Source organism: Bacteroidia bacterium (assembly GCA_016218155.1).
Lineage (GTDB): Bacteria > Bacteroidota > Bacteroidia > Bacteroidales > GWA2-32-17 > GWA2-32-17.
The window spans coordinates 57672-241612 of sequence record JACREQ010000069.1; the positions used below are offsets into that span (position 1 = coordinate 57672).

Annotated in this window: 153 protein-coding genes and 1 riboswitch (1 of these 154 only partly in view); of the genes, 70 read left to right on the plus strand and 83 right to left on the minus strand. The window is 30.7% G+C overall.

What is annotated here, in order from left to right; translation table 11 throughout:
- From HY951_12300 to nth, 3 genes are all read right to left on the minus strand, one after another.
- A protein-coding gene (locus HY951_12300; protein MBI5540835.1) for a DUF4154 domain-containing protein crosses the window boundary here: on the minus strand, positions 1–98 show its 5' portion. It extends 1837 nt beyond the left edge of the window; only the first 98 of its 1935 coding nucleotides appear in the window; its start codon is at positions 96–98; its stop codon lies off the left edge, out of view.
- A 52-nt stretch (positions 99–150) separates the two neighbouring features.
- A complete protein-coding gene (locus HY951_12305; GenBank protein MBI5540836.1) occupies positions 151–858 on the minus strand; it encodes a hypothetical protein in 708 nt (235 codons plus the stop codon).
- Between the two features lie 113 nt (positions 859–971).
- A complete protein-coding gene (gene nth / locus HY951_12310) occupies positions 972–1625 on the minus strand; it encodes an endonuclease III (protein MBI5540837.1) in 654 nt (217 codons plus the stop codon).
- Positions 1626–1697: 72 nt separating this feature from the next.
- On the opposite strand from nth, the gene aroE reads away from it, so the two are divergent.
- The 5 genes from aroE (at position 1698) to HY951_12335 (ending at position 8212) form a co-directional block, all read left to right on the plus strand.
- Positions 1698–2429 (plus strand): shikimate dehydrogenase, encoded by a 732-nt coding sequence (gene aroE / locus HY951_12315; GenBank protein ID MBI5540838.1) that lies wholly within the window; start codon positions 1698–1700, stop codon positions 2427–2429.
- A 105-nt stretch (positions 2430–2534) separates the two neighbouring features.
- A complete protein-coding gene (locus HY951_12320; GenBank protein ID MBI5540839.1) occupies positions 2535–3857 on the plus strand; it encodes a pyridoxal phosphate-dependent aminotransferase in 1323 nt (440 codons plus the stop codon).
- 157 nt (positions 3858–4014) lie between these two features.
- Positions 4015–5814: a YgiQ family radical SAM protein gene (locus HY951_12325; protein MBI5540840.1), complete on the plus strand. Its 1800-nt coding sequence runs from the start codon at positions 4015–4017 to the stop codon at positions 5812–5814.
- Positions 5815–5935: 121 nt separating this feature from the next.
- Complete coding sequence (locus HY951_12330) at positions 5936–7321, plus strand: hypothetical protein (GenBank protein MBI5540841.1); 1386 nt, start codon at positions 5936–5938, stop codon at positions 7319–7321.
- An 87-nt stretch (positions 7322–7408) separates the two neighbouring features.
- On the plus strand, positions 7409–8212 hold the full coding sequence (locus tag HY951_12335) for an alpha/beta fold hydrolase (GenBank protein ID MBI5540842.1): 804 nt from the start codon (positions 7409–7411) through the stop codon (positions 8210–8212).
- A 202-nt stretch (positions 8213–8414) separates the two neighbouring features.
- Here the strand turns inward: HY951_12335 and HY951_12340 are convergent, their stop codons facing one another.
- The 3 genes from HY951_12340 to HY951_12350 form a co-directional block, all read right to left on the minus strand.
- Positions 8415–9701, minus strand: a complete 1287-nt coding sequence (locus HY951_12340; protein MBI5540843.1) for an MFS transporter — start codon at positions 9699–9701, stop codon at positions 8415–8417.
- A 312-nt stretch (positions 9702–10013) separates the two neighbouring features.
- The gene (locus tag HY951_12345) at positions 10014–10448 is read right to left on the minus strand and encodes an Hsp20/alpha crystallin family protein (GenBank protein ID MBI5540844.1); all 435 of its coding nucleotides are present in this window, start codon (positions 10446–10448) and stop codon (positions 10014–10016) included.
- A 196-nt stretch (positions 10449–10644) separates the two neighbouring features.
- Positions 10645–12393, minus strand: coding sequence for a M14 family metallopeptidase (locus HY951_12350; protein ID MBI5540845.1), 1749 nt, complete (start codon positions 12391–12393; stop codon positions 10645–10647).
- Between the two features lie 110 nt (positions 12394–12503).
- On the opposite strand from HY951_12350, the gene HY951_12355 reads away from it, so the two are divergent.
- Complete coding sequence (locus HY951_12355) at positions 12504–12956, plus strand: hypothetical protein (protein MBI5540846.1); 453 nt, start codon at positions 12504–12506, stop codon at positions 12954–12956.
- Positions 12957–13069: 113 nt separating this feature from the next.
- Here the strand turns inward: HY951_12355 and HY951_12360 are convergent, their stop codons facing one another.
- From HY951_12360 to HY951_12375, 4 genes are all read right to left on the minus strand, one after another.
- Positions 13070–13552: a GNAT family N-acetyltransferase gene (locus HY951_12360; protein MBI5540847.1), complete on the minus strand. Its 483-nt coding sequence runs from the start codon at positions 13550–13552 to the stop codon at positions 13070–13072.
- A 70-nt stretch (positions 13553–13622) separates the two neighbouring features.
- Positions 13623–14609: an ATP-grasp domain-containing protein gene (locus tag HY951_12365; protein ID MBI5540848.1), complete on the minus strand. Its 987-nt coding sequence runs from the start codon at positions 14607–14609 to the stop codon at positions 13623–13625.
- Positions 14606–15583, minus strand: a complete 978-nt coding sequence (locus HY951_12370; protein ID MBI5540849.1) for an ATP-grasp domain-containing protein — start codon at positions 15581–15583, stop codon at positions 14606–14608. Before HY951_12370 ends, HY951_12365 begins: the two co-directional genes overlap by 4 nt.
- 12 nt (positions 15584–15595) lie before the next feature.
- Positions 15596–16855 (minus strand): KamA family radical SAM protein, encoded by a 1260-nt coding sequence (locus HY951_12375; GenBank protein ID MBI5540850.1) that lies wholly within the window; start codon positions 16853–16855, stop codon positions 15596–15598.
- A gap of 336 nt (positions 16856–17191) precedes the next feature.
- Between HY951_12375 and HY951_12380 the strand changes: the two genes are divergently transcribed.
- Entirely contained in the window at positions 17192–18616 is a 1425-nt protein-coding gene (locus tag HY951_12380; protein ID MBI5540851.1) for a tetratricopeptide repeat protein, read from the plus strand.
- Positions 18616–19395: a phosphosulfolactate synthase gene (locus HY951_12385; protein ID MBI5540852.1), complete on the plus strand. Its 780-nt coding sequence runs from the start codon at positions 18616–18618 to the stop codon at positions 19393–19395. Before HY951_12380 ends, HY951_12385 begins: the two co-directional genes overlap by 1 nt.
- 79 nt (positions 19396–19474) lie before the next feature.
- Here the strand turns inward: HY951_12385 and HY951_12390 are convergent, their stop codons facing one another.
- Both HY951_12390 and HY951_12395 read right to left on the minus strand, forming a co-directional pair.
- Positions 19475–21217, minus strand: coding sequence for an NAD-dependent malic enzyme (locus HY951_12390; GenBank protein ID MBI5540853.1), 1743 nt, complete (start codon positions 21215–21217; stop codon positions 19475–19477).
- A 190-nt stretch (positions 21218–21407) separates the two neighbouring features.
- Positions 21408–23003, minus strand: coding sequence for a YfcC family protein (locus tag HY951_12395; protein ID MBI5540854.1), 1596 nt, complete (start codon positions 23001–23003; stop codon positions 21408–21410).
- A gap of 97 nt (positions 23004–23100) precedes the next feature.
- On the opposite strand from HY951_12395, the gene HY951_12400 reads away from it, so the two are divergent.
- A complete protein-coding gene (locus tag HY951_12400) occupies positions 23101–24354 on the plus strand; it encodes an imidazolonepropionase (GenBank protein MBI5540855.1) in 1254 nt (417 codons plus the stop codon).
- Here the strand turns inward: HY951_12400 and HY951_12405 are convergent, their stop codons facing one another.
- Positions 24355–24864 (minus strand): nitroreductase family protein, encoded by a 510-nt coding sequence (locus HY951_12405; protein ID MBI5540856.1) that lies wholly within the window; start codon positions 24862–24864, stop codon positions 24355–24357.
- Between the two features lie 165 nt (positions 24865–25029).
- Between HY951_12405 and HY951_12410 the strand changes: the two genes are divergently transcribed.
- Genes HY951_12410 through HY951_12420 form a run of 3 tightly spaced genes read left to right on the plus strand, consistent with a single transcriptional unit; the run spans position 25030 to position 29933 of the window.
- Positions 25030–26958 carry a T9SS type A sorting domain-containing protein gene (locus HY951_12410; GenBank protein MBI5540857.1) on the plus strand — a complete coding sequence of 643 codons (1929 nt, stop codon included), beginning with the start codon at positions 25030–25032 and terminating at the stop codon, positions 26956–26958.
- Entirely contained in the window at positions 26959–27969 is a 1011-nt protein-coding gene (locus tag HY951_12415) for a DUF4421 family protein (GenBank protein MBI5540858.1), read from the plus strand.
- Positions 27966–29933, plus strand: a complete 1968-nt coding sequence (locus HY951_12420) for a T9SS type A sorting domain-containing protein (GenBank protein ID MBI5540859.1) — start codon at positions 27966–27968, stop codon at positions 29931–29933. Before HY951_12415 ends, HY951_12420 begins: the two co-directional genes overlap by 4 nt.
- 7 nt (positions 29934–29940) lie before the next feature.
- Here the strand turns inward: HY951_12420 and HY951_12425 are convergent, their stop codons facing one another.
- The gene (locus HY951_12425) at positions 29941–31980 is read right to left on the minus strand and encodes a T9SS type A sorting domain-containing protein (protein MBI5540860.1); all 2040 of its coding nucleotides are present in this window, start codon (positions 31978–31980) and stop codon (positions 29941–29943) included.
- Positions 31981–32189: 209 nt separating this feature from the next.
- A complete protein-coding gene (locus HY951_12430) occupies positions 32190–33602 on the minus strand; it encodes an alpha/beta fold hydrolase (GenBank protein ID MBI5540861.1) in 1413 nt (470 codons plus the stop codon).
- 138 nt (positions 33603–33740) lie between these two features.
- Between HY951_12430 and HY951_12435 the strand changes: the two genes are divergently transcribed.
- The 3 genes from HY951_12435 to HY951_12445 are packed head-to-tail and all read left to right on the plus strand — an operon-like array spanning position 33741 to position 36880.
- Positions 33741–34187: a hypothetical protein gene (locus HY951_12435; protein MBI5540862.1), complete on the plus strand. Its 447-nt coding sequence runs from the start codon at positions 33741–33743 to the stop codon at positions 34185–34187.
- A 58-nt stretch (positions 34188–34245) separates the two neighbouring features.
- On the plus strand, positions 34246–36489 hold the full coding sequence (locus HY951_12440) for a TonB-dependent receptor (GenBank protein MBI5540863.1): 2244 nt from the start codon (positions 34246–34248) through the stop codon (positions 36487–36489).
- Positions 36490–36508: 19 nt separating this feature from the next.
- Positions 36509–36880 (plus strand): heavy-metal-associated domain-containing protein, encoded by a 372-nt coding sequence (locus HY951_12445; GenBank protein ID MBI5540864.1) that lies wholly within the window; start codon positions 36509–36511, stop codon positions 36878–36880.
- Positions 36881–36936: 56 nt separating this feature from the next.
- Here the strand turns inward: HY951_12445 and HY951_12450 are convergent, their stop codons facing one another.
- From HY951_12450 to HY951_12465, 4 genes are all read right to left on the minus strand, one after another.
- A complete protein-coding gene (locus HY951_12450) occupies positions 36937–39345 on the minus strand; it encodes a T9SS type A sorting domain-containing protein (protein ID MBI5540865.1) in 2409 nt (802 codons plus the stop codon).
- Between the two features lie 74 nt (positions 39346–39419).
- Positions 39420–41114, minus strand: a complete 1695-nt coding sequence (gene ftcD, locus HY951_12455) for a glutamate formimidoyltransferase (protein ID MBI5540866.1) — start codon at positions 41112–41114, stop codon at positions 39420–39422.
- A gap of 21 nt (positions 41115–41135) precedes the next feature.
- Positions 41136–41711, minus strand: coding sequence for a hypothetical protein (locus HY951_12460; GenBank protein ID MBI5540867.1), 576 nt, complete (start codon positions 41709–41711; stop codon positions 41136–41138).
- A 40-nt stretch (positions 41712–41751) separates the two neighbouring features.
- Positions 41752–44715 (minus strand): T9SS type A sorting domain-containing protein, encoded by a 2964-nt coding sequence (locus HY951_12465; GenBank protein ID MBI5540868.1) that lies wholly within the window; start codon positions 44713–44715, stop codon positions 41752–41754.
- An 85-nt stretch (positions 44716–44800) separates the two neighbouring features.
- On the opposite strand from HY951_12465, the gene HY951_12470 reads away from it, so the two are divergent.
- From HY951_12470 to HY951_12485, 4 genes are all read left to right on the plus strand, one after another.
- A complete protein-coding gene (locus HY951_12470) occupies positions 44801–45067 on the plus strand; it encodes a cupin domain-containing protein (GenBank protein MBI5540869.1) in 267 nt (88 codons plus the stop codon).
- Positions 45068–45157: 90 nt separating this feature from the next.
- The gene (locus tag HY951_12475; protein ID MBI5540870.1) at positions 45158–47248 is read left to right on the plus strand and encodes a CotH kinase family protein; all 2091 of its coding nucleotides are present in this window, start codon (positions 45158–45160) and stop codon (positions 47246–47248) included.
- Between the two features lie 107 nt (positions 47249–47355).
- On the plus strand, positions 47356–48564 hold the full coding sequence (locus tag HY951_12480; protein MBI5540871.1) for a T9SS type A sorting domain-containing protein: 1209 nt from the start codon (positions 47356–47358) through the stop codon (positions 48562–48564).
- A gap of 99 nt (positions 48565–48663) precedes the next feature.
- On the plus strand, positions 48664–56082 hold the full coding sequence (locus tag HY951_12485) for a choice-of-anchor L domain-containing protein (GenBank protein MBI5540872.1): 7419 nt from the start codon (positions 48664–48666) through the stop codon (positions 56080–56082).
- A gap of 57 nt (positions 56083–56139) precedes the next feature.
- Here HY951_12485 and HY951_12490 read toward each other — a convergent pair whose 3' ends face one another.
- Entirely contained in the window at positions 56140–56739 is a 600-nt protein-coding gene (locus HY951_12490; protein MBI5540873.1) for a DUF2179 domain-containing protein, read from the minus strand.
- A gap of 243 nt (positions 56740–56982) precedes the next feature.
- On the opposite strand from HY951_12490, the gene HY951_12495 reads away from it, so the two are divergent.
- Positions 56983–58563 (plus strand): peptide chain release factor 3, encoded by a 1581-nt coding sequence (locus HY951_12495; protein MBI5540874.1) that lies wholly within the window; start codon positions 56983–56985, stop codon positions 58561–58563.
- 227 nt (positions 58564–58790) lie between these two features.
- Here the strand turns inward: HY951_12495 and HY951_12500 are convergent, their stop codons facing one another.
- The 3 genes from HY951_12500 to HY951_12510 form a co-directional block, all read right to left on the minus strand.
- A complete protein-coding gene (locus HY951_12500) occupies positions 58791–59282 on the minus strand; it encodes a GtrA family protein (protein ID MBI5540875.1) in 492 nt (163 codons plus the stop codon).
- A gap of 233 nt (positions 59283–59515) precedes the next feature.
- Positions 59516–60643: a hypothetical protein gene (locus HY951_12505; protein ID MBI5540876.1), complete on the minus strand. Its 1128-nt coding sequence runs from the start codon at positions 60641–60643 to the stop codon at positions 59516–59518.
- A 33-nt stretch (positions 60644–60676) separates the two neighbouring features.
- Entirely contained in the window at positions 60677–61474 is a 798-nt protein-coding gene (locus HY951_12510) for a hypothetical protein (GenBank protein ID MBI5540877.1), read from the minus strand.
- 224 nt (positions 61475–61698) lie between these two features.
- On the opposite strand from HY951_12510, the gene HY951_12515 reads away from it, so the two are divergent.
- Positions 61699–62712: a helix-turn-helix domain-containing protein gene (locus HY951_12515; GenBank protein ID MBI5540878.1), complete on the plus strand. Its 1014-nt coding sequence runs from the start codon at positions 61699–61701 to the stop codon at positions 62710–62712.
- A gap of 58 nt (positions 62713–62770) precedes the next feature.
- Here HY951_12515 and HY951_12520 read toward each other — a convergent pair whose 3' ends face one another.
- The 13 genes from HY951_12520 to HY951_12580 form a co-directional block, all read right to left on the minus strand.
- Complete coding sequence (locus HY951_12520; protein MBI5540879.1) at positions 62771–63646, minus strand: hypothetical protein; 876 nt, start codon at positions 63644–63646, stop codon at positions 62771–62773.
- Positions 63647–63853: 207 nt separating this feature from the next.
- Entirely contained in the window at positions 63854–64492 is a 639-nt protein-coding gene (locus HY951_12525) for a hypothetical protein (protein MBI5540880.1), read from the minus strand.
- Between the two features lie 229 nt (positions 64493–64721).
- Complete coding sequence (locus HY951_12530) at positions 64722–65951, minus strand: DUF1566 domain-containing protein (protein ID MBI5540881.1); 1230 nt, start codon at positions 65949–65951, stop codon at positions 64722–64724.
- Between the two features lie 21 nt (positions 65952–65972).
- A complete protein-coding gene (locus tag HY951_12535) occupies positions 65973–66605 on the minus strand; it encodes an outer membrane beta-barrel protein (GenBank protein ID MBI5540882.1) in 633 nt (210 codons plus the stop codon).
- Between the two features lie 7 nt (positions 66606–66612).
- Positions 66613–67101 carry a T9SS type A sorting domain-containing protein gene (locus tag HY951_12540; GenBank protein ID MBI5540883.1) on the minus strand — a complete coding sequence of 163 codons (489 nt, stop codon included), beginning with the start codon at positions 67099–67101 and terminating at the stop codon, positions 66613–66615.
- 347 nt (positions 67102–67448) lie between these two features.
- Complete coding sequence (locus HY951_12545; protein ID MBI5540884.1) at positions 67449–67730, minus strand: hypothetical protein; 282 nt, start codon at positions 67728–67730, stop codon at positions 67449–67451.
- 11 nt (positions 67731–67741) lie between these two features.
- Positions 67742–68338: a DUF4256 domain-containing protein gene (locus HY951_12550; GenBank protein MBI5540885.1), complete on the minus strand. Its 597-nt coding sequence runs from the start codon at positions 68336–68338 to the stop codon at positions 67742–67744.
- 174 nt (positions 68339–68512) lie between these two features.
- Positions 68513–69574, minus strand: a complete 1062-nt coding sequence (locus HY951_12555; protein ID MBI5540886.1) for a T9SS type A sorting domain-containing protein — start codon at positions 69572–69574, stop codon at positions 68513–68515.
- A 188-nt stretch (positions 69575–69762) separates the two neighbouring features.
- Entirely contained in the window at positions 69763–70899 is a 1137-nt protein-coding gene (locus HY951_12560) for a carboxypeptidase-like regulatory domain-containing protein (protein MBI5540887.1), read from the minus strand.
- Between the two features lie 140 nt (positions 70900–71039).
- The gene (locus HY951_12565; GenBank protein MBI5540888.1) at positions 71040–71423 is read right to left on the minus strand and encodes a hypothetical protein; all 384 of its coding nucleotides are present in this window, start codon (positions 71421–71423) and stop codon (positions 71040–71042) included.
- A gap of 101 nt (positions 71424–71524) precedes the next feature.
- Positions 71525–73780: a T9SS type A sorting domain-containing protein gene (locus HY951_12570; protein ID MBI5540889.1), complete on the minus strand. Its 2256-nt coding sequence runs from the start codon at positions 73778–73780 to the stop codon at positions 71525–71527.
- Positions 73781–73881: 101 nt separating this feature from the next.
- Positions 73882–74475 carry a hypothetical protein gene (locus tag HY951_12575; protein MBI5540890.1) on the minus strand — a complete coding sequence of 198 codons (594 nt, stop codon included), beginning with the start codon at positions 74473–74475 and terminating at the stop codon, positions 73882–73884.
- Positions 74476–74611: 136 nt separating this feature from the next.
- Positions 74612–76630, minus strand: coding sequence for an OmpA family protein (locus tag HY951_12580; GenBank protein ID MBI5540891.1), 2019 nt, complete (start codon positions 76628–76630; stop codon positions 74612–74614).
- Positions 76631–76763: 133 nt separating this feature from the next.
- Positions 76764–76894, plus strand: a riboswitch (molybdenum cofactor riboswitch).
- 51 nt (positions 76895–76945) lie between these two features.
- Between HY951_12580 and HY951_12585 the strand changes: the two genes are divergently transcribed.
- From HY951_12585 to HY951_12595, 3 genes are read left to right on the plus strand one after another with little or no spacing between them, the layout of a single operon-like run.
- Entirely contained in the window at positions 76946–78112 is a 1167-nt protein-coding gene (locus HY951_12585; protein ID MBI5540892.1) for a transporter, read from the plus strand.
- Positions 78109–78675, plus strand: coding sequence for a molybdenum cofactor guanylyltransferase (locus tag HY951_12590; protein ID MBI5540893.1), 567 nt, complete (start codon positions 78109–78111; stop codon positions 78673–78675). The genes HY951_12585 and HY951_12590 overlap by 4 nt, the downstream gene beginning before the upstream one ends.
- Positions 78672–79223 (plus strand): hypothetical protein, encoded by a 552-nt coding sequence (locus HY951_12595; protein ID MBI5540894.1) that lies wholly within the window; start codon positions 78672–78674, stop codon positions 79221–79223. Before HY951_12590 ends, HY951_12595 begins: the two co-directional genes overlap by 4 nt.
- On the opposite strand, the gene tatC is transcribed toward HY951_12595, so the two are convergent.
- Entirely contained in the window at positions 79215–80051 is an 837-nt protein-coding gene (tatC, locus tag HY951_12600) for a twin-arginine translocase subunit TatC (GenBank protein MBI5540895.1), read from the minus strand. The genes HY951_12595 and tatC overlap by 9 nt on opposite strands.
- A 61-nt stretch (positions 80052–80112) precedes the next feature.
- Positions 80113–80328 (minus strand): twin-arginine translocase TatA/TatE family subunit, encoded by a 216-nt coding sequence (gene tatA / locus HY951_12605; GenBank protein ID MBI5540896.1) that lies wholly within the window; start codon positions 80326–80328, stop codon positions 80113–80115.
- 159 nt (positions 80329–80487) lie between these two features.
- Between tatA and HY951_12610 the strand changes: the two genes are divergently transcribed.
- From HY951_12610 to HY951_12630, 5 genes are all read left to right on the plus strand, one after another.
- The gene (locus tag HY951_12610; protein MBI5540897.1) at positions 80488–81663 is read left to right on the plus strand and encodes a molybdopterin molybdotransferase MoeA; all 1176 of its coding nucleotides are present in this window, start codon (positions 80488–80490) and stop codon (positions 81661–81663) included.
- Positions 81647–82447 (plus strand): radical SAM protein, encoded by an 801-nt coding sequence (locus HY951_12615; GenBank protein MBI5540898.1) that lies wholly within the window; start codon positions 81647–81649, stop codon positions 82445–82447. The genes HY951_12610 and HY951_12615 overlap by 17 nt, the downstream gene beginning before the upstream one ends.
- A gap of 23 nt (positions 82448–82470) precedes the next feature.
- Positions 82471–83157, plus strand: a complete 687-nt coding sequence (locus HY951_12620) for a TIGR02117 family protein (protein MBI5540899.1) — start codon at positions 82471–82473, stop codon at positions 83155–83157.
- A gap of 91 nt (positions 83158–83248) precedes the next feature.
- Complete coding sequence (locus HY951_12625; protein MBI5540900.1) at positions 83249–83743, plus strand: hypothetical protein; 495 nt, start codon at positions 83249–83251, stop codon at positions 83741–83743.
- 38 nt (positions 83744–83781) lie between these two features.
- On the plus strand, positions 83782–84648 hold the full coding sequence (locus HY951_12630) for a T9SS type A sorting domain-containing protein (protein MBI5540901.1): 867 nt from the start codon (positions 83782–83784) through the stop codon (positions 84646–84648).
- A gap of 74 nt (positions 84649–84722) precedes the next feature.
- Here HY951_12630 and HY951_12635 read toward each other — a convergent pair whose 3' ends face one another.
- The 9 genes from HY951_12635 to HY951_12675 all read right to left on the minus strand — a co-directional run bounded on the left by HY951_12635 (position 84723) and on the right by HY951_12675 (position 93331).
- Positions 84723–85139: a YjbQ family protein gene (locus tag HY951_12635; protein ID MBI5540902.1), complete on the minus strand. Its 417-nt coding sequence runs from the start codon at positions 85137–85139 to the stop codon at positions 84723–84725.
- Positions 85140–85279: 140 nt separating this feature from the next.
- The gene (gene truA / locus HY951_12640; protein ID MBI5540903.1) at positions 85280–86074 is read right to left on the minus strand and encodes a tRNA pseudouridine(38-40) synthase TruA; all 795 of its coding nucleotides are present in this window, start codon (positions 86072–86074) and stop codon (positions 85280–85282) included.
- Between the two features lies 1 nt (position 86075).
- Entirely contained in the window at positions 86076–86915 is an 840-nt protein-coding gene (locus HY951_12645) for a hypothetical protein (GenBank protein MBI5540904.1), read from the minus strand.
- A gap of 73 nt (positions 86916–86988) precedes the next feature.
- A complete protein-coding gene (locus HY951_12650; protein MBI5540905.1) occupies positions 86989–88728 on the minus strand; it encodes a phospho-sugar mutase in 1740 nt (579 codons plus the stop codon).
- A gap of 5 nt (positions 88729–88733) precedes the next feature.
- A complete protein-coding gene (rfbD, locus tag HY951_12655; protein MBI5540906.1) occupies positions 88734–89603 on the minus strand; it encodes a dTDP-4-dehydrorhamnose reductase in 870 nt (289 codons plus the stop codon).
- A gap of 2 nt (positions 89604–89605) precedes the next feature.
- Positions 89606–90160: a dTDP-4-dehydrorhamnose 3,5-epimerase gene (gene rfbC / locus HY951_12660; GenBank protein MBI5540907.1), complete on the minus strand. Its 555-nt coding sequence runs from the start codon at positions 90158–90160 to the stop codon at positions 89606–89608.
- Between the two features lie 3 nt (positions 90161–90163).
- Positions 90164–91045 carry a glucose-1-phosphate thymidylyltransferase RfbA gene (gene rfbA / locus HY951_12665; protein MBI5540908.1) on the minus strand — a complete coding sequence of 294 codons (882 nt, stop codon included), beginning with the start codon at positions 91043–91045 and terminating at the stop codon, positions 90164–90166.
- Between the two features lie 3 nt (positions 91046–91048).
- Positions 91049–91990, minus strand: coding sequence for an SDR family oxidoreductase (locus HY951_12670; protein MBI5540909.1), 942 nt, complete (start codon positions 91988–91990; stop codon positions 91049–91051).
- 9 nt (positions 91991–91999) lie between these two features.
- Positions 92000–93331: a UDP-glucose/GDP-mannose dehydrogenase family protein gene (locus HY951_12675; protein MBI5540910.1), complete on the minus strand. Its 1332-nt coding sequence runs from the start codon at positions 93329–93331 to the stop codon at positions 92000–92002.
- 280 nt (positions 93332–93611) lie between these two features.
- Between HY951_12675 and HY951_12680 the strand changes: the two genes are divergently transcribed.
- Complete coding sequence (locus HY951_12680) at positions 93612–94472, plus strand: sigma-70 family RNA polymerase sigma factor (protein ID MBI5540911.1); 861 nt, start codon at positions 93612–93614, stop codon at positions 94470–94472.
- 67 nt (positions 94473–94539) lie between these two features.
- Here the strand turns inward: HY951_12680 and HY951_12685 are convergent, their stop codons facing one another.
- Complete coding sequence (locus tag HY951_12685; protein ID MBI5540912.1) at positions 94540–98292, minus strand: PKD domain-containing protein; 3753 nt, start codon at positions 98290–98292, stop codon at positions 94540–94542.
- A 258-nt stretch (positions 98293–98550) separates the two neighbouring features.
- Here HY951_12685 and HY951_12690 point away from each other — a divergent pair, with 258 nt between their 5' ends.
- The 3 genes from HY951_12690 (at position 98551) to HY951_12700 (ending at position 101970) form a co-directional block, all read left to right on the plus strand.
- Positions 98551–99510 carry a rhodanese-like domain-containing protein gene (locus HY951_12690; GenBank protein ID MBI5540913.1) on the plus strand — a complete coding sequence of 320 codons (960 nt, stop codon included), beginning with the start codon at positions 98551–98553 and terminating at the stop codon, positions 99508–99510.
- A 398-nt stretch (positions 99511–99908) separates the two neighbouring features.
- The gene (locus HY951_12695) at positions 99909–101285 is read left to right on the plus strand and encodes a tryptophanase (GenBank protein ID MBI5540914.1); all 1377 of its coding nucleotides are present in this window, start codon (positions 99909–99911) and stop codon (positions 101283–101285) included.
- A 106-nt stretch (positions 101286–101391) separates the two neighbouring features.
- Positions 101392–101970, plus strand: coding sequence for a hypothetical protein (locus tag HY951_12700; protein ID MBI5540915.1), 579 nt, complete (start codon positions 101392–101394; stop codon positions 101968–101970).
- A 56-nt stretch (positions 101971–102026) separates the two neighbouring features.
- On the opposite strand, the gene HY951_12705 is transcribed toward HY951_12700, so the two are convergent.
- Positions 102027–104552 carry an ATP-dependent Clp protease ATP-binding subunit gene (locus HY951_12705; protein ID MBI5540916.1) on the minus strand — a complete coding sequence of 842 codons (2526 nt, stop codon included), beginning with the start codon at positions 104550–104552 and terminating at the stop codon, positions 102027–102029.
- A 223-nt stretch (positions 104553–104775) separates the two neighbouring features.
- Here HY951_12705 and gyrA point away from each other — a divergent pair, with 223 nt between their 5' ends.
- The 5 genes from gyrA (at position 104776) to HY951_12730 (ending at position 112708) form a co-directional block, all read left to right on the plus strand.
- Complete coding sequence (gene gyrA, locus HY951_12710; GenBank protein ID MBI5540917.1) at positions 104776–107391, plus strand: DNA gyrase subunit A; 2616 nt, start codon at positions 104776–104778, stop codon at positions 107389–107391.
- 35 nt (positions 107392–107426) lie between these two features.
- Positions 107427–108986, plus strand: coding sequence for a tetratricopeptide repeat protein (locus tag HY951_12715; protein ID MBI5540918.1), 1560 nt, complete (start codon positions 107427–107429; stop codon positions 108984–108986).
- A gap of 77 nt (positions 108987–109063) precedes the next feature.
- The gene (locus HY951_12720; GenBank protein MBI5540919.1) at positions 109064–110188 is read left to right on the plus strand and encodes a tetratricopeptide repeat protein; all 1125 of its coding nucleotides are present in this window, start codon (positions 109064–109066) and stop codon (positions 110186–110188) included.
- 40 nt (positions 110189–110228) lie between these two features.
- Entirely contained in the window at positions 110229–111491 is a 1263-nt protein-coding gene (locus HY951_12725; GenBank protein MBI5540920.1) for a hypothetical protein, read from the plus strand.
- Between the two features lie 56 nt (positions 111492–111547).
- Positions 111548–112708, plus strand: a complete 1161-nt coding sequence (locus tag HY951_12730; GenBank protein ID MBI5540921.1) for a tetratricopeptide repeat protein — start codon at positions 111548–111550, stop codon at positions 112706–112708.
- Positions 112709–112862: 154 nt separating this feature from the next.
- Here the strand turns inward: HY951_12730 and HY951_12735 are convergent, their stop codons facing one another.
- From HY951_12735 to HY951_12755, 5 genes are all read right to left on the minus strand, one after another.
- Positions 112863–114233: a T9SS type A sorting domain-containing protein gene (locus HY951_12735; GenBank protein MBI5540922.1), complete on the minus strand. Its 1371-nt coding sequence runs from the start codon at positions 114231–114233 to the stop codon at positions 112863–112865.
- A 101-nt stretch (positions 114234–114334) separates the two neighbouring features.
- On the minus strand, positions 114335–117112 hold the full coding sequence (locus HY951_12740) for a hypothetical protein (protein ID MBI5540923.1): 2778 nt from the start codon (positions 117110–117112) through the stop codon (positions 114335–114337).
- Between the two features lie 168 nt (positions 117113–117280).
- A complete protein-coding gene (locus HY951_12745; GenBank protein MBI5540924.1) occupies positions 117281–117475 on the minus strand; it encodes a cold shock domain-containing protein in 195 nt (64 codons plus the stop codon).
- Positions 117476–117503: 28 nt separating this feature from the next.
- A complete protein-coding gene (locus HY951_12750) occupies positions 117504–117956 on the minus strand; it encodes a cold shock domain-containing protein (GenBank protein ID MBI5540925.1) in 453 nt (150 codons plus the stop codon).
- A gap of 203 nt (positions 117957–118159) precedes the next feature.
- Positions 118160–118336, minus strand: coding sequence for a MarR family transcriptional regulator (locus HY951_12755; protein MBI5540926.1), 177 nt, complete (start codon positions 118334–118336; stop codon positions 118160–118162).
- 92 nt (positions 118337–118428) lie between these two features.
- On the opposite strand from HY951_12755, the gene HY951_12760 reads away from it, so the two are divergent.
- Positions 118429–119073 carry a LemA family protein gene (locus tag HY951_12760; protein MBI5540927.1) on the plus strand — a complete coding sequence of 215 codons (645 nt, stop codon included), beginning with the start codon at positions 118429–118431 and terminating at the stop codon, positions 119071–119073.
- A 75-nt stretch (positions 119074–119148) separates the two neighbouring features.
- Here HY951_12760 and HY951_12765 read toward each other — a convergent pair whose 3' ends face one another.
- Positions 119149–120288 (minus strand): DUF2027 domain-containing protein, encoded by a 1140-nt coding sequence (locus HY951_12765; protein ID MBI5540928.1) that lies wholly within the window; start codon positions 120286–120288, stop codon positions 119149–119151.
- Positions 120289–120336: 48 nt separating this feature from the next.
- Between HY951_12765 and HY951_12770 the strand changes: the two genes are divergently transcribed.
- Entirely contained in the window at positions 120337–121545 is a 1209-nt protein-coding gene (locus HY951_12770) for an S-adenosylmethionine:tRNA ribosyltransferase-isomerase (GenBank protein ID MBI5540929.1), read from the plus strand.
- A gap of 61 nt (positions 121546–121606) precedes the next feature.
- Here the strand turns inward: HY951_12770 and HY951_12775 are convergent, their stop codons facing one another.
- From HY951_12775 to HY951_12805, 7 genes are all read right to left on the minus strand, one after another.
- A complete protein-coding gene (locus HY951_12775; GenBank protein ID MBI5540930.1) occupies positions 121607–122182 on the minus strand; it encodes a DUF5606 domain-containing protein in 576 nt (191 codons plus the stop codon).
- Positions 122183–122263: 81 nt separating this feature from the next.
- Positions 122264–122977: a TerB family tellurite resistance protein gene (locus HY951_12780; protein MBI5540931.1), complete on the minus strand. Its 714-nt coding sequence runs from the start codon at positions 122975–122977 to the stop codon at positions 122264–122266.
- Between the two features lie 5 nt (positions 122978–122982).
- Complete coding sequence (gene coaE, locus HY951_12785; GenBank protein MBI5540932.1) at positions 122983–123573, minus strand: dephospho-CoA kinase; 591 nt, start codon at positions 123571–123573, stop codon at positions 122983–122985.
- Entirely contained in the window at positions 123573–124574 is a 1002-nt protein-coding gene (locus tag HY951_12790) for a YbbR-like domain-containing protein (GenBank protein ID MBI5540933.1), read from the minus strand. Before HY951_12790 ends, coaE begins: the two co-directional genes overlap by 1 nt.
- Positions 124575–124581: 7 nt before the next feature.
- The gene (gene yajC, locus HY951_12795; protein ID MBI5540934.1) at positions 124582–124902 is read right to left on the minus strand and encodes a preprotein translocase subunit YajC; all 321 of its coding nucleotides are present in this window, start codon (positions 124900–124902) and stop codon (positions 124582–124584) included.
- 28 nt (positions 124903–124930) lie between these two features.
- Positions 124931–125392 carry a DUF1573 domain-containing protein gene (locus HY951_12800; GenBank protein ID MBI5540935.1) on the minus strand — a complete coding sequence of 154 codons (462 nt, stop codon included), beginning with the start codon at positions 125390–125392 and terminating at the stop codon, positions 124931–124933.
- Between the two features lie 66 nt (positions 125393–125458).
- Positions 125459–126388, minus strand: coding sequence for a transcription antitermination protein NusB (locus HY951_12805; GenBank protein MBI5540936.1), 930 nt, complete (start codon positions 126386–126388; stop codon positions 125459–125461).
- Positions 126389–126624: 236 nt separating this feature from the next.
- Between HY951_12805 and HY951_12810 the strand changes: the two genes are divergently transcribed.
- Entirely contained in the window at positions 126625–127011 is a 387-nt protein-coding gene (locus HY951_12810; GenBank protein MBI5540937.1) for a PUR family DNA/RNA-binding protein, read from the plus strand.
- Positions 127012–127016: 5 nt separating this feature from the next.
- On the opposite strand, the gene HY951_12815 is transcribed toward HY951_12810, so the two are convergent.
- Together HY951_12815 and HY951_12820 are read right to left on the minus strand one after the other, a co-directional pair.
- Positions 127017–127310 (minus strand): thiamine-binding protein, encoded by a 294-nt coding sequence (locus tag HY951_12815; protein ID MBI5540938.1) that lies wholly within the window; start codon positions 127308–127310, stop codon positions 127017–127019.
- Entirely contained in the window at positions 127310–128041 is a 732-nt protein-coding gene (locus tag HY951_12820; protein ID MBI5540939.1) for a hypothetical protein, read from the minus strand. Before HY951_12820 ends, HY951_12815 begins: the two co-directional genes overlap by 1 nt.
- 134 nt (positions 128042–128175) lie before the next feature.
- Here HY951_12820 and feoB point away from each other — a divergent pair, with 134 nt between their 5' ends.
- Both feoB and HY951_12830 read left to right on the plus strand, forming a co-directional pair.
- Positions 128176–130656 (plus strand): ferrous iron transport protein B, encoded by a 2481-nt coding sequence (feoB, locus tag HY951_12825; GenBank protein ID MBI5540940.1) that lies wholly within the window; start codon positions 128176–128178, stop codon positions 130654–130656.
- Positions 130657–130872: 216 nt separating this feature from the next.
- On the plus strand, positions 130873–131340 hold the full coding sequence (locus HY951_12830; GenBank protein ID MBI5540941.1) for a hypothetical protein: 468 nt from the start codon (positions 130873–130875) through the stop codon (positions 131338–131340).
- Positions 131341–131349: 9 nt separating this feature from the next.
- On the opposite strand, the gene HY951_12835 is transcribed toward HY951_12830, so the two are convergent.
- Positions 131350–131553, minus strand: coding sequence for a hypothetical protein (locus tag HY951_12835; protein ID MBI5540942.1), 204 nt, complete (start codon positions 131551–131553; stop codon positions 131350–131352).
- On the opposite strand from HY951_12835, the gene HY951_12840 reads away from it, so the two are divergent.
- The 11 genes from HY951_12840 to HY951_12890 all read left to right on the plus strand — a co-directional run bounded on the left by HY951_12840 (position 131548) and on the right by HY951_12890 (position 144889).
- The gene (locus HY951_12840) at positions 131548–132258 is read left to right on the plus strand and encodes a hypothetical protein (protein MBI5540943.1); all 711 of its coding nucleotides are present in this window, start codon (positions 131548–131550) and stop codon (positions 132256–132258) included. The two genes, HY951_12835 and HY951_12840, sit on opposite strands and share 6 nt — an antisense overlap.
- A gap of 12 nt (positions 132259–132270) precedes the next feature.
- On the plus strand, positions 132271–132888 hold the full coding sequence (locus HY951_12845; GenBank protein ID MBI5540944.1) for a hypothetical protein: 618 nt from the start codon (positions 132271–132273) through the stop codon (positions 132886–132888).
- A gap of 3 nt (positions 132889–132891) precedes the next feature.
- Entirely contained in the window at positions 132892–134055 is a 1164-nt protein-coding gene (locus HY951_12850) for an RNA methyltransferase (protein MBI5540945.1), read from the plus strand.
- Positions 134045–135205 carry a PAS domain-containing protein gene (locus HY951_12855; protein MBI5540946.1) on the plus strand — a complete coding sequence of 387 codons (1161 nt, stop codon included), beginning with the start codon at positions 134045–134047 and terminating at the stop codon, positions 135203–135205. The genes HY951_12850 and HY951_12855 overlap by 11 nt, the downstream gene beginning before the upstream one ends.
- Before the next feature lie 67 nt (positions 135206–135272).
- The gene (locus HY951_12860) at positions 135273–136514 is read left to right on the plus strand and encodes a hypothetical protein (protein ID MBI5540947.1); all 1242 of its coding nucleotides are present in this window, start codon (positions 135273–135275) and stop codon (positions 136512–136514) included.
- Between the two features lie 188 nt (positions 136515–136702).
- Positions 136703–138760 (plus strand): M13 family metallopeptidase, encoded by a 2058-nt coding sequence (locus tag HY951_12865; protein ID MBI5540948.1) that lies wholly within the window; start codon positions 136703–136705, stop codon positions 138758–138760.
- A 188-nt stretch (positions 138761–138948) separates the two neighbouring features.
- Complete coding sequence (locus tag HY951_12870) at positions 138949–140145, plus strand: isocitrate/isopropylmalate dehydrogenase family protein (GenBank protein ID MBI5540949.1); 1197 nt, start codon at positions 138949–138951, stop codon at positions 140143–140145.
- Positions 140146–140288: 143 nt separating this feature from the next.
- Positions 140289–140858 carry a phosphohydrolase gene (locus tag HY951_12875; GenBank protein ID MBI5540950.1) on the plus strand — a complete coding sequence of 190 codons (570 nt, stop codon included), beginning with the start codon at positions 140289–140291 and terminating at the stop codon, positions 140856–140858.
- A gap of 17 nt (positions 140859–140875) precedes the next feature.
- Positions 140876–142681 carry a 3-isopropylmalate dehydratase large subunit gene (locus HY951_12880; protein ID MBI5540951.1) on the plus strand — a complete coding sequence of 602 codons (1806 nt, stop codon included), beginning with the start codon at positions 140876–140878 and terminating at the stop codon, positions 142679–142681.
- Between the two features lie 16 nt (positions 142682–142697).
- Positions 142698–144473, plus strand: coding sequence for a 3-isopropylmalate dehydratase large subunit (locus tag HY951_12885; GenBank protein MBI5540952.1), 1776 nt, complete (start codon positions 142698–142700; stop codon positions 144471–144473).
- Positions 144474–144649: 176 nt separating this feature from the next.
- Positions 144650–144889, plus strand: coding sequence for a DUF3820 family protein (locus HY951_12890; protein MBI5540953.1), 240 nt, complete (start codon positions 144650–144652; stop codon positions 144887–144889).
- 3 nt (positions 144890–144892) lie between these two features.
- Here the strand turns inward: HY951_12890 and HY951_12895 are convergent, their stop codons facing one another.
- The 3 genes from HY951_12895 to HY951_12905 all read right to left on the minus strand — a co-directional run bounded on the left by HY951_12895 (position 144893) and on the right by HY951_12905 (position 148511).
- Positions 144893–146716 carry a carbon starvation protein A gene (locus HY951_12895; GenBank protein ID MBI5540954.1) on the minus strand — a complete coding sequence of 608 codons (1824 nt, stop codon included), beginning with the start codon at positions 146714–146716 and terminating at the stop codon, positions 144893–144895.
- A gap of 391 nt (positions 146717–147107) precedes the next feature.
- The gene (gene tpx / locus HY951_12900; GenBank protein ID MBI5540955.1) at positions 147108–147617 is read right to left on the minus strand and encodes a thiol peroxidase; all 510 of its coding nucleotides are present in this window, start codon (positions 147615–147617) and stop codon (positions 147108–147110) included.
- 132 nt (positions 147618–147749) lie between these two features.
- Positions 147750–148511 carry an MBL fold metallo-hydrolase gene (locus HY951_12905; GenBank protein ID MBI5540956.1) on the minus strand — a complete coding sequence of 254 codons (762 nt, stop codon included), beginning with the start codon at positions 148509–148511 and terminating at the stop codon, positions 147750–147752.
- Between the two features lie 75 nt (positions 148512–148586).
- Between HY951_12905 and HY951_12910 the strand changes: the two genes are divergently transcribed.
- The 3 genes from HY951_12910 (at position 148587) to HY951_12920 (ending at position 151964) form a co-directional block, all read left to right on the plus strand.
- Entirely contained in the window at positions 148587–149291 is a 705-nt protein-coding gene (locus tag HY951_12910) for an SAM-dependent methyltransferase (GenBank protein MBI5540957.1), read from the plus strand.
- 47 nt (positions 149292–149338) lie between these two features.
- Positions 149339–151450, plus strand: coding sequence for a hypothetical protein (locus HY951_12915; GenBank protein ID MBI5540958.1), 2112 nt, complete (start codon positions 149339–149341; stop codon positions 151448–151450).
- Between the two features lie 73 nt (positions 151451–151523).
- Complete coding sequence (locus tag HY951_12920; protein MBI5540959.1) at positions 151524–151964, plus strand: T9SS type A sorting domain-containing protein; 441 nt, start codon at positions 151524–151526, stop codon at positions 151962–151964.
- A 1-nt stretch (position 151965) separates the two neighbouring features.
- Here HY951_12920 and HY951_12925 read toward each other — a convergent pair whose 3' ends face one another.
- From HY951_12925 to HY951_12945, 5 genes are read right to left on the minus strand one after another with little or no spacing between them, the layout of a single operon-like run.
- Positions 151966–153120 (minus strand): SpoIID/LytB domain-containing protein, encoded by a 1155-nt coding sequence (locus HY951_12925; GenBank protein MBI5540960.1) that lies wholly within the window; start codon positions 153118–153120, stop codon positions 151966–151968.
- On the minus strand, positions 153120–154241 hold the full coding sequence (gene lpxB, locus HY951_12930) for a lipid-A-disaccharide synthase (protein MBI5540961.1): 1122 nt from the start codon (positions 154239–154241) through the stop codon (positions 153120–153122). Before lpxB ends, HY951_12925 begins: the two co-directional genes overlap by 1 nt.
- Before the next feature lie 9 nt (positions 154242–154250).
- Entirely contained in the window at positions 154251–154550 is a 300-nt protein-coding gene (locus tag HY951_12935; protein MBI5540962.1) for a hypothetical protein, read from the minus strand.
- Positions 154534–155319: a 5'/3'-nucleotidase SurE gene (gene surE / locus HY951_12940; GenBank protein ID MBI5540963.1), complete on the minus strand. Its 786-nt coding sequence runs from the start codon at positions 155317–155319 to the stop codon at positions 154534–154536. The genes HY951_12935 and surE overlap by 17 nt, the downstream gene beginning before the upstream one ends.
- A 50-nt stretch (positions 155320–155369) precedes the next feature.
- Positions 155370–157730 carry a TonB-dependent receptor gene (locus HY951_12945; protein MBI5540964.1) on the minus strand — a complete coding sequence of 787 codons (2361 nt, stop codon included), beginning with the start codon at positions 157728–157730 and terminating at the stop codon, positions 155370–155372.
- A 394-nt stretch (positions 157731–158124) separates the two neighbouring features.
- Here HY951_12945 and rpsA point away from each other — a divergent pair, with 394 nt between their 5' ends.
- The 8 genes from rpsA (at position 158125) to guaA (ending at position 167564) form a co-directional block, all read left to right on the plus strand.
- Positions 158125–159930 carry a 30S ribosomal protein S1 gene (rpsA, locus tag HY951_12950; protein MBI5540965.1) on the plus strand — a complete coding sequence of 602 codons (1806 nt, stop codon included), beginning with the start codon at positions 158125–158127 and terminating at the stop codon, positions 159928–159930.
- Between the two features lie 42 nt (positions 159931–159972).
- A complete protein-coding gene (locus HY951_12955; GenBank protein ID MBI5540966.1) occupies positions 159973–160314 on the plus strand; it encodes an STAS domain-containing protein in 342 nt (113 codons plus the stop codon).
- Between the two features lie 18 nt (positions 160315–160332).
- Positions 160333–161238: a ribonuclease Z gene (locus HY951_12960; GenBank protein ID MBI5540967.1), complete on the plus strand. Its 906-nt coding sequence runs from the start codon at positions 160333–160335 to the stop codon at positions 161236–161238.
- Positions 161239–161287: 49 nt separating this feature from the next.
- Complete coding sequence (locus tag HY951_12965) at positions 161288–162529, plus strand: peptidase C1 (GenBank protein MBI5540968.1); 1242 nt, start codon at positions 161288–161290, stop codon at positions 162527–162529.
- A gap of 59 nt (positions 162530–162588) precedes the next feature.
- Positions 162589–164751: a C10 family peptidase gene (locus tag HY951_12970; protein MBI5540969.1), complete on the plus strand. Its 2163-nt coding sequence runs from the start codon at positions 162589–162591 to the stop codon at positions 164749–164751.
- A gap of 60 nt (positions 164752–164811) precedes the next feature.
- Entirely contained in the window at positions 164812–165510 is a 699-nt protein-coding gene (locus tag HY951_12975; protein MBI5540970.1) for a hypothetical protein, read from the plus strand.
- Positions 165511–165517: 7 nt separating this feature from the next.
- On the plus strand, positions 165518–165913 hold the full coding sequence (locus tag HY951_12980; protein MBI5540971.1) for a gliding motility-associated C-terminal domain-containing protein: 396 nt from the start codon (positions 165518–165520) through the stop codon (positions 165911–165913).
- A 121-nt stretch (positions 165914–166034) separates the two neighbouring features.
- On the plus strand, positions 166035–167564 hold the full coding sequence (gene guaA, locus HY951_12985; protein MBI5540972.1) for a glutamine-hydrolyzing GMP synthase: 1530 nt from the start codon (positions 166035–166037) through the stop codon (positions 167562–167564).
- Between the two features lie 102 nt (positions 167565–167666).
- On the opposite strand, the gene HY951_12990 is transcribed toward guaA, so the two are convergent.
- Positions 167667–168428, minus strand: a complete 762-nt coding sequence (locus HY951_12990) for a nucleotidyltransferase family protein (protein ID MBI5540973.1) — start codon at positions 168426–168428, stop codon at positions 167667–167669.
- The gene (locus HY951_12995; GenBank protein MBI5540974.1) at positions 168428–169840 is read right to left on the minus strand and encodes a phosphotransferase; all 1413 of its coding nucleotides are present in this window, start codon (positions 169838–169840) and stop codon (positions 168428–168430) included. Before HY951_12995 ends, HY951_12990 begins: the two co-directional genes overlap by 1 nt.
- A gap of 200 nt (positions 169841–170040) precedes the next feature.
- On the opposite strand from HY951_12995, the gene hydE reads away from it, so the two are divergent.
- Positions 170041–171126, plus strand: a complete 1086-nt coding sequence (gene hydE, locus HY951_13000; GenBank protein ID MBI5540975.1) for a [FeFe] hydrogenase H-cluster radical SAM maturase HydE — start codon at positions 170041–170043, stop codon at positions 171124–171126.
- 91 nt (positions 171127–171217) lie between these two features.
- Entirely contained in the window at positions 171218–172321 is a 1104-nt protein-coding gene (locus HY951_13005) for a hypothetical protein (protein ID MBI5540976.1), read from the plus strand.
- Here HY951_13005 and HY951_13010 read toward each other — a convergent pair.
- The 4 genes from HY951_13010 to HY951_13025 form a co-directional block, all read right to left on the minus strand.
- Positions 172318–172899: an indolepyruvate oxidoreductase subunit beta gene (locus HY951_13010; GenBank protein ID MBI5540977.1), complete on the minus strand. Its 582-nt coding sequence runs from the start codon at positions 172897–172899 to the stop codon at positions 172318–172320. The genes HY951_13005 and HY951_13010 overlap by 4 nt on opposite strands.
- Before the next feature lie 2 nt (positions 172900–172901).
- Entirely contained in the window at positions 172902–174503 is a 1602-nt protein-coding gene (locus HY951_13015; GenBank protein MBI5540978.1) for an indolepyruvate ferredoxin oxidoreductase, read from the minus strand.
- A 274-nt stretch (positions 174504–174777) separates the two neighbouring features.
- Positions 174778–175137, minus strand: coding sequence for a response regulator (locus HY951_13020; GenBank protein MBI5540979.1), 360 nt, complete (start codon positions 175135–175137; stop codon positions 174778–174780).
- 601 nt (positions 175138–175738) lie between these two features.
- Positions 175739–176149, minus strand: a complete 411-nt coding sequence (locus HY951_13025; GenBank protein MBI5540980.1) for a YjbQ family protein — start codon at positions 176147–176149, stop codon at positions 175739–175741.
- A gap of 98 nt (positions 176150–176247) precedes the next feature.
- Between HY951_13025 and HY951_13030 the strand changes: the two genes are divergently transcribed.
- Positions 176248–176898, plus strand: coding sequence for a carboxypeptidase-like regulatory domain-containing protein (locus tag HY951_13030; protein ID MBI5540981.1), 651 nt, complete (start codon positions 176248–176250; stop codon positions 176896–176898).
- Positions 176899–176921: 23 nt separating this feature from the next.
- On the opposite strand, the gene HY951_13035 is transcribed toward HY951_13030, so the two are convergent.
- Both HY951_13035 and dacB read right to left on the minus strand, forming a co-directional pair.
- A complete protein-coding gene (locus HY951_13035) occupies positions 176922–177995 on the minus strand; it encodes a hypothetical protein (GenBank protein MBI5540982.1) in 1074 nt (357 codons plus the stop codon).
- A gap of 50 nt (positions 177996–178045) precedes the next feature.
- Positions 178046–179521: a D-alanyl-D-alanine carboxypeptidase/D-alanyl-D-alanine-endopeptidase gene (gene dacB / locus HY951_13040; protein ID MBI5540983.1), complete on the minus strand. Its 1476-nt coding sequence runs from the start codon at positions 179519–179521 to the stop codon at positions 178046–178048.
- A 57-nt stretch (positions 179522–179578) separates the two neighbouring features.
- On the opposite strand from dacB, the gene HY951_13045 reads away from it, so the two are divergent.
- Positions 179579–180220, plus strand: coding sequence for a rhomboid family intramembrane serine protease (locus HY951_13045; GenBank protein ID MBI5540984.1), 642 nt, complete (start codon positions 179579–179581; stop codon positions 180218–180220).
- A 73-nt stretch (positions 180221–180293) separates the two neighbouring features.
- Positions 180294–181196: a PCMD domain-containing protein gene (locus tag HY951_13050; protein MBI5540985.1), complete on the plus strand. Its 903-nt coding sequence runs from the start codon at positions 180294–180296 to the stop codon at positions 181194–181196.
- 68 nt (positions 181197–181264) lie between these two features.
- On the opposite strand, the gene HY951_13055 is transcribed toward HY951_13050, so the two are convergent.
- Positions 181265–182452, minus strand: a complete 1188-nt coding sequence (locus HY951_13055; protein ID MBI5540986.1) for a T9SS type A sorting domain-containing protein — start codon at positions 182450–182452, stop codon at positions 181265–181267.
- An 83-nt stretch (positions 182453–182535) separates the two neighbouring features.
- A partial coding sequence (locus HY951_13060) for a L,D-transpeptidase family protein (GenBank protein MBI5540987.1) occupies positions 182536–183941 on the minus strand: 1406 nt, incomplete at its 5' end.

Genomic DNA, 183941 nt, shown 5'->3' on the forward strand with positions numbered 1-183941 from the left:
GCAAAAATTGCTTCAGCTCTCTTTTTATCATCAGAATTTTTTTGAGATACCGCATAAAACGATATAAACACTAAGGGTATGATTAGTAATAGTTTCACTGTTGTTGTTTTTTGTATCACGAAATTAATAAAATATTTTTTACGAGGTTTATTATTTTTTGTTTTCTAAATCATCATTTTGATTTTTAATTGCTTTACCATTCTCATCCCATTCAATATATTTTATAATTTTTCCATTTTCATAATAACCTTCAAATTTTCTTTTCCCGTTTTTATACCATCCTTCAAATTTCCCATTTTCAATACCTGATACATATCTTCTTTCATTCATTTTTTGTCCGTTATCAAAATACCATATCTCTACACTGTCTTTTACTCCGTTGTCATAATATCGTTCAGTAATTTTACTTCCGTTATCGTTATAATACTTCCAATATCCATTTTCCTTACCATTATTAATGTTTCCCTCTCTTTCCAAAACTCCGGTTTCTGTCCAATAAATCCATTTACCGCTACCGGTTCCTTCCATAAAAGATCCTTCAGCTTTTTTAAATCCACTTTTATAGTACCATTTCCATTTACCGGTTTCCAAACCATTTAAATATTGGCCCTCACTTGCAAAATTACCTGACTTGTCATAGAACAAGGCTTTGCCATTTTCAACACCATCAATTATAGTTTTTTTGTATTCTATAACTCCTTCAGAATTTTTCCCAACCATGATTCCTGTAAAAGGTTCTTTAGTTTTCTTTAGACAGATTAAGTAGTCATCTTTTTCAAATAAATCTTTTGTATCTACTTCCTGAGAAAATACAGAGCTGACATAAATAAATGAAAATATGATAAATAAATACTTCAATTTTGATAAAAATGTTTGCTCTAAGTTATATTTTTTAGTATAATTTTATTAATTGTTCTGAAAAATATTTAACCCTTTTGCTAACAATCTATATTATGTTAATTACAATTATATTACTCGTTGTTATTTTGTACATTTGTTGAAAACCAGCTACAAATATTAGTAATTCCACATTCTTCGCACAAGGGTTTTCTTGCTTTACAAACATATCTGCCGTGTAAAATAAGCCAGTGATGCGCATCAGGAATAATCTCCGGTGGAAAATATTTTATCAATTGTTGTTCTGTCTGAAGTGGATTTTTAGCATTTGTACTTAATCCAATTCTTGCCGCAACACGAAATACATGTGTGTCAACAGCAAAAGCAGGCTTATTAAATATTACAGCAGCTACTACATTTGCGGTTTTACGACCAACACCTGGAAGTTTTTGAAGTTCATTAATATCATCAGGCATTATTCCTTTAAACTCATGATAAAGCATTTTTGACATTCCATGTAAATTGTGAGCTTTGTTATTAGGGTATGAACAGCTTTTTATTAATTCAAAAATTTCTTCTTCCTTAGCATCTGCCATTGATTTAGGATTTGGGAATCGTTTAAAAAGGGCAGGAGTAATAATGTTTACTCTTTTATCTGTGCACTGTGCCGATAAAATTACAGCTACTAATAAATGAAATGGATTTTTATAATGTAATTCTGTTTCCGGCTTAGGCATTGACTTTGAAAAATATTCAATAACTCTTTCAAAAAGTTCTTTCTTGCTCATAATAATAAATTGAGCTGTGAAGATACATTTTTTTACATAAAGAAGATTTTGTAATTATCTTTGAAAAAAAAAATGTACGGACTAATTGGAAAAAAGCTTTCTCATTCATATTCTGCTATTGTTTTTCAAAAACAATTTGGTAATTCACATGAGTTTAAGTTAATTGAGTTAGAAAAGATTCAGGATTTTAATAATTATCTTAAGCATAATAATGATTTGAAAGGTTTTAGTATTACTATACCATATAAAAAATCAATTATACCATATTTATCATATCTGGATAATGTAACAAAGGAAATTCAGGCTGTTAATACAGTTAAAATTGTCAGGCAAAATGACAAGCTAGAATTATTTGGATATAATACAGACGTGTATGGTTTTACAGAAGCTTATAAACAATATTTTAATTCCAATATAAAAAATGCTTTAATTCTTGGCACAGGAGGAGCATCTGATGCAGTCAATTATGCTTTAAAGCAATTAGGAATTAAAACATTAAAAGTCTCAAGAGATAAAACAAACCGCGATACTATTACATATAGTCAACTAACAGATGAAATTATAATTGAAAATAAAATTATAGTAAATGCTACTCCACTAGGGATGTTTCCAAATACTGAGACCTTTCCTGATATAAATTATACCGCAATTACAAAATATCACATTGCAATTGATTTAACTTATAACCCTGAAGAAACTGCATTTATGAAAAAAGCACAAGCAGAAAATGCAAGAACTTTTAATGGTTTTAAAATGTTAGAACTTCAGGCAAAAAAAGCTTGGGAAATATGGGGTTTAGTATAATATGAAATTATTTACTAAAATGATTATATAACATTTTAGGTCTTATTATTATTTACTAATATTGTAACCTTAAAATTTTAAATAAATTCTAACATGAGCGAGACCATGACGAAGAAGACACCTATAGATTATGAAGTTGTTAGCAACGTAATACAGGCAAGTGGAATTACTGATATTGGACGCGCTACTATCCGCGAATTAGTAAAAATGGTGAACGATATTGAACGTCTAACGGGCGAAAAATATGTTCGTATGGAAATGGGAGTCCCCGGATTACCAGCTCCTCAGATTGGAGTTGAAGCTGAAATTAAAGCATTAAATAGTGGTGTTGCTTCAATTTACCCAATGATTGATGGTATTCCTGAATTAAAAAACGAATGTGCAAGATTTCTTAAACTTTTTGCAAATATTGAAGCTTCTCCTGAATGTTGTATTCCTACTGTTGGATCAATGCAGGGTGGGTTTGCTTCATTTATGTTACTTAGTAAATGTAGAAAAGAAAGAAATACTACACTATTTATAGACCCAGGTTTTCCTGTTCAGAAACAGCAACATCGTGCATTAGGTATTCCTTATGAATCATTCGATGTATATAACTTCAGGGGAGAAAAACTTCGCGAAAAAATTGAGAGCTATTTAACAAAAGGTAATATATCATCTATTATTTATTCAACTCCTAATAATCCTTCTTGGATATGCTTTACAGAAGAAGAATTAAAAATCATAGGTGATTTAGCTACTAAATATAAAGTAGTGGTAATTGAAGATCTGGCTTATTTTGCTATGGATTTCCGTACTGATTTATCTAAGCCTGGTGTGGCTCCTTATCAACCTTCTGTTTCTAAATATACAGATTTTTACATTTTGTTAGTGTCGGGTTCTAAAGCATTTAGTTATGCCGGACAAAGAATTGGAATGTTAGTAATTTCCAGTAAATTATTCGGAAGTGTATATCCCGATTTATATCCATATTTCCAAAGTGAGAAATTTGGTTATGCAATGTTATACAGAGCTATTTATTCATTATCATCAGGTACAGCACATTCTGTTCAATACGGTTTTGCAGCAATGTTAAAGGCAGCTAATGATGGAAAATTAAATTTTGTTGAAAATGTAAAAGAATATGGTAAAAGAGCTAATATAATGAAAAAGCTTTTTACTGATAATGGCTTTAAAATTGTTTACGATATGGACGATGATAAGCCAATAGCTGATGGATTTTATTTCACAATTTCATATCCGGGTTTTGAAGGTGATGCCTTATTAAGAGAAATGTTATATTATGGAATCAGTGCAATTTCTTTAGTAATAACTGGAAGCGAGAGAATAGAAGGTCTCAGAGCATGTGTTTCTCAGGTTGGATTAGATAAAATACCTTTACTTGAAAAACGATTAAAACAGTTTAATTTAGATCATCCATTAAATTAACAATAAAAAGGGTTAGTGTTATCACTAGCCTTTTTTTATATAATATTCTTAGTGTCCACTCTTAGAATATTGGATTTATTCCTTTATTGTAAATATCTTCAACAAATAATAAATTATAATTAACTTTGCGATAATTATTTCGCAATAGTACTTCTATATGAATCGATGGTTACCAATTACAAAAAAAGAAACCGAACAGCTTGGCTGGACCGAGGTGGACGTTATTCTTATTTCAGGTGATGCATATGTAGATCATCCTTCATTTGGTGCTGCAGTTATCGGAAGAGTTCTTGAAAGAGCCGGACTAAAAGTTGCTATTATTCCACAACCACAATGGAAAGATGATTTACGTGATTTTAAGAAGTTTGGCAGACCTCGTTTGTTCTTTGCTATAACATCAGGCAATATGGATAGTATGGTAAATCATTATACTGCACATATTAGAAAACGCTCTGATGACGCATATACTCCGGGCGGTAGCGCCGGTTTTAGACCTGACTATGCTGTAACTGTATATTCGAATATTGTAAAAACTCTTTATCCTGATGTGCCTGTAATTATTGGTGGCATTGAAGCTTCACTTAGAAGACTGGCACATTATGACTATTGGTCAAATTCATTAAAACCATCAGTTTTAATTGATAGTAAAGCTGATATTCTTGTTTATGGAATGGCTGAAAAACCTATGATAGAGATTGCCCGAAAACTTAAAGAAGGAGCAAAATTCAGCGATTTGAAAAATATTCCTCAAATTGCATATATTGAAGACAACATTATAGAAAATGCAAATAATATTGTAATTGCTTCATATGAAAAATGTCTTTCAAACAAAGATTCCTTTGGTGAAGCATTTAAGAGTATTGAAATTGAAAGTAATAAATTTCAGGCACAGGTAATTGTTCAGCCACATCAACACCGATTTGTAGTTGTTAATCCACCTTATCAACCGGTTACTACAAAAGAATTGGATAATTATTATGACTTGCCTTTTACCCGTCTTCCACATCCTAAATACGCTAAAAGAGGTGCTATTTCTGCATATGAGATGATTAAATATTCTGTAACAATACACCGTGGGTGTTTTGGTGGTTGTTCGTTCTGTTCACTGGCTATTCATCAGGGAAAATTTATTTCTAACCGTTCTGAAAAGTCAATTATAAATGAAGTTGAGAACATTGTTAAGGAGCCGGAATTTAAGGGGCAATTAAGTGATTTAGGCGGACCTTCTGCAAATATGTACAAACTTGCAGGAGAAGATTTTGAAATTTGTAAAAAGTGCCTCCGCCCATCTTGTATTTTTCCTTCTGTATGTAATAATTTAAGTATAGATCCATCTGCAATGTTGCAGTTATATAGAAAAGTTAGAGCTATATCAGGAATTAAAAAAGCAGCAATTGGCAGTGGAATAAGATATGATATTAATCTTGATAAAAAATCTAGATTCAGAAAACTTAATCTCGAATATCTTACAGAGGTAATTAAATATCATGTTTCCGGAAGATTAAAAGTTGCTCCCGAACATTCTGTACCACATGTTTTAAAACTAATGCGTAAACCATCATTTGAGTATTATGCTGAAATGAAAGATTTTTTCGAAAGAACTAATCGTGAGAATAAAATAAATCAACAAATTATTCCTTATTATATTTCAAGTCATCCGGGATGCTCATTAGAAGATATGGCTGAACTTGCATTGGCAAATAAGCAAACATCAACACAGCCCGAACAGATTCAGGATTTCACTCCAACACCAATGACATTGGCTTCGGTAATGTATTATACAGGAAAAGATCCTTATACCGGGGAAAAAGTATTTGTCTCAAAGTTAATGGATGAAAAAAGATTACAAAAAAGTTTTTTCTTTTATTATAAGCCAGAATTTAAGCATATTATAGCTTCAGCTTTATATAAAACCGGAAGGAAAGATTTAATAGCTAAACTTGGGTTGAAAAAATAAAAATTCTTTGTTCAAACAAGTTTTTTAAACCAGATAAATCTTCTTTAAAAATCTACTTAATTTTTCTTAACTATATTGTGTTTATATGAAATTTACATTAGGTTTGTAAAAAAACTTATAAATGAGATTATTTTTATTATTTATTTTTCTTTCAGTAATTGTAATTAGCTGTAATACATCATCAACAACTACTAATATTGAAACTATTCCCGAAGATACTATTATACCTCAGGGAATAAAGCGAGGAGTTATTAATGTTATCTCGGCTGTTACAGATGCATCTTGTAAGTATGCTTTATTTGTTCCTGAAGATTCATTAAAATCTTATCCGTTAATTGTAATTTTTGACCCACATGCTTCCGGAAACCATGCAGCATCACAATATAAAGATCTGGCAAATAAATATAAAATAGTTTTAGCTGCATCTAACAACATTCAGAATAATATGCCTTCTGATCGATATACATACTATTCAAATTGTATAATAGATGATGTAATGCATAACACAGCTATTGATTCCAATTATGTTTATTTAATGGGATTTAGTGGTGGTGCCCGTGTAGCTTCATTTCTTGCTCAACATGAAAATGTTTTTAAAGGTGTTATTGGTTGTGGTGCTGGTTTATCTGATTTAATTAATATAAAAACTTCTAATTTTTTATATGTTAGCTTCGCTGGTTATACAGATTTTAATTTTTTAGAAATATATAAATCAGAGAGTGTTATTCGCCAGAATTTACTAAAAACACATTTTAAATATTTTGAAGGTAAACATGAATGGCCTCCTGATTCTATCATGGAATATGCATTTGTTGCTATTTCATTAGATATGAAAACAAAAACAACAGATAACATTAAATCATTTCTGACACGTGAAATTTCTTATACTAAGAAAATTCCCATCCGTGATGCATGGAAAAAAACAATGACATTTAAGGCAATAAGAGATTTGTTGTCAACCAACCAGCAATTTCAAACTGAAAAATCTTTTGCATTTAATTATCTAGGAGGTTATGAATCCAAAGCAGCTGAAAGGTCTTTAAGCTTATCATTAACATCTGAAACAAAATCACAATCAGAAATTCAAAAATCTTTTGTCGAAAAAGATATGGAATGGTGGGATAAAAAAATGAAAATTTTAAATGCTGCATTAATTAAAAAAGATAAAACTCCGTCTGATTATCGTGATATACGTTTACTAAAATATATTAGTATGGTTGGTTATATGTTAACTTCTCAGGAATTAAAATCAGGAGAAACATTAATGGCTGAAAAATATCTTAAAATATACAGACTTGCAGATCCTGCAAATCCTGATGTAATATTCTTTACCGGAGTATATTTTGCAATTAACAAACAATACAAAACAGCTATTGATACCCTTAATCGTGCTCTACAAATGGGTTTTTCAGATAAAAACAGATGGAAGTCTGAATCTTCATTTATTTATTTAAGAGATTCGTTACGGTTTATTGATCTGGAAAATAAGATTAATTCAATGCCATAAATTTTTTTATTGAAAATATTTGAAAAAATCTTTTAAAAATTGTAAACTATTTTTTTAAGTATCGTAAAATATAATAAAGAAAAAAACATGCTTAGATTATTAATAATATTAGCTGTTTTAACTTTAATAGTTAGTTGTTCTTTCGAAAAAATGTTTTATTATCCTAACAAATCTCTAAATCGTCAAAAAGAAGCTGACAGTTTAGGATTTGAACATGTAAATTTTGCCTCAAAAAACAGAAATATTATTGACGGTTATTATGTAGCACCAATAGATTCTGCAATTGGAGCTATTTTACTTTTACATGGTAATGCTGGTAATATTTCTGATCAGATTTCAAGTTTGTTAATTTTACAGAAAGCAGGTTTCGAGGTATTAGTTATAGACTATCAGGGCTTTGGAAACTCACAAGGAGAAGTAAGCCATCAAAATCTAGTTGATGATGCTGAATGTGCTTTAATTTATTTAAAAGAAAAAACAAAAGGCAGAAATATTCCTATTGTCGTTTTAGGAAGATCAATAGGAGGGCATCTGGCTGTAAAAATTGCTCATGATCATCAAAAAGAAATAAAAGCTTTGGTTATTGAAGGAGCATTTACTAATCATCATGCAATTGCAGTTGAGATTTCACCTTTTTGGCTTCAACCATTTGCGCAAATACTTGTAAAATCAAAATATAAAGCTTCTACTCTAATTAAAGATATTTCTATACCAAAATTAATAATTCATAGTACAGAAGACGAAGTAATCCCATACTGGATGGGGACTGAACTTTATAACAATGCGCAATCACCAAAGGAATTCTGGGAAATAAAAGGTCGACATATTTATGGTATGTGGCTTTATACAGATGAGTACATGAGTAAACTAAAAAAACTTATTGTAAAATAACATTCTCTTTTGTCATTCTGAATGTAGTGTAACGAAATGAAGAATCTATTCTAGCAGTTAGATTCTTCGCGATGCTCAGAATGACAATATGGATTTGTTATTCTGAATTAAACGTAATGTAACGAAAAAATAGTACTCTAAAAAAATGTATCTTTTGTCGCATTTGACATTCAACATGACAAACATAAATTTACAAATATTGTTATAAACTGTATTTTCTCTGACTCTTTAATGAAATACCTACAGCAATAGCTAATAATACAACACCTGTTAAAAAAGTTGCTGTAAATCCTACTAGCCAGTATATCCAAACTCCTAGCAATGGAGCCAAAAACGAACGAAGTCCGGTAAAAGTTAAATGTATGGATTGATATTCGGAAGCCTCTTCAGTTTTACAGAAATAAACAGAGCCTATACTCCATAACAACGACATTGTTGCGGCAAATACACCATTAAATAACATTGCAATAAATAGAGTATAATATAATCTGATACCTTCAATTTCCGAGAAATATGGGAAAAAAGATGTGGCAGCAATAAATAATAAATAGAATAATAGGGATGCAAAAGTAATTGCCGAGAATTTTCGGGGATCAATTTTTCCCATTAATCTTCCAAAAATGGGAAGCAATAAAATTGCTAACAGATTATATGAGTTTTTATAAAATGCAACACTTGAATAATTTAGGTCGAGCCCTTTTTCAAAGTAAATTGTTATAACGGATACTGTCCCCATAAATGCAAATCCATAAAACATAAAAGCAGCTTCAAAATCGCGAAATGGCTTGTTTAATTTCATTTTTGATTTCATGTTTTTAATGCTTCGCTTTACCGATTGCCAAAGCGGGAGAGAAGGTATAACATTTAAATCTTCTGTTGATTTAATTCCTGACAGTAACCATACAGAACATATCCCTAGAACTGAAATTACAGGAAAAACATAACGGTATACATTTTCATTCTGATCAAGTAAAACGCCGTACAAGAATGTTACAACCATCATTACAATTTTGTTTGCGATTGTAGCATAACTATATAATTGACTAAATTTTTCGTGACGATAGCTTGATTTGAGTAGCTGATTTATTATTGGAAAAATAATAGGATTTGCTAAATAATAAGTCAGAAAAATAAGTAAAAAAACTAAGTGATATATTTTGTTTGATTCAAGATTACCGACATTATCAGGAAAAAGAAAAAGCAGAAAAAGTGGAAGTCTTGTAATTAATCCAACTGTAATAATAAATCGCTTCTGATTTTTAATTCGTTTCGACCACTCATTTAATAAAACTGAAAACGTTAAAACAAAAACTGAAAATTGAAAAAGCAGACCAACTGAAACATCGCTTCCATTTAGACTTTTTACAAATACAAATTCATTTAAAGCTAAGACACCAACTATAATCCCTTCAATTATTGAGTAAACAAAGTGCAACCTGAATGTTTTTTTTTCAAGTTGTCCTAGATTTTTATTAAATAATTTAAGCATTCAATATTTTTTGTAATTACAAAGGTAATTATTGATACATAAAAAAATGCTTAATTTTCTTTTTGTCATTCCGACTGAAAAGAGGAATCTAGTTTGTATAATAATATTGTCAAAATAGATACTTCACTATGTTCAGCATGACAATATTATGAGTGCATTTGTATTATTTTTTGTCATTTCGAACGGAAGTGAGAAATCTAGTCTATATAATAATATTTTCAAAATAGATGCTTCGCATACTCAGCATGACAATATTGTAAAAAAAAAGTGCCGCTATTTTTTTAGCGGCACTTTTTTAAACTAATTTTTAAATTAGTTAACACTTATCTGGCGAGGCTCTTTTTCTTTCGCTTCTTCCTTCTTGTTAATTGTTACGGTAAGAATTCCGTTTTTGTGAGTAGCCTCAATTTTCTCTGCATCTGCAGAATCTGGAAGTATGAAAGAACGTTTAAAATATGTGTAATTAAATTCTTTACGCATAAATTTCTCTTCTTTCTCTTCGTTTTCATTTTTCTTTTCGCCAGAAATTGTAAGCAAATCATTGTGAAGATCTATTTTGAAATCTTCTTTGTCCAATCCTGGATTTGCAATTTCAATTCTGTAGTTTTCTTTCGATTCAACAATATTTATTGCAGGTATACTTCTGTTATACACAGGAGCATTGTTGCTAATAAAGTTGTCGAAAAAGTCGTTGTTGAAAAAGTTGTCAACTAGACTTGGGCTGAATGTTCTTAATCTTGGTAACATAATTTTGTCCTCCATTTTTTTAGTTAATAATTGATTTATGCTCGAGGATTTTCAAATTATATTCCGTTATCAAAAATTTGAAAAAATGTCAGAAACAAAATGCAAAATAATGCCATTGTGGCATGTTTAAAAAATATTAAATGTCATTACGGCAGTGTGGGATTATATATTATTCTATATTAATGTATTGCAATTTCTAAAATATTTTCCCAATCGGATATATATTTTGTTGCTTATCTGCATATTTAGATCTCACATAAAACCAATTCAACATTTCGTATGAATTCTTTTTAAAGTCGGGATTTACTTTAAGTTCATTTTCAAAATCAGCTTTTAATTTAGCGTCATTTGCCAGCATTTCACGAGCAAGAGGTTCCAAAACATATGATTCACCATATTCTTTTTGTTCAAATATTGTATTGAAATATCCAAATTTTAAAAGTGAAGCATCTGACTTCGGTTCTAAAATATGTGCAACTAATCTTGATTTTGATTGGTTTAGTGGAACCAAAATTGAACCAGTTGGTAATTGAATTTTTATTTTTATCGAATCGGCTTTAAAAGAATTTACTCTTTGCCTTCCTTCATATGGAGTATCAGAAAATTTAACGTCAGAAAAATAATATGTAGAGACTTCTATTGTAGTATCTGTTTTAGTAATATTGTAATTAATGTTATGAGTTTTTAATATATCTTCAACAAATGTATATTGTTTAGGAACCACATAATATTTAGGCAGGTTTGCAAATATTGTTGGTATAATGTTATTAAAGTAAGGTAATTTATAATTTTTTATAGTTTTACCAAATTTAAACCATGTACCACCTGTTAAATCACTTTTTTCCTGAGTATATTCCATTCCTTTAAACTCAATAATTGTACTATCGCTTGTATAATTGAACTCTAGCGGAAAAGGTTTGTTTCTGAATTTTTCAGATGCAGAATATGAATTAGCTTCTTTTCTGAATTTTTTTAGTTCATTTCCAGAATTATTTAATATCTGTAAACTGTATTCAAACATTTTATATGTTGAAAGAACTCTTGTTTTATAATCCTTGAGCATGTGCGATTCAATCAAAAATCCAGGGCAATTAACCATTGCAGTATAACCATTTGATAACATAGGAGGAGTAACCCAGCTTTCCAATCCACTTTCTATATTATGCCATTCTCTAAAACTAACATAATGAAATATAGGATAATTTACTTTCTCCATTAGGTTGGTAATTGAAGGAAGAAAAATATTTTTTTGCCAATTGGTTAAATTAGAATCCATATTTCCATTAATCTCAATACCATATGTTATCGGGTAAATATAATCAGCACCGTCAGTAACATGACTGTCAATAAAAAAATCTGGATCTAATTTATTGAATAATTCAATCCATGCTTTCGTTTCAGATGCTTCAGCTTTTATATAATCACGATTTAAATTCAGATTATTGGCATTTGTTCGCCAGCCCATTTCCTTTGGTCCATTTTGATTTATTCTGTTGTATGCACTCCACCTCTCATGCCCATCAACGTTTAATATTGGAATAAAAACTACTGAAACATTATCAAGATATTTTGAAATATTTTTGTCTGAAATAAAATCTCTGAAAAGTAGAAAGCCTGCATCCTTACCATCTGGTTCACCTGCATGAATACAAGCCTGTATTAGCAAAATAACTCTTCCTGTTTTTTTTAATAAAGAGATATCTGAAATATGATCTTTATCGGCAATTAATACGGGTAATTCTCTGCCTTCAGGACTAACACCAAATGAGCTGTAATGTATAATTGGTGATAATTTGGCTAATGCCTTGCAAAATGCTATTGTTGAATCGTAGCGTGGTGTCTCTAAATAATTTGATTTTTCGAAATAAGTAATCAGCTTATTATTTTGCGAAAACAATAATGATATCGAAAAAAGCAATATTAAAATTGTAATTAAAATTCTCATACATTAATTATTAGAAAAATGAGTTTACTTATTTTCATCAAAAATAGTTATAAAAGCTTAAAACAAGTATTGGTTTTGTTAAAACGAATGTAATTTTGTAAAAAAAAGAGATGATAATAGAAGAAGGAAATGAATTCAATTTTTTGGTAGAGAAAATAATCGATCTATCAGATGAATCATATTTCATTTTATTGTCAGAATTTGATAAACAATATTTGCTTCCAACTAAATATTATGATGAATATAATATTAAAGTAGGAAACGAAATCAGATGTAGAATAGATAGGATAAATTGTAGCGGAAGAGTATTTTTAGAACCTAAAAGTCCCATTTACTCAATAGGCGACAAAGATATTTTTACATTGTTAGATGTAAAGCAAAAAGAAACTCGCAAAACAAAAGATAAGTATTTGGTAATTAAAGCTAAAAGCTCAAAAACAAATCGCGCGATTGTTGTTAATTATTCAAGATGTTTAGACTATTCGCTTAATGAAAACTACCTGTGTGAGGTTATTAAAATTAAAAAAGCAGAGATGCAGTTAAAACTTATTTCGAAAGTCTAAAATCCGAAATTCTGACTTAAGTTTCCTATAAAGAGATTGCGGCTCAATTTGCTGCGGCAAACACAATTTCGAAAGAAAATTATTGTCAGGTCGAAAGACCTGACAGCATAAAACTATAATCTAAAAACGTACATGAATTTATCGTCACCAGGCTGATAAAAATCTTTAATTATTGCCTCAGCTTTGTAGCCAACTTTATCATAATACATTCTTGTGGGAAGATATTTTTCTGTACCTGATGTTTCGGCAATTACTAATTTTCCGCCTCTGGCTTTAATTGCTTCATGTGTTTTTTCTAATAATTGTTTGCCAACACCTTTTCCCCTGAAATCATTATGTGTTGCAATCCAGTATAAATCAAAACTACCAATCGTGCAAGCAATAGGACCGTAACATGAATATGCTACAGTTTTTCCATCAACTTCAAGAAATAAGAAATAATACTCAGTTTGCTCCTGACCGTGTGTTAATGCTTCTTTGGCTAAATCAACAGCTACAGGAATTTCAAAATCATAAAAAAAACCGGTAGATTCAACAATATTCTGAATATCGGTCAAATCTGATTCTCTTAGCTCAGTGCGAAATGTTATGTTCATCTTATTTAGTTTTTTGCCATCCTGAGGGTTTCGAGTATTCTTCGACAAGCTCTCAACATGACAGTGTTTTTTAGTTTAAATGCCTTACTGTATCTTCAATCATTCTTGTAATTGCATATGAAAAACTATATCCCTTTTTTTCGCATGCACTGTAAAATCCACTGCCAGGTGTTATACAAGGATTTGCATTTACTTCAAGAACAAATGGGTTTCCTTCTTTATCAATTCTGAAATCAACTCTAACAAAGCCTGTCAATTGAAAAGTATTCCAGCAATCAATACAAATTTTCTTTAAAAGATTTACTAATTCTTTTTCTGCTTCTTCATCAATAAAACTACGAGATGTATTATCGTATTCGAAACTATTTTCTTCCCATTTAGCACGGAATCCCATTATTTTTGGTTTACCTTCAGGATAATTATGGAAATTCATTTCTGGAACAGGAAGTACTTCCGGGCCTTTATCTCCGCCAAGAACAGAAATATTAAATTCTCGACCCTCAATATATTCTTCAATAAAAAAATGAAATGGGCTTAATGTTTTTATTTTTTCAAATTTATGAACATCTGCACCTTTAAAAACCAAATCATCATCAAATCCTAACGAACCATCTTCAAGCTTTGGTTTTACAAGATAGGTTTTGTTTTTATCTAATTTATCTGTTTCATATAGCTCAAACCAATCAGCTGTTGGTATATTGTTACTTCGCATCCAATGCTTTGCTAGAGGTTTATTTGTAGTAATAAATAAGCCTTCAGTATTTACACCTGTATAAGGAATTTTTAGATTATTATATAGAGCAGGAGCGAAGTATAACAATTCGCCATGATTATTTATACTTTCAACAAGATTAAAAATCAAATCCGGTTTTTCTTCGAGTAAAGATTTTTTTAACTGAGACAAATCAAGATTTACAGTTATTTTACAGGTATTGTATCCTAATTCGTGCAGACTGTTTTCAGCCAGTTCAACCTGATCTAGAATATCGAGTTCATCGGGTCCTGCATTTTGTTGAACCTCGTTATAAACTATCGCAACTTTTTCAAATTTTCTCATTTTTTTATTCTTTGAATAGCTGAATCCATTATCATTTCAATTAATTTTTGGTAGCTGATTCCGGCAAAACGACATAAAATCGGCAAATCGGAGTGTACAGGATTTAAACCAGCCAAAGGATTAACTTCAATAAAATTTAAAACTCCTGTATCATCCATTCTTAAGTCAACACGGCCACCATCGCGACAGCCAAGAACCTGCCAGCAATTCTCTGTTAATTCGTAACAAAGTTTAGTAATTTCTTCTTCAGGAACAGAATAATCAATTACTTCGTGATAATTTTCTTTATTTTCTAAGCTATATATTTTTGTTTTTTCTGTTTTCTTGAAAACTACTTCCATTATACCAACCGCTCTGGTTTCTTTTCCTGTACCAACAACACCAACAGTAAATTCTCTTCCAGGCAAAAATCTTTCAACCAATACAGGCTGATTAAATTTTTTAAGAAGCATTTTGCATACTTCTTTTAATTCTTCTTTTGAAGTTATTTTTGATAATCCTGAAATGCCTTTTCCTGTTCCTTCGGCTACAGGTTTAGCAAAAAGAGGAAATTTTAATTTAATATCATCTACATCGTTTATTGTTTCAACAATTGCAAAATCGGGTGTAGCTAAACCGGCATCTCTTATAACACGCTTAGTTAGACCTTTATGTAATGAAAGTGAAAGAACAAGACCATCAGAAAAAACATAAGGAATATTGTATGCATCAAGAAGGCAAGGAACCTGTGCTTCACGTGCCAGTCCATACATTCCTTCAGAAATATTAAAAACAATATCCCATTTTTTTCCTTCAACAAGAAGTTTTGCGAGATTACGAATATGACCTATTCTTTCAGTTTCAAATCCTGCTTTAATCAAAGCATTTTCGATACCTTCAATTGTTTCTTCTTTGTCAAATTCGGCAGTTTCTTCTTCGGTAAAACCTTCTTTAAGATATTCGTCACGAAGGTCGTAAGTTATCCCGACAAGCATATATTAAATTTATTATTCTGAAATGTAATCAGGATAAAGATATGTTTTTCCTTCGTAATTCTTAAGTTTTAAACCTTTTTTATTATGCGAAGTAACATAATCTGGTAGTAAAGGAATTTTTCCACCACCACCCGGAGCATCTACAACATATGTTGGAATTGCATATCCGGAGGTAAATCCGCGCAATCCTTTAATTATTTCCAAACCACTTTTTACTGTTGTTCTGAAATGTCCTGACCCAAGAATAGGATCGCACTGATATAAATAATAAGGTCTGACACGGAATTTTAATAAACCGTGCATTAGTTTTTTCATTGTTGTAACATTATCATTTATATCTTTAAGTAAAACTGTCTGGCTTCCTAATGGAATTCCGGCATTAGCAAGAAGCTTTGTTGCCTGCTCTACTTCAGGAGTTAATTCAGATGGATGAGTAAAATGAATACTCACAAATAACGGGTGATATTTTTTTAGCATGTCAACAAATTCCTGAGTAATTCTTTGAGGAAGCACAGCAGGGACTTTTGTTCCGATGCGGATAATTTCAATATGCTGTATTGAACGTAATCTTTGTAAGATATATTCTAGTCTGTCCTGCGGTAATGTAAAGGGATCTCCACCAGAAAGCAAAACATCACGTACCTCAGGATGATTTTCCAGATATTCAAAAGCTGGCTCAAAATCATTTAAACTAAAATGTGATTTTTCTTTTTTAGCAACCATATGCGATCGTGTACAATACCTGCAATATGTGCTGCAAAAGCCTGTTACGAGAAAAAGTGCTCTGTCGGGATAACGATGAACAAGATTTGGAACGGGACTATTGTTATTTTCATGAAGCGGATCTGATGATTCGCCTGGAAAAATTTTATATTCATTTGCAGAAGGAACTACACTCTTATAGAGTGGATCGTTTGCATCCGAAAAATCTATGAGGCTTGCGTAATATGGAGTTATTCTTAATGGAAGAGAATCTTTATTAATAGATTCGTGTGTTTCGGGGAGTTTTATTTTAAAGAATTTTTCTAACTGACTAAAATATCTGAAACTATTTCTAATTTGCCAGTGCCAGTCATTCCATTCATCATCGGTTACACCAGGTAAGTACTCTTTTCTGAAAAAAGATGTAGTTTTAGTTTCAGTTGTATGTAAAAGAGAATCAATTACTTTATGACGATTAATGTGGTATTTTGCAACCAGACTCGGAGGTTCTTCTTCCTTGTTCACCTCTGTCTCATTTATTAGTGATTCGCTTAATGAATTGCTTTCCATAGTTTTAATAAATCTTCAATTGAATTATTTTTCGTAAATATTCGATACAATTTTACATCAAAAATGATAAGTAAGTGACTTTCAAAAAGAATTAATTTTAATATTTTTCAACTAACATTATATCACAACAAATATTCATAACACATAATAGTTCAGATACTATTACAATTTGAAAGTCGAGTTTATTAACATTTACGATTTTAGTTTATTCAAAAATAAGAATTCAAAAAACGTCAATTGGTTTTCAGAAAAAAAAACATTGAAAATTTAAAAATAAAATTTGATTTTATTTATCTTCATTTTTTTCGTATTTTTGATGTTGAATGAGGAAATACTATGTTTGAAGACAACGATCGTTATTTTGAGGAAAAAAATCGTGAGGAGATTGTTCATCGCTACGAAGATTTGTTGCGAAAGAAGAAACCTTTCTTTTTTGATATAGATGACTTTGAGTCTATTATTGATTTTTATGTTGAACAAAATAAATTTTCAAGTGCATTTGAAGCTACAAATATTGCATCTGGACTTTTTCCATCTTCTCCTGAAATAAAGCTAAAAAAAGCACAATTATTATTAGATAAAGGTAAACCGGTTGAAGCTCTTTCAGAATTAAAAACTGCGTTAATTCATGATCCTGAAAATTTTGAAATATTTTTATTGTTAGGTATTACTTATTTAAATCTTAACAATACCAAAGAAGCTATAAGGAAATTTGAAGAATGTATTAATATTATTCCTGAAGACTTAAAAAAAGATGAAATATTATTTTCAATAGGATTTCATTTAGGGCATACAAACAGATTTGCTTTAGCAATAAAATATCTGAATAAATCCATTGAAATTAATGCTGATAATATTGAATTATTAGCTGAAATGGCATTTTGTTATGATGGTATTTCAAATTATAATAAAAGTATAGAATACTATTTAAAATGTATTGATATAAATCCATTTTTAGAATTTAATTGGTATAATTTAGGTCTTATTTATATAAAGGCTAACAATATAGAAAAAGCAGTAGAAGCTTTTGATTATGCTCTTGCAATTGATCCAGAATATTTAAGTGCATATCTGGCTAAGGCAAACTTATTTTTGTCACTTGAAAAATATTCTGAAGCAGTTGAAATATATAAAGAGTATTTAAATTATGATACTGACTATGCAGATGTTTACTATTATATAGGAGAGTGTTTCGAAAAAATGGATAAACTAGATGCTGCAATTAAATACTATGATATAACTATAGAAAAAAACAAAAATCATGCTGACGCATGGCTTGGTTTAGGTGTTATAAAAATGTATCTGGAAGATTATGCAGGAAGTTTAGTTTGCTTAAATAATTCTGTATTGATTGACGCAGAAAATCCCGAAGCTCAATACTCATTAGCTGAGTTATATTTAAAAACAGGTATGTATAATGAAGCATTACCTCATGTTGAAATAGCAATTAAAGTTGCACCAGAGGAGGTAGATTATATTTTATTACAATCAGAATTATATCAGGCCCTTGGAGAATATCAGAAATCTATTGATGTGCTTGAGGATGGCTATTTTTCAATAGAAGAGAAAGCACCAATTTTATATCGTTTAGCAGGACTTTACATTTCAAAAGATAAAAATCAGAAAGCTGCAGATTACCTGAAACAGGCCATAGAAGCAGATTCTGCATTAATTTATGATTTTTTAAAAATATTTCCTGATGCAAAAGATTTTGCAGGTTTCAAAGGCTTATTAAATTTGCCGAATAAAAAATTAAAATAATGAACTACAAATTACCATATATACCAGAACGTGATGAAAAACCAAGAAAGAAAGGTTTAACAATGGTTATGGACAAAGGTTTAAGCATACAGGAAGCTGAAAACCTTTGCGATTCTTCTGGTCATTTAATTGATTATTTAAAACTTGGTTTTGGAACTTCACTTGTTTCAAAAAATGTTAAAGAAAAAATAAAATTATTTCAGCAAAATAACATCAGACCATATTTTGGGGGAACCCTTTTTGAAGCTTTTGTAGTAAGAAACATGTATGATGATTTCAGAAAATATGTATCAAGTCATAATGTAGATATGGTCGAGGTTTCTGATGGTTCTATGCATATGGAGCACGATGTTAAATGTGAATTCATAAGAAAACTTTCACAAGAATTTACTGTAATCTCTGAAGTGGGAACAAAAGATGCAGGAATCATTATAGCTCCGAATAAATGGATAAAAATGATGAAAAATGAGCTTGCTGCAGGATCTGTAAATGTAATTGCTGAAGCACGCGAAAGTGGTAATGTTGGCATTTTTAAATCTAACGGAAATGCCCATGTTGTTTTGATTAACAAAATACTTGAGAATGTTCCTGAAAATTCAATATTATGGGAAGCACCAAATAAAGCACAGCAGGTTTGGTTTGTAAAATTATTAGGTGCAGGGGTAAATCTCGGAAATATTGCGCCTAATGAGGTTGTTTCTCTCGAAACTATTCGTCTTGGTTTACGTGGCGATACTTTTCTACACTATTTGCCTGACGAATTAAAAGAAGATGAATAAAAGTAATTTACTTCTTTAAGAATAACAAAAGCGGGTATCTGAATTATTTTCAAATACCCGCTTTGGTTTTATTCTGAAATTACATTAGCGATGTAGATTCAGTATATGCTTTTCCTGGTCTGAAATTATAATATTTTGGGTACCATTGTGCCTTTCTAAGAATCTGATCATATTGCTCATCATCTATTAATCTGCCAAGACCAGCATCTCTTGCCTCAATTGCAACTCTTTTTGCAATATGAAATGACACTTCTCTTATGTTTTCAAATCCTGGTAAAAGTAGACCTTGTTTCATTTGCTCTTCTGTAACAAGATTACTTAATTCTTTACTCGCTGCTAAAAACATTTTATAGGTAACTTTTGGAGTTTTTGAAATTAATGCTCCAAGCCCTAATCCAGGAAAAATATACATATTGTTACATTGCGATGTATATATTTTACCATTTGGTCCATCCACAGGCTCAAAAGGACTTCCGCAAGCCATTAACCCTTTTCCGTTAGTTGCTTTAACCATATCAATTGGCGTACATTCACATTTTGATGTTGGATTTGAAAGCGCAAGTATTACAGGTCTTTCATCATTTTTAGCCATCTCAGAAAGTATTTCATGATTGAAGATACCTGTTTGTGCTGTAACACCTATTAAAACAGTTGCTTTAGAATTCTTAACTACATCTTTTAAATTAATTTTATTAGCATCTTCTAACTTCCAATTGCTAAGCTTTGATTTTTTCTGTGCAAACATTCTCATCTGAGGTTCAAGATCCGGCATATCATCAGTAATCAAGCCTTTTACGTCAATTGCGTATATTAATTCAGCTGCCTGTTCTTCTGTAAGACCTTCTTCTTTCAACATCTGCATTATGTTAAAAGCAATACCAGATCCTGCCTGACCCAAACCGACAATAATATATTTCTGCTGTTTAAATGTGGATTTTTTAATTCTCATAGCTGTCATCATTGCTGATAAAGCAATTGAACCTGTTCCCTGAATATCATCATTAAATGAAAGAATACGATCCTGATATCTTTCAAGTAAAGTAAATGCTTTATGTTTTGCGAAATCTTCCCATTGAAGTAATGCCTGTGGAAAATTACGTTTAACACCCAACACAAATTTTTCAATAAATTCATAATACTTTTCACCATCAAGTCTTTTTCTGTTCCAACCAAGGTATAATGGATCATTTAATAATCCTTCATTATTAGTACCTACATCAAGAGTAATTGGCAAACAACATGCAGGATGCAATCCACCGGCAGCAATATAAAGGTTAACTTTACCTACTGGAATACCCATGCCATCAGAACCTAAGTCGCCAAGACCAAGAATTCTTTCTCCATCAGTAACTACTATTAAAGATATTTGCGGAGAACTTATACTTTGAAAGATTTTATCAATATTTCTGATATTATCAGGATTTAAATAAATCCCTCTGTATTTTCGTGTTATATGACTAAGTTGTAAACATGCCTGACCTACAGTTGGTGTATAAACTATAGGTAACATTTCTTCAAGATGTTCTAAAAGTAATCTGTAAAAAAGAATTTCATTTCTGTTTAATAGAGCCTGTAAGAACACATATTTATCTATATCTGTTGGTTTTTTTAAATAATTTTCATAATTTCTCTTTAACTGAATATCAAGAGTTGATGTTTTGTATCTGAGCGAACCAATGATGTCAAGGCTATATCTTTCCTCATCAGAAAAAGCTGATGCCTTATTTAAAAATGGATCATTTACTAATTGTTGACCTCTTAAATAGACTTCCAGATATTCCTCGTGGGTTAATGGATCTACTTTAAAACTAAATGTTTTCATATAATAATAATTTAATTTTGAATATTATTTAATAATTTATTTCTTCAAAATTAACATTGAGAAAAACAAAAACATATGATTTAAAGCACAAGAGAATAGCTAAAATGTCAGTGTTTTAGGTAAAACATTCTGCTTAAAACTGAAGCTTATTAAAAATAACTAAATGTAATTTAGTAAATTATTAAATTTATTAAAATCCATTAAGCTTCATTAGTACAGTAGGTAATAAAAGTACAAATCCCAAAAAGAAAAGAATTATCATAAGAGGAAGCATCCATTTAAACCACTTACCATAAGGAATTTTTGCCATACTTAACACACCAAGCAATACTCCGCTAGTTGGAGTAATCATATTTGTAAACCCACCACCAAACTGGAATGCAGTTACAGCAGATTGTCTTGAAATACCTATTAAGTCGGAAAATTGTGACATTATTGGCATTGTAAGTGCTGCTTTTGCTGTTCCTGATGGGATAAATATATTTAGCATAGTTTCAATTAAATAAATCATACTTACAGAACCAACTTTTCCAAGATCTCTTAATGATTCAGCTGCTCCATAAAGAATAGTATCAATTATTTTTCCGTCATTTAAAATTACAATAATACCACCCGCAAGACCAACAACCAAAGCTGCTGACATTATATCTCTAGCACCTTCAAGGAAACTTTTAACAATTTCACCTGCACCAAAACCAAAAGCAATTCCTGATATAAGTCCCATAACAAGGAATAAAGTAGCAATTTCCATAACATACCATCCGTAACCCATTACACCAATTATGAGAAATAACATTGTAAACATCAGAATATTAAGTATGAAAAAATGCACTGACTTCCTCATGCTAAAAAAACTTGTAATAACATAAAGACCAGTAGTTATAGGTAAAATTGGCAAAACTGTAAACTTATCTCCAATAGATAACTTAGTTAACGGATATAAATAAGAAATATAAATTAATAGTGCAGATGACAGAATGAAAGCGATCCAACCACTAACAGGTGTTTTAAATTTTATTTCTTCGGATGATTCAAGATGTTTTGCTCGCCAATATTCATCTTCGTTGTACATTATAGAAAGTTTGGGATTCTTTTTAATTTTATTAGCATACCATAAAACAAAAGCAATTCCAATAGTTGAAATTACTATCCAACAAAAAAATCTATATTCAATACCTGAAAATAGTGGAATTTGTGAAATTCCCTGAGCAATACCAATTGTAAAAGGGTTTAGCAAGGCACCTGCAAATCCAAGGTGTGCTCCCAAATAACACATACAAACACCAACAATTGAATCATAACCCATTGAAATGGCAAGAGGAACAAATATGATAACAAAAGCAATAGTTTCTTCGCTCATGCCAAAAACTGCCCCAAATACACTAAATATAAGCATTATAATAACAATAAAAATATTATTAATACCTATCTTTTTAATGATTTTCCAGTTTTCAAGGTTTTTGGACGCTTTAAGAAATGACATTATTCCAATATCAATTGCTTTAGTACTGTTCATAATCCAAAATGCGCCACCAATTATAAGAATGAAAATAATAATATGAGCCTGTTTTTCGAAACCTGTAAAGAATGCAGAAAATATTTGCCAAGTCTGTGGCTGGTTTTCAGTATAGTGAAATGAATTATTTACAACAACTTCTCTGTCAATACCACTAACCTTAACGGTTTGACGTGTAAACTCACCACCGGGAATAATCCATGTAAGTATTGCTGCAAATATTATTATGCAAAAAACTATTACGTATGTATGCGGGATTTTCTTTAACATATTATTTAATTTGATAATTCACAAAAATAAGTTTTTGTATTTAATATTAATAGTTATTTTTGAACTGCTGTAAAAAAACATTATTTAACTGAGAATTATGAATTTTCTTGTAATTAACATTAAGGAATTAATTCAGGCGGAACCAAAATCACGACTAAAAGTTTGTGGAAAACAAATGTCAAAACTGCCGGTTATTAAAGATGCTTTTTTATATGTTGAGAGTGGTCGCATTATGGATTTTGGTCCAATGGAAGACATGAATATTAAGCGTGAGCGATACTTCTCAATGTCCAATAAAATTATTGATGCAACCGGTAAATATGTACTTCCTACCTGGTGCGATTCACATAGTCATATTGTTTATGCAGGCAGCAGAGAGAAAGAGTTTGTAGATAAAATTAAGGGACTTAGTTACGAAGAAATTGCAAAAAGAGGAGGAGGGATATTAAATTCTGCTAAGCTTATTCAGAAAACATCAGAAGATGATTTGTACGAACAATCAATGGTTCGTTTAAATGAAGTTATAAAACTTGGAACTGGTGCAATTGAAATTAAAAGCGGTTATGGCTTAAATACCGAAAGTGAATTAAAAATGCTTCGGGTAATTAGAAAGATGAAAGAAAATACCTGTGCAAAGATTAAAGCTACATTTTTAGGAGCACATGCTATTCCATTAGAATATAAAGAAAACAGCGAAGAATATATTGATTTACTTATTAACGAAATGATACCTGTTGTTGCAGGTGAGGATTTAGCCGATTTTATTGATGTATTCTGCGATAAAGGTTTTTTTACACCGGAGCAAACTGAAAGAATATTAATGGCAGGATTAAAACATGGATTACGTCCTAAAATTCATGCAAATGAATTAGCACTTTCAGGCGGAATTCAGGTTGGTGTTAAATATGGTGCATTATCTGTTGATCATATTGAGTACACAGGCGATGAAGAGATTGCATGCTTAATGGAATCTGATACTATGCCTACAATATTGCCCGGAGCTGCATTCTTTTTAAACATGCCTTTAGCTCCTGCACGTAAAATGATAGATGCCGGTTTGCCTGTTGCACTTGCTTCCGACTATAATCCGGGTTCATCTCCATCCGGAAATATGAATTTAATAATGTCCATGGGATGCATTAATTACAAAATGTTACCGGAAGAAGTTATACATGCTGTTACAGTTAATTCAGCATATGCTATGGGAGTTTCAGAACAATTAGGAACTATTTCATTAGGTAAGTCAGCAAGTTTTATTATAACTAAACCAATACCATCAATTGAATTTCTTCCATACTCGTTTGGGAGTAATGTTATAGATTCAGTTTATTTGAATGGGAAGTTGCAGTAACTACCAATTATTATAGTGTATTTTCTCTTTGTTAAATCTTTCTGGTATAGGTTTTTCTTCATTGTGATGGCCTATTGCTACAAGTGAGATGGGTGTAATGTTTTCTGGTAAATTAAATATTTTTCTCATGTCGGTAATTCTTTCTTGTCTTGGATATAACCCCAACCATACTGTTCCTAATCCAATTGAATGTGCTGCTAACAATATATTCTGAGTTGCTGCACAACAATCAACAACCTGATATCCTAATTCTGTTTGTATATCGTAATCTCCACAAACCATTATTGCAACCTGAGCTTGTGTTAACATTTTTGCATATGGATGCACAACAGATAATTTATCAAGCATTTCTCTTTCTGTAATTACCAAAAATTGCCATGGCTGATAATTATTTGCCGAAGGAGCATAAGATGCTGCCTTTAAAAGTTGTTCAATATCTTCTTTGCTTACAGGTTCACTGTTATATTTACGAATACTTCTTCGGCTTATTATACAATCGTATGCTTCCATTTATATTTTTTAATTATTGAATCCTTAATAGCAAAAGTAATAAATATCTTGTTTTAAGGCATTAATAAGTTTATTTAAAATATTTTCTTTTTTTTGCACCTTTCTTCAATTTTTGTAGTCTTGACTTTGAAAAAACTGTATCTTCATACTTTAAATTTAATAAAAATGAAAAATATTTTAACTATTACATTATCAATTCTAATCGTAAATTATTTATTCGGACAAAAAATTTCTGATTACCATAAACCCAATTTCGAAGATAAACACTTTGAAAACAAAATAATAGAAGCTAATAATCCTTTACTTGACAATTATGATGTAAAGTTTTATAAGATTGATATAAATGCTACAAATACTACAAAAGCGATTTCGGGAAATGGAACTGTAAATGCTGTAGTTGTTGGAAATCCAATGTCAACATTGGTTTTAGAATTAATTAATTCATTAACTGTTGACTCAGTATTTGTTAATAATGTAAAACTAATTTTCAGTCATGCTAATGATGAAATTACAGTAAATTTACCATCAGCATTGCCAGTTGGTTCTTCTTTTTCTTCAGTAGTTTATTATCATGGCACATCATCCGGAAATGGAATTAGAAATGGAAATTCACCAAGTTGGGGAAGTCAGATAACATGGACTTTGAGCGAGTCATATCATGCAAAAGACTGGTTTCCATGCAAACAAATTCTTTCAGATAAAGCAGATTCTGTTTATGTTTTTGTAACTTGTCCAAATACTTTAAAAGCTGGTTCAAATGGCTTATTGAAAGACGTAGTAGTAGTTCCAGGTAATAAATTAAGATATGAGTGGAAATCATATTATCCAATAAATTATTACTTACCAAGTATTGCTGTATCAAATTATCAGGAATATAATATTTATGCCCATCCTGCAGGAATTTCAGATTCTATATTAATTCAGAATTATTTGTATCCAAATAGTGGTTATCTTCCATATTTTCAAGATATCATTGATTTAACTCCTTCGTTTATTGAATTACTTTCTGACAAATATGGAATGTATCCTTTTAAAAATGAAAAATACGGGCATTGTACTGCTCCAATTGGGGGAGGAATGGAGCATCAGACCATGACTACACTCTCAAGTTTTAGTTTTGAATTAGTTATTCATGAGTTAGGGCATATGTGGTTTGGTGATAATGTAACTTGTTCTACATGGCAGGATATATGGGTAAATGAAGGGTTTGCAACTTACACACATTACATAGGTTTACAAAATTTAGAAACACAGGCAGCTGCCGATCAAATGATTATTACAACACAGGATGATGTTATGGCTTCTCCTGATGGAAGTCTTTACATTCCTATAGCTGATGTTTTTGATGAAGCTAGGATTTTTGATTATAGATTAACTTATGAAAAAGGAGCAGCTATAATTCATCAGATTCGGTTTATTTTAAATAATGACACTTTGTTTTTTAACATTCTGAAAAATTTTCAGCAAACATATGGTGGAAACGTTGCTTCTGCAACTGATTTTAAAAATATACTTGAAACTATATCAGGAATTGATTTTACAGATTATTTTAACCAATGGTACTATGGTGAAGGTTTTCCTACATACGATGTTGTATGGAGTCAACAATCAGGAAATGTAAGCCTCACTCTTGGTCAGACCACATCAATGCCTTTGATAACTCCGTTTTTTAAATTGCCTGTAGAAATTAAATTCTCATGGACAGGCGGAGATACAACTATAAGATTCAATAATACAGTTAATCAGCAACAATTTAATGTAAATATTCCGCACTCTATAACAAATTTACAGATAGATCCAAACAACTGGCTAACTGATGGAACTGCAAGTATTGCGTTAAATGTTTCTGATAATATAATTTTGAATAAAACTTTAAAAATATATCCTAACCCTGCCAAAGATTATATTGATATAACTACTGCAGGTGTGAGTTCAGAAATTCCTGTTGAAATAAGAGATGTAACAGGAAAAGTTGTTAGTAATTTTGTAATAAATTCAGATTATTCAAAAATAAATATTTCAAAATTAAATCAGGGTATGTATTTTATTTCTGGAAATAACATTACACCTGTAAAATTTATTAAAATGCAGTAAATGACGAGACTTTTTCTGATATTCTTTTTATCTATTATCATTTGTAATAACAATACAAATGCTCAGGACACTATTCCCAGGAACATAAAGAATGCTATTGACGAAAGATATATTGAGAAATATAACAATATACCAGCAGCATATTTAAGCATTTATGGAAAATATAATAATATCAGTTTGGTTGATCTTGATTCAGGCAGAACTCTTACCTACAAACCTAATATTTCATTAAGCTTTGGACCTGGTTTTGGATATAAATGGTTTGGAATAGATTTGTCGCTAATTTCCTTTGGCAAACTTGATGAGAATACTTATGGCAAAACAAAAAAAACTGACATTCAAAGTCATCTTTATTTAAAAAGATTTATTGCAGATTTTGTTTATCAGGATTATAAGGGTTTTTACCTTGACTCTGTTTTAAATAAAGATACCACCCGGAAAATATATAATCAAACAACAATCCGACCGGATATACAACAGCAAAGTCTTGGTGGTACATTTATGTATTTCACAAACTATAAAAGATTTTCATTTAAATCAACATTTTCTCAAACTGAATTTCAAAAGAAAAGTGCTGGTACCTGGGCATTCGGTGTAAATTTTCACATATTGTCAATTTCCGGTGATTCAAGTCTGGTAAGCCATTCGTTAAAAGCATTCTTTGATTCTACATCATATATTAAAAAAGTTTCATCTTATAATTTCGGTGTAGTAGGAGGGTATTTTCATACATTTACTTCAAAAAAATGGTTTGTAACAGTGTCACTACTAGGTGGTCTTGACAGTAAGAAAGAATTGTTTACTCTTGAAGATAATATTGAAAGAAAAGATACGATAAACCTCTCGGGAAGATTACAAGCCAGACTTGGTACAGGGTTTAACTTTAACAGAGTATATTTTGGTGTAAATATTATTGCTGATGGTTACTATTTTACCAATTCTAAACAGGAATATGGTACAGTAAGAATATATTTTGGATACAGGTTTACTCCTAAATTAAGTAAAACATGAAAATTAATTACTTTTTGATATCATTTATTTTGTTATCAAATTTATTATTTGCTCAGTATAGTGAACCTGATGCATATAAAACAATGATTAAGCCTGATTTTCGTACTGTATTAAAATCAGCTTCTTATTTACTAAATCAGTATGATCAAAAATTTATTCATATTGATATTTCTGCAAATGAATCTAATGTAGATATTTCAGGTAATGTAAAATACACATTGTTATCAAAAGTAAATTCTTTAGACACAATTTATTTTGAGCTCACTCAAAAGTTTACTGTTGATAGTATTCAGGTAAATTCACAACAAGCTACATTTTATTTTTCTAACGACACTTTACTTGCCTTTCCGTCAATTCCAATTTCACAAAATAGTTTATTAACGGTACAAATTTGGTATCACAGAATACCGGGTGCATCTGTAAACTGGAATTCAGGTTTAAAAAACACACATGATGGGGTATATAATCAGGATATTACCTGGACACTTTCAGAATCATTTCATTTAAATGACTGGGTACCTTGCAAGCAAGATTTAACAGACAGATTAGATTCTGCATGGATTTTTGTAACAGTTGACAGTTCATTAAAAGCCGGGTCGAACGGAATACTTTCACAAATAACGCATTTAACAAATGGTAAACTAAGATATGAGTGGAAAGAACATCATCCTATTGTGTATTATTTGTTATCAATTGCTGTAGGAAAATATAATGAATATAATATTTATGCTCATCCCGCTAATTCACCCGACAGTATTTTAATTCAGAATTATATTTATAATAGTCCGCAGTTTTTGATTGATAACTCATGGCAATTTTCTAAAATGGTTCCCATATTTGAACTTTATTGTGATAAATTCGGACCATATCCCTGGGCTGATGAAAAATTCGGACATGCTTTGTGCCCTGTTGGTGGAGGAATGGAACATCAAACAATGACAACCTTAGGACATTTAAGCCCGGATTTAGTTGCACACGAGCTGACTCATCAATGGTTTGGCGACAAAATAACATGTGCCAGCTGGCAGGATATTTGGGTTAATGAAGGATTTGCTTCATACGGAGAATATATTTTTCATCAGAATTTAGAATCTCAGGCTAACGCTGATGGTTTTATGTATTATTGCCATACACTTGCTAAGCAAAAGCCATTTCAGAGTGTATATATACCATTTTCTGAAGCCTGGGACGAAAATAGAATATTCAGCCCTTATTTAAGTTATAAAAAGGGTGCTGCAATTATTCACATGCTAAGATATTTGAGCAATACAGATTCTTTGTTCTTTGTTGCTTTAAAACAAATGCAGGCTCAATATGCCGACAGCGTATTAACCGGAGCCGATGTTAAAAATATTTTTGCAGCTGTTAACGGAAAAAGTTTCGACGATTTTTTTAATCAATATTATTATGGTGAAGGTTATCCTATCTATAAAATTGTATGGCAACAAGATTCTATTATTAATGGTTATGGCGATTTAAAAGTAAAACTAGAACAACACGGAAGTTTTGCAAGTAATAATTTATTTACAATCCCTGTTGAATTAAAAATTTATACAAATTCTGATTCTGTAACAACAGTTATAAACCCTACTCAAAATGTGCAAACTTTTAATATAAACGTCAATAATAAAAGGGTTAATAGCATTATTTTCGACCCCAATAACTGGGTATTGGATAGTTTGTTAAGTATAACACAAGAAGTACCTACTACAGTAATGGATGATTTTTTTATTTCAATTTATCCAAACCCTGTATCAGAAAATATTTATTTTAAATACTCAGGAACTGATGGGTTTAAAGGAAATTTAAGGCTACTTGACCTATCAGGGAGAGAGGTACTTTACCATCAAATAAATTCTAAATTAGAAGTTATTCCTTTAAAAAATATTAAACCAGGAATGTATTTATCAGAAATTACCGGTAATCATATAACATTTGTCAGAAAAATGGTGATTATAAAGTAAAGTGTAATTATTCTTTTACAATTTTCTTATATTCAATATTTTTTCCGTTATTAATTTTTAATAAATAAACGCCTGCTTTAAGGTCTGTTGTTCTTACAATAGTTTTTTCAGTAAAAATTCCTTTGATAACAGTTTGTCCCATTAAATTTAAAATCTCATAGTTTAATTTATCATTATTCTCTTTAATTTCAATTGTTAATTCATTTGTTACAGGATTTGGATAAGCAGAAACTTTATTTTCTGAAATATTTGAATAATTTATTTCAGTTGGACAATGAAAAACTGCTTCAAGTATTTCGTCTTTACCATGACTAAGCCCTATACGAGTAGGTGTTACAATTGAATCAATTTTCACTCCATTACGTTGCTGTTGGTAACCATCTTCGTAATACCACCCAAGTGAAGTAAAATATGTTATTATACCACCAGGTAATGTAACGATGCTTATATTGCCGTCAGCACCAGCTGTTTGAGTTCCGATTACTTTTGAATTTGGGAAATAGCTTAAATACTGGCATGTGTATTCAGCCTGACTTTGTGTTTCCTGATTAACCAATAAGTATATATCACCATTATAAGGATTCAAGTTAGACCAATTGCCAATATTTGAACCATCATCAAAAACATTATACCAACCAGGCATATAATACTTATTAGGTAAATTAGTTAGTGATGGTTCAAAAAATTTTGCACTTAAAGTAGGAGAAGGAAATAATAATGGAGCCAAATCCCATAAAGTTCCATTAGGATAATTTCGAATATCAAAAATTATAGCTGGTGCATTTTGAAAAGTTGTATACATACCATTTACTTCAGATGATTGTAGTTTACCCATATCAACATACCCATATCCACAATTCGTAAAAAAATAGGAGGTTGAATTTCCATTATTATATATCCAATTATACCAATAACTAATAAACATTGACCTTGCTATGGTTACAGAATACAGATTATTTGTGCTATCCAAAAATGTACATAATACACCTGAACTTTCTGTTCCACGTAACATTTGAGAATATGCATCCCTATAAAATGCAGCTGGGGTTGAAGATGGGACAAAATCAGATAATGAATCTTCAATATTTTTAATTCCAATTCCTTTAATAGAAGTAAGAATATCTCCAATATGAACGCCTGGTATATTTTGTAGCTTTGTTACAACACAATTTGTATCAATTCTTGTAAAATAAATAGGTGGCATGTATGATCCACCCCAGAATGTATTTTCTAATATATTACTTGAAGTAAATCCATGAGAATCATTGATTTTTGTAACTAATTTTAAAAAAGTTTTATGGAAGTCTGCTGTTAATGAAACTTGTCGTATTTTGGGAATAAACTCATAAAGAGTACTATCCCAAGATTGATCCATAATGTTTTTAAATGGATGAAAATAGTTTATTACATTCCAATAATAAAACATAATTGCTAGTCGGTTAGCTTTATTTTGGGAACTTCCCAACAATATCATACTATCATTACTAAAGTCAATCAAACCAAAATTATTTGAGTTAGAATAATCATTATATTTAATAAAACATGTGGAAGTATCCGGATGAATATATAATGTAAAAGTATCTAAGAAATTTCTAACAGATTGTGAAAGTACTGTATCAGTAATCCAAGAATTATTAAAATTAAGATTAGTGTCAGGCAGAATACTAGAATTTGGTAAATTAGTATTATTACCAACCTTATTAAACATAACCATTAAGCTATTATTAAAATCTAAATTGCTCGTAGAGTTTAAAACCTGATTTATCGTAGTATTTAAAAGTGTGTCCCACTTTAGTGTGCATTTATTTTGATGGAAATACTTAAAATACCCCCATATTTTGCACAAACGATAAAGACGACCATTGATATCATCGGGAATTTGTTGTAATTCACTTTTAGTTACTTTATTTATTTGAACTACTTTTCCTGTTAGTATTGAACTTTGAAAATTTCGAGATTTATTAACGTTTGTATTAATTAGCAATCGTTGTGCAGAAGCAATATTAAATGCAAATAATACGATTAAAATAAGTTTAAATAATTTCATAATTATATTCTGAATTTATACAAGATAATTGTATGTGAAATTATATTTTGAAAATAGAAAAAACAACCTTAAATTTATTAACAAAACATATAAGTCTCCTAACAAAATTCAATATTGAACAAAATGTAATTTTATAAATAATATCATTATTGTCAGTTGTGTTTTTTTACACCACAAGTTTATGTAATTAAAAACTGTTTTCTTTAAAATTATGGCGTTACAACATTTTTCTGTAGCCAGTCATTTATAATTTCAAGTACATCAGGTGCAAATGTTTCTTCAATTTCGTTATATTCTGAAGGGGCTCCGGTAGTTGCAGTCTGAAATAAATGATTTTTATTTTCAATTAGTTTAATGGTAAAATTTTTATTATTGGATTTTGTTAAGGAGGATTTTATTCCCTCAAGATTTTCAATGGCGCTTACCTGTGTATCTTTTGTTCCGTTAATTGCCAAAACAGGACATTTAACTTTTGAAAGATAATCATCAGGATTAAACGCGATAAAATAGCGAAACCATGGCGATAATAATGTGAAAGTCTGTGCCTGTACACTAGATTCGGTAATACCTTTTTGCTTTAATAATAAAGAATCTTTTCCATTAAAAAGAGGTTTATATAATTCTTTAATTTTTTCTTTAGCAATTATATTATCTGCATTTTCATTTATAACCTGATAAATTTTTTCTGAAAGTTCAACATTTTCATTTATTTCAGCAGTGGTTTGAGTTGTATCTGTAGCAGAAACCATTTTTATCTGTAGCTTCATTAGTTCTGTAATTTTAATTCCTGGTCCGGCTAAAAGAACAATAAAACTTATTTTTTTATTTTTTGCAGCAACAATGGGAGCTATCATTCCACCTTCGCTATGTCCCATTAAACCAATTTTATTTTTATCAATTTCAGCAACATTCTGCAATGTGTTAAATGCAGCTTCTGCATCTGTAGCAAAATCAAGAGTTGTTGCAGTAGAAAAAACACCACCCGACTTACCAATACCTCTGTCGTCGTACCTAAAAACTGCGATACCATTCTTTGTAAGATAATCGGCAATTACAAGAAATGGTTTATGTCCAAGAATTTCTTCATTACGGTTTTGTGGTCCGCTACCGGATATTAAAATTACAGCAGGAAATGGTCCTTTACCTTTTGGCTGAGTAAGAGTACCCGATAATTTTATATCTGCTTTTTTATTCTCAAATGTAATTTCTCTTTCTTCATAAGTGAATGGTGCCTTAGGTTCTTGAGGTCTGCGAATTACCGGAATACTATCAACTTTATAAAAACTTAAATCGGTAACATAACTTCCTTGTTTCCAAATTCCGGTTAAATTATTGTCTTTTCTCTTTCCTTTATATGAAGCACTTAGCTTTTTTAGTTTAAGAAAAACAGAATCATCAGAAAACTTAATTTCGTCAACTTTAATGTTATTTGCTCCCTGATCGGGACTTTCCATGTGGGCTTTAATACTATCAGTTTCAATATTATTTATAACAATAATTAACCTGAGATTTATTCCATTGTTGTTTAACTTACCCAACCATATTTCATTATTATTTTGTGAATAAATAAACGTAGAAATAATTGTAATCAGCAGTATTATAATAAGTTTTTGTAGTTTCATAATTAAAATTTTATAACATAAATTTAGTTTTATTTTTAAGATTTTAGCTTAAAAAAATAATTGTTAATTTATTTAAAATAAGCATTAAACTTTTAAAGTAATTGCAAGTCTAACCGACAATTTTAGTAATTTTGTAAAATGAAGTTTTATAATAAAATATCTGTAATCATTATTTCGATAATTTTAATTTTATCGAGTACAGGTATCTTATTAATTCATCACCATTGCGATCATTGTAAAACCGATGACTGGCATTTATTTTCATCAATAAATTGTAAAGGTGATATTTTTGAACCTGAATGTTGTTCTGAAAATGAGAATAAACATTGTTCAGACTCTGAATGTACTGATATCACAGAAGAAACACCATGTTGTTCAAACGATGGTTTGTTTTTTAAAATTGGTCTTTTCAATTCATGTAATGAAATTTCCGACATACACTTTCAAACAGAAATTGATATTATTTCAAATAATGAGATATTCATTGAAAAGTTAAAATCTTCTTCAGATTTTATTTTTTCAGACAATTCCCCGCCAAAACTATTTAAACAAATTTATCTTATTAATAATTCCTTCCTAATCTGATTGCCGTCTCATTAACAATCAGCTTTCTACATTTTATTTAATTTTTTATTTTAAAATTATGAGACGGAAATTTCTTATTTTTTCTTTTTTAATTTTGTTGTTTAATTTTTCTTCTTACTCCCAAAAATATTTAAAAGGAGTTGTTTACGAAAAAGAAAAAAATGGCGAACAAACAAAATTTACACCATTACCTTCAGCTAGTGTTGTTTGGAAGGGTACAACAAATGGCACAGTAACAGATGTAAATGGTAAATTCAAATTAGTTAAGCCTAACATTAAGCCGCTTTACTTAATAGTTAGTTATGTAGGCTACAAAACAGATACATTAAGAGTTAGCGAAAGCGAATCAGAAATTAATATTGTACTTCAGGAATCAAATGTTTTATCTGAAGTAGAAATAAGTGCACGTAAAGAAGCCGAATATATTGATAAATTAAGTGCAATTAAAACTGAAGTTATTTCAACTGCAGGCTTACAAAGATTGGCTTGTTGTAATTTATCCGAAAGCTTTGAGGGAAGTGGAACTGTAGATGTTTCTTTTTCTGATGCAGTAACTGGTGCAAAACAAATTCAGATGCTTGGATTAGCTGGAATATATAGTCAGATGATGGCTGAAAATGTTCCAATGATAAGAGGTTTAGCTGCACCATTTGGTTTGTCTTATGTTCCGGGAACTTGGATGGAATCTATTCAGGTTTCAAAAGGTACATCATCAGTAATAAACGGATACGAATCAATTACAGGACAAATAAATGTTGAATTTAAAAAACCTACAAAAAGCGAGAAACTTCATGTAAATATGTATGGTAATAATGAAGGAAAGGGAGAAATAAATATTTACAGTGCCCAGAAGATTAGCCCCAAACTTTCTACTATGACAATGCTACATGGCGAGATGCAGGCTTTAAAAGGTGATATGAATAAAGATTCATTTATTGATTTACCATTAAGCAAACAATTTAATATTTATCATAGATGGGACTACGAAGTTGAAGGTAAATTCTGTAATCAGTATGGATTAAAAGTTATGTATGATGATAGGTTAGGAGGGCAGATGAATTTTAACCCATTAACTGATAAAGGAAGTACAAGCTCTTATGGAGTTGGTGTTACAACACAAAGATATGAGTTGATTGCAAAGCATGGTTTCTTTTTACCAAAGCCGGGTACAAGTATTGGTATTCAAACAGTAGGTTCTTACCACAAACAGGATTCATATTTTGGCTTAAATGAATATGAGGGCAGTCAAAAAAGTTTTTATGGAAATATTATTTATCAAACAATAATTGGAACTTCCGATCATAAACTTAGTCTGGGTGGTAGTTATATGTATGACGGTTATGATGAACATGTTCAGGTATCAACATTAGACACAAATTTTAAAGTTAACGAAAGTGTTCCGGGCGCATTTGTTCAATACACTTATGATCATAATAAAATCTGGTCATTAATTGCAGGTTTCAGAGCAGATTATCATTCCACATATGGTACCTTTTTAACACCCAGAATTCACTTTAAGTACAATTTATCTGAAAATTCTGCAATTAGAATTTCAGGAGGAAAAGGATATAGAAGCCCACATTCTATTGCCGAAAACGTAGGTTTACTGGCGTCTTCCAGACAATGGGTTTTTACTGAAGAACTAAAAGCAGAGGAAGCATGGAATTATGGAATTAGCTATACACAGGATATTCGTCTGGCTGATGAAAAGAAAATTTCGCTAAGCCTAGATGCATTCAGAACGGATTTTATTAATCAGGTTATTGTTGATATAGATAGCGATTTAAGAAAAGTAATATTATCAAATTTAGATGGACAAAGTTTTAGCAATAGTTTTCAGGCTAACATTACATTTAAAGTTATTAAGCAGTTAGAATTTTCATTAATAGGCAGGTATAATGACGTTAAGCAAACCTATGAAAAAATGTTAATGCAAAAACCAATGGTAAGTCCGTATAAAGGTTTAATAACTGCTTCGTATTCAACAAAACACGAAAAATGGTCATTTGATATAACAAATCAGTTTATTGGAAAAACCAAATTGCCTGCAACAAATACTAACCCTGTAGAACATCAAATGTCCAGTACTGCTCCAGCTTACTATATTTTACATGCTCAGATTACAAAAAGATTTAAGCATATTGATATTTATGTAGGGGGTGAGAATTTAACAAATTTCACACAAATGCATTCTATTATTTCGGCCTCCGATCCTTTTGGTCAGTATTTTGATTCTTCAATGATTTGGGGTCCGATTATTGGAAGAATGTTTTATGCAGGTTTACGTTTAAAAATTCATTAATCAATTAAATAAATTTATCATGAAAAAATCAGCTTTTATTTTTGCGTTTTTAACGCTTTTCGTATTTACAAATTGTGCAGTGGCACAAAAAACTGCCGAAATTAAAATTAAATCTTCTGCTCAATGTGGAATGTGTAAAGACAGAATAGAGAAAGCTATGTCTTATGAAGCAGGTATAGTAAGCTCAAGTCTTGACCTTACAACAAAGGATGTTACTGTAATTTATAAACCAAATAAAACTAATCCTGACAAAATAAGAATAGCTTTATCTAAAATTGGCTATAAGGCTGATGATTTTAAAGCTGATCCAATTGCATATGAAAGTTTACCAGCCTGCTGTAAATTACCTGAGGAGGGAAAAAAAACTGACCATAAAGGTTGCCAGCATTAACAAATAAAAAAACCGCTCTTTTGAAGCGGTTTTTTTATTTAAGTATTTTTGATTAACTACTTAATCAAATTAATTTTCTTGTTAATAACCTGATTTTCGGTAATTACTTTAATCAAATAAGTACCATTTGTTAGGTTAGAAATATCAATAGTATTTGTATTAGCTTTTTCAGCTACTTTATTACCAACTATGTCATAAACTTCAATAGTAGCATTATTAACTCTACTAACTTTAATTGCTCCAAAAGTTGGGTTAGGATATACACTTACAGATTTTGCAAATTCTGATTCATTAATTGAAGTAATATTATCAATTGTAATATCATCTAAATAGAAAGCAGCTCCGTCTGTACCAACATATTCAAATGCAAATTGGAAATAACTTGCAGCAGCATAAGCAGCTAATGAAATAGTTGTATCATAATATGTCCAATCTGTGAAAGTAGCAGGCTCAGTCCATAATGTAGTCCAAGTTGTACCATCAGTTGTACCTTTTAAAAACATATTATAATTATCATTTGGTGTTACACCCCAATAATAACTCATATTCCAGAAGAAAGTAATTTGAGGAGCAGAAAGAGATGAAAAATTAAAAACTGGAGATTTTATCCATTGATCTTGTGGAGCAGGAACTGGATCGTAATCAATTTCTACGTCATTTGTACCACCATTAGGTGAAGCAGTTCCTAAAGCCCATGTTTCAACACCTGGAAGTCCAGTAATTGTGTAACAAGCTATACCTGATTCAAAACCATCAACCCATGGGAATGTATTAACTACATCACAAGCTGTGTTAAATGCAAATGGACCAACCCATGTACTTGTAGTACCACCGCAGTCAGCCTGAACATAATATTCATATGATGTACCAACTGTTAAGCCACTTAATGTATAAGGATGTGCTGTAACAGCAACAATAGTTCCTGTTCCAATAGCAAAACCTGGTAAACCATACTGTACATTCCATGCAGTTTCTGTTCCACCATTTGTCCAGTTTAAAGAAGCTGAAGTTGTTGTTGTTGTTCCAACGCTTAATGCAGTTGGGAACATACAAGCAGGAGGTGTACAACTACTAGTAAATGTAAAGAATGAACCAGCTGTAGGAGATGCTGTAGCTACAAAGGTAATTAATGTAACTCCAAATGGATCTTTTAATGTAAAACCACATTCTTCAGGATATAAACCATCTGTCCAGATTAATTCAATAGAAGCAGCATCACAGATATTTACAGTTTGATTTCCTGCTGTACCAGCAGCAAGTGTAAATTGTCCCATTGATACTCCGTTTTGAATTACTTCAACAGATGCACCATTCCAACCATCACCATAACTATCAGCAAATTCCAAAACATATCCGCATTGATTAGCAATTGGACAAGCTAATGTTGAGAATGTAAATGGACCAGCCCATAAACTTTGTGAACCACCACAATCAGATTGTACATAAAAATCATAAGTAGTATTAGCAGTTAATCCAGCTAAAGCATAAGGATTAGTTGTTGTTCCGTTTACTGCTGTACCTGCACCTTGAGTAAATCCTGTAACACCGTACTCAATATTCCAGGTTGTTGCTGTACCAATTTCTGTCCAACCTAAAGAAGCTGAAATATCAGTAATATTAGTTACAGCAAGAGTAGTTGGGAATGGACAAGTAGCAGCTACTTCAGTACCATAAACTTCAAATGGTAAGCCAACGCCATTAGTACCATCCAATAAATTACCCCATGCACCAGCACCAATTTTTTGTTTTGCATTTCCGGTAATTGCCTGACCAGTAATAGTTATAGGGTTAGCCCATGGACCTGAAGTTAAACTACCAGCTGATGCCCACTGAATCCAGTAAGCTCCACCATTTAAAACAATAGCAGGAACATTTACAACATTTCTCATAATAGGACGTGTAGCGCCAGTTAAAGTATTTGCTCTGTAGCATCCTGAGAATACAGTGCGTGATAATACATTAGTTGTTGTATCACCCCAAACAATAGTACTTGTTGGCAAACTTGGATCACCATCCCAGATTGCAACATGAACTGCTGTAAAAGTTGAAGTTAATGTACTATTAGTTTGATAAGAATAAAAAACTAATGAGTCTATTGTCCAGCTTGTTGCATTAATTAAAACATCTTCAGCAACGTGAGCAAAAGTTGCAATATTATGACCAAAACCGTAATTTGTAAGCGGAGCAGCTAACATACTTACATCACCACCAGCAGGACCTGTACCAATATCAGTTCTGAATGGTCCGTTACTGTATAATAAAGCTTTTGAATCACTTGTTGAAAAATCAGGTGATGTTACAGAATTATGTGAAGTTCTGATTACTGATGAAATAGAACTTGCTTTTCCGTCATGTGATAAGTTTTGCTTTTTTGCAACAGGAGTTTTAGTCCCTTGCCCAAAAGCAATAGAACCTGAAAAGGTTATTGCAACTGCAAATAAAAATAAATGTTTAAATTTTCTCATAATTGATTTGATTTGATTAATAATGCAAAATTAAAGCTAAAAAAGATATTTACCATGATTAAAATTCTAAAACACTATGATTTTGCGATTTTTTTATTCACAATATTTAGTATTTCTGATTCAAGATTAATAGCATTGTTTTCTATTTCAGTGCCTTCAGAGATTAACTTATTAACAAAAGCTTTATCATCCAACCCAGCACAGTTAATTTTAACATTAAGAAATGCACCAATAACTCCACTTCTTGCAGCTATTGCACCAACTCCGGCATCACTTACTGAATTTGGATTTCCGATTTCAGCCATTTGTTTAATCATTTCCATAGATTCATAACAGGCTTTCATTACTTTAAATGGAATTTCAATTGCATATTTAGTAGCTTCTTGAATTGCATTTTTTCGGTTCTGTTTTTCAGTGTCAGTACTTTTTGGTAATCCGAATGCATCCATAATTTTATTGAATGCTAATGTATCTTCATCTATTAAATGTAACAATATGTCATGGTAATATTTACCCTTTTCTGCCAATTTACTAAATTCTTCCCAACGATCATCCCATCCAGGTTTATGAGCTGAAAGATTAGCAACCATAGTTCCTAAGGCCGCACCCATAGCACCCATTGCAGCAGAAATAGATCCGCCACCGGGAGCAGGAGATTCAGATGCAGTTTCTATAACAAAATCCTTAACAGTAAAATCAACCAATTTTTTTGATGATTTATCTGCAATCAGATATTCAATAATTTTTTTCTTTGGATCGAAAGGAGCAAGCTCATCTAAACCAAGCGATTTAACTGCTATTTTAATAATCTCTGCATCAGAAATTCCACATGAACGTTGTTGTTTAGCAAGAAAATATTTTCCTGCATCAATAAATGATTGGAGAGGAGCAACACCTATAAGTTCAGATCCTGTAACACGAAGTCCTCTTTCCTGTGCTTTTTTGCATGCTTCATCAAAAGCAATGTGCATAGGTGTAACAGAAATGTCTGTAAGGTTAATAGAAATCTGTGCTATACCATATTCTTCAATATACCAACCAATTGCTTTTGCTGACTTTAATGTTCCGGGTGCCCATATTTCTTTACCATTTTCATCAATTTTTACTTTACCAGTAACTTGATTACCTTCACGAACAGGTCTTCCTTTTTCGCGAATATCAAAAGCAACTGCGTTAGCTCTGCGCGTTGATGTTGTATTTAAATTTACATTATATGCTATTAAAAAATTTCTTGCAGAAACTGCTGTTGCTCCTGTTTTAGGCACAAAAGTAGCTGGACCAAAATCCGGTTTCCATTCAGGCTTTGCCAATTTCTGTGACAATCCTTCATATTCTCCAGAACGTACATTTGCAAGATTTTTTCTTTCAGGTTTTTGAGCAGCAAATTCGTAACAATATACAGGGTATTGTAGTTCTTCTCCAATTCTTTTCGCTAATTTTCTTGCATATTCAGTAGTTTCATCCATTGAAACATTTGCAACAGGAATTAACGGACAAACATCCATTGCTCCAAACCTTGGATGTGCACCGGAGTGTTTTGCCATATCAATTACTTCTGTTGCTTTTTTTGCAGCCTGAAAAGCGGCTTCACAAACTGCTTCGGGTGTGCCAACAAATGTAACAACTGTACGATTTGTTGCTTTCCCGGGATCTACATCAATAAGCTTAACACCATCCACAGATTCAATAACATCTGTAATTTGTTTAATAATCTCCATATTCCGACCTTCACTGAAATTCGGAACACATTCAATGATTCTGTTATCCATAAAAATATTAAAATGATTTAATTAAAAAGAAAAACCTATTCCAAAATTAGCATTTAAAAAACTACCTGGACCAGTAAAATACCATAAAACATCATCGAGAGTGGTATATTCAAACCCATCTATATATATTGTTTGAGCTGCAGTAAATTTTGAATATTGAAAACCCAGAAATAAATCTATAGGCATTTCACCTCCACCTACAAGAAATTGGTAACCAATACCTAAACCTGCACCATAAGTAGGAAAGCTCCTCTGAGATGAAATAGTTAAAGTATCAGTAACGCTTTCATAAGTATAATCCATTTTTGAATTAAAATAACCAATAACAGCTTTGCCTTGTATATAAAAACCTTTGGGTGCGCTGCCAGTCGGATATAATCTTACAATAGGATCTAATCTAAAACCTTTGAAATGCATATAATATGCATTAATATAGGCCCCTGCACTAATGTTTTCATTTAAATTTCTTTCGTATTTAATTCGTAATTTATCAACAAAACCCATAGGTGCAAATGTTACAACATTCTTCTGTGCAAAAGTTGTAATACAAAATACGGATAATGCTAAGAATAAAATAGTTCGTTTAAAATTTTTCATTCAGTTTATGTTTAATAGGTCAACAAAGATAAATATTATTTTAGTGTAAAACAGTGAATTTATAATGTTCTACAATTGATTCGTTATTAAATTGTAAAAAATAAATCCCATTAGATAAGGTACTTACATCTATTGAAAAAGAATTTTTATCAATACTATTTATTGGAACTATGATTTCTTCACCATTAATATTAATAATATGAATATTATTTTTAAAATCAAGATATGTTTTAGTGTTAATTGTTAATTTTAAGCTTGCAGGATTTGGAAAAATTGAAACCAGGTTTGAATTATTCTCGTTTATTGAATTTGGCTCTAAAATAAGTATACCATCCGAAGAGGATACTGAAGAGGTAAGACCTGCACCATTAACTGCTTTTGTATTTAAATAATAAATGGTATTGTAATTCAGAGCTAGTGAATTTACTGTAACAGAAGTGTTCAATAAATTACTGATCCATAATCCAGAAATACTTGAATCCAGAGGTGATATTCCAATTGAATATTTATACAAACCAATACCTGAATTTGAATCTGTACTTACCAACCAGTTTCCGGTTAATTGTGTATTTGTAAAAGAAGTATCAATATCTGAACTAATGCCGTCATTAACCAGACTAATGTCAGTAGGGGGTGTCCAGTCAACATTTAAGTTAGTTTTTGCAATTAAGGATAGATTGTGATTACCATCAACTATTATTGATTTTATTTGAGCTGAAGGTGTAGAAGGATTTGAATTCTGAAAACGTATATCTTTAGTAATATCACCAATAGTAATATTAGCAGTAGCCAACCTAGAGCGATAAACATTAAAATCACTTATAGTTAATTTACTGTTGCCTGAACGAAAACTGATATAATTTCCATTTGTTGAATAAGGTGCAGGATCAGTCCAGCTTCCAATAAAAATATCATCGCGCCATACTGAGATTATTCCTAATACTCTATCATAAGTAATTTTAAAATCATAGTATTGACCAGGATTTGTAATCACATTTGTTACAATACTTGATGCACTTGTAAAACTATTTCCAACAACTTTGTAAAACTCCATTGTTTGTCCTTCAACTCTGAACCAAACAAAATATGAATTACCTCTATTTGTTTGACTTGCAGAATCGCAGAAGAGATGAAATCCAAATCTGCGATTACCACCTGTTCCTTCAACTTTTGCTTTAAAATGATATAAATATCTGTTAGATAAATTCTGATTTAATGCAGCATAAAAATTAGTATTAGTTTCTGATTCATTTGTTTGAATCAATTCTCCAGAAGAAATATTCCAGGTTCCCAAGCCACTTGTCCAAACAGGTTGCTGAATATTAAATGAATCTGTAAAAAATCCATTATTTGTATTAGCTCCCCAATTTGCACCATCAAAATCTGAAACATTATAAAATGACTTTTCAACTCCAGTTCCGTTATCTGTATCTGTAAAATTTGCAATAAGGTTTTGAGTAATCCATGGAGTAGGTGAGGTAATTAAAGTAACAGGTGAAATGTTGTCGGTAATACATTGCCATATTGCACTATATCCTGAACTTGTTGTTAAGTTATCTGAATGAAATTTTAAAGTAATTGATGGATTATTTGAGGTAATAGTTGCAGGAATAGTTGTTCCTGTATAACCCCCAATTAATGGAGAATTTATGGTTGGGCCATTATACAAGTATAAAGAATCATATCCGGCTTCTAAATTGAATGATTGAAAATTTAGCATTACTGATGCTGCATTTGAAGGAGAAATTGTAAAAGAATAGTTTTCCTTATCATAATAATTACGTAAAGGACCACCCATATCATAAATAGTATCAGTGCAGTTATCAACCCGGCAAGTAGTAAATTTATTTTTAATTTTATCCCATAATTCAGGGTAACCATCATCGTAACCCAAAGCCCATATTCCAATACCTCCAATTCCTCGCTGATTTACCATATCATATCGTTTTCCTAAACTATACGAATCATCTATCCAGCATTGATACCATTGACTACCAGTTTGGTAAGTATAATAAGGAGTGAAAGAAGTCTGGTCCCAAAGTTTTGTTGTGTAATTTCCGCTTGTATTATTTCTAACAGTATTGTAAAATGGAGAAGTTCCAGAGGCTGTAGTAGCTGATCCTATTAAATTACTAGCAGTTGCCCACTGTTTTCCATAATAAGGTAATCCAAGTATTAATTTTGATTTTGTAACACCTTGACTAAGATAATAAGTTATAGACTTTGTTAAAGTATAATTGTAGGATGTAATAAAATTGTATAAAGGATCATTTGGACCTGCAGTAGAACTTCCACCATAATAATAATCATAACCCATTATTATGAACAAATCAACGTAATTATTTAATACAGGTATGTCAAAAACGCCACTCCAATCAACCGAAAAAAGTGCAATACTAACCTGAGAACCTGGAATAGCCGTATGCATCTGATTACAAAGATCTATCATAAATGCAGTAAGTTGATTTTTTTGAGAAGAAGGCACGCCTTCGAAATCGATATTAACCCCATTCGCACCTCTGCTTTGTACTAAATTTATTAGGTTAGTAATTAAAGTCTGCTGACTTGAACTACTTGCAAAAAAAGTAGCATGACTACTAAATAGTGTTACGCATAAATTTACTCTAACTCCGTTTGCCAAAGCTTGAGTTACAACATTTGCAGATGCCCAACTGTGCGTTGTACTCGCATTTCCAGTTGCAGGATCAACTTCATAAGAAAAATATGAAAGATCAGAAATTAATGTCCAATCGTAATTTGCTTCAAGGCCATTACTCCAATATGGGTGCCAGCCAAATACGATTTTATTTAAATTACAAGCTTTTGAACGCAGTCGTCCATTTGATTTAAATACTCCACGAACTAATGACCAATCATAATCATCGCCAAATTGCTTGTAATATTCACTTTCTTCCTGATGAATAGATTTAAAATCAGAATTTTGAGAGAATGCAGGGATGACAAATACAAATAATAAGATAGTTAAATAGAAGTTTGTTTTCATTATAATGTTGTTAGGAACATCAAAATTACCTTATTTTTGTATAGTCTGCAAAAAGATTTATTAGTATTATAAAACATTAATTATCATGCAAGTTAAAATTGAAAAACTTACAGAATCTCAAATCGAAGAAAAAAAGATTCGTAAATGGTCAATCTGGGAAAAAGAAATATCTGATTTTGAATGGTACTACGATAGCATGGAACAATGCCTTTTTCTTGAAGGAGAAGTAACAGTAAAAACTTATGAAGGAGATTATCATATTAAAAAAGGTGATTTTGTAACATTTAACAAAGGATTAGCTTGTACATGGCAGGTAAAAAAAGCAGTAAAGAAACATTATAAGTTTTATTGAAAATCAGGCGCATTACAATATTCATTTTTAATTTCAATAAAATCTTATAATTTTAAAATTTATTAAACATTACTTTTTTTCTTAAATATAATGGTCAGAAAACTTCTATTTATATTTTTCATTCTTAGTTCATATATTTTAAAATCACAAACCTTTTCAATAAATCCTAATTCAATAATTAACGACAATTCAACTACAGATTTCCCAATTCTGGTTTCGGGTTTATCGCCTGCAAATATTGACACATTTAATTTTGGTTTAGAAACTGTTTGTATTAACCTTACTCACACCTGGGATGCAGATCTTAATATATACATTATTTCTCCCGACGGTACAACAGTAATGCTTGTAAGCGGACAGGGTGGATCAGATGATAATTATACAAATACATGTTTTAATGTTTATTCTACTCAAACAATACCTGCAGGTTCTGCTCCGTTTACCGGAACTTTTAAACCAATGGGGCAAATGGGAAGAGTTAACAACGGACAGAATGGAAATGGCACATGGATTTTAAGAGTAGTTGATACATATGCTCAAGATGACGGAACTGTTCTTTCATTCAGTTTAACATTTGGAAATAATCCTGCAAACTACTTTTCAATTCACGAATCAGATTTGCCAATTTTTGTAATAAACTCAAATGGTCAGCAAATTCCAAATGATCCTAAAATCATGGCCGATTTAGGTGTTGTATGGAACGGAGATGGAATCCGAAATCATTTAACCGATACATTTAATAATTATAATGGAAAAATAGGAATTGAGCTAAGAGGAGCCAGTTCATTAAGTTTTCCTAAAAAACAATATTCTGTTGAATTATGGGACATAAACAGCAATAGTATTGACAGTAGTTTATGTGGATTACCTGCTGAAAACGATTGGGTTTTAAGTGCACAATATCCAGATAAATCTCTAATGCGTGGAATGTTATCATTTCATTTAATCAGAGAAATGGGATGGTATGCACCAAGATGCAAACCTGTTGAACTTATTATTAACGGAGAATACCTTGGTGTTTATGTTTTGATGGAGAAAGTTAAACGCGACAATAACCGCATTAATATTTCTAAGCTTCAAACTACTGATATTTCCGGCGATCAGCTTACAGGTGGTTACATTTTACAATTAGATAAAAATTCGGGAAACGCAGATCCGGGCTGGAACTCGCCATATTTACCATGGCCTTCTGGCGATTCAATTTTTATTAATTATATTTATCCTGATGGTGCCACCATTGTTCCACAACAATCTGCATATATAAAGGCTTATGTTGATAGTTTTGAAACTTCCTTGATTGGTCCAAACTTTATGGATCAAAACATTGGATTTAGAAAATATGCCAATATAAATTCATGTGTTGATGCTTTTATTATTCAGGAATTATCAAAAAGCATTGATGCATACCGGAAAAGCTTTTACTTGTATAAAGATAAGGATAGCAAGGGTGGTAAGCTGGTAATGGCTCCAATATGGGACTATGACTTAACATATGGCAATGCTGGATTTTGCGAAGGTGAAAACTTCGCAGGATGGCAGTATAATTTCAATTATGTTTGTGGTGGCGATTACTGGTTAAATCCTTTCTGGTACGAAAGAATGGTACAGGATTCATTATTTAACAATCAGGTACGTTGCAGATGGGAAGAACTAAGAGAAACAATTCTTAGTCAGAATTATCTTAATAATTGGATTGATTCAACTGCAAATTACATGAATGAAAGTCAGGGATGGAATTTTACCATATGGCCAATTTTAGGCTCTTACGTATGGCCTAATTACTATATTGGTCAAAATTTACAAGAAGAAATAGACACTTTAAAATGGTGGTTGTTTGAAAGAATAAACTGGCTTGATAACAATTTGCCGGGAAATTCAAACAATTGCAATCCAACTGGAATCAACAATAGTTATATTACCGTTAATAATACTAAAATATATCCAAACCCATTTATCAACGAAATTAATTTCTCGCTTTACCTTTTAAAACCTGATAAAATAACCATAACAATTTTCAATACATTAGGACAAAAGGTAATGTTACCAATAGAAATTCAGGGAACAACAAAAACTAATAATATTAATATTAAACTACCACAAATACTTCCTTCGGGATTATATGTTATGCAGATAAATACAGCAAACAAAACCTGGACTCAAAATATTTCTAAAATAGAGTAATTACATCTTGGATCTCGAAATTAACATTTGGGAAACTCATACCTTTTGTTAGGAAACTGGATATTGTAATATTTTTTTTCTCAATTTAGCTTTGAGAAAAAACAATTATGAAAGCACAATTATTTTTTACAATTTATTTTTCTGTTTATTATTTATGCTGTCAAGCTCAAAATACTTGGACACAGAAAGCAAATTTTCCGGACAATTCTTTAGTTGGCACCTTTTCTTTTTCTATAGGTAATAAGGGTTATGTAGGTGGCGGATCAGATTGTTCTGGAAATTTTTCAAATAAATTTTGGGAATATGATCCATTTTTAAATTTATGGACACAAAAGGCAAATTTTGCTGGCGGTAAAAGAGATTATGCAACTTCTGTCTCAATTCTGGGAAAGGGATATGTGGGTTTAGGAAGGGACTCAACTTACACATTGATAAATGATTGGTGGGAATATGACCCAATCTTAAATTCATGGACGCAAAAAGGTAATTTTGGCGGTGGTTCTACTTTTTATCCAGCCGTGTTTACTATCGAAAATAAAGCATATATTTGTTCAGGTACAGAAAATAATACATATACCATTTGTACTAATTCACTTTGGCAATACAATCCAATTAATGATACTTGGACTCAGAAAGCAAGTTTTCCTGCACAATCAAGACTTGGTGCATTTGCATTTGCAATAAACAAAAAAGGATACTTTGGAGGTGGCTTTTATCACAATAATCTATTGCCAGACTTTTGGGAGTATAATCCAATTCCAGACAGTTGGCAACAGAAAGCTACAATTCCAGATTCTGTTTGGATAGATGCTTGTGCTTTTTCAATTTGCGGATTTGGTTTCCTTGGCGTTGGAGAAAATCTAGAAACATCTAGTAATTTTTGGCAATATAATCCTGTAAATGATCAATGGTCTCAAATAGCTACATTTCCTGGAACAGAAAGAGATGAATGTGCTTTTTTTGTGATTAACGAGAAAGGCTATATTGGTTTAGGAGGAGATAACTGCTTCCCATCTTATAATGATTTTTATGAATACACACCTAATTGCTTAACAGATTTATCTGAATTTTCAGATTCTAAATTGGAAATAGACTTCTACCATAATCCTACAAGTAACTTACTTAATGTTAATTTTAACAACTCTAAAAAATCAACAATTGAAATTATCAATAGTAATGGAACAACTATTTTTTCAGACCAATTCATTAATCAAGAAACAAAGCAGATAGATATTTCTAAATATGCTAAAGGTTTTTATTTTGTAATTATTAAGTCTGAGGATTTAATAAAAGTCGAAAAGTTGATAATAGAGTAGCTTATTTTCAATGTTTCTAAATGTTTTCAAACATATACAGAATAAAAATATATTCTATATATGTTTTTTTAGTATTTTTATTTACAAATATTTAATAATATGAAAAGAATAATTTTTGCAGTATTTCTGTTAATAACTGCTTCAGTTTCTTATTCTCAGTTAACAGTTACAACAGGTCTTTCTGCCCAACAATTAGCGAATATTCTTGCTGGGTATAATATTCAGGTAACAAATGCCTCTATTAGCGGAAATTCTTTACAAAAAGGAGCTTTTCAATATACCGGAACTAATCTGGGAGTTAATTCAGGGGTAATTTTATCAAGTGGTAATGTTATGCAGGCTATTGGTCCAAATAATTCTTCTAGTGGTGCTTCTACAGGATTTAACGGTGCTGGAAATCCTTTATTAACAAATCTTGCAGGTTACCAAACATATGATGCTGTTGTATTTCAATTCGATTTTCAGGTACAATCTGACCAGATTGAGTTTAAATACATCTTTTTATCTGAAGAGTATAATGAATATGTTGGTATGGGTTATAATGATGTATTTGCTTTTTTTATTAGCGGACCAGGAATTACAGGTGAAGAAAATTTAGCCGTTGTACCGGGAACAACTTCACCGGTTTCAATAAATTCAATAAATACAGCTAACTACTGGCAGTTTTATCATAATAACGAACCGCCAAATACAAACATTCAATATGATGGTTTTACAACTTTAATGACTGCAAAGAAAACAGGACTAATACCTTGTCAAACCTATAGACTAAAATTAATGATTGCTGATGGAAGTGATGAAGTTTTAGATACCGGAGTATTACTGCAGGAAAATTCACTTGTTCAGGCTAATGTTTCAGCTACTGCAAATACATTCAGTGATAATAATACTGCACTTGAAGGTTGTGTTCAGGCAAATTTCACATTTCAGCTTGATAGTGCAATGACGCAAAATACTAGTATTCCGATTGGAATAGGAGGCTCTGCATTAAACGGAGTTGACTATTCACATGTAGATACGTTAATTGTTATTCCTGCAGGACAAACTTCTGCAACAATAATTATTGATGCCATTGCAGACGGTATTACAGAAGGTAACGAAACTATTGAAATTTATTACAGTACAGGACCATGTATGCAAAAAGACACAGTGACTTTATTTATAAACGATTATAACCTGATTGAATTTACAACTTCTTCTGTAAACAGTTTATGTAACGGATCATCAAATGGCTCTGTAAATATTAATGTTACTGGAGGAATACCACCTTACTACGTAACATTAACAGATAGTACAACCGGTATTTCAAGCCAGTATACAACAGTGCCAATAACAGGGTTAAATGCAGCTACTTATTATGTTAATGTTATGGATGGTTATGGTTGCGTAGCCGAAGATATTGTAAACGGTGCAATGTTTGAAGGTGGAGCGGTTTTTTTACCAGATGGGAATGGCTTTTCTTATTCTACATCGCTTAACTTATCAGGTTTTGCTCCCGGACAAACATTAACAGATATCAATCAACTTCAATCAATTTGCATTAATATGGAACACTCTTTTATGGGAGATTTGCAAATTGTTTTACAGGCTCCTAACGGGACACAAGTAGAATTAAAACATCAGCCAGGAGGTTCTAAGACTAATTTAGGTGAACCAGTAGCTACCGGATCTAATGACACACACAGTTGGGATACGACGCCAGGTGTAGGATATGATTATTGCTTTAACCAAAATCCAACTTATGGAACAATGGTTTCTGAAGCTAATAATTATCAATACACATATATTACAACTCAGGGAATTTCTCAAACGGATAGTTACCTTCCCGCAGGATCTTATCAATCGCAACAGCCTTTAACAAATTTAATTGGTGTTCCCTTAAATGGAGCATGGACATTGATTGTTACAGACGAAATTCCTAATAACAACGGTTATGTATTTAACTGGAGTATTAGCTTAACAGCTGAACCACCTGATTCTGTTGTTACAGTTTCACAACCATCTCAGCCAACAGTTACAAGTACAAACACCCTTCCTGGTTGCGGAATGAATAATGGTGCTATTAACATTACAGTAACAGGATCATCAACACCTTATACATACCAATGGAGTAACGGACCTACTACACAAGACATTTCAGGAGTACCTTCCGGAACTTATATTGTAACAATAACTGGTGCAGACAATTGTTCATATATCAGAACTTATAACTTATCTAATAACGGTACTCTTGCATTAAATGGAACAACTTTACCATCAACATGCACTGGAAGCAATAATGGTAGTATAAATCTGACAGTATCTGGAGGTACTTTACCATTTAACTACATTTGGAATAACAGTGCTATTACCGAAGACATTACAGGATTAGCTCCAGCTAATTATACTGTTACTGTTACAGACTTTAATGGATGCAACGGAATAAAAGAATTTACAATTAACCAGTTGGCTCCAATAGATATTTCAACAAATATAACAAATGAAAATTGTGGAGATCATGAAGGAATAATTAACCTTTCATTAACAGGTGGTTCAGGAATATATACTTACAATTGGTCAAATAATGCAACAACCGAAGATATAACAGACCTTGTACAAGGTAATTATGCTGTTACTGTTACAGATTCGAACAACTGTACTTCATCAGGCAATTTTACAGTAACAAACTATGTTGGCAATTGCATTCCAAATTGTGATATTAATATAACTAATGCCATAGTTAACAATGAAACATGCGGTAACTCAGCTGGATCAATAAACTTAACAGTGTTCACAAGTTTTTCACCTTTCACAGTTCAGTGGTCAAATACTTCAACCAATGAAGATATTTATATGTTACACGGTGGAAATTACACAGTAACTATTACCGATGCAGAATCTTGTCAGATAATAAATACTTATAATATTTTAAATCAAACAGGAACACTTAATGTTTCGGGAGTCTCTGTAACAAATGAAACATGCGGAAATAATAACGGAGCAATAAATATTACAGTAACCGGAGGAGCACTACCAAATACTTATTTATGGTCTAATGGAAGCACCTCACAAAACTTAGTGGGAGTTCATGCAGGGCATTACTACGTAACAGTTACAGATGCTAATGGTTGTGCAGTATTTGCAGATGCAATAATTAACAATACAACCGGAACTTTAGTTCAAACATTTGGGAACGTTGTTAATGAAGTTTGTGGAAATCATAATGGCTCAATCGATATTCAAATATCTGGCGGAAGCGGTTCTCTAACCTATTCATGGTCAAACGGAATGTTTTCACAAGACCTTATAAATATTGGCGCAGGAACATATTCCTGCACTATTACAGATGCAAATAATTGCAAATTATTCACACCTGCTTATACAGTCCAAAATGAATCGGGAACAATGGTATTAGGCTATACAGATATCGACGATGAGATTTGTAATAACAATTCAGGTTTAGTTAATATTACAGTAACAGGTGGAAACATCCCATATACTTATCATTGGTCTAATAATGCAACAACTCAGGATTTAACAAATATTGATGCTGGATCATATTCATGTACTATAACCGATAATCTTGGTTGTGCTTTACATACTCCGGTTTATACTGTTATAAATTCTCCCGGAACATTACAATTATCAAATGTTTCAACTATTGATGAATTGTGTAGCAATAACGGTGGTAGTATTAATCTTACTCTGGCTGGTGGCACAAGTCCCTTAACATACATTTGGAATAATAGCGTTGCATCAGAGGATCTTATTAATATTTCAGCAGGAAATTACTCTTGTACAATTAGTGATGCTAACAATTGTCAGATTACAGTAAATTCTTCAATTAACAACTTGCAAGGAACATTAAATATTTCCAATTCAATTATTACAAATGAAAGCTGTGGAAATATCAATGGTCAAATTAACATTGTTACTGGTGGAGGAACAACTCCTTATACATACTTATGGAGTTCGGGACAAACAACTGAAGATTTATCAAACATAAGTAGTGGAAACTACATTGTAACAATTAACGATGCACAGGGTTGCAGTATTTCTCATGCTTATACAGTAAACAATATTGCAGGAACGCTGGCATTAGGAAATACTGTAATTACAAATGAAATTTGCTCAGGCATTAATGGTTCTGTTAATATTTCAGTTACAGGAACTCAAACTCCTTTCAGTTACCTCTGGAGCAACAGCTCAATTACACAAGATATCTCAGGAATAATTGCAGGTACTTATACATGTACAATTACAGACAACTTAGGTTGCAAAATAATTGCCGGACCTTATATTGTAAACAACACAGCCCCAGGAATGACCGTAACAACAAACTCAATTAGTTATGAAAATTGCGGAAACGGAACAGGAGCAATAGATATAAGTGTTTCAGGAGGGATATCTCCTTACACATACATATGGAGCAATTCATCATCAACACAGGATATTTCCGGAGTACATTCAGGAACATACACAGTAACAATTACAGACATAAATAACTGTAAAACAATTAAGACTTTTACAATCAATAACAATTCAGGCACACTTAATATTTCGGGAGCAATAATAAATAACGAAACATGTTCAAACGGATTAGGAACAATTAATATTACTGTTGCCGGGGGAGGTTCTCCATATACTTACCTTTGGAGTAACGGAGCTACAACTCAGAACTTATCGGGATTACATGATGGTATTTATAAAGTTACAATTACCGATGCTTTAACTTGCTCTATTGTGTCAACTAATTATACTGTAAGTAATAGTCCAGGAACGTTTACAATTTCAAATACTATTATAACAAATGAAATTTGTAATAACAATAATGGAAGTATTAATATAAGTATATCCGGAGCAACAATGCCTGTTTCATATATCTGGAGTAATAGTGCAATAACACAAGATATTTCAGGATTAAATTCTGGAAACTACTCCTGTACAGCAACTGATAATAATGGGTGTGAATTAGTAATTTACGAGACAGTTGGAAATGATGCCGGAACTTTAACTTTAAACAATTCTATAGTTTCTTATGCTTCTTGTAATGCAGGAAATGGTTTTATTGATATTACAATTGCAGGTGGTACTTTACCATATACTTTTTTATGGAGTAATGGAGCATTAACTGAAGATATATCGAATTTAAACAGTGGTACATATACCTGTTTAATTACAGACGCAGCAGGTTGTACAATTTCTCACTCAGAAACTTTAAATACTATTGGTAATGCATTGTTAATTACAAATCCAACTATTGTTCATGAACAATGTTCACATAACGATGGGTCTATTAATATTTCAGTTTCAGGTGGGGTGGCCCCATATACGTATATCTGGAATAACAGTCAAACTACGCAGGATATTTATAATTTATCTGCAGCTACTTATTCTGTTACTATAACAGATGTTAATAATTGTACAGTTTCAGGAATTTATAATATTTTAAACAGTAACAGTCTTTCATTTTCTAATGTTTATGTTTATAACGATATCTGCGGAAATAACCAGGGATATATTGAAGTCAGTATATATGGAGGAACATTCCCATATACTTATCTATGGAGTAATAATTCTACATTAGAGGACTTGTATTATATTTCCGGCGGAACATACACTATAACAGTAACAGATGGAGTTGGATGTACACTTACTCACACATCAATTGTTAATAATAATACAAACGGATTAGCAGTTACTAATGCTGTTGTTTCAAATGATTCATGTGGATTAAATAATGGCTCAATAAATCTGACAATTAATGGAGGCACAGGTCCTTACACATACTCATGGAGTAATAATGAAATATCAGAAGATATTTCTGGTCTTTCTGGTGGAAATTATTCATGTACAATTATGGATAATACCGGCTGTAAGGTATTCTATTCTGCAAATATTTTAAATGTAACAAATGGACTTTTAATACAAAACGCTACAATAACAAATGACACATGTAATAGTTATTTAGGTGCTGTAAACATTACTCTTACAGGGGGAAATATGCCATATCAGTATTTATGGAACAATGGTTCAGTTAATGAAGATTTAAATAATGTAACATCAGGCAATTATATTTTAACAATTACCGATAATAGTGGATGTGCAATTGAATCAAGCTTTCTTGTAAATAATATTTCCAATTCTTCTTTAGGTTTTCAAAACATTTCAATATTTAATGACTATTGCGGAAACAGTCAAGGAAGCATCACATTTGACCCAGCAGGTACAGGCACTTACACATTTGAACTTAATGGTCATCAGGGAGGACAACCTATTCACGAATTTAATAATCTTATTGCTGGAAATTATTTACTCGCAATCTGGGAAGGTTCGTGTTATTATGACACAATTGTAACAGTTGGAAATAGCGGAAATTTCTCATCATCAGTAGGCTTCTATGGAAGTGAATATTGTGGTAATGGTGGCGGTTATATCGACATTAATGTTTTTCCACCGGATAATTATTCTTTTATTTGGAGTAACAATGTGTACACAGAAGATAATTTTAATTTAAGTGCAGGAACATATTATTGTACAATTACCGACCAGACAGGCTGTCATAATTACCTTTCTGCAACTATTAATAATGCTGCAACATTTAATGTTACTACATCTGTTATTAATGAGGTGTGCGGAAATACGAACGGAAGCATAAATTTAACATTAACCGGAAATTATTTAGGTTCTACATTTATCTGGAGTAATGGTAGTAATACTCAAAATATTTCCAATATTTCATCAGGTATTTATAATTGTACAATTACAAATTTAAATAACTGCACAGTTACAATTAGTGCAACAGTGAATAATGCAACCGGAAGTTTTGGGGTTAACTCACAGGTTAATGACGATTTTTGCGGAGAAGGGCAGGGGATGATTGCTTTAAGTACTATTGGTGATCCTGGTCCTTATTCTTATATATGGAATACAAGTGAAACTAACGATACGTTATATAATATTCATTCAGGCACTTATTTAGTAACAGTTACTAATATTCCTACAGGATGTAATTATTATAATAGCTTTAATGTTGGAAATTCCGCATTGTTTTCTTTATCAGATGTCATTAATCCATCAAATTGTTTTACTTGTAATACCGGTTCTATAGATATTACAACAATAGGCTCCAGCCCAACTTACACATATCTTTGGGGTAATGGAGCAACAAGTGAAGATTTAAATAATTTATTACCCGGAACTTATTATTTAACAGCTACTGACAATTGGGGATGTATTGTTATAGATTCCTTTGAAGTTGGTTTTTATAACATTATATACGAAGATTTTAATATCGATTACTTCAATGTATATCCTAATCCATCAAATGGAGTGTTTTATATTGATTATGATTTTGATAAAATGAATGGAAATACAATTGAAATATATGACCTTACCGGCAAACTTGCTTTATCTCAAAAACTGATAGAATCAAAAGGGCATATTAAAATTGATCTTCAACAATATCCTAAAGGATTATATTTAATAAGAAAGATTAATGGAAATAAGGTATTTAATTATAAAATATCTGTTAATTAAAAATTAAACAACAAAATGAAAGGAGGGTTAAATACCCTCTTTTCTTTTTTATAAATTTTATTTCCCTTTTCTCCACCTCATAATAGAAGTAATTCCCTGCTTTTTCAAAAGGCTTTGATGAACGGGAAAAACACCTTCACTCACATATTTTAAATCTTCAACAGAATAGAATGCCTTTGGATTGTGAATTTGAATTAACTCAACAACTTTAGGTAAATCGGCTCTATGAATAGAAGTGAAAATAACATCAACTTTACCAATAGCACCTTCGGCAGGAATTGTTGTTATACCAATTTCAGCTTCACGTAATGCATTTTTTAAATCAAAAGCATCTTTGGGAGTAATAATTCTTACAACAACATAGCCCATTGCAAGCTTTTCTTCAATCCACATTCCAACATAATTACCTGTTGCAAAACCGGCAGCATATCCAATATAACATGGTAAATTGCTTGCATTCTGCATTATTTTCCCAATAACAATTATCCAAATAAATACTTCAAAAAAACCAAGAATGGGAGCGATGTTCTTTTTTCCACGAGAAACAAAAATAATTCTTAGTGTACCAATTGACACATCGCAAATTCTTGCTGCAAAAATCATTAATGGAAGCACTATATAATTGAAAACGTCTGTATTGTAAAATTCTGTGTTCATAAAATTCATTTTTTGCAAAATTACGTTTTTTATAAATACTTGTCATTCTGAACGAAGTGAAGAATCTATATTTTTGACAAATATATAGTTAGCTTTGCTAAGTTTGACTTTTAAGATGTCTAGTATTTGGATTATACTTAAATAACTAAGCTTTTATAAAGTTTGATTTATTAAAACTTAAAGTATCATTCATTTTTTAAAGTCTTCAGAAATAGATTACTTTTGCAAATTATTTAAAAATTGATGGATCAGATAAGCGAAATTAAAAGACGACGTACATTTGCAATTGTTAGTCACCCCGATGCAGGAAAAACAACATTAACAGAAAAATTACTTTTGTTTGGTGGTGCTATTCACGAGGCAGGTGCTGTAAAGTCGAATAAAATTAAGAAAACTACAGTTTCCGATTTTATGGAAATTGAAAAGCAGCGCGGTATTTCTGTTGCTACTTCAGTAATGGGATTTGAATACAAAGGCTATAAAGTAAATATTCTTGATACTCCGGGTCATCAGGATTTTGCCGAAGATACGTACCGTACTTTATCCGCTGTAGATAGCGTTATTATTGTTGTAGATGCTGCAAAAGGTGTTGAAACTCAAACTGAAAAACTTTCAAATGTTTGCAGAATGAGAAATACACCCACAATATTTTTCTTAAACAAATTAGATCGCGAAGGATTAGACCCATATAGCTTACTTGATGAAATAGAGAAAAAACTAAATATAAGCCTTTGTCCGATGACATGGCCCATTGGAATGGGCAGAACATTCAAAGGTGTTTATAATCTCTATAACGAAAGCTTGAACCTTTTCAGCGGGCAGGAAAAACAACTTATTGAAGATTCAATAAAAATTGATTCGATTGAAAGTAAGGAATTAGAAAAACATATTGGTGAAGAAGCTGCTAATAAGTTACGCGAAGATATTGAAGTTGTTAGGGGAGTGTATCCAAAATTAAACAGAGAAGAATATTTGGAAGGGCTTGTTGCACCTGTGTTTTTTGGTTCAGCATTAAATAATTTTGGTGTAAACGAACTTTTAAATTCATTTTTAGAACAGGCTCCACCACCTTTACCATCAAATACTAATGAAAGAATTGTTCGACCCGAAGAAGAAAAATTCTCAGGTTTTGTATTTAAAATTCATGCTAATTTACATCCATTGCACCGTGCACGTATAGCTTTTGTTAAAGTGTGTTCAGGTGTATTTGAACGCAATAAACCATATATGCATGTGCGACAGGGGAAATGGTTAAAATTTTCAAACCCTACTTCGTTCATGGCTGCTAAACAGTCTGTTATTGAAGATGCTTACCCTGGCGATATTATTGGACTGCACGATACCGGTAACTTTAAAATTGGCGATTCATTAACTGAGGGCGAAATATTAAATTTTAAAGGAATTCCAAGTTTTTCGCCAGAATTATTCCGTTATGTTGAAAACAGTGATCCTTTTAAATCCAAACAACTTGCAAAAGGTTTGGAGCAATTAACCGATGAAGGTGTTGCACAATTGTTTACCCATAAAACTTCAAACCGCAAAATTATTGGTACAGTTGGTGCTCTTCAGTTTGATGTTATACAATTCAGATTATTAAACGAATATTCTGCTTCATGCAGATACGACTCTATACAACTTCATAAAGCATGTTGGTTTGTTAGTGATAACAAAGCACAAATAGAAGATTTTAAAAAACGCAAATACAACTTTTTAGCTGAAGATAAATATGGGAGAGATGTTTTCCTGGCCGATTCTGCCTTTAGCTTAAAAATGGCTCAGGATAATTTCCCGGATATTCAGTTTTATTTTAAATCAGAGTTTTAATTTATTTTTTGTCATTCCGAGCATAGCGAGGAATCTGGTTCGAGATTAAATTACATTCGTTGAATAAGTTCTTTTCTCTCGCTAGCATCTTGCGAGTGAGTAGCATATTATGGCATATTGCCAATTTCACACTCGCAGTAAAAACGTTAGTTATGATTTGTGCCTTTGTTAGAATTATTTCCAACAAACTAAATAGATTTTAAAATATAAGAAAACTTATCTAAAGTCTATACAACCTTAAAAGTATATTTCTTTTGCGAAAAATAGCTTACAAAAACAGTAACTATAGAAACTATCATGTTAGAAATGGTAGGATAAAAGTTAAAGCCATCAACCAATAATTTTAATCCTGCATAATTTATCAAAAGATTAATTAAAAACACAACAAAATAACGGAATAGCTGAACATGTCCGCGTAAATCGGAATCGTTGAAAGTAACATATTTTTGTAACAAAAAACCTGAAAAAAGTACTATAGGAAATTTGATACAAAAAGTTGCAATATGTGAGCTTAATGTTATGAAGCCTAAATTAAGCATCTGATGCTGTAAAACAAATGTGTAAATCAGAAAATACAGAATCCAGTCAAATACAAGGTTTCCTGCACCGGTAATTCCATATCTGAAAAATTGTAAAGTTGTATATTTTCGAAAAGGGGGATAAAAGAAATCAATAATAGTGCGAATCCAGCCACCAATTATTTCAAAAACATTTCTCACTTACAATTAATTTTAACAAATTAAATATGATATTTCATGACCTCAAATATACAAAATAATTAATATTCACAATGCTTGAGGCTTAATAAAAGTCATTATTTTAATATTATGGTTTACAATACCATTGTTGGTATTATTTTAAATAAAAAACAATAACACAATCTTTCGCGCTTGTGTTATTGTTTTTATTAATTAAGAAAAGATATTATTATAATAACATGTAATATTTGTTATTACATCTTTCTCTTTTTTTGAATATTAAATCCAAACATAAAACCTATTGTTGAACCATCTCTTCTTGGAGCAATATAGATATTTACAGGAATATTTAAATATCCTGAATGAAATGTTTTTCCTATTGCAAATACTAATCCTGTAGATAAGCTTATATCTCCACGACTATCAAGCTGATTTTTTATTTCATATTTCACATAGTTATTCCCATCATCAAAATATCCGGGCTCGTCATGAAAAGCATTCGTCGAATCGGCTTTCCATTCATTGCTTATGTTCCATTCATTATTTCTGTCGTAATAACCACGTGCTTTTTTAATTATTCTAAAAGTAGGACCAAAACCAAATTCCCATGCTCCTTTACCAAACCTGAACCCAAGCATTGGTGTATAGCTTGGAATAAATCTTCCACTTTCTAAACCTCCAATCATAACAATATTCTCAACAAGTGCCTGAAAATTTCCGGCACTTATATATTTAAATTCATGTTGCCATCCAAAGTTAAATGTTGCAGGAAACATATCAAATCCACCTGGTTTATTAGTTGAGAGTATTTTTGCCGATTCGCCCATAGTATAGGAACAGCCCATCCTTGGACCATTTAAGCGTAAAGTATTTTTTGGACTTTCGATAGGAACATTATAATCAATAAGCTGTTCAACCATTTCCTGATCAGGTTTAATTCCTAATAATTTTTTTACCGATATTTCAATCATTTTCTGCATCTCCGGTAAATTCAAATACTCTGTAGTTTCGTTCTTTTCAATACTTGATGAATTTACATCAATAAGTCTTAAAGTTATAACAATCTTTTCTCCAAATCTTTCTGCACTGCCAGAAATCATTTTATCAACTTTTAAAAGTTTTCCTGTTTCTACAAGACATGATTTTGCATAGCAGTTGTTCAGATCAATATTATTGTTTTTAATAATATCGGCTACTTCATACTTGTCGAGCACCGAATAAACATTTGTTTTTTCTACTTCAAGTTTTACTAAGTATCCCATAGTTTGAGCATCCTGAACAACTCCTTTGCTGTCTATGTTTAATACAGCTACACTTTGTTTTGTCTGTGCGAACATTCCTACTGCGAAGAACATTGCTGCAATTGTCATTATTGTTTTCATTTTGTTTAAAAATTAAATTTATTATTATTAACCTTACATCATTCTTTGTCTAATATTTATTACTATTATGTCTGAAGCTATTCCTACAAGAAATCCCAATAATACCATTCCTGCTTTTTTACTATGAGCTGCTCTTTTATAACCTTTCTTATACCAACTATTTGTTTTGTATAAATTTTTGTTAGGATTTTTTTCAAGCCCAAAGCAACTTTGCTTAGCAGGAGTTGAAGCAATAATTATTTCAGGAATCCAGCCTACTGGAAAAAACACTCCCGATACCACTCCACCGGCAAATGCATAATTCCCTGTATAATACTTTTTGCTGTCAGAAATACCAAGTTTAAAATAGAATTCCATTGAATCTGCCTGTAATTTTTGAGTAATTATTGATTTATTGTAATCATTGTTATTTATAACATAGCTGCTATCAGATTTTAATAACTGCCTCTGTACAATGGTATCTTTTTTTATAGCTGAATTTTTAATAACATTCATTTGTGGTGCAATAGATTTAATATAAGGTTTATTTTCTCTCCCAAAAATTAGTGCATTAGAATTAACTAATTCAATCCAGTCAATATTTTCTATCATCATATCATGAAGGCTGCTTTCTTTTTCAAATACAATGTATAAAGGGTGAATTTCTGTAATAAGACAGTTTTTTATTATACCATCTTTTTTTAGAATTAAATTAACTCTTCCAATTGATGAAAGAATCACTTTATTGCCATTTAAATTAGGAATGGAATCCGATGATTGAGAAAAAAGCTTTTCTGTATTGCTAAGCATTATTAGAATTGCTATAATCTGAATTAAAATTGACTTTTTCATAATCGTTTTTTTTATCGTTTTGATGATGTAAAATTGCAACCGAAAGCAGGCGAATAAAAACGGATTTATAATGAGAGGATTATTAACTCAATTGATATTCAATAATTCAATTGATAAAAAATAAAACCAAATTGCATTTTTGCGATTTTTACTAAAGAATTTCAGCAAAAAATTATATATTGCAAAAGAATAATATTGAATTAATTAATTTCAACTAAAATTAAATGGCTGATAATTCGATTAAAAACCCAATTCAGTTAAAATTCTTTGAAAAACTTAAGCAATCGGTTTCTCAAAACATTTCTGTTGCCAATGAAATTGCAGATGTGCTTGAGATTAGTCAGGATGGGGCATACAGAAGAATGCGCGGAGAAAGTATTTTAAGTATGGACGAGATGATAAAACTATGCAAATACTTTAAAATATCTCCCGATGTTTCAACAATAGAGGACGAAACATCTGCTACATTTCATTTTCAAAGAATGATTCACGATGAGAACGGTTATGAAGAATATCTTAAAAATATACTTAGCGATCTTCAAAAGATAGATAATTCAAACCCAAAACATATTATTTATGCAGCAGGAGATTTACCTATATTTATTCAGTTTATTTCTCCGGAATATTCTGCATTTAAAGCATTCTTCTGGCAAAAAGCAATGTTAAATATTCCATCAATGGATGGGAAAAAATACAGCAATAATAACATTAAACCAGAAATATCAGAATTATGCAAAAAAATATCTGATACTTACATTCGTATTCCCTCTACAGAGATATGGCATTTCGACACAATACACAGTAACATAAAACTTATTGAATTTGCCTGGGAATCGGGAATGTTCTTAACAATTGAGGATGCATTAATTGTATGCGAACAACTTTCTGACATGCTTTTGCTTATTGAAAAACAAGCAGAAAAAAGTTCTAAATTCAGTAACGAAGAGCGTTGGTCTTTAAATGAAGGAAACTTTACATTATATCAGAGTGATTTTGTGCTAACAAATAATCATATATTTGTTTCTGCCGGAAACACAAAAACTCTTTATCTTACACACAATACTTTTAACTCTATTTTAACAACAAACACAGTATTTTGCAACGAAACCGAAGAATGGCTTAAAAACCTTATCAGAAAATCGACTCAGATAAGCGGGGTAGGAGAAAAGCAACGCCATAAGTTTTTTAAAAATGCTCAGGAAAAAATTGAGAACCTTGTTATGAAGATAAAAGAGTAACGGTTGTATTTTCATACAGATTTTCCGATTGATTTAATATTGTGTTAGTTGTAGGCAATTAATATTTTTCTGGTAGTTGTAATTTTTTAATTTTTGCATCTATACTTAGTTTAGATAATCCCAATTCCGCACGTCTTATGTCCACCTCTTTTATGTTTTCAATTGGCACATAATCGGAAATTGTTCTAAAGGTTCCATATGTTTGAAAACCATTCATTGCATAATTGTACCTGTCCAAAACAATCGCATAATCACTAAAAGAAATATTTCCTTTTAAAGCTTCAGAATATAAAAGGGGTTTAAAAAATGATTCCCAATAATGTTTTGTTGATGTGTTAGTTGTAGAATGCATTATTAAAATAATAATATCTTGATTATAACCAAGCGTTTTAAATCCTGGATATCCTTGTTCATTAATAAGTTCCATTACATTTATTGTATTAATAGAATCTATTTCTGCCATATATTTATACTTACAGGCATCTTCATTTCTGTTACGAATAAATTGATCAACTTCAATCCATGCATTAATTTTCGCAAAAGTAGGAAAATCTATTTCTGATTTTACTGATTTAAGATTCTCCCATAATTTGGATTTTTTTGCAAATTCAAAAATTGAATCATTTGTTTTATCTTCTAAAATTTCATCCAATTTAAAATCATATTTGATCATGTCAGATATTATCCGTAATGTCATTACAGTATCCTTTTTAGAGGCGAAAGCTTTTGCTGCATCTAGATTATCAAAAGGAAAAAGTTTCCCGAAAGTTGAAAATATTTGATTATAAATAATAATAGCTGAGTCTGTATTATTCTCAGATAAAAAGTATTCTACTTTACTAGACAAAACAGAATATTGCTTATAATCTTGAGCAAATGTATTTACTGAAACTGAACAAATCAGAAACAAAATCAGGTTTTTAATATTTTTCATAATAATTTTATTTGTTAAAGTCATTTTGTATTGCTTACAGCTAAAGGTTTGCGGTTGAATTTGGCAGGCTTTTATTTGCAGTTGTGCTTGCCCCTTCGGGGTCAAACCGCTAAGAATATTATTTATTGTTATATTTGTCAAGTTGCACTTCACTGCTCGTTGTTTTCGTAGGTGGTGTTACTGATTGTTTATTTATTTTTAAGAGAGCTATTTTCCTTTTTGTTTGTCATCAACACAATAGTATCTAAGAATTTTCCCATTCATGTCAATGAATACATAAATTTCCATATTTGATATGTCTTTAATGCAAAAATCAACTAATACAATTGCAAATTCATTATTGTTAATGAAATAAGGAGAGGTAGCATAGATCATACCTGCATTTTCTTTTGCATAGCGATAACCATTAAATGAAAATATTTGTTTTTGCTTATTATTCAATTTAATCCTAGTATTTCTGCAATGATCATAAATGAAGCTACATTTTGCATTTTTTCTTAAGTATCTTGATAATTTTCCAGCATTTTTATAACTTGTAGAATCATAAGGATATATTTTGTGGAATTCATCAGTCAGATTTGAAATTTCTTTATTACACTGAATTTGAGTTTGCCTTATTAAAGTCGAATCTGATTTTGAAAAAATAAATTGTAATTCCCAATCCCAGAAAATATTTGCAGATTGAGAGCAACTAATTATTAGGATTTTTGAATCTGATGAGGGTCGCTTTAAAAAAGACTCTTCAGAGTCAACAACAAACTTTAATGCGATTTTCTCAAAATTAAGTTTTTGGCAAAAAGTATGTAGTGACAAGAATAAGATGGGAACTAATAATAATTGTTTCATATTCTTTATCTTATATTTGTTAATAAATCCTTAAAGTCATACTTGTAATTGTTTTTTATAAATAAGCGGTAACGGTTTGCTGTTGAATTTGGCAGGCTTTTACTTGCAGTTGTGCTTGCCCCTTCGGTGTCAAACCGCTAAATATTATACATATTGTTATATTTGTCAAGTTGCACCACCCACCCAGTTTTTGCCAAACGTGTGTTACCAGCTGGCCTACTTTTCATAATTAAAATTTTCGTACTGCTCGAACACGATAATTGATATCTTTATCACCTACATAACCTGATCCCATATCTATATTAATGCTACAACAATTATTAAATCTTTCTGTTGAACTCATATACCATGCATCGTTTGGTATTGGCAACCCTGTTGAATAATTATCACCATCATTCTCTAGTATAAATGTAATATGAAAAGCATTAACTAATAATTGTCTTAATTCAAAAACTGATGGTAGATACCAATCAGAAAAACCTCCAAATATATACTGTGTACATAATAATGCACCACTATTTGTATGACCTGCTTGTGATATTATTGCTTGTGTATTTGATTGACCATCCCAAGTACTTTCAGCTGTTGATCCAATTGAAACATTAATAATGTTGCTCCATGGCATACCTGCACTTAAATCTGCAAGGCTTGCAATTAAACCATGTTGACGAGAATGGTCAACCCAAAATACAATACCACCTCCAAATAATTCGCCAACATAATGACCGCTTAATGAATTAGCAACCTGTGCCGTGTCATTTGTTTGGGGATTGATTAAATTGTACGCATAATTAGCGGTGTCGGAATAAATAGAAGTTGTAGCTGTTTGAGAATTAAATGCGAATGATGAAGAATCAGAAAAATTAGAAGTTGCAGCAGTTTGGGCAAAATTTGCAGTCAAAGCAGTAGTAGCAGTATTAGCTGTTGCTGCCGATTGTGCATTATACGCAAATGTTGCAGTGTCTGCATAGTTAGCATGATTTGAAGAATATGAGAACACTGCAGTGTCAGACTGTAATGAATGAAATGCATAAGGAACAGCCAACATTTGTTGAATACCGACTAATTTATATTCACTATTACCTTTTATATCAATTTCTACTTTTAAAAAGTGTTTATAACTACCCCAATCAATATTTAAGAGACTTGTGTCAGGACTTAAACCAGTTAAAACACCGTGTCCAATAACAACGGTAAATAATCCATTCTGATCTGTGTTTGCTGTATGTGTTTCTTGATAAACGAGTATTCCTGACACTTCTTCCTGTAAAATTGTAAACCGGATATTTATGATTTTGTCTGATAAAATATTTCCATTTACATCCATTCCGGCAATTTCTTTTCCATTTTCGTCAATAGCAACAGCCTGATATGTTATGCCATCAACAACCTGTGCTTTAACAGTATTTATTGAAAATATTGTTACTGTAAAAACAATATACATATATAACTTTTTCATAGTCGATAAATTTATAAATATTTATTTTTTATTTATCGAAAAAACAAGTCCAAAATGCAATGATAATGCTCTGTTATACAATTTTTGACTTTGATTTGGTTCTGAATTTTGCTCCAATTGATTCATGCCGGTTGAATTTCTAAGTTCAAACAATACGGATGCCGATTCGGTAAAAGAATACAATAAACCTGCATACACATTCAAACCATAATCAGTATTTTTTATAGCATCCATTTTAAGCATATTATAGTAGCTCAAACCAATTGATTGTTCTGCTTTGAACAAATATGAAAAATAAAATGAAGCTCCGATAAATGGCTTAAGCTTACCTTTGTTTACTATGTAACCACCACCAAGATTAAGGTCGGTATAATGTAAAGACCAATCAAGTTTTTGATTATTCAGAATTGAATTTGCACCAAGGTTTTTATAACCAAGTTCAATTCTGGCAAAAATATTTGATGAAAATATTTTACTATAATTCAAACCATATGAATAATTAATGGCTGATGTTATATTATCATCTTTATTCCCTTCAGAATCTAAAAACTTGAACTTAGAATATGTCTGAGCGAAATGAAGTGAAAAATTGTCTTGAGCATAACCTATGGTTACAATAAGACAAATTAAAAATGAAGTCAATAAATTTTTCATAGTGATATTAGATTTTAACAATTTTCTTTGTTATTTGTAAGTTGTTATTAGAATAAATATTTATAAAATATATTCCTGTACCCCAATTGTCACATTTTATTTTGCTTTCATTGTTTCCTGCAATATTCAGAGTTGAAATTGTGTTACCTAAAATGTCTGTTACCAATATTGAATATGAAATGTCATCACCTACAATTTTTATCTGAAAATAATCATTAATTGGGTTAGGGTATAAGGACAATTCAATTTTCTTATTCGAGTAGATTTTTGCATTAATATTATTCACAGGTTGTTGAAATCCTTGTCGTATAGTATTATTTTCGGATGAAAAACATGTTGTGTTTGAAGGTTGTCCAATTGTTTGTCGAAGAAGTATACCATCAAACATATTGTTAGAACCCAAACTGCTTAAAGACTGTCTGATTATATTTTGAGCATTTAATGTATTGATTAAAATTATTCCAATCAATAACAAAGTCAAGTTTTTAAAAGTCATATTATTTTTTCTGATTTCATCAAATTAGTCCTATATAGACTTGTTGGCAAGACACTTATAGTTTATATATCATCATACATATTCAGATAGTTATAAACAAATAAGTATAACAAATCATAATTTTATTATAATCAAATATACAAAAAAATAATATTTTCACTCGTTCTCATCTTGCTTAAAAAAAAGCAAATCATAGCAAAAGATTCTGTTACAAGCGCGTATGATTGTAACATGGTGGATTATAGTGAAATGTAAAAAATGAGAGGCTTGTTATGAAGATAAAAGAGTAATATTTCTTTCTATTTTGTTATCGTTATAAATGATGAAGAAATTGGATTTTACAAAGGTTATTTATTTTTAATTAGTTTACCATCTTCAAAATTTTCATGATACTCTATATTTAAATTCTTATCATAACGTAACCATGAACCATTTTTTTTACTGTTTTTAAAATTACCTACACACCAAAGTTGTCCGGTTTCTCTATAAAATATCCATTCTCCTTCCATTAGCCCGGCTACGTATTGTCCTTTTGCCTTAATCTTACCGTTTTTAAAAAAGTAAGTTAACTTATCATCAATTAATTCATGAATCTTTTGCCCGTTTGAATAAAACTTTTTATCTAACATATTTTATTTTGTTATAATATTCTTTGCAAACCGCGAAATCCCCTGACTGCATAATATGAATCAGCACCATTATGATAGACAAAAACATGATTGTAACGACAATCACAAAAAAGTGCACCACCAAGTTTTCTGATTTCATCAGGTGTCTTTACCCAACTAGAAGTTTTTGTATCAAACTTGCCAAACTTCTGCAAATCCCTGTATTGTTGTTCAGTTAAGATTTCAATACCCATTTTTGCAGCCATATCAATAGCATTATTTGCTGGTTTATGCTCTTTCCTTGATTCAAGTGCTTCCCGGTCGTAACAAATGCTTCTGCGATCCTTAGGGCTTTCTGGTGAACAATCATAAAAGATATATTCGCCGGTATTGTTATCATAAGCTATAACATCCGGTTCACCACCAGTTCTTTCCATTTCATTCAGACTCCAGATTTTTTCAATACTATTTTGACTTCCGGATATGCAGGCTTCTAGTTTTGCTTTTAGTTTATTCCATTCAATACTCTTATGTCGGTTCATGTTTTTTTCAAAACGAACTTTTAAAACTTTTAATAGTTCTTCATATTGTTCTGGTAACAATATTTTTTTATTTTCAATTTTCATGATTATGATTTCTAATTAATTTCATTAACTAATCGAGAGAGAACAATATATTTTTAAAATTTTATTATAAAATTAAAAAATAGCACAACCAGTGTCTGGATGTCTCTGATAAATATCTGGATAAATTAATTTTCATTTGAGAAAGTTATATACCATTGTATTATTATGTGTAAAGTGTTATAATTTGATCAATTTTGTTTCTAAAATACTATCACCATCTTTAAAACGTATCATATATACTCCAACAGATAAATTACTTAAATCAATAATAGATTGTGATTCGTTAATACTTAGATTTTTTATCAACTTGCCACCAGAATCAAAAATTTCAACAAATAAATCGGTCAATGTTTCAATTTTAATAAAATCATGAAAAGGATTTGGGAAAACCTTAACCAAAAATGTGCCTGCTAAATATATTGTTTTATTTACTAACATGGTATCCATGCATCCCATGTTTGAAACTGCTATTAGTTTAATATTATAATTGCCTTCATTAGTAAAAAAATGAATAGGATTTTTAGTATTAGTAGAATCACCATCATCAAAAATCCATATAACATTACTACTTAAAGTTGACAGATCGTAAAATTGTATACTATCATTTACTTTAGAAATAGAAGGAGATAAGCTAAAATTAGCTTCCGGTTTAGGATAGGCAGTTATTAAGTCAATATAAATTACAGATGTAGAACAACCAAATTTAGAAGTTTTAGTAAGCCAAACAGAAAATATACCATCATTGCAAAATGTATAGTCAGGATTTTTTAACGTTGAAGTGTCATTCGAAACTATTGAATCGCCAAAATTCCAAAAATATTTATCATTTTGATCCGGATTGATTTCTATAAAATCTATTTTAAGTGGTACACATCCTGTTAAATGGTCTGCAATAACACAAGTTGGAGGAAATGGCATTATGTGGATATAAATTGATTTTGAGATTTGATTACCTGAATAATCTTTTGCAGTTATTGTAATAACATTAGAGTAATCGGGATGAACTAAATAAGGATTATTAATTATTTCACCTGAATCATTATAAAGCAAATATGGACCACCATCACCACCTGAAATTAAAGCATTAATAAATGTCGAATCACCAGGGCATAATGAATCTCTTTCAAGACTTAATGTTAAAACAATAGGAGATTTCTCTTTTGATTCGTAACAAATAGCATAAGAGATTTTTACAATAAATAAAAATAGAAAAAATAAAATCGAAAAAATAATTTTCATAAGTTAATAATCCATCTATTAGAATTTTAAGTAATCCTTATTTTCAACTACTTATTTATTGTTATTTATTTTATACTATCAAATATACAAAATAATTTAGAAACAAAATATTATGCTAATATTGGTTATTATAACAAACTTGTCGATTTCAAGCATGAATGCTTGCACAAAAAAGAATAAGTATAGAATTATTTTAAAAAGTTAGTAACATCGGTAACATTACCTTTTTCGTCCCATTCTGTTTTTTCTAGATAAACGCCTTTGCGAAATGTTGCTTCTTTCTTTTTAGCACCACTTTCATAGTACCAAATATTTTTTCCATCCATTTCGTCGTCATTATAATTTGCAATAATTCTAGGTTGTCCGTTTGAATACCAGAATCGCCATTTACCTTCCTTTTTACCGTTTGAATATGTACCTTCAATTTTCTTTTGTCCGTTGCTATACCAGTATTCCCAGAACCCATTTTTAATTCCTTTTTCATAAGCACCACGCAATCCTTTTTGCCCGGTTTCATAATATCCGTAACATTGGCCGGTATATGGGTCTTTAGCTTTCTTAAGATACATTACCTGCATTCTTTCTTCCAGTTGTGCATTATCAACACCCTGCGCAAAAGTTTTATCTAAAAGATTCTGAAAATAATTAATCAAAGGTTTTCTGAAAGTACTATTTTCTACCAGATTATTGTCTTTTCTATCCAAAACTTCTATGGTAACAGCAACATCATTTACCTGATCGGGACAATAGGGGCAGGGGAACCACGAAACGGTTATTGTAACCTTATCAGATATTCCGTTTACCTTTACTTTTTTCCAGCGAATAAAATTTGATTTTATTTTTGCATCGCCACCAAAATTTTCTTTCAAAATACTAATATAGTTTGCTGCATTCTGAAGTTCGCGAGTTGAAAAAGTAAGCAAATATTGGCTTTTATCATTTTTTTTACTTTTCCAGCGAAGTGCTTCTATATTGTCATAACACATTGCAACAACTTCATTTAACAGAAAAAGCGAATCCTGTATTTCTACTCTTAGAAATTGTTTTAAATTAATTTTAGAAATTGGAAGTTTAATCTGCTTATAACCAATTGATGAAAAAATAATTGTGTCATTAATATACTTTGAATCGAAATTAAGTTCGAATTTGCCATCTTCTGCTGTAATTGTACCTATTGTTGTAGCTCTTATATGAACAGCTGCAAAACTAACAGGAGCATCATTAGAATAGGCATATACACCACCTTTTAAAACTAAAGTATTAGTGGTTTGAGCAACTAAAACAAAAGGACAAATTAAAAATACTATAATGAATAATCGAAACATTCTAAATTTTTTGTCAAACCTACGGTAATTTTAAAAAAATAGCAAGTTCGCATAATTGCGTGCTTGTTAGCAATTTGAAATAAATTACTGAATTTGCGATGAAGTATAGAGTGTTAAAAAACAGAAAATCCCGATGAGTTTTATTCAAATGATAACAGATTATTTGAAGGGATTTCCATTTTTAAAGATGTACTTTCGTTTTCATTTTCATCGGATTGTTCTTCAGTTATTTCAGAGAAATCAACTGGTTTTTCTTTTCTTTTAGGCTTTGGTCTTGGCTGAACAACCGGAGTTGTAACAGGATTTACAAATAATTCGTTTGTTGCTAATTCAAGTCTGTTTGCTTTAATAAACATTCCCCATTCTAAAGCTTTAGAAATGCTTTTAATATTTAATTCAACTTCCCAATCATCAGAATTAGAGTTACGTGGAATTGCAGTAAATTCAGTTTTCTGAAGAAGACAATTATCAATAATTATCTGAATGTTTTTTGTTTTAGCTAAAATTCTGGTCTTTTCATTCATATTATTCTAACATTAAAATTTTTGTAGGTGTTTAGAATACAAAAATAATAAAAAAGGCGCAGAGTTCATCTGCGCCTTTTTAAGATTTTTATAAAATTAATTTATTTCACCATTAATTTTTTAGTAAACACAAACTCACCAGCAGTTAGTTTAACAAAGTAGCATCCGGTAGAATTCAAATCATTCTTACTAATTGAATATTCATGGTGGCCTGCTGCCAAATCATTATTTTCAATAGCCTTAATTTCCTTACCTACCAAATCTATAATTTGAATTTTAGTATTCATGTTTTCTGGTAAATCAAATGAAATAGTTGAATTTTCGTCAACTGGATTAGGATAAACTTCCATATTTACAAGATCCATAGAATATGAATCCATTCCGGTATATGTACCATTGTCAATATTAATATCTTCAAGATAAATGTTATTACCGCCATTGCCAAAGAATTCAAATTTAAATCTAAAATTTGTCTGATGCTGATTTAAATATATATGAATATTTATTGAATCTGATGCCCAGTCGGCAGGTGCAGGGTCAAAACTATTCTGATTCGGTACTGTAGTGGTTTGTAGTGCAGCTCCTAATTTTGCCCATTTTTGAGCCCAAGTTTTACCACAATTTGTAGAAACTAAAATTCTCATTTTATCATATGCAGTATCGGCATCAGTAAGAACAGTACCAGGATTTATTTTACCGCAATAAGCATATTTAAATTTTAATTTAAGAGGTACAGTATTATATAAAGAAGTTAAATCATAACCATCACTAATCAAATCGTCAAAACTGCCATTCTGGTTTCCGATAAAATTTCTGATTCTTGCAGATTTAGTACCAGAAACAGAAGCAGTATCAGTAATTTCCCATCCAATCCCAGCTGCATTATCAACTATCCAGGTAGGGTTAATTCCAGCTTCAAAATCTTCATTTAAAGGAACCTGAACATTTGTAGATGGATCAAATACTCTGATATAAGAAGTTTTTGTTATACTGTCATTTCCAGAAGCATTTGCTACGATAAGTTTTACAGGATATATTCCTGCTGCTGTATATGTTACAGAAGGATTCTGAAGTGTAGAAGTTGAAGGTGTTGCGCCGGTTAAATCCCAGTTCCATGAAGTTGGAGCTGAATTAAATGAAATATCTGAAAAGTTTACAGCATCGCCAACACAAATTCTTTTTGGGGTTGCAGAAAAGTCAGCTATTGGTGCACAAATCGGATGGTAACTTGTGTCTAAAACTCCTGTTGCAATTAAATTCTCTTTTGTCCACAAATTATGTCTGATACCTGCAAGAGTCGCATCAACTCTGGCTTTTTGTCCGTTTGTAAATGAATTGGTACAATATCCGAATTGATAATCCATATAATTCTCAATCATATCAGGCTCATCAGGACTATCTTGTGTGCAAGAATTAATACTTCCGGGAGTAAAACATGATACAGAAGTATTTTGTGTTGCAACAGCTACAGGAGGAGTATCGTCAACTTCATCGCCGGCTGATGCAAATAGAGTAGGACAACCACTTGATGCGGGCAATAATCCAAACATTAAATTTTGAAATGGATGATATAAATTAAAATAATGACCTGTTTCATGAGTAAATGTTCTGTTAAGTAAATTTATACCCATTCCACCCATATCTGTTGCTGTTCCAATTGAGCCAACACAGTCCTGACGAATTAATACACCATCAATATCAGAATCACCACCTGTTAATGCCTGTGATAAAGTATTGTCAGGAGGAAAAGGAGACATACCGCCAATAAAAGCTCCGTCGGGTAATGACATACCTTCAGGATAAATAAAATTTACAGCAAAAATATTCATGTACTTTGTTGGATCCCAAACGTATTGTTTCATAGTTGCAAAATATGCCCAATTAGTTTGAGGATCAAAGATATGTTCAATACCATTAGTGCAATTTCCAAGTACATCTATCTTTGCTAATCTGAATTCAATTGCAAAATCTGATGCTCTTGGTTTAAAAAGTGGAAAAATATTTACTGTATCTGCATTTAATTTTGCATAATCAATATTCATTTTATTAATTCCATCTATAACCTGTGCATCACTTATATTTTCAGGTCCGTTTGCATGAATAACATGAACCACTACAGGAATTATTCTTCTACCATTAATCAGAGTATCTACTTTAATGTTATTAAGATTTTCAATAATTTGCTTAAAGTTTTTTTCATAAAGCAAATAATCATTTAAAATCTGAGGGTTCTCCTTAATCTTTTGTTTAATAATTAAGTCATCTGCAATAATAGGTTTAATAGTCTGACTATAACCTAAATGAGAGATTGAAAAACTAGAAATGATAATTAAAATAAGTAAACTAAATCGATTCATATTTAGCAGTTTTAAATGGTTATTAATACCGCTAATATAAAAAAAAAGCTTAAAAAATACGATGATGAAAAATTGAAAAAACTATGTTTTAAAAATAGAATTTACCAACCTGTAAATGAATTTCCACAGTTGTGTGAAAAAGGAGAGGAATAAGAATTAAACGGTGAATTGCCTTTATTATATTGCATTTCGAAATACAAGCTGGTTTTCTCATTAATATTATAACCAATACCTATTTTGCCACCCTTAGCATCATTATAATAAGCAGGGTTTATATTGTTAGGAACATCAGGCTTTGCAAGTGAAGTATAAGCACCACCTGTTAGAAAAACTTTATTACTGATTTTATAAGATCCTTGTGTATAAAAAAAAGTTCCGTTTACATTATTCATTCTTGAACCACCCTCGGTATTAAAACTACTTGGCATACTAAAACTACTGAAAATTACACCGGCCTGAACAGATAGTTTTGAAGTTAAATTAACATTATAATTCGGAGCCAAAAAGGAACCATAATAACCTTGCCCGTTAAAACTACCACCAAATGCACCTGCATTAACGCCCCAACGACCAGAAACTCCTTTTTTAACCGGAGATAAATTAGATGGATTAAAATATTCAGTTGTAGAATCAGTCTGACCTATAGCCAGATTAAAACAGAAAAAAACTGAAACGAAAAACAATAAAGTTTTCATGTCTTTTTATTTTACTCAAAGATACATAATAATTTTTCACGTTATTAATAGATTAACATAAAAAACTTTAAAATATAAAACATATAATAATTTGATATAACATTACTTATAAAACAAATGTTAATAAAGTAATTATTTATTCTTCGTCAATATCAGGAATATAGTTGGTAGAAATAACTTTAAACTCGGTTCTACGATTCATTTGATTAGCCTGATCTTTTAATTCAGGAGTTGCTAGCTTATTTATATATTCTTCGGTTAAAATATCACCTTCCTTAAAAACTCCATCTTTTGAATCTTTTGCATTTCTTCCATTAATAACTTTTGGCATTGTTTTTCCATAACCTTTTGCCACAAGACGATCTTTTGCAATTCCTTTTTCAACCATATAATCAACTACAGATTGAGCACGTTTTTGAGATAATGTAACATTACTCAAAGAATCGCCTACCATATCGGTATGAGAGCCTAATTCAATTGTAATATTTGGATTTGCTTTTAAAATATCAGAAAGTCCGTTTAATTCTCTTTTAACTTCAGGACGTAAATCCCATTTACCAAAATCATATAATACATTTTCTACTTCAACAGGGTTTGAAATTGAAGCCAATCTAATTACATCAGAGAAAGTCTTGCTATCTGCTAATTCAGCAGTTGTTATTCTTCCCTTTCCATTAAGATAGCCTTCCTTTTTAGCTAAATAAATGTAATCTGTATGCTGATTAAGTTTATATCTGAATGTACCATCATCTAATGTTGTAATGTCAAGATCAGTTCCATCATTTCCTACAATTCTTATTCTTGCACCCTTAATAGGTTTATCGGTATTTTCATCTCTGATTACACCTTGTAAAACAAACTCCATTGGCGGTAAAATAAATGAATATATATCATCTTTTCCTTTTCCTCCTTTTCGTGAAGAACTAAATAATCCTTCCTCAGAGTTTCCTTTAAATATTATATCAAAATCATCCTGAGAAGAATTAATCGGATATCTCATATTTTCAACTATCCATTCATTATCTTCATTTTTTGTTGCTTTAAATATATCTAGTCCACCCATACCAGGATGACCGTTGGAACAAAAATACAATATGCCGTTTTCACGGATAAATGGAAACATTTCATCGCCAAGGGTATTAATTTCCATTCCAAGATTTACAAGATTTGCAAAAGATTTTGATTTTGACTTTCTTGTCATCATATAAATATCGTTACCACCAAATCCTCCTGACATTTTAGCAACAAAATACATTGTTAAACCATCTTTTGAAATTGAAGGATATCCAACAGAAATACTATCATTTGCAATTTGAACTATTTCATATTTTAGCCAGTCTTCACCAGGATCACGTACGCCTTTATAAATCTGACAACCAAGTTTAATACCTCTTGCAATTTTGCATCGAGTAAAATACAAACTATTATAGTTATCTGACAGACACGGTGCTCCATCATCATTTACTGAGTTTATAGTATCATTTAACGGTTCAGGCTTACTCCATTCACCTTTTTTATCTAAAGAAGTTTCAAAAATGTCAGAAAATATCTGACCTGTAACAGGATTTATTTTTTCACCATGAATACCCGGGCGGGTAGAGGTAAAGTAAATATTTAAATAATCATTTGAAGCATATGCCGGTGCAAAATCACTTTCTTTCGAGTTTAATTCTTTTCTGTTTTCAATTACATATCTGGTAGGACTATCAATCCACTTTGCTGAAAGGGAACAGGAAATTTTTGACACCTTTGCTCTTTCATCATTAGGAACTCTTTTTAAATATTCTTCATATTGTACAGCGGCTTCAGCATATTTTTCATTCCTTTGAAGCATATCCGCATAATAATAATAAATAAGAGGATTTTGATAATTTTTAGTAATAACCTTTAAGTATTGAGCCTCTGCCTTTTGAGTTTGATTCATATTTCTGTAACATTCTGCAATTCTAAATGAAATATAATTCTTCTCATCTTTGTTTTGAGATTCTTTATACAAATCTTTATACATATTTAAGGCTTTGAAAAACTCATTGGTTGCATAAGTGTAATCTGCCTTTTTAGTAAATTTACTATAAAAATCATCTTGTGAAAAAGCAGTATTACTTAACAAGGCTAAATAAATTATTATTACTGCTTTATAAATATATTTTGACATGAATTGAAAAATTAATATCGATGAAACGTTAAGGTCTCAAAATTATTATAAAATTGGGAATTATAACTATATTTTTTTATTCTGTTTACTAATAATTAATAACTTTACGAGTCGAAAATTTCGACAAAATTATATTTATTGTAGTCTCCGAGTTAAGTTTTCTAAGGATGAAAGTCTATGAAAATTAACCATTGGGTCAATGGAAACAAACAGCCCACCCGAGGTTTAAAACCCAAATTGGAAAGGAGAAAGTCATTAAAAAATATTTAATGATTGTGCCTTCTTTCCATTTGATAGAAGGCATTTTTATTGAGTATGGCAAATGTTTTATTTTTTTTTAAGTCTCGCATCAGGTTCGACCGAAATGAGTTTTCGGGAGCTTTTGGTGATATTGGCACCGATTTACCTTTAATAATTGGTATGATACTGGCTTCTGGATTAGATAGTGCCAGTGTTTTAATAACATACGGGATTATGCAATTGCTAACTGCAATGCTTTACGGAATTCCAATGCCGGTTCAACCATTAAAAGCAGTTGCAATGATTGTAATTACACAAAAAATTGCTCCCGAAGTTATTTATGGTGGCGGTTTAGCAATTGGTGTATTAATGTTAGTTCTATCACTAACAGGTCTTGTTGATTTAATTGCAAAATATATTCCTAAGGTTGTGGTGCGTGGAATTCAGTTTGGGCTTGGAATTCAACTTTCTATGGTTGCATTAAAAGAATATGTTGTAGCAGATTCTTTTTCGGGATATTGGCTTGCAGGAATTGCATTTATTATTACAATAATTTTATTAGGAAACAGAAAATATCCTCCGGCCATTTTTATTATTATTGCAGGCGTTGCTTATGCCTTAATTTTTAAATTCACAAACTTTAATTTTGTAAATGCAATTAGCTTTTCAATACCAAAATTGTATACACCGAGCTGGACAGACATCTTAACCGGGTTTTTAATACTGGCACTTCCACAGATTCCTCTTTCTATTGGAAATTCAATTATTGCAACAAAACAAATGGCAACTGATTATTTTCCAGAGAAAAAAATAACAGTAAAAAAAATCAGTCTTACTTATTCAATAATAAATATTATTAATCCATTTTTAGGCGGTGTTCCTACATGTCATGGTTCGGGTGGCATGGCCGGACATTACGCATTTGGTGCAAGAACCGGAGGATCTGTATTTATTTATGGCATATTGTTTTTAATCTTAGGTTTTTTCTTTAGCGGTAGTTTTGAGCAAATTGTTAAGATATTCCCTTTACCAGTATTAGGCGTAATTCTTTTATTTGAGGGATTAACATTAATGATTTTTATAAAAGATATTATTGATTCTAAAAAGAGTTTCTTTATAGCATTACTGGTTGCCTTAATTGCATGTGGCTTACCATATGGTTATTTAATTGGAATGATAGTAGGAACAATTATGTATTATATCTCTGACAAAAAAATCAAAAACTATTTTAAAATTAAATGAATTTAACAGGAATTATATTAGCTGGCGGAGAGAGCAGTAGAATAGGTAAGGACAAAAGTAAAATCATTTATAACAATTTACCATTAATTGAATATCCTATTAATTTGTTCAGGAAATACTGTGATGAAATTATTATTAGTGCCGACTCGAACAAGTTAAATGAATATAATTATTTAAAAGTACCTGATGAAATCGGGAAATATGGGCCTCTTGCAGGAATTTATTCATGTTTAAAGAAAAGTTCAAATCATGTAAATATTGTTATATCCTGTGATATGCCTTTAATTACAGATAAATTAATCAGTTATATTATTGATAATTCAAATGGATTTGATTTGATAATGCCATTTTATAATTCTCATTATGAGCCATTATGTGCAATATACACAAAATCATTAATCCCAGTTATTGAAGATTTATTTTCAAAAAATGATTACTCGCCTTTAAGTCTGATACCTGTTTGTAATTTCAAACAATTAGAAATATCCGAGAGTCTTCCATTTTTTAATAAAAATGTTTTTAGTAATGTAAATACTATTTACGATTTAAATAATTTAAAATGAATCATTATTTACCAAATTTACTTATTGTTTGTGGCTCGGGAAGAAATACCGGAAAAACTGCACTGGTAAGCAAAATAATAAAAGTAAATAAGGAAAAAAATAAAATTGCAGCAATTAAAGTTTCGCCACATTTTCATGCCGACAAACAACCAAAAAATAAAATCTGGAATGATATTGATTGCAATATTTATCTGGAAGATGAGATAACAACTAAAGACAGTTCGGCATTCTTTCAGGCTGGAGCCAGCCCTGTTTATTATTTGGAGACAAAAGATTATAAACTTAAAGAAGCATTTGAAATTATTTTAAAACATATCGGAGATGACCGTTTAATAATTTGCGAATCGGGAGTTTTAGGAAGAATATTTAAACCTGGACTTTTAATTTTTATAGAATCTTCAATTAACAAAGTTCAGGATATAAATAAAATAACCAACAGAAATACTGCAGACCTTATAATTACTGTAGAAAACGGAAAACTGGAAGATGAACTTTTAAAAATAGAAAATAAAATTACAATTATTGGAAATGAATGGAAATTAGTCTAAAATCTCTTTTCTGTTTTTTTCTACTTTTTTACTAACAAAGATGCTGATTTCAAATAGCACCCAGATTGGAAATCCTACAAGTAACATACTAAACATATCTCCCGAAGGAGTAATAAAAGCTGCTAAAATAGCAATCACAACTATTGCATGACGTCTGTATTTTCTAAGAAACGCAGATGACAACAAACCAATTTTTGTAAGAAAATATATTAATACAGGTAGTTCAAAAACAATTCCCATTGATAAGGTAAGAATTGATAAAATTGAAATATACGATCCTATTGAAATTAAATTCTTAATATTTGAGCTTAATTCATAGGTTGCCAGAAAATTTATTGTTAAAGGTGCTACTAGAAAATAACCAAAGAATACTCCGAATAAAAATAAAGCTGAAATGTATAAAATTATTCCCCTTGATGATTTTAATTCCCTTTCTTTAAGAGCAGGTTTAATAAACTGCCATAATTGCCAAACAATAAAAGGAAATGCTACAATTATTCCTGAAATTATAGAAATTAACAAATGGTAGCGAAACTGCCCACCAATTTCTGTGTTAATAAGATCTAAGGTAAAAGGCTGAAAACATAAACCATCAAAATTAAAGAAGGTACCTATTTTGCAAAATGCTTTATAAGTAATAAACTTAGTATCACTTGGTAAAAGAATAATAGTATTAAAAATAAAATCTTTATATATGAATGCAACAATTGCAAAAGCAAAAATTGCTATAACTGAGCGAAATAGATATTTCCTTAATTCATCAAGATGTCCCCAGAAGGTTGAATCGTTTTCTTTCTTTTTATAAAATCCAAATAGAAACCTAAACATAAACTTGTTTTTAGTATCTTAATCTCACTATCAAGTATATATTGAAATGAGAATAAAACTTCTATTTGTTATTTTCAGCTGATTTTGTAGTACTACTTTTATCAGTTTTAGTAGTTTTAGTATCATTAATATCTAGTTCATCATAAACACCATCTTTAGCTTTTTTAAACTCGTTCATTCCTCTGCCTAAACCACGCATTAGCTGAGGAATTTTTGTTCCGCCGAAAAGAAGTAATACTATAATTAAAATTATTATTATTTCCTGTCCGCCAAACATGCCTAATAAAACCTGATTTGCTATCATAACTTAAATAATTAGAATTTAATTACATGAACATAATTATATGATATTATATAATTAACAACAAAGATATTAAAAATGCTATTAACAAATAGGTTAAAATTAATTAATTTTGAAAATATTTTATTTCTGAAAATGATACTATTTGAAGATGCATTAAGAACTGTATTAGAAAAAGCTAAATGTGCTGATAAGGAGAAAGTTAAGTTATTGGATTCAACTAACCGATTTCTTGCTCAAAATATAATTGCCGATATAGATATGCCACCTTTTGATAAATCGGCAGTTGATGGTTATGCTTGTAAAATTGACGACATTCATAATAATCTTGAAGTTTTGGAAACAATTGCTGCCGGAGATGTTCCAAAAAATAACATTAAGCAGAATCAATGTTCAAAAATAATGACAGGCGCAATGTTACCCGAAGGTGCAGATTGTGTATTAATGGTTGAACACACTCAGAAAATAGACGAGACTCACATAAAATTAACTACAGAAAAAACAGGGATTAATATTGCATACAAGGCTGAAGATATTAAAAAAGATACAGTTTTATTAAAAGAGGGTTTACTTATACAACCGCAACATATTGCACTAATAGCTTCTGTTGGATATTCTGAATTATTAGTTTACAAACAACCAAGAGTTGCTGTATTAACTACTGGAAGCGAACTTGTTGAACCTGACACTAAACCTGCATTAGGTCAAATAAGAAACAGCAATGCATGGCAGATATATTCTCAGGTTCAGAAAATAAATGCTATTCCTGTTTATTTTGGAATAATTGAAGATACTGAAGAAAAAACTGATTTGGCAATAAAAAAAGCCATTTCTGAAAATGATGTTGTAATATTAACCGGCGGAGTATCAATGGGCGACTTTGATTTTGTGCCTAAAATACTTAAACAAAATAATGTAGATTTAATTTTCGAAAAAATAAAAATCAGACCTGGAAAACCTACTGTATTTGGTGTGCATAAAGATGCATTTGTTTTTGGTTTACCAGGTAATCCTGTATCATCATTTGTACTTTTTGAAATATTAGTTAAGCCATTTTTACAAAAAATGATGGGTTCAAATGAAGTACAAAAAAATATTTATTTGACATTAGGTACTGACTTTAAAAGAGCAAAAGCCGATGTTATGTTATGGGTGCCATCAAAAATTAACGAAAAAGGAGAAGTCGTTCCAGTTGAATACCACCGCTCAGCCCATGTTTCATCTCTATGCAATGCCGATGTGCTTTTCCCGGTAAGTATTGGTGTATTTGAATTAAAGAAAGGGGATATAGTAAATGTTAGACAGATATAACAGAGACATACATTATTTAAGGATTTCTGTTACCGATCGTTGCAATCTGCGATGCAAATATTGTATGCCTGAAGACGGTGTAAAGCTTATTGACCATAAGGATATATTATCATTTGAGGAAATTTATGAGTTTACTAAAATTGCTGTAAAAAATGGCATAAATAAAGTAAGAATTACAGGTGGTGAGCCTCTTGTAAGAAAAAATATTTTAGAACTTATAAAATTATTATCACAAATTAAGGAGCTTAATGATTTATCTCTAACAACAAACGCAATATTATTAAAAGATTTTGCAAAACCATTATCTGAAGCAGGTTTAAAAAGGGTAAATATTAGTCTCGACACTTTAAATCCTGAAAAATTCAAAGAAATTACAAGAGGTGGTGATATTAATAAAGTAATTGAAGGTATTGAAGCTGCAATTAATGCAGGTCTAAGACCTATTAAAATAAATTGTGTTGTTAATAAATCCCAGAATGAACCAGATGCATTACAAGTAAAAAAGTTTTGCGAAAAACACGGTTTAATGGTTCGGTTTATTCATCAAATGAATTTAGAAACAGGTGAATTTTCTGTTGTAGAAGGTGGAACGGGAGGCGATTGTAATAATTGTAACAAATTGCGATTATCAAGTGATGGTTATTTAAGACCATGTTTGTTTAATGACATTGCATATAATGTTAGAGAATTGGGCGCCGAAAAAGCCATAGAAATGGCTATAGGAAATAAACCCAAATGTGGCACCTACAGTTTATCTAATAAATTCAATGCAATTGGAGGATAAAACAGAAATTAACAACTTGCACAATGTTAAAAAAGATTATTAAAATAATTTCTATTTTCATTCTTTCTTTAATATTATTGCCGGCACTTTACATGTTAATCGCTTATATATTTTCGCATATTCAGATTGAAGCTAAAAAAGAGTCAGGTAAAACTATTTCAGTATATATTTTAACAAATGGAGTTCATACTGACATAGTAATGCCAATAAAAAATGACCAATACGACTGGAGTAAAGAAATAAAATTTGAATACACAAAAAAGAAAGACTCTTTAATGCAGTTTATTGCAATAGGGTGGGGCGATAAAGGGTTTTATCTTGAAACTCCAACATGGGCAGATTTAAAATTTACAACTGCATTTAATGCAGCATTTGGTTTAAGCAACTCGGCAATACATGCAACATTTTATAAGAAAATTGAAGAATCAGAAAGTTGTATAAAAATAAATATAAGCAAAAAACAATATTTTAATTTAATAAAATATATTTTAAGAAGCCTTAAGAAAGATAAAAACGGGCATTTTATAAATATTAAGACTAATGCCAATTATGGTGATAATGATGCATTTTACGAGGCTTATGGAAGCTATTCGCTTTTGCACACCTGTAATACATGGACAAATATCAGTCTAGTTTCTTGTGGTCAGAAAGCCTGTATGTGGACGCCATTTGACAAAGGAATATTTTATCAATATAATAAAGATAAATAGTTTGTTATAAATGTGTGTATAAAATTTTGTTTATAATTTGTTATTTAATAAATTTGAAAATCATTATAAATCTTGACACTTATATTTATTCATGCCTGATTCGTTAACAAAGAAACATATTAGTTTTCGCGACTTTATAGGATATGATGAGAATATTTTAATTTATCTTCATAATACCTTTTTGGAAGAAACTGCTATTTCAATAATTAACGAAGGATTTAAATTTATTAAATCATTAGATTATACAACAGATAATATTTCAAATATTAATGAAATTGAAGTAAATTATTTTTTAGTAAAAAGAAAATTCTACGGCAAACATACTATTGTTATTCAGATAGGAGTTGAAATCTTAAAATTTTATTCTGATTTAATTGATGCTGATGATAAAGTATTAAAAGAAATGATTTTTTCACAAATTAGTGATGAATTAAATGAAGATGACCAGAATTATAATATTTTACATAAGCAATTTATAAAAGGTTATTATAATCACGAAACAAAAGAGGGTGTTTATAGTCCCTTTTTTAATCCACATGAAAAATCAGATACTTTTCACGAAAATTTAAAGAAAAATAAACAGTAATAGATTGGTTTATATTTTTGTTATAGGCTATAAATAAAATGAAAAAACTTTCACTCTTTACTGTATTAATTTGTTTGACGGGTTTGGTCAATGCACAATTCATTATTTCTGGACAACATAGTATAAATGATTACCATTACCAATTTGTACCTGATAGTATAGTAATTAACATCCCCCAAAACCCACCGAATTATAATCCGCAATTTTATTTGATTGATATAAATAATGATGGAATCATGGACTTCCAATTTGCACTTCGTCCTCCTACTACAGCTTTAGGTATGAATTCGGATTATTGTACTTTAAGCGGTCTTAATAACAATAATGTTGCTTTAGGTTATTTCGATACTTGTTATACAAATACTGGCGTATATGTAAATAGGTTTGGAATAGCTCATGAATTTAATTACAATTACTCTATAAATTCAAATGCAAATTGGGATAGTTTAGTTTACTTGAATTATTATACTGTGTATACAGGAAGTTACGGTTGTGGATGCCCAAATTGCTCATTCACCGCTTACATTGGTGTACGTGTACAAGTAGCTTCTTCTTATAAATATGGCTGGATTAAGATTGCTGGCCTTACATTTAATCCATGGGGCAATACAACTTTAACAATGGGGGAATTTGCTTGTGAAAATATTGGTAATGGTGTAAATATGCATACAAATAACAGAGAACTGAAATCAGTTTATCCAAACCCTGCAAATGATAAATTGACTATTGAGTCCCTGCAAAAATCAATCATATTAATTTCAGACATGCAAGGACAAGTAATTTTAGAACAAAATTTAAAGCAAGGAATAACTGATATTAATATAAGTGGACTTTCAAAAGGAATTTACATTTTAAAACAAGTTGGAAATAATAAAACCGAGGTGACAAGAATTATTAAAGAGTAAAATTTACAGCCTATAACACCACCTACGAATACAACGTGCAGCAATGTGCAACTTGACAACTTTAACATTAAATACTATTCTCCAATAATTTTCACCAATAATCTTTTTCTACGCTTTCCGTCAAATTCTCCGTAAAAAATTTGTTCCCAAGGACCAAAGTCTAGTTTACCATTTGTTATAGCTACAACAACTTCGCGACCCATAATTGTACGTTTTAAATGAGCATCTGCATTGTCCTCAAAACCATTGTGTTTGTATTGCGAATATGGCTTTTCGGGTGCAAGTTTTTCGAGCCACACTTCAAAATCATGATGTAAGCCAGATTCATCATCGTTTATAAAAACACTTGCAGTTATATGCATAGCATTTACCAGGCATAGTCCTTCTTTAATACCACTATCAATCAAACACTGATTTACAAAAGGAGTTATATTAATTAACTCACGTCGGCTTTTAATATCGAACCAAAGTTCTTTACGGTAGGATTTCATATTTTTTTTGACACTAATTTAGTAATAATTTCAGTAAATACTTTTTATTGTCATCCAGAGCAAAGCGAAGGATCTGGTTCGTATCTATATTCTTCACCACTCCGCCCAAACTAGGACATTCAGAATGAAGAAGTGAAAAGCTATACTAAAACCCAATTATTTATAAAAGCAGCAAATTCTGCCCTTTGTTTTATATCTAAAAATGGATAAGTAACTTTTGAAAGATACAACCCTTGCGGAAAAGCAAGTTTATGTTCAGTCTCAATTTCTCTGGAAATTAAATAATTTTCAAACTCAGCTATACTCAAATTTCCCTTACCAATATCAAGTAACATTCTAACAATAATTCTTACCATTCCTCTTAAAAACCGGTTAGATGAAATCTGAAATCTAATTTTATCTTCATTTTCAGAAACAAATAAATTTGCAGAAGTAATGTTACAAAGGGTTGTAGTTCCTTTATCAGGAGTTAAGCAAAGTGCTCTGAAGTCTGTATATTTTTTAAGCAAATTTGCAGCAACTTGCATTTTTGATAAATCCAGACTTCTTTCAATATAAAGTGAAGAAAGCTCATTAAGGAATGGATCTTTATATGTATGAATAAAATAATCGTAAGTTCTGCTTATTGCATCAAATTGTGCATGCGAGTTTTCTTTAACTTCAATTATGTCAAAAACGGCAATATCTCTAGGTAACATTATATTTAAACGAGCCAATAAATCAAAATCCCATTTCTCCGAAACATCAATATGAAAGAAATATTGACTTGCATGTACTTCTGCATCTGTTCTTCCACAACCAATACAAGTTATTTGACTTTTAAGAACCAGACTTAAATTCTCTTCAAATACTTGTTGTATGCTATTAGCATTTATTTGTCTTTGCCAGCCACGATAATGAGTGCCGTTATAACCGATATGAAAAAAATATCTCAACTTAAATACTTACTTTATTTTTCAACTCTTCCGGTAATGCAAAAAGTGATTTAATTCCTTTTGATGTTGAATTCTTAAGTTCGTTGAAGAGATATTTGCCTATTAACTTTGGCACAAATAAAGGGCTCTCGACATTACCTGTTGTTTTTTCAACTTCCTTAATCAAATCAGCCAGAGCACTACGAATTTCTTCAGGAACAGATGGGTCCTGACTTGCTTTTTTGAGTTTAACCAGACCTTTCTGATAATCTCCTGAATCTATGTCACCAATTGCATCCACAAGAATATAAGGCCAATTTACACCTGTAAGCTGACCAATTCCGGCAAAGTGAAAACGTGCCATATCAAAGTTTCTGTCATAAATGGAAACAACACCTGCAAGTAAATGGATAACTAGCATTTGAGTGTAAGCCTGATTCTGGTCTCCATCTTTTCCAAACTGCTTCATTCCAATAGTTGATTCTTCTTTTGCAATTTGTTTCCAACCCTTCTCATACATTCCAATAGATAATAAAATATGAGCAAGAGCTACAGCATTCTCGTCCTTACTGTTTTCTATAACAATGTTTGATTCGGCAAAAGAAAAATTACTTTTTTGAGCAATTGACCACGAATAACCCAGCAATAACCGCATGTAATCTGAGCTTATTTTTTCAGAATCACTGGCAGTAGTATTATAAACAATTATTGCAGGACCAATAACAGATCCACTTAGAGTTTTATAGGTTTTGTAACTAAACCCATCTATTTCATCTTCATATAATTCTCTTTCTGTTGGCGAACCACACGAAACAAAAAGTAGAATCAAAGCAGTTATCCCAAAAGCAAACAGTTGTTTCATAGCCGATTTTATAAAATTAAATCTATTACAAAATAACAATATAAACTAATAAGGAATAAATGCTTAATATTCCTTACTGTAATTTTAAAGATTCAATAATCTTTTCGATTTTTGTATCGAGTTTTTTATTTACTTCATCAAATTTAGCAGGTGAGGAGAGAGGTTCTTTTACCCCAAAATAAAATTTAATTTTAGGTTCAGTTCCCGAAGGACGAATAGAAACAACGGAACCATCTGCTGTAATAAATTGCAAAACATCTGATTTTGGTTGATCTATTGATTTTTTTGAATTATTTGTAAAATCATGATCAATCTGTAAAAGATAATCTTTCATACAGCTAACCTTAGAACCAGCTATTTCCATTGGTGGGTTCTGACGAAAAGTTTTCATCATCTTTTTAATTTCCTCTTGACCTTCGCTACCTTTTTTTGTTATTGACAATAAAGATTCTTTATAAAATCCATATTTACAATAAATATCAATAAGTAAACTGTACAATGTTTTTCCATTATCCTTAGCCCAAGCAGCACATTCGGCAATCATAGCACAAGCAGATACAGCATCTTTATCTCTTACATAATCTCCAACTAAAAAACCGTAGCTTTCTTCACCACCACAGATATATTTCTTTTTACCTTCGTTTTCACGAATAACCTCTGCAATATATTTAAATCCAGTAAGTACATCAAAATATTCTACATTAAAATCATTTGCAATTGAAGCAAGTAATTCTGTTGTAACGATTGTTTTAACAATATACTCATTACCTCTTAATAAATGATTTTCTTTATATTTTGAAAGCATGTAGAATGTCAATAATGATGCTGTTTGGTTTCCATTAAGCAAAATATGCTCACCATTAAAGTTTTTAACTGCAACGCCAACTCTGTCGGCATCCGGATCAGTAGCAAGGATAAGGTCAGCATTAATTTTTGCAGCCATTTCCAAAGCTAAATTCAGTGCAGCTTTTTCCTCAGGATTCGGACTTTTTACTGTTGGGAAATCACCATCAGGTTTAGATTGTTCTTTTAATATATTAACATTGGTAAAACCTATTTTACTTAATGCTAATGGAACCAGATTTACACCCGAACCATGAATAGGAGTGTAAACAATATTAAGATTATGATTATTCTTTATAGATTCTGGAGAAAGCGATGTTTTAACAATTTCATCTATATAAAGTTCATCAAATTCTTTACCTAACATTGTAATAGAACCATCAACAACTTTATTTTTTACATCGCTAAACGATTTAATAGCAATAACTTCAGTTATAACATTTTTATCGTGAGGAGGTACAAGTTGTCCGCCATCTGTCCAGTAAGCCTTGTAACCATTATATTCTTTAGGATTATGTGAGGCTGTTATAACAACACCACCAATACATTGTAATTTTCTTACAGCGTATGATAATTCTGGAGTTGGTCTTAACGATTCAAATAAAAATACTTTAAAACCGTTAGCAGAAAATACATTAGCAGTGGCTTCTGCAAAGATTTTACTATTATTTCTGCTATCATAAGCAATTGCTACTTTAAGATCCTTTTGTTTTGGGAAAGCTTTATTAATATGATTACTAAAGCCCTGTGTTGCCATCTGTACAGTATAAATATTCATTCTGTTTGTGCCAACACCCATAATTCCACGTAGGCCACCTGTTCCAAATTCCAAATCATCTGCAAAAGCTTCAGTTAATTCTTTAGGATTGTTTAAAAGCTCTTTTACACTTTTACACGTTTCGGCATCAAAGCCAGTTTCTAACCATTTCTCAGCTTTCTGGGTAGCTCTTTCAAGTCTATTATCAGTCATATACTCTATTTTTTCAATTTATTCAAACAATCTTCAAGGCTATCTCTCCAATAAGGAATCTCTATATTAAAAGTATTTTGAATTTTGTTTTTATTTAAAACACTATATGCAGGACGTTTTGCAGGTGTCGGATAATCCTTGGTTTCGATAGGATTCACTTTACATTTATATCCTGAAAATTTCATTATTTCGACAGCAAAATCATACCAGCTGCAAACACCATTATTTGCATAATTATAAATACCAGATTTAAAAGTATCAGATTTTTCTTCAGCATTAACAATTATTTGCAAAATTGCTTTTGCAAGATCTCTAGCATATGTAGGACTTCCAACCTGATCATAAACAACATTCAATTCTTCTCTGTCATTTCCAAGCTTAAGCATTGTTTTAACAAAATTATTTCCATAAGAAGAATATAGCCAGGATGTTCTTATTATAATACTATTATTATATCTCAAAGCTTCAGTTTCGCCTTTTAACTTTGTTAATCCGTATGCTGATTTTGGATTTGTCGGGGCAGTTTCACTGTAAGGAATATTTGCAGTACCATCAAAAACATAATCAGTTGAAATTTGAATTAGTTTTGAATTAAAATGTGTTGCAAATTTTATAAGATTTGAAACTGCAGTAATATTAATTTTTTCGGCAAGTTTTATTTCACTCTCAGCCTTATCAACTGCAGTATAAGCAGCACAGTTAATAATATACTTTACACTATTATTATTAAAGAATTTTTTGAGCAATGTTAAATCTGTAATATCTAGCTCAGTAACATCAGTAAAAATAAAGCTTAAAGAATTAAATTCATTACTTAATTCTCTGATTTCGCTACCTAATTGTCCGTTAGCGCCGGTTACAAGTATTTTTGACATAATTAAAAACTAAAGTTTTTTTCTGCGTCATTAAATAAAGGTTGAACGATATCTTTATCTGAAATAACTCTTTTATTTTCTTCTATTTTCCAATCAATTCCTAAAAATTGATCATTAAAATTAATTCCTCTTTCTGCTTCTTTGTTATATAAGCTGTCACATTTATAAATAAAAATTGCAGTTTCTGATAATACTGAAAATCCATGTGCAAAACCGCGTGGAATAAGTAGCTGTAATTTGTTTTCACAACTTAATTCCTGTCCAAACCATTTTCCGAAAGTTGGACTACCTTTCCTTAAATCAACCGCCACATCCAATACACAACCTTGTAAAACTCTTACAAGTTTTGCCTGAGCATATGGTTCTAATTGATAATGCAACCCTCGAATAACACCAAATGTAGATTTGGATTCATTATCCTGAATAAAATTGTAATTCAAACCATTATCAGCAAAGGTTTTTTCGTTAAATGATTCAAAGAAATAACCACGTTGATCTGAGAAAACTTTAGGTTCAATTACTACCAATCCGGGAATAAATGTCTTAATAATTTTCATTTATTATGAAATAATTTGTTTCTCATTTGCTATTTGAAATAAATATTCACCATATTGGTTTTTCTTATATATCTCAGCAATTGCGAGTAATTGCTCTTTGTTAATAAATCCTTCTCGAAATGCAATTTCTTCGATACACGCAACCTTTAATCCCTGACGTTCTTCAATTGTAGCAATGAAATTTGAGGCCTGTAACAAACTTTCGTGAGTTCCGGTATCTAACCATGCCATTCCACGACTTAAAAGTTTTACTCCTAAGCGGTTTTCTTCCAAATATAGTCTGTTTAAATCTGTAATTTCTAATTCGCCACGTTTAGATGGTTTTAGGTTTTTAGCTTTTTCAACTACATCATTTGAGTAATAGTAAAGACCGGTAACAGCATAATTAGATTTTGCTTCTTTAGGTTTTTCTTCAAGACTAATTACTTTTCCATTATCATCAAATTCAGCAACACCATATCTTTCAGGATCTTTTACGTAATACCCGAAAACTATTGCTCCATCTTTTAGTTGAGCAGCTTCTTTTAAAACTTTTCTGAATCCATATCCATAAAAGATATTATCTCCTAACACCATGCATACACTATCTTTTCCAATAAATTTTTCTCCAATAATAAATGCCTGAGCTAAGCCATCTGGTGAAGGTTGTTCTTCATAAACAATTTGCAAACCAAGATGAGAACCATCACCAAATAAATCTTTATAAAGGTGAATATCTTTTGGGGTAGAAATTATAAGAATCTCGCGAATACCCGACATCATAAGCACAGATAAAGGATAATATATCATTGGCTTATCATATATAGGAATAATCTGCTTAGAGATTGTTTGAGTAATAGGGTATAATCTAGTGCCCGAGCCACCTGCTAAAATGATGCCTTTCATTATTTAAAGTTTTAAAGAGTTTTTGAAATAATTTATAGTTTGTTTTAACCCTTCATCTAAAGGAATTTTTGGTTCCCAACCGTTTAGTTCTTTTTTTGCTAAAGTAATATCTGGTTGACGTTGAGTAGGGTCATCCTCAGGAAGAGGCATATATATAATTTTTGATTTGGAATTTGTTAAATCAATAACTTTTTGTGCAAGTTCAAGTATTGTGAATTCACCAGGATTACCAATATTTACTGGTCCTGTAAACTCTTTAGGTGTTGCCATCATTCTGATCATACCTTCTACAAGATCTGATACATATTGGAAACTACGTGTTTGAGAGCCTTCACCAAAAACAGTAATATCTTTATTATTTAATGCCTGAACAATAAAATTTGAAACTACACGACCATCATTTGGATGCATGCGTGGACCATAAGTATTAAAAATTCTGATAATTTTTATGCTTACATTATTTTGTTTGTTATAATTCACAAAAAGTGATTCGGCACAACGCTTTCCTTCATCGTAACAAGAGCGAATTCCAATAGGATTAACATTACCCCAGTATGATTCGGGTTGTGGGTGAATATCAGGATCACCATAAACTTCAGAAGTAGAAGCCTGCAAAATTTTAGCCTGAGTTCTTTTAGCAAGACCAAGCATATTAATTGCACCCATTACAGAAGTTTTAATAGTTTTTATTGAATTAAACTGGTAGTGAATAGGAGAGGCGGGACATGCAAGATTGTAAATTTCATCAACTTCAAGAAAAATAGGCATTGTAACATCGTGCCTAATTAACTCAAAAAATGGATTTCCTAACAAATGAGCAATGTTTTCTTTTGAACCGGTAAAATAGTTATCGAGACAAATTACTTCGTTTCCTTCATTTAATAATCTTTCGCATAGGTGAGAGCCAACAAATCCTGCTCCACCGGTTACCAATATTTTTTTCATTCAATAAATTTATTTAGCAATAATAGGTTCTCTTCCGATTGAATAATATGTCCAATTCCATTCCTTCATTTCTTTTGGTTCATAAATATTTCTACCATCAAAAATTACTTTATTCTTCAACACTTTTTCCATCACTTTAAAATTTGGAGAACGGAATTCTGACCATTCTGTAACAAGCATTAAAGCATCGGCATCAATTAATGCATCGTAAGGATCTTTTGCATATTTAATTGTATCACCAATTTTTCTATGAGTTTCTTCCATTGAAACAGGATCGTAAGCAACCACTTTTGCACCTGCTGCTAACAAATGTTCAATAATGACTAACGCTGGAGCTTCGCGCATATCATCAGTATTCGGTTTAAATGAAAGTCCCCATATTGCAATGGTTTTATTTTTTAAATCACCTTTAAAATGCGACAATGCTTTTTTAAACAAAACTTCTTTCTGGCGATCATTAACATCTTCAACAGCCTTTAAAATAACCAATGAGTGTTTATTTTCATCAGAAGTTTTAATTAAGGCTTTAACATCTTTTGGAAAACACGAACCACCATAACCTGCACCAGGATAAATAAATTTATTTCCAATTCTGCTATCACTTCCAATTCCTTTTCTTACCATGTTTACATCTGCTCCAACAATTTCGCAAAGGTTTGCGATATCATTCATAAAGCTAATTTTTGTTGCAAGCATTGAGTTTGCAGCATATTTTGTCATTTCAGCAGAAGGAATATCCATAAAGTAAATAGGATGGTTATTCAAAAGAAATGGCTTATATAGACGTGTCATTATTTTTTCTGCCTCTTCACTTTCAATTCCAATAACAATTCTGTCTGGCTTTAAAAAATCGTCAACAGCATCACCTTCTTTTAAAAACTCTGGATTTGAAGCTACATCGAAAGGAATTTTAACACCTCTTTTATCAAGTTCTTCCTGAATCGCAGCCTTTACTTTTACAGCTGTTCCAATAGGAACAGTACTTTTGGTAACAACAACCAGATAATTCTCCATATGCTGTCCTATTTCACGGGCAACCGATATAACATATTGCAAATCTGCACTTCCATCTTCATCAGGAGGAGTTCCAACTGCAGAAAATACTACTTCAACATCTTTTAATGAATCTTTTAAACTAGTACTAAAACTTAATCTTCCTTTTTCAACATTTCTGGCAACCATTTCTTCAAGACCTGGTTCCCAAATAGGAATAATGCCGTTATTAAGTTTATTAATCTTCTCAACGTCAATGTCAACGCATGTAACATCAATACCAGTTTCGGCAAAACATGTTCCTGTTACCAAACCAACATAACCGGTTCCAACTACTGAAATCTTCATTTTTATTAGTATTTGTTATTTTTTATTAATTTTTGACTAAAAAAACATTAAAGTACATGAATCATAAAAGATTTTCTTCCAACTTTCGTTTATATTTGCAAAAGTAAATTTTTTATTTGAAAAATGTAAATCATGTAATATTTTGTTAATCAGTATAATTATCTTTGTTTTTATTTTTTTTTCAACATTGCAAAGATAACGTTTAGTGTTTAATTTTAATATGAGTATTGACATTGGTTATAACTTAAGGTAAATTTGCATAAAATATCGGACTGAATATATGAGACAATTAAAAATCACAAAATCAATTACTAATCGTGAGAGTGCATCGCTAGATAAATACTTGCAAGAGATTGGTAAAGAGCAGTTAATAACTGTTGAAGAAGAAGTAGATTTAGCGCAAAGAATTAGAAAAGGGGATAGATCAGCTTTAGAAAAGTTAACCAGAGCAAATTTAAGATTTGTTGTTTCAGTTGCCAAACAATATCAGAATCAAGGGTTAAGCCTTCCAGATTTAATTAACGAAGGAAATTTAGGATTAATAAAAGCTGCTGAAAAATTTGATGAAACACGCGGTTTCAAATTTATTTCATACGCTGTTTGGTGGATTCGTCAATCAATTTTACAAGCTTTGGCTGAACAATCAAGAATTGTTCGTTTACCATTAAATCAGGTTGGTTCATTAAATAAAATTAATAAAGCTCTTTCAAAATTTGAACAGGATTTTGAGCGTACTCCAACTCCAGACGAATTAGCAACAGTACTTGAAGTACCAAAAGAAAAAGTTATTGATACTTTAAGAGTTTCTGGTCGTCATATTTCAATGGATGCACCATTTGTTGAAGGTGAAGACAATAGTCTTATTGATGTTATCGAAAATAAAGATTCCCCAGTTGCAGATAGTAAATTAATGGGAGAATCATTAAGTCGTGAAATTGAAAGAGCATTAGCTACTTTAACTGAACGTGAAAGAGATATTATCAGATTTTTCTTTGGAATTTCCTGTCAGGAAATGACTCTTGAAGAAATAGGTGAGAAATTTGCTCTTACCCGCGAAAGAGTTCGCCAGATTAAAGAAAAAGCTATACGTCGTTTACGTCATTCAAGTAGAAGTAAACTTTTAAAACAATATTTAGGTTAATTCTAAAATTCACATAAAAAAAGTGCAATCAAATCTGGTTGCACTTTTTTTTATTGGATAAATAGATTTATCGACAAATAGTAATAGGAGTTGTTTTTGTGTTATTGCTACTAATAATTGTTAGCAAATACATTCCATCTGAAAGGCAACTTAAATCTAATGTATTAAAACTGGTATTTGTTTTAGTAGTAAATAATAGTCTTCCAGAAATATCATTTACATTAATAATTGTATCATTAAGGCTTAAATTTTTAATTGAAATAATTCCCTGAGATGGATTAGGAAAAATTAAAATGTTTTCTAATTCATTTTCTGTAATTGAATTAACAGATACAGTTATTGATTGAATTAATGTATCATTTCCGCAATTGTTATGAGCAATTAAAGTAACCTGATATGTTCCGTTGGCAGCATAATTATAATTAGGCTCAAACTGAGTAGAAATTCCACCATCACCAAAATACCATATATATGAAGTAGCACCCACAGAAAGATTAGTAAATGTAACATTTAAATCAGTAGAGCTAAATGTAAAATTGCTAAATGGGAGAGGATTAATACTTACAGTCACATTATCAGTATTGGTACATGTATTAGAATTAGTAACGGTAACAGTGTACGTTGTTGTAGTTGTTGGGCTAACCGAAACTGTAGCTGTACTACCAGCTCCATTATCCCATAAATATGACGTACCGCCAGTTGCCGTTAAACTAGCAGTCTGTCCTTCGCAAATTGTTTGATTTATACCAGCATCAGCAACAGGTAAGCTATTTACTGTTATTGATACCGATGAGTTTGCATTTGTTGAGCCATCATTAACAGTTACATAATAAGTAGTATTTACATTTGGTGTTACAGTTGGATTTGCAATAGTTGAATTAAAACCTACAGGAATTGAAGACCATTGATATGTATATGATCCTGATCCTCCTGAAGCTCCTGCCTGTAGTTGTGTGCTTGCTCCAATACAAATTGAAGGTTGATTTGCTGTAGAAGAACAACTAAGAGTACCACCAGTTACAGTTATAATAACATTGTCTGTTCCTGTGCAAGTTGAATTCTGGTCTGTCACAGTTAATGTGAACTGTGTTGTAGTATTTAATGCAATAGTCGTAGGATTTGCAACATTAGCATTTACCAGTTGAGAAGAAGGTTCCCAATGATAAGAATATAAACCGCTGCCACCACTTGCCGAACCTGTTAATGTTGCTGTTGCGCCAGTTGTAATTGACTGATCTGTTCCTGCATTGGTTGTTGGATTCTGGTTAACTGTTACTATAACATTATCTATTGAAGTGCAAAGCTGAGCATTTGTAACAGTTACTGTGTATGTTGTTGTAGTTGTAGGAGCTACAGTAATTCCAGCACTATTACCACCTTGAGACCAAGAATAAGTACCACCACCTGTAGCATTTATAGTTGCTGAACCTCCGTTGCAAATTGCCTGATCGGTTCCAGCATTTGCAGTTGGTACAGGTAATATAGTTGCTGTAACAGAAGTTCTTCCACTAGTACATGATGTGATTGGCTGAACTTCCCAATCATAATAGAAATAATAAGCTGTCAATCCTGCACTGCTATTTGTTATAGAAACCAATCCTGCAATTTCATAAGGATAACTTACACCTGTATTATTTCTGAATAAATTAATTGCTGATGTTGAAGATAATCCAAGTTGATAATTAGTTCCAACAGGGATGTCGAAATTTAATGTAATTCTATTTGTTCCCACAGGAATATTTACTGTTGCAGAATTAATTACAGTTCCTGAACTATTTCTTAACTCAACAGTTCTGTTTCCTGCAATTGTAGTTCTTACCTGAACTGACACCAATCTGACTGGAACATTAACATCAAAAATCTGATACCTTCCGGCAGTATTATGGGTTAATGCAGAGGTTATAGCAGGACTTGGAACATATTGAGATGTACCAAATGAAGTAGAACTGCTTTCAACATAATATGTAGTAGTAGAACTAAGGATAGGAGTGTGGTAACTTGTTCCAGTAAAAACCAAACTTCCTCCGGATGCAGCATCATACCAGTTTAAAGTACCACTTCCAGCAGCATCTAATATTAAAGAATTTGGACCACAAATCTGAGCTGAAGTTGTTGTTGGTGCAGTTGGTAATGAAATAGTAATATAGTTTGTTTTAATTTCAGAATCATTTCCTGCACAACTTGAAACAGCAAGTGTTACTGTATAAGTTCCACTTGTTGAATAAGAGTGGGTTGGATTTTGTAATGTAGAAGTTTGTCCATCCCCGAAATTCCAAAGAAAAGTAGATCCTGCAGCTGCTCCAGAAATATCTGTAAATTGAACAGAAGCATTACAACCAGTAGTATGATCAGCAGTAAAGTTTGCCACTGGAGCAATCGGAACTAATTGTATGTTTCTGATAACTGTTGCTTTGTTTGCAACAGTAACTCCGGTTATTGTCTGAGAAACATAACCTGGAGCGGAATATGTAATAGAATAGGTTCCGGCAAGTATAGGTCTGTGATAATTTCCTACTGGTAATGAACTATATACATGCGAACTATCAACATCATGAGTATTAACAAAAACTTTTGCTTTAATAGGCAAACCTGAACATGCATCGGTAATAATACCTCTAACACCGTACAAAGAATGTTCTAAATAATTTAAAAATGAACGGTAATTGTAATTCCAATAATTAGGAAGTGTACTTGCTGCTACAAGTTTTGTAGATGATAATTCTAATGTTACTTCTCTAGTATGTTTAAAATAATTCATATAATCTTGCCTGCCACCAGTAATTACATACCAATCGCCACCTTCAGTATATCCACTTGTAACTACATCAGAAAAATAACTGGCAGTTCCATATAGTTTAGCAGTATCGGCATATTCTTTTGAAACATATCTCCACCAGTTATCATCTGCATGCGTACGTTGTGAGGATGTCCAGGTATCCCATGGAAAATTTACAACTTCTGCACCACCATGAGTATTTGCAGCCATAACAAAATCATGAGCATCTGCAAATGCCATCCATGCGATGTTTTCTGGTTGCCAAGCATTACCATCAGGATGTTGTCCAGCCCTCGGGTCAGGATAGTTACGATTTAAGTCTATATTGTTAGCATTATTTCTTCTTGCTCCAGTAATATTATTATCTCCGGCATAATATGTTCCATCAGGATTTGAAAATGGGCATATCCAAAGTTCAATATTATTTACAATATTAGTAGCTCTGGCATTAGTTCCATAATTTGATAATAAATAGTTAGCTAATCTTAAAAATATTATAGAACCAGTAACTTCATCACCATGCATTGCTCCTGTATAAAATACTTCAGGTTCATCTTCATTAGCATTTGGATTATCAGTAATTTTAAGTGCTAATAATCTTCTTCCACTTGCTAGTGTAGCAATTGTATCAAGATGGCAGAGATTTGGATATGTAGTGGCAAATGTATTCATCATTGTTTCATACTCTGTATATGTTGGATAAGTATCAAACTGCCAAATCCCCTTTGACTGATCCCACATTTCAACAATTGCATCACCGGGGTGTGGTAAAACCTGATATGAAATATTTTTAGCTAAAAATCTGTTAAACTCAATTTTGTTAGCATAAGCCCACACTTCACCATTTTTAACGTTATCAATAGAAATGATATTTGTCAGAGTTATTAGTTCTGAAGGATTTTTTATTTGAAAATGAAAATAAACTTCACCTTTTTTATCTAAATATTTTTTGGCCTGATTAAATTCAGAATCACTTTGGGCAAAGCCTGTATTTATGGCAAATACAAAAGCAAACAGTACTAAAAAAGAGTAAAAATTTTTCATATTATAGTATTATTTTAATATTCAGTTTTTATGAAAACAAGTTAAGAATTTTTTAAATTGAATATCCACCTAAATCGATAAAATTCTAATAAAAGACTATTAATTTAAAACTAAGGTTGCAATTTTTTTATTCAAAAAACGTAAAACTTTGTTTCATTTGACATTCAATCATTAATTTGTCATAAAATCAAAAACAATACTTTAATTTTAGAAGTAAATTTTATTAATTTTGAATTCTTAAACTCTAAAATCAAAAAAATGAAAAAGATTACATTTTATCTATCACTAATATTTTCATTAATTAACTTAAACCTATTACAGGCAAACCCGGATACATTAATTGCAAATATTACAACTGCTCAGGGGCATGATACTATTTTAGCATATGCTGGTAATCCTAATTTTGTTATATTAGATGTTAGAACTCCGGGTGAATACGTTACTCATATTGAGGGTGCTGTAAATATTGATTATAATAATGCAAATTTTTCTACAATACTTGACAGTCTTAATAAAGGTAAAGTTTATTTAATTCATTGTGCAAGCGGAAGTAGAAGTGCACTGGCAAAAGCAGTTATGCAAACTAAACATTTTAGAACTGTTTATAATATGTTGGGTGGAATAAGCGGATGGAATACTGCCGGATATCCTACTACAACTTTTGTGGCTCCAGAATTTAGTCTTTTAACTGATAGCGTATATATTTTTAATGATACACCAGTGGGGCATCTTGACTCGGTATTAATAACAGTTACAAATTCTAAAAACTCTGTTTTACAGTTTTCGTCATCTACTAATATCTCTGGAAGTGAATATAGTTCTCAATTACAAAACACACATCCTTTATTAGGAGCACGTGATTTTAGCTTTTATATTTATTATTTACCGGCAAATACAGATAATGATAGTATTGCTTATACAATCGAAAGCAGTGCAGGAAATAAAAATGTATATATTTATGGTAAATATAATCAAACCGGAATAAACACTAATAACCTGAATAACTTTAAAGTATTTGCAAATAAATCAAATAATTCTCTAGTAATTTTTTCTGATAAATCTTTATATAACGAAGAAGTTCAGATTTTCGATTTATTTGGAAGACTGTTATATTCAAATAAAATATCAGGAAACCATGTTATTGTTAAATTTAATAATGAACAAAGTGGTTTATTATTAATAAAAATAAGTTCAAAAACAGAAAAGATTTTCTGGTAATAAATTACAGAACAAAAAACATTTAACTCCTCTGGAGTTAAAAATCCCTTTTTATTTCTTTTTATAAACATTAAAATTCTACGGATTTTTTGAAATAAAATACTTTTTCTAGTGCAAGTGTCCTCGCTTGAACTTATTAAATCTTCTTTTTGCGCAAACTTCCTTGCTTTATACTATTTCCCTAAAACTGTTTATATTTTTTTGTATTATAAAACTAGCTTATACAATTTATTATATCTTTGCCTTTATAATTTTTATTAGAAATGAATTATTCAATTCTTTCAATATTAGCAAGCCGTATTTACCTTAACATTAAGGACAGAGATAACTAATATCTTAGGCTTTTTATACAATTTCTATTTTTATCAATTTTATTAATCTTTTTAAATTTATTTCATATGGAATTACCATTTGCAGAACCTTATAAAATTAAGATGGTTGAAACCATCAAAAAAACTACACGTAGCGACAGAGAAAAATGGGTACGTGAGGCAAAATATAATTTGTTTAACCTTAGCAGTGATAAAATTTTTATCGATCTTTTAACTGATTCAGGAACCGGTGCAATGAGTGATCAGCAATGGGGGAAAATAATGACAGGGGACGAAAGTTATGCTGGGTCAAGTTCTTATTTCGCGTTAAAAGATGCAGTTAAAAATCTTTTTGGATTCGAATATTTTTTACCGACACATCAGGGAAGAGCTGCAGAAAATGTGCTTTTCAGTGTTATGGTAAAAGAAGGAAATATTGTTCCGGGCAACTGTCATTTCGATACAACAAAAGGTCATATTGAATTCAGAAAGGCACATGCTGTTGATTGCACTATCGATGAAGCTTTCGACACAACTGTTTATCACCCTTTTAAAGGTAATGTTGACATTAATAAGCTTGAAAAAGTTTTAAAATCAAGTCCTAAAGAAAACATTCCAATGATTATTGTGACCATAACAAACAACACAGCGGGTGGTCAGCCAGTATCAATGGAAAATTTAAAAAACGTAAAAGAACTTGCAAATAAATTTGGAATACCAGTAATTTATGATTCTGCACGTTTTGCCGAAAACGCATACTTTATTAAAGTTCGTGAGAAAGGATACGAGAACAAAACCATTCGCGAAATTGTAAGTGAAATGTTTTCTTATGCCGACGGTATGACTATGAGCAGCAAAAAAGATGGTATAGTAAATATTGGCGGATTTATAGGTTTAAGAAGTCAGGATTTATTCCGTGCCGCATCCACTTTCAATATTATGTTTGAAGGTTTTATTACCTATGGTGGGATGGCTGGTCGTGATATGAATGCACTTGCACAAGGCTTATACGAAGCAACAGAATTCGATTATTTAGAATCGAGAGTAGGACAGGTAGCTTATCTTGGAAAAAGACTTGTAGAGTTTGGTGTTCCTGTTCAGGAGCCATTTGGTGGGCATGCAATTTTTGTTGATGCAAAAAGATTTTTCCCACATATTCCTCAATCAGAATATATCGCTCAAATATTAGGCATTGAACTATATATTGAAGGAGGGGTTAGAGGAGTAGAAATAGGCACGTTGTTAGCAGATCGCGATCCGGAAACTCGCCTGGACAGGCTTCCTGCTTTAGAGTTACTTCGCTTAGCAATTCCAAGAAGGGTTTATACAAATAATCATATGGATTATATTGCTGTAGCTTTAAAAAATGTTTACGACAGAAGAAATGAAATTAAACGCGGATATAAAATTTTATGGGAAGCTCCAATTATGCGTCATTTCACTGTTGAATTGGAGAAACTTTAAATTATAAAAATCATAATCTTTAGTTTATTTAACCTTTATTTGTTTGAGGTTTCATATTAATCTACAAACAAAGAAAATTAATGTTATATATTTCGAATTTTACAAAATGAAAAAAATAAAAGTAATTTTATTATATTCCATAGCAATAATTTTAGTATTTCAATCATGTAAAAAAGGTGAAGATGACCCAACTATTTCTTTAAGATCGAGAAAAGCAAGATTAGTTGGTGAATGGAGTTTAACCTCCGGCAAAATCACATCTCATGAGGAATACACAACAACAGTTACTACATATGATGGAAAAACATCTATTTCTTCTGTTTATGGAACAAATCCATATACAGAAAAAATGTTATTTAGTAAAAATGGAACATTTTATATTATATTTACAAATTATGCTGTATCTAGAAAACTGTCAGGCTATTGGAAATTTGGTAGTGAAATTAAAGAAATGGATTTAAAAAATAAAGAATATGTTTTACTTATTGTTAATTCATTATCTGACACCTACCCGACAGGCGTAGAAGTTGAAACTTTTTCTGGGTCAATGTGTCCAGTTTATACATTTAAATTAAAAGAATTAAAAAATAAAAAACTTACTGTTGAATTCGACGGCATTGATAATTGGTCAACAGGTTATACATCAGAAAGTGGATGGAAATCCTTTTCTAACAAAGAGAAATAATATAAACCGTTTTCAAATTTAAAAAAAATGGCTGTTAAAATTAACAGCCATTTTTTTTATTCTTCTTTTGCCTTTTCAACAGAATTATTTTTATTCTGTATTTTAAAAGTTATTAATTCAGTCTTTTTGTTAAACCCTGCAATTATAACATCATTTGGCTGTGGAGAATTTTTAATTATAATCTCAGCCATTGGGTCTTCAAGATATTTTTGTAAAGCACGTTTTAAAGGGCGGGCACCAAACTGGGCATCAAAGCCACGGTCAGCAATAAAATCTTTTGCCTGTGCAGAAATCTTTAATTCATAACCCATGATTTTAACTCTATTGTATAAGCCTATAAGCTCAATATCAATAATCTCATGAATATTTTCACGTGATAAAGAGTTAAACATAACAACATCGTCAATTCTATTTAAAAATTCTGGTGCAAAAGCTCTTTTTAAAGCATTTTCTATAACACCCTTTGCATGATCGTTAAATGAATCCTTTTTAGCTGCTGTTTCAAAACCAACACCACGGCCATAATCAGAAAGCTGACGTGTACCAATATTTGATGTCATTATAATTATAGTATTACGGAAGTCAACACGACGACCCAAACTATCTGTCAATCTGCCTTCATCCAAAACCTGTAACAATATATGGAATACATCAGGGTGAGCTTTTTCTATTTCATCTAAAAGCACAACAGAGTAGGGGCGACGACGCACTTTTTCCGTTAACTGACCACCTTCTTCGTAACCAACATATCCCGGAGGAGCTCCAACTAAACGCGATACCGAGAATTTCTCCATATACTCACTCATGTCAATACGAATGAGGTTATCAGCATTGTCAAATAAATATTCTGCAAGAACTTTTGCAAGCTGTGTTTTTCCAACACCAGTCGGACCTAAGAAAACAAAAGTTCCAATTGGTTTGTTAGGATCTTTTAAACCTGCACGGTTTCTTTGTATTGCTTTTACAATTTTTTGTATTGCATCATCCTGACCAATTACTTTTCCTTTTATTTCGCCAAGCATTTTTAAAAGACGTAACCCTTCAGCCTGAGCAATTCTCTGAACAGGGACGCCGGTTTGCATAGCAACAACTTCGGCAACGTTATCTTCAGTAACAGTCTGACGATGTTTACTCATATCTTTTTCCCAACGAACTTTTTCTATTTCAACAGCATCTAAAAGCTTTTTCTCCTGATCGCGAAGATTTGCAGCCAACTCGAAATTCTGATTTTTTACAGAACTTACTTTTTCCTTTTTAACAACTTCAATTTTCTTTTCTAAATCAATAATTGTTTGAGGAACATGAATATTTGAAATATGAACACGTGAGCCTGCTTCATCTAAAGCATCAATTGCTTTATCAGGTAAGTGCCTGTCGGTAATATAGCGGTTTGTTAACTTAACACAAGCTTTTATTGCATCGTCGGTATAGCTTACATTATGGTGATCTTCGTATCTTTCTTTAATGTTATTTAAAATTTCATATGTTTCTTCAACAGAAGTAGGCTCTACCATAACTTTCTGGAAACGACGCTCTAATGCACCGTCTTTCTCAATATACTGACGGTATTCATCAAGAGTAGTAGCACCGATACATTGAATTTCTCCACGAGCCAAGGCAGGTTTTAACATATTAGCAGCATCTAAAGAGCCGCTTGCACCACCTGCGCCAACTATGGTATGAATTTCATCGATAAACAAAATAACATTATGATTTTTAGCTAACTCATTTAAAATAGCTTTAATTCTTTCTTCAAATTGTCCTCGATATTTTGTTCCGGCAACAATAGAAGCTAAATCTAAAGTAACAACACGTTTTCCAAAAAGAACACGCGATACCTTTCTTTGAATAATACGAAGTGCTAAACCCTCTACAATTGCAGACTTACCAACACCCGGTTCACCAATTAAAATAGGATTATTTTTCTTACGTCTGCTAAGAATCTGAGCTAAACGTTCAATTTCTAATTCTCTGCCGGTTATTGGATCTAAGCGACTTTCTTCAGCAGCTTTTGTTAAATCAACACCAAAATTATCAAGAACAGGAGTTTCTGAGGTTGATTTTCCAGCACTTGGATTTCCTTTGCCGGCTCCATAACCTGGACGTTCTTCATCGTCACCATATGAATCATCAGACTGATTTTTTGGTGCTTCGCCTTGTAATATTCCTTTTACTACAGGATAATCAATATTATATTCTTCTAATAATGTTGGAACAAATGAATTATCGTCCTTTAAAATTGCAAGAAGTAAATGCCCTGTGTCAATTACAGAATTTTTTAATGATTTTGCTTCTAAATAAACCAATTTTAAAACTCTTTCAACATGTTTTGTTAAAGGAAGATTATCTGCTTCAGTCATTTTTAAAGCATCACTTGCTTTAATTCTCTTTTCAATTGCATTTCTGATATCAGTTAAATTTACACCCATTGAAACCAAAATATCAATTGCAACACCTTCTCCGTCACGAAGCAAACCAAGGAATACATGCTCAGTCCCAACAACATCATTTCCAAGCCTTACAGCTTCCTCTCTACTGTATGATAAAACATCTTTTATTCTTTGTGAAAACTTTGAATCCATAGTCACTTATTTTTTTGAAATAATTCAACAATTTACATTCAACCAAATGTACTTTACACTTTGTAAAGTTAAGCATTTTCGATATATCAATTATAAACACGGTAATGTTAATAATTAGGGCTATAAAATTTTTTATTCCAGTTAAGAAAAACTACCTTAGTGCTTTCATTTTAAAATGAATAATACATTGTTATTTAATTGATTAAAAAATAGTTCTAAAGAAATGATTGAAGGCGAAAAAATTTTAAGAGTAAACATTGAGGAAGAAATGAAGAGTTCATATATCGACTATGCAATGTCGGTTATTGTTTCAAGAGCTCTTCCGGATGTTAGAGACGGTTTAAAACCAGTACACAGAAGAGTTTTATTTGGAATGAATGAATTGGGAAACGGTTCAGGAAAACCTTATAAAAAATCTGCAAGAATTGTTGGTGAGGTTCTTGGAAAATATCACCCACATGGCGACACTTCAGTTTATGATGCAATGGTGCGTATGGCTCAGGAATGGTCATTACGTTACCCATTAGTTGACGGACAAGGAAACTATGGTTCGGTTGACGGTGATAGTCCTGCTGCAATGCGTTACACAGAAGCAAGACTTAAAAAAATCGCTGAAGAACTTTTAGCCGACCTTGATAAGAACACTGTCGATTTTAAATTAAATTTTGACGATACACTTGAGGAACCAACAGTTCTTCCTGCAAAATTTCCAAATTTATTAGTTAATGGAGCTTCGGGTATTGCTGTTGGTATGGCCACTAACATGGCTCCTCATAATTTAACCGAAGTTATAAATGCAACTATTGCATATATTGAAAATGAAGAAATTACTATCCCTGAATTAATACATTTCATAAAAGCTCCTGATTTTCCTACAGGTGGATTAATTTATGGTTACCAAGGTGTAAAAGAAGCTTTTGAGACCGGTCGTGGAAGGGTTGTCATGCGTGCAAAAGCTAATATCGAAACTGAAGGCAATCGTGATCTTATTGTTATTAACGAAATTCCATATCAGGTTAATAAAGCTGAATTAATTAAAAAAATTGCTGAATTAGTTAACGAAAAGAAGATTGAAGGCATATCAAACGTTAATGACGAGTCGGACAGAACCGGAATGCGTATTGTTATTGACCTTAAGAAAGATGCAAATGCGAATGTAGTGTTAAATACACTTTTCAAACTCACTTCTCTTCAGACTTCTTTCAGTGTTAATAATATTTGCTTGGTTAACGGAAGACCAAAGCAATTAAACCTAAAAGAACTTATTCATTATTTTGTAGAACACAGACATGAAGTAGTAATTCGCAGAACTCAATTTGAATTAGAACAGGCTGAGAAAAAAGCTCACATTTTAGAAGGCTTACTAATTGCTCTTGATCATATTGATGAAGTAATAAAACTTATTAGAGCATCAAAAACTGTTGAAGAAGCACGAGATGGCTTAATGACTAACTTCGGATTAACCGAAATTCAGGCAAGAGCTATACTTGATATGCGTTTGCAAAAACTTACAGGTTTAGAACGCGAAAACTTAAAGAAAGAATATGAAGAATTAATGAAACTTATTGATTATTTAAAATCAATTTTAGCTGATGTTGATCTTCGTAAAAATATTATTAAAGAAGAACTTATAGAAATCAGAGATAAATTTGGTGACGAAAGAAAAACCGAAATTATTTATGCTTCTGAAGATTTTAACCCAGAAGATTTCTACGCTGACGAAGATGTTGTAATTACAATTTCTCATTTAGGCTACATAAAACGCACTGTTTTAACCGAATACAGAGTTCAGAACAGAGGAGGTATAGGTTCAAAAGGAAGCGAAACCCGCGATGAAGACTATATCGAACATGTATATATCGCTTCAATGCACAATACATTGCTTTTATTCTCAGAAAAAGGTAAATGTTTCTGGCTAAAAGTTTATGAAATTCCTGAAGGCACAAAGAACTCAAAAGGACGTGCAATTCAGAATATTCTTAACATAGATCCTGACGATAAGATTAAAGCATATGTTCATGTTACAAAGCTTGATGACGAAGATTATGTAAAGAATCACTTTATTGTTCTTTGTACTTTTAAAGGAATCATTAAAAAGACTACTCTTGAAGCTTATTCAAGACCAAGGTCAAACGGTATTATTGCAATTAATATTCGTGAAGACGATCAGTTATTAGAAGCTAAATTAACTAATGGAAGTCACGAAATTATTATCGCTAACCGTGGTGGACGCGCAATTCGTTTCAACGAATCTAAGGTTAGACCAATGGGAAGAAGCGCAACAGGTGTTAAAGCAATTAAACTTGTTGATCCTATAAATGGTGGTGTAGTTGGAATGGTTTGCGTTGAGAATCAGTCGGAAGACTTATTGGTTGTAGCTGAAAACGGATACGGTAAACGTTCAAAATTAGCAGATTACCCAATGACAAATCGTGGAGGTAAAGGGGTAAAAGCAATGAACATTACTGAAAAAACCGGAAAATTAATTGCAATAAAAGGCGTTTTAGATACAGATGATTTAATGATTATTAATAAGTCTGGAATTACTATAAGAATTGCAGTTAAAAATCTTAGAATATTAGGAAGAGCTACACAAGGCGTTAGACTAATCAACCTGAGAGAAGGTGATTCAATTGCTTCAATCACTTATGTTGAAGCTGATGAAAATGCTGAAGTAGCTGAAATTGATGGCGAAATATTAGCTGAAGAAATTATTGAAGGAGCTGAAACTGACGAAGTTGATGATATAGATGATGCTGATGAAATAGAAGAAGTTGATGGTGAGGAAAACGACGAAGAAAGTGATGGCAAAGATTTTGATAATGAACCAGAAAAATAATAATTAATTTAAAGTATAATATAAATTTCAAAACAATGAAAAAATTACATTTAGTAATCCTTATTTTAGCAGCAACCTGTGGATACACTTTCAGCCAAACGTGTAGCTCATGCAGGGTTAGCTCATTTAACTATTTAAAATATTCAGAGTTAGATAAAGCTAAAGAAACAAGTGATTTTTGTATTACTTGCGATAAAAGTAAAGTAGATCCAAGAGTTTGGTACTATCGCGGTATGATTTATCAAAATATTCATACAAGTAAAGATTACAAAAAACTAGATGCAGAAGCTGCTGATAAAGCTTTCGAAGCATATAAATCTGCATTGGTATTCAATTTTGTTGATCCTAATTTACAAAAATTAGATATTATCAATAATCAGGCAGACCAAATGAAGTTTTTCACTGCTTTAAATGACCAGAAAACAAAATACGTTGATTCTGAAATGCTTATGGATATATTAATGAATCAATATCCAGCTTTGGCAAATATTTTTGTAAACAAAGGTGTTGAAGAGTATCAGACAAACAAAAATTACGAGAAGGCTTATAAATACTTTGAAAATTCACTTTTTGTATCCGGAATGTCAATGAAAATTGATACACCTGTAATTTATTATTGTGCACTAGCTGCTCAAAAAGCAAAAAAATATGAAGAAGCTAAACAAATGTTTGATGTTTTAATTAAACTTGGATACGGTGCCAACGATAAAGAAAGAGTAGGAAATTATTTCTTCTTAGCAGATATTCACAAAAACAATGGAGATACTACAAAATATATCAGCACACTTAAAAAAGGTATTGAAAAATACCCAAAAGAAAGTACTCCACTAGTAGTCGAACTAATTAACTATTATTTAAGTTTTAATGATGTTAAAACATTTGATGTTTCGTTTACTGATGGAAGTGGTGCAATTGCAAAAGAATCAGCAACTAATATCTGGGAGAAAACTATAGATGTTAAAAAAGGACAAATAATTACTGTTACTGCAAACCTTAAAATTGGAAATCAGATAACAATTGAATTTTTCTCAAATTCAAAGTCAGTAAAAAAAGCTGAAGCTACCGGAGCAAACGGATCGGCTACATGCACATACACAGCTACAGATAAAGACAAAAAAGTTACTTATAAAATTAACTCAACTCCTGAATACGTAAACAAAACAAGCGAAGCTATAAACTATCTTGACCTTGCAATTAAAAATAGTCCTGATAACCCAACATACTGGTTTGCACAGGGAAGTTTATATGACGCAAACTTAAAAGACACTTTAAAAGCTGTAACTTCTTATAAAAAGGCAATTGAACTAAATCCAAATTATTTCGAACCAAATTATAATATGGGAGCTATGTATTATAACCAGGGTGCAGAAATGCTTAATACTGCTAATAATATAACCGATGATAAATTGTATAAAGCTGCAAAAGCAAAAGCTGAAGATAAATTAAAGGAATCATTGCCATACCTGGAAAAAGCGCATGAAATTTTACCTGCAGATTTATCTACAATGGAATCATTGAAAAATACATACTACAGACTTAGTATGTTAGAAAAAATGGAAGCTATTAAAAAAGAATTGGCAGGAGCAAAAAAATAATACTTAAATAATTAAGTTTAATGGGAGAAAGCTTAGTTTTCTCCCATTTTTATATAATTAAACCAACACTTTAGCTTATGAAATCGATTTGCCTTACAATCATGCTTTTATGCTTAAGTATTTTTAGTTTTTCACAAAAAATAAACCTCGAAGATATTATAAAGTTACTAAAAGCGGGTGATGCTCAAAAAGCTAAAGAAGCAACAGATTTATCAATAAAAGATAATGAGCTAATAACAAACCCACGAACATGGTATTACAGGGCCGTAACTTACCATTCTATTTACGAAAGTCCCCTTCAGGAAGTAAAAACATTAGCAAAACAACCATTAACTGAAGCCTATAATTCCTATTTTAAAACAATGCAACTTGATAAAAATAAGGAGTTTAATTCTGATGTAATAAAGGCATTAAGTATTCTTGCATCACAAATGGTTTACGAAGGAATTCAATATTTTAATACACAAGATTATACAAATGCTTTATCTTGTTTTGAAAACAACATTTCAATCAACAAGTTACCTGCAATAAACCAAATTGATACAATAGTATTATATAATGCTGCACTCTCAGCCGAAAAAGGAGGAAAAAATCAACTTGCAATTGATTATTATAATCAACTTATAAAACTTGAATACGGGGGTGCAAATATTTGCCTTGATTTAGCCAAGCTTTATAAAAAAGAAGGTAAAATAAATGAATATATTTTAACATTAGAAAACGGTCTTAAAGCATATCCAACCGAAGATATAGGCTTAATATCTGAATTAATTAATCATTATTTAGAAGTTGGGAAAAACGATGAAGCAATGAGTTATGTTGATAAAGGAATTTTTCGTGAACCTAAAAATCAGGCGTTTCATTTTGTAAAAGGTAGTTTATTTGAACAAAAAGGAGAATTAATTAAAGCCGAAACAGAGTATTTAAAGGCAATTGAAATAGATCCTGAGTATAATGATGCACTTTTTAATTTAGGAGCTCTTTATTTTAATCAGGCAACAGATATTATAAAGGTTGCTAAAACAAAGGATGAACAGTCAAAATCTTTTGCTTTATACACAAAAGCTCAACCACATTTAGAAAAATTAAATATTTTAACTCCAGGTGATGTTCAGATAATGAAAATGTTAAAGACTATTTACACATTGCTTAAAATTGATGACAAACTTTTAGAAATCAATAAAAAGTTGGAGAAATCCTAATAATGAAGTAATTTTATATCTTTAAATAGCAATATTTTATATGAGGACAATATTTCTGATAATTATTTCTCTAGTAATAGTCACATCTTCAGCATTATCGCAAACAGATACAAAGCCAGCCAGTAAAGGAGAAAATTTTATAAAACAAATTGAAGGAAAGTTAGATAAAGCAAAAATAGCTATAGATAAAAGTTGTGCAGATATTAATGGAAGTAAAAGTGCAGATAATTGGTATTTAAAAGGATATGTTTATACTGAATTGGCAAAATCTGAAGTTTTCAAGAAAACTACTCCAAATGCAGCAAAAGAAGCACTTAAAGCTATTGAAAAATGTAAAGAATTAGATACAGAAAATAAGTTAAACTCTGATTGTATTAATGTATTATTTGATTTAAGTACAATGTTTTATAATCAGGGAATAAATTCTTATAATTCAGCATTAAAAACAAATACTCCGGCAGAATACTCAACAGCCTTAGAAAATTTCGAAAACTTTTTTGAATCGGTAAAAACATTAGGAAGCGATCAGGCAATTGTTGATCATCTAATTGAAACAAGTAAAATAAACAAAAATTCTATAATTGTTTATACTGGTTATTGCGCTCAAAAGACTGGAGATAAAGAGAAAGCAAAAAAATATTATTCTCAGGTTGTTTTAGTAAACGAGCCTAATATTGAAAAAGCTAAACAGGCTGGAATTCCATTAGGCTATATTTATTATTCCGATTTATTATTGTCAATGGGCGATACAGCTACGTCAAAACTTGTAATAGATAAAGGGGCAAGACTTTATCCTGACAACACAGACGTTATAATGGCTGCAATAGATGTATTCAGTAAAGCAAAAAAAGTTAGCGAAATGGCTGAATTTATTCAGGCAGCAATTCTTAAAAATCCAACAAACACAAAAATGCTTGTTGTCTTAGCTGGAGCTTTCAATACAATTTCAAAAGATTATGCTAAAAAAGGTTATCAGGCAACCTCGGTAGAATATCGTGATAAAGCAGTTAAAACATATGAAAAAGCTTTAACATTAAAAACTACTGATAATCAGCTATTATTTAATATTAATTTTAACCTTGGTGTATTATACTATAATCCTGCTGTTACAGCATATAAAGCTAGATCTGAATCAAACAAACAGGAATATGAGTATTTGTTTAAAAAATCTGTTCCATATTTAGAAGCAGCATATAAAATTGATCCAAAAAATCGTAATGTAATGACTATGTTAATGAAAGCATATCAAACACTGAACGAAACAGGAAAAGCTGTAGCTATTGAAAAAGAGCTTTATAAATAATTTACCCGAAAAGTGGTTTTTATTGTATCAAAAGCCCTGTACAGAACGTAAAAAGCATGAAGCAAATTTCTGTAATGATTAGGGTAGCGACAACTTTATTAATTATTAATCTTTTAAGCGTATTTGCGTTTTCACAAACTGCTATTGATAATTACCAGAAATTTTTAAAAGCAGGAGATTATATTAATGCAAAAAAAGAAATAGATGTTGCTGCCGCTGATCCATTAAATTCAAAGGTTGCTAAAGTATGGCTTTATAGAGGTGAGATTAACTCATTATTATATTCAAGCAAACCTGTTGAGAACCCCGGAAGTATTGAGATTGCATACATGTCAATTATGAAAGCCAGTTCGCTTGATATTAAAAAGGAACTCTCAAAAGAAATAGCTACACAAATTAAATTGCTTTCTCAACTATACTTTAATAAAGGAGCTACAGAATTTAATAATCAAAAATATAATGTTGCATTACTTACTTTTGAACGTTCGGCAGATGTTGGTAACTTACTTAATCCATCTGTAACTAATCAGGAAACATATTATTATGCAGGAATTTCTGCTGCACTTTCAAATAATACCGATAAAGAAAAAAAGTATTTATTACTTCTAGCTTCACAGAATTATCCAAAAGTAGAGGTATATAACTATTTAGCAGAGGCATACAAAGCAGAAAAGAATAATTCAGCTGCAATTGAGGCATATAAAAAAGGAATTAATCTTTTTCCAAATAATTCATACCAGCTTATTGTAAACGTTGTTAAACTTTTTTTAAATTTAGGATTAACCACTGAGGCATTAGAATATCTTAATAAAGGAACTAAATTGAACCCAACTCAGGCTGAATTATTTAATTTGCAGGGAAGTTTATTTACACAGTTAAAACAAGATAAAGATGCAATGCAAAGCTATATTAAGGCTGTAGAATTAAATCCGAATCATCCGGATGCAGTATATAATTTAGGAATAATGTATTATAACAGTTCTATAAATCATTTAAAAACTGCAGATTCGTACTTAAATATAAATCAGGAGAAATATAGCAGCGAAAAAGAAATATTTTTATCAGAAATAAAAAAGGCAGCACCATTATTAGAAAAAGCACTTGAACAAGATGGGAGCAATAAAAATACTATGATTTGCCTTTTGGATATTTACAAAAGATTACAAAGAAAAGAGCAGTATGATAAGCTCAAGATTAAACTAAGTGCAACTAAATAAATCGGGGAATACAATAAAATTTAAATCTAATTCGTTATAAAGCTATTTAACATAATATAAATTATGAGACAATTAAATATAATGAAATACTTTGATTATTATATATTTGCAATTTGGTTTGTTTTGAGTTTACGAACGCAATTCTAAATCAACTCTATTCTTTTATTACCTTAATAAAAGTCGAATTATGTTTGCAATCAATAATTCTAAAGAAATAAATTCCACTTGAGTATTTCTCAATATTAATAGTTTCATTATTTCTTAAATCAAACGTTTCAATCTTATTGCCCAATTGATCCAGTACAATTATTTTTTCAATAATATTAGATTTTGAATCAATATTAATTAATCCATTTGTTGGATTTGGAAATAAATCAATATTTAGTAAGCTATTTTCAGAAATTTCATTATTGCCAGTTGTTGCCGGACAACTAACTACTAAATCGTATGCACTTCCGCTTCCATCATCAGCATCAACTACAATATAATAGGTATTACCGGCTATTGCCCCCGTATAAGTTGCTGACGATGAAGAAACAGTTCCCAAGCAATTTGTGGCATCGCAACTGCCAAGTATGTAAACATCCAGATCTCCTGTAAAATTTGAAATTGTTGCAGTAATTGTTCCATTGGTACCTGGTATAATTGTGTGCATCCTTTCAGGTCCGGTTTCAGTCCATGTATTACAACCGTAAGTTCCAATTAATGATGAAGCTGTTGAACTGGCACCGGAATACATTATTCCGCAACTTATTGAAATAGCAGCACTACAATCTAATGTTTGTGTTGGTGAATCAAGACAATCCGGCAAACCTGTACCACCTGCAGCTGTTAGTTCTGTTAAACCCATACTGTTAATTTGTGAAAGTGTAAGATGTGTACCTTGTCCCAAACCCGATTGAGGAAAAACTACATAATCAATTATGGGTAATGAAGTGCCTCCGTTTCTGGGACTACCATTCAATCCTAATGCTACTGCAAGATAAATTGATCCTTCACCTAGTTTTCCACCTGGTCCGGTATCTGCAAGGTATGCAAAACAAGTATTTCCGTTAGTTGTATTTTTTGCATAAACCAAATCACCCATTGAAATATTGGCTAATGTTTGTAGCGATGATGGTAAAGCGATAAAAGGAATATTCTCGGAATCGACGTATCGTAATGGATTGTAATTTGAGTAACCCGACTGAACTAAAGAAGTACTTGACACATACATTCCTGGATATGGATCGCCAGATCCCTGAATAATAGGATCACCATTCACATCTGTAACAATACCCCACCAGTTTCCGGGATAACCTGCATTTGCTGTCCAGTCGAGCCCGGTATCATTTGGACCATAAGCTCTGGGGCAACCATCTGCGTCAACAGCAAATTTTGCTCTATATAATATTGCTCCACTTTGATTATGTGTGTAAACATCAAAATTTTCGATTGTTGTTAAATATGTAAGATTGCAATTTAGTTGGCAAAAGCCGGTAATCGAAAATAATGTAATTGTAACAAATGTAAAAAGTAATTTCATGTGTATTTATTAAATTATGTGTTAATCAAATTTAACGAAAAAATAAAATATATGAAATTTGCTTTGCATTTAATCATCATATTATAATAATGTCTTAAAAATTAGTTTTGTTTTAAAGTATATTTAAATGGATAAACAACTTTTGTATATACGGGGTTACCATTAAAATAGCCAGGTATCCACCTTGGTAAAGATTTTAAAACATTTATTATTTCTTTTGCAAATTCAGGCGAATAAGCATTCTCTTGTTTAAATTCTGAAACAACACCAGTCGGTGAAATAAGAAAACTAATATAAGCAGTTCCGCTTTCTTTAGGTTTCTGATTTTCTGTTAATTTCAAAAATAAACTTACATCATTATATAGATTTTTAAGCCCACTTCTATATTCGGGTAATTTATTTACAGTTGAAAGTGTGTCAATTTTATTTAAAATATTACCATTTGTGTCAAAATATTTCCATGTATCGGGTATAAATTTACCATCAATAAATTCTCCCTTTGCAGAAATTTTTCCATTATCATGAAAAAGCTGCCATATTCCTTCTTCCTTTTGATTTACAATTTTACCTTTTGATTCTAAAACACCATTTTTGAAATAATAAATTGTATCTATTGTACCATTAATAAATGATTCTTTAAAACTGACAACACTATCTTTATAATGATAACAATAATCAATCAAGGTATCATTTTTGTAAAATTTCATGATTTCTTTTTCTCCATTTTCAAGATAACTTTCATATTTCCCATTCATTAAGCCTAATTTATAATTAATAATATATTGCAGTTTTCCATTTGGATAATAATATTTCCATTCTCCATCTTTATATTTTTCAATTATACGACCTTCTTCAATTAATTTATCATAATTATAATTACTTATGTCTTTTATTTCCAAATAATCATTTAAGTAATAAGTGAAAGAATTGTGAATCATCTTATTCTCAAATAAAAATCCAGTTGGAAGATATAATAATGATGCATCTTTAATTATTATTGATTGAATTTTATCATTACCAATTAATTTTATAGAACTATTTTTATTATTTGTTAAAACATTAAATGGCATTTCAAAACCTGGTAAAACATTATCAAATTTATAATTAAAAATAATGTCATTGTTTTCTATTGCAGCTGAATATCTTAATAATGGTGGTTCAGCATAATAAAGAAATGTTTTTAACAATGGTGAATAATCTTTTCCTGTGAAATTCTTAACAAAGTTCAGAAAATCATCAGTGCTATTAATCTTGAATTTACTTTGGTTATAAAAATCTTTAATAAGTTTTTTAAAAAGTGAATCATTGTTCATTGTACATCTCAAACTATGAAGCATTATTGCACCTTTTTGGTAAATATCACCACTTAAAAATGTATTGTCATTTACATTCCTCTCTCCCACCATAGGCCAGATATTGAATATGTTTTGCATCACATCTGCAACTCCAGCAATATATGCATCATAACCATATTTTTCTTCTAAAAATAACAATTCTGCATAAGTTGCAAAACCTTCATTAATCCAAGCATCAGCCATATCTCCAATAGCAACAGCGTTTCCCCACCATTCATGAGCTGTTTCATGAACTAAAAGATAATCATATTCAGTTTTTATAAAATCATACCTGTTTATTTTTCCGTAGTTATCACCAATAGCAATAGCACTTTGATGTTCCATTCCCTCAAAAGGTGACTCAATCATTGCTATTCCATCATTTTTAAAAGGATATTCTCCAAAAAGTTTTTCAAAAGTTTCAACTATATCTTTTGTTTTACTATAATATTTTTCAGCTTTAAACTGGTTAGAAGGATGAACATAAAAATCAAAACGATAGGAATTATTTGCATTTGTATAAATTTCATCAAACTGAAAAAAATCTCCAGCATAAAAAGTAACATTATAATTATTTATAGGATAAGATACAAACCATTCATAAGCACTATATTCACTATCTGAAAAATAAGAGTTTCTTAAATTCCCATTACAAATAGCCATTAATTCTTTTGGAACTTCAATTGTTATTTTCATTGAGTCAGGCTTATCACTTAAATGATCCTTATTAGGCCACCAAGAACTTGCTCCAAGATGTTCACAAGAAACACCAATCCAATCAACATCTTTTTTCTTCTTCCATACAAAGCCTCCATTCCAAGGCGGATTTGGAGCTTCTCTTGGAATACCAGAATAATTAATCTGAATTATTTTTTTATCACCGATGTTTAATTCTTCATTAAAATCAATAAATATAGCATTTGCATCTCTTTCATAATTTAAAAAGATTCCATTACATAAAATAGAGTCAATAGAATAATTATCAAAGAGATCTATCTGAATTCGTTTTGTTTTTGCAATAACATTAAAGTAAATCAGGTTTTTCCCAATAATTTTTTTCTCTTCAGGTTTTACTCTGACTTTCAAATTATAGAATGTTACATCAAAACATTTTCTTTCATGTGTTAAAAAACCACGTAAAGTATCTGCTTTACTAAATACAGGTTTTAAATTATTTTCTTCAAGAAGATTAACTTTACCCATATAACCTTCAGCCAAAACATTAGCAGCATATTCTTTTGAAATATAAAAATTTATTGCACTATCTAATTCTAAATCCCCACTTCCTAAAGCTCTCTTAAAATCTATTATAGCAGCATTTACCTGATTTAATTGAAATTTAGCTATACCGCGATTAAAATACATTGGTTTTTCCTGAGGGTATTCTTTAAGAAAATTATCAATTAATGCAATTGCATTAAAAATATTATGATTATTAAGTTCAGATAAAATTTCCTCATATTGCTGGTAATATCTTTGATTTTGAGCAAAAGTTGAATTAAAAAAGATGAAAAGACATAGTAAAAAAGCAATCTTTTCCTTCATAATTATTTCTTCTATTTACAAACAGATTATAACTTTAATGCTATAACACAGATTGTTATAAATATTTTTATATTTTACTTCTAATTGTATTACAAATAAACTCAATATTTAGTTATTAAAAAAGCCACTCTTTTCAGAATGGCTTTCAAATAGATTTTTAATAAAATATTATTCTATTTTCTTTACTTTAACAGCATTCAAGCCTTTTTTTCCGTTTTCAACTTCAAATTCAACTTTATCGTTTTCGTTAATTGAATCGATAAGCCCTGTTTGATGTACAAAAATGTCTTCGCCTGTGTCTGTTTGTTTTATAAAACCAAATCCTTTGGTGTTGTTAAAAAACTTTACTATTCCTTCTTTCATTTTATTTAAATTTAAATTAGTATTTATATTATCTTACGACTCTTACATCAACTGCATTGAGTCCTTTTTTTCCTTTTTCTACCTGAAATGTTACTTTATTATTTTCTTTAATTGAATCAACATGACCATTTATGTGAGTAAAAATACTTTCTTGTGTTACAGAATCCCTGATAAACCCAAATCCTTTTGCATCATTAAAAAATGTAACAATTCCAGTTCTTATTAAAGATACTTCTTCTCCTGCTTCACGTCGGGCAATTCCAATTTGAATATGCTCAGCTTTTACTTTAATTTTTCTGTTTGGATCTGGTGGTGTTGATGTAATTACTCCGTTTTCATCAACATATGCAATCATGCTGTTTAGGTCTCCGTTTCCAGCATTTGCTTTTCGTTCTTCTTTTCTTTGCTCTTTGTCTTTACGCTTTTTTTGTCTGTTCTTTTCTTTTTCGCTTTTGTTGAAAGTTTGCTGAGATTTTGCCATTCTTAATACTTAAATGTTTAAATGAATAATTATTAAACGGCAAGCTCACAATATTCAATAAATTAAAATTGACAGTTCACCATTGCTACAAAGGTACAATAAATTAGCTACAAAACTAAATTATTATTTACAGATTTTTAAATATTTAGAATTATATAACAAATCATAAAAATAAAAGCTCAAATCTGAGCTTTTATTTTTTACTATTTTGGAGCATAAAAACACCGTTGTGGTGATACAACTTTTCCTTCTGTTACAAGTCCTTTAATTGCTTTGTCAACTTCTTTTTTATCTATTCCTGTTAATTCAGCAATTTCACCACCTTTTAAAGGTTTACCACTCTTTTTCAATGCAGTTAATACTTTTTCTTTATTATCCATTTTATGAAATTTTAGGGTTTCTCACTGTAAAATTATGTAATATTTTAGTTGTTTTCACTAACTTCGCTAAATATTTTTAAATCCCAAAATTTATGGAAGAATTACAAAACAAATACGACAAAAACTTAAAAACCAAAGGTGCAGGTTGCCTTGGCGCTACTTTACTAATTAGTATAATAGTTGTTTTTTTAATTATTGTATCATTTGTATCATACCAGTACTATAATGGTTTAGTAGAACGTGAAGGATTGGTTAACAAGCAATGGGCACAGGTTGAAACTCAATATCAATATAGAGCCGACCTGATTAATAATTTGGTTTCTACAGTAAAAGGATATGCAACTCATGAGCAAACAACTTTAACAGGTGTAATTGAAGCACGTTCAAAAGCTTCTTCAATTACTATAAGTCCTGAAAATCTTAACGAGGAATCGTTACAAAAATTCGAGCAGGCTCAGGGTGAATTAAAATCAAGTTTACAAAAACTTATGGTTGTTGTTGAACAATATCCAAATCTTAAAGCCGACCAGAATTTCTTAATGTTACAATCAAAACTAAGTCAGATTGAAGATAAAATTGCTACTGAACGTAGTCTTTTTAACGAAGTTACAATGGAATACAATGTTGCCATAAGAAAATTCCCACGTAATATTTTTGCATCATTATTTGATTTTGACACCAAAGCATATTTTAAAGCAGCAGCTGGTGCTGAAAAAGTTCCTGAAGTAAAGTTCTAAAAAATCAAGTTATTAAGTTAATAGGTTATTAGTTAAACTAACATTTTACTAATAACCTAATAACTTTGAACTATACTATCTACGTATTATCACTAATGTAGCTCCATACCCGTATTCCTGAAATGAAGCATCGTGATATTGCAAATGTTTATACAGATCGTCAAGTTGCTTTCTTAAAGCCATTTTAAGAGTTCCGTTTCCTATTCCGTGAATAAATACAATCTGGTTTATTGTTTTATCCTGTATTGCATTCTCGAGTTCTGACCTGAATTTTCCAAGTTGAATTTCCAACATCTCAGAATTTGACATACCTTTTATTTGATCAACAAGTTGGTTAATATGTAAATCGACTTCAATCAAAACAGGTTCAGGTCTTTTCTTGAATTTCTTTGATAAATCCGGTTCAACAATTTCCTTTTCTAAAAGAATATCTGAAATATTTTTAAAAGTTGGTTTCTCTTTTTCTTCATCTGTAAATTGAGTCTCGAGCTGAATTAGCCATGCACTAAAATCAAAATATTCATTATCTTTAAAACTACTGTTATTTAATAATTTAAATGACTTTATTTTAAGTTCTTCATCAATTACATTTTCACTGTTGTAAATTCCCTTTTTAAATTTAATTGCCTGCACAGTTATACTTTTTAAAGCAGGATATGATTCCTTAGCAATTCTAGAGATATTTATTTTCTCATAGCTGTCTGCCTGACCTGCATCAAGTAAAGCATGCTCATCTCCCTCGCAAATTCCTATAGAATAAAGCAAACTAAATTCAGAATCGTTTATCAAATAGAGACTTACCCCCTCTTCACCATCTTTTTTACCTTTTTCTGGAACAAATGCTATAAAGAATTTATCATCTTGTTTTGAAGTGCTCTTTTTAAATTCCTTAATAGTTTTATCTGAGCTATATTTCTTATTATCAGTTAATTTATCTTCCTCAAATTCTTCTTCAAATGAGTTTTCCTCTCTTTCAGAGTAATTATAATTTATCTGAAAATCAGTAAATTTTTTAGTCTGAATTTTTTCATCTTTCTTAGTATCACTTTTAGTACTGTCAGAATTTTTATTGATAATTACTAATTGCGAAACATTTACAGGAACCTCAAATCCTTCGTCTATAAGAACGTAAGCTGTTTTGTCTTTAATTCTTGTAACTCTGCCACCGCCAACATCATTTAAAAATCTAACGGTATCGCCAACACAAATTGCCATAGTATAAATTTTAAACCATAAAGTTAGTTATTTTTGCAGTCTATGACAATGCATGACCCGCGTAATATTGCTACATCGGTTTTCAGCTACGACTTACCAGATGAAAGAATTGCAAAATTTCCATTAACAGAAAGAAATCAATCTAAATTACTAGTTTATAAAAACGGTGAAATTTCTCATAATAATTTTTCACAACTATCTGATTATATTCCCGAAAGCAGTTTATTAGTTTTTAATAATACTAAAGTTATTCATGCAAGAATTGAATTTAATAAGTCAACTGGTGCCAGAATCGAAATATTTTGTCTTGAGCCTCACTATCCTGCTGAATATGCCGTTGCATTTGCACAAACTAATAAATGTCAGTGGAAATGCATGGTTGGAAACTTAAAAAAATGGAAATCAGAAATTTTAACAAAAGATATAAGTTACAAAAGTAAAATTATAAGAATACAAGCAAAACTGATAGAATCTGAACAAAGCTCACATATTATTGAATTTGAATGGACTAACAATATAAGTTTTGCAGAATTAATAGAAATTTGTGGCGAGATACCTATTCCACCATATTTAAACCGTAAACCTGAAGAAAGTGACAATAAGCGTTACCAAACGGTATATTCAAAAATTGACGGATCTGTAGCCGCACCAACAGCAGGTTTGCATTTTACAGAAAATGAGTTTAACAGTTTAACAAAAAAGGGAATTAATACAGATTACTTAACTCTTCATGTTGGAGCCGGAACTTTTAGACCATTACAAAGTGAAACTTTGGGAACTCATAAAATGCATACCGAGCATTTTCAGGTTTCATTAAAACTGATTCATAATTTAATAAAACACTACCCGAATATCATTGCCGTTGGTACAACTTCAGTTAGAACCTTAGAAAGTTTATACATTATAGGAAATTTAATTGCCAACGAAGTAGAATCTATTCATTTTACTGTAAATCAATGGGACGCATATGGTATTAATGCAAAAACAGACACCATGTTCGCATTAAAAGCAATCGAAAATTACATGATTACTAATTGCATTGATAGCATTAATGCTTCAACTTCAATAATGATTGCACCCGGTTATAAATTCAGAATAATTTCAGGTATAATAACAAACTTTCATCAACCAAAAAGTACATTATTAGCTTTGGTTTCTGCTTTAGTCGGAGATAACTGGAAAAAAATATACAGCTATGCTTTAAAAAATGATTTCAGATTTTTGAGCTATGGCGACTCTTCACTACTAATTCCATAAAATAAAAAAGTCATCTTTAGATGATACTACAGATGACTATTAAAATTAAATATTTTATTTGCTATACTTTCCCTGAGCTTGAGCTGCTACTTTTCTTAACAACAGCAGGCTTAGACATAGTTTTTGGCTTTGCAGCTTTTGTCTTAACGTTATTTAAATCTTTAGGAGTAGCAGTTTTTGCAGCTGCTTTTTTAGCTTTTGGTTTAGCAACTTCCTCTGTCACTTCTTCGGTTTCTTTCTTTTCACTTTCAGGCTCATCTTTTAGTAAATCTTTTGCTAAAAGCATGTTATACCATGAAAACACTTTCTTAATATCAGAAACATAAACCTTATCTTTATCATAATCAGGAAGAATAACCGAGAAAGCTTTAACTAAATCGTTATTTGAAGCTTTTGGATCAACAGATGGCTTGTTTTCATATGTAACAAGCATTTTTTTAAATACCTCAGTTAAAGGAATTTCTTTTTCCTCAGTAAATATTGCGATATCTTCCAAAGAACTAATTTTATAAGAGTTAAATGCCGGCATTCTCTTTCCATCTATCAGAGATTCAACAATAATACTTCCCTTAGCTTGAGATACCATTTTAAAAAGACCAGGATAACCTGATATTGCCATAATTCCTTTCAAATCCATAATTATATTTATTCAGTTTTTGTACAAAGGTAAAAAGTTGAACTTAAAAATTCCCTTAAACAACAATGATTTTATTAACATTTAAACCATGCCCCGTTCTTTCTTTATTTTTTCGTAAGCATCACTTATTTTTTGGAATTTTTCTTTTGCATTCTTCTGTATTTCTTCTCCTAAATAGCTAACCCGGTCAGGATGGTGAATGTGAGCTTGTTTTCTGTATGCTTTTTTAACTTCTTCATTTGAAGCGTTTGGTTCAATTTCAAGTACTTTATATGCTGATTCAATATTATTAGAAAACATAGCAACAACTGAGCCTACATCTTCATTTGAAAGCCCCATTCCTATTCCAATATCCTGAATAAGTATTCTTTCAGATTCATGTACATGTCCGTCGGCCTGTGCAATTCCATATAAAAAATGCAATAATTGTAATCTTGACGAATAATCTAAAAATTGACGAATCTGTCCTGTAACTTCATAAACAGGAATATCTTTATCCAACAAATCCTTCAGCATTTTTAATGCTTCTTTAGCCTCTTCGCTTCCAAAACTTTGAATAAAGAACTTCTTTACGTAGTCAAGTTCAACTTTTAAAACTTTGCCATCAGCTTTCATAACAGCTGCAACAAGAACAATAAGACTTAATGTAAAATCACCTCGTGTGGTTTGGGTAGTCTTTTGTACCCTTACTTCACCTGAATCGAGCACAGCACCAATGGCAAAACCGAATAGTGCTCCAATTGGACCAAAGAATGCCCAACCTAATCCACCTCCTATCCATTTACCTAACTTCATAAATTTTAATTATTTATTCGTGAAATTATATTCTCATATATTGATAAAACCTGCTTTGAAATAAAATCATTTTCGTTATTATAAACCACATAATCAGCAAGTTCAATAGTTTTTTCATCGTACCATTGTGCTGACATTCTTTGTAATATATCTGCTTCAGCCATTCCTCTTTCTTTCAATCTTTTAAATTTCAATTCTTTAGACGAAACTACTAATATATTAAATTTATTAAATCCGGCATTACCGGTTTCAAATAATATTGCCGATTCCAACAATACAAATTTCGATAATATATTAGATTCTGCCCATACCTTATAATCCTCAAATACATACTTATGAACAATTTCATTTAACTTATTTCTTATAGTTAAATCGGAAAAGATTTTTGATGCAATAAATGGTCTGTTAATTTTATTTTCTAAATAGGTTTCATTTCCTAATAGTTTAACTAATTCAGTTTTAATTTCTGAATTAGTTTCCATAATATTTTTTGCTTCTATATCGGAATTGTAAACAGGAATATTAAGTACTTTGAACATATCAGCCACAACTGATTTTCCACTGCCAATTCCACCTGTTAAACCTACAGAAATCATTACTTCTGAGTTTTAATTATAAAATCAACTGTTCTGGGGCTTACCTTTAAATTAAACACATTTGACGGAAACTCTTTGATTAATACAGTTAATTTTTTGGCATTACTTTCTTTTATTTCATTGTAATCGGCAACAGCAGCAAATTGCGCGGGGTTAATAAAATTATATTTACTTAAACCAATGCAATAATAAACTTTAACTTTCTCAGGAAATAACTGAATTTTAATTGAATCTGGAATATTCATAACAGTGACCGGAATTTCAACTGAAGATTCGGTAAATTTTTCTACATCAATTTTAATATTAACATTATTAAATGAATAAGTTAGATTTTTAATCGATTGTAATGTTAAAACTTCATTAATTGATTCTGAAATAACACCTAGATCAATTAAATCTGTTGAAATAAAATTTAAAGTATCTAATATATTTATTGGTCCACTTACGATAATTTTTTCGGGACTAATAGTAATTATATCCTTTAAAACAAGCTGCTTTTGAAGTTTATATTTAATATTTGGTTTTACAACAATTGCTTTTGAAACCTTTTTTGCTAATAAAAATTTTATTGATTCTGGTTTTATTTCAATAATTTTTATTTGATCTGAAAGCTGGTTTTCAATAGTTTCCCTAAATGAAGATGTTCTGATAACAAAACCTACTGTATCAGCCAAATAAATCTCAGGCAAATACTTTAAAATATCAATTTGAAGAGGATAAATGGATTTGCCTATTTTTTGTTTTAAAAGTAAATAACCGGAAGCTTCAACCCTTAATGTAAAATACTCCGGCAAATCAAGAGTTTCAATTTTATCTTCGGGGAAATTAAAATAGGAAACAGGATAGTTAATCTCAGTAACATACTCTTTATCAAGAGCATTTAACGTCCAGATAAAAGTAGATAAAACAAGAAAGAAGAAAAAGATCAGTAAACGTTTATTTAGCCTGACCTTTTCTTCTTTAAATAAGTTTCTAAATTGCCTGAGTAAATCAGATTTCAATCAATATTTATTTTTTTGTTTCCAAGTCGCTTGAATCACGGAAAATTGATGCAATATCAACTTTCATACGCATTTTGTCTTCAACTTCCATGATTATTGTTGTGTCTCTCATTTCAGCTATTTTACCATAAATACCTCCAGAGGTAATTACTTTATCACCAACTTTTAATGATGATCTGAAATTTTTCATTTCTTTCTGCTTTTTCATCTGTGGTCTGATCATAAAAAAGTAGAAAACAACAATAATAAGTAATAAAGGAAGAAGTGACATCAAAGGGTTCTGGTCTTTTCCGCCACCCATTAGTAAAACTAAAAGTAAATTGTTCATTTTATTTATTTAAAAGGTTAAAGATAATTTATTTCTTTTCAGGTTCAACAACTTCTGCCGAAAAATGTAATTCAACAGTATTTGGTTGGGTATTTGCCAAAACTGTTAATGTTTTATTTTGCATACCATTTCTGTCAGAACTGTCAAATACAACTTCAATTTTTCCGGTTTTGCCTGGAGCAATAGGATCAGTATCATATTTTGGAACGGTACATCCACAACTGGCATGAACAGAACTAATAATTAAGTTTGACTTACCAACATTTGTAAAATTGTAAGTATATGCAACTTTTTCGCCCTGAATTATTACACCAAAGTCATGAACCTGCTCATTCCATTTGAATTTAGGAAGTAAGCTTGTATCTCCATTATTTCCGGAGGCTGTAATCGGATTATTTATTAAATCACTATTTACAGTATTGTCATTACTTGAATTACATGCAAATAACATTACTATAGATGAAATAATTAATAAATTTATTATTTTCATTTGCTTATTTTTTTGCAAAGTTAATTTTCATTTATCAGATTTAAAGCATGAACTAAATAAAAAATGTTAATTCTGAACTTTGTCTTCACCAATAAGACCTCTGCCCTTTTTTACAATTTTATTTTCTGATTTTAAGTTTGTGAAAATTTTATCTAAAATACCATTAATAAAAACGCTGCTTCGCTCAGTACTATAGAATTTTGATATTTCAATATATTCATTTAATGTAACTCTGGTAGGAATAAAATCCATTTCAATTGCTTCAACAAGCGCCATTTCCATTAATAACATATCCATAAATGCAATACGCTCTATCTCCCAATTTTTAGTAAACTTACTAATTAACTCAACATTTGCATCATGGTTTACAATTGTCTTTCTGAATAAAGTTTTTACAAATTCTATATCATCATCATTTTTATAAAGTGATGCTAAAGGTTCTATTTCGCTCTGATTTTCTTTAAAACTACCAATTGATTTATTTATCATACTAATAATAAATTCAACATCGTCATTCCAATAAATGCTTTGTTCTTCTAATGATAAAAATAGTTCCTCGTTGTTAGCAATATAATTTGTAAAAATATCTATAACAATCTGTTTATCTTCTTTATAACCAGGTTCAGCACCCTTTGAGTACTTATTAAAACTTTCAGAATCAGAAACCTCAATATATATTTTTTTAACTAACTCTGGATAATTTACCCATGAGAATTTATAATCATTTAAAAACTTCTTAAAATTTTTATTCTGCTCAATTTGCATTAACACTCTGTTATTAACAAACCTTTCGCTAGGATTTAAATCATAATCAGTTGGACGCATTTTATTCTTTGCCATTTCAATTTTATCGGCACTGTAATCGCGTACATCAATAATAAGTAACATGAGGTAATGATACAACTCATATGCTTTATGAATACTATGAAAGAGCTCTTTTTCACTTAACTGCATATCGTGATTGTCGCGTTGAAAGAATGCGTACAACACTTGCATCACTTTGATTCGTAATAGTCTACGGCTTAACATAATTATTTAAGAACCTTTAAATTTACAGGCTGCAAAAGTACTCAAATTATTATATCTATTACCGTTTATTTGCAATTTATTTATTCGGAATTATTAACATGCTTACTAATAAAAAAATACAAAAAGCATTGCAAGCTTTATAAAAAGAATTTATATTTGCCTATGTTGGAACCTAATGCAATTAACAGTAAAAAATTAAGATGATGGAAGGTTACGAAAGAAATGAGGAAAATCTACAGAATGATCGTGAAGAGATTTATTCTAAAGCAGTAAGAGCTGGTAAGAGAACATACTTTTTTGATGTTAAATCAACAAGAAAAGATGATTACTATTTAACTATTACCGAAAGTAAAAAAAGAATTGCTCCCGATGGTAAAATGTACTACGAAAAGCATAAATTATTTTTATATAAAGAAGATTTTGAGAAATTTGCAGATGGTTTAGATGATGTTATTAATTTTATAAAAAATAATAATTTTACTCAAGATGAGCAAGTAAATGATGAACAATCATCAACTCCTCCAAATTCAGAAGTTCAAAATTCTGATTTCTCAAATATTAGTTATGATGATTTAGAAGCTAAAAAATAATTTAGCTAACTATATTTCTTCATTTTATCTTCAATAAGAACATCATTAATTGCTGAAGATTGTATTTTAATATACATCATCATTGTTTCAGCTCCTTCAGAATAGCAAACCTCCTGAATTTTTGCAATAAGTTGTAATATTACATCAAGCTTTCCTTCTACCACAGTTTCAAATGGACAAACCTTATATGTTAATCCTGAATTATGGATAATTTCTATTGCTTTATCAACAATGTTGTACGGATGATTTGTTTTACTTACAGGTAGAGCCTGTATTGCAACATTTACAATATTATTCATTATTTATTTTCTTTTGATTGTCGGCTTATAAAATCCTTTATTTCTTTAGCATTTAATTTTTTAACATTAGTTACAATATAATTATCCATTAAAAAACCACCAAACTGATTACATTCATCAATAGCAGTAACAAAGGCATTTTTAAGTGAAACATCTAGTGGTACAAGAACTGTTAAAGTAAAAAAATATTTATAAAATTTTAATTGCTCAGTATTACAGTGATTCTTTTTTAAAACTACGTCAAACTCATTTAATACTACTTTTTTACGCATTTCATCAAACAAAAAACCTTCCTTTAAAAAGACAACTAAAAAGTATCTTAACTTATTGTTTTTTCCACCTAATCCAGATGAAATTAATATATGATTTTGTTCTAAAATCGAACTTTCCAAAAGCATTTTATTTTCTAACAATGCCAGTTTTGCCCAATATTCTAAATCGTTATCCGGATTTAATAAATACTTTTCAATAGTTCTGTAAGCTTCGGGTTTATCTATAAATGCAAGTTTTGATAATATCTCCTTTTTTAAAGGCAAAACAGTTAAAGGATTAAATAACAAATCCTTGACGATCATAACATTCTCATAATCGGACTCTTCCCTAACTCTTTTTGAATAATCAAAATATTCAACCTGTATATCAATAGGTATATTTTCTTCAATTATTTGAAATTTATCAGGAGTTTGTCCTAATAACTCATTAATTTTATTATGTATATTATGATCTTCCATTTTTTTAACATTACAAAAGTATTAATTTTTAATAGCTATATTTTTTTTATTTGACGGAATTACTAAAATACATCATTAATTTAAGTACTAAATAAGATAAAAAACCTTACCTTTGCGTTTATTTAATCTAAATAATGATACTCTCTGATTTACAGGTTGGCGAACAGGCAATTATAGTTAAGATAAAAGGGCGTGGAGCTTTTCGTAAGCGAATTACAGAGATGGGCTTTGTTAAAGGCAAAAAAGTCAAATTAATAAAACGAGCCCCTTTAAAAGATCCGGTTATATATGAAATTATGGGTTATGAAGTTTCGTTAAGAAACTCAGAAGCCTCACTAATTGAAGTAATAACAGAATTAGAAATAATCAATAATATTGAAGAACACGAAACTGAAAATCTTGTAAACGAAGAATTTCTTTTACAAAAAGCAAGTGAGAAAGGTAAAACAATAAATATTGCATTAGTAGGCAATCCAAATTGTGGAAAAACTACTCTGTTTAATCATGCCTCAGGTTCTCAGGAACACGTTGGAAATTATAGTGGTGTTACTGTTGATGCTAAATCTGCAAAATTTAAACATAAAGGTTATACAATAAAAATAGTTGATCTTCCCGGTACATATTCACTATCTGCATACTCACCTGAAGAACTATATGTAAGAAATTATATCTTTTCTGAATTCCCAGATATTGTGATTAATGTTATAGATAGCTCTAATCTAGAACGAAACCTTTATTTAACAACTCAGTTAATAGATATGGATATAAAAGCTGTAATAGCTTTAAATATGTATGATGAGCTGGAAAAGAAAGGGGATAAATTTGATTTCGAGAAATTTGGTAAAATGGTTGGATTTCCTGTTACTCCTACTGTCAGCTCAAGAGGAAGAGGCATTTACCATTTAATGGATAAAGTAATAGAATTATATGAAGATAATGAACCATATTACAGACATATCCACATAAATTACGGTCACAATATTGAGGAAAGAATTAAATTAATTCAGGAAAAAATAAAAATTAACAACAGTCTTACAGATAAATTTTCCTCAAGGTTTTTAGCTATAAAATTATTAGAAAAAGATAAAAATGTAAATCAGCTAATTGAAAGCTGCGAAAATAAAGCAGAGATTTTATCAATAGTATGCAAAAGCATAGATTTACTCGAGAATAATTTAAAAGAAGATAGTGAAACACTTGTTACCGATGCAAAATATGGGTTTATTGCAGGTGCTCTAAAAGAAACATACAAAGGTGGAACTAATACAAACAAAAACAGATCAAAAATAATTGATAGTTTTTTAACACATAAAATATTTGGCTTTCCTTTATTTATAGTAATAATGTGGATTATGTTTCAGGCAACTTTTACGCTTGGAAAATATCCAATGGGTTGGATTGACAGTCTGGTTAATTTATTCGGTAATTGGATTGATAACAATCTTGCAGCCAGCTCATTTAAAGACTTATTGATTGACGGTGTAATTCATGGAGTTGGCGGTGTAATTGTTTTTCTGCCAAATATTTTAATACTATTTTTCTTTATTTCATTAATGGAAGATACCGGCTATCTGGCCAGAGCAGCTTTTATTGTAGATAAATTAATGCACAAAATTGGTTTACATGGAAAATCATTTATCCCGTTAATTATGGGTTTTGGTTGTAATGTTCCTGCAATAATGGCAACAAGAACAATAGAAAGCAAAAATGACAGAATACTTACCATTTTAATAAATCCATTTATGTCGTGTAGCGCACGACTGCCTGTTTATATTTTAATTATCGGAGCTGTTTTTCCAAGTCACCCAGGAAACATGCTATTTGCCATATATATTTTCGGAATTATTTTAGCAGCATTAATGGCAATTCTTTTTAAGAAAACGTTCTTCAGAACTAAAGATATTCCATTTGTTATGGAATTACCACCATATAGAATGCCTACTTTAAGAAACACCACAAAACACATGTGGAGTAAGGCCACACAATACTTAAAGAAAATGTCGGGTGTAATATTAGTAGCTGCAATTATTGTTTGGGCTTTAGGCTATTTTCCTAGAGAAACAAAATACACTAAAGACTATCTTTCAATAAAACAAAAATTAGAAAAAGAGTTAATAAATAAGTCAAATACTTCGAATGTTAATTTTATTAACGATGAAATAAGAAATATCAACAATAAAATGAAAGCCGAGCACCTCGAAAACTCATATATTGGAAGAATTGGGAAATTTATAGAGCCTGTTATGCGTCCTTTGGGTTTCGATTGGAGAATGAGTGTTAGTTTAGTTGCCGGAATAACCGGAAAAGAAATTGTTGTAAGTACGTTAGGAGTCCTATTTCAGGCTGATGGAGCCCCTGGATTAAATAATCAGACTTTAATTTACAAACTTAGAAATGCTACAATTGACTCTAATTCTGAACAAAAATTATTTAATCCATTAACCGCTTTATCATATTTAGTTTTTGTTTTAGTGTATTTTCCATGTGTGGCTGCAATAGCAGCAGTTAGAAAAGAAACCGGGACATGGAAATGGGCAGCATTTACAGTTTTTTACTCAACAGCACTTGCATGGTTTTTAGCATTTTTAATACAAATAATTGGAAATCTCTTTTAATCTATGATTTTTGATATTATTACAATAACGATAGTCCTTGCGGCAATATTAGCTTCAGTTTTTATGATTTACAACTCATTTAAACCAAATTCAAAAAGACAGGGAAAATGCGACAAAAATTGTAGCTGTTAATTTTTTTCTGATAAACTTTTTTTCTTTTATTATCGTTTTTTAATATATTTGTATGTTAGAAATAAACTATTACACTTTAGAATCATGAGAACCAGCTTATTAATTTTATTAGTCATAGCTTTTATTAACTTTTCTAATATTTTAAAGGCTCAGACAGTAATTGAAATGACCCACCCTGGTGATGCTAATCTTGTATTATTGGTAGTTGATGATATTGCAAAAGCTGATATTGTAATTTACCGTACAGATGATAAAATAGATGCTGAAGAATGGGATTGTATGTGGAAATTCAGACAATGGGGATTTTCTAACTTCTCTATTTATCTTACTAAAAACCCTAATGACAGTCTTTTAACTGATCCTGAAATGGGTATTAATTACCAATTAATGGGAAAGGTATATTTTACAGACAAAAAAGACGAAAGAGGATATAAAACTCCTGGTTTCCAACTAGAGGGAGTTTTTCGTAAAACTTCTGTTGTAAAATCTGAAGAAAGTACTAAAAGTAAAGAAAAGGCAAGAAAAGAAGCCGAAGATAAATTTGGCGAATAATTTTTCTTGTTAACTATTATTTATGAAATATTTTAAATTAACCTCACTCCTACTTATATTATTTGTTATTGTATTATCTTGTAACAATAATGTAACTCCTAAAATCATTGAAGAACGTGATCCTGTACATAAAATTCTTGAAGAAAAGGATTCAATGGTTATTTTCCCTGCAGATACTTCTAAAGTTAAGCCAGTGCACAAAAAATAATGCATAAGCTAGTCTTTCTATTTCTAACATTTTCTAATCTGTTACAAGCTCAGGAGTCTATTTTATCATTAGCCAAAGATTCTGATGCAGTTTGCATAAATCATTCTAAAATTGCAGAATTTAAGGTTACTACTATCTGTTTTGCAGAAAAGTTTGATAGCCTCCTTTTTGTAAACTATCCTATTCCTAGCAGAAAAATCAAATTTATTTTTCATAAAAGTAATTTCAATGCTGATGGATTTTCAAGTAATTACGAATGGAGTTTTGCAGAATCTGACAACCTCAAAAAAGAAGAAATAGAAAAATCTTCCGGAAGTTTCTTTATTCCAAATGAATATAAATACATTTTCGATAATCGTTTAATTCAAAGTATTGCAATTTCTGATGCCAGTCCAATTACAAATATCTCATATCATTATTCGAATGACAGCATTTATCAGAATATAACTATATACTCAACTTCTACTTCATCTCAGGTTGTAAAAAAAGTATTTCATAAGAATTTCAATAAATCGATTTATTGCAATACAGGAAATAAACAACATTTTTTTCCTGTTACACAAATTATAAGTTTAGGGAAAATTAGTTCAAATAATATATACGTTAACGACCTGCCATTTATGTCTTTTTTTGATAAAATATTTGACAATAACCGATTTTTGATTGAAATTCGTACCGGATTATGGATATTAGCAGAAATTTCAGATTAAATTATAAATAATATGAAAATAATTTCAATTAGCACTTTGTTTATAATTCTTTGTTTGTATGGGTGTTATATTGGCAAGCCATTAAAAACAAAATCAATAATGTACATAAACTTTACTTCTGATACTAAAGTAAATACTTTTTTTGATGGCAAATATGCAAAAGAAACCAATTGGAAAGAATATAAAAATGCTTTTATTCAAGGTTTAAAATCCGAATCAGGATATTATAATCTTGAAATAACCGAAAATGAAAAACAAAGTGCAGATTTTATATTGGATATTTCAAGTTTTTATGTCAGAGAATCTACTAATTCAGAAACTGTAAACGATGCAGCTTCACCATATAACGGAAAAACATTTCAATTAAGTAGCTGTGAAGCAGGTTCTACATTTAAATTATATACTGGTAAGAGAGAAAAAATGCTTGGTGAATGGAGTTCATCAGCATTAAAAGATGAAAAAATATCAAATAACAGAAATTTTGGCGACTATGTTTTTGGAGCAAATAAGGATAATTCGGAATACAGATATAAAGAACTTGATGATAATATTTGTACTACCCTTAGCGAAAAATGCGGAAAGCATGTTATTGCAAAACTTACTCGTAAAATAGCTAAAAATCAGAAGTAAAAAATGAAATTTATTGCAAAAACATCTGCCGGACTCGAAGAAATTCTTGCTGAAGAATTAACATCACAAAATTTCAAGAACGTTAAAATTCTTCGCAGAGCTGTTGCTTTTACAGGTAATTTAGCAGAATTATACAGAGCCAACTATTGTCTAAGAACCGCATTAAGAATAATCTGGCCCATTTCTGAATTTACAGCAATTAACGAAACTGAATTATATAACAAAATATACGAAATAGCGTGGGATGAATACTTTGATTACAGAAAATCAATTTACATTGATGTATCTGCATACTCAAATAACTTCAGGCATACTGGTTTTCTTGCTCAAAAAACAAAAGACGCAGTTGTTGATAAATTCAGAGATAAATTTAAAATTCGACCATCAGTAGATAAGATTGATCCTGACATTGTTATAAATGTTCACATTTATGAGGATAATGTTACTATTTCGTTAGATAGCTCGGGAAAGACATTAAACCAACGAGGTTATAGAAAATTTACTGGCGAAGCTCCGTTAAATGAAGTTCTTGCTTCAGGAATGTTGTTAATTTCAAAATGGGATAAAAAATCTTTGCTTATAGACCCAATGTGTGGCTCAGGAACAATTCCAATTGAAGCTGCATATATTGCAACCAACACTCCACCGGGGTTTAATAGAAAATATTATTCATTCATGAGTTGGAATTCTTTTGATGTAAAAGATTTAACATGGGTAAAAGAAAGAGCTAATGCGGATATTATACCTTCAGAAGCTGAAATAATTTGTTCAGATTTAAATCCCGAAATGATTGACTTTGCTTTTAACAATGCGAAAAATGCCGGAATGGTAGATTATATTACATTTAAAAAAGAAGATTTTTTTGATTCTATTCAGCCAAAATCTGCAGGTTTATTAATTTGCAACCCACCCTATGGCGAAAGATTACAAATTGAAGATATTTATGCTTTTTATAACAGTATTGGTTCTCATTTAAAACATCAGTATATGGGTTTTAAAGCAGTTATTCTTTCTATGGATAACGAAGCAGCAAAATCTATAGGTCTTAAGTCTTCTAAAAAAGTTAAACTGTTTAACGGGCCAATAGAATGTACTTATCAGGAGTATCATCTATATCAGGGCAGTCGAAAAACAAATAATAATTCAAATTTAACTGATGGAAAATAAAAACATAACTCCCAGCGAATCATCCGAGTTTTTGTGGGCATTGTTTAATAATATTCCTTCTGCAATTTTTGTAATTGACAAAAATAACAAAATACACTTTTTTAATGATGCTTTCAAAAACCTGTTTGAAGCTGATGAATTTAATTCCTTAAATAAATTATGTGGAGAAGTAATAGGTTGTGAGTTTCAGCTTAAAGAAGGACAAATTTGTGGCCATACTACAGCATGCGAAAAATGTGCATTCCGAAATAATTTTATTAAAGGATTTATTGGAGATAAAGTTTTAAAAGAAAAAATAAGTAGAGAATTTGAAATTAAAAATATTAAAACTAAAAAGCATTTTACATTTATAAATAAACTTGTTCATTACAAAAATGAAGAAATGCAACTTGTTATTATTGATGACATAACCGAACAAGTTGAACAAAGAAAAAAATTAGAAGAATTATTAAAATTCAAAAACGAAATAATACAAATTGCAGCACACGATATACGAAATCCAATTACAGCAATATACTCGTTTGCAGATGTACTACTAGATAAATCAAATGCATATAGCCCAGAAAAAACTACAGAATTTATAAATATTATTAAGGACTCTAGTAAATTTTCAATCGAATTACTAAACGACTTGCTCGATTTTTCTACACTTGAAGCTGAAGAATCAAGATTAAGATTAGCTGAGGTTGAATATACCGCTTTCTTAAAAGCAATTATCGAAATTAATCAGGTTATTGCAAATAAAAAGAGTATTAAATTAGATTTAATTAGTAACTGTACCCCAATTAAATTACTAATAGATCAAAACAAAATTGAACAGGTAATTAATAATCTATTAAGTAACGCTATAAAATTCAGTAACAATAATTCTAAGATTGAAATATACTGTCATTTCTTTAATGATACCATTTTAACAAAAGTTAAAGATTTCGGACCAGGCATTGCGAATAATGAAATCAGCAATTTATTTAAGCCATTTAATCGTGGCTCTGCAGTACCTACTGGTAATGAAAAAAGCACCGGATTAGGACTTGTTATCTCTAAAAAAATTATAAAAGCACATAACGGAAATATATGGGTTGAAAGTAAAACAGGCAAAGGTGCTGAGTTTATTTTTACAATTCCGATTCAAAGTATTTTAAGCAAATAATTTATTTACCACTTTTTAACAATATTTTGATGTTTTCTTTGTTATTTTTGTTGCAAACAAATTTAACATGAAGAAAATAATATTGTTATTAACATATATATGTTTATCGGGACATTTGTTCTCACAAAGTGCAGAGAAAGAAGTAAATCGGACAGGTGCACTAAAATTATTTATTGAATGTAACGATTGCGATTTAGCATTTATTAAAAAAGAAGTATTATATGTTAATTATGTTCGCGATCCAAAGGATGCTCAAGTACATGTACTTGTTTCATCTCAAAGTACTGGAAGTAGTGGTCAAGAATATAAATTATTTTTTACTGGTCAAAAAGAACTTATTGGAATGATTGATACAATTATTTTCTCTACGAATGCAAATAATACAACTTTTGAAATAAGAAACGATTTCCTTCATAATTTACAATTGGGCCTTCTTAGATATGTTGCTAAAACTAAATTAGCTAAAAATATTTCAATAAAATATGAATCTATTGCTGATACTACTGAAGTTAAAGATAAATGGGATAGTTGGGTATTTACTTTAGGTTCTTCGGCATGGTTAAACGCAGAACAATTATATAATTCAGCAAGTATAAATTCAAATTTGCAAATAAACAGAGTCACTGAAAAATGGAAATATGATATTTATATTGGACATAATTATTATAAACAAAGATTTGAAATGAGCGATACTACAATATATTCAACAAGTAAATCACTTTACTCATCTGCGCTTATTGTTAAAAGTATCACAAATCATTGGTCAGCAGGCTTAACTGTTGGATCAAATTATTCTACCTATAGTAATATCAAATTAGGATATTTTGTATACCCTGCATTAGAATATAATATTTTTCCATACACAGAATCTTCAAGAAAACAATTCACCATCAGATATACAATTGGATATAAACATTATGATTATTTAGACACAACCATTTATAATAAAATAAATGAAAAGCTTTACACACAAAGCTTAAATATTACACTTAACACTATTCAAAAATGGGGAAATATATCAATTTCTATTAATGGACAAAACTATTTTCATGACTTTACAAAAAACAGTTTGAATACTTATATAGATTCAAAAATTCGCATTGTTAAAGGGTTATCTTTTAATATTTATGGTTCATATTCTTTTATAAGAAATCAATTATCATTACCAAAAAGCGGTGCAACTCAGGAAGAAATGCTACTTAGACAGAAAGAACTTGCTACAAGTTTTAGCTATTATTTTAGTATTGGTTTAAGCTACACCTTCGGATCTATTTATAATAATGTAGTGAATCCAAGATTCGGCGGTTAATTATTACCCTGATCTCAGCGTAGTTTGTAACTACGCTGAATAATATTCGCTGATCTCAGCGTAGTTTGTAACTACGCTGAATAGCATTTTCAACCCCATTTATTAAAAATCAAAAAAAATAATCAGCATATGCTATTTCTTATCAAAATTTATAAAAAACTTAATTAGTTTTGAGAAAACAATCTTTTATGAATTATAAAATAAACTTCTTGTTCTTTGCTGGCATAGCTGCTTTATTAGCTGGATGTTCCGGCGGATCATCAAATCAAACCGAATCAAAAGAAATGACAACAAAATCAATTGATCCAATTAATATGGATACAACCGTTGCTCCAGGTAACGATTTCTATCAGTATGCAAATGGTAGCTGGATTAAAAATAATCCTATTGGTGAAGAATTTTCTGTTTATGGCTCATTTCATAAATTAGACGAAGATAACACTATTATGCTTAAAGAGTTATTTGAGCAAGCAGCAAATTCAAAAGATGTAACACAAGGTAGCGAAATTCAAAAAATCGGAGATTTCTACTCCTCAGGTCTAGATACCATTAACATAGAAAAACAAAAACTTGAACCACTAACCCCTTTCTTTGATGAAATAGCTTCAATGAAAGATTCAAAGGACGTTTTAAATGTAATTGTAAAGCTTCATTCAATGGAAATTTTTCCGTTGTTTTACTTTTATGGTTCTCAGGACGACAAAAACAGTAATATGGTAATTGCTCAAATTATGCAGGGTGGACTAGGTTTACCTGATCGCGATTATTATTTAAGTAACGATGAACAATCACAAATGCTTCGTAAAGAATATGTGAAATATATTTCAACTTTAATGAAGCTTACAGGCAAATATAAAGATGCTGAAATAGCTAAAATTGCTGATGGAATTATGAAAATTGAAACACGTCTGGCAAAAGCATCAATGACAAGATTAGAAATGCGCGATCCTCAGAAATTGTATCATAAAATGCCAGTAGCAGAATTACAAAAACTTTCACCAGATTTTGATTGGAACTCATATTTTACACAAATTGGAAAAGCCGATTTAAAAGAAATTAACATTAACCAACCCGAGTTTATTAAAGAAATTGGTAAAATGATAAAATCTGTTCCTATGAATGAGTGGAAAGAATATTTTACTTTCAATTTAATTAATGACTGTGCACCATACGTTAACAGCGATTTTGAAAAAGCTCGTTTTGCTTTCTATGGAACTGTTCTTTCAGGAAGAACAAAAATGAAAGATCGTTGGAAAACCATTGTTGAATCAACAAGTGGAAATTTAGGCGAAGCAGTTGGAAAAATTTATGTAGAAAAATACTTTCCCGCCGAAGCTAAAACCAGAATGATTGAATTAGTAAAAAACCTTAAGGAATCATTGAAAGAACACATTCAAAATTTAACCTGGATGACCCCGGAAACTAAAGTTAAAGCAATTGAAAAATTAGGAACTATTAATTTAAAAATTGGATACCCTGATAAATGGAGAGATTATTCTGCATTAACAATTTCAAAACAAGCTTATGTGTTAAATGTTATTGCAGCTAATAAATTCGAATTTAAAAGGATGTTAGCAGAAATTGATAAACCTGTAGATCGTGCAAAATGGGATATGACACCACAAACAGTTAATGCTTATTATAGTCCAAATATGAATGAAGTTGTATTTCCTGCAGCAATTCTTCAACCTCCTTTCTTTAATAAAGATGCCGATGATGCAGTTAATTATGGTGGAATAGGTGCAGTTATTGGTCACGAAATGACTCACGGTTTTGACGATCAGGGCTGTCAGTATGACAAAAACGGTAACTTACAAAACTGGTGGACAGAAAAAGATGTTGAAAATTTTAAAAAACAAACAGCTCCATTAATTGTAACTTATAATAACTTTAAGATGCTTGACTCATTGCATGTTAATGGCGAATTAACTTTAGGTGAAAATATTGCAGATTTTGGCGGTGTTTCTGTATCAATGGATGCATTTAAGAAAACACTAAAAGGCGACGAAAAAACAATTGATGGCTTCACTCCTATTCAAAGGTTTTATCTTTCATATGCTGAAATTTGGAGACAACAAATTCGTGATCAGGAGTTAATGCGAAGGCTTAAAGAAGATGTTCACTCTCCTGCTCTTGCTAGAGTTAATGTAACAGTATATCATTCAGATGATTTTTATAATGCATTTCCAATAAAAGAAACAGACTCCAAGTTTGTTCCAAAAGATAAACGAATAAGAATTTGGTAATAAGATTTTAAATGCCTGTTAGAGCAAAATCTTTCAGGCTTTTTTTTACTTAACTAACATTATTATTTAATATTATATAATAGGTTTTAATATGTTTTGAAATATTAATTGCATCAATCTAATTCAAAAACTAATCTTTAATTTTGCACAAAATCTAAAACGAAAAATTTTAATAAAAATCAAATAATATGGGAAAAAGAACTATCGTAGCAATGCCAGGTGACGGCATAGGAAAAGCAGTATTGGAAGAATGTATCCGCGTATTAGACGCAGCAGGATTTGAAGCTAACTATGTAAATGGTGACATTGGCTGGGAATTTTGGTGTAAAGAAGGTAATCCACTACCAGATCGTACAATTAAATTATTAGAAGAACATAAAATTGGTTTATTTGGAGCTATTACTTCAAAACCAAAAGATAAAACAGCCGCAGAACTTGCACCTGAATTACAAGATAAGGGTTATACATACTATAGTCCAATTGTTACAATGAGACAACATTTTAACCTTGATATTTGTATGCGTCCTTGTCATACTTTTAAAGGAAATCCTTTAAATTTTATCAGACGTACTGCAAATGGTGGTGTTGAAGAGCCTCAGATTGATGTTATGATTTTCCGTCAGAATACTGAAGGTTTATATGGTGGTGTAGAATGGACCAATCCTCCAAAACAAGTTTATGATGCTTTAATGACTCATAAACAATTTCAAAAAAACTTTGCATGGTGTCCAGGTGAAGAATTAGCTGTATCAACAAGAATTTTTACAAAGAAATATGTAACAAGAATTGTTAGAGCTGCTTTTGAGTATGCTAAAAAACGTGGATTCGAAAAAATTACAGTTTGCGAAAAACCAAACGTAATTCGCGAAACATCAGGCATGATGTTAAAAGTTGCTCAGGAAATGAGTAAATCCGATTATCCAAATATTTGGGTTGAAGATGTAAACATTGACGCTATGACAATGTGGTTAACTAAAAATCCTGAAAACTATAATGTTATTGTTGCCGGTAATATGTTCGGTGATATAGTTTCTGATGCATTTGCAGGATTAATTGGTGGTTTAGGCTTTGCAACATCTGCTCAGTTTAACCCAGAATCAGGTGTTTGTGTATTTGAGCCTACTCATGGCTCTGCTCCAAAATATGCTGAATACGAAACTAGTATTGTTAATCCAATAGCTATGATTAATTCAGCGGTAATGATGCTCGAACATATTGGCGAAACTGTAATTGCTGAAAAAATTAAGAAAGCAGTTGCTGAAGTAGTTGCTGAAGGTAAAACAAGAGCATACGATATGATGAAACTTAAAGGTACACAGGCAGTAATTAATCAGGGCGCTGCTAGTACTCGCCAAATGGCTGATGCTATTATTACAAAACTATAATTTATACTAAGTCACCCTGAGCGAAGTCGAAGGTTATAGATTCTTCGCTTCGCTCAGAATGACAAACTTCATTTTTATCAGACATTTCATTTTTGTTAGATTCAAAATAACAAAGTTCAAAACAAATAATTTACATTTTAATTATGTTACAAATAGAACAGAAGTATAAAGAACAAGCAATAGCGCTTTGGCCAGAATTAGAATGGATTAAAGATGCAAAACTTAAAGAAGCTACAATGTTAACATGGGCTTTAGCTTTGCAAAAATCTGTACTTGGACCGGAAGATTTAAACACAATTCCTTTCACTCTCCTTTGCGGACCAGATTTTAAAGTAACATTTATGTGCCATAAACGTGCAGTGGTTCATGTTGCAAAAGACTGTGGCGATCAGATGAACAAATTCTTCAAAACTGATTTACCCGTAAATATGGATGTTCTTATTGCAGGTGCTATCCTAGCCGACGTAGGTAAACTTCTTGAATACGAATTAAAAGATGGAAAATCTATTCAGGGAAATTATGGAAAATATTTGCGTCACCCATTTTCAGGTGTTTCATTAGCTGAAATGTGTGGTGTATCTCCAGAAGTTTGTCACATTATTGCAACACATGCTGGTGAAGGTAATATGGTAAAAAGAACAACAGAAGCATATATTGTTCATCATGCAGATTTCATGACTTTCGAACCATTCCGTGAAAGATTAAAAATATAATTATAACAAATTATACAATGACTATAATTGAAAAAATAATTGCTAAACATAGCAATCAATCTGTTGTTAAGGCTGGTGACATAGTGGATATTTTTATCGACTCAAGAGTTGCCCGCGATTTTGGTGGTGCAAACGTTGTAAAAAATTTAGTAGATAACGGTTTAAAAGTTGCTGATTCAACTAAAACTTTTTTTACTTTCGATTGTAATCCTACAGGTTCTGATCAGAAATATGCTGCAAACCAACAATATTGCAGAGAGTTTGCCCGCGAAAACGATATTAAAATTTATGATATCGATGCCGGAATAGGAACTCATTTAGCAATGGATAATGGTTTGGCATGGCCCGGAAGTACTTTTGTTTCTACAGATTCTCATGCAAATATTATGGGTGCAATTTGTTCTTTCGGACAAGGTATGGGCGATCAGGATATTGCTGCAGCATGGGCAAAAGGTTCTATTTGGTTTAAAACTCCACCTTCAATAAAATTAAATTTTACTGGAAAACTTGACAAACAGGTTTCTTCAAAAGATTTTGTATTAAATCTATTAAATATTTTTGGAGCAAATAAACTACTTGGATATTCTGTTGAATTTTATGGCGAAGCAATAGAAAAATTAACTCTTTCAGATAGAATAACAGTTGCCTCAATGGCTACTGAAATGGGTGCAATTATTTTCCTTTTCCCACCAAATAAAGAAGTGAAAAATCATTGCGAAAAGAAAACTGGTAAGAAAATTGAAGCACCACTTGCTGATGAAAACGCAGTTTACGAGCAAGTAATTGACATAAATGTTAATTCGTTTAAACCAATGCTTGCCTTACCTGGTAAGCCTCACGACAATACTCCTGTTCAAAAAGAAAAAGGTAAAAAAATCGATTCTGCAATTATTGGAAGTTGTACAAATGGAAGAATTGAAGATTTAAGAATTGCAGCTAACATTTTGAAAAATAATTCTGTTGCTCCGGGTGTTGTATTAAAAATTGTTCCAGCTACAGATGACATTTGGAAAAGAGCATTAGACGAAGGTCTTATTCAGATTTTTAAAAATGCAGGCGCAATGATTTCTAATGCTGGTTGCTCAGGTTGTGCAGCTGGTCAGGTTGGACAAAATGGTCCGGGCGAGGTAACAATAAGTACAGGAAACAGAAATTTTGAAGGAAAACAAGGAAAAGGTTTTGTTTATCTTGCTTCTCCTGGTGTTGTTGCTGCATCTGCAATTGCAGGATATATTACAACTCCTGATGATATTCCAATTAACCCTACCCTATTTGAAAAATCAAAAAATCCTGTTGCCGCTAAAAAAATAATTAAAGAAGTAAAACAGGATAAGCCATTGGTCGCTGAAGGCAAAGTTTGGGTTATCCTAAAAGATGATATTGATACTGATATGATCTTCCATAACAGATATCTTGCAATCACTGATATTAAGGAAATGGGACAATATACTTTTGATAACTTAAAAGGTTATGAAGATTTTGCAAAAAAAGCAAAACCCGGAGATATTGTTATTACTTCTAAAAACTTTGGTGCAGGAAGCTCTCGTCAGCAAGCTGTGGATTGTTTCTTATCATTAGGTATATCTTGTATTCTTGCTGAATCATACGGAGCAATTTATGAGCGAAATGCAATAAATGCAGCATTACCAATTTTAAGTTATAATCCTGAAATCCTTAAATCCATTGATATTCAAACTGGCGATACTGTTAAAATAGATATGGTTGCAGGGAAAATAACAAATCTTAAAAACAAAAAAACTACTGATATAAATAAGTTTACCGAAGTTCAAATAAATATTTACAAAAACGGAGGTCTGCTTTAATTATAATTTGAAATTTATGGGACAAACATTTGCCGAAAAAATATTTGGAGCACCTGCTGGTGCAATAGTTTTTAAAAAACCTGATTTAGTTTTAACTCATGATAATACTGCAAGTATTAAAAAGACATGGGAAAAAATGGGTGGAACAAAAGTTTTTAACCCAAATCAATTATTAATTACTTTGGATCACAACGCTCCTCCTACCGATTCAAAACTGGCAAATGATTATGAGACTATAAGAGCCTTTGCTAGAGCTCAGGGAATAAATAAGTTCCATGCTGCCGGTGATGGTATTTGCCATCAAATTATGTCATATTACGCAAAACCAGGGATGATAATAGTTGGTAGCGATAGTCATACTTGTACAGCCGGAGCTTTTAATGCCATGGCTGCAGGTATTGACAGAACAGAATCAGCAGGTCTTTGGAAAAAAGGTGAAACATGGTTCAGAGTTCCTGAGTCAATTAAAGTAACACTTAAAGGCAAGTTAAATAAAGGTGTATATGCTAAAGATATAAGTCTGTGGATAATTGGCAAAATCGGAACCGATGGAGCCAATTATATGTCCATAGAATATCATGGCGAAGGTGTAAAAACTTTATCAGTTTCGGCAAGAATGACATTAGCCAATCTTGCATCTGAAATGGGTGCTAAAAATGCAGTCTTTCCTGCTGACGAAGTACTTGCTTGTTTTATTGGAAACCAAAATGCTAATAGTGTTTGGGCTGACTTTGATGCAAAATATTTTAAAGAGATTGAAATTAACTTATCTGATATTTTCCCGGTTGTAGCTGCTCCACATAGCCCAGAAAATGTAAAGGCAGTTTCTGAAGTTCAGGGTGTTAAGCTAAATCAGGGTGTTATTGGAACCTGCACAAATGGTCGTTTGGACGATTTAGAAATCGCAGCTCAAATACTTGATGGAAAAACAATTGCAAAAGATTTTCAATTATTGGTTATTCCTGCTTCAAAAGATATCTATATGCAGGCAATTGAAAACGGAACTATCACAAAATTGATGAAAGCCGGAGCTACAATTCTTGCCTCTTCATGTGGACCATGTCTTGGAACCGGACAAGGAATTCCAGCCGATGGATTTAACGTAATTTCAACTGCAAATCGAAATTTTTTAGGGCGAATGGGTAATAAAAATTCAAACGTTTACTTGGCTTCGCCGGCAACTGTGGCTCATTCTGCAATTTGTGGCGAAATCACAGATCCTAGAGGTGTAAAAGCTAACGATAAGTTCATTTCCGAGATAAATGTAGCTACAACTACATCAATTCCTAAGGGCGAAAATCGCAAAACAGAAAATATCTGGAACTATTCAGATGCCGATAATTTAAATACCGATCAGATGTTTGCCGGAAATTTAACATACTCAGTTACCAGCTCAGATGCAATTGGAATTATGCCTCACCTGTTCAAAGGTTTTGATGATAGCTTTGCAGAAAATGTAAAAGCAAACGATATAATTTTTGCTGGTGATAATTTTGGTTGTGGAAGTAGTCGCGAGCATCCGGCTGTTGGACTTGCAGAAGCAGGTGTAAAAGCGGTTATTTGCAAATCGGTAAATCGTATTTTTTATCGCTCATCAGTAAATCAGGGATTACCAATTTTAGTTGTTCCTGACGCTGTAAATGCTTACAAACAAGGTTCAAAAGCTTCTGTTGATTTTGCAAAAGGAGAAATCAATATTGATAACAAAATATTTAAGTTCGCTCCTCTTCCAGATCAACTTATGGCTGTGTTTGATGCAAAAGGCCTGGTGAATTATTTGAAGAATGCATAACCCTTGTGTCATTCTGAACAAAGCGAAGAACTTTATCTTACGAAGTAAAATCTAATTCGTGTCCAGATCCTTCACTTCGTTCTGGATGACATCCCAGTTTTTGTCATTCAGAGCAAAGCTATGAATCTAGTCAAAAAAACAAATTATATTTGCAATACTTAACCCAATAGTTTAAAATGGATCCAGCCCCAATAAGCGACTCAAAAGTTTTACTTGAAATTGTAAGCACAAAAATGCCATTTGGCAGATATGAAGGAACTTTAATCTGTGATTTACCCGAAAGCTATATTGTTTGGTTTAAGCAAAAAGGATTTCCCAAAGGCAGATTAGGCATATTGTTAGAAACAATGTACGAAATAGAATTAAATGGTCTGAATGAACTACTCAGACCACTTAAAGCAAATTTTAGAGGATAATTATTACATTTCTTCTTTCAGCGCTCTTTTACCTCTTATAACAGCAATCCATTTTGGTATAGCATCAAAAATTATAGAGAATACACAAAACATAATTACCAAGGTTAAAGTAAGATTAATAATGCCTTGTAAGTGTTTATCTTCTGTAAATATTTGAGGCCAATAAATATTAATTATGTTTTTTACACCTGCTATAACAGTTGTTATACCAACAAAAAATAATGGGAGTATTGTTACCCATGAGTATTTTGCTCTTCCACGGTTTATAATATAACTGGTTCCAACCGTTAGTGCGATAGTTGCTAATAACTGATTCGCAGTTCCAAACATGGGCCATATTGTTGAAACACTGCCAGAATAAATAAAATAAGCCCAGGCAAAAACAATTAAACCGCTGGCTAATAAATTTCCGGGAATCCAGTTTGGTCTTGCAAAAGGCTTGTAAATTTTACCTAATGATTCTTGCAAAACAAATCTGCCTATCCTGGTTCCTGCATCAATTGTGGTAAGTATAAACAATGCTTCAAACATAATTGCAAAATGATACCAGTATGACATTAGCCCTTTTAATCCGGGTATTGCAGAAAATATTTGTGCCATACCAACTGCCAGAGAAACCGCCCCTCCTGTTCTGCCAACAATATTTTCACCAACTTCTTTAGATAATTCCTGAATATTTGAATCGTGTAAACCCATAGCATGTAATTGTGGTAATATTGTCTGAAATTTTTCGGGACTAACATTTATTTGAAAATAATCGAGTGGTAAAAGACTTGCAGCAGCAATAAGAGCAAGAATACTAACAACACCCTCGGCTAACATTGAACCTACAGCAATTGGTCTTATATGTTTTTCGTTCATTATCATTTTTGGTGTTGTACCGGAACTCACCAGTGCGTGAAACCCGGAAATAGCTCCACATGCAATTGTTATGAATAAATACGGAAACAATGTTCCCGGAATTATTGGTCCTCCACCATCCATAAAGCTTGTAAATGCAGGCATCTGCAAATTAGGTGTTACAACAATTATCCCAACTGCAAGCATTGCAATAACCGCTAGTTTCATAATTGAACTTAAATAGTCTCTGGGTGCTAACAATAACCAAACTGGTAATACTGAGGCTAAAAATCCATATATAGCTAATAAAATAGTGAGTGATTTATGGTCGTAAGTAAACCATGATGCAATAGAAGAATCTGGAATATACCTGCCATAAATTACAGCTAATGATAAAAGTATTACTCCAAAGATTGTTGCTTCAGTAGTTTTTCCTTTTCTGAATTTAAACATCCAAAGTCCCATTATTAGCGCAATTGGGATTGTTGCAGCTATTGTAAACGTGCCCCAGGAGCTTTCGGAAAGTGCATTTATAACAACAAGCCCAAGTCCTGCCATTGCAATTACAATAATTATTAAGATTGCCACAGAAGTCACGCCCCCGCTTATTTTACTAATCTCAAATCGGGCAATTTCAGCAAGCGATTTTCCATCATGTCTAACGGAAGCTGTAAGTATAACAATATCGTGAACTGCACCTGCCAACACTGCTCCCACTATCATCCATAAAAATCCCGGAAAATATCCAAACTGAACTGCAAGCACTGGTCCTACCAGTGGTCCGGCACCGGCTATTGCTGCAAAATGATGTCCGAATAATATCCATTTACTAGTTGGCTGGTAATTCTGACCATCATATAATTTTTGAGAAGGCATTGCTCTCCTCTCATTAATCATTAAAACTTTTGCTGCAATAAAACTAAAATATAAACGATAAGCAAGTGCAAAAACTGCTATTGCTGTTATCACCAAAGGCATTGCATTCATTTCTTTTCCTTAATTTTAATTTGTAAGAAATCTGAATTTTATTCAAAATTATAAAAAACAATTATCTATATCTATTAATATTAAAAATAAATCTTATTGTCATTCTGAACGAAGTGAAGAATCTAGTCAACAATCAAATTAATTATTCTTAACTCAACCACTCTGCCTCGGCGTAGAACACTGATAATGAAAAAGTAATTAAAGAATATTAATAAAAAATGGCACAAACTTTCGTATGTGCCATTTTTAATAAAATTTATCATTCTGAACCTACCTGCCGTCATCCTGAGCGGAGTCGAAGGAAGGCAAGCAAAGTGAAGAACTTTTTCTTACAAAGTAAAATCTATTATAAAATAGATGCTTCATTACATTCAGCATGACAAACGATAATTTATAAACTTTTTGCTACCTCTAATGCTTTATCATAATTAGGATGAGTTGTTACTTCTTTAACATACTCCACATATTTAACAATACCGTCTTTATCGATTATAACAATACCTCTTGATAATAAACGTAATTCGTCAATTAAAAAACCATATTTTAAACCAAAATCAGTGTCCTTATGATCTGAAAGAGTAATAACTTTATCAATGCCTTCAGCACCGCAAAAGCGACCAAGTGCAAATGGTAAATCGCATGAAATTGTTAGAATAACAACGTTCTCAAGTTTTGCTGCATCTACATTAAAATGACGTGTTTGTGCAGCGCAAACACCTGTATCAATTGATGGAACAATAGAAAGAATTCTTACTTTTCCATTATAATCACTTAGTTTGTGGGGTTTTAAATCGTTTGCCAGTACAGTAAAATCTTTTGCTGTATCTCCTACTTTTACTATGCTTCCTACTAATGTTAAAGGATTTCCTCCGAATGTAATAACTCCCTGATGTTTTTCCATAATTTTAATTATTAATTATTAAATATTTTTGCAAATGTAGTAATTTTTATATTTAAGTAAGTGATTACTTATTAAATTTTATTTTTCTTTCTAGTGTTATAAAACATTATATACAATAAACGATTTTATAAACTAAATATCAATACTTAAGCCATCATAAGCCAACTCAACATTATTTGGCAGTTCAAGACTAACAACCTTATGAAAACCCATCATGTGGCTTATATGTGTTAGATATGCTTTTTCAGGTTTCACTATTTCAATTAAAGCAAGTGCTTCTTCTAAATTATAATGTGAAAGATGTTTTTTCTTTCTAAGTGCGCTAACAATTAACACCTTAACTCCATTAAGTTTAATAATTTCTTCCTCCGGAATATTGTTAATATCTGTAATATATGCAAAATCTTTAAACCTGTATCCAAAAACCGGAAGCTTGTGATGAAATCCACGAATAGGAATAATTTTTATGTTATTTATTTCAAAAGGGTTATTTGAAATTTCATGCAATGCCATTTCCGGTATTCCCGGGTATTTAAAATCGGTAAAAGCATAATGGAAATCAATCTTTAAAGCATCCATCACCCTTTCTTCTGCATAAATATCCATTGGTCTTTTATAAATCCAGTTGTATGAACGAATATCGTCTAATCCTGCAATATGATCTTTATGCTCATGTGTAAAAAGAATGGCATCAACTCGTTTTACTTTTTCACGAAGCATTTGCTGCCTGAAATCAGGTCCTGTATCAATTACTAAGAAAGTATCATTTTCTTCAATAAGTACAGATGAGCGTAATCGTTTATCAAGAGAATCGGTAGATAAACACAATTCACAATCACATGCTATTACAGGCACACCCTGCGAAGTTCCGGTTCCTAGAAATGTAACTTTCAAAATAAAATGATTTATACAAAAATAGAGATATTATTTCTTTTTATAATGTCATTTGTCTTTTTGTATCTTTGCTATATGAACGGAAAATTATATTTAATTCCAACCCCGCTTGGTGAAGAATTTTTGCCCGAAGAAAGTTCAGCGCAAATTGCTAAAGTAATTTCTACATTAACTGTTTTTATTGTTGAAGAACTAAGAACAGCCCGAAGATTTTTAAAAAAAGTTTATCCCTCAATAAATATTGATGCTACTACTTTCTATATTCTGAACGAGCATACAACTGCAGCAGAATTTGAAACTTATTTAAAAAATTCTGAGAATGGAACTGATATTGGACTAATTACTGAGGCAGGATGTCCGGCAATTGCAGATCCAGGTTCGCAAGTTGTTAGAATTGCACATAAGAAAGGTATTAAGGTAATTCCTTTGGTTGGACCATCATCAATAACATTAGCACTAATGGCTTCGGGATTAAACGGACAACAATTTGCATTCTTAGGATATTTGCCAATTAAGCCACTGGAAAGAAAAGCAAAAATACAACAAATTGAAAAACGGTCTAAAACCGAAAGTCAAACACAGATATTTATCGAAACTCCTTACCGTAATCACTCACTTTTAAATGAATTAATTGCAACCTGTAATCCCGACACGTTGTTATGTATTGCATGTAATATTACTCAAAGTGATGAGTTTATTGCAACATTTAAAATTAAAGAATGGAAAACCAAAACTATTGATATACACAAGAAACCAGCAGTTTTTTTATTGTTATCTTAAAATTAAAATTTTAGGCATATGATTTGAAAATTGAAAAAAAAATGAAAATGAAAAAATATAAAATTTTCACTTTAGCAATTCTTCTAATACCATTGTTTTCAATTAGTCAAAATGAAGAAATCATTTTTCCTTTAAAGCATTCTTATACTTTAACATCTCTAAAATACTCACCAGATAAACAATATATTGTTACTGGCTCAAATGACTGGACATTAAAACTATGGTATGCTTCAAATGGAGCATTAATGAGAACTTTTTCGGGACACACAGGGTCTGTTAATTGCTTTGATTTTTCGGTAAATGGAAAATACTTAGCTTCAGGATCAAATGATAGTTCAGTAATTATATGGGATTTAACTTCCATTATTAAATATAATCTGTTTCAAAATATTGGTGGAAAAGTAACTTCAATAGCATTTAACCATAACAACGAGAACATAATTATCGGAACTAATAATGGAAAGTTAACGGTAATTAATATTAATACAGGAAAAATTGAATACAACTACTCGTTTTCAAAAACTAAGATAACACAAGTAGGATTTACTAAAGAAAAAAATAAACTCCTAGTTTCCACATCAAATCAAACTTCAGAAAGCGATAATACTATCGATCAAAACTCGGCAGGTTCACTATTTTTATTTGATTTGGACAATTTTAATAAACCTATTGCCATTAGCAATTATAAAGAAAATGTAATTAATTTTTGTTTTAGTGCCGACAGTGAAAAAGTTGTAACTTCGGCTGGCAATGGTATGGTTAGGGTATGGAAAACCAAAAGCTACATGGAAGAGATTGCTTTTAAAAACATTAATTTAAATCCTGGTGTAGTTTTTATTTCGGGAAATGGAAAAATGATTGGTGTAGCTAGTCAGAATGAGAGTACAATTAATCTTTGGCGAATTTCAGGCGAAAAACTTTTCGACTTTCAATTAGAAAAGGGAAAAGCCATATATGGAGAATTTAATACCGATTTCACTAGAATCCATATTTGCAATGACTTTGGTTCTTTCCTAATTTATGATCTTGATGCACGTTCAAGAGACGAGATTGGACAGTACTTACAGACAGAAAGCTCACTTACTGCATTTGCATTATCAAAAACATCAAATATGATGGCATTGGGTTTTGGTAATGGTTTGTTAAAAGGATTCAACTTATCTACATGTTTACCATATAAGTTAACTTTATCACAAAGTTCCAAAGTAATAGATCTTGCTTTTTCAGCTGATGAAAAGAGGCTTTGCACATCAAATGATCAAACAGTTATTTATTATGAAAACAGTGATAAAACTGAAGCAGGAAATGCAATTGAGACATTTTTAGAAACTTCAACCGGAACTATTAAGAGTATTTTTGCATTTAAAACCGAGTATGTAACTGCAATATCAACTTATGGAAACTATTGTTTATCAGGCTTAAATTCAGGAACAATAAAATTGCACGATGTTAATTCAGGTAAAGAATTAAACGTATCTGCTTTTCACGATTACGATATTACAGATATGTCAATTTCTTCTGATAATAAATGTGTAGTAACATCGTCTACTGATGCAACAATAAAAGTCTGGAAAGTTGATGCAACAAAGTTCACACAAACAAATACATTTTCTTTTAATAACGAAATAACAAATATAAAATCAGTACTTAACAATAAATTATTAATTGCTTCAGAAAAAGGTTCTGGATTAATTTTTATTAATGATTTAAAAAAAGGAAACCAGTATACCATTAGTGAAAATAGCGACATAACAGATATTGATATTTCTGAAAAAGATTCACTTGTTTATTCATCTTATAATGCAAATAAAACATTATGTAAAGCATATTCTTTTATTACACATAATGAGGTTTGGAACTTTAATGATATAGGCTCAAAGATTATTAAATTATCATATTCCGATAAAAATAATTTATTATTCTGCGCACTTGAGAATGGTTTAATTATCATATTAAATGCAAAAACCGGAAAAAAAATTGCAACTATATTAATTTATAAAAATAATGAATGGTTAATTTTTACACCTGAAAATTATTTTGATGCCTCAGCAGGATTACTTCCTAAAATTAATATTATTAATAAATTACAATTTATTAATCACGAAGAGATTGAAAAGTTTCATCAAAAAGGAATTTTGGCTAAAATATTGATGCAGTAATTTGTTTTCATTATTCTACTATTTAATATAACATTCTTAAATGAATGTCGTATAACAATAAAAATAAAAGATTATGAACAGAAAATGCTACTCAAAAAACGGCTACTCTTCTGATATTATTATCAATAGAGTTCTTTCTGATCTAAACAAAATTAATTTCAATAAAATTTTGCTTTCATTATTATTTATTGGAATTACCTTTTCAGGTTTTTCCCAAAATTATACTGACAGCTTAAAATCAGGTGTTAATTCAGGTTTCTATCAACAAACAGATCCGCTTAATGTTTTTTATGATGCAACAAATGATAAATTTGTAATTGAAAATAACACAAAGCAATTTCATAATTTCAATTTTGGAATTTATAATATTACAGGAACTCCGATAAAAGAATTTCAGTTGGAATCATTAAATGGTAAAAACACCGAAATTCCAATTGAGTTAAATGCTGGAATTTACATTGTTAATATTACTGATAAATCTTTTTCCTACACAAAAAAGTTTATTATAAGATAGTTTATGGATTTTTGAAAAAGTTTAATGCTCTTAGACTTACAATATAAGTATTTTTATAATAAAATTTAATGATATCCTGATAAGTTATTCCATGCTTTGCCATTTGCATTGCCCCTTCCTGGCATAACCCAACAGCATGCCCATATCCTCTACCCTTAAACACCATATTATTATTAACAAAATACACATTAAAAAATGTAGACCTTAAATTAAAATCAAGTCTTATTTTTCTTAATGCAATGCTATCATTTAATATTTTGTAATATGTTTTTCTTTTTATCTGATCAAAATTAAAGATAATTGTATCATTTGGATAAGTACTAACTGCAAATCCGTTTGAGATCAGATATTGCATCCATTTATCAACTGGAATTGTTTTTTCCCAAGTTGCACATCTTTGATTTATACAATATGAATCAATTACCGGCTTTAAATAGGATCTTGATTTTAACCAAACATCTTCTGAACCCACTGTTTGTCCGCCACAATTTGAATGAAATGCAGCAGTAATGAGGTTTAGAGTACTGTCTACTATAACCAGTCCGGAAGTTTTATTTGTTGCTTCAGGAATATCAAAATTACTTAAGCTTTTACCATTATAAGCCTGACAATGGACATTATCACATAAATAATAACCTTCTGTAATGTGTCTTGTCAAATTCTCCAAAGCATATGTTCTGCATATTACAGCCTGAGTTTTATAATATTCGAGATTTGCTTTTTGTCCACCCTCGCTTTCAACAACACCGGCAACATAATTCTCAATTTCTACATCATTAATAATAAAAAAACTTTTGTTTAAAACAGAAATCTTTAAATCATCATCATACAGTCGCTGGTTTATAGAAGGAATAACACACTTTACTTTTGCATAATTTGTATTTGAAACACCAACAATATTAAGACTTTTAAAAGTTCCGAATTTTGAAGAAAGGGATTTTATATCAATTGAATCACCATTCTGAATAATACTTACTGCCTCATTCTTGTTTAATGTTGTTATTAAAACTGTATCGCAGTAAATATTATATTTTCCGACTACCGGAGCGAATACTAACGACTTAACATTGCTTTCACTAAAAGCTCTTATTTTTAAACGTTGTCCAAAAATGCTATAACTAAAAAGAAGAAAAACTAAAATTGCAAAATACTTCATTATTTACTTTTTAATAATTCTACCATAATTTTTGCAATTCTTTTTGATGCTCCGGGCTCACCTATTAATTTACTCAAAAGTTCATAATCTGATAGTATTTGCTCACGTTTTTCACCTGTTGTGATTAATGTTAATTCGTTTTTTAGATTATTAACTGTAAGTTTTCCCTGAATAAGCTCCGTAATAGATTCTTTATTAAGAATAATATTTACTAACGAAATATGTTTAATACTTACAAATAATTTTGCAATAATATAAGTTAACGGTGAAGTTTTGTAACATACTACCTGAGGAATGTTAAAAAGTGCTGTTTCTAAAGTTGCAGTTCCGGAAGTTACTATTGCAGATTGAGCATTTTTTAATATCTGATAGGTTTTTCCAAATACAATTGGCACTTTTTGATTATCCATGTACTGATTATAAAAATCTACACTAATTGATGGAGCTCCTGCAATAACAAATTGAAAATCATTAAAATATTCGACTATCTTTAACATTAAAGGCAGCTTTTTTTTAATTTCCTGCTTACGACTTCCTGGCAAAATTGCTATAATTGGTTTACCCGATAATTTATTTTGTATGCAAAACTCATTAAAAGGAGGAATATTTTTTTGTTCATTTGCAATTGCATCTAACAATGGGTGCCCTACAAACTCAACATCTATATTAAATTTTTTATAGAACTCTTTTTCGAATGGAAGAATTGTAAACATTTTGTCTACATATTTTCTTACCTGTTCAACTCTTGACTGGTGCCAAGCCCATACTGTAGGAGAAATATAATAGAAAATTTTAAATCCTTTGGATTTTGCAAATTTTGCAATTCTTAAATTAAATCCTGGGTAATCAACTAAAATTAAAACATCAGGAGAATATGAAACAATATCCTGTTCGCAGAATTTAAAGTTTTTTTTAATTGTTCTGATATTTGCAATAACCTCAGTAATGCCTAAAAAAGCTAGTTCTTTTATATGTTTAACTACATTTACATTTTTTGAAATCATTAAGTCGCCACCCCAGCCCCTAAACTCTGATGAAGGATCAAATTCTTTAATCTCCTGAATTAAATTGGATGCGTGAAGATCACCCGAAGCCTCTCCTGCTATAACATAATATTTCATAGCTCTAAATTATACAAAGTATCGGGTAATAACAACTAAAACTGCCCAGATTAAAGTAGCAAAAATAACTCCCCTCACACTGTAGTATAATTCTTTATTTAGAAAAAGATAAAAAATTGCAAGATTTGGAATAGCACATAAACTTAAAATATTTGAAAGCGCAGAAATGCTCCAAACAAATTCTATATATGATTTAAAATTATCAACATTGCTTTTAAAGAAAGAAAAAATAAAAATGGTTATAATGGGAATTGCCAATCCCAAGGCTAAACCTAACCATATATTATTGTATTTAGATTTTGCTTTCATAAGTCCAATCGCGCAATTTTTTTATGCCTTCATAAGAAGTTAAATCAACATGAATAGGAACAATTGCAATATATTTATTTGCTAATGCCCATTCGTCAGTATCTTTTGCATCTGGTTCAAAATTATGAAAATCGCCTGTAAGCCAAAAATATTCGCCTTTATGTGGATCAATTCGTCTTTCATATTCTTCTTTCCAAACACCACGGGTCTGGCGACAAACTCTAACCCCTTTAACTTTATCGAGCGGAATTACCGGGAAATTTACATTTAAACATGTTCCAACCGGTAAATCGTTTTCCATTACATTTTGAAATATTGAAGCTACATAAGCCTTTGCAATACTAAAATCGGCATTTTCAGAATGATCTAATACAGAAAATCCAATAGACGGAATACCATTTAAACAACCTTCAATTGCAGCACCCATAGTACCTGAATAAATAACAGATATTGATGCATTACTTCCATGATTAATTCCTGAAACCAAAAAATCTGGTTTATGAAGTAATAACTGATTTATAGCAAGTTTTACTGAATCTACAGGTGTGCCAGAGCAGCTATAAATGGTAACGCCTTCATCTTCAGAAACTTTTTTTACTCTTACCGGCATATTTAAAGTAATTGCATGAGATTTACCAGATTCACCTTTTTCAGGAGCAACAACTACCAAATCACCAAAAGGTTTTATAATATCAATGAGTACTTGCAATCCTTTTGCATTTACGCCATCATCATTCGATAAAAGTATTAAAGGTCTTTTCTTCTTCACAATATTCTTCTTTAAAAATTCTTGTAAAGATAGTAAATGAAAATGAAATTCTAAATACTCATAACATATTGTAAAGAAATGGCTCTTGGTGGCCTTAAATCACCAGGTCTTCCCATATATTCTTTATTAAAAAGATTTTTAATAACGAATGATATTTTTGAATGTTCATTAAGAGTATATGATATTCTAAAATCAAAAACTATATTTCCTTTGTTATGTTTTTGTCTGTATTCGTATAAACCTGGTAATAATTCAATTCCAACTCCAGGACCATCACCCATTAAGTCTTCAAAAGCCTTATCGATATTTAACATTTTACTTGTATAAATAACACTTATACCTGTTGCAATTTTTTTATAATTTATTTCTAAATCTGCCTTTGCAGTATGATAATTTCTATACTTTAAAACATTTGACTTTGTTGATTTTGTAGAGTCATTAACTTCAACATTCATATCAATCGGATTAGTATATGTATATCCGGCAAGTAACGTAGTTGGAAGTCCAAAAAGTTTACCCTGACCAGTAAAAGTTATATCAACTCCATTTATTCTTGAATTTCCAACATTTATTGACTGAAAACCAAGGCATTTTAATCCATTAGCTCCAATCACAACCAAATCTGCTGAATCTTTAACATCAAGTGCTTCATAAGTCTCAGGATTATAAAAACCAAATGTATATTCCATCATTTCATGATATTCTGTCCAGAATCCTGCAATATCCAAATAACCATTCCAGTTGCTTATTTTAACACCTTGCTTTAAACCTATCTCAGCACTCCAACCTGTTTCAGGTTTTATTTTGGGGTTTGGAAAAATATTTAATAAACTAACACTAGTACTTGTATATTTTTCAGCAATAGTCGGAAAACGATAACCCTGACCAAATGATGATCTTAAGAACGTATGTTCACTCAACTGATAACTTGCGCCTAATCTGAATACAGGCTGGATTGGAATATCCTTAATTGTATCAGCTCCAATAACAGTTTGTGTTTCATCTTTATCTATTCTGAAATACTCAGCACGAATACCTCCTGAAATATTTAGTAAGCCAAATTTCTTATCAAATTGAGAATAAATAGATGCATTAGTTGAATTATGAGAACCAAAAAGCCTTGCAACAATATCTGCATATGTACCAAGAGCTCCTATAGTCCAGTTTAAATTTCCTTTTAATTGTCTTTGAAATTGATATTCGAGATAAAACATATCTGCCTGACTGTTTTTTTCGGGCTCTGCAGGAATTTCATTTTTTGTTCTGAAATACCGACCTCTTACACTATGTTTATATCCTTTTTTATTAAAGTATGTTATAAAAGGATCTAAATTTACTCTTGAACCAATACTTCTAGATGCTGTAGCTTTATCTTGTCTATATGCACCAGAATCAGCATTTAGCCATAAAAAGAATTCTGTTTTATCCATATTCATATAGTTCCCATTCAAACCATAGCTTAATCCTTCAACTTTTGCATCACGATATCTTAAATTAAAATTTCCTCTCACACGTTCTTCAGTTTCAAATTCTCTAAAACCATCATCACTATATGCATTTCCACCTAATACTAAATCTAAGTTTTTAATTTTTTCTGAATGTAAAAAGCTTGCACCCTGAAATAATGGCTGGCTATTACCCCACCAAATAAGTTCTTTACGTTCAGGATTCATATACATACCATTAAAAATTGTAACTTTTGTTTGCGGTTCGTCTTTTGGGTAAGCAGTACGCATATTTATTACACCGTTTAATGCAGACGAACCAAATAAAGCAGATGATGCACCTTTAATAATCTCTATCTGTGAAATATTTTCAATAGGAATAAAATTCCATTTTACATCACCAATATCAGCCGACAAAATTGGCAAGTCATCAACAAGCATCATAACCCTGCTTCCTGCACCATAACTATAACCACTACCTCCTCTTATACTAGGCTGATCGTCCATAACATCTACACCTGGAACCTGATTTACAGCAATATCGGCACTAACCATATTATTATTCTCTATCATTGAAGGTTTTATAACCTCCATTGAAACTGTAACTTCTGATATTTTTTGCTCAAACTTTCCTGCACTAACTACTATTTCACTTATCATTTCAACTTCTTCAGACATAGAAACATTCAACGAAACAATTTCATCTGATTTAATTTCTATTGAACGTAATTCATTTTTATATCCGATAAAATTAAAAGAAGCCTGATGTTTACCAGGTGTTACTTTAATAATGTAATAACCATTTGCATCAGAAGTACCTCCTGATTTATCTTCTAGAATAATATTTACACCGGGTAATGACTCTTTGGTTTTTGAATCAATAATTCTCCCCTTTAAAGTAGCTGTCTGAGCATTAGAGACTTGCCAAAATACAATAGCAATTAATACGAAAAAAAATAATTTCATACAATTTGGTTTAGTTGCGGCAAAAATACGGTATTTTTTTTAAGCCCTTTAAAAGCTTTTTTTAATATGATAATTAAAAAAATCAACAATTTTATAGAAAATTCTTAGGATAAAATAGTTAGATATCTAATAAATTATTTATTTGAATATGACTTTTTTTACTAAACACTTATTAAAATATGTAAAAAATGCTTAATTTTGCAGTCCCTAATTAGGGTCTATAAATAATGTCTAATTTATTAACTAACTTAATTTTAATTAAATGGCAAAAAGAAATCCAGGCCTTTTGGCTGACGAAAACGAAGAAGCTGTAAAAATTCTTAATCTTGACGAAAACGATTTAGATCTTGAAAATGATGACGTAATTGTTGACGAAATAGAAGAAGATGAGCCTATTAAGCTCGAAAAAAAGCACGATGATTTATCAAATTTCAATTGGAATGCAACAGGTAAAAAGGATGATACCTATTCTGTTGAAGAACGTGCAAAATTAGAAGACTTATACTCAAACACACTTTCAACAATTTCTGAAAATGAAGTAATTGAAGGTACAGTTGTAGCAATGAACAAACGCGAAGTTGTTGTTAACATTGGATACAAATCTGAAGGTGTTATTAGCTTAAACGAATTCCGTTATAATCCTGATTTAAAACCAGGCGAAAAAGTTGAAGTATTAGTCGAAACTCAAGAAGATACAAACGGACAATTATTACTTTCACATAAAAAAGCCCGTTCAGTAAAATCATGGGATAGAGTTAACAAAGCTCTTGAAGATGCTGAAATTATTAAAGGGTTTATTAAATGTCGTACAAAAGGCGGTATGATTGTAGATGTTTTTGGAATTGAAGCATTCTTACCAGGTTCACAAATCGACGTTAAACCAATTCGTGATTACGATGTATTCGTTGGTAAAACAATGGAATTCAGAGTAGTAAAAATCAATCAGGAATTTAAAAATGTTGTAGTATCTCATAAAGCTTTAATTGAAGCTGAATTAGAACAACAGAAAAAAGATATTATCTCTAAACTAGAAAAAGGTCAGGTACTTGAAGGTACAGTTAAAAACATTACATCATATGGTGTATTTATCGATCTTGGTGGAGTTGACGGATTAATTCATATTACTGACCTAAGCTGGGGACGTATTTCTCACCCAGAAGAAATTGTACAATTAGATTCAAAAATCAATGTTGTTATTCTTGATTTTGATGACGAGAAAAAACGCATTGCTTTAGGTTTAAAACAACTTACTCCTCATCCATGGGAATCTTTAGATGCTAACTTAAAAATTGGCGATAAAGTAACCGGTAAAGTAGTAGTAATGGCTGATTATGGTGCTTTTGTTGAAATAGCTACTGGCGTTGAAGGTTTAATTCACGTATCAGAAATGTCATGGTCACAACATTTAAGATCTGCACAAGATTTCTTAAAAGTTGGTGATGATGTAGAAGCTACAATATTAACACTTGATCGCGAAGAGCGCAAAATGTCACTTGGAATTAAGCAATTAAAAGCTGATCCATGGGCTGACATCGAATCAAGATATGCAGTTAAGAGCAAACATACTGCTACAGTTCGTAACTTCACAAACTTTGGTGTTTTTGTTGAATTAGAAGAAGGTATTGATGGACTTATCCATATTTCAGATTTATCATGGACTAAGAAAATTAAACACCCAGCAGAATTCTGTTCAATTGGTGACACTATTGAAATAACTGTATTAGAAATTGATAAAGAAAACCGTAGATTAAGTTTAGGTCATAAACAACTTGAAGAAAATCCATGGGAAGTATTTGAAACAATTTTCACTTCAGAATCAGTTCACGAAGGAACAATTATTTCAATAAATGATAAAGGTGCTACAATAGCTTTACCATACGGTGTTGAGGGTTTTGCAACTCCAAAACATTTAGTGAAAGCTGACGGTACAATGGCAGTAGTTGAAGAAAAACTCGAGTTTAAAGTAATTGACTTTTCAAAAGAAGCAAAAAAGATTATTTTATCTCATACAAGAGTATATGAAGACAACGAAAAAGCAGAAGTTGTAGCTAAAAAGAAAACTAAAAAAGCTCCAAAAGCTGAAGCAGCTCCTAAAGTAGAAAAGACTACACTTGGCGACGTTACTGGTTTAGCAGCGTTAAAAGACCAAATGGAAATTTCTGAAAAGGATGCAAAAAATAAAGAAAAAAATAATGAATAATAATTCCCTGTATATTTTAAAAAATATTATTATTTTTATACGATGGAATTTAGCATAGAAAAGAAAGACAATTATACCTTAGTTAAGGTAATGGTTGAGAAGCTGGATACACATATTGCTCCCGCTCTTAAATCAGAATTAGTTTTGGTTTCAGGCAATGGTGAGAAAAATATTATCCTCGATCTTAGCAACTGTCGTTATTGCGACTCAAGTGGATTAAGTGCAATTCTTGTTGCGAACAGACTTTGCAAAAATGCGAATGGAACTTTCGTTCTTACAGGTTTACAACCTGCTGTAGAAAGATTAATAACCATTTCGCAATTAGATACTGTTCTAAACATTTCTTATACACTTGATAAAGCAGTTGACTTAGTTGGCAAGTAAGGATTTAGTGTAAATCTAGTGGCAATTACTTTAACGATACTGGGCAGTAGCTCGGCTCTGCCTACGTCGGATAGATATACCAGTGCTCATGTACTTAATGTACATGAGCATTTGTTTTTAATTGACTGTGGTGAAGGCACTCAGATGAGATTCCGACAATTAAAATTACATTTTAATAAACTTGATAGAATTTTTATCAGCCACCTACACGGCGATCATTTTTTTGGAATTTTTGGTCTCCTCTCCACCCTTCAACTTTTGGGAAGAAAAAATGAATTACACATATATTCCTTTTCAGGTCTTGAAGAATTAATAAAAGGAACTCAGTTTGGAGAAGAATTTACATTTCCAATAATTTTTCATAATCTTCAGAATAATAAAAAAGAAGTTATATACAGTGATAAAAAAATTGAAGTAACTGCATTTCCTTTAAATCATAGAATACCTACATGCGGATTTGTATTTCGCGAAAAACCAAAATTATTAAAAATATTAAAAGAAAAAATTCAGGAATTCAACATTCCTGTCTCTAAAATTAATGATATAAAAAATGGCAATGATTTTGTCACTGAGGAAGGTAAAGTAATACCAAACAAAGAATTAACTTTAAATACAGATAACCCAAGAACATATGCATATTGTTCCGACACAATTTATTCCCCTGAAATTATACCATATATTAATGGTGTAAATTTACTTTATCACGAAGCTACTTTTTTGGAAAATTTATTAGAACGAGCAAACACAACCTTTCATTCAACTGCATCACAAGCTGCAGAAATTGCAAAAGCTGCAAAAGTTGAAAAATTAATTATTGGTCATTACTCAGTAAGATATAAAGAGCTTGATGGATTCCTCACCGAATCAAGAGAAGTTTTCCCTGAAACATATTTAGCTAATGACGGGCTTCAATTCGAAGTGTAGAATTAGATAAAAACATATATCTTAGTTAAAAATAATTTTAAAATTCTAAATCATGAAAAAAATTGTTTTACTGGCAATTACATTTTTTGCAATTGCAAATATACAAGCTCAGGATAATAAAGATAAAGCCGTTTTTAAATCATATCAGCCCGGCTACTATCAAAATGTAATTATGAAAGATGTGAGAAATGTTGAGGAAAACTCAGCACCTCCTGCCCAAATTAAACGGTTCAAAATTGACTTAAAAGATAAAGAATTACCTAATAAAATTGACTTATATAAAACGCAATGGCATAATGCTCCAATTTCTCAGGGTAATGCAGGTACATGCTGGTCTTTTTCTACAATCTCATATTTTGAATCAGAAGTTTTTCGCTTAACAAATCAAAAAGTTAAACTAAGCGAAATTTATATTGCTTATTGGGAATATGTTGAAAAGGCTAAAGAATATGTAAAAACACGTGGAAACTCTGTTTTTGGAGAAGGTAGTGAAGCAAATGCTGTAACAAGAATGTTTAAATTATATGGAGTTATTCCATATGAATCCTATAACGGTCTTAACAATTGCAGAAAGTACCATACACATGAAAAAATGAAAGCAGAAATGGATGCTTTTCTTAATTCTGTAAAAGCTTCAAATGCATGGAACGAAGAAGAAGTAATTGCAACTATAAAATCTATAATGAACCATTATATTGGAGAACCACCAACAGAAGTAACTGTAAACGGAAAAAAATATACTCCGAAACAATATTTATCTGAAGTGGTAAAAATTGTTCCTGATGATTATATTGATATTCTTTCAATAATGCAGGAACCATTTTATAATAAAGTGCTTTATGATGTTGATGACAACTGGTGGAGAAGTAAAGATTATTATAACGTTCCTCTGGACGAATTTATAGCAACATTGCGTAAATGTATAGAAAGTGGCTATTCCGTTGCAATTGGAGGCGATGTTTCTGAATCTGGATTTGATTCTGAAACTCAGTGTGCAGTTGTTCCATCTTTTGATATTCCTTCTAGCTTTATAAATGATGAAGCAAGACAATTCCGTTTTTCAAATAAAACCACAACTGATGATCATGGAATACATTTAGTAGGATTTGTTGATTTTAAGGGTCAAAGATGGTATTTAATAAAGGACTCAGGCTCAGGATCACGTAATAATGACCCTAATGCTAAAGAGTTTGGTTATTACTTTTTTAGCGAGGACTTTGTAAAATTAAAAATGATGAATTTTACAGTTCATAAAGATGCAGTAAAAGATCTTCTTAAAAAGTTTAAATAAAAACACATAATGCCCGAATCAATTCGGGCATTTTTTTTAATTTTATAAAAAAAAATATTATGATTCGTAGAATTGCTTTTATAGTTCTGATATTTTGTTTAATAAATATATTCAAAACAATTGCACAGCCAGTTTCTCAGGATAGTTTAAAAATAATTGCTAAAAATTTTTATTTAGAAAAAGCAAATTCATTTTTCTCAATAAAATCAAATGAAATAAAAATAACAAGCATTGAAACAACTAATTCTATTGATAATATACCACTTTATAGTATAATAAATTTTGAACCTAAAGGCTTTGTTATTATTTCTGCTCAAAGAAATGTATTTCCAATTTTGGGTTATTCTTTTGAAAATAATTATTCTAAAACTGAGGAAAACCCAAATTTTATTTTCTGGATGAATAATTATAAAAAACAGATATACAATGCATTCATTAACAATTACTCAACTAATAAAAAGATTTATGATGCCTGGAATTATTATAAAAAACCTCATAACAATATAACAAAAGAAAAAGCTCTCGCTCCTCTCCTAACTTCGACTTGGAATCAGGACAAATACTATAATGAATTATGCCCTGCAGATGCTGCCGGTCCCGGTGGACATACTTATGCTGGTTGCGTTGCTACAGCTATGGGTCAAATAATGTTTTATCACAGATGGCCACATTCAGGATTTGGCTCATATTCATATACCCATCCTGATTATGGAGTAATTTCAGAAAATTTTGGTAACAGTACTTATGATTGGGATGCTATGGCAAATAATATTACTACAAGTAATCTTGCTATCGCAAAGTTATTGTATCATATAGGAGTTTCTGTAGATATGAATTATGGTCCAGGTGGTTCTGGTATGTGGAATCATCATGCTGCAATTTCATATAAAAACTATTTTAAATATTGTTCGCAAACACGTTATATTTTCAGAGATAGTACTAGTTTACCATGGGATAGTATAATTATAGCCAATCTTGATCAAAAAAAGCCATTGTATTATGCAGGCTGGGAAGACACTACATATACTGCCGGTCATGCATTTGTTTGCGATGGTTATCAATCAAACATTTTTTTCCACTTTAACTGGGGCTGGGGCGGTTCGCAGGACGGTTTTTTCTATCTGGATCAATTAAACCCAAGCGGATATAATTTTAATTTATGTCAGGAATTAGTAGCGGATATTTATCCTGATACGATTAACTATACTTATCCTGCATATTGTTCCGGTTACAAAGAAATAACAGGAAGCAATGGTACTTTCACTGATGGAAGTAGTACAAAACCTTATTCCAATAATAGTAATTGTTCTTGGTTATTAAACCCTGACTGCGGCATTAAATTAAAACTTGGGTTTAATAATTTTGATTTAGCTATTGGTGATACAATTAATATATATGACGGTACAAACAGTCAGGCTAATTTATTAGCGAGCTATAACAATACAGATGTTCCTGTAACTTCAGGAAATGTTAACCCAACAATTATAGAATCCAGTTCAAAAAATCTTTTTGTCACATTTAAATCAGATGATAATACAATTTCGGACGGTTTTTTAGCAAACTATTCTGTAAAATATTGTCAGACCGATACAGTAACAAATCAAAATGGTAGTGTTTCAGATGGAAGCGGAGCATGTGATTACGCAAGTTCTTCAAATTGCAGATGGGTTATAAAACCTGCTAATGCACAATCGATAACTTTAAATTTTACAGAATTTAATTTAGCCACAAATAATATTGGAGATTTTGTTCAGATTTATAAAAATAGTTTTTCAGGAAGTAATTCAATTGCAATCTTTAACTATTTAAATCCTCCTACTGGACCTCTAACTATTCAAGCACCAATAGTCTGTATTAAATTTTTTACAAATACCGATATTACTGCATCTGGCTGGACAATTGATTATTTATCGTCAACTACAGGTATACCTGAAAACACCTTACCATCTTCTGGAATGATTGTGTTTCCTAACCCATTTAAAGAAAATGCTGTTATAAGATTCAGTTCAAGTAAAACTAAAAATGCTTTAATATGTATTTCTGATTTATCTGGAAAAATAATTTTGAAAAAATCAGTTTCAACTTCTCTTGAAGTTACAGAAATTCTAATTAGCGAATTAGCAAGTAATATAATGCCTGGTTGTTATGTTATAAAAATAGAAACAGATTCAAAATCTTTTGTAAATAAAATTATCAGACTTCCTGAAGAATTAACTGAATAGTTGAATTTGAAAAAAATATTTTTTTAATACTTATTATACTGAATATTGTTATACAATAAAATGAAAATAATTACAATTTTAATATCCTTACTATTATCTACTTTAGACATTTATTCTCAAGATTTTATTATTTTAAAAAATAATGATACGATAAAATGTAAGATAATTGAAGATAAAGTTAGTTTCTTATTTTATAAGTTAATTAATTCGCCTGATACAGATACACTTAAAATAAATCAAGCTGATTATGATTATTACATAATAAAATCTGACATACTGCCTGATTATAAAAGTTCGGCATTCTATAACACTAATAACACTGAAGTTAAAAAAATATATAAAAAAGGTGTTTATCTAACTTTTCAGCAATTAGTAAATGACTCACCTTCTTTTAATTCAAAATTTGAAATTTTAAAAAGAACAGAATCAGATATTAAACTAATGGGTGGAAATGATTACAAAATTGTTTCCTTATCTGATAGTTTGTCAAATAGCACTATAAGAAAAGCATGGGTAATATGTGATGGAAAAGATTGTTATATTAATTCTCAGCAATTCTCTCAATATAGATTTTATTGTATTTTAACTTTTGAGAATAATTACGCATACTTTTCTGCTTTACCTTTTGACAGGAGTAATATTGATAATTTAAGTTTTACAGGTGGAGCGATTGGTGGAGCAATATCCGGTGCAGCTGCAGCTCTTGAAAGAACATTATATAAGATTTATTTAAAAAATGGAAAAATAGAACGCTATTAAAAATATTATGAAAATAAGGATACTAATAATACTCACAATAATTGTTTTTTCTTTTAATAATTTATTTGGAAATCCAATTACACCAAACGATACTATTGCAAAAAACATTGTTATTTCTGACGTTTTTTCGATAAATAAAGAAAACAGCAACAATGTATATTATGTTAATTCACTTAATAAATCTGTCATTAAAACATTTAAAATGGAAATTTATAACCGTTGGGGTGAGAATGTTTGTACCATTACTAATATTGATCAAGGTTGGGATGGATTTTTTAAGGGTTCTATTTTACCTTCAGGTGTTTATTTATATAATATTAACTGCGAATTATTCGATTCAAATAACCAAAATCAAATTACTGAAATTAAAAATCATACCGGAACAATATCGTTAATCAGATAAATTTAGAACTATTCGCTTAAAAGTTTTTTGATATTCTTAATATCAAGTTAAAAACTTTCTTTTAAGTTTTTGTTTGGCTGTTTCTCTAATATTACCTTTACAAACAATAAAATCAAACACTGTGATTGAAAAAATAATAATTTTAGATTTCGGATCTCAATATACTCAACTAATTGCCAGAAGAGTTAGAGAATTAAATGTTTATTGCGAAATTCATCCTTTCAGCAAAAAATTCACTGTTGATGAGAGTATAAAAGGTGTAATACTTTCTGGTAGCCCCTACTCTGTAAGAGATGAAAATTCTCCAAAATTTGACAGCGATAATATTAAAGGAAAATTCCCACTATTAGGTGTTTGCTATGGAGCACAATATCTTTCACATCATTTTGGTGGAGAAGTATTGCCATCAAATCACCGTGAATACGGACGAGCAAACCTTCAATTTATTGATAACTCTGATAAATTATTTCAGAATATTTCAAAAGGAACACAGGTATGGATGTCGCATGGTGATACTATTACAAAAATTCCTGCAAATTATAAAATAACAGCGAGCACAGAAACTGTAAAAGTCGGAGCTTTTAAAATTGAAAACGAAGAAACATACGGAATTCAGTTCCACCCTGAAGTATACCACTCTACACAAGGAATGGAATTACTTAAAAATTTTATTGTAAATATATGTGGTTGTGCTCAAACTTGGACTCCTGCTGCATTTGTTAATTCAATCGTTACAGAGATTAAGGAAAAAGTTAAAAACGATAAAGTAGTTTTAGGCTTATCCGGTGGCGTTGATTCTTCTGTTGCTGCTCTCCTTTTGCATAAAGCTATTGGAAAAAACCTATATTGCATTTTTGTTAATAATGGTTTGTTACGAAAAAATGAATATGCTGAAGTTTTAGAGGCTTATAAAAAAACTGGTTTAAATATTAAAGGTGTTGATGCCTCTGAACAGTTTTTAAGCCAGCTAAATGGAGTTAGTGACCCTGAGCAGAAAAGAAAAATTATCGGTCGCGTTTTTATTGAGACATTCGATCACGAAGCAAAACAAATTGAAAATGTAAAATGGCTGGCACAAGGAACTATCTATCCTGATGTAATTGAATCATTATCTGTTAACGGGCCATCAGCAACTATAAAATCACATCATAATGTTGGGGGTTTACCTGCAAAAATGAATTTACAGGTTGTTGAACCTCTCCGCCTTTTATTTAAAGATGAAGTTAGAAGAGTTGGTAAAGAATTAAATCTTGATTCAAATATATTAAACCGCCATCCCTTTCCTGGTCCAGGTTTAGCTATCAGAATTCTTGGTGATATAACAAAAGAAAAAGTTAGAATTTTACAGGAAGTTGACAGTATTTTCATTTCTTCATTAAAAGAAAGTAATTTATACGATTCTGTATGGCAAGCCGGCGTAATGTTATTGCCTATTCATTCTGTTGGTGTTATGGGCGATGAACGCACTTACGAGCAAGTTGTGGCATTGCGTGCAGTACAAAGTACTGATGGGATGACAGCAGATTGGGTGCATTTACCATACGAATTTCTTGCACAGGTTTCGAATAGAATAATTAACAACGTGAAAGGAATTAATCGCGTAGTTTATGATATAAGCTCTAAACCTCCTGCTACTATTGAATGGGAATAAGCTTTATAAATTCAAAGTCCCAAATTAAAAATTCCAAATTCAAAAAGACATATTTTAGTTTGGAATTTGAAACTTTAAATTTGGAATTTGGGCATTTCAGGATTATTCTCGCATCAACAGGAAATTGTACTTCGACAACAATTCATCTGCCTCTTTAATGTGCTCTACTGTTCCCAAATCCATCCAAAAAGATTTATCGTGATTATAAGCTTTTATTTTATAACTGGCACATAGATTTAAATACACATCAGTTATTGAAAAACAATCATCATATGCAGACATCATGTTAAATATATCATGATTTATCACCTGAATACCACTGAATGCAAACGGACGTAATTTTGATATTGATGTACATTTAATTTTAATTTCATTGGTTGCCATGTTTTTCCAACCACATAACGAATCGTTCTGATCAAAAAGAAAATACCTTGAAGTTTTTCTGTTTCTCACTGCTAATGTTGCCAACACATTACTTTTCTGATGACTGGCATACAATTCTCTAAGATTTAAATCTGTTAAAACATCAACATTATACACAAGAAAAGGTCTATTGTCATCAAAAAAATCTGAAGCATTTTTTAATCCTCCTCCTGTATCGAGTAATTTGTTACTCTCATCCGAAATTGAAATATTTATGTCAAAATTATTTTTCGATTTAAGAAAATCAACCACCTGATTTGCAAAATGATGAACATTTACTACAATGTGATCAAAACCATTATTCATTAAATTTCTGATTGCATATTCCAATAAAGTAACTCCATCAATCTCAGCAAGTGCTTTTGGCTTTAACAAGGTAAGCGGTTGTAATCTGGTACCCAAACCAGCAGCAAAAATCATCGCTTTTCCTGTACCTGCCATTATTTCTTCCAGTTTACTCTGTTAGTATGCTCAATATCAACTTTAATATTATACTTTGATTTAAAATGTGCTGCAAGTTTTTCTGCACAAAATACCGACCGATGTTGACCACCGGTACAACCAAAGGAAATCTGAAGGTTAGTAAAGTTTCTTGAAATATATTTTTCTACACTCTGCTCGGTAATTTTAATAACATTTTGCAAAAATTGTTTAACCTCCTCATCATTATTTAAAAATTCTGATACTTTTAAATCTAAACCACTGTAATTTTCATATTCGGCATATCTTCCAGGGTTTGGTAATGCCCTGCAATCAAAAACAAATCCACCACCATTACCGGATTTATCTTCTGGTATACCTTTAAAAAATGAAAAACTGTTTACATTAATTGAAAGAGAACTTTCAGGAAAAACCTTTTCGTTATATTTTTTCAATTCCTCAGAAACAGTAAGAGATTGAAGCACATTTAACAATGTTGGAATTTTAATAGGGATTTCAACGTTTTCCAATAACCAGTCAAGATTGTTTAGAGCAAAAGGAATACTCTTTAAAAAATGTTCTTTCTTTTCGTAAAATCCTCTGAAACCATATGCTCCCATTGCCTGCATTATTCTTATTAACACAAAGCAATAATACATTCCTTTAAATTCTTTATTATTTACCGGAATCTTATTATTTACAACTGAAATATAATAATCCAACAGCTCTTCCCTTATTTTCTGTGGGATATTTGCTTTTGCATCATATAATAACGAAGCTACATCATAGTATAATGGACCTCTCCTTCCACCTTGATAATCAATGTAAAAAATATTATCGTTATCAAGCATAATATTCCTCGACTGAAAATCACGATACAAAAAGTAGTTACTGTCTGCCTGTGATAAATAATTTACAAATACTTCAAAATCGTCCTCCAGTTTTTGCTCATCAAAATGAATCTTTGCGAGTTTTAAGAAATAGTATTTAAAATAATTTAAATCCCACATCATCGATTGTTTATCAAAACTGGAGCGTGGGTAACAAAATGAATAATCTAAATCTTTTCCACCATTAAATTGAAATTGAGTTAAATCATTTAAAATTTTCTTGTATAACAATATAAAGCTTTCCGGGAATTCTGCATTTTTTCTGTTTTGCTCTAAATATGAAAAAATTGTAGTGTCACCCAAATCTGAAAGAATATAAATGTGATTATCAATATCTTCAGCAACAATCTCAGGAACGTTTAAACCACAATTAATAAAATGCTTTGTAAAATGTATAAAAGCAAGATTTTCTTTTGGGTCAGGATTATATGCACCTATAAATGTTTGCTTTGATGTAAATAATCTAAAATACCTTCTATATGAACCTGAAGGTGGTAATTCCTGGATACTTATTACATCAAGTGATTTTGCTTTAAAAAGCAAATCTTGTAATTTCTGTTCTGAACTTTGCTTATTCAACGGCTTAAATTATTTGACAAACTTAGCAAAATTGAGCGATTGTGAGAAAATCATAAATATTATTTATTCACATTTATTATTTGAAAACTTCAATACGTGCGAAAAAACATAAATAATTATATTATTTAAACCTAATTTTGTCATTTAAATATTGATATTAAGCAATGAATGACCTATTTTCTAATTTATTAGATAAAGAACATTTTGAGAAAGATGATTTGATTTGTTTTTTAAACTCAAAAGAACAGGAACGAAAATTACTTTTTGAGAAATCTGCAAAAATAAAACAACAATATATTGGCAATAAAGTATATTTCAGAGGATTAATCGAATATTCTAATATTTGTCACAAAAACTGCCTTTACTGCGGAATTAGAGCAGGAAATAAGAATTTAACACATTATACTCTTAGTGATGAGGAAGTTATTAGGGCAGCAAAATTCGCTTATGAAAATAATTATGGTTCTGTTGTTTTACAATCGGGTGAAATTGAAAGCTCAGAATTTACCGAGAAAATTGACAAATTAATTTGGGAAATAAAGAAATTATCTGACAATAAACTTGGCTTAACTTTATCTTTAGGTGAGCAATCCGAAGAAACATATAAACAATGGTTTAAATCAGGCGCACATCGCTATTTATTACGTATAGAAACCAGTAATCAAACTTTATATTCCAGAATTCATCCAAATAATTCTAAACATAGTTTCGAAAAAAGATTGGTTGCACTAAATACATTAAAAAAACTTGGCTTTCAGGCAGGAACAGGAGTAATGATTGGTTTGCCTTTTCAAACTACAGAAAATTTAGCCGACGATTTAATCTTTATGAAAGAGTTTGATATTGATATGTGCGGAATGGGGCCATATATTGAACATAAGGATACTCCTTTATATGAATTCAGAAATGAATTGCTGCCATTAAATGAGCGATTTGACCTTAGTTTGAAAATGATTGCCATACTTCGCATTTTAATGAAAGACATTAACATTGCATCGACCACTGCATTACAAGCAATAGACCCTATTGGTCGCGAAAAAGCAATTAAAATCGGAGCAAACATAATTATGCCCAATATTACTCCGGGAAATAACAGAGATAATTATCTTTTGTATGAAAACAAACCTTGCACCGATGAAGAAATGGAAGATTGTAAATCTTGTTTAGAGGCGAGATTACATTTTGCAGGAGCCGAAATTGGTTATGGCGAATGGGGCGACTCAATGCATTTTAAGAACAAAAATATTTAATTATTAGCACTTTATAATTAATGCAATAAATTAGAATATTTAGAAAAAGAAAATATACTTTTGCACCACAATTTAACAAACTAAAATTTCCGTGAAAAAAGTTTTTAAGATTCTAGTTTACACAACAGTAATTATTTTTTCAATTATTGGTTTTGGTCTTACAGCTTCATATTTTGCAATTAAATTTCATTTAACAGACGATCCTGGAGCAGTAGATTACAATGATAGAATTTACAAAGAATTAGCAGACAAAACACAGAATTCGGTTAGAAATGACTCTGCTTATTTTCAAATGCTAAATAATGAAAGAGCTGAAGATTACATGAAAATCATGATAATCGGTAAGTTCTATCCATATAATGCAAACCTTATTTTAAATGCAGTAAATGCATCTAACGATCCTACTCTTGCCGATAAATTACTCGCTGCTATGGATTATAAAATGGCAAAAAATCAGGATTACCAGCAATTACTTGATAAAGCAAAGGCTTTATATGAACAACCGATTAAACTTGACACTATCCCAAGTGTTTATGATTGGATGAACGTTCCGGAATGGAACGATTTAAGAATAGCTATAACAAAAGATAAAAGAATAATTGATAGTGCTGCAAATATTGCCGGTGTTGAACCCAGAATTGTTGTTTGTTGTTTAATTGGCGAACAAATTAGATTATTCAATTCAAAGCGTGAAATATTTAAATCATATATTAAACCTTTAAAAGTTCTTTCTGTTGAATCTCAGTTTTCATTGGGAGTAACAGGTGTTAAAGATTTTACTGCAATGGCAATTGAAAGAAATCTAAAAGACACATCTTCTATTTATTATATCGGAAAAAAATATGAGAACCTACTCGATTTCACTTCTCAGGTTCCTGATACTGAACGGTATTACAGACTAGTTAACTACAGAAATCATTTTTGGCAATATTTATATACCGCATTATACCTAAAGCAGGTTGAGAAACAATGGAGAACAATGAATTTTGATATCTCAAACCGACCTGAAGTATTAACTACACTTTATAATGTTGGATTTATGTTTTCAGTTCCAAAAGCCGATCCAAAAGTAGGTGGGTCAAGAATAATGATAAATGAAAAACCCTACACTTTTGGGGGTGTAGGATTTGACTTTTATTATTCGGGAGAGCTAGCTAAAGAGTTCCCTTATTTACAAAAGAAGTTCTGGGACTAAGAGTTCTTTAAAGAAAACTCTCTTCCTATAGCTAACGCTTTAAGGTTTAAATCAACTACTTCTTGACCTTTATTTTTGAATATCTTTGAAATTGCTGTAGTCAATACTTCTAAAGGAATATCCATATACGGAGAAGCTGCCCCAAGTATAACAATGTTTGCAGATTTTACAGAACCAAGTTCTTTTGCAATTCCATCAGCATCGATTAATACCTGATTTTTAAATTTCTTTACTTCAGTTAAAACTTTTTCAACATCTGGATAATGAGCAATATTTTTAAATGGAACTGAATTAGTTATTAACCAACCATTTTCTGATAACATTGGTAAATATCTTAAACTTTCCATAGGCTCAACAGAAATAATCATATCTGCCTTTCCAAAAGGAATTAGATCAGAGAAAATTTCTTTATCTGAAATTCTTAAATTAGATACAACATCGCCTCCTCTTTGGCTCATTCCATGAACCTCAGATTGTTTTAAATGTAAATTCATTTCAAGAGCTGCCATTCCAATTGTTGTTGCAATTGATAGTATACCCTGACCTCCTACTCCTGCTATAATAATATCTTTTTTCATGATTACTTGTTTTTAAATTTTTCTCTCATTCTTTTATCTAATGTTATAATACACTCACGACGAGGAATAATAACTGAAGGTCCATCATATGCTAACTCCTCACGAATAATTTTCATATTTTCTTCATGATTTTTAGGTAATGGCTTAATAACTCTGATATGTGCAGGATCAACTCCAACACCAGCGCAAATAGCTTCAAGTTTTCCTAATGCAGCAGAAGGCTGACCACCTGTCATTCCAGTTGTGAAATTATCAAGTATAAAAACTTTAACATTTGATTTATGAACTACACAATCCAATAAGCCAGTCATTCCACTATGTGTAAAAGTTGAATCACCTATAACAGCAATTGCAGGAACTAATCCAGCATCTGCAGCACCAAATGCCATTGTTATTGAAGCGCCCATATCAACACAAGTATTTATTGCTTCTAAAGGCGCTAATGCAGCAAGCGTATAACAACCTATATCTGAGAATACTCTGCCTTTTGAATAATCTTTTAAAACTTCATTTAAAGCTTGATATGAATCGGTATGCGGACAGCCGCTGCATAATGCAGGTGGACGTTGTGCTACAACTTCTGGAACTGGCTGACCAATTGTATCTTTTAAACCCAATGCCACAGCTACTTTATTAGGATTTAGTTCACCATCACGTGAAAGAGTTCCATCTAATCTGCCATGAATTGGTTTGCCTAAGTTTAATGAACCTTTTAGCATTTCTTCAACTAATGGATAACCATCTTCAAAAACATAAATTTCCTGGCATTCATCATATAATTTCTTAAGCATATTAGTTGGAACAGGATGCTGTCCAATTACTAACATAGGAAATGGAAGGTTTTCCTGAAAATTCTCCATTATATAATTATAAGCAATACCACAAGCTATAATACCTTTTGATTTGTCTTTCCCTTCAACATATTTATTAAAGCCTGAAGTTTCAGCATTTTGCTCTAATTCATCCTGAATATCAAGAAGTCTGCGGAAATTTTTTCGTGCAATCGATGGTAACAAAACAAATTGTTTTAAATCTGCTGGAAGTTTTAATTTATTCTGTTCCTTTTCAGCCATTCTACCAACACCTGCTCTACTATGTGCTAAGCGGGTAGTTATTCTGATCATAACAGGAACACGATATTTTTCAGAAATATCAAAACCATAGTGCACCATGTTATAAGCTTCTTGTTGTGAACTTGGTTCAAATATTGGAATCATTGCAAATTTTCCATAAAATCTACTGTCTTGTTCATTTTGTGATGAATGCATTGAAGGATCGTCAGCAACAACAACAATCAGACCTCCGTTTGCACCTGTAATTGATGAATTAATAAAACCATCGGCAGCAACGTTTAAACCAACATGTTTCATACAAACCATGGTACGTTTTCCTGCATAAGACATTCCGATTGCTGCTTCCATAGCAGTTTTTTCGTTTGCACACCATCTTGCTTTTACACCTTTTTCTTTAGCAATTTTTGAGCTTTCAATATACTCAGTAATTTCTGTAGAAGGTGTTCCCGGATAAGCATAAACTCCTGACAAGCCAGCATCAATTGCACCTAAAGCAATGGCTTCGTCACCTAACAATAACATTTTTTGCATATAACGATTTTAAAATTTACGGTTTTTAATCTTCTCAAAAATATAAATTTTTAGATAAGATTTTCATGACATATTAATGTTTTAAAATATGTTTATGTTAAGTGTATGTAGCTTATTTAATAAAAAAATGGGCTTCAATTAAGCTGTTCAGATAATATATATTCAACTTAATAATATAAAATGATATTATTATTTTTTGGGAAAGGCAATATTAAAGGGATAAAAAGCAGTTGTTATTATCAGGTAATTGATTTATTCTAAAAAGGATAATTTACTAATAAAAGTACTTTTCAATAAGATTATTAATCAAATCTATTTTATATGGTTTAGAAATATATTCATCACAACCTGATTCTATTGCAATTTCTCGCTCACCTAAAAGCGCATATGCTGTTTGAGCAATAATAATAACATTTTTATTAAACTTTCTAATTTGTTGAGTCACCTCATAACCGTTCATTTTTGGTAATCTTATATCCATGAAAATTAATTCAATGTCAGGATTACTTTTGCATAACTCGATGGCTTCTAAACCATCACTTGTTTTTAAAATATTATTTGAATATTTTTCAACTATAACTTCTAATAGTAACTCTGAAGTTTTGTCATCTTCAACAATTAATATTTTAAGCATAATTATTAGTAATTAATATTAATCTTCTTATTTATTAGTTTTATCTCTTATTCCATAAAAAATCAAGTGAACCATTTTCCTCATAATAATATGTACAATTTATATGATCCCACATTATTGGTGCTTTTAATTCTTTTTTCATAAAATTTAAATAAATAAAAATAGTTCGTTCACATAAATTCATCTTTTCTGCTAATTGTTTAGGAGTTCCAGTGCGTTTGTTTTGGATTTTTTTATTTATAATAATAATTTTCCTAATGTCCATAATATATAATTCGTTTCAATTATCAGCAAATAACTTTTTCAAAATAAATAGATTGCACTGAATTGAAACTGCAGTTCTAAAAAAATAATCGCATTAAAATATATTTTGTTTATGGATCTTAAAATAAACTATATAGTATCTGCAACTTTTGAAATAAGGTATTGGTAAATGTAATCTTAATTAATTGTTAAATTGTTACAAGAAGTCAAAATTTAATCATTAATTGTTTGGACTTAGTTGTTTTTGTCAACAGAGGCTTTAAAAACTGTCATCCAGAGCAAAGCGAAGGATCTAGACACATATCTAGATCCTTCGCTGCCTCTGAATACAAAACCATTAATTGTAAATTGTTAAAACAACTCTCCTGTTTCCTCCATTAATTCTAAACTCACAAAACTGAATTCCCTGCCATATTCCCAAACCTAGTTTACCATTTATTATTGGGATTGTTATAGATTGTCCAAAAACCGAAGATTTTATATGAGCCGACATATCATCTTTTCCTTCAAAAATATGAGTAAACCTATTAAACTCATCAGGAACCAGATATTTCATAAAATTATCAATATCATATCTAACTGAAGGATCTGCATTTTCATTTATAATTATTGCAGCTGAAGTATGTTTAACAAAAACATTTAATAAACCTGACAAAGGAAACGCTTCAATATTTTCTATAATTATATCAGTAATTAGGTGAATACCTCTTGAAAACTTAGGTAAAGTAATTTCCTTCTGCCAAATCATAATTACAAATGTTAATTTTCTACAAATTTAACCATAATGTTTGGTAGTATTAGCTAAGGTTTTTTAATATTTGTATCTTTCAATTATTATTCTGTTTAATGAAAATCTTAAAAACATTTATATTATTTACTTCATTATTGCTTTATTATTCATGCAATATTAAAGCTCAAACTTCTAATATAATTCAGGTTAAGGGAATGGTTGTTAATATACACTTTGTACCCATTTCTTATGTTCATATTTTAATTAAAAATAAAAAAACAGGAACAATAAGTGACGAAAATGGGAAATTTGATTTTTTCGCAGAAAAAGGAGATACTTTACAATTCTCATGTGTTGGCTTTAAAAAAAGAATTTATACAATACCAACTATAACAACATCGCGAATTTACTATGTGGTTGCTGTATTAAAAAACGATACTACAATTTTACAGGAAGTTGTAATACTACCCTGGAAAAATTATAAAGAATTTAAAAAGATATTTTTAATATCTAAAGTTCCAGATGATGATATTGTAAGAGCAGAAAAAAATCTGGAATTAATGCAACTTCAAATGTTATTAAATGATGATGATATTCCAGCAGCTCCCGGTGCTGCATACAATATATCGATGCAACAAAGATCAAGTCAATTGTATTGGAAAGGACAAACTCAACCGATGCAAATTTTTAATGTTATTGCATGGCAACAATTTTTCGAGTATTTAAAGGAAGGAAAATTTAAACGAACGAAAAAGAAAGTAAAATAGTTTGCTATTTGTTATTACAACAACTAAAATACCGGTATCTGCTTGTTTCCTCTTACAGAATCAGTTTTATTAATAAGTAGATTTTTCAAATCTCCATTTTCATAAACACCCTTCATAACAATGTCTCCATTGAGTTTCCACATAGTAATCTCACCATTATATATGCCTGACTTATAGTTAATCTCTGATTTCTTTTGACCAGTAGCATACCAGCTAGTAGATATTCCATTTTCTCTACCATCTAAAAATGTCTCTTCTTCCATTTTCTGACCATTGGGATACCATGTTACCCACAAGCCTTGTTCACTTCCATTTTTAATCATACCCTGACGTTTTTTTTGCCCGTTCTCATGCCATACAACCCAAAGTCCGTCTTCATATCCATTAATGTAATTACCAGTAGTTTGCACCTGTCCATTTTCATACCAAGTTTGAAATTTACCTTCGGGTTTTCCATCATAAAACTTTTCTTCTTTCTCTGGCTTGCCATTTTCATACCATGTAATCCATGTTCCGTGCTCAACACCTTTTTTGTATTTTCCTTCAGTTCTTTTTTTGCCATTTTCATACCAAATAATCCAATCACCATGAGCTAAACCTTCTTTAAAAAATTTTTGCTCTTTCTTTTTACCATTGTTATAAAAAATTATTTCCTGACCATTAGGTATATTATTTCTATAGTTTTCAATATGTTTTATTTTCCCATCACTAAACCACTCTTTAACAATACCGTTCTTATTACCATTCTCAAATTTTTCTTCTAAAATTATTCTGCCATTATTATCATAAATTTTTTCTATCCCATCTTTTTTCCAATTATTATATTTTGCTTCTAATAATTTTTGTCCGTTATCATTCCAAACCGAGTAGTACCCATGTAACTTACCCTTTTTATAAAAAAAACTCTTTTTGACTCCAGAATAATTTTCCTCACATTGACCAGTATATGGATCAGTTGCATCCTGTAAATACATAACACCCTTATTATCTACCAGTTCCGAACAATCGCAAGGTTTAGTGCAAGAATTTAAAACGCTTAAAACAATAATAATTGTAATAACATTAAAACTAATTAAGTTTTTAATCTTAAGTACCATGAATAAATAAAGCGTTTGTGGTAATTGGTTTTTCCAATCATTTATACGCTTTAATTATTTGAAAGTTTTATTAAAAATTGTTCTATTTTTCCTTTAATAACAGAAGGATTTGACGAATAATTATTTATGATTATTGCAAATGCAATATTTTTAGAAGATTTTGTTTTAACATATCCTGCATAACTTCTAACACCTGTCATATACCCACTTTTTGCTCGTAGGTTATTTTCTGCAAAACTACCAGAAAACATACTGCTTAAACTTCCACTTTTTGAAGCAATTGGTAACGAATTATAAAATAATTCATAATTTTTACTCGACTTCTTCATATAAGACAATACATTAACCAATTGCTTTGCTGAAACTGCATTAAATCGCGATAACCCACTCCCATCATACATTAATAGTTTGCCAGTTGTTTTATACCAGAAATTATTTAAAGCATCTATTCCGGATGAATTACTGCCGACACCTGACTTTGCAACTCCAATTTGTCTTAACAAATGCTCTGCATATAAATTAATGCTTTTAATATTTGTAAAATAAATAATATCCTTTAATCTTGGAGATTCTATTTCATATATAGATTTATAATCTTTGGAAATATTTTTTTTGAATTTTAAACAAGGAATTGCAAATAGTGAATCACTAACATTTATTCCATTTTTTAATAGTTCCCTGTATAGTATTATAGCAACTAAAAGTGGTGGATTAGAAATTGAACCTTTTACTTCATAATTTGCTTTATTAACAGGTAATCTTCCTGTAGCAATTCTATAATCATCGTATTGCCCGCCATAAATAACAGATTGATCACCAGATATATTATCAGAAATAACTGTATTTTCAAGTTGCATAAAAGGAATTTCTGGATCTTGTTTTATTATTTCAGTACTATCATTTGATTTTGGTCCTGTTTTAAAAAACAGTTTGTACTCATTATCTAAAACAGAAAGTGCCCATGGTGATGCACCGTAATAATTTGCAACATCTGCTAATATCCAGGTTGAAGGAGCTGTATTATCTGAATAATAATTTGCATCAGCTATTACTGAACCATTAATCTTTTTAATGCCGGTTTTTGTTATTTCAGCAGCAATTTTCGAGAAAATATCTGTTTCATAATAAGTAGAATTAAAATTATGGCTCATAAAACATGGATCTCCGCCCCCTTTTATTATAATGTTTCCATTTAACACACCTGAAGCATCTATACTTCCGCTATATCCAATTTTTGTAATAAAAGTATAGTCTCCACCAAGTATTTCGAGTGCGGCAGCTGTAGTAAATAATTTCAAAGTTGAAGCCGGTGATAATCGTAAATCAGGATTTATTTTACCAATTTCTTTGTTTGTATTTAAATCAATAGCATAAAAACTTATTGAAGAATTTAATAAAGTTGAATCCAATACAAATTCATTAACTGTCTTATTAAAATCAATTTCACCCTCATTAGTAATATTTTGAGAAATGATAACATTAGGTATAACAATTATTACAATTAAAAAAACAACTACTTTTAACATCTTAAAATATTTTTTTTAAAACACAATGCTTTTATTAATTTGCAACAAAGCTAAGATATGAATTTCGAGAAGAAAAAATTTCTGATAAGTTTATTTTTTCCATTTCTTTTTATAGGTTCGATTTGGATAGTAAAAACTTCTGAATTGATTCTGAATGAGGATTTTTCAAGTTTCGGATTATATCCACTTAAAATTAAAGGTATAATTGGAATTTTTACTTCACCATTTATACATGGAAATATGGATCATTTAATTGCTAACTCTATTCCATTATTAGTTTTAGGGACAGCACTTTTTTATTTTTATGCAAAAGTTTCTTATAAAGTATTTTTTCTGATTTACATTATGACCGGCATTTGGGTTTGGTTTGGCGGAAGACCATCCTATCACATTGGAGCAAGTGGAATTGTTTATGGCTTGGCAGGATTTATTTTTACAAGTGGTGTTATTTTAAAAAATATAAGATTATTAGCAATCTCATTATTAGTTGTTTTTCTTTATGGTAGCATGATTTGGGGAGTACTACCTATGGATCCGAAAATATCGTGGGAATCACATTTACTTGGTTTGATTGCAGGAATTATATTAGCTGTTTATTATAGAAATGACAGTTCTATTGAACCAGAAATTGAGTTAAGTGATGATGACGATTCAAATATTGAATGGCAAATTCCGGCAGAGGAAAATAAACTTACTTAACTTTAGAAATAACTAATTGTTTTATTAAAAATTTCTCTTTATTTTTAAGAATTCAAACTTAAACAATATCATTATGAAACATTTTGTACTATTTATTGCATTTTTTGCTTTTTGTACGCTTGTTAATGCTCAGTATATTAACAATAACGGTTTCGAAACATGGGGAACAACTACAGGTGCAGATCCAACTGGTTGGTCAAGTCCTAATTCAATAATCGCAGGTTTTATGTCACCACCAGTAGTGACTAAAGAAACAACTGATTTTTATTCAGGATTAAATTCAGCAAAATTTGAAACAAAATCAGTTTTCGGATATGCTGTTCCTGGAATTTTAACTAATGGAACAATTTCAGTTAACATGACAAGTACTCCTCCTATTGCTGTTAACGGTGGTACTCCTTTCACTCAAAGACCAGCTAGTTTTAAAGGATATTATAAATATACTCCATCAGGAAGTGATAATTGTTTATTAGCTGCTGTTCTTTTAAAAAGAAACACAACAACTAGTGCATTAGATACTATAGCTTACGCTCAATTTACAAATGTTGCAACAGTTTCAGCTTGGACTCAGTTTCAGGCGGATTTCACTTATAATCTACCAGATAATCCAGATACATTGCAAATTATTTTAATTTCATCAAATCCAAATGCAGCAGTAGTTGGAAGTATACTTAAAGTTGATGAATTATTTTTAGAAGGTGGAACACTTGGTTTAAATAAACATTATTTACAAAAAGATGTAAATATTTTCCCAAACCCTGCTAATGACATTGTAAATATTCAATTCAGTTATGAATCAAAATCAGAAACTAGTGTGTCTATGTTTAGTCTGGTTGGCCAGAAAGTAAAAGAGTTTACTTTACCAAAGGGAACAGAATTAAGCAGCTTAAATATACGCGATCTTAAAAAAGGAATGTATTTTATACAGATTCAATCAGGAAAAGATAAATTTACTCAGAAAATATCAGTTGAGTAAATAAACATATTTATAAAATAAAAAATCCCGAAATTTTCGGGATTTTTTATTTTATAGTCAAATATACATTAATCACTTACTACAAATTTTCGAGTAATATTCTCACCTTTATTTCCTTTAAAATTTATTAAATACATTCCTTTAGTAAAATTATTTAGGTTAATTGTTATCTCGGTTTTATCAAAAACATCATTTGTAATTAATAATTCACCTATACAATTATATATAAAAATACTACCTGTTTTATTATCATTAAATGAAACATTTAAATTATTTTTTGCAGGAATTGGGAATAAGTTAAAATCATTTACATTACTAAATAACAACTCGTTTTCATTTGTTACAGAACTGCATGTATTTTCAAACTCACCAACAGAATTAGGTCTTACAGCAATATTACTTAAATTTAAATAACTAATCTGATTATATTTAAATTGTGAATTTAAAAAACTAACAATATAATGTCTTATTGATGCAGTTGCTTTTTCTCTTCCAATTGTACCTACTGGTTGGTCGGGGTTATTATAATTTCCAAATCCTCCATGACCAACTCCATTAAACAATACTCTGGTTTTGCATTCAACGGCATTAAATTTAGACTGATAGGCAGTTGCAGAAACACTATTTGTAGTTCCAACTAAAGGTACTGACGTGTCGTCTTCAGAACCATTAAGAAGTAGCACCTTACCATCGTAGGTAGTTACATTCTGAGCACCAAAACCAAACATTCCAGGATTTGGATATGAAGCCATATAAATAATAGCTTTTATTTCAGAAGGACGATTGATTATAATATCTGTTGCATTCATTCCACCATTAGAGTGACCTGCAACAACAAATCTTCCAAGATCAACATAATTATGCATCCAACTTAAACTATTATTAACATTTGTTTTAATCCAATTGTGAGCTGTTGTAAAAAGTGTTGAATTCGGACCTCCTGAAGTATTATTTATTACAAAAATCACATAACCATAAGAAGCCAGATGTGACCAGTATAAATCATAGCTATGTTTATTTATATAACTCGAACCAGCTCCATTTGCACCTGGTTGAAAAAGTATTGTTGGAAATGGTCCCCCTATATTAGTAGAAGGTTTGAAAATAAGCATATCCGTTGGCTGGGAATTCATAACAGAATCCATTACTACTGAATAAGTGCCATTTTGATAATAAGGTGAAAGCAACGGGTCTATCTGAGAATAAATATTACTCAGAAAAATAAAACTTAAAATTATTAATGCAGTTTTTTTCATAATTTATTAATTTAATAGTTGAACAATGTATTCAATTGTTCAAATATAAATTATAAATACCTAACTACCAAAAATATTTTAAACTATTTTAATTTTTCTATGATTGGTATATCTCTTTTATATAAGTCATCACGAAACTGAAGATAACCATTGGTATCAACAAAAGCAGTATAGTAATTAATTGTAATTGGAATCTGTTTTTTAAAGAATATGCTTTTAGTTTCAAGCTTTACACTATCTTTTTCAGCTAATTCTTTCCATTTTTTAAAATCTTCCATTCTTTTCTTAAACTTCTTTTTATCCTTTTTGTCTTCTGGTTCTAACCCTATAGCCATTCTAATATCATCAATTTCCCACTTTTTGTCATCTAATAAAAGCTTAACAAGTTTTAATGGATCTTCAACTCTAATACAGCCATGACTAACTGCTCTGTATGCCCTATCGAAAGCATTCTTTGTTGGCGTATCATGTAAAAAGACATCATATGGATTAGGGAAAACAAATTTTATTTTACCTAATGCATTAATTTCACCTGGATTTTGTTTTAACCTAAAAGGTATATGGTTTGGATCATATTTTTTCCAGTTAATGCTATCTGGATTTACTTCAACATTATTTAAATAAACTTTGTATTCGTGGTCTCTTAAGTATAAAGGATCTTTAATAAAATTATAATACAATTCTTTCTGAACTATATTTAAAGGAACAAGCCAATCGGGATTTAATACTAAGTGATTAATTTTTGACTGAAATATTGGTGTTTCGTGATTAGGTGGCCTATCCTGAATTTTATGAGTTTTAAGATACTTTTTCAATCTTTCATTATAATTACTTGGTTTTTTTTCTCCACAACAAACCTTTAACGCTAATTTAAATGTATCTGCATTATATGCATAAAGCATAAATTCAGGAATATTAATCTTTAGATATTTGTTAGGGAAATTATAGCTATTCCATCTTAATCTTTCCAAATTAACTGCAACCTGAATCGTTCTGTCTTTTGCAGAAATATTCATCTGAGCAATTGTATTTTTACCAATAACACCATCTGCCAGCAAACCATGTTCAGCCTGAAAACGAACAACAGCTTTTTTTAAAATTGTATCGTAAATATTAAAATTATTTTTATTAAACGAGATATCTAATTCTCCTGTAACAATCAATCTATTTGCTATATATCTTAAAACAATATTTGAATCACCAATGCTTATTTTGGGAGTATCTGCAGGTGGAATACTATCCCATTTTAAATTCATTAGTTTAAGATAATGAGTTTGTAGCTTTTGGTATTCTATATTTTTAAACTGAATATCATTTAGATACTTTAAAGTAGAATCGGAATTTAAAAGCCTTTCAAAACTTGTTGAATCCTTCTTTACTAAAGGTAAAAAATAACACTTATCATATTTTTCTAGAGGATTAAAAAAACCATATCTAATATGATTTGAGTAATCAATTAATGCATTTGATAAAAGAATATCTATTTCAA

Bases quoted from the DNA above. Each gene is read 5' to 3' on its own strand.
- tpx (MBI5540955.1), bottom strand. From the start codon at position 147,617: ATGGAAAAACATCAGGGAGTTATTACATTCGGAGGAAATCCTTTAACA.
- feoB (MBI5540940.1), top strand. From the start codon at position 128,176: ATGATACTCTCTGATTTACAGGTTGGCGAACAGGCAATTATAGTTAAG.
- HY951_12730 (MBI5540921.1), top strand. From the start codon at position 111,548: ATGAAGCAAATTTCTGTAATGATTAGGGTAGCGACAACTTTATTAATT.
- HY951_12580 (MBI5540891.1), bottom strand. From the start codon at position 76,630: ATGTCAAAATATATTTATAAAGCAGTAATAATAATTTATTTAGCCTTG.
- HY951_12610 (MBI5540897.1), top strand. From the start codon at position 80,488: ATGATACTATTTGAAGATGCATTAAGAACTGTATTAGAAAAAGCTAAA.
- HY951_12430 (MBI5540861.1), bottom strand. From the start codon at position 33,602: ATGAAACTACAAAAACTTATTATAATACTGCTGATTACAATTATTTCT.
- HY951_12440 (MBI5540863.1), top strand. From the start codon at position 34,246: ATGAGACGGAAATTTCTTATTTTTTCTTTTTTAATTTTGTTGTTTAAT.
- rfbA (MBI5540908.1), bottom strand. From the start codon at position 91,045: ATGAAAGGCATCATTTTAGCAGGTGGCTCGGGCACTAGATTATACCCT.
- HY951_12860 (MBI5540947.1), top strand. From the start codon at position 135,273: ATGAAGAAAATAATATTGTTATTAACATATATATGTTTATCGGGACAT.
- HY951_12325 (MBI5540840.1), top strand. From the start codon at position 4,015: ATGAATCGATGGTTACCAATTACAAAAAAAGAAACCGAACAGCTTGGC.
- HY951_12520 (MBI5540879.1), bottom strand. From the start codon at position 63,646: ATGAAAAATATTAAAAACCTGATTTTGTTTCTGATTTGTTCAGTTTCA.
- HY951_12715 (MBI5540918.1), top strand. From the start codon at position 107,427: ATGAAAAAATTACATTTAGTAATCCTTATTTTAGCAGCAACCTGTGGA.
- HY951_12540 (MBI5540883.1), bottom strand. From the start codon at position 67,101: ATGACTTTTAAAAACTTGACTTTGTTATTGATTGGAATAATTTTAATC.
- HY951_12340 (MBI5540843.1), bottom strand. From the start codon at position 9,701: ATGCTTAAATTATTTAATAAAAATCTAGGACAACTTGAAAAAAAAACA.
- HY951_12720 (MBI5540919.1), top strand. From the start codon at position 109,064: ATGAAATCGATTTGCCTTACAATCATGCTTTTATGCTTAAGTATTTTT.
- HY951_12865 (MBI5540948.1), top strand. From the start codon at position 136,703: ATGAATTATAAAATAAACTTCTTGTTCTTTGCTGGCATAGCTGCTTTA.
- HY951_12800 (MBI5540935.1), bottom strand. From the start codon at position 125,392: ATGAAAATAATAAATTTATTAATTATTTCATCTATAGTAATGTTATTT.
- HY951_12370 (MBI5540849.1), bottom strand. From the start codon at position 15,583: ATGCTTGTCGGGATAACTTACGACCTTCGTGACGAATATCTTAAAGAA.
- ftcD (MBI5540866.1), bottom strand. From the start codon at position 41,114: ATGGATAACAGAATCATTGAATGTGTTCCGAATTTCAGTGAAGGTCGG.
- hydE (MBI5540975.1), top strand. From the start codon at position 170,041: ATGAATGACCTATTTTCTAATTTATTAGATAAAGAACATTTTGAGAAA.
- HY951_12565 (MBI5540888.1), bottom strand. From the start codon at position 71,423: ATGAATGAAAAGACCAGAATTTTAGCTAAAACAAAAAACATTCAGATA.
- HY951_12850 (MBI5540945.1), top strand. From the start codon at position 132,892: ATGAAATTTATTGCAAAAACATCTGCCGGACTCGAAGAAATTCTTGCT.
- HY951_13035 (MBI5540982.1), bottom strand. From the start codon at position 177,995: ATGGTACTTAAGATTAAAAACTTAATTAGTTTTAATGTTATTACAATT.
- HY951_12460 (MBI5540867.1), bottom strand. From the start codon at position 41,711: ATGAAAAATTTTAAACGAACTATTTTATTCTTAGCATTATCCGTATTT.
- HY951_12620 (MBI5540899.1), top strand. From the start codon at position 82,471: ATGTTAAAAAAGATTATTAAAATAATTTCTATTTTCATTCTTTCTTTA.
- coaE (MBI5540932.1), bottom strand. From the start codon at position 123,573: ATGATTTCTGTAGGTTTAACAGGTGGAATTGGCAGTGGAAAATCAGTT.
- HY951_12635 (MBI5540902.1), bottom strand. From the start codon at position 85,139: ATGAAATCCTACCGTAAAGAACTTTGGTTCGATATTAAAAGCCGACGT.
- HY951_12625 (MBI5540900.1), top strand. From the start codon at position 83,249: ATGCCTGATTCGTTAACAAAGAAACATATTAGTTTTCGCGACTTTATA.
- HY951_12725 (MBI5540920.1), top strand. From the start codon at position 110,229: ATGAGGACAATATTTCTGATAATTATTTCTCTAGTAATAGTCACATCT.
- HY951_13015 (MBI5540978.1), bottom strand. From the start codon at position 174,503: ATGCAAAAAATGTTATTGTTAGGTGACGAAGCCATTGCTTTAGGTGCA.
- HY951_12990 (MBI5540973.1), bottom strand. From the start codon at position 168,428: ATGGCAGGTACAGGAAAAGCGATGATTTTTGCTGCTGGTTTGGGTACC.
- HY951_12980 (MBI5540971.1), top strand. From the start codon at position 165,518: ATGAAAATAAGGATACTAATAATACTCACAATAATTGTTTTTTCTTTT.
- HY951_12320 (MBI5540839.1), top strand. From the start codon at position 2,535: ATGACGAAGAAGACACCTATAGATTATGAAGTTGTTAGCAACGTAATA.
- HY951_12485 (MBI5540872.1), top strand. From the start codon at position 48,664: ATGAAAAGAATAATTTTTGCAGTATTTCTGTTAATAACTGCTTCAGTT.
- HY951_12415 (MBI5540858.1), top strand. From the start codon at position 26,959: ATGACGAGACTTTTTCTGATATTCTTTTTATCTATTATCATTTGTAAT.
- HY951_12570 (MBI5540889.1), bottom strand. From the start codon at position 73,780: ATGAATCGATTTAGTTTACTTATTTTAATTATCATTTCTAGTTTTTCA.
- HY951_12385 (MBI5540852.1), top strand. From the start codon at position 18,616: ATGAACTACAAATTACCATATATACCAGAACGTGATGAAAAACCAAGA.
- HY951_13025 (MBI5540980.1), bottom strand. From the start codon at position 176,149: ATGATTTGGCAGAAGGAAATTACTTTACCTAAGTTTTCAAGAGGTATT.
- HY951_12330 (MBI5540841.1), top strand. From the start codon at position 5,936: ATGAGATTATTTTTATTATTTATTTTTCTTTCAGTAATTGTAATTAGC.
- HY951_13030 (MBI5540981.1), top strand. From the start codon at position 176,248: ATGAAAATCTTAAAAACATTTATATTATTTACTTCATTATTGCTTTAT.
- HY951_12885 (MBI5540952.1), top strand. From the start codon at position 142,698: ATGGGACAAACATTTGCCGAAAAAATATTTGGAGCACCTGCTGGTGCA.
- HY951_12755 (MBI5540926.1), bottom strand. From the start codon at position 118,336: ATGGATAATAAAGAAAAAGTATTAACTGCATTGAAAAAGAGTGGTAAA.
- HY951_12535 (MBI5540882.1), bottom strand. From the start codon at position 66,605: ATGAAAAATTTATTGACTTCATTTTTAATTTGTCTTATTGTAACCATA.
- HY951_12945 (MBI5540964.1), bottom strand. From the start codon at position 157,730: ATGAAATTATTTTTTTTCGTATTAATTGCTATTGTATTTTGGCAAGTC.
- HY951_12355 (MBI5540846.1), top strand. From the start codon at position 12,504: ATGATAATAGAAGAAGGAAATGAATTCAATTTTTTGGTAGAGAAAATA.
- tatA (MBI5540896.1), bottom strand. From the start codon at position 80,328: ATGTTTGGCGGACAGGAAATAATAATAATTTTAATTATAGTATTACTT.
- HY951_12745 (MBI5540924.1), bottom strand. From the start codon at position 117,475: ATGAAAGAAGGAATAGTAAAGTTTTTTAACAACACCAAAGGATTTGGT.
- HY951_13050 (MBI5540985.1), top strand. From the start codon at position 180,294: ATGAAACATTTTGTACTATTTATTGCATTTTTTGCTTTTTGTACGCTT.
- HY951_12685 (MBI5540912.1), bottom strand. From the start codon at position 98,292: ATGAAAAATTTTTACTCTTTTTTAGTACTGTTTGCTTTTGTATTTGCC.
- tatC (MBI5540895.1), bottom strand. From the start codon at position 80,051: ATGTTTAGGTTTCTATTTGGATTTTATAAAAAGAAAGAAAACGATTCA.
- HY951_12820 (MBI5540939.1), bottom strand. From the start codon at position 128,041: ATGGAAGATCATAATATACATAATAAAATTAATGAGTTATTAGGACAA.
- HY951_12910 (MBI5540957.1), top strand. From the start codon at position 148,587: ATGAACGGAAAATTATATTTAATTCCAACCCCGCTTGGTGAAGAATTT.
- HY951_12585 (MBI5540892.1), top strand. From the start codon at position 76,946: ATGGCAAATGTTTTATTTTTTTTTAAGTCTCGCATCAGGTTCGACCGA.
- HY951_12360 (MBI5540847.1), bottom strand. From the start codon at position 13,552: ATGAACATAACATTTCGCACTGAGCTAAGAGAATCAGATTTGACCGAT.
- HY951_12390 (MBI5540853.1), bottom strand. From the start codon at position 21,217: ATGAAAACATTTAGTTTTAAAGTAGATCCATTAACCCACGAGGAATAT.
- HY951_12465 (MBI5540868.1), bottom strand. From the start codon at position 44,715: ATGAAAACAAACTTCTATTTAACTATCTTATTATTTGTATTTGTCATC.
- HY951_12805 (MBI5540936.1), bottom strand. From the start codon at position 126,388: ATGCAAGTGTTGTACGCATTCTTTCAACGCGACAATCACGATATGCAG.
- HY951_13055 (MBI5540986.1), bottom strand. From the start codon at position 182,452: ATGAAAAAAACTGCATTAATAATTTTAAGTTTTATTTTTCTGAGTAAT.
- HY951_12450 (MBI5540865.1), bottom strand. From the start codon at position 39,345: ATGAGAAAATTTAAACATTTATTTTTATTTGCAGTTGCAATAACCTTT.
- rfbD (MBI5540906.1), bottom strand. From the start codon at position 89,603: ATGTCAAAAATACTTGTAACCGGCGCTAACGGACAATTAGGTAGCGAA.
- HY951_12760 (MBI5540927.1), top strand. From the start codon at position 118,429: ATGGAAGAATTACAAAACAAATACGACAAAAACTTAAAAACCAAAGGT.
- rfbC (MBI5540907.1), bottom strand. From the start codon at position 90,160: ATGAAAATTATTAAGACATTTATTCCCGGATTGGTAGTAATTGAACCT.
- HY951_12870 (MBI5540949.1), top strand. From the start codon at position 138,949: ATGGGAAAAAGAACTATCGTAGCAATGCCAGGTGACGGCATAGGAAAA.
- HY951_12555 (MBI5540886.1), bottom strand. From the start codon at position 69,574: ATGAAAATTATTTTTTCGATTTTATTTTTTCTATTTTTATTTATTGTA.
- HY951_12890 (MBI5540953.1), top strand. From the start codon at position 144,650: ATGGATCCAGCCCCAATAAGCGACTCAAAAGTTTTACTTGAAATTGTA.
- HY951_12420 (MBI5540859.1), top strand. From the start codon at position 27,966: ATGAAAATTAATTACTTTTTGATATCATTTATTTTGTTATCAAATTTA.
- HY951_12335 (MBI5540842.1), top strand. From the start codon at position 7,409: ATGCTTAGATTATTAATAATATTAGCTGTTTTAACTTTAATAGTTAGT.
- HY951_12830 (MBI5540941.1), top strand. From the start codon at position 130,873: ATGAGAACCAGCTTATTAATTTTATTAGTCATAGCTTTTATTAACTTT.
- HY951_12445 (MBI5540864.1), top strand. From the start codon at position 36,509: ATGAAAAAATCAGCTTTTATTTTTGCGTTTTTAACGCTTTTCGTATTT.
- HY951_12970 (MBI5540969.1), top strand. From the start codon at position 162,589: ATGATTCGTAGAATTGCTTTTATAGTTCTGATATTTTGTTTAATAAAT.
- HY951_12475 (MBI5540870.1), top strand. From the start codon at position 45,158: ATGGTCAGAAAACTTCTATTTATATTTTTCATTCTTAGTTCATATATT.
- HY951_12515 (MBI5540878.1), top strand. From the start codon at position 61,699: ATGGCTGATAATTCGATTAAAAACCCAATTCAGTTAAAATTCTTTGAA.
- nth (MBI5540837.1), bottom strand. From the start codon at position 1,625: ATGAGCAAGAAAGAACTTTTTGAAAGAGTTATTGAATATTTTTCAAAG.
- HY951_12700 (MBI5540915.1), top strand. From the start codon at position 101,392: ATGAAAAAAATAAAAGTAATTTTATTATATTCCATAGCAATAATTTTA.
- HY951_12920 (MBI5540959.1), top strand. From the start codon at position 151,524: ATGAACAGAAAATGCTACTCAAAAAACGGCTACTCTTCTGATATTATT.
- HY951_12810 (MBI5540937.1), top strand. From the start codon at position 126,625: ATGGAAGGTTACGAAAGAAATGAGGAAAATCTACAGAATGATCGTGAA.
- HY951_12645 (MBI5540904.1), bottom strand. From the start codon at position 86,915: ATGAAACAACTGTTTGCTTTTGGGATAACTGCTTTGATTCTACTTTTT.
- HY951_12615 (MBI5540898.1), top strand. From the start codon at position 81,647: ATGTTAGACAGATATAACAGAGACATACATTATTTAAGGATTTCTGTT.
- HY951_12375 (MBI5540850.1), bottom strand. From the start codon at position 16,855: ATGGAAAGCAATTCATTAAGCGAATCACTAATAAATGAGACAGAGGTG.
- HY951_12845 (MBI5540944.1), top strand. From the start codon at position 132,271: ATGAAAATAATTTCAATTAGCACTTTGTTTATAATTCTTTGTTTGTAT.
- HY951_12525 (MBI5540880.1), bottom strand. From the start codon at position 64,492: ATGAAACAATTATTATTAGTTCCCATCTTATTCTTGTCACTACATACT.
- HY951_12365 (MBI5540848.1), bottom strand. From the start codon at position 14,609: ATGAGAAAATTTGAAAAAGTTGCGATAGTTTATAACGAGGTTCAACAA.
- HY951_12530 (MBI5540881.1), bottom strand. From the start codon at position 65,951: ATGAAAAAGTTATATATGTATATTGTTTTTACAGTAACAATATTTTCA.
- HY951_12775 (MBI5540930.1), bottom strand. From the start codon at position 122,182: ATGGATTTGAAAGGAATTATGGCAATATCAGGTTATCCTGGTCTTTTT.
- HY951_12670 (MBI5540909.1), bottom strand. From the start codon at position 91,990: ATGAAAAAAATATTGGTAACCGGTGGAGCAGGATTTGTTGGCTCTCAC.
- yajC (MBI5540934.1), bottom strand. From the start codon at position 124,902: ATGAACAATTTACTTTTAGTTTTACTAATGGGTGGCGGAAAAGACCAG.
- HY951_12380 (MBI5540851.1), top strand. From the start codon at position 17,192: ATGTTTGAAGACAACGATCGTTATTTTGAGGAAAAAAATCGTGAGGAG.
- HY951_12705 (MBI5540916.1), bottom strand. From the start codon at position 104,552: ATGGATTCAAAGTTTTCACAAAGAATAAAAGATGTTTTATCATACAGT.
- HY951_12975 (MBI5540970.1), top strand. From the start codon at position 164,812: ATGAAAATAATTACAATTTTAATATCCTTACTATTATCTACTTTAGAC.
- HY951_12480 (MBI5540871.1), top strand. From the start codon at position 47,356: ATGAAAGCACAATTATTTTTTACAATTTATTTTTCTGTTTATTATTTA.
- HY951_12815 (MBI5540938.1), bottom strand. From the start codon at position 127,310: ATGAATAATATTGTAAATGTTGCAATACAGGCTCTACCTGTAAGTAAA.
- HY951_12495 (MBI5540874.1), top strand. From the start codon at position 56,983: ATGGATCAGATAAGCGAAATTAAAAGACGACGTACATTTGCAATTGTT.
- HY951_12840 (MBI5540943.1), top strand. From the start codon at position 131,548: ATGCATAAGCTAGTCTTTCTATTTCTAACATTTTCTAATCTGTTACAA.
- HY951_12435 (MBI5540862.1), top strand. From the start codon at position 33,741: ATGAAGTTTTATAATAAAATATCTGTAATCATTATTTCGATAATTTTA.
- HY951_12875 (MBI5540950.1), top strand. From the start codon at position 140,289: ATGTTACAAATAGAACAGAAGTATAAAGAACAAGCAATAGCGCTTTGG.
- HY951_12770 (MBI5540929.1), top strand. From the start codon at position 120,337: ATGCATGACCCGCGTAATATTGCTACATCGGTTTTCAGCTACGACTTA.
- HY951_12735 (MBI5540922.1), bottom strand. From the start codon at position 114,233: ATGAAATTACTTTTTACATTTGTTACAATTACATTATTTTCGATTACC.
- HY951_12350 (MBI5540845.1), bottom strand. From the start codon at position 12,393: ATGAGAATTTTAATTACAATTTTAATATTGCTTTTTTCGATATCATTA.
- HY951_12855 (MBI5540946.1), top strand. From the start codon at position 134,045: ATGGAAAATAAAAACATAACTCCCAGCGAATCATCCGAGTTTTTGTGG.
- HY951_12680 (MBI5540911.1), top strand. From the start codon at position 93,612: ATGAGACAATTAAAAATCACAAAATCAATTACTAATCGTGAGAGTGCA.
- HY951_12405 (MBI5540856.1), bottom strand. From the start codon at position 24,864: ATGGAAGCATACGATTGTATAATAAGCCGAAGAAGTATTCGTAAATAT.
- HY951_12750 (MBI5540925.1), bottom strand. From the start codon at position 117,956: ATGGCAAAATCTCAGCAAACTTTCAACAAAAGCGAAAAAGAAAAGAAC.
- HY951_12425 (MBI5540860.1), bottom strand. From the start codon at position 31,980: ATGAAATTATTTAAACTTATTTTAATCGTATTATTTGCATTTAATATT.
- HY951_12470 (MBI5540869.1), top strand. From the start codon at position 44,801: ATGCAAGTTAAAATTGAAAAACTTACAGAATCTCAAATCGAAGAAAAA.
- HY951_12400 (MBI5540855.1), top strand. From the start codon at position 23,101: ATGAATTTTCTTGTAATTAACATTAAGGAATTAATTCAGGCGGAACCA.
- gyrA (MBI5540917.1), top strand. From the start codon at position 104,776: ATGATTGAAGGCGAAAAAATTTTAAGAGTAAACATTGAGGAAGAAATG.
- dacB (MBI5540983.1), bottom strand. From the start codon at position 179,521: ATGTTAAAAGTAGTTGTTTTTTTAATTGTAATAATTGTTATACCTAAT.
- HY951_12835 (MBI5540942.1), bottom strand. From the start codon at position 131,553: ATGCATTATTTTTTGTGCACTGGCTTAACTTTAGAAGTATCTGCAGGG.
- lpxB (MBI5540961.1), bottom strand. From the start codon at position 154,241: ATGAAATATTATGTTATAGCAGGAGAGGCTTCGGGTGATCTTCACGCA.
- HY951_12925 (MBI5540960.1), bottom strand. From the start codon at position 153,120: ATGAAGTATTTTGCAATTTTAGTTTTTCTTCTTTTTAGTTATAGCATT.
- HY951_12560 (MBI5540887.1), bottom strand. From the start codon at position 70,899: ATGTTTCGATTATTCATTATAGTATTTTTAATTTGTCCTTTTGTTTTA.
- HY951_12895 (MBI5540954.1), bottom strand. From the start codon at position 146,716: ATGAATGCAATGCCTTTGGTGATAACAGCAATAGCAGTTTTTGCACTT.
- HY951_12410 (MBI5540857.1), top strand. From the start codon at position 25,030: ATGAAAAATATTTTAACTATTACATTATCAATTCTAATCGTAAATTAT.
- HY951_12780 (MBI5540931.1), bottom strand. From the start codon at position 122,977: ATGAAGTTAGGTAAATGGATAGGAGGTGGATTAGGTTGGGCATTCTTT.
- HY951_12545 (MBI5540884.1), bottom strand. From the start codon at position 67,730: ATGTTAGATAAAAAGTTTTATTCAAACGGGCAAAAGATTCATGAATTA.
- HY951_12740 (MBI5540923.1), bottom strand. From the start codon at position 117,112: ATGAAGGAAAAGATTGCTTTTTTACTATGTCTTTTCATCTTTTTTAAT.
- HY951_12675 (MBI5540910.1), bottom strand. From the start codon at position 93,331: ATGAAGATTTCAGTAGTTGGAACCGGTTATGTTGGTTTGGTAACAGGA.
- HY951_12690 (MBI5540913.1), top strand. From the start codon at position 98,551: ATGAAAAAGATTACATTTTATCTATCACTAATATTTTCATTAATTAAC.
- HY951_12345 (MBI5540844.1), bottom strand. From the start codon at position 10,448: ATGTTACCAAGATTAAGAACATTCAGCCCAAGTCTAGTTGACAACTTT.
- HY951_12695 (MBI5540914.1), top strand. From the start codon at position 99,909: ATGGAATTACCATTTGCAGAACCTTATAAAATTAAGATGGTTGAAACC.
- HY951_12510 (MBI5540877.1), bottom strand. From the start codon at position 61,474: ATGAAAAAGTCAATTTTAATTCAGATTATAGCAATTCTAATAATGCTT.
- HY951_12955 (MBI5540966.1), top strand. From the start codon at position 159,973: ATGGAATTTAGCATAGAAAAGAAAGACAATTATACCTTAGTTAAGGTA.
- HY951_13020 (MBI5540979.1), bottom strand. From the start codon at position 175,137: ATGCTTAAAATATTAATTGTTGAAGATGACAAAACTTCAGAGTTACTA.
- HY951_12595 (MBI5540894.1), top strand. From the start codon at position 78,672: ATGAATCATTATTTACCAAATTTACTTATTGTTTGTGGCTCGGGAAGA.
- HY951_12650 (MBI5540905.1), bottom strand. From the start codon at position 88,728: ATGACTGATAATAGACTTGAAAGAGCTACCCAGAAAGCTGAGAAATGG.
- HY951_12395 (MBI5540854.1), bottom strand. From the start codon at position 23,003: ATGTTAAAGAAAATCCCGCATACATACGTAATAGTTTTTTGCATAATA.
- HY951_12880 (MBI5540951.1), top strand. From the start codon at position 140,876: ATGACTATAATTGAAAAAATAATTGCTAAACATAGCAATCAATCTGTT.
- HY951_12765 (MBI5540928.1), bottom strand. From the start codon at position 120,288: ATGGCAATTTGTGTTGGCGATACCGTTAGATTTTTAAATGATGTTGGC.
- HY951_12630 (MBI5540901.1), top strand. From the start codon at position 83,782: ATGAAAAAACTTTCACTCTTTACTGTATTAATTTGTTTGACGGGTTTG.
- HY951_12915 (MBI5540958.1), top strand. From the start codon at position 149,339: ATGAAAAAATATAAAATTTTCACTTTAGCAATTCTTCTAATACCATTG.
- HY951_13045 (MBI5540984.1), top strand. From the start codon at position 179,579: ATGAATTTCGAGAAGAAAAAATTTCTGATAAGTTTATTTTTTCCATTT.
- HY951_12505 (MBI5540876.1), bottom strand. From the start codon at position 60,643: ATGAAAACAATAATGACAATTGCAGCAATGTTCTTCGCAGTAGGAATG.
- HY951_12490 (MBI5540873.1), bottom strand. From the start codon at position 56,739: ATGAACACAGAATTTTACAATACAGACGTTTTCAATTATATAGTGCTT.
- HY951_12935 (MBI5540962.1), bottom strand. From the start codon at position 154,550: ATGAAAGCAAAATCTAAATACAATAATATATGGTTAGGTTTAGCCTTG.
- HY951_12590 (MBI5540893.1), top strand. From the start codon at position 78,109: ATGAATTTAACAGGAATTATATTAGCTGGCGGAGAGAGCAGTAGAATA.
- aroE (MBI5540838.1), top strand. From the start codon at position 1,698: ATGTACGGACTAATTGGAAAAAAGCTTTCTCATTCATATTCTGCTATT.
- HY951_13010 (MBI5540977.1), bottom strand. From the start codon at position 172,899: ATGAAAAAAGATATTATTATAGCAGGAGTAGGAGGTCAGGGTATACTA.
- HY951_12575 (MBI5540890.1), bottom strand. From the start codon at position 74,475: ATGAAAACTTTATTGTTTTTCGTTTCAGTTTTTTTCTGTTTTAATCTG.